Genomic DNA, 230686 nt, shown 5'->3' with positions numbered 1-230686 from the left:
GAAGATCGGTGGACGTTCGATGAAATTGAAAAACGAAGCGAGTATCTTGCTAGTATTGCTAAAAAGACATGGAACTTCAATAATCTCACATAATTTATAACCATTTTGCTAAAAGCGCTCATAATGCAGCAAGAAAAATAATACAGCAACAGATATAGTCTTTTTATACGTATAGAAGAAATGAGAATCTCTTACTAATTAACTTGCAAATTATTATTACTAGTTGGACACTATACCATACTAAAGGACAATTTGTTTTTTATCATTCAATCATAAAGCGAGGGATATTAATGGGTACTTTCTACGCACTTGGTGTCGTGAAAAAATTCATAGCGAAATCGAACCAAACGCTTAATGAATCTAATTGGAAGGAACACTTGAATGAAAGACTTGATATGGAGCAATACACAATAAATTTCAGGGATAATGCAATAGAAGGAGAATTGAAGAAAGAAGTATTTGAAAAAAACATTGAAGACTTCTATAAAAAGCTTGTTACTATAACCAATAACGAGCGGATTTCCATTTACTTTGAAGATTCCGGAACAGATATAGAGAAATATCAACATTGGGTAACGGGAATGACAGTTAAGGAGCATAGTCTCCAAATTACCTTAACCGCCGAATTTGCGATACTATTTATTGAAGGTAAGGTTTCAGTTGAGGAATTTAGCATCGAACCGTATTTAATGAATTGGCTGTTTAGGCATGTTGACCTCTCGAACCCGCTTAGTGGATGTATTATGACGGACATAGTCGGATAGTATTCTTCAAATTCTGAATTAGATGACGTACAGAAACAAGATTGAGTGAAAATCAGACAATAATAATTAAATAAATCTCCCAAAGAAGTTAAACAACGAATTACAAGGAGAAAAATATGAGAAAAAAAATAAACGATAGCAAAGAGTACTGCCCTTACTGTGGTGCTGATTTACAAGCTGATTCTATTCCTATAGAAATGCAACACCATTATGGCAATTCAACCCACTTTTCCAGAAAAATCGGGATTTCTAGTATGGAGCAAGATCGTGTAATCAGATGGCAATGTCCTGACTGTGGGAAGGAATGGGAGAGGGAGTAGTAAGACTTTAGTTTTTTCGGACTTTTTCCATCTTCCACGAGCCACTGTTTAAACGTTCTTAGTTAATTCATTTTTCACCTCCAAATACTAAAAGAGCGATTCATATATTTCCTATATGAATCGCTCTTTTTCTATTAAGTTTTGATTAGTAAATTTGCAAAACGTCTTTTGAATTACTTCTGAATCCCGACCCCAGGCTTAACGTATCTGTTCTGGAACAAGGATGCGAAATTTTTCGTTGCAACTTCCAATTATTTCTTGATTCAAATGTTTCCCAAAAATCTCTCACCCAGAGTTTTCTTCTCGTAATTTCGGATATAACATGTAAATTCTTCTATTCTATATTTTCTTTTTACTTACGACATTCTTTAGATAATGTCGTGTGTTTTTACTGGGCTAAACTCTTCAATTTATAGCAGCTCAAATTCAGAAAAATATTATTACATACTCTTACTCATTTGACGACATGCTTCAGCACATTTACGGCAAGACTCTGCACATCTTTGGCAATGTTCATGGTCGTGCTTAGCGCATTCATCCGCGCAACGTTCACAAATTTCCGCACAAAGTTGGCATATTTCTTTCATAAATGGACTATTAGTAGTCATTGCATGTATAGCAAATGCACAAGCATCCGCACAAGCGCGATCTAATCTGATGCAATCGACCATCATTTTTACATGATCTTCTCTTAAACAAGCATCAAAACATCTGTTACAAGCCTCTAGACATTCCATGCAAGCTTTGAGACACTCTTCATATTTCTGGTTCATGAAAACACCTCCTACATATACATATTTGTATTCTGTAATATTGTTCCCTGAAGAGGTAAGCTCAAACTTAAAAGTAAAAACTCCTTAAAAACTCCTTAATTGCGCTAAATCCTTTTTTAACTTGACACACTCTTTCTGATGCTAATTTTTAACTTTTAATAATACATATTATACGTAACTACCCTACATTCACTTGTCCCATCATTTCGCTATCTTAGTGTTCAAGGACGTGACTAAATAGAACATATTGATACCTTTATTATTAAATTTAATTGCTAATTTACTTTTCTTCCGGGTTAAAAATAGATACAGTATTTTTCCATCCCTGTTCATTATCTGGAGGTTCTGCCCTATCGATTGAAATAATCTTAAATTGTGTCCCATAAATATGAATTCAATGAACCAATACAGACACTCCTTGAAGCTAATGGCTTTTAGGTGCATTTCTTTTTAAACATTAAAATAACCAATTACTTAAATTGTAAAAGGAAAACGGCCTAAGTAATATCTTGTTCTAATCAAAAGATTGATTTACTTTTCTTCATGAAAATAATATTCACTTAAAACATCAGCAAAAACCTCTGTTGTTCGGTGAAGCTCTTCTACTGTATTATCTACGCCTCCAATTTCCACAATAATAGAGTTTGGAGAAATATCTTGATTATAAATTCCATTGCCTTGTTTACTGCTTTTTTGCAATATGCCTTTGGATAGTCCGGGGTATTGATTATCTAAAATTGTTTGTAGCCCTTCCGCAAACGTAAGATTCTTTTCAAAACCTTTATGGCCAGTACCTACAACAAATAACAATTTGGCATAATTTACTCCATTCATTGCAGTAGTAGTAGAGTTACTACGTAAAGAATCGCGATGCAAATCTATAAAGATTTCTAAATCTTTATTATCTTTTAATGCAGCACGTACTTGCTCTCCTGAGACATTATAAGAACTGTTGTAGTTTAAACCTCTTGTAGCTAGTTCTTGAACGATATCGGTTGAATCTACTGTTGTTCCTACTCCCCTTCTTTCTAATGCCCTTCCAAGCAGTTCTCCTATTAATGTAATATTTGCTTTCGAGTGGTAGGCTTCTTCAGGTTTATCTGTTTCTTCTATATATGGTAAAAAAGATTCCCTGCTATGAGTATGATAAATATACAGGACTTTCTTTCCGAAAGTTGAATGGGATGATGAAATTTCTTTGGGAGATTTCATATTTTCAAAAAGAGCATCAATATTCTTTATAGTAAGTTCTCTTTCGTTAAAGAAAGCGTCCATAGCAGGCTCAAATTCATCCCTACTCTCTAGATTCAAGTTAGATTTCACTCCCGTATCTAGATTAGGTGTTTCAGTAGGTATCCTATCTAATTCTTCAGATAAATTATTATTTGATTCAACATGAAAAAAAGGGTAGATTCTATCGTCAAATGTATTTTCTTCCTCTGCTTTAGGATTATAAAAAAATGTCATCCAGAAAGTAAAAAGTAAGAGAATAAATAGCAAAATTGTTAAGTATAATAATATTCTTAGTAAAGTTTTTTTCTTCTTTATTATGTTCTTTTCTTTGTTTAGGGAGCTTGAAGACATTCGATCCCTCCTATAATTTCTCTTTTCAATATGATTTAATTAAATTTAATAACATACCATAAAAAAAGGATAACAAATAATTGTGGATAATATATGGACATGAATGATTTTCTTATCTACCTAAACATAAAAAAGTACAATCATCTATACAGTGGATGATTGTACTCTTAAAAAGTCTAAAACTTACTTATTAGTATTTTTTCCTTTTTCCATAGCTACAGTTACATCAGATAACCGTTTCGCTCCTGCATATTTAGGTCCCCAATAAGGATCTGTTTTTAAGTTAGCTTTTAAAATACCCTTACTTTTTGCAGAAATGAACTCCCCGTTACCCAAATAAATTCCAGTGTGAGAAATACCTTTTTTATATGTATTTGCAAAAAACACTAGGTCTCCAGGTTGTAATTTATCTTTTGCTACTGTTTTCCCAACTTTATACTGTTCGGCAGATGTTCTCGGTAAACTAATGTTGAATTTATTAAAAACATATCTAATATATCCAGAACAATCAAATCCTTTGGGAGTTGTACCACCAAATTTATACGGAGTACCGTAAAATTTTGAAGCAAATGCTCCGATTTCAATTGATGTTGCAGCATTGACTTTATCTGCAGAAAATACTTGTACAGAAAAAATTAAAGATACCACAATTAATACTTGCATAATCCTACTTCTCATTTTACACCCCAGAAAATCTTATTTTTATAATTGTAACTTTATCACAAATGATGAAATATATTCGTTACAATTTGATTGCAAAATCATTACAAATTCCTAGTTTAAATTTATTATCCGACAAAAATTAGGACTATAGTTTTTATTTGCTAAGCTAAACAAAATTTTTATGTATATAACATCTGCTGAAATAAACTCTTTGGATTAACTTCGGTTTATCACTATCAGTAGTTGCAACTGTTATAATTATAATTATAGAAATAGTCATTAGAATAGATAGGTGGTTTATCTCTTGTACGAATTTTTACAATTTATTCAATCTATAAACATAGCCCTAAAATTTATTTTATTACTATTACTAAATTTGGGCATTGGGGCCGTTGGCTTAGTTCCAAGTTTCTTTATTACTGCAATTAACATCAATTCACTTGGACTGGTATTAGGTTCAATACTTACATTTACAGGAGAAATCCTCGGAGTACTTATCGGATTTCACCTTTACCGTTTTGGTTTTTCTAAAGTTCGTTCTAAATGGATGAATAATACTTTTTTTAATGCTATAAAAAATGCTTCTTCAATGAAAGTTATTTGGCTAATTATTCTATTTCGTGTTCTACCGTTTGTTCCATCTGGTTTAGTTACTGCAGGAGCTTCTTTGACTTCCATTAATGGTGGACTCTTTATGATTGCTAGTTCTATAGGTAAAATACCAGCAACAATTCTTGAAGTAGCTATAGTATTTGGAGTTATTCAAAAAATTTCTATGAATTATATATATCATTTTAATATGTATTGTAGTTTTAATTACTTGGATAAATAATAAACAGAAAAAATCTGTGTGAAGTTATTAATATGCCAAAAGATATTATTTTTTTCAATAGTTCCAAATAATATTTGAGACTGCATTCCTATACAAATTTGCGCATTATACTCTATAAAAGCAAAAAACTATCCTATAATGGATAGTTTTTTTAATGAAGCTAAAACTAAAAAATTTATTTAATTGGTGACAATTCACTTTCAGTTACCCATTTGTGATTAGTCACTTCGTCTCCGGTAGTAGAAGTGAAATCAACCATATATACAGTCGTTTCTTCAGCCGAATCAATTTCAGCAGTTGCTCCTTCCATCCCCTCCATATGTGCGGCTACTAGGACTACTTCGGCACCAGGTTCTAATGGTGCCGATTGTGGTTCTCCTAATTCTTCATGAATGACCCATTTATGATTTTCTACTCGTTCTCCACCAGTTGTAGGAGTATAGGAAACAGTATAAACAGTTGTATTATAGGCACCGACAATCGTTGCTTCAGCACCCTTCATACCTTCCATATGATCTGTTTCAATAATTGCTTGACTTCCTACTTCAAAAGTTGGATTTTCAGCTACTTTTAAGCCTTCAGGAACTTCACCTGATCCAGACATGTCCATAGTAGAATGATCCATCCCCTTACTTTCTTCCGTATTCATTTCTTTGTTCTCTTGTGTGTTCGTGTTCGTTTCCTTTTCATCACTTGCACAAGCAGACAATGTAATTGCAATAGCGAACGAACCAAGACCCATAAATAATTTTTTTCTCATAGTTATCCTCCTAAAATTCTTTTAAATTAACAACAGATACACCTCGTTGTTTAATACAATCTTACACGGAAATTATGAAGAAATTATGCAGACCAGTTATAGAATATTGATGACCTAAATTTTATCACTATGTATCTTGTCTTTATAAAGTTATTATTCCCTACTTTAATGAATAAAAACTAGGAACTTTAACTTACTCTTTTACATCTATTTTTTAAAATTTTATACAATGCTGCAAATTGGATAAATTACCTTAACGGCAAGCTAGGAACAATTGACCACAACATTTTTTTCAGTAGAAATAATTATTACCAACAAAAAGAGCATTGATTCTTGTTAAATCAACGCTCTCAATATTAATTATTATCTATCAGATTGGTTACTGTCATTATTCGCTTGAGGGTATTAAAGTCTAAAATCACTTATATAAAAAACCACCTAATAGAAGCCCAGGATATCAATAGAAAAGCACCTGATATTGCAAAGAAATACCAAATAAACTTTCTGCTCTCTTGATTTTGCATCTTTTTATATTCTTTATAAGAGATTTTCCCCATAGCGTACTTTAACCCATTTTCATTTGGTTCTACACTAAGTTGTAATCCTTCATTGATTTCTAAATTCACCCTTGTAATTAGGGAAATTTCTTCTCCATTACCTTTCATTATAAAATCTTGTATTTCAATATTTTTTTCTCCAATAATATCCAAACTTACTGGTTTGTATATAGAGTTTTTAATTATCTGTTCACTTATGGTAAGTGCTTGTCTTTCGATTACATTAGTTGAAAAGCACACAGTTTTCACCTCATAATCATTATATTCAAATCATGTTCCAAAGGTACTTATCATGAAATGTAAAGCTGGTTATTGACTCAAAATTCTTTATTAGTATGAAAAACTTCAACTTTATTCGGAAGACTTTTAAATACCTTAGGCTATGTTAAAGTTAATGGTTGATTTTTTGCTCTCTTTTTCTAAAGTTAGTAATAGGTAAGCGTTTGAAGTTATCTCCAGCTTTTCCCCTACTCCGTACGGAACGTGATAGTATCCCATCATTCCGCGTTCCATCTAGCGATGGTTTTAGTCATTATAAGTTTCAAGTTACTCTTCATCGAAGAGCTTGCACTGTGGCATCATTCTACTATGAAATGATGTTCCCACGTTCTTACCCGACCGGTGCAATGAACAGCTGAAAAATAATTATTACCTATCGCTAGACTTGGGGCTGTTCCTCCACCTCGATTACAGAGGTTTCACTGGTCGTACCCCTACCCTCATAAGGACTAATGCATTTTGCCATAAGGCTTATAGCAACCGTTTCGGGTGACAGCCCTTGAATCAACGTTCCTTACTTTCCAAGTACCTTACAACGTAGCTATACATTCTAAACGTAGGTGATTCCTTTTAAGCCTGTGAACTGGATACCGCCATTGTTCGGTATAGTGTATTTCAGAGGGTGCATTTTTACTTTACACCGTTCACCCCATCATTGGATGGTACACAAGTTTCCTCATGTTCTAGCTTTAGACCCGTACCTTCGGAAGTTCGTCAGTTCCTTTATGTAGGAACTATTCTCACCATATCTAGTTTTTCAGCCATGCGGTCTATCCTTCGGCATACCTTTTCCATAAGAATGGCTTCAGCCTAGTTCAACCCAACCGAATCTACCTGTGCTTCACACCCCATGACCAGTCAATCATGACGTATGCAGGAGTATTGATGGAATAGTTTCAGGAAACATGGCTCCATCATTCCTATCCTCCGTTGTAAAGTTGAAATTTATTTTTATAAATCTCCTGTATTTTCACGCTAAAAAGCGCTATTAACAGAACTTGTCGCGCGCACCCGTTAGTTCAACAAGAGGTATTCTTTTTTTAAAGTTGCCCTTCCCTTTTAGTTCAAGTAATTTGTTCTTAATAAAAGGATCGGTTTCTGCAGGTAATTGGTCTAATTTAAAAAATTGAGCTTCAATTGCTTGACTCTCATCAGGGGTTAGTTCTCCTTCAAAGTCTGAGCATAGATAGCCAATTGCAACAGTCTGATACTGATCGCCACTTTCCTCGACACGATTAATTAATTCTTTGCCTGAATAGACATCTAATAACTGTAATGTATTTAACGTGATACCAACATCTTCTTGTACAGTTCGTTTAATACATTCCTCAATAGACTCATTTAACTGCAATATGCCACCAGGAATGCCCCATGTTCCACCTTTGTATCGATACAATAAAATATCTCCTGATTGATTGATGATCGCTACACTTGGTCGTACGATGATTAATGGGGAATTTCCAATCATTTCTCTCATCTTTTCACAATAATCCATAAAAACCTCCTAAGAAAATTGATTCATAAACTTCGTGACATTCCCTAAACAGCAACTACCTTGAGGGTTATTTACCTCACAGCCACATCGATTTTCTTTAACATTTTGACGAATGTGTTCCAATGGCTTTGAACCAATTCCCTCTTCAAAATACTTTGTAATTTTTTCTCTTGTCCAATCAAAACAATAGCAGACGGGAACAATTGGCGAATTATCTTTTTGGTAAACAGAAACCTTAACTTCTGATGTTGAGTACGTCTTTTTGTCTGTACCAAAGTACACTACAACACAATCCTCGGTTGAACAAAAGTAATGAGTTAAATCTGGATTCAACGTATCTAAAACAGTCGGTTTCAGTATTGATTTTAAAGTAATTATTTTTACTTTTTTCCCTTTTGTATTACAGGATGGACATAACTCAGAACGAATACTTTCAACGTTTTTTTCATTTGTAACACAGCAATCAGTCATTTTCTCTTCCCCCAATTTCGATTTCTCTAATATGTAAATTATAACACCACTATTGAACTAAACTGCCGCATTAATTTAAGTGAACACTTTCACAATATTAAATTTATTTTAACATAAATATCCGTGTCAATATTATATAGGGAACCCCATTTTCCAAATTCGTTTATCGATTAAACTACCTTTCCCTTTAACAAAGCCATACTTTACAATAAACATTTTAATAGTGCAAACTTGATGGATTATTCATTAGTGAAAAAACCGAAGTTTTAACCGAAAGCTAATACACAAGTTGTAGCTTTCCACTTCTTTAAGGTTGGGTTTACAATTTATAATGTCATTATTAATGTAAGTAGCCTCTAATTGAGGTTCTATTCACACTACCTTAAATAAATAAAAATTAACCCACCGGAAGTGGGTCAGATTTTAAATTTACTTTTCTAGTTTTACTCTTTGAAGCCGTAATGCATTTAATACAACGGATACAGAGCTAAATGCCATTGCCGCCCCCGCTACCCAGGGCGCTAGTAATCCGACTGCGGCAATCGGTATGCCTAAAGTATTATATGCGAATGCCCAAAATAGATTTTGTTTAATGTTTCTCATCGTCTTATGACTCATAATTATTGCATCAGCTATGCTATTTAAATCCCCTCGAATTAAAGTAATATCTGCAGTTTCCATAGCAACGTCAGTTCCTGTTCCAATTGCCATTCCGATATCTGCGACTGCAAGAGCTGGAGCATCATTAATTCCATCTCCAACCATCGCTACTTTCTTTCCAGCTGCCTGAAGTTTTTTAACTTCTTCGGCTTTTCCTTCAGGAAGTACCTCAGCGATAACATGATCTATTCCAACCTCTTTACCAATCGCTTTAGCTGTACGTTGATTATCACCAGTCATCATAATCACTTCTATATCCATCTCACGTAAACGCCTGATGGCTTTCTTAGACGTTTCCTTGATTGTATCCGCAACCGCAATAAGGCCTGCATCTTGACCGTCTATACTCGCCAGCATCGCCGTTTTCCCATTAGCCTCTAGTTCTTCCATTACCGGTAGTACATGTAAAATATCTACACTATTTTTATTCATTAACTTTCGAGTTCCAACCAGAATTTCTTTTTGATTAACTGTTGTTTTCACTCCATATCCAGGGATTGCTTCAAAATCTTGAACTGAATCAAGTAATATCCCTCTATTTTGAATTCCTGTCACAATTGCTTCCGCAAGTGGATGTTCCGATTGTTTCTCTGCTGAACCAACTAGAGAAAGAAACTCATCTTCATTTAAACCATTTGCAACAATTACATCGGTTAACTCTGGTTTACCATTTGTAACTGTTCCAGTTTTATCAACAATTACTGTATCAATATGGTGTGTGGTTTCAAGATGTTCTCCACCTTTAAACAGAATCCCAAACTCAGCAGCCCGTCCTGAACCTGCCATAATGGAGGTAGGTGTTGCAAGACCAAGTGCGCATGGACATGCAATAACAAGAACGGCAATTAGAGCTTCCAGTGCCGGAGTAACTTCTCCTGGGTTCACCCATATAATCCATACCAAGAAAGTGATAATCGCAATACCAATTACAATTGGTACGAACACACCAGAGATTTTGTCTGCAAGCCTTTGAATAGGAGCTTTGGAGCCTTGCGCATCTTCCACTACTTTAATTATTTGAGAAAGAGCTGTATCTCTTCCGATTTTCGTTGCTTTCATTCTAATAAAACCATTTTTATTAATTGTTGACCCAAACAAAGAATCACCAATCGTTTTATCGACTGGAATACTTTCACCAGTTAACATCGACTCATCGACAGCAGAGTTTCCCTCCATAACCTCTCCATCAACCGGTATTTTTTCTCCAGGTTTTACTAGAATGGTATCACCGGTTACAACTTCTTCAAGTGGTATTTCCATTTCCATTTCATCTCTAAGGACCAAAGCTGTTTTAGCTTGAAGCCCCATAAGCTTTTTAATAGCTTCAGATGAACGCCCCTTTGCTTTTGCTTCGAAAAGTTTACCCAATATAATTAGAGTAATCAACACTGAGCTTGTTTCAAAGTACAATTGAGCAGTATGATGCTCACCAATGGTAATGATGGCCTGATAAACACTGTAAAAATAAGCTGCGGATGTACCCATAACAACTAGGACATCCATATTGGCACTCCCATTTCGCAATGCTTTATAAGCACTTACATAAAACTGTTTTCCAATAATAAATTGAACTGGTGTTGCCAGAGCCATTTGTACCCACGGATTCATGAGAAACTCAGGCATGTAAATAAATGATGTAAAGGAAAAATGACCGACCATAGACCACAATAAAGGTAGAGACAAAATTGCAGAAATAATAAATTTTTTCTTTTGTATCTGAATAGCTTTCTCACGGTGATCTATTGCTTCTTTATCATCTTCTTTATTGATTGCCCCATACCCTAATTTCTCAACCCGCGCAATAATATCTGACACGTTAACCTGAGAAGGGTTGTATTCAATAGTTGCATTTTCAAGCGCTAAATTAACGTTTGCAAATGAAACACCCTCTAGCTTGTTAAGACCTTTTTCAATTCTCGTAGCGCAGGCAGCACAGGTCATTCCTGTTATTGCAAACTCTTTATTCTCCTTTGCAACGCCATACCCTAGATCTTGAATTTTCTTTTCAAGTTCTTGATTAGTCAATTTTTCTGGGTCGTATTTAATCATGGACTTTTCAAGCGCCAAGTTTACATTGGCTTCTTCAACGCCCTCTAATTTATTTAAACCCTTTTCAATCCTTGTTGCACAGGCAGCACAGGTCATTCCTGTAATTTGTAGACTGGTTTCTTTTAATTCACTACTCATTTTGTTTTCACCTCTCCTTTAAATACTACCAGGGGGTATAAATGAAAGTAAGAAAGAGAGTGCCTAAATAGCACTCTTACTCATTTATTCCACATCATAACCTTGATCATCAATTGTTTCTTTAATTTTACTTAAATTTAATTTTTCTTGATCAAAAACTACGTCCACTTTTCCTGACTCTAAGTGAACCTTAACTTCGTTTACCCCATCTAATTTTCCAACGCTGCCTTCAATAGAATTAACACAATGACCACAAGACATTCCACTCACATTCAATGTTACGTTCTCCATATTTCTCACTTCTCCTTTTTTTATATTTATAATAGTCAACAACGTCTTCTACATAGGGATATAAATTATTGAAAAATTTATTTCTGATTTACACAAAAGTTTTCTAACTAAATTTTTGTACCAACTGTATAACCTTTATTTTCAATTGTATTTGTAATTTGTTTAATATCTATCTGCGATTCATTAAATTCTATATCCACATTTCCCGTTTCTAATTGCACATTAACTTTCTCCACACCACTAAGTGCGCTAAGACCATTTTTAACTGATTTTACACAATTTCCACAAGTCATACCTTGAACCTGTAATGTAACTTGATTTGCCATTTCAAATTCCTCCCCTTGTCTTGTAGAAAAAGTCATCATCCTGAACATGTAAAAAAAGATCTAACAAATCGATTAAACCGAATTGAAGGTCAAATCCGAGGAATAAAAGGTATGGTAGACAAAGACGTCTATTGTGACGATATAATCACACAGCTTTCTGCCACTCAGTCAGCTCTAAATAGTGTAGCTAAGGTACTTTTAAAAGGACATTTAAAAGGCTGTGTAGTGGATAGATTAGCAGAAGGTGACGATGAGATACTAGATGAATTATTAGTAACAATTCAAAAATTAATGAAAAAATATCAGATATGATTGTACCTTCTTCTAATACATTGTCCACTAAGCAACCTCCTATTCTTATTTCCAAAATAGCATACCTACGTGGGGTATGTAAAGGAATTTGTTTGTTTATTTTAATGTAAATATATTGAACATTCTTGTTTCTAAAATTCCCTAATTCACAATAATCTGACCAACCATCCCTGATTCCTTATGTCCACGGATTGTACAAATAAATTCATAAACTCCTGAATCGGTAGGGGTAAACGTAAATTGCTCCGTACTTTTAGGTTCGGCATGAATATGTATCAAGTTTTCTTCCGTCCCATGATTATGATTTAGCTTTGTGCCGGTATCATTATGAGATGGGATCTTCATTTCAATATCATGCTCTATATTATCCTGATTTTCAAGAATCAAAGTTATCGTTTGATTTTTATCCACAACAATTTTGGTTTGGGAGTACTTCGTGTTTTCTGCTTTTATTGTAATAACTTGTGAGTTATTTTCTATCTTATTCTCTACGTTATTAGAATGGTTGTTATGTTCTTGTGAAGGAGTCATAGATATGGAACTCATATGTTTTTCGGCAAAAGAAACACCGCCTACAAAATAAAAAGTAATACAAGTTGCCAATAAGAATGGCCTTAATAGCCATATTTTATTTTGTATCTTTTGATTTTTCTTGTACGGTAATAAGACAAATAAAAAGAGGGTGATAATAGATAAAAATAGAAATAATCTTATTAAACCCACTGATTGTTCTTCGTTTATCATCTCACCTAACATGGCTCCCATCATACCGCCCATCAAACCAGACATTATTCCTTCTAAAACAGACAAAATTCCAAAATATCCACCACATATTGAACCTGCTAACATTCCAATAGCCATTGACAGAACTGTTGAGAAAAATAGATCTCCTTGAAATGTTATACCTAAGAGAACACCCGCAGTTAACCCGGTATTCATACCAAAAAACATAGAAATTATCATCCCTTGCATGGGATTGAGTATTTTTTTCGATTTTCTAGCTAAAATTACGACGATCAATGTTAATACTGTAAGCGATGCTAGAATAAACATTTGATAAAACCCCATTTATCCACCCTTTTTGTGAATTAGTTAAGCTTTTTCTATTCTCTAGATTATACTTTATACCCCTTCGTGGTATGCAAGCTTTCTATGATTAATTTAGAAAAAACCACTTTTTTTACTGCTTTATAGTTTTTGATAATACTTCCATTGAAACTGCTGATGTCGTCCTTGAAAAAAGCAATCCGCTTGATGTAGTTAATATTATCAAGCTTCCAAGAGCTACTTATCGAAAAATGACACAAAACTTGGGGTGGCTGTTGGATATAATATTGTAGGAATTCCAGTAGCTGTAGGGGAACTTTATAAGTACGAATTGCTTTAAGTCTAGCAATAGGTGCTATCTTGATCCCTCTAAGTAGGTAGTAGCCATTAAAACTCGGTTGCTAAAACTATAAATTAATTATATTCATTGATAAATAGTAAAGCTCCAAGAAGAAATTAATTCTTCCTGGAGCTTTACTATATATACTTGTGAACCCTTCAATATGGAATCGATTAACATTTAGTTCCCCCAGTAAGTAATCGTGTCAAAAAGTCCTATAATTACAAGAATAAATCCTGCAATACGTTGGACAATTCTTCCGAATTTCATACTTTTTTTCATAATTATTCGCTTTGCATCGAATAACCATATGAATACAAATATAAGAATCAGTGGAATGGATGTTGCTATTCCAAAAACGGCAGGTAAGATAAAACCATAAGAGGTTGATACCACAGTAGGCATTAACCAAACAAAAAATAGAACAAACATAGTTGGACAGAATGCTAATGAAAAACTTGCTCCCAACATAAACGAACCAAACTTTCCTTCTTTTAATACCATAGGGATACTCATTGTTAAACGAGTAAGAAATCTAAGCTTAAAAATTCCTAAAAGTACAATTCCCGTAACGATCAAGAGAGGACCAATTACTTTTCGGAAAATCGGAAAATACTCTGTCATTTTTGTTTCGAATGATTGACCAAGTATCCAAGCCAAAAATCCTATTAAACTAAACGCAACAACTTTCCCTGCGATAAAAGATACTATCTCTCCCCAATTACTCTTCATTTGAACAGTACGACTTCCGTAAAAAGTAATTGCACTCATATTTCCGGTAAGTTGACATGGTGCAACAGCCCCAATCAAACCAAGAAGAAGTGCAACTACAATTGGATTATGTTCAAAGGAGTTCAAGAAAACAGTAACGGGTTCACTGATTGTTTGACTAATCTTCCACATCAAACTATACATTTATGAAACACCTTCCATTTTCTTATTTTGCTAACTCACCATTTGAAGCAAGTTTACTCCAAGAAAGTCCTTCATCTTTCGTTAAATAAATATTATTGTTATTTGTAACAAAAACGATTTCTTTTTGATTCTCAGGATTTACGGCGATAAACATGATTGGATCCATATTCAAATCTTTGGGAAGTTGGATGTTTATTTCTTCATTACTTTCATACAAGAATGATTTAAGGTATACCTTATCGTTTCCAAAATTCGTATAATACCCTCCCGTTTCATTCAAGGTTACATAAGTGACATTTTTAGTATCGTTCATTGATTTAAAATTTTGTCCATAATCGTCCGAAATAAATAATCCATCCTTGCTACCAATTGCAATTAATTCTTTACGCGTGGGATGGGCAGACAAATTAGAAATATATTTTGAAGTAAATCCATTCATATTTGCTTCCGTCCAAGAAGCCCCCTCATCCGTAGAATAGTGTAGACCTGCTTTAATATCTTCAACTGGCATTTCGTTTAAAACATAAATCGTATTAGAATCATAACCAGCTGCAAGGTAATGAAAATCAATCTCTCCGTAAAACGCTAATTGTTCAAAACTTGCTCCTTTATCTATGCTTTTAATTAGACCAAGAGGATTTTTATACTCAGATCCCTCTTCAGGATGCCCACTTGAAAAGAACCCCTCTCGTACAGCCTGAAAGCCCATATAATCATGTTTTTGACTATTAGCTTCTTTCCATCCGTCCTTGCCATATTCATATAGTCCAAAATGTGTTGCGATGACGAAATCTCTTCCTTCATTTATATATCCCAAACCGTGTATATGATCAATTTCATTATTTTTTACTTCCGTAAATGAATATACTTCATTTTCATTTGAGTTACATGCAGACAGTACTAATATTAGTACAATTAAACCGATAAAAATTTTATATTTCTTCATTTTAACCTTGCTCCTTTAGCTCCATTTATATCCGATTCCCCATACTGTCTTTAGAAACTCTTCAATAGGAAAACCATTAGTTTTTAATTTTTCTCTTAAATTGCGAATATGTGAGTCCACCGTTCTTGTATCTGTATATGTGCCATATTCCCATGCTGCATCCAATAACTCTTCGCGTGTATACGTCTTTTTCGGACGAGTAATTAGTGCTTCGATAATATAAAATTCTTTTAAAGTGAGTTGTACGATTGAATCATGAAATTGTAATGAATATGTTTCTCTATCTAACTTAAAACCTTCGTAATTAATAGTCGCTTCCTCCGGTTCGTTTACAGATAAACGACGTAAAATTGCGTTAACTCTTGCTACCAATTCTTTTTCGTCAAAAGGTTTCGTTATATAGTCATCGGCTCCAGTGTTTAATCCTTTTACTAAATCTAACTTATCTGATCTTGCAGTGAGCATAATAATAGGTACATTAGAAAACTCTCGTATCTTTTCACATACTTCCCATCCATCCATCTCTGGCATCATAACGTCTAATAGGACAAGATTAACTTTCTCATTTTTCATTATCTCTGTCGCTTTCTTGCCACTTGTTTCTTTAATACATTTGTATCCAAGCGGTTGGAGAAATAATTCAATTAGATCTAACATTCTTTGCTCATCATCCACTAATAAAATTGTTCGCATATAGCTTAAAACCTCCTGTCCAATTACGCCTTGCACAACTCCCACATAATGCTAAATCATTACGGTAAATGTACTTCCTTTTCCAAAAATGCTTTTGACCTCAACGCTTCCTCCGTGTGCTTCCACTAATTCCTTCACAACGGCAAGTCCAATTCCTGATCCACCAAATGAACGCGAACGTGACTTTTCAACACGGTATAACTTCTCAAATATGAACTCAACTTCATCGCTGGGAATTCCTATACCAAAATCAATTACAGAGATGATTGTTTTCTTCTCTTTATTATGAACTGCCAACGTGACTTCTGTATCTTCTTTAGAGTACTTTAAAGCATTATCAAGTAAGTTCAATACAATTTGCTCTAATCGCAAGGAATCCGCATGAATTTGAAAATTGTCTTCACATACAAAACAAAGTTTAATATTTTTCATTTCAAAAGAAGGTCCAACTAGTTTGATGATATTTTCAAAAAACGTTTCTGCCCAAAAATAATCCTTTGACACAGTGAAAGTATTCTCATCCATACTTGCTAAATCTAATAAATTTTTAACTAGTTCTTTCATTCGTTCTGACTCTTCCGCAATTATTGCCAGATACTGTTCTCGTTCTTCTTTACTAATCTCTTTTCTCATGGCTACATTAGAATAACCAATTAAGTATGTCAAAGGTGTTTTTAGTTCGTGAGCAACTGAAGCTAGAAATTCATTTCGCTCCGTTTTTATCTTTTCAAGATCATTGGCTAACTTTTGAATTGAACCTGACAAATCCCCCAGTTCATCTTTACCGATGTACGGAAGACTCACGGCAAAATCCCCTTTGCTTAATTTCTGAGTAGCTTCTTTCATACGTATTAAAGGTCTAGTGAGAAGTCTAGATAAGGCCGTATAAACGATAAATAAGAGGATAACACTTGTCCCACCAGCAATCCCGAAATGCATGTTTAGCTTATCCACCAATTGTTTTATAGAACTTGTACTTTGAAACATGACAACATAACCATGTTGATCATCACTCACTTTGTAAGGATGCGCACTAATAATATAAGGTGACTCACTCCACTCTGTAATTAGTATCTTATCTATTCTGGAATCAAGTTTTTTAATAATTGGAAGAAATTCAACTAAAGACTTAGTATTTTCAAACGAACTGCTTATTATTTCACCTTTATTATCCGTAATAATGACTTCTCGATCTCCCCCTTTTTCCATCAATACGATATGTTTCATAGTTGTCTCAGAATAGTATTCTACAAGTACTTCTCTGTGATTTGATCCATTTTTCAACAATAAAGAAAATTCTTCCTCAACTCTTGTGTGAACAATATTTTGATGGAGATAAAAAATAAGAAATGTTTCCATTATCAGAACAACGATAAAAAAGTAGGCTGTTAACTTTGTCGAAATTCTATTCATTAGAACACACGCACCTTCTCACTAAAAAATCTAAACAATATTTGATATTTCATGTTTAGTCAGGCATTATTTGCTCCATATACTTCTTAATGCTTTCTTCACATCTCACCAGTAATTATTTTCTCAATTTTACCCTCTGGATTAACTAGAAAAGTGGTTGGTAAAGGATTAATATTGTAAGTTTCCATCACACTTTTATTTTTATCAGTTAAAACAGGAAAACTTAATCCTTTTCGATCTATATATTTTTGAACTATAAAATCGGATTCACCTATATTTACGGCTAGTATTTGGAGGCCGTTTTCTTTTACTTTTTGATACTGTTTGTCCATTAGCGGAAATTCCCTTTCACACGGTTTACACCAAGTTCCCCAAAAGTTCAAAAATACCCCTTGACCTTTGTAGTCAGATAATTGATGCTTTTCTCCATTCATATCAACAAGTACAAAATCCGGTGCTGCATCTCCCACTTGTAAAACTTCATTTTTTCCCTTACTTAAATTTGAGTATATAGTGAAAACAATAACTCCAACCATTAACGACAAAAGTATAAAACGCATGTAAAACCTTTTTTGCTTTTTATTATCCATAGTAATGAAAAACCCACTTTCTAATAAATTTTAATGGGAATCTAAAACCCTGTAAATCCTCCAAAAAAAGGAGTCAAAAATGCAATAATCTTTGTCATCATATCAAAATACAACAAAACGCCCATTACAATCATTAAAGATCCTCCTAACCTCATAAACAATCCACTTCTTTTTTGAAGAAACTTCATTTTTCCAACAAATAATGACATTATGAGAAACGGAATGGAGAAACCTAGTACATAAAATAGCATATACAACATTCCTCTTTCTGGGTCAGACACTCCTAAAGCAATTACACCTGCAAGTATTGGTCCTGTACACGGTGTCCATCCAGCAGCAAATCCCATACCAATCAATACGGATCCTATATAACCTTTAGGTCTTTTTCTAAATTGGACTCTTTTCTCTGATAATAAAAATTCAAATTTAAAAACCCCAATAACTACTAAACCAAAAAATACGATGATAATCGCACCAATTTGTCTTAGTAAGTCTTGGTATTGAAGGAAAATCGTCCCGATGAAAGAAGTGGAGAAACCCAAAGCCATAAAGATGGCTGAAAATCCAAGTAAAAATAGAAGCGTGTGTACCAATGCCTTCCTATTTAGTATTCCTTTATCTTCTTTTAGTTCATTTAAAGACACCCCAGTAACATAAGAAAGAAATGCAGGGTAAAGAGGTAATGAACAAGGTGATATAAATGACAGTAACCCCGCCCCAAAAGCTAAAAATAAGCTTAATTGTTCAAACAAATAGTTTCACCTATCCTTTCATGCAGATATTTTACTTACAATGCTCTCTTATCCTTCTAGCAAGACAAAGAGTTTAAATAAGTCACTAAACTTATTGGTTCTCCTAAAATTCCGCTAATTCTCATATCTTATATTAAATGGACTTTAACTAACGAAAGAGTTCTAAGTAATAATGGAATGATTCGAAACCTTAAAGAATATTATTCAAACAAATCCATGTAGGATTTGTCTCACTATGGGAAAACCGATTAACGCAATCCTCTGAAATAGTATAGAGAATAAATATGAAGAAACTGTGCAGAATCTAACATATATGAATCTAATAAAATTTATATAGATCTTTATGATCTTTTTGTGTCTGAATCAATCTTTTCTTTTTTCCTCAATTAACATAGCCTAAAAGTAAATGACAAATTACAGGATATTGGTCTTGGTAGCTGTACTTCAACCAAGTTTAAGTATTATATTTTTGGTATAGTCATTGACATTTCAGAGAGGAAAGGAAATGAAGGAATGAATTATTAATCAGTGGTGGCTGACACCAATGAGAATATTATTCACTTGTTTAATTGGCTTATTTTCAAAAGCATTTGCTACGTTAGGGACAACTTTGAAATGATTGTTTATAAACTACTGGATGTATGTCTCTTCTAAAAGAATCCTTCTCGTAAAAGGTCTCTTTTATTTTTATTCTACTGCTCATTATTAAATAAGGCACCGCTATGAGCATACAACTAAATCTTTAGTAGCAGGTTTTGTCATTTCTTCTATAAAATAGCTCGTTTTTAACAATGAAATGCTATAAACTTATAGTTATATATAACCTTTCAAGTAAGAAAGAGGGAAACTAACTTATAGTATAGGGGGATGGATTTTGGAAACGATATTTCAAGAGTTTTTAGATGCAAGTACCGAATTAGACGAACTAGCTTTAGAAGGATATTTTGGAGAAGAAGTAAAAATGGCTACAACTAGAAGAGATAGAATTCCTGTTGATCTTTCTCTATATGAATCATTACGTTTATGGATCGATGGAAAGGAACAAAGTCACGACGAGCTAAAGAAAGAATATATAAAAATGTTTTTTAAGATATATTTTAATGCTTACAAAATACAACCACAAGAAACAATTGATGTAATGACTTCATTTTTCTACGGTCCAAAGGAAAATTCAGAAATGGAGTATATGTCAGCTTACAGTGAATATGCAAGATTGTTTACCGAAACAAAAAACGATCTTTTACAATTAGCTGGTTCACAAAAAATTTCCGAAAAGAAAAAATTAGGTTCCTCTTTGTCTAATACATATTCTAAAGGGGTGGAGTTCTTAGGAAAAACACTTACTACTTTGCTTGTGCTTCAACAAATTATTAAAGGCAAACCCTACAACTATTATAAAATTTACAATCTAACGCTTTTTGATAAGCTTACTAAATTAGAAAATAACGATATAGAAAGTTATAACAAAATAATTGCTGTCATCAATAGGAATTTAAGAAACGCCGAAGCTCACCTAAGTTTGAATTTTAATGGTGCAACTAATACTTATTTTCTTAAAAAGAAATCCAAAGGAAAAATTAAAATAGAGAACATACCTCTGCCTTTAATGGTAACTGAACTATATCCAAGCATTGGAGCATATGCACAATCATTTGTTTACTCAGGAATATTATTTACTTTAGCGTTAAGAGACAGAGATCTTTTTAGTGAAGCTATTAATGATATCTACAAGAAAAATGAAATAAAATAAAATCGCCAATTTTGGCGATTTTATTTTTCTTTCAAGCACTTTACAAGGTGTAACTAGAGTCGTAACAATTATGACAATAACCATTGCTGTGTAATTAATTTTCCTATTTTATAATCAACTCTGGACAATTTGCACGTTATATGACCTTATGACTTACACTTCCTAAAACCATTTCTTGCAAGCTATTTAGTCCTCTACTCCGATAACTACTAGATCTATATTTATTTACAGTTATTAAATAATGAACATTTCAATGTCTTCGTCAATAAAACCTCTTCTTTACGCACCTTTTGATGCAACAAGCATGCGAAATTCTTAAAGATACATCCCCGACATAAAATCATTACTGTTTTTCAATAGCTTTAAATATTTCTTTGTTGATAGGATCATCGAGAATCTCTAATAACCCATTATGAAAATAACGATTTACCAAATGGACATAGTATTTATATGTAGTACTAATATTCTCATGCCCCATCCACTCACGCAATTCAGCATCTATTACGGCATTATAAGCATAAGCTTTACCTAGTAATTTATATTGTTTTAATCTATCCAAAATAAAGTATGTTGCAAAAGCATGTCTAAACATATATGGAGTAATTTTCTTCTCAGGACATCTAGAATCTTTCGCTACTTTATCAAAGTTGTCTTGAAGCATTTTAGGTGTAACAACCTTCCCATTCTTTGATAAAAACAACGCATTATTTGGTGGCATTTCACCGTTATTTCTTTCTTGATATCTTGCAGCACGTTTAACCCGTTCGGGCATCCATTTTCTGCATATAACAGCCCAAACATCGGGTGGATACTTGATGTCCCTATCTTTTCCTTTTGATTCAAACCGAAACAAGATTTCTTTTAGATCTGATAACTCTTCGTCACGATAACGTTTCAATCCTGCATTTAACCCTGTACCCTTGTATGGTAACTGGAATAACTCTTTAGGTCTTAGTGCTGTTTTCCATAAAACAAGAACAATGAAGCCGTATACAACATCATCAAATAATTCCACAATTCTTGGAATGTTTTCTTTGTGAATAAACTTATCTCTCTCACGGTCAACATGCATGGTTGACCCATTTCCTATACGCATTCGCTTTTCTACTTGTTTTTCCGTTTTAACCATTGCAGAGCTATCCTTTATACGAACGGTAACTTTCTCTAAATCCATTTTCCAATAATGTTTATATCCTTTTTCTGTTGTCCATTTAAAAAAGTAACTCAATATAGCTATATAATCCTCAATAGTTTTATTACTCGGTCTTCCTTTAATGTCTCTATTATTTATTAAATATCCGATATAAGCGTTTATTACATCTTCATCTGTCAATTGCCAATTTGTTGCTTTTATTCCATTATCATCTCGCCATTGAAGGAATCTTGCTAGAACTGTTGTGTATTGCTTTAGAGTTTCTATGCTTCTGGACTTTTTTTGCGCTAATGCAATTGCCCAATAACTCGGTCCTTCTATAGCTCGAAAATCATCATCTAAAAAAATTGGAACAGTATCTTTAGGAGATACATCAGTATTTTTCAAACCATCAGTATTAAACAGATGCATATTACCTTCCTCTACCTTTTTTATAATTTAAGCCTTATGAGAAGACATGAGCTGTTACTAAAATTAAAATATATTAATCTAATCTTTCCAATTCCAATTGGTATAAAGCAATCATCTTATCAACCATATCAATACTATCTCTTAGTTTCATTAACTTTTCGTTATATGACTTAACAAACTCGTTTTGGTCAGGATAATTAAGTTCTTCCTGCTGCAAGGATTTATTTCTTAACACCCCTTTTTGCAGTAACTCCAACTCAAGATTCTTTAACATATCTTTAAGCAATGGATTTTGTCTCAACGCACTTTTACTAAAGCCACACTCTTCACATATATGTGATCTTCTTAACTTTTCGTTACTAGGGTTAAGGTAATTGAGCCAATCGTCTTGTTGATTATGGAGTTTTATAAATTCAATAAATGCTTTTACGTTGTTAGCTCCTTTAATCCGTCCCGATTCAGACATCACGCCCCCCCCCCGATAATGATTTCATTGAATCCTTCATTAACCGAAACCTCTTCAAATTTCTCAGCAAACCTAATAATAAAATCACTAGGAATAGTAGTTTTAAGTCTAATCCTGCTCTCGTTTACATTTCTTTCTAAACACTCTCTCGTATCACACAAAATTCTTACACAAACAATCTTGCAATCAGAATTTTGGTTTCTTATATACTTCAAGATCATTCTCCTAATTGATTGAGTATGATTTGTTCCATCGAAGTACACTACGGAGCCTACGTTCTGTGGTTTGTGATCTGCTATCCAAGAGGATTTTCCACTTGCGAAGTTTCCGCATAATACATAAACGACATTAGGTGGATAACTTTTACTAAATAAATTATTCAAATTCAGTAAAGAATCGTATGTTAACTCAAGTAAATCCAAATTACTAATATTTGCTCTTTGAGTTTCCGAGTACACGTCAATTATTTCTTTTTTCACAAAGGGAACCATATTGGTATTACGACCTGAATCAATTTTTAATCTTTTAATCTCTGTTTCATAGAATTCACAACGATCTTTTAGTTCATTTAACTCGATAAGAGTATTGGTTTCTCTTCCTATTTGTTCAGGAGTTTTTTTGGCTAGGTGCATATATTTATGAAGTTCATCAAGGAGTTTCTTGAAAACATTATCAGCCTGTCCACTTATAAAATCCAACTTTTCTTGGCAAATTCTTAATTCACCCTCAAGTCGTTGAGCTTCTATTTGCCACTTGGTTTGTTCATAATTTTTGGTTGAAGCTAGTTTGAGCTTCGAAGAGGGCTTATTGCTTTTTATGACATCACGTACTTCAACCCAATCGGGGTGTTTCGAATAGATAGTTGCACGACTAACCTCAGAGATTTCTGATACCTCTGTAATCGTAATTTTTTCCTTTCCACTATCTCGTAAAGATGCAACTACGGAATAAACTAGTTTAAGCGCTTCATCATGCTTTAATATTTTGTTCGCCACGATTATGCCCCCCTGCCTCTGAAGTCAGGAAATTTTCACTTACAAGATCTGGAAAACACCATTTTACATAATCAATTCCTTTTAATTCGTACAACCTTTCAATACAATCCCTTATAGTTTTGTTTGAAAAACGCTTCTGACTCTCACTACAATAATCATCTTTTATAAAATTAGCATGAAAATTGATAGTATCTTCAAGGTCTTCTACCGATTTGACTGTGAATACAGACCAATTGCAATCCGTAACATTGCAATTACAAGATTCCGGCGCTAAATGAACTAATCCAGAATGAGTATTTGTACAAATTGCTCCGAAAGACGTCCGATGCAAAATGTTTAAACCGTCCTGTAGTAAGATTTGAATATACTGCTCAAGGCCCTCCCAACCGTCATCATTCAATTTTGCCTTAAATATCGTTGATTCTTCAACTAATCTTTTAATCCTGTTTCCTGCTACACCAGCAATACATTTTTTATCTAAAGCTTCTAGTAATTCACTAAGTAACTCTTTATTTCTTTCAATAACAGCTAGTTTCATTTCTTCAGCCATACCGGGCATTTTCACGATATATGAGAGCGTCATTGCCAGACTCTTGTGGGAAAATAGTCTCCTAATAACACTGATGTTGTTCGGATTTTGGTAAATTGCAAACATTGCAATTGTTTTACGAAACTGATGAGGATGAATATGTTCTATTCCAAGATCTTCACACCAACGGCCAAGAAACTGATTAATACTTCGAGCAAGAATCTCTTTTCCGAAGTTTGTAGTAGAACTAACCATCAACTTCTTTGATTTTCCCCATATACGAGCCTTCTCTGTAAGTGCTTCTAAACATTTAAACGCTTTATACGCTATTGCTGGTACTGGAAGAACTATCGGATCACCTGTAGAACCTTCGGATGTTTTAAAAATTGTTATTCTAATTCGGAAATCATCTTCAGACCCTTTAACTTGCCAACAATTACCGGCTTCAAGAAGGTACATTTCACTATTTCTCATTCCCGTAACCAAAAAGAGAATGACAACGCATGAATTTCTTAACTCCGTTACAAGTTCCATAGCTTTTATCTTAATTTTAAATACATCATATACAATAGCAATGTCTATACTCTCTAATTCAATTTCTAGTTCCAAAGCTATATTTATTACTTCGCTATGCTTTAATTTCCAAATATTTGAAGTGTAAATTGAATTATGCTTATTCCACTCAGGGTGATTCTTAACGGCAGTTCTAAGTTTGTTATTTAAGTCCCTGCTCATAGTAACTTGACTATAATCCGTGAATTTAAAAATTTGAAGATCTAATATCTTCAAATCCATATTCAACAAATTGTAAATAGCTTTACCCCATTCAAAGGACTGGATTTTAGCGTTATCCCCCCCAGCAATAACGGGCCAAAGGATGCTGTATATTTTCAGAACTTCGGCAGATTTTTTTTCAATATTTTCTATGCAATAAGGAACTAACTCCGAAAGCGTATCAATTGATATAGGCAAATACTCGCCCTTATTATCTTCCGCTTCTTTGGCCATTTTTGAATACATATCGGCATCGAATGGTTCAAAATTCAGGCGATAATCCACTGGAATCAACTTACTTTTAGATAGTCCCGCCCAATGTTTAACTTGTTTAGCAAAGTTATAGACAGCACCAGGTTCTTTCAAATCATTTTTGATAAAGTCTGTAAAATGTTCTTTTGTTAAGTAAACAGTGTTAGTAAAAGACCCATTTCCTTGAATATCAATAAAAAGCCTATGTTTATAAAGAAACTTTCCTAAACTTTGAAGTTGCTTTAAAATTGCTTTGGATGTATTAAAAGATTTTACATTTTGTAAACAAGCATTTTGAGGTAAGGAATAAAACGCTATCATTTTGAGCAACCGACATAGGTATTTGTTTTCATTTGCAATCAGCGAAACACCCTCCGAAACTTCTTTGTCCCAAGAGAAAAAGCAATCATCTTTATAAATTTGGCTTCCCTCTTGCCTCCAATCCCAAAGAATATCTTTATAAGTGCTTAGTTTACTAACCTTAAAATCTTGTATTTTGTCAAATGGGATATCTGATAGGCTATAGAAATTAAAAGACATTTCATCTATCTTTTCTTCCTCAAATTGTGGATTAACGTCTTTTATTACTTCATCCATAAGTTCTGCCTTGTATTTTTCTGTTATTTGGTCAATAGCTAGATCATACAGATTTTTCCCCATTCTACACACCTCTCATTATCTGTGGTAATACTACAAAACCCATCCTAGCCAATTCCCATGCTTCTTTTACTTGGCCCTCATTGTTCCAATATTCTAAAATTTGATTCCATGCGTCATACTCATCACCGTATTTAAGTACCCATTCAGAAGAACTATGTGATTTTTTTAACTTATCCAAATCTAGAATTCTCCGGGCTATATAAGGCAGGGTTTCGGGGAATACAATAGCTTGTTTACAAAGAGCGCACTTGTTAAAATATCTACATTTTTTTCCTTCTCCAACATAATCATTAGACCCCGGCCACGACGGGTTCATAGCATCTTCACATACGAGAATATATTTTTGCGAACCTGCATCCAGTAAGTGTATTATCGTTTTTTCATCTAAGTGAAGCTTTAATGCTTCTTTTTTTATTAATTTCAACTTCTCTTGCTCCGTCTTTGCATCATTGATGGCATTACGGAGGGATCGGAGTGATGTTGACTTCACTACCCGAACTTTGAAATTAGTCAAATCTTCAACAAATTGCTTTTGAATTTCTTTTATCGTTAAATCAAGTACAAAGTTGGTACTTTCATCAGATATATAATTATTGATGGATTCTACGTCATTCTGACTTAGATCTTCACCGAGTTCTCGTTCAGATACACCCAAAAGTTGTTTATATGAAACATACCCAGATCGAACCTTTGGATGAGAAACACCGGTTATATCTGAAAAATATTTAAAGTTATGACGCTCGATAAATCTTTTACTAACACCTGTAAAGATTGGTTGTTCATTGAATGATGAAATAATATCTTTTTGAGATTCGGGAATAGTAAATTGCCATAAAAACCCCGGCCTGTAGTAAGGGCTATCTTTATATTGGGTAGTTATGCTTTCAACATATTTGAGTAGCTGATAAGTGTCTATCATTTTGTTTTTGTTTGAGCGACGTGTAACTTTTAAAAATTCCTTATCATTTGAACCGCGTATTTTTCTTCCGTGAATCATTACATAATTTTCAGGATCTATTAGATCCGGCGTTATATGCGCATCCACATCATCACTTATTGAGAGTAAACTTTCAACATTCCAACCCGTATTTATTAAAGCAAGAAGGAAAAACGGATATAAAGTATCGCTTACAAAGTGTTTTGCGGCGTAAACCGCCATTTTCCCCAATGTTCCGTCCATGAATTTGATTTTACCACAACTATGCCACACAGCACTGTTAACCTTATATGCCAATGGATTTTTAGCCGTTAGCATTCTAGTGTTGCTATTTAACAAATTCTTAGCTTCGTCAATAGGCACATAATAAGGGAATAGTGGGAACCGTTTCTTTAATGTGCCTAAAGCTAAATTAAATTGTGATATGGCTCTTTCTTGATCAGGGCGTTGAGAAATTCGGGTCGCAAATGGAGAACGTCCGCGGGAAGCTAGTTCCGGCCCTCTTTGTATGTATATATCTTGTATCTGCTCAAATGTGTACCCTAGTTCAGCCATTGCTCTCTGGGCATTTGGGGACCTACTAATAAGCTTTTTAATCCAACCTCTTTCAGTTTGCTTACTCTTTAAACGACTTTCTTCAGTTTTCATCATACTCTCATGAAGATAATATATAATGTTCTCTATATTCCATTCTTCAGTTACAAGCTCTTCATCAATGCTTAGATACTCCTGATGAAAACTCTTGATATTCTTAATATCCTGTATGCAAGCATCAATTAACTCCTTCATTTCTCTGGGATGATATCCCTCAATTGTATCCTCATTTGTTCCCGGACCAGTTGGCCACTGAAAACCCAATCCTATTAACGGATCCTTTGGAAATAGCTCTTGTAATCGATGCACAATTCGTTTAATTGCTGCAAACCATTTGCGACAACGACTATCATTCGGATAGGTACTCCGTAAGTAATTAGAGAATGATTTAGCTACTAATATGTTAATATCATTTACATTTGTTACATAATTATTACTCAAATTGTTGTCGCTATTAAGAAACTCAAGAAAAACTCTTACTCCTTTAGCAATATCTTTAATAGTATTTTTGCTACAATCGGGTACTATAATTTCGTTCATGCCTGCGATAAGTTGCTCAATTAAGGCCTTATTTTTTGGATATTTACTTACTAATTCAGAGAAATCAACTATATAGTTACCAACTTTCCCTCTATCCTTTACGTGATAATTATTTACATATGTTACAGAAGGCAAATACTCTCTTGCAGCAACCCTTGAAAGAATGGATTTCTCAGAAACATCAAGTGTTAGAGAGCTGACATTCGATAATTCTTCAGGTTGCTTTACCACCGTTTTCTTTAATAACGCTTTTTTTGCCATCAGAACAACTCCAATTGTTTCTCTAATAACTTGCGAATGGGAGCATATGTTTTTCGATGGATAGGGCAAGGTCCATATTCCTCTAACGCCAACATATGAACTTTTGTTAAATAACCTTTGTGCTTGTCAAAACCATATTGGGGATAAATCTGGTGCAACTCCTTAATTGCTTTATCCCGTGCAACTTTGGCTAAAATAGAAGCTGCACTGATGGCAGGAATCAAATCGTCACCCTTCACAATGGCCTCAGCTGGAATATCGATGTTAGGTAATTTATTACCATCGACAAGTGCTTTATTAGGTTTTATATGCAAGCCTTCTATGGCCCTTTTCATGCCAAGAAGAGTTGCATTCAGAACATTAAGGGTTTCTACTTCCTCAAGGGATGCTATTTCGATACTCCAGCTAAGAGCTTTATGTTTAATTTCTTCAGCCAGCTCTTCCCGTCGTTTAGCAGAAAGTTTCTTCGAATCTCTTAAACCCTCGATAGGTTTGTCGGGATCAAGAATACACGCCGAAACCCATACCCCTGAAATTGCCGAACCTCTACCTGTTTCATCCACTCCACATACGATCATCCTCAAAACTCCCCATTTAACTGTTTAATTTCCAATATGAATTTATCGATTATATTCTTTATAGCTCCTTCGGCCACACTTATATTAGAAGCCCATATTTATCCAGTTATAACTTTCTAAACAAAACCACATTTCTTTCAAGATAACTTTGTTACAAAAGGTACTGGGTAAAATCTACGATACATCTGCTCCAATTAATAATAATAATAAATATAATATAGAATCTATCTCTTTCACTAATATAGAACTTACTCCCACTGGCTAATATCTGTAAAAAAAAATCACCTTTTCAGGTGATACATAACTATATTCATTCTAGATATCAACCCATAGTTAGTCAAACAAATTATTGGTAATATATTTTTTAGTTAGACACTCTTTTCTAAAGTAATATAACCCTACCTGCTTCATCTACCCCTGCTACTAATTCATTTTCCAGAGAACAATAGCTTCTATCGAAGACAACTTTTTGTTCATGCGATTGACGTTCTAATTGTAGAAGCTGTTGTTTTCTTTTCCAGCTCGTCCATAGTTTTCTAGCACCAATTCGTTCATCCTGTTCTAACTCAGTTATCCAATCTTCCGAGCCCGTTGATTGTTCCAATTTATTTTTGATCTCTTTTAGACTTAACAATTTATTCACATTCTTTCTATATCTAATCTATGTATCGGCATTTGAGTCAATTTCATAATTGTTTGTTTCAATTAAAAACGAAAGTATACTTTTATTACAATATTTATTGGTTCTTTAAAAGTCGATATCGTTGATTGGAGCGGAAGGGAAGCGTCAGTTTCACGAGCTGAAAGCCCTAAAGAACCTTTTGAGAGGGGCAAAAGTTAAAGCATGCCACATCCCTGGAGCAGAAATCAACATCGCACGTTCCATTATGTACTCATAGGACACTCTTTTGAAAAGAGAAAACCCTTTTTACCAGTGGCAAAAAGGGTAGTATGTCAGTTTAATATTCCTCTACAAAATCGAATGTTAATCTTCCTAGATGTAGGTTTCGAACGTCCCGAACAATCAGTTCCGATACTTGATCGTAATCTATTTCTGTACCGTTAGTATAACATCTTCTTAACTTCCCAATTTTGTCAAATGTTTCTACTAAATCTTCGCTCATCTCTTTTATTTGATACCGTTCTTCCATCCGTTTTGGATAGTGATTCTGCAAGAAGTTTAAGCCATAGACTGCCAAATCTTCCATATTAATCACTGCATCTTTAATAGCACCAGTAAGGGCAAGCTTATAGCCCACTTGTTGATCCTCGAACTTCGGCCATAAGATACCTGGAGTATCTAGCAATTCAATTTCTCTTTCAACTTTGATCCATTGCTGCTTTTTCGTTACACCTGGTGTATTACCGGTTCTCGCAATATTTTTCTTGGCAAATCGGTTAATCAATGTTGATTTACCCACATTTGGTATACCAACAATCATTGCACGGATTGCTCTTGGCTTTATACCCCTGTCCTTCATACGGTCCCATTTAGGCTTTAATAGCTCTTTTGCCGCCTTGAATACAGTTTGTAGCCCTTTACCTTCTAAAGAGTTAATCGCCACCGCAGGGTGACCTTTTTCCTCAAAATAAGCAATCCACTTTTTAGTTTGTGTTTCATCAGCCATATCCATTTTATTTAATATAAGTAGTCTCGTTTTCTGATGTATAACTTCATCTATCATAGGATTTCTAGATGATAGCGGTAAACGTGCATCTATTAATTCAAATACGATATCCACTAATTTTAAGTTCTCGGTTACTTCTCTTCTTGCTTTGGCCATATGACCAGGAAACCATTGAATTGTCATAGTGCACTTCCTTTTTACTTTATCAAACCAATTTCATTGAGTGGCCAAAAAACAATATTTGTATTTCCAATAACTTCATCAATTTTAACTAAGCCAATATGTCGACTATCTTTACTATATCTTCGATTATCTCCCATTACAAAAATATAACCTTCAGGGATTTCTGTCTCCTGAGTAATCTCTTCTAAAGTAAAATCATCTGTAAGAGTACCTTCTGTTATTTCACTTTTGTATTGATCTAAATATGGTTCTTCCATAGCTTCTCCATTTACATACAACTGATCATTTTTATACTCTACATGATCACCAGGAAGCCCAATTACACGTTTTATATAATTTTTTTGCTCTGGGGCATGAAATACTACTATGTCATAACGATCAGGTTCACCAACCATATAGCCGATTTTGTTGACAACCATACGATCCCCATTTTTTAAAGTAGGCATCATTGATTCTCCGTCTACTACGATAGGTGTAAATAAAAAGAAGCGAATTATTGCTGCTAGTCCAAAAGCAATTAATAGAGCTTTTGACCACTCCCATAATTCATTCTTTTCTTTTTTTACTTGTTCCATCAACTTGCCCCCTTTGGTTATTGTCTTTATTGTACAAGGAAATCTCTTTTCAAGCAAAAACAATTGTCCACTTTTCTTGTTGTTTACGTGATTTGTTTATATGAACTAAATAGAAAATAGCCTTTTAATGAATCTATTATGATCATCTGATATAAATGCCACTATTCTAAAATATTTGTGAACAAATCATATTAAATATTTCTTTAACTCGGACATAATTATAATAAAAAATGTTGTAGCAAAAGTGTAAACACCTTTACTACAACATTTACTTTTGCTATTAACGACGCTCTTTAATACGAGCTGCTTTACCACGTAGGTCACGTAAGTAGTACAATTTAGCACGACGAACTTTACCACGACGGATAACTTCTAAGTTTGCAATTTTTGGTGTGTGTACAGGGAATGTACGTTCAACACCAACACCGGATGAAATTTTACGAACTGTAAAAGTTTCGCTAATTCCGCCACCACGACGTTTAATTACAACACCTTCGTACATTTGGATACGTTCGCGAGTTCCCTCAACAACCTTAACGTGAACACGAACTGTGTCCCCAGGACGGAATGTTGGAAGGTCTGAACGTAATTGTTCTTTAGTGATTTCTGAAATAATGTTTTGCATCATTTTCTCTCCTTCTGTAGAATGCTCTTACACACAGTTGCTGTTGCAGCGGAACACCCAAAATCAGTACTTTTCATAAAAGCACATAGTAAAATATAACACAACTAATTATTGGATGCAATAATTATTAGAAATTTACTATCCTTTTATTTCTTTTAATAAACTCTCCTCGTCGGAGGTTAGTTCAATCCGCTCCAATAAATCTGGCCTGCGCATGAATGTTCTTTTTAATGATTCTTCTTTGCGCCACTTTTCAATTGCTGCATGGTTTCCAGACATTAAAACATCTGGAACTGTATGACCTCTGAATTCGACTGGACGAGTATAATGGGGATGCTCTAGCAAACCAGTGGAAAAGGAATCTTTCTCATGCGATTCTGCATTACCTAAGACATTAGGCAATAATCTCACAACACTATCCACCACCGTCATGGCTGCAAGCTCGCCACCTGTTAAAACAAAATCTCCAATAGAAATTTCGTCTGTCACTAAGTGCTCTCGAATTCGTTCATCATAGCCTTCGTAGTGTCCACAAATAAAAACAAGCTCTTCTTCCCGTGCTAGTTCTTCCGCTTTTTTCTGCGTAAAACGTTCTCCCTGAGGACACAAAAGGATAATGCGTCTACTCGGTCCTTTACTTGGCGGAAGAGCCTCTATGGCATTAAAAATAGGTTCAGGCTTTAACACCATCCCTGCACCACCGCCATATGGATAGTCGTCCACTTGATGATGTTTGTTACCTGAGTAATCCCTAAAATTTACTACATTTATCGTTGCTTCATTCTTTTCTTGGGCCTTTTTCAAAATCGATGAATTAAATACACCAGTAAACATTTCTGGAAAAAGAGAAAGAATGTGAATGTTCATCATGATAACAGACCATCCAATACTTCTATTTTGATTTTTTTATTTTCAATATCAATTGATTTCACTACGTCTTCAATATAAGGAATATAGTGGTCTTTTTTTCCTTTTTCGGGTCTCACAGTCCAAACATCGTTGGCGCCAGTTTGAATAATTTCTGTTATAGTTCCAATAATTTCACCTTCAGTAGATTCTACTGTACAACCTATAATTTCGTGAAAATAGAACTCATTTTCTTCTAACTCTGAAAGGTATTTTTCAGAAACCTTTAAAATTGCGTTTCTAAATGCTTCTACATCCTTCAACAATGAGTATCCTTCAAAAGTTAATAAATCAAAATTCTTATGTTGACGATGACTTGCTACTTTAACAATAATTGGTTTAGAACCATCTGCTTTATGTAACGCAAGTTCGCTTCCAACTTCATAGCGTTCGTCAGCAAAGTCTGTCGTAGAGATTACTCGAACCTCTCCCCAAATACCGTGTGTATTTACTATCTTACCTACATTAAACCATTCCATTAAGATTACCTCCTAGTAAGAAAACCGTGTAAAAAAAGACGCCCGGACCTTTAAAAATAAAAATGTAGATATGTCATTGATTTCCGCTCCGAGCGGACGCTTTCCGTGGGCACGGCTTCAGCCGCTTCCTTCGCTTTCGCTCAGTCCAGGGTCTTCATCTCGCGCTTTTCCCACTGGAGTCGCCGCTCTGCGCTCCAATCAATTAAATCCACTTAATATGTTTGGCTAACTAGTATAAAATCACCTAAGTACACATGATTTATCTTAAAACAAGTAAAGAAAAAAGGGACTTAGGAAAAAGAAGATCCACTTTCTACATTCTTCTTTACAAAATAGTAGCTCAGTTCAACAGACGATTTTATCCCTATATTACCCTGACTAAATTTATTATCCAAGCGATAGACTATGCAAAATCTTATAGTGCAGTACTATTCACTTAATTGATTGTAGTGAAATGTGGCGACTCCAGCGGAATAAGCGAGAAAGTCGAGACTCCGCTAGGAAGAATCGTAGCGCCTGACTGAGGAGGCTCGACCTCGCCCGCGGATGCCAACAGGATGTTGGTCACAAAGGCTTTGCCACAAGACGTGGCGCACTTGGCCTTTGTTCTCCACTTGTAACGCAAATCAGTAGTATTATTTATTCATTCTTTCATCCTTAAAACACAGTGTACACGGTACAATTTTATATACCTTCTTAATCTTTTAGAAATGCGCAGGCGCCTAGGTCAGCCCTGACAACGTTCTTCTGTGACGAGCTTTACGTAAAATCCTGAAGCAACTCAGGTGGACTAGGCACTGGAGCTAGACATCTGAGTATAATGTTTTCATAACTATCAAAAAAGGAAGAACAAATTGTTCTCCCTTTAATCTAATATGTCGACATATGTTTTTTTCTTTTGGTGACTGCCTGCTGCTGAGTAAACAATTGTACGAATTGCTTTCGCGACACGCCCTTGTTTGCCAATTACTTTCCCCATATCTTCAGGATGAACAGAAAGTTTATAAACTATACGGTTTATACTTTCTTCTTTTTCAACCTTTACATTTTCTGGATAATCAACTATCGGTTTAACGATTGCTTCGATCAGCTGCTTCACATTGTCCCCTCCGATTATTTGCCGAGTTTTGCGTTATGGAATTTTTCCATAATTCCTTGTTCTGAGAACAAGTTACGTACTGTATCAGATGGTTTCGCACCGTCTTGAAGCCATTTTAACGCTAATTCTTCGTTAATTTTAACTTCAGCTGGTTTAGTAAGTGGGTTGTAAGTACCTACTGTTTCAATTTGACGACCATCACGTGGTGAGCGAGAGTCTGCTACTACAATACGATAGAAAGGAGATTTTTTTGCTCCCATACGTTTTAAACGAATTTTAACTGCCATTTTCATTGCACCTCCGAATAGTTTCACACAAGATAGTATATTATCAAGGTTTTATTTGTTTGTAAAGTGTTTTTTCTTAACACCCTATTTTTTTTAGTAAAACTCTACTTAAACAACGAGTCTAGACCTGGCATTTTCATCTTTTTCTTGCCTTTTTGTTGCATGTTGGTCATTTGTTTCATCATTTTTTTCATGTCTTCGAATTGTTTCAGTAATCTATTTATATCTTGAATAGATGTACCAGATCCTTTAGCAATTCTCTTTTTTCTTGGTCCATTAATAATCTCAGGAGTTGTTTTTTCTTGCGTTGTCATAGAATAAATGATGGCTTCTACACGATCCATCTGTTTTTCATCCACTTTCGCATTTTCCAATCCTTTGATTTTACCTGCACCTGGTAGCATTTTTAGAATTTCATCTAAGGGTCCCATTTGTTTCACTTGGCCGATTTGCTCTAAGAAGTCATCAAATGTAAAACTCTGCGTGCGGAATTTTTCTTCTAATTCCTTTGCTCTTTCTTCATCGACATTTGCCTGAGCCTTTTCTATAAGTGACATCATATCGCCCATACCTAAAATTCGAGAAGCCATTCGTTCAGGGTGGAATGGCTCTAATGCATCCATTTTTTCACCCATCCCGACAAATTTAATCGGTTTTTGAGTAACAGAGCGAATAGATAATGCAGCACCACCGCGTGTATCTCCATCAAGCTTCGTTAAAACGACACCTGTAATACCTATAGCATCATTAAAGTTATTCGCAACATTGACTGCATCCTGACCTGTCATTGCATCTACAACTAAAAACACCTCATCAGGCTCTTTGATTGCACGGATATCCTTTAGTTCCTGCATAAGTGTCTCATCAATATGAAGTCGCCCTGCAGTATCTATAATGACTACATCGTGATGTTCTTCTTTTGCTTGCTCCATAGCCTGTTTGACTATTTCAACAGGAGAAATATCTGTCCCTAATGCAAACACAGGTAATGATAGCTGTTTCCCAATAGTTTGTAACTGTTGGACTGCCGCTGGTCTATAGATATCGGCAGCAACTAATAGAGGCTTTTTATTATACTTTTTACGTAGAATATTGGCCAATTTACCGGTAGTTGTTGTTTTCCCTGCACCTTGCAAACCGACCATCATAATAACTGTCGGGGGTCTAGAAGAGAAAGAAATTTGACTTTGCTCTCCCCCCATAAGTTCCGTCAATTCATCTTTAACGATTTTAACAACCTGTTGTCCTGGTGTTAAACTTTTCATCACGTCTTGCCCAACGGCACGATCCGATACATTTTTGACAAATTCTTTTACTACTTTTAAGTTAACGTCTGCTTCAAGAAGTGCATATCGAACTTCTCTCATCATTTCTTTTACATCGGCTTCAGAAACTTTCCCCTTACCTTTTATTTTCTGAAGTGTGCCTTGGAGTCGCTCAGCTAACCCTTCAAATGCCATGCTCGTTCGCCTCCTAATCCCATTCTTTTAATTGATTAATGAGTTGAATCAGTTCTTTTTCAGATGATTGATCTTTTACAAGAGAAAGCAGTTGTTCCACAGTTTCTTGTCTACGTTGAAATTTAGAAAACAGACTAAGCTTTTCCTCATACTCTTCCAACATAGCTTCAGTTCGGCGTATATTATCATATACCGCTTGCCTAGAAATAGTATATTCTTCTGCAATTTCTCCAAGAGATAGATCGTCTAAATAATAAAGCTGCATATAGCTTCTTTGTTTATCTGTTAATAAAGCCTGGTAAAAATCGAAGAGAAAATTCATGCGAGTTGTTTTTTCAATCATTCCCATCTCTCCTTACCATTTCACTTGTCATACTATATTTTAGTAAGAGAAGAGACAACTGTCAAGTAAAATTACTTGTCTGACTCTTCCGCGTCTTCTAAATCCAATCCATCAGCAAAAAGTCCGTATACATACTTCTCAGCATCAAATGGTTGTAAATCATCCATTTTTTCCCCTAGTCCAACAAATTTAACTGGGATATGAAGTTTATTGCGTATAGCAAGCACTATACCACCTTTTGCAGTACCGTCTAGCTTAGTTAAGACTATTCCCGTCACATTTGTTACTTCTTTAAATGTCTGTGCCTGAACAAGTGCATTTTGTCCAGTAGTAGCATCAAGAGCTAATAGCACTTCATGTGGAGCATCAGGTATCTCACGAGAAATTACCCTATGAATTTTTTCAAGCTCATTCATTAAGTTAACTTTGTTTTGTAATCTCCCCGCAGTATCACAGATCAACACATCCACATTGCGAGATTTAGCCGCTCTTACAGCATCATACATAACAGCTGCGGGATCAGAGCCTTCAGACTGCTTAATGACTTCGACTCCTACTCTATCTCCCCAGACTTGAAGCTGATCAATTGCACCGGCACGGAAAGTATCCCCCGCTGCTAACATGACATTTTTGCCTTCCTCTTTTAGTCTATGAGCTAACTTTCCAATAGTTGTTGTTTTACCAACCCCATTTACTCCGACAAACAAAATTACAGACAATCCACTTTCTTCTAGTTGAAGTTCTGCTATATCGTCTTCTCCAGCTTTATAAATTTCTACTAATTTCTCAGAAATAACCGATTGAATTCCAGAAGTATTTTTAATATTTTTGCGTTGTACCTCAAATCTTAAAGAATCCATCAGTTCTGTAACAGTTTCAAAACCTACATCTGCTTGAAGTAAAATTTCCTCAAGTTCCTCAAAAAAGTCTTCGTCCACTTTACGGTATTTGGCAACTAAATCATTAACCTTTGACGTAAATTGGTTCCTTGTTTTGGAAAGACCTTCCTTGAACTTATTGGTAATCGAAACTGTTTCTTCCACTTCTGGAGTAGAACCTAACATTTTCTCTTTGAATTTTTTAAAAAAGCTCATATATAAACTCCTTTTAAGTTACTAGTTCCGCTTCTAATTTAACAGAAACTAATTTAGATATACCAGATTCCTGCATTGTAATACCATACAGGACATCTGCACCTTCCATTGTTCCCTTACGATGTGTAATAACGATAAACTGCGTATTATGACTGAATTTCTTCAAATAATCGCTATAACGAGTTACATTTGCCTCATCTAGAGCTGCTTCCACTTCATCCAAAATACAAAATGGAACCGGGCGTGTACGTAGAATAGAAAATAATAACGCAATGGCAGTAAGTGCTCGTTCTCCACCAGATAGTAAAGAAAGATTTTGGAGTTTTTTTCCTGGAGGTTGAGCAAGAATATCAATACCCGTCTCAAGTAACGAAGTGGGATCAGTTAATACTAAATCTGCCTGCCCACCACCAAACAATTCTCGGAACACCACTTTGAAGTGACGTTGAATTTCATTGAAGGTTGTTTCAAAACGAATCGTCATTTCCTCATCCATTTCTTTAATAACCTCATGTAATGTTTCTTGAGCAGATAATAGATCTTCTCTTTGTTCTGTCAAAAATGAGTGGCGCTCGCTAACTTGTTCATATTCCTGAATCGAACTAAGATTGATAGGACCTAACTCTTCAATAGAACGTTTCAATAATTTAACCTTTTTACGGGCTAAATCCTCATCCATCTCAAATGGATAATCCCGCTCTGCATCTTCCAATATCATTTCATAAGTTTCTTCTAAATGATTTTGTAACGTTCTCATTTCTACTTCTATTTTACCTTGCTTTATATCTAATGCACGTTCTTCCGTAAGTTGAATATTCGCTTGTTGTTGCAGCTGTTTCAATGCAATTTCTGCTTGTAAAATTGTTTGTGCAAGTTCTGCACGCTGAGTTTTACCAGATTGAATTTGGATGATTAAATGTTCTTTTGTCTGTTTGCGTTGATCTATTAGTTTCATTAGTTCTTCAGGAGATGTACCACCCTGGTCATCATTTTCATACCAAGCGATTTCCTTCTGCAGTGTTGCCACTTTTTGTATACTGGCTACGCTAGACTGATCTAATAAAACCTTTTCTTTGTCTTGTTGAGAAATTTGTTCATTGACCACCGCGATAGAAGAAAGTATTTCACCTAATTCATTTTGGAATTTGTCTTTTTCTTGTAGGGATTGTTGTTTCAATGTTTGCAATTCGTCGATTGTCTTCTGAATAGAAGTCAACGACTCGTTAATCTCTGCGCTTCTGGAAGCAGTTTGTTCTTTTTTCCGAACTAAGCCTTCATGTAGATTATTCTTTTCTGTTTTTTCTTCATCGTATTCCAACAACTGATTCGTCAATCTAGAAATTATAGCAGCACATTCTCTGGATTCTGAGAGTAGTTTATGTTCTAGCTCTCTCAATTGCTCACCGGAGAGTCGAGTTTCTTCTAAATCTTTTTTCAATTCTTGAACTTCTTGCTTTCTTTTGGAAACAGAAACTTCTGCTTCCAAAACAGATTTTTCAAGTTCCACTAGTTTAACATTAAGTTGCTCTAGCTCTGCTTTACGGGTAAATAAAGATGATTGCTGTTTAACTGAACCTCCAGTTAAAGAACCTCCAGCATTCACTACATCCCCATCTAGAGTAACGAAACGGAATTTATATTGTAATCGGGCAGCCATTTCATTGGCACCTTTTAAATCTTTGGCAATAATAATATTTCCAAGTAAATTTTCTACAATAATTTGATAACCACCTAAATAATTTACAAGTTTATCCGCTGTATTCACAAAAGACGGATGTTCCTTAATAGAATTTAGTGTGGATTCGTTTATTTTACGAGATTTCATAACCTGTAAAGGCAGAAATGTTGCTCGTCCCACTCTTTTCTTTTTTAACCAATCTATTGCAATTCGAGCATCCTGACTACTATCCGTAATTATATGCTGAGATTGGGGACCAATTGCAGTATCAATTGCAGTCATATATGATTCTGGTATTTGAATTAGCTCGGCAACTGCACCGTGAATTCCTTTAAGTTCCTTTTTATCTCGCGCAATAAGGACCTCTTTAACTCCTTGGAAAAACCCTGAAAACTCAGATTCTAACTCTTCCAATGAATCTCTTCTAGCTTGCATTTGATGTTTCATTTGATAGGCTTTTTGAAGCATTGTCTGCTGCTCTTCAAAAGAACCTTCCAGTCGTTCTGAAACTTCTCGTTTGGTTTTATAATCCTCTAGTTTTTGTTGTAGATCCTTTTGACAATTTACCAATAATGGATCTAGTTCATTTTTGCGGATTGTTAGTTTTTCTAATTCGTCTTTGATTTCCTGATAATCTGCAGTCATTCTTTCAGAAGAAACTAATTCAAATTGAAGTTGCTGCTCCATATGCTTCATTTCGTTTTTCATCGTTGCTTCTTCATTCAGCAAATCGATATACGTACTTTTTAAATCTTCAATTTCTTCTTCCATTTCGGAAGCTGATTTACTCAAAACATGATCGATTTGAACTTTCTTAGTACGAAGCTCTTTGAGTTGAGCTAGCTTTTCAGATTTAGCTAAACCATTAGTTTTCAATTGCTCTTCTAGTGTTTGGACTTTATATTGTTCCTCTTCCAGAGCTTTTTTCAACTGCGATATTTGCTGACTAGCATTTTGCTTTTTCTCTGCCAAAAGTAATTTTCTACCCTCTAACCGTTCTAGCTCAGAACTAGACTCTACAAGTTCGCTTTGCTCTATATCTAGCTTTTCATCAATATCAGACATCAGTTTTCTATGTTGTTGAATATTTTTTTCCAACTCATCAATTTGTACTAGCAAAGACTGTTTGATTTGCTGAAGTTCTTCTAATTTTGTTTGTAACTCCATATTTTCTTGAACATATAATCTTAAGTCGTGGGCAATTACCGCGATTTCAATATCCTTAAGCTCCGCTGACATCATTAAATAATCAGAAGCCAAAGAAGACTGGATTTGTAGAGGCTCCATTCGACCATCTAATTCATGTAAAATATCAAGCACACGATTTAAATTATCATCTGTTTCGATCAGCTTGAATTCAGCTTTCTTTTTACGTTGCTTATACTTTAAAACACCAGCAGTTTCCTCAAAAATCGTACGACGATCTTCTGGTCTACTATTTAATATTTCATCAACTCGTCCTTGAGAAATAATAGAAAAAGCTTCTTTTCCAAGTCCCGAGTCCATAAATAAATCGGTAATATCCTTTAGTCTACATGTTTGTTTGTTTAACAAATATTCACTGTCTCCCGAACGAAACACCCTTCTAGTCACACTAATTTCCGCAAAATCAAGAGCAACCCGTTGATCTGCGTTATCTAATATCAAGGTCACTTCTGCAAAGTTCAAGGCTTTTCTAGAATCACTCCCAGCAAAAATGACATCTTCCATTTTTGCACCTCGAAGGGATTTGGCAGATTGCTCACCTAATACCCATCTAATTGCGTCTGTAACATTACTTTTCCCACTACCATTCGGTCCTACTACTGCAGTTACTCCAGGAACAAAATCAATTCCTATTCGATCTGCAAATGACTTAAATCCAACTATTTCTAATCTTTTAAGGAACAATGATTATTCCTCCCGTTCTGAATCCCTAAAATAGAGTATGGCTAGTCTTGCAGCTTGTTGTTCTGCCTCTTTTTTGGAACGACCATTTCCTATACCCAGTTCTTTAGTGTTTAAAATAACCCGAGAAACAAAAGTTCGATTGTGAGCCGGACCTTTTTCCTCTACAATTTCATAGCTTAACGTACCATTATTTTGTTGTTGAATAATTTCTTGTAATTGACTTTTATAATCCATCACATGCGAAAAAGCACCGAGTTCGATTTTAGGGAAAACAATTTTTTCTAAAAACTCTATCACTGTTTCTAATCCCTGATCTAAGTATAAAGCACCGATAAAAGCTTCAAAAACGTCTGCTAGAAGCGCAGGTCTTTCACGACCACCTGTCAGTTCCTCCCCTTTTCCTAACAATACATATTTGCCGAAGTTTAACTCATTAGCAAATAATACAAGTGATGGCTCACAAACAATTGCTGCTCGAAGTTTAGTTAACTCCCCTTCACTCATACCTGTATACTGTTGAAATAAATATTGAGAAACAGACAGCTCCAACACCGCGTCTCCAAGGAATTCTAATCGTTCGTTATCGGCAAAAAATTTCCGTCGATGCTCATTCACATAAGATGAATGGGTAAAGGCTTGATACAATAATGTTGAGTTTTGAAACCTAATCTGAAAATGCTCCTGGAACTGTTCAAATTGTTCTTTTACAGTTTCCGAAAAAACTGACTTACGTGTAATATTTTTTTTGCGATTTACTTTCATGAATTATCTGCCTTTCTCACTTATCATATGTCCTTCTAAGTTTACCCGTTTCTAAACTAATGTGCAAAAAGAAATAGAGACGTTCTGTACTATTCGCACGGAATAAGTAGAACGTCTCTGCTACTATTAGATTTTATGTAGTAATCTCCAGAAAAGCGCAAGTGCCTATATTAGCCCTAAAAGCACTGGAAGGATTTCGAATGAAGGCTTACTTGGCTTTAACGAAATCCTGAAGCAACTCGAAGGTCTAGGCACTGGAGCTTGACACTTCATAAAATTTAACCTTGTTTGCTTTCAATATACTTAACTGCACTACCTACAGTTGAAATTTGTTCAGCATCTTCATCTGAAATTTCCATATCGAATTCATCTTCTAATTCCATTACTAATTCTACCACATCTAGTGAATCAGCACCTAAATCTTCACGAAAAGATGCTTCTAATTTCACTTCGCTCTCATCTACTCCTAGACGATCAACGATTACTTTTGTTACGCGTTCTAAAACTGTTGACACATTAGTCACCTCCCCTCAATGATTATACAAAATCCTGCAATTTAATGAAAGAGTCACTGTAATTTAAACCCCTGTTAAACACTACTATTATTTTCCGTTGTAGGCGGACCCTTACCCCTAATTTTAATTGAGCTTTTATGTAAACACGATAAATAAGTAAAGTCATATAAAACTCAATATAGGCACCTTTTGGAATAGATATCTTACATATACATTCCGCCATTAACATGAATTGTTTGACCTGTTATATAATTTGCGTCTTCTGATGCTAAAAATGCAACAGCCTTAGCAACATCCAATGGATTCCCAAACTTAGCCAGAGGGATCTGACTAAGCATTTGAGACTTAATATCCTCTGGCAAGGCATCTGTCATATCTGTTGTAATAAATCCTGGAGCAACCGAGTTCACCGTGATATTACGACTTGCCAATTCTTTTGCAGATGACTTTGTTAAACCAATAACACCTGCTTTTGCAGCGACATAATTTGCCTGCCCTGCATTACCAGATACACCGACAATGGAAGTGATATTTATGATTCGGCCAGCACGTTGTTTCATCATTTGTCTTGTGACAGCTTTTGTACATAGAAAGACACCTTTTAAGTTCGTATTAAGCACATCATCCCACTCTTGCTCCTTCATACGCATAAGAAGATTATCTCGAGTGATACCAGCATTGTTCACTAAAATATCTACAGAACCGTATTGTTCTATAGTTGAGCTTATTAGATTTTGAACATCATCTGATTGGTCGACATTCGCTTGAATTGCAAATGCCTTTCCACCAGTTACCTTAATCTCTTCTACAACTGCATCCGCTCTATCTTTACTACCACTATAGTTTACAGCTACCATTGCTCCTTCTTTTGCTAAATATAGAGCAATATCTCTCCCTATCCCACGAGAGGCACCAGTTACAATTGCAGATTTACCATCTAATTTACCCATTTTGTGCATCTCCTAACTCTGTAATAACTTGCTGTAACGTCACTTCATCATACACACAATAAGTAGTTACAGATCGATCAATTTTTTTCACTAAACCACTTAATACTTTTCCAGGACCACATTCCACAAAGACGGTAGTTCCTAGCGCAATCATTTGTCGAATTGATTCTTCCCATCGAACAGGTGAATACAATTGTTCTACAAGCAAGTTTTTAATATGACTAGCATCTGTAACCGGTTCAGCAGTTACATTGGAAATTACAGGTATAGAAGCTTGTCGTAATTCGACCGCTGAAATAGCGGCGTCTAATTGCTCCGCTGCAGGTCTCATTAATTCGGAGTGGAATGGACCACTAACAACTAAAGGAATTGCTCTTTTTGCACCAGCTTCTTTTGCTTTACTAGAAGCCAATTCTACTCCAGAAGCGGTACCCGAAATAACAATTTGCCCAGGACAATTTAAGTTAGCTATTTGGACAACCTCACCATTTGCTGAAACAAAATCTGTGACAGCAGACAATTCTTCTCTGCCCAATCCTAGTATCGCTGCCATTGCCCCTTCTCCTGCTGGCACTGCCTCGTTCATATATACCCCTCTTTGATGAACCAATAAAACAGCTTCCTCAAAGCTTAGAACATTTGATGCAACAAGGGCAGAATATTCACCTAAACTATGACCAGCAGTGAAATGCGGAATGATTCCAGCTTGTTTTAGTTTGTATGCAACCATTGAACTTGCAGTTAGCAATGCTGGCTGTGCATTATAAGTTTTAGTAAGATCCTCAGCAGGTCCATGTAACATAAGCTCACTCAAAGAAAATCCTAATACCTCATTTGCCCGCTCATAGAAAGTACGGCATTCTTCATTATTCTCTACTAATTGTTGACCCATCCCTACTGATTGAGATCCTTGTCCAGGAAAGATAAAAGCTATTTTAGTCATTGGATGATTCCTTTCTTAATGTGGTAGAAATGATGTCTGCAACATTATGCTCCACCATTGTTCGAGCCTGTCTTATTGCATGATAGATTGCACGACCGTTTGAAGACCCATGGGCTTTAATAACAGGAGCCTTTAGTCCGAATAAACCTGCACCACCATATTCAGAGTAATCTAGGGTATTTTTTAATCCTTTAAGTTCACTTTTAACCAATAAAGCAGAAATTTTCGTTTTAGCGGATGTATTAAAAGCTTCCTTCAATAAAGTAAATATACCCGAAGTAGTACCTTCAATCGTTTTAAGTACCATATTACCAGTAAAACCATCGGTTACAACAACGTCTGCTACTCCAGTAAGTAAATCTCGAGATTCAACATTGCCTATGAAATTAATCGGGGCGTCCTTTAAGAGAGTAAATGCCGCTTTAGTTAGCTCGTTCCCTTTAATATCTTCCGTCCCAATGTTCAATAGCCCAACACGAGGATTTGAAATTCCTCGAACTTTCTCAGCATATATGCTACCCATAACCGCAAACTGCTCTAAATGCTCTGGTTTAGCATCCGCATTAGCCCCTAAATCCAGCATAACAAATCCTTTACCATCTAGTGTAGGTAAGGTTGGCGCTAAAGCAGGTCGATCTACTTGATCGATTCGACCAACTATAAATAATCCTGCTGCCATTAAAGCACCAGTATTCCCGGCTGACACACATGCATTCGAATCTCCATTTTTCACGGATTCCGCCATTTTAACCAGCGAGGAATTTTTCTTTCTTCTAATTGCACGAACAGGTTCATCCGTTCCTTCAATTACTTCATCTGTATGTATAACCGTTAAACGTTCATGATGTCTGATTAAAGAAGCAAGCTTTTCCTTATCACCATATAGTTGAATTTCTACATCAGCGAACGCATCTAATGCCTCATAAACACCCTTTACAATTTCATGAGGAGCATTGTCGCCGCCCATTGCATCTATCGAAATTTTCATTTTTTATCACCTTTTTTATGACATTGTAACTCTGTACATACTAAATTGACCTACGAAAACAGTCTCATTTTCAACTTTACTAGTTACCTCTATTATCGTACTATTCTTTTCGGCATCACTATTTGTTACTACCGCTTTTGCAATTACACGATCACCTGCTTTTACAGGTTTGACAAAAGTAAGGTTTGACTTTCGAGTGAGTGCAAGATCGTCATTTATAACCGCAACAGCCAATGAATTTGCCTGGGCAAATAAATGGTGTCCTCTTGCTATACCATTTCTAGCGAATACATGATCTTTTGTAATATCCAATATCGAAATGGCTTGCTTATCAAGATCTATATCTATAATCTCTCCAATTACTTCATCAATTGGAAGGGATTTGACCTCTTCTTCAAAGTTATGAGCAGCTACAGATTTAATACGTTCCCGCAATTCTGGAATAGATAATTCCATTCTATCCAATCGAATAGTTTGAACGCTCACTTTGAAAGTAGAGGCTAAATTTTCATCTGTAATAAACGGATTTTTCTCTAGCGTCTCTAGAAGTAATTTCTGCCTATCTTTTTTGGAGTATTTCATTTCTTCACCACCATTTTAGCACTTGGTACTAATATCAGTATATAAATATTAAAAAAAGAATGCAAGAATTGATTCAAAATCATTCTTACATTCTCTTTAATCAATTCGTTCACCGTCCATAGCTTTTGAATTGATTAGTATATCCCTAAGCAAGGTCATTTCATCAGAATTCCAAAATTCTTCAGAGTCTAATAACCTCTCTGCATCTACCTTGGCAGTATTCAAAGCCCTATAATCGTGTACAAGATCTGCTACTTTAAACTCTGGAAGCCCACTTTGCTTTTTCCCGAAAAAGTCGCCAGCTCCTCGAAGCTCTAAATCTTTTTCTGCTAGGACAAATCCATCGTTTGTCTCGGTCATGGAAATCATTCGCTCTTTTCCTTCTTCGGACTTTGGATCAGCTAGCAATATACAATACGATTGATATTCACCTCGACCAACTCGCCCACGCAATTGATGAAGCTGAGCTAAACCAAAACGTTCTGCATCGAAAATAATCATAAATGTTGCATTCGGAACATTCACGCCAACCTCTACAACAGTAGTGGAAACTAATACTTGGATGATGCCTTCTGAGAAATCTCTCATTACTGCTTCTTTCTCATCAGAATGGAGTCTTCCATGCATTAATCCAACTGTAGAGTTACCCTTCAGTTCCTCAGACATCATATTATACACATCCACTGCATTTTGGACATCGAGCTTTTCAGACTCCTCGATTAAGGGACAAATTATATAAGCTTGTCTCCCAGCGGCCAGTTCATTTTTTAATCGAGCTATTAGTTTATTTAGCTGATCAGGCTTCATCCAATGAGTTTCTATTTTCTTACGACCTGCAGGCATTTCGTCAATAATGGAAACATCCATTTCACCAAAAGCCGTAATTGCTAAAGTACGAGGTATAGGAGTCGCAGTCATAAAAAGGACATCTGGATTTTCACCTTTATCTTTTAGGACCCTCCGCTGCTCCACGCCAAATCGATGTTGCTCATCTGTTATAACAAGACCGAGCTTTTTAAATTCAACATCTGGTTGAATTAATGCGTGTGTACCTATCAAAAGATCTATAGTTCCAGCTTCAAGATTTTCTAATACTGCTCTTCTTGCTTTAGCTTTTGTAGAACCTGTCAGCAATGCAATTCTGACACCCATTGGAGATAGCCATTCATCAAGTGAGCTTGCATGTTGCTCAGCTAATATTTCTGTCGGTGCCATAAGCGCGCCTTGATACCCTGCTGTAATAACTGCATATAAGCAAATAGCAGCTACAATTGTTTTCCCGGATCCAACATCGCCCTGTAGAAGGCGGTTCATACGATGAGGTTCACGTAAGTCTCGACATATTTCATTTACTACTCTTTTTTGAGCACTTGTCAGTTCATAAGGTAAAGTTTCTATTAACTTTTTAACTAAGTCATTATGGAAGGCAATCCCATTTCCGATGTTTTGTTCTTTTCGCACCTTTTTTATGGCCTGCATTTTTAATTGAAAAACTAGTAATTCCTCATATACAAAGCGTCTTCTCGCATCTTTAGAATGCTCCGCATCTAGTGGGAAATGAATACCTTCTAAAGCATCTGATATACTTGGTAAACGATATGGTACTCGAATAGACTCTGGTAATGGATCTACTAGGGATCCCTTCATTTGAGTTAATGCTTGCCTCATAAATTTTCGAAATGTTTTTTGATTGATTGAACCTTTAAGAGAATATACCGGTTCAAAATCCTGTAAGTCCGTTTTTGGACCAATCGAAAAAGTGGAGACATTAATAACCTGTCTACCTCGATCCCATTTTCCTGTGACTGTTACAATGGAACCAGGAATAATTTTATCTTTTAAATAACCTTGATTAAATAATACAGCTTTTATTAAATGCTGCCCTGCCAGAATACGGACTTGCATTCTGGATTTGTTCTTCCCTAAAAAAAGAAGTGAAGGCTCGCTTTCGACCCTTCCCTCTATCGTAACTCGTTCATTATGCGCTGTTTCTGCTAAGTTCTTCAGTCGGAAATCCTCGTGTCTATATGGAAATGTCATGACTAAATCCTCTAATGTAACAATTCCTAGGTCCTGTAATGCTTTAGCTGTTCCAGTTCCAACTCCTTTTAAAGAAGTAACTAGATCATTCTTACTAGTTTCCACTTCCCACTACTGCCCCACCAAAAATTTTAGCTTCCAACCACTTACCGGTAGGAGTTGCTGCAAGACCACCCTGACCTGTTTCTCTTAGAGAAGCAGGCATCGTCTGTCCAATTTTATACATAGCATCAATTACTTCATCACAAGGAATTCGACTCGTCACACCCGCAAGTGCCATATCGGCTGCAACCAACGAATTAGAAGCACCCATGGCATTTCTTTTCACGCAAGGTACTTCGACTAGTCCAGCTACAGGATCACAAACTAATCCAAGCATATTTTTTAAGGTTATCGCAAAAGCTTCGGCACATTGAGCAGGAGACCCGCCAGCCATTTCTACTATTGCAGCAGCAGCCATTCCTGATGCTGATCCAACTTCAGCCTGACAACCACCTGCTGCTCCTGAAATAGAAGCATTATTTGCAACTACAAATCCAAACGCACCAGATGTGAACAAGTAACGTATCATTTGCTCTCTTGTAGGATTCAATTTGTTTTTAACCGCAAATAAAGTACCTGGAACTACTCCTGCAGACCCTGCTGTAGGCGTTGCACATATCGTTCCCATAGCAGCATTAACTTCGTTAGTTGCTACAGCTTTGCTTACGGCATCTAACATCAGCTCTCCAGTTAACGTATTCCCTTTTTTAAGATAGTTTTGTAGTAGAACAGCATCCCCACCAGTTAAGCCTGAAGTAGACTGAACCCCGCGTAATCCTTTTTCTACAGCTTCTTCCATCACCGTCAAATTACGATCCATTTGAGCCATTATTTCTTCTCTTGAACGATCCGTAATCATTATTTCTTGTTCTATCATTATTTCGGAGATAAGTTTATTTTCCTGGGTTGCTCGCTCCACTAATTCGCGAACATTACGAAATAGAACTTCCATTTGTATTCCCCCTTAATCGGCGATTCTAGTTACTTGCGTAATATTAGGTAAATCGCTGATTTCTTTTAATAGTTGTGCATTCACATTTTGATCGACTTCAATAACCATTAATGCCATATTCCCTTTTTCTTTACGTGAAACTTCCATATGTCCAATGTTAATATCATATTTTGCCAAACAGTTCGAAACACTTGCAATACATCCTGAACGATCCTCGTGAACTACTAAAATAGCAGCTAAATCACCAGATAGACGTAGCGGAAAACCATTTAACTCCGTAATTTCCGTCTTTCCTCCACCAATTGAGATTCCGACCATAGACATTTCTGAAGTTTCGTCGCCAATAACGATGCGAGCGGTATTCGGGTGCTCAGTATTTGCAGTTTCTGGTATAAATTCATATGTTAAGCCTGCTAGTTGTGCATCTTCAAACGCTGTCTTAATACGTTCATCAAATGTATCGTAATCTAGCAATCCACCAATAATAGCTTTGTCTGTTCCATGTCCTTTATAAGTTTCAGCAAAAGATCCATATAAATGTATTTTAGCCCATGTAGGCTGTTTTCCAAATAAGTCTCTAGCCACTCTTCCAATGCGAGCCGCCCCTGCAGTATGTGAGGAGGAGGGACCAATCATGACAGGTCCGATAATATCAAAAACAGATTTAAATTTCACTGATTAAACCTCCACAAGATGTTTTAGTAATCCCATTTTACACTCAAAGCAGAAAATAAACAAAGTATTGTATTTTGTTAAGTTAAGTGTTGAGCAAATGGATTACGAAGATATATTATCTATTATATGTTTTGAAGTGAATCGAGACAATATAAGGAGTGGTTAGATTTAAAGGATAAATTTTCCCTTCCACATGTAAATCTCACTTAGGAGCAAGAAATCAGCTTGGTTAGCATATTAATTTTCATATGAATGAATCAATTTCATAAAGAATATTATATAGTTAAATCCGAACAAAGCTGATTTCCGCTCTAGGCGGCGCTTTCCTCGGGCACGGCTTCAATCTCCTCGTCACCACGAAAACATATGCTCCTGCTGTTACTCGTGCTGGTCCCGCTGGAGTCGCCGCCTGCCACTCCAATCATCGGGATCGCTTTTAAAAAAACAAATAATATATTGCGATATTAAGTAAACATGCGTATTTTTAAAAGAAACAAGTAATTATGAATTTGACTCGAATAAAGCAAGAAAAAACCATGTAGAGAAAAATTCTCCACATGGTTTTTGTATTATTCTACAGATAAAATATATGGGTATAATGGCTGTTTACCATTATAGACTTCTACTTCTACATCTCCGTATTGCGCTTCGATAAAAGCAGCAAATTCGTTTGCTTCCTCTTCACTTACGTCTTCTCCGTATATGACAGTAACAATTTCAGCTTCTTCGTCCATTAATGATTGGATCAAGCTAGTAGTTACCTCTTTTAAGGAAGGATTAGAAAGAACAATCTTACCTTCTGCAAGCGCCATAAAATCGTCTTTTTTGATTTCTACACCATCTATTGACGTATCACGAACAGCAAATGTAACTTGTCCAGTTTTGACATGTGCATATGCTTCAGTCATATTGTTTTTATTTTCGTCTACGGTTGCTTGTGGATTAAAGGCTAATATTGCAGCCATTCCTTGTGGGATAGTTTTAGTAGGAACTACCGCAGCTTCAATTCCCAGTATTTCCGCAGCTTGTTCAGCAGCCATTACAATATTTTTATTGTTCGGTAAGATTAAAACTCGCTCAGCTCCAACTGCCTCTACAGCTTTAACAATATCCTCAGTTGAAGGATTCATTGTTTGTCCGCCCTCAATTATTGCTGATGCTCCTAGGCTTTTTAATAATTCCGAAACTCCTGGCCCCATCGCTACAGTAACAATCGCATATGGATGAATTTCAACTTTTTTTGCAGTTGCTTCAGAAGAATATCCTTCTCCAACGATTTCTGTATGCTGCTGACGCATATTTTCTATTTTTATCTTAATGAGGTCCCCGTATTGTTGACCGTATGTTAGAACCTCACCAGGCGTTTCTGAATGAATATGAATTTTAGCAATTTCATCATCAGAAATCACTAGTAAAGAATCGCCATATTCACTTAAATCATTACGGAATGCCGTTTCATTAAATGCTTTTTTGCCTTCTTCAAAACGAACCATAAATTCTGTACAAAAGCCGAATTCAATATCTGCAGTATCCATAAACCCTTGAACATTCATATGATGTTCAGCATTGACAAGGTCATCCATTGAAGTACCTATCGTTTTACTTGGCAACGCTTCACCTTTTAGACTTGCTAAAAACCCTTCATATACAAATACAAGTCCTTGTCCGCCACTATCAACTACTCCAACTTCTTTTAATACAGGTAATAAGTCTGGTGTTCTATCTAAAGATTTTTTTGCTTCTATTACAATTGCTTCCATTAGTTCACGAATATCATCCACATCTTCGCTAACCTCTACAGCTTTTCTAGCAGAATCCTTTGCGACAGTTAAGATGGTACCTTCTACTGGTTTCATTACTGCTTTATATGCAGTTTCAACACCGTAATTAAGTGCATCTGCAAATTGTTTTGCATTTAATACATCTAATTGTTCAATCGATTTACCGAAACCACGGAACAATTGTGATAAAATAACGCCTGAATTTCCACGAGCCCCCATAAGTAACCCTTTAGAAAGTGCTTGAGCTGTTTTTCCAATATGTTCATTTGTATGTGCAGCTGTTTCTTTTGCACCTGAAGTCATGGATAAGTTCATATTAGTTCCTGTGTCACCATCTGGAACAGGAAATACATTTAATGCATCTACATAATCTGCGTTCTGGAAGAGATGATGCGCTCCCATCTGAACCATGTCTGCAAATTGGATACCATTGATTGATTTCATTATTTTCTCTCCTTATTTACACGTTAGCCACGCGAACTCCTTGAACATACACATTAACGGATTTCACTGACATACCAAGAGATTTGTTTAGTGTGTATTTTACTTTTGACTGTACTTGATAGGCTATTTCTGAAATTTTCGTACCGTAGCTAACAATTATATACATATCAATATGTAGATTATCTTTTTCTTGTCTAACTAAAACACCTTTAGTGAAATTTTCTTTTCTTAATATATCTGTTAATCCATCTCGAATTTGATGCTTTGATGCCATACCAACTATCCCATAGCATTCAATAGCTGCTCCACCAGCAATTTGAGCAACTGTATCTTGTGATATATCAATTAGTCCGAATTCATTTTTCAATTCAATTGACATGATAAGACCTCCCAAGTCTTTTTGACTATCCTTTATTGTACTACACCCATTAAAATTATAAAAGAGACGTTTACATTCGTCCACTTTTTCAATGTTTTAGTGATATGTGTTAGTTAGTAAATGAATAAACTTTTAAGTAAATTTGGGAAATCAGGTAAAAAGACACTCTGTCCTTTACTAGTCCTAAGAATACCCTTTTTAAAGATTTTCATAACTAATTTAGAGCCTCTGCGTTGTATACTGTCCTTTTTATTCTATAGGCACTTAAAGTACCATGAACACAGATGAAATATACTTAAGAAGCATTTATATCCTAATATTTAATGAATGATTTGATCTTAATTTATCTTTACTTGCTCTCACCTATCGTTTACTTGCTTCCACCTAAAGCTTACTTGCGGTCGCAAAGGATTTACTTGCTCTAAGTCTATATTTACTAGCGATCTATCACCAATTACTTGCGGAAAGGATAATTTTACCAATATATTTTATTCCTAATGGGGAGAATCAAATTACTAAAGTTACTTTCTACTCGTTGGGTCGAATGCATTGGATAATGCCTTTATATGACCCGGCATATTCATCGTGTTTATCATAAACGTTTGATATTAATTTATGATTAAGGACTACTACTTAACTGATTGTAGCGTAAGGCGGCGACTCCAGCGGGAAAAGCGTTAGATGAAGACCCCGCAGGAGCATATGTTGGCCAGCTCCAGACGCCAGCAGCTCGATCGCTTCAGAATTGTAGAAAAGGCAAAATACGCCTTTTACTACAATTCTTCCAGCGCTTTTCACTGCTAAACGGCATCTTGCGCTTTTCTATGCTGTCCAGCTCCAGCGCCTAGCCCCTCGAGTCGCTTCAAGATTTCAATAAAGGCAAAATACGCCTTTCTTGGAATCCTTCCAGCGCTTTTCGGGTCTTATACAGGCGCTTGCGCTTTTCTATGCTGTAAAGGTTTTTTTCTTGATAAGTCTTGCACTTCATTATGGTCTGTGGTAAATTATTAAAGTATGTGAAATATCGAACTGAAAAATCTTTCAGCTTCTTTTTTAAAGGAGGAAATATAATGCCAAAAGTATGTGCAATCACTGGGCGTAAAGCTCGTTCGGGTAATGCTCGTTCTCACGCAATGAACTCTACAAAACGTACATGGGGAGCTAACCTTCAAAAAGTACGTATTCTTGTAGACGGTAAACCAAAACGTGTATGGGTTTCTGCGAGAGCTTTAAAATCAGGAAAAATTGAGCGCGTTTAATCGCCCTCATAATTAATGCCAGGCCGACAATAGTCGACCTGGCATTTTTTCATTTCTTCTTCTCTTCTTTTTTAAATAGCCGTATACAAACCTTCACAAAACTACTCACCGATTTAGGCAATCTAAATGTGTAGACCTTCACACAATTCCTCCCTTTTAGTCGCTGCTTCTTATCATTAAACATATGCCCGCAGTAAAAGAGATAGTACCAGTTCGATCTTTAAGTTCATTGCTTGTAAATTTAGCATTACCAACATTTATATACTCATCTTTTACATCGTATAGAAAACCTTGTAAATTCATATTCTTCACATGTTCTCCAAAAGAGAAGAAAGAAACATACTTATAATGATTATCAAAACTAATGGTATGAGTTCCCGATGGTAAAAATTGAATGATATTTTGATTGTTTTGGATGGTAAAAATAATAGTTGGATTTTCCATTTGAAAACGACAAATATCATGGAGTGCCGCTTCATAATGATCTAAACGTCCACCAGTAACTCCTGTTACGATTACTTCTTCAGGTTTATATTCTAAAGCAGTGAGTATTGCAATATGAGTATCGGTTTCATCTTTTTCCATTTGTAGTTCTGTTACTTTTTTTATTTTTTGCTTCATGAAACTTTGCTCTTCTAGCGTAAGTGAATCAAAGTCCCCTATAGCTTCATTTGGCAATATTCCCGCTTCTAGCAGCCCCAAAGCTCCACGATCAGCGCCTATAAAAATAGCTTCATCTGTATGAAAAGGAAGTTGTTTAAAATCAACAACTTCCTTAGATGGTCCACCTGAACAAACTACTACTCGCTTCATTTTGGAACTACACTTAAACCAGCTTCTTTAATCGTTTGAAGGGCTTTTGCTTTGTCAGGAGCGTTATAAATTGCAGATCCAGCAACTAATATAGTAGCCCCTGCTTCGACACATGGTTTAATTGTTTCTTCATTGATACCGCCATCAATTTCTATTTCAATAGATAAATTACGTTCTTTAATAATATCTGATAACTGCTTTACTTTAGGTACAACAGAATGTATAAACTTCTGTCCACCAAATCCTGGATTAACAGTCATGAAAAGAACCATATCAATATCCTCTAATACATGTTGTATTGTTTCGATCGGTGTATGAGGATTTAAGACTACTCCAGGTTTTACACCGAATGAACGGATTAGTTGAATCGTTCTATGCAAATGTGGACATGCCTCTACATGAACTGTAATGTAATCTGCTCCTGCCTTGGCAAAAGATTCAATGTATTGATCCGCATTTTCGATCATCAAATGAACATCTAAAGGTAGCTTCGTGAGTGGACGAAGCGCTTCTACAACAATTGGGCCCATCGTAATATTCGGAACAAAATGCCCGTCCATTACATCAATATGAATCAGTTCTGCACCCGCTTTTTCAACTTCTAATACCTCTTCTCCTAATTTAGAAAAGTTTGCTGCTAGTATAGACGGCGCTATTTTCACCATAATTTAGTACCTCGGCTTTCTATCCATAATTTCTTCTAAGAATTGTAAATAATGTTTGTACCGATATGATTTTATCTCCCCGGTATCGACTGCTTCTTTCACTGCGCATTTTGGTTCTTTTACATGCATACATTCTCGAAACTTACAGTCATTTTGCTTTACCACAAACTCAGGGAAACAACGGTAAAGTTCCTCTTTTTCCATCAAATCAAACTCAAACGAACTAAAACCCGGTGTATCTGCAAGTAGTCCCCCGCAAACCTCAATAAGTTCCACATGCCTTGTTGTATGCTTACCTCGTCCTAATGCGTTGGAGATTATACCTGTTTTTAAATCTAAGGAAGGTAAAATCGTATTTAACAAGGTTGATTTACCCACGCCGGATTGGCCTGCTAGAACGGTTGTTTTACCTTCTAATAAAGGAGTAATTTTCTCATCAAACGCAGGATCATCTTTATATGTCATAAACAACTGATAACCTATTTTTTCGTAATCCTTCATATATTCCCTAATCTGAGTTTCTAGTTTCTCATCCATCAAGTCGCTTTTAGTCAAACAAATAATAGGCTCAATATGAAATGATTCTAATACAACCAGAAAGCGATCCAATAAGATTGTATTAAAATCAGGTTCTTTAATTGAAAATACCAGTATTGCTTGATCAATATTAGCGATAGGTGGACGGACCAAATTATTCTTTCGTTCATGGATGACTGTAATTGTACCGTCATTTTTTCCTTCCACTGTATAATCAACAAAGTCACCAACTAATGGTGATTCACCTCTGTTTCTAAATACACCTCTTCCACGACATTGAATAACCTTTCCATTATCATAAACATAATAAAATCCGCTTAATGCTTTTCTAATTTGACCTGTTGGCATCCGAAACCTCCCTATTCTAAATCTTCATACGGTATTGTCTCTCGTACAAACTCAGTGGAGTTTATATCAATCCGATATGTTGCTTTTTCACCTTCACTAATTTCTAATTTCAAATGTTTTACTACCGTTTCAGTTAAGACAAATTCTTCGACTGGCTCGGCCATTGTACGAGTTTTATCTTGAATATAAATTCTAACTACTTGCTCTTGAGCAACAGGTTGCTCGTTATTTTCTTCCTCATCACTACCATTTTCTTCATCCGCTTCTTCTACTACAGGCTGTTTATAAGGGATCGTAACAGATTTTACGACAGTCTTTGTAGGCTTGGCCTTTGGACCATCCGAAATAGTTACTTCTATCGTGCTTCCAGGACTCACTTTTGTATTTGGTTTCGGTGTTTGATTTATCACATTTCCTTTTGGAACGGAGTCATTTTTACTCTTCACATATTTTATTTTAAATCCAGAAGATTTTTCATAATCCTTCAAAGCTTTCTCGTTCCAATCAGTCAAATCGCTAACCGTACGTAAGTCAGGACCTTTACTGACAGTAAATAGAAGATCCGTTTCATCTGGAATAATTTCTTTACCTACACCTGGTGTCTGCTCAATTATAGTACCTTTGGGCTGGTCGTCAAAAGCTTCCTCTGTTTCTATATTGAAATTTTGTAATAATATTTTTACTTGATCTATATCTTTACCGACATAATTTTCAAGGACAAAGGATTCTTTTCCTGAAGAAACAAATAAATGAATTTCAGTATTTTTTTCACGAAGCTTGCCCGCTTCCGGTGTCGTTCGAATTATCTTGTTTTCTTCTACTTCTTCTGAAACCTCTAATGTTTCATCGCCAATTATAAATCCTTCTGACTCTAATTGTTCAATAGCTTCTTCTAGTTCTAGGTTTGATACATCTGGTACTGGTATCTTATCAGCCTTAAACAGTCCAGGAAAAACGATGAACAAAAGCAATAATAAAAGAATTATTCCCCCTAGAATTCCACCAATTATTTTCCGTTTTTTGTTCTTATTTTTTGGCTTTACCGGTTTCGTAACCTTATTTGAAGCGGACATTTTTTTTGTTTCAGTAACTTCATCAAATGAAACAGGCTCTTTAATAACTGGCAATACCTTCGTGGCATCATCATCAACAGCTACTACGAATTTCTCCTCACCAGCTCTTTCAGGAGATAATGCAGTAGCCAAATCCGCTTCCATTTCTTCTGCAGAACGGTACCTGTCCTTCGGGTCTTTCGCTGTGGCTTTTAACACTACATTTTCAATACTTTGCGGTATAGATGGAATAATCTTTCGTATCGATGGCGTTTCTGTTTGTAAATGTTTTAATGCGATTGATACCGCGGACTCTCCTGAAAATGGGAGTTGTCCAGTTAAGAGTTCAAATAAAACGATACCTAATGCGTAAATATCTGACTGTTTTGTTGCCGTACCACCTCGTGCTTGTTCAGGCGATAGATAATGTACTGTACCTAATACAGAATTCGTCTGGGTATAGGAAGTTGCACTTAGTGCCATCGCAATACCAAAATCAGTTACCTTTACATTTTCCTCTTCATCCAACAAAATATTCTGCGGTTTAATATCTCGGTGAATAATATGATTATTATGAGCGGTTGAAATAGCCGACGTAAGTTGCTTCATAATCATTACAGATTTCGTTGGGGAAATCGGTGCATTCAGCAGTATGTATTCTTTTAACGTTTTGCCCTTAACATATTCCATGACAATATAGTGAATATCTTCATCTTCACCTACATCGTAAATATTGACAATATGGGGATGGGTAAGGCTTGTTGCAGAAAGGGCCTCACGTTGAAAACGACGGTGTAATTCTTCTTCATTAGAAAAATCATATCGCAACACTTTGATCGCTACATCACGATCTAAAATCATATCATGTGCCAAGTAAACATTGGACATGCCGCCTCCGCCAATCATTTCAAGTAACTTGTATCTGCCACTTATTCTTTTACCTATTAGCATCCTCACACCTCCTTGTCGTTGTTAGATAATAGGATTAAAGAAATATTATCTTCTCCGCCTGACTTATTTGCCTCATCTACTAAAACTTGCCCTTTTTCTTCAAGCGTCTTTTTAGAATATAAAATGGACTGCATAAATGATTCACTTATCTTATTGCTTAAACCGTCTGTACAAAAAAGTAAATAAGAGTTTGGGTGAAAAACAATCTCATAAAAGTCTGGTTGAATTGTACGTTCAGTACCAATCGCTTTCATTAATACATTTTTATTGGGATGTGTCTTCGCTTGTTCCTCACTAATTTCCCCAGAATCTATAAGAACATTTACATACGAATGATCTCGAGTAATTTGAAGGACTTGCTCGGGTGATATTAAATAGACGCGGCTATCCCCAACATGAGCGATAATTCCTTGATGATTTTCAAACAAACCAGCGATTAATGTCGTACCCATACCTGCACATTCTGCACTCACTTTAGAATGCCTACTAACAGTTTGGTTGATCGATTGAAATGTATAGGTTAACCAATCTCTAGCTTTTACGATAAACGGATTGAATGCAGCAAAATATTTTTTAAACTCAGTAACAGCAAGCTCACTCGCAACGTCTCCTGCTTTATGACCACCCATACCATCTGCGATTACAGCCAATAACCGTCCGTCTTCTCGCAAAAAAACCTCTACTCTATCTTCATTTACCGTTCTTTTCATTCCTACATCCGTCTTCACAACAAACTTCATCTTATCATTCACCTCTTTTGAATTTGGCAAAGAGTGGTCTCTATTTCTTTTTTTGAAATAGAGCTACATAAAATCCATCACTACGTAAATCTTGTGGGAAAATCTGAAGCGTTCCTTCGTTTTTCTGATTCTTTATACGTTTAATAACGTCTGGAAATTGTTGAAGTTCCATATCAGGATGTGCATTTAGAAATAGCTGAGTCGTTCCTTCGTTTTCTTCTAAATCAACTGTACACGTACTATAAACCATTAATCCATCCGGTTTTAATAGTTTATATGCTTCTTCTAGTAAGTTCATTTGAATTGGTTTAAGGGAAGCAAAATCCTTCTCCTTCTTTGTATACTTAATATCAGGTTTACGTTTCATCACGCCAAGTCCACTGCATGGCGCATCCACAAGTATGCGATCAAATGATTGTTCTGCATAATTCTCACTAGCTTTTCTTCCATCCATCTCCACTGTTTCGATAAAACTAAAGCCTAAACGCTCTGCATTTTCTTCCACTAGCTTTAATTTATGCTGGTGAATATCCATTGCCACTAGTTTCCCTGTGTTTTTCATTTTTTCGGCAATATGAGTAGTTTTACCTCCGGGTGCCGAACACATATCAAGAACGGTCATTCCGGGTTCCGGTTGAAGAACATAAGCGGGAATCATCGAACTTTCATCTTGAATTGTTACAAATCCCTCCTGATAAGCAGTTGTTCTAGCTGCTTGTCCGTTAAATAGGTATATACACTCTGGAATGATTTCACTTTTAGCCACAATATGTCCTTCTTGTGTCATTAGATGAAGTACTTGATCAACTGTACGCTTAAATAAGTTTACTCGCAAAGTTGTAACAGGTGGTTCATTATTTTCTTTCAGCATTTTCTCCGTCGTTTCAAAACCATATTGAGATATGAAACGCTTTACCATCCATAGAGGGTGGCTTGTTTCGATAGATAGTCGTTCTTCTTTATCCTTAATCTCTTCCGTAGAACGAACGCCTTCTCTTAAAATTGAGCGTAATATTCCGTTTACTGCTGAGGCAATCCCTTTATGTCCTCTTCTTTTCGCGATTTCGACCGCCTCGTTCACAGCCGCGTGATCAGGAATACGCGATAAATAATGGATTTGATACAGAGATAGGCGTAGTAACTGTTTAACCCAATCATCTAATTTACCTTTTACAAACGGTTGTAAATAGTAATCTAATGTCATTTTATATTGAAGTGTGCCATATGTTAATTCCGTAAGTAATGCACGGTCTTTCGGGTCAATCGTATACTTTTCTATCGTTTGGTGTAACAGCAAGTTACTATACGCTTGCTGCTTTTCAACAGCCATTAAAATAGTAAGAGCAGCATCTCGGACATTACCTGTCCAAATTTTTTCGCTTTTTTTCGTCATTCAAATATATCTCCTATTCGCAATTTCGAACCTACGCCACGCAAATAATCTTCTGCGGACATTTTCTTTTTACCAGCTGGTTGTAACTCATTAATGCGAATTGCTTCTGACTTTCCAGTTTGAACAGCAAAATGATCCGATCCAATTTCCACAACAGTACCAGGTTTTTCATTTGTTTGAATAGAGGTAGTATTCGCCTTCCAAATCTTAACTACCTGTCCATCTAAAGTTGTATATGCTACAGGCCATGGGTGAAGCCCACGGATTTGATTGTGTAATTCCAGTGCTGAATTATTCCAGTCTATTCTTTCTTGTTCACGTGAAATATTTCTAGCAAAAGTTACTTTTGTGTCATCCTGTTTAGTACGATTATTCGTTTTTGCAATAATCGAAGGCAATGTTTCTTTAAGAAGCTCAGAACCTACTGCACTAAGTTTTTCAAATAACATACCAGTATCATCATTATGCTCTATAGATATTTCGCTTTGCGATATGATATCTCCGGCATCTAATTTCTCTTCCATATACATTATTGTGACGCCTGTTTTACTTTGTCCATCTATAATTGCTTGATGAATTGGAGCTCCTCCACGGTAGGCAGGTAGTAACGAAGCATGAACATTAATACAGCCCAGGTTAGGAACATCCAACAGTTCTTTTGGGAGAATCTGCCCGAATGCAGCAGTAATGATTAAATCTGGCTTAAGAGCGATAATTTGCTTTAATTCATCTGATCCCTTTAGTTTATTTGGTTGAATGACAGGTAAACCAAGTCTAAGAGCTTCTTCTTTTACTGGAGGTGCTGTCAGCACTTTTTTTCTACCTACTGGTCGATCTGGTTGAGTTACTACAGCCTTTACTTTATAGCCTCCATCCACTAACATTTTTAGGATAGGTGCGGAGAATGCCGGGGTACCCATGAAGATAATAGATGTCATACTTCTTCCACCTCGTTTTCAAGTTCTTCTAACTCAACATAACGAATTACCTTTGTCGTAAATAAAACACCATGCAAATGATCTATTTCATGTAAAATGGCTCTGGCTTCATAATCCTCGGCTGCTAATTCATATAAAGCACCTGTTCGATCTTGAGCTTCTACCTTTACATGAAATGGACGCTCTACTTCCCCATAAATGTCTGGAAAACTTAAACATCCTTCCACTTCTATTTCTGATCCCCCGATTTCCACTATCTCAGGATTAATCATTTCGATAATATCCTGTCCTTCACCTAGGTCTACGATTGCTGCTTGAATAGCCTCTCCGACTTGTGGAGCAGCTATTCCGATTCCATCAGAAGCTACCATAGTGTCGTACATATCATCCAAAAGTTCGGCTAGTTTTGCATCAAATACAGTAATTTCTTTACATTTCTTTAATAATACATCATTTGGATGTGTAATAATTGGTCGTATTGCCATTTCTTTTCCTCTTTTCAAACACCTTATAAAATAGTGGATGGATCCAGATCAATTGTTAAAATGATTCCTTTTTTTATCCACTCGGTTCGGTATATTTTGATTAATTGTTGGAGTTTTTCTACTAATATTGGTTCTTTTTTGTATTTTATCAAACATTGGTATCGATATCTATTTTGTATTTTACTGATTGCACTAGAAGTTGGTCCTATTACCATTGTGGTAGAAGATAAATTCGTTCGGAGCCAGTCGGTCGCTAGTTTTGCATATTCGGCCGCTAACAGGACATTTTCATGTGTAACCTGAACAAGTGTTAAATAGTAGAAAGGAGGGTATTCGAACTGTTTTCGCACCAACATTTCTTTATGATAAAAAGGCTCATATAATTGTGATCTTGAATATTCAATTGCATAATGCTCTGGAGTATACGTTTGGATGTACACCTGTCCTTCTTTGTTATGTCGGCCAGCTCGTCCACTTACTTGTGTCATTAGTTGAAACGTTTTTTCTGCTGCTCTAAAATCAGCTAAGTGCAAAGTTGTATCTGCATTTAACACTCCAACCAGCGTAATATTTGGAAAATCCAATCCCTTGGCGATCATTTGAGTTCCAAGTAAAATATCCGCTTCTCCATCTCCAAATTGTTTTAAAATTCGTTCATGTGAACCTTTAGTTTTAGTCGTATCTACATCCATTCGTAGAACTCTTGCATAAGGGAATAATTTAGTTATCTCCTCTTCGACTTTCTGGGTACCCGTTCCGAAAAAGCGAATATGCTCACTTGAACATTCTGGACATTGCTTCGGCACTGGTTCTTCATGTCCACAATAATGGCATTTTAACTGCTCCCCCTCTCGGTGATAGGTAAGCGAAATATCACAATTGTCGCATTCAACTACTGTTCCACAATCTCGACATAAAACAAAGGAGGAAAATCCTCTTTTGTTTAAAAATAAAACGATTTGTTCATTTTTCTCTAACTTTTCTCTGACAGCATCTGCTAGCCCTACACTGAACATAGAACGATTTCCGTTTTTTAACTCAGCACGCATGTCCACTATATTTACAATCGGCAATGACTGTTCCTTTGCACGCATATTCAACGTCAATAAAGTGTAGACATCTTTAGTAGCACGAGCATACGATTCAAGTGAAGGAGTAGCACTGCCTAAAATGACTGGGCAGTTATGAAATTCGCTTCTCCAAATTGCTACATCTCTAGCATGATACCTCGGTGTATCTTCCTGTTTATAGGTAGACTCATGCTCTTCATCTAAAATGATTAAGCCAAGATTTTTAAAAGGAGCAAATATTGCAGATCTTGCTCCAACAACAACCTTTACCTCTCCACGCCAAATTTTACGCCACTCATCAAACTTTTCGCCGGCTGACAATCCACTATGCATCACAGCTACTTGATCATCAAAACGCAATTTAAATCTTCTAGTCATTTGTGGAGTCAATGATATTTCAGGCACAAGCATAATGGCTTGTTTGCCTTCATTGATTGACCTTTCAATAGCATTCAAATATATCTCTGTTTTACCGCTACCAGTAATACCATGTAACAGAAAAGTAGTATTCTGATCATTATCCTGCGCATCATTAATCTTTTGAAGTGCTTCTTGCTGTTCATCCGTCAATTTAAATCTTCGGTCTTGATCACTATATTCTAGGCTGTTTATCTCACGGTATATTTCTTTATTTTCCTTTTCTAAAATTCCTTTGTCGATTAAAGCTTTAACCGTATGATTATTAGTTTTTGCAAAATTTTTAAGTTCTTCCATTGTAAACGAAGGTTGCTTTTGTATTAATAACCATTCAATTAACTCTTTTTGTTTAACAGCATTCTTGGGAAGTTCATTAAGTTGAGTATGAACTAATTCCACGTCCTCCACTTTACGATACTTAGCAATTGTTTTCACTTTAGCATTTTGTTTAATAACAGTTTCTAACCGAAAATTTCCTTGATTCAAATATTTTTTCATCAATCGTAATAAACCAGCTTTTTCAAATACTTCATAAGCAATAGTTTCTTTTGCACCAAATAATGCCAAAGATTCTATATCTACTCCATCTGGTTCTACAAGCATAATTTCTTTTTTATATGTGGCACGAAGAGCAGCTGGCAACATGACTTGCAGTGCATCTATTTCATAGCATAATGTTTTATTGGTCATCCATTTCGAAAGTTGTAATAATTCTTCAGTAATTACGGGTTCCACGTCGATTATAGAAATAATCTCTTTTAGCTTAGAAACATCTAAATCAGAATGTACTTTAATATTCGTTATAAATCCTTGTACCTTTCTATTTCCGAAAGGAACATGAACTCTGCTCCCGCGTTCTATAACCGTTTCTAAATTTTCAGGAACTACATAGTCAAAAGGCCGATCGATAGGATAAGCTGAGACATCTACAATAACTTCTACTATCATTTAGAATCATCTTTTTCCAATTGAATAATTGTTTCCATTAATTGCATCGCAAGCTCTTTTTTGTTTTGATTTGGAAACTGCCGCTCTATATTTTTTCCAACTAACGTCACAGTATTTGTATCTGTTCCAAATCCTGAATCCTCTTCAGTCACATCATTTGCAATGATATAATCCGCGTTTTTCTTCACTAATTTACTTTTTGCATAATGGATAACATCATTTGTTTCTGCTGCAAAGCCTATTAACAATTGGTTTTTTTTTCGTTTACCTAGTTCTAAAAGAATATCTGTAGTTCTTTCTAATACAAGAGCTGAATCACCTGCTTGCTTTTTCATCTTTTGAGAATATACCTCTTTTGGCTTATAATCAGCGACGGCAGCAGTTTTTATGACCATGGAAGCTGTTTCAAAATGAAGTAACACAGCATCTAACATTTCTTTTGCACTTTCCACGGAAACTAGTGTTACATTTGCTGGGGGAACTAAACTGACTGGACCAGAAATCAATATAGTTTCTGCACCAAGACTTGCTGCAGCCTCAGCCATAGCGTATCCCATTTTACCACTAGAAAAATTAGTCAAAAATCGTACAGGATCTATTCTCTCTCTAGTTGGACCTGCTGTTACGACAACTTTTGTTCCTTTTAAAGGTAGTTCTTTCGGTACAAAATACATTCCAACCAACTGTACTATTTTTTCTGGTTCTTCTAATCGACCTTTTCCTACATATCCACATGCTAAAAAACCTTCAGAAGGTTCGATAAACTGATAACCATCATTTGAAAGTTGGGCAATATTACGTATAACTGCAGCATTTTCATACATATGTACATTCATCGCAGGTGCTATCCATACATCCGCAGTTGTTGCTAGTATAGTTGTAGTTACCATATCATCCGCAATACCATTTGCTAATTTGCCAATTACATTGGCAGTAGCAGGAGCTACAATTACTAAATCTGCCCAGTCTGCTAAATCGATATGCGCAATAACGCTAGAATCTTTTTCATCAAATGTATCAAAATACACATCATTTCTAGACATAGCCTGAAAGCTTAATGGCTGTACAAATTCCATTGCTGATTTTGTCATCATTACTTTTACATTTGCCCCTGCTTGTGTCAATTTACTAACCAATGCTACTGCTTTGTATACGGCAATTCCACCGGTAACACAAACAAGAATTTTTTTAGAAGTTAACATCATGAATTCTCCCCTCTAAACAACAACCTCCCAAAGAACCGTACATTCTTTGGGAGGTTGCAGTTAATCCGCAGCTTATTAAGACATCTACTACGTATTGTTAAATATTATACTTCGTCTTCATAAACTACAGAATCACTAGATGATTGTATAGTTAGTTCACCAGCTGCAACTTCTTCTAATGCTCTCCCAACTTGCTTATGAGATACATATGAAGTTAGACGTTCTCCGCCTTCTTCTTGTAATTGTCTTGCTCGCTTGGAAGCAACACTCACTAAAGAATATTTTGAATCGATTTGGGTTTTTAATGAATCTACTGATGGATATAACATTTAAAATTCTCCTTCCAGCATAGCTGAATATCTTTTTTCTACACGTTCACGTCGACAATGTTCGGCTACTACTATTGCATTGATTTTCGCACATGCTTTAGCCACTTCATCGTTTTCTACCACATAATCATATAAATGCATCATTTCAAGCTCTTGCCTTGCAGCTTTAATTCTTGAACTAATGACATCCTCCGTTTCCGTCCCTCTACCTATAAGTCTTTGCTCAAGCTCAGAAAGGCTTGGCGGTGCAAGGAAAATAAACAGAGCCTCTGGAGCTTTTTCACGAACTAGAGCTGCGCCTTGAACTTCTATTTCTAAAAAAACATCTCGTCCAGAATCTAATGTAGCGTTTACATAGTCAATAGGTGTCCCATAGTAGTTTCCAACATAGGATGCATATTCTAACAATTTACCTTGTTCGATCAGTTGTTCAAATTCTTCTTTTTGCTTAAAGAAATAATCTACTCCATCTACTTCACCTTCACGAGGGCTTCTCGTAGTCATGGATATAGAATACTCATAGTTTGTACCTGGCTCTGAAAATAATTCTTTTCGGACTGTCCCTTTACCTACTCCAGACGGACCTGATAAAACGATCAATATACCTTTTTCTCTTCGCATAACGTCTCCTTCAAATACAGTCATACTACGTCGACTTCTTCCAATTACATACTTTACTGATTATAACACAAGTACAGTGGAAAATGATAAGATATATTAGAAAAGCGCAAGCGCCTATGAAAGAACCGACACCGCTCTTCTGCGACGAGCTTCGCGCAGGAGCAAACGTACTTTCTGCGACGAGCTTCGCGCAGGAGCAAACGTACTTTCCGCGACGAGCTTCGCGCAGGAGCAAACGAACTTCCTTTCTGCGACGAGCTTTGCGCAGGAGCAAACGAACTTCCTTTCTGCGACGAGCTTTGCGCAGGAGCAAACGAACTTCCTTTCTGCGACGAGCTTTGCGCAGGAGCAAACGAACTTCCTTTCTGCGACGAGCTTTGCGCAGGAGCAAACGAACTTCCTTTCTGCGACGAGCTTTGCGCAGGAGCAAGTGCTGGAAGGATTTCACATAAAGGCGTCCTTTACCTTAGCTGAAAACCTAAGACAGTATTGAAAAGCATAGGACGCCTTTTTACTTTAACACTAGGTACTGGTTACTAAATACAAAATAATGTTTTGAAAGAGGAATACTTATGGCTTTTGATGGTTTATTTACAATTTCGATGACAACTGAATTACAGCAGCTCGTTACAGGTCGTATTTCAAAAATACACCAACCAAATGCACAGGAAATATTAATGCATATAAGGGCTCAAGGTAAAAATTATAAACTATTGTTCTCCGTTCATTCATCCTATTCACGTGTACAAATTACACATGAAACAATTGATAATCCCGCCCAACCACCACTTTTTTGTATGGTTTTGCGAAAGCATTTGGAAGGTGGAATTATTACTGGTATTTACCAACATGAAAGCGATCGAATTATTATTTTCCAAATACAGAGTAAAAACGAGATTGGTGATGATATTTCACGTGAAATTCATATGGAAATCATGGGACGGCACAGCAATTTACTTTTAGTTGACCCTTCTCGTAATCTTATTTTGGAAAGTATAAAACATCTATCTCCATCCATGAATAGTTATCGTACTATTTTGCCTGGTCAACCATATATTGCACCACCATCTCAAAATAAGTTGAATCCACTGGAGATTTCAGAATTAGAAGGAGTACTGCAATCGAGCAGCGATCCTAAAGAAATTATGGACCAAATTTCTGGGTTTTCTCCACTACATGCAAAAGAATTAGTATATAGATTCCAAAATTCTAAAGATAGGGTGAAAACTTATAAAGAATTTATAGATGAGATTAAACAGGGTGGCTCTAATAAACAAATTGTAGAAGTAAATGGGAAAACCTTCTATTCTCCCAATGCATTAACACATTTAGATGGCAACAAATTTAATGAGGAAAGTCTAGGTAATTTACTGGACCGTGTTTATTTCGCAAAAGCAGAGCGAGACCGTGTGAAGCAACAGGCTGGAGATTTGGAACGATGGCTTCAAAACGAATTAAACAAATTAAAGTTAAAAATGAAAAAACTCCAAAAAGATTTCGAGCAAGCGGAAAACTTAGATACGTATCAGCTATTCGGCGAACTGTTAATGGCAAACGCATACGCGATTGAAAAAGGATTAAAAGAAGTAGAGCTTGTTAATTATTATGATGAAAATGAAAAGACTGTTCTTATACCGTTAGATATTCGGAAAACAGCTACACAAAATGCACAAAGGTACTATAGCCGTTATACAAAAGCAAAAACTGCATTACTTAAAATTGAACAGCAATTTCAAATTACAAAAGAGGATATAGAATACTTCGAGTTACTGCTCCAGCAAGTTATGCAAGCTTCTCCAACCGATATTGAAGAAATTCGAGAAGAACTTATGGAGCAGGGTTTATTAAAAGCAAGGGCATCGAAAAAGAAGAAAAAACCAACAAAACCGATACCAGAAAAATTTATTGCCTCCGATGGTACAGAAATTTCAGTTGGCAAAAACAACAAACAAAATGATTTTGTAACATTTAAATTAGCTCGGAAAACCGATACATGGCTTCATACAAAGGATATCCCTGGATCTCATGTAGTAATACATTCTGATAACCCTTCAGAAACTGCATTATTAGAGGCGGCAAATCTTGCTGCTTATTTTAGCAAAGCTCGTGAATCAGCTTCAGTTCCGGTGGATTATACTGTGATTAAACAAGTGAAAAAACCTAACGGATCAAAGCCTGGGTTTGTTATTTATTTTGAACAGACGACATTGTTTGTAACACCGGATGAAGAGAAAATTAGAAATATGAAAAAGTAGAAATTTCTTGATGAAATATTTCCTATATGGAAAAAATCGATAGGTCAGAAGGAAGTAGCTCCCTTACTTCTATCTGACCTGTTCTTTCTTTATATACACTAATTTTAAAGCTTTTCGTATACCTATAATTCCTTTAGCAAGTAATTTTGTGTTCTCTACAACTTCAATAATAACTACTTCTAACAAAGCAAAACTGAATACAACAAGTAGTATAATAAAAGCAATTTTGTCGAAAATGCTTTCGAAGGGATTAGGGGAATTAGAAATATAATTTAGTCTAATATAAAAAAAGATCACTCCTGAACTCAAGGAAAACACCGGTATATATCTTATAAATCTTTTAGATATCTTTATCCCCAAATAAAAAGTAATACAAGCAATTAGACACATTAAACTCAAACAAATAAGTATAGCAAACTTCAAACTCATTGAGCACCTCTTTCATACTAACTAAAATATTTAGATTATTATTCTTCCAATAATCTCTACTCTACTCTATTCTGAAAATTGTATAGATAACACTTCATCATAGAGAAACTAAACTAGTGCATGGTCCGAATTATTGTAGGTGCATAAACTTCCCTATTTCAAATAAAAGTTTACCCAATTCAGGAAAAATTTATGCTGTATTTGAGGATTTAGAAGCATGCCATTAGTTGAAGAGAAGTAGCTTAACAATAATTTTTCTAATGAATCTGCCATTTAACCATAAAAAATAACCCATCATTGTGTGAGTTAGAACTCTGATGGGTTATTCCTATTAAGCAGTCAATTAATTTGAGTGAGTAACTCTAAAAGGTATATTGTTCCTAAAACCATTTATTTGCCACTTAGGTTAATGAAACGTATAAATCTTTCACTTGACCTTGTTTCCCACAATCTTTTTAATCACTCGATAAAGGAGGAACCATAAAAAGAATGTACAGAGAGCACTTTCAAATATACTAATAATCAAGACAAACAAGATTGAACCAAAGTCCTCTAATTCGTTGAAATGATATAGTTGAAACTTCCAATTTAAAAAAACATTATTTATGGCAATTAATAGTAAGACGATCGGAAAGACAATCCGAAAAAAATTAGTATATTCTTTTGGCAGGATTAATCTCATCTTTTCACCCTCTCACAACTCCAAAATCTTCTTTAAAAGTGAATATTTGATTAGAGGCTACTACTATAATCTTCCATTCTACTGAACACTAAAACTACTACCTAATACATCACGTACTTCATGGACGACAACAAATGCCTGCTCATCTACGCTGCTAACAGTTTGTTTTAATTGGACTAATTCCTGTTGGTTGATGACAATATAAAGGACTTCCTTTTGATCCTGGCTATAGCCGCCACGACCTTCAAGAATTGTTACTCCTCGAGACATTTTAGATAATATAAATTGGCGAATTTCTTCGGAACGTTCCGAAATGATTGTCACAGCTGTTCGGCTATTTAGTCCTTCAATTACATAATCAATTACTTTAGAACCTAAAAATACAGCAACAAGTGTGTACATCGCTTTTTCCTGACCAATGATGAATACCGAGCCAGCAATAACGACAATATCAATGATAAGGACACCCTTACCCAGACTCCATCCTAAATATTGATTGGCTAAACGAGCTAAAATAGCGGATCCCCCAGAAGTTCCTCCAGCTCTGAACATTAAACCTAGACCAAGACCAACAAATACCCCTGAGAACAATGCGGCAAGCAATGTGTCACCATTCAATTGATGTCCTACATCTTCTGTGATAAATAGAAATAAGGAGGAAAAAATAATTCCAAGTACTGTATATATCATTGTCTTTCTATCAAAAAACTTATAACCAATCACTAAAAGAATAGCATTGATAATAAGATTCACAACACCTGGTGACCATTCGAATAAATAATAAGTAATAACAGTTATCCCAATAACCCCACCCTCAGATAATCGATATGGGATTGCAAAATAGTTAATACCGATTGCGAACAATAAGGACCCAATTATAATTAAGAATATTTCTTTAGTACGTTGTTGTGCCATGTTATGTAATTCCTCCTACTAATAACCAAGCAAAAACTCTACATATGTAGTTTACTGTCGGTCTTCAGACTCCCATTTCTTTGCGTGCTTTTCGATTATTTCAATTAATTTATTCATAGCTGGCGTTAGCCACTTATCTTTGTGATATGCAAGTTGGGTAGTTACGAACTCATCGCTATGCACCCAAGGAAGTGCGACTAAACTGCCCCGCTCCAATTCCTCTCTCACTGTCATCAATGGTAAATAGGATAAACCTAGCCCACACTTCACCGATTGTTTTATTGCTTCAATATTCCAAAAAGCAATGCGTGAACAACCAACACCATCGTCTTTAATCCATCTCTCTAACAAGTCACGGTAACTTCCTGCCTCCGTCAGAAGCAATACTTCATCTACCAAATCATTTGGAGTGATTACCGCTTTACCACATAAACGGTGGCCAGCAGGGGCAATCATTACCAGCGTCTCTTTCACTAAATCCCTCGTTATAATATCTGAACCTAATTTTTCAGGATTTGTAAATAGAGCCAAGTCAAACTTTCCGGATTTCAACTCATTGTTAAGCTCCTGACTTTCAGAAGGTTGCAAAATAAGCTGGACTTTTGGATACATCCTTTTAAATTCATACAGTATAGTCGGTAATCTATATACCATTAAAGACTCATTTGCTCCGATTAATACTGTACCAGAAGGCTCATTATTTAATCTGGATGAATCGAGCGCTTCTTGATAAAGTTGTAAGATTTCATTGGCATATGTAGCTAGATGTATACCCGCATCCGTTAAAACTACTGTTTTTCCTAATCGATCAAAAAGGCGGTTCCCTACAGCCTCTTCCAATGCCCTAACATGATTCGTAACAGTTGACTGCGTATAACCCAATTGCTCCCCAGCTCTAGTAAATCCACCGCAATCAGCAACAACCAAAAAGGTTTTTAAATTGCGAAGTTCCATAGTCATTCCCCCATATGAATAATATTCCTCATATTGTATAGGAATCCTTTCTAAAAGACGATAATTTACCGCCAAATGCAATTATAGTATTTATCTAGATATTAAGGAAATGAATTATTTTAATCAAAATCATTTAAAATTTTAGGGTTAATAGTTAATAGTGTCTACAAAAAAATTATGCTGCTATAATTATTAACTTTGTATTAAATACCAATAGTTAAAATCTCATTTTTCGTAAAGACTACCTTATGAAGGAGTGAAGACATAATGGCAAATAAAAATAAAATATTAGTACCTTCTGCACGTAAGGAACTAGATAAATTGAAGGTTCGAGTAATGAAAGAGAAAGGTTATGAGGTAAAAAGTAATAATCCGGACGATGTAAAATACGAAATTGCAGATGAATTAAGTATTCCCTTAAATAACGAATATAACGGTAAACTCACTTCAGAACAGGCAGGAAAAATTGGGGGCTCAATTGGAGGGAGTATGGTAAAAGAAATGGTTAGAATGGCACAAGAACAAATGCTTAAGAAATAAATCTTTATCACCACAGAAATAATATCGTATAAAAATCGATTGTATGGGGATTATAAGGTCTGAAATGGATCAGTATAAATATCTGTTTCTTAATTTTACTACTTATTTCTTTGTATTATTTCCCAAGCAATAATGAAATGAATATTAGGAGGTCATGACATGGCATTTAACCAACAAAATCTTAATCCAGGAACTGCATTCTTCCGACTCATGGTAGGTTCAGTAATGACCACTTATGGTACCCTACGCCTTTTACGTGAACCAAAAAGTAGAAGTGGAAAGATGCTTGTCCTTTTTGGGTCTATGAAAGCAGCTGAAGGAGCAACAAAGTTTTGTCCAACTAAAGCGTTAGGAACTATTATGGAAAATCTAGCAAGTGAAAATGCAAATCAAGGTGCACAAGCTAATGCAGCTAATGCTAATAATATGATGGCAAACGGAACTCCATCTGGACAATATGCTTCAAGTGGCAATACTGGACAAAAAAGTGGAAATATCATGCAAATGGTTGGAAATATTGCACAAAAATTAACAAGCACATCTTCGTCTCAAACTGCTTCTGGCTCACCAAGTATGGGAAGTAGCCAAAATAGTAGCAGTGCTGGACAAAATTCTATGGGGACCAATGCACAAACAATCGGAAGCATTGCTCAAACTGTCGCACCACAGGTTAGTCAAATGGTCAAAGACGTAGCAGGTATGACCAACTCAAAAAATGCCTCTGGAACAAGTGGGACAGGCAATAAGAAACCAAATACAAATGGGAACACAAACAAGAAAGATGCTTTTACAATTGGGAGCAATACTAAATCAGCCTCTAGTTCAACTATTAAGCAAGCTGCTTCTCAAAAATCAGATACAAAACCGCAGTTAGATGGAACTGCTAAGAATACAAACCTAGATTCAACCATCATTGAAGCAGTATCCAAATCTGGTCAAAAAAACATTTCTACACCAAATATTCTTCAATAAAAGAATACGAAGAATAGGACCATTAATCTCAAGATTTATTTGTAATAAAGATGCACTACAATAAAAACGTGTTGCGTATCAAATATTTACTTAATAAATGCGCAGCACGTTTTTTAGTTAACATTACTGCTTTACACCATACTACTCTTTAAAAAACAATTGACGCTTTGGTCTCTCTAGAGGTGTAATATTCATAATGAAATAACCGACTATTAAAATTAGTATAACTAGTGAATAGATTAAGGTATCAATCGGGTGATCATGCTCGACAATAATTAGCCTAATCATGGCAGTAATTCCTACATATAAAAAATACCTAAGTGGAAAATGATAGTCTTCCTTAAAATATTTAACAATCATCGTAATGAACTCAAAATATAAAAAGAAAATGAGGATATTTGCAAGGAATTGCTTGTAATCACTGGACCCAACAGTTATCAAAATTTTAAAGAATACAGTTAACTCTTTAATAAGTAAAAATGATAAAATTAGCGCTAACAATATTAGACAGAAATTCAGAAACGTTTGCAACATCTTTGGGATAATTGATAAAACTATAGAAAATTCTTTTTTAAATAACTTTTCCATTTAAAATCCTCCATTCCAAATTATAAATACAAATTCATCTGCTTTTATTCATATCCATTCTATTTAGTGTGGAATCCCCAAATAGAGCATTCAAATATTAAGTGGTATCATTTAGAGAATAATAAACTGGAAAGCGCTTCCAAGTCTATAATTTTATTTGAAAATAAAAAATATTTTTTTAAAGCATAAAAAGTACCCACCATTAAAATAAATACGGTGGGCGCTTTTTATGTATTCTTCACTAATCTTCCATTTCTTGCTCTAATCTTTTCACAAATTCTTCTGCAGCACTATATCCCTGCTGCTTTAGGTACCAATTATTTGCGGCAGCTTCAATAAGACCTGCTACATCACGACCTGGTTGTAACTGAATTTGAATATGAGGTATCTGAACGCCCATATAATCTATAAACTTGGTTTCCAATTCTAACTCGTTATTCAATGTATTGCTTTCCCATTTAGTTAACTCAATATCTAATGCTATACGTGTTTCCTCTTGAAATGCTGTACGACCATACAGACGGACTACGTTTAATAATCCAATACTTCGCAAAGCCAAGAATTCTTTGTTTTTTTCATTATGAGATCCCAGAAGCGTCTGTGGACTTAACTTTTTTAAAACGACAATATCATCTGCAACTAATCTATGACCGCGTCCAATCAATGTATGAGCTGTTTCACTTTTACCTACACCTGATTTACCACGTAACAATATCCCCATTCCGGACACATTCACACAAACACCATGTATCGAAATCTCTGGTGCCATAGCTTTAACAACAAATGCATCAAGTTTTGCACTTACTTCGCTAGTGGAATCAAATGTGCGCAGTAATGGTATTTCATTTTCAACACAATATTGTATTAATCCTGGTGGCTCCTCTTGATTAGATGTAATTATTATACAGGGCGGATCGTATTTAATAATATTGCCTATTCGTAATTTACATTCTACTTCTTGGAGTGTATGTAAGTAGCTTATTTCATTTTTACCTAAAATTTGAACATGTTCCGTTGCTATAAAATCAAATTTATCCATAAACTCCAACCCTGGACGTCGAACTTTTGTTTTCTTTAATACCCGATGGCATTGATCGTGACCAGATAAAACTTCCAAAGAAAATCTATTCACAAGATCTGTCACCATTAAATTCTTCATACCTTACACTCGTCCTCTCAATAACAAGTTCCATATTAAATCTTAAGTTATATGGTCCCGTCCGTTTAAATTAAACGGAATCCAATATCGCTAACTCATAATATAACAAATACCAAAGCAAATAGCACAAATAAAAATAAATTAATTAATCTCGGTACCTATTTTAATCGAGTGTCTAGGTATAAGTTTCTCTATAAGAAAACGATCTCCTTTTTTTAGGGAGATCGTTTTACTATAAGTTATTTCAACAAGCCTTGTTTTAAATCATTATGCCATTTAGAAAGCATTGGAATATCCTCTTCTCCAATTATTCCTGCTTCTTTTGCAGCAGATGTTAACGCATCGTAGTGTGTTAAGCTGACAAAAGATATACCTGCTTCTTTAAATACTTGTTCAGCTTTAGGTAGTCCATAAGTAAATATACTAACTACACCTAGTACTTCTATACCCTCTTTTTGAAGAGCTTCAACTGCAACAAGACTGCTTCCACCTGTGGAGATTAAGTCTTCTATCACTACTACTTTTTGCCCTGCGACTACTTTACCTTCAATTTGATTGCCACGGCCATGTTCTTTTGCTTTTGACCGGACATACATCATCGGCAGCTCCATTAAATCACTTACCCATGCAGCATGTGGAATACCTGCAGTTGCCGTACCTGCTACTGCTTCTGTTCCTGGGAAGTTTTTCTCGATTGCTTCTACTAATCCTAGTGCAATTTCTTTTCTAATAGTAGGCGAAGACATTGTAATTCTGTTATCACAGTAAATTGGAGATTTGATACCAGAAGCCCATGTGAACTGGTCGTTGGGTTTTAATGCAACTGCACCAACATTTAGAAGTGCCTTTGCAATTTTGTTTTCTAAGCTCATGCATTTTCCTCCCACATTTTCAAAATAGTTTCATATACTTGTACTGGGTTTTTCGCTTTTGTGATCGCTCGTCCTACGACAATATGAGAGGAGCCAAGGATTCGTGCATTTGTAGGAGTTGCTACGCGGACCTGATCGTGAGCTTCACCTTCTTCTAAACGAATACCTGGAGTAACTCTTAAAAATTCATGACCACATGCATCTTTAATTTTTCTTGCTTCCAAAACAGAGCAAACGACTCCATCTAGCGCTGCTGTTTTAGCTAGCTCCGCATAATGAACAACCGATGCATCAATCGTCGTTTGAATCAGTTGTTCCTGTTGCATTTGAGGTTCAGACGTTGAAGTTAGCTGAGTTACAGCAATAATTGAGGGTCTTTTGCTGCCAGTTGTGGTACCAGCCTCTAATCCTTCACGTGCAGCAATCATCATAGCCGCTCCCCCAGCTGCATGTACATTGACTAAATCTGCACCTAAACGAGCTAGTCCTTTCATAGCTTGGCCTACTGTGTGTGGAATATCATGTAATTTCAGATCAAGAAATACATCATGACCCATTTCTTTCAGTCGATAAACAATGGAAGGCCCCTCTTGTAAATAAAGCTCCATACCTACTTTTACAAATAACGATTGATCAAAGGGTGTTAGAAATTGATATGCATCACTTGCATTTGCAAAGTCTAATGCGATAATAGGGCTATTTTTCATAGTCGATGACTCCTTCCCACTAAATCATTTACTGTCTCAAAACCTAGTTCATCTAATTTAGCTGGAAGCTGTTCGATTAACATTGGACAAACAAATGGATCTACAAAATTTGCTGTCCCCACTGCAACCGCGCTAGCACCAACAGATAAGAAGTCAATCACATCATCAATTGTTGTAATTCCACCCATTCCGATAATAGGAATAGACACTCTTTTCGCTACATCATAAATCATACGAAGTGCCACTGGCTTAATAGCTGGACCTGATAATCCACCTGTTACGTTTGCAATTACTGGACGACCAGTTATAGTGTCTAATCGCATGCCAAGTAATGTATTAATCATTGTAATACCATCAGCTCCACCTGCTTCTACCGCTTTTGCAATCTCTCCAATATCAGTTACATTTGGAGATAGCTTCACGTATACAGGGACAGCTGATACTGCTTTTACCGCCTTAGTTAACTCTTCTGCAATAAGGGGGTCTGTTCCAAATGTAATACCACCTTGTTTGACGTTTGGACAAGAGATATTTAGTTCAAGTGCGTGCACATTCGGCGCCTTTGAAATCGCTTCTGCAACAGTGACATAATCTTCAGTTGTATAGCCAGCTACATTTGCAATAATTGGTACTTCGTATTGTTCAAGCCATGTGAGTTCATTTTCCATCACTTTAGTTAATCCCGGGTTTTGTAAACCAATTGCATTTAACATTCCAGCTGGGGTTTCTGCCACACGTGGTGTTGGATTACCTAATCTCGTTTCTGGTGTTGTTGCCTTAATCATAATGGCACCTAACTTAGACAAATCGTATAATTTTGCATATTCCTTTCCAAACCCAAAACAACCAGATGCCGGCATGATTGGGTTTTTCAAAGAAAGACCTGGTAATTTGGTAGCTAATCTATTCATACTTGAACCACTCCTGACGGGAACACTGGACCATCTGAACAAACCTTCACATAATCAGCATCTATTTTCTCAGTTGTATCACAAACACATGCAAAGCATGCACCAATTCCACAACCCATTCGTTGTTCAAAAGATAAGTACCCTTCTTTTTCTGGGTACATTTTTTCTAATGCTGCAAGCATCGGTGTGGGACCACAGCTATAGTAAACCGCAAAATCATCTTGTAATGTTTCTAATACATTTGTTACAAATCCTGCAGAGCCATAACTACCATCCGCAGTCACGATATGGGTATCTCCAAGTTCAATAAACTGCTTTTCATAAAAAACAACGGATTCCGATTGAAACCCTAACACATGGATAGGTTGTACACCTTTTTCCACAAGTCTTTTGGATAGCTCATATAAAGGTGGAACACCAATACCGCCACCTACCAGTAAAGCCTTCTGACCAGCTTCTATTTTATCAATTGGAAAACCATTTCCAAGAGGTCCAAGTACATCGACTTGGTCCCCTTGTTTTTTTTCAGATAGAAGTGCAGTTCCTCTTCCATCTGCTCGGTAAATCATCGTAAATTCTAATGTTTCTTTATTTATAGTTGAAATACTTATTGGTCTTCTTAGCAAAGGTTCCATTTGATCAGACACTCGTAGATGGACAAATTGACCTGGTTGTTTCATATCCAGTACAAGTGGTCCAGTCAATGTGAGTTCAAAAATGTTCGTCGCAATGGATCTTTGGTGTACGACTTCCATTTGCTCCTGTCTAATCATGCTTTAGCCTCCTGATGTTTCATAGTCTCCGTAGAGAATGTCATCGATTCAATAACACGGAGCATCGCTTCTGCAGTATCTAATGAAGTTAAACAAGGAATGCCATTTTCTACAGACTCTCTACGAATACGGAATCCATCTCGTTCAGGCTGCATGCCTTTTGTCAATGTGTTAATGATAAATTGCGCTTCCCCTTTTTGAATTACATCTAATAATGTAGTTCCTTTTGAACCGATTTTATCTACAATATCAACTGGAATTCCTGCATTTTTAATTGCTTTTGCAGTGCCTTGTGTTGCCATAATGCGGAACCCTATTGCATAAAATCTTTTCGCAATTTCTGTGCCCTCTTCTTTATCTTTATCCGATATAGTCATTAGTACCGTGCCGTGGTCTTTGATTTCCATACTAGCTGCTGCTAATCCTTTATATAACGCTTTTTCAAGTGTAATATCTTTCCCCATTACCTCTCCAGTAGATTTCATTTCAGGTCCAAGCGTAATATCTACACGACGAAGTTTTGCAAAACTGAATACTGGAACTTTGACATACACTCCAGGGCTATTTGGGGCAAGTCCCGGTGAATATCCTTGTTCAATAATCGTTTGACCTAAAATTGCTTTTGTAGCAATATTTGCCATTGGGATAGATGTGATTTTACTTAAGAATGGTACTGTTCTACTTGAACGTGGATTTACTTCAATTACGTAAACCTCATCCTTAGAAATGACATATTGAATATTCATCAATCCAACAATTTTCAAACCTTTAGCAAGTCTTGTTGTGTAATCTACCAGTGTATCAATCTGTTGTTGAGAAAGTTTTTGTGGCGGATACACAGCAATTGAGTCACCAGAGTGAACTCCTGCACGTTCAATATGTTCCATAATTCCTGGTATTAATACATTTTCTCCGTCACAAATTGCATCTACTTCAATTTCTGTTCCAGTTAAGTAACGGTCTATTAATACTGGTTTTTCAGGGCTCGCTTCCACTGCGTGCTCCATATAATGTTTGATCTCATCTTCGCTATATACAATTTGCATTGCACGACCACCAAGTACATAAGAAGGTCTGACTAATACAGGGTACCCTATCTCATTGGCAATGCTTGTAGCTTCTTCTACAGAGACTGCAGTTTTACCTAGTGGCTGAGGAATATCTATTTCATGTAGAGCCGCTTCAAACTTGTTGCGGTTCTCAGCACGGTCAATGTCTTCTAACGTTGTACCTAGAATTTTAACTCCTCTTTCTTCAAGCCCAGCAGCTAAGTTAATCGCTGTTTGTCCCCCGAATTGTACAACTACACCTTTCGGCTGCTCTAAGTCAACGATATGCATGACATCTTCTAATGTTAGTGGTTCAAAATATAACTTATCTGAGATGGAGAAGTCGGTTGAAACTGTTTCAGGGTTATTATTTATAATAATCGCCTCGTAGCCTGCTTCTTTAATAGCCCACACAGAATGTACAGTAGCATAGTCAAACTCAACCCCTTGACCGATACGAATCGGACCTGACCCTAGTACAATTACGCTTTCCTTTTCTGAACGAATGGATTCATTTTCCTCTTCGTATGTTCCGTAGAAGTATGGTGTTTCTGACTCAAACTCCCCTGCACACGTATCGACCATTTTGTATACTGGTACAATTCCATTTTCTTTTTTAAAGTTATATACTTCTAATTCAGTGACATTCCAATATTTCGCAATAGTTTTATCTGCAAAGCCCATGCGTTTTGCTTTATAAAGTACTTCTTGGTTGAACGGATTTTTTTGAATAATTTCTTCATATTTCACGATATTTTGAAGTTTGTTTAAGAAAAATAGATCAATTTGGCTCCATTCATGAATTGTTTCAACAGTTACTCCACGGCGAAGTGCTTCTCCTATGAAGAATAGTCTCTCATCTCCTGCACGACGAATACGTTTTTCCATCCAGGCATCTGTAATGGATTCGCTATTTTTCATTTCGATATGGAAATGACCCGTTTCTAGTGAACGAATTGACTTAAGTATTGCTTCCTCAAATGTTCGTCCTAGGGACATTACTTCCCCAGTAGCTTTCATTTGTGTTCCAAGATTACGTTTAGCCGATTCGAATTTATCGAATGGCCATCTTGGAATTTTCGCTACAATATAATCCAATGCAGGCTCGAAGCAAGCGTATGTTTTTTGAGTAACTGGATTCATCATCTCATCCAATGTAAGACCTACTGCGATTTTAGCTGCAAGTTTTGCGATTGGATAACCAGTTGCTTTTGAAGCCAGTGCAGAAGAACGGCTAACTCTTGGGTTAACTTCGATAATATAATAATTGAAGCTATGCGGATCAAGTGCTAATTGGACATTACATCCACCTTCAATCTTAAGTGCACGAATTATTTTAAGAGATACATTTCGAAGCATTTGGTTTTCACGGTCAGACAATGTTTGTGTTGGAGCAACTACGATTGAATCCCCTGTATGAATTCCAACAGCATCGAAGTTTTCCATATTGCATACAACAATGGCGTTATCGGCAGAATCACGCATTACCTCGTACTCTATCTCTTTATATCCAGCAATCGATTTTTCAAGTAAACATTGAGTAACTGGGCTGTATTTTAAACCACTTGTCACAATTTCAGCTAAATCGGCGTCATTGTAACAAATACCTCCGCCCGTACCACCCATTGTAAATGCCGGACGAACGATAACAGGATAACCAATTCTCTCGACAAATGCTTTCGCTTCTTCTAAATTATGGATAATATCACTATCTGGAACTGGTTCATTTAATTCATTCATCAACGAACGGAATAAATCTCGGTCTTCTGCTTTATGAATTGCTTCTAGTTTTGTACCTAGTATTTCGATTCCTAGTTCATCTAAAATTCCAGATTCATCGAGTTCAATTGCCATATTCAAACCAGTTTGCCCACCAAGTGTAGGTAATATTGCATCTGGACGCTCTTTACGAATGATTTTACTAACAAATGGTAATGTTAGAGGTTCAATATAAACTTTATCTGCAATTTCTGTATCCGTCATAATAGTTGCAGGGTTGGAATTCACAAGAATAACGCTATAGCCTTCTTCTCTAAGTGAAATACAAGCTTGTGTACCTGCGTAGTCGAATTCAGCTGCTTGACCGATAACAATTGGACCGGAACCTATTACTAGTATTGTTTTTATATCTTTACGTTTAGGCATGTGAATTCTCCTTTTTGCTTTCTGTATTCATTAATTTGATAAACTCGTCAAATAGATGTTTTGAATCTTCTGGACCTGAGGATCCTTCTGGGTGGAACTGAACACAAAATACCGGGAACTTAGTATGTCTAACTCCTTCTACTGTGCCATCATTTAAAGCTATATGTGTAATTTCCAGATCAGTTTGTGCAATGGAATCTGCATCAATTGCATAACCATGGTTTTGAGAAGTTAACTCTGTTCTACCAGTTCTTAAATCTTTTACTGGGTGATTTCCTCCGCGATGACCAAATTTCAATTTGAAGGATTTAGCACCACTTGCCAGTGAAATAAGTTGATGTCCAAGACATACTCCGAAAATCGGTACTTTTCCGATAATTCCTTTTACCATTTCAATTGCTTCTGGAATATCAGTTGGATCTCCAGGTCCATTAGATAGCATGACACCATCCGGGTACATACCTAGAATTTCAGTTGCTGAAGTGTTATATGGGACTACAATAATATCGCAATCACGTTTGTTTAGTTCTCTTAATATGCCATGTTTCATACCAAAGTCCACCAGTACCACTCTTTTTCCACGTCCTGGGCTTGGGTATGGTCGAGTTATTGAAACTTGTTCTACTAAATTTTTAGGAAGTTCAGTTGCTTGAAGTTCTTGTACTATTTGTTCCACATTCACCTCTTCGTCTGCATTGGTAAGCCTTCCTTTTAATGAACCGTGCATACGAATAATACGTGTTAGCTTTCTTGTATCAATTCCTTCAATTCCGGGAACGTTTTTAGCAACTAAAAATTCATTTATAGTAGCAGTATTTCTGAAGTTCGATGGTTGTTCTGCAAGCTCTCTAATAACAACTCCAGAAAGTCCTATTTCTATAGCTTCAAAATCATCTGGATTTATACCATAGTTACCAACCATAGGATACGTAAACGTTAATATTTGCCCACAGTTAGAAGGATCTGAAATGGATTCCTGATAGCCTGTCATTGCAGTTGTAAAAATTACTTCACCAATTGTTCCTGCATCACTTCCAAATGCATTTCCCTTAAATACCGTACCGTCTTCTAATATTAAGTATCTTGTTTTCATGCTTGTTCCTCCTGCCATACGATTTCTCCGTTATACATTGTAAGTTGTGGCCAACCATTGCAGGCCCATCCGTTAAATGGTGTATTCTTTCCTTTGGATACAAAAGCTTCTTTCACAATCTCTTGCTCTTTTTCTAAATCTAATAAAACTAAATCGGCTGGAGCTCCTACCTCAAGCTTTCCAAACTCAAATCCAAATACTTCCGCTGGTTTGATAGTTAGGTAATCCAATAGCTGCTTGAGAGTCCAATCGCCAGTTTTAACAAAGTGAGTATATAATAGTGGAAATGCTGTTTCTAAACCGACTATTCCGAAAGGAGCTTTCTCAAATCCAAATGACTTTTCTTCCTCAGTATGAGGAGCATGATCTGTTGCGATAAAATCTAAGGTTCCATCTACCAGTCCTTCACGCAGTGCCATCATATCTTCTTTCGCTCTAAGTGGAGGGTTCATCTTCCATGCTGCGTCATTTGATGGAATATCGTCCTCACATAGTAATAAATGATGCGGGCTTACTTCTGCTGTAACCTGAATACCAGATTTTTTAGCATCTCTAATCACTCGAACTGATTCTTTCGTACTCACATGACATACATGATAGTGCGCACCTGCGGCTTCTGCGAGTAAAATGTCTCGCGCTATATGTACTGATTCAGAAACAGAAGGTATACCTTTTAAACCAAGTTCTTCGCTGCGTTTCCCTTTATGCATCACGCCACCGTAGATAAGTGTGTTATCTTCACAGTGAGCGACAATCGGGATATTGAATTTTGCTGCTTCCTTCATTGCTTCTAGCATTGTTCCAGCTTCCTGTACACCAACACCATCATCTGTTAAAGCAAAAGCTCCAAGATTTTTTAAAGCTTCGATATCTGTTCTTTCTTTGCCCGCTTGTCGAATTGTAATGGAACCATACGGTAATACGCGTACAAGTGCATTTTTCTCTACTAAATCTAATACATGTGAGAAATTTTCTGCACTGTCAGGTACTGGTCTTGTATTTGGCATAGCGCAAATGGTTGTATAACCACCTTTTGCTGCTGCTTTCGTTCCTGTTTCAATCGTTTCTTTATGCTCTCCCCCTGGTTCACGTAAATGAACATGTACATCAATAAAGCCAGGTGAAAGTAATTGTCCCTTACCATCTATTAGTTGTGCACCATTTGATGCGATACTCGCTCCGATTGCTGCAATTCTTCCATCTTGAACTAAAATAGCAGTTGTTTCTAGATTTCCTTCATTGTTAACTATTTGAACGTTTTGAATAATTTTTGTCATGTTATTCTCTCCCTTTCAAAATCATTTCAATGACAGCCATGCGAACATAAACACCATTTTCCATTTGCTTAAATATCCTTGACCGATCACATTCTACTAACTCACTAGCTATTTCCACGCCTCTATTGAATGGCGCTGGATGTAAGATAATTCCAGTTTTTTTCATTTTCCGTTCACGTTCTATTGTTAGACCATATAAATGATGATATTGCTCTTTAGAAAATGTTGTCTTCCCATCATGTCTCTCATGTTGAACACGGAGCATCATGAGAACATCACTATCTTCTATTATCTCATCGAATTCATTAAACGCTTCGAACTCTCCCTGCCACTCTGGCGGGCATACAAATCGGACTTGTGCGCCTAATTTTGCAAGTGCATCTGCATTAGACCTAGCAACACGACTATGGTTGATATCTCCTACAATCGTGATTACTTTATCTTGTAAAGTGCCAAACTCTTGCCAAATTGTATAAATATCTAACAGGCTTTGCGTTGGATGATTTCCTGTACCGTCTCCCCCGTTAATAATCGCAGGTTTAACTTTCCCAACTAATTCTTCAAAATAATTATTTTGCTCATGCCTAATAATTAATACATCTAGCCCAATGGATTCTAAAACTTTTACTGTGTCATAAAGTGTTTCACCTTTTAATGTACTAGAGAATCCAGCGTCAAAAGGAAGGATATCTAATTTCAATTTTCTTTCAGCCATTTCAAAGCTCATCTTAGTTCTAGTGCTAGGCTCAAAAAACAGGTTCGATACCATGTAGTTATTCTTCAGAGTTGAGGTGGTACCATCACGAAATGCTTGTGTTTGTTTTAATATCTGATGTATTTGATCCGCCGATAAGTCTTTCATTGATACTAAATTTTCCATGAATATCCACCTTTCTGTTTAAATCAAATTCTCCTGGTGGATTTGAGTCTAGACTTTTATTGAGAAGCTCGATAAAGTCTGTGACATCCGCCGGAGGCTTGTTTAGTAAATGTTAAAACCTCCTCGAAAAAGTTTCGAGAAGGTTCGTTTTTGCATAGACAAGTAGTAGGATCATGCTACATGTCCCAACTTGCTATCCGAACCTTTTGCTGACTCACTGTTCAACTTCTTAAAAGGTCTATTATTTAGTTTGATGTAAATCTGTACTTTCTGCTTGTTTTCTACCTGGTAGGATCAGATTTAGTATAACCCCGATAATTGCCGCTAAAGCCATACCTTCAATACTAAGAGCTTCTGTGACAATGAATTTTGCCCCACCGATTCCTATTACTAGGATTACAGATGCAATGACTAAATTTCTACTATTGCCAAAATCTACTTTTGCATCAACTAACATACGTAACCCACTTGCTGCGATTATCCCAAATAGTAGGATAGATACACCGCCTAAAACTGCTGTTGGTATCGTAGAAATAACTGCCATTGCTTTTCCAAAAAACGAAAGTAGGATCGCTACTACAGCTGCACCCAAAATAACATAAACACTATATATACGAGTTATTGCTAACACTCCAATGTTTTCACCGTAAGTAGTTTTAGGTGGTCCACCGATAAGTGCACTTACTAACGTTCCTAGACCATCACCTAGTAATGACCTATGCAATCCAGGTTCTTTTATGTAGTCTCTTTCTACAACTTTCCCTAACACGAGCTGATGCCCAATATGCTCTGAGATAGTGACGATAACGATTGGAACCATCACTAGTAATATATTTGAAGTAACAACAAAATCATAATGTACTCCAGGAACTAAAAAGTCTGGTGAAGCGAACAATTTCGCTTCTTTTATTGGGGTAAAATCAACAATCCCGATAATAATGGAATATATATAACCTACAACTAATCCTATTAAGATTGGCATTGTACTAATTATATTTTTAAAGTATACCGTACAGATGATCGCTGTAAACAATGTAACTAAAGCTGCTGAGAAATGCAGGAAGCTATATTCTTTTATGCCTGATTCTGCATTTGTTATATTCATTGCCATATCGACTGCTGTACTCGACAATCCGAGACCAATAACCATAATAACAGGACCTACTACAATTGCTGGTAAAAGCTTCATAATCCATTTATAACCACTTTTCCAAATTACAAGAGACACAATTCCATAAACTAATCCTACGAAAACTGCCCCGATCATGGCATTACCCGGATTAATAGCTTTTCCCGATTCATTCAACCCATTTACTGCCACAAGAATAGGTGCGATAAATGCGAACGACGATCCTAAATATGCTGGTACTTGGAATTTAGTTACGAGTAAGAAGATAATTGTTGCTATCCCGCTTGTTAACAATGCAATCGCAGGGCTTAAACCTACCAGCTGTGGTACTAATATGGTAGATCCGAACATCGCAAACATATGTTGAAAACTTAAAGTGATGAGCTGCCCACCGGATGGCTTTTCATTTACATCTAAAACGGCATTTGACATAAATTTTACCTACCTTTTAAATAATTTTTTTAATTGACCTGGAAGTATATGCTTCTTACTCAATATCTGTTTATCTCCAGCGCTTGTCGATGCTTTCTCTTTGCTTATTCGTAAATGGTTACTGCATCTACTTCGTCTGTTTCTGTAACTTTTACAACAATTCTCTCACTGCTAGAGGTAGGTATATTTTTTCCAACATAGTCTGCTCGAATCGGTAGCTCTCGGTGCCCTCTATCAATTAAAACTGCTAGCTGAATTTGAGATGGTCTTCCTAAATCCATTACTGCATCCATTGCAGCTCGGACAGTTCTTCCGGTAAATAAAACATCGTCAACCAAAATAACTTTTTTATCCTTCACATCATGTGTTATATCAACTTGTTGCACTAGCGGTTCAGCTGTATCATTCTTCAAGGAAAGATCATCTCTATATAGCGTTATATCAAGCTCTCCTGTTTTTATAGGTTTGCCCTCAATACGTTCGATTCTATCCGCTAGACGCTGAGCTAAAAATGCTCCTCTAGTTTTGATGCCCACTAGAATACATTCATCAATCCCCTTGTTACGTTCAATAATTTCATGTGCAATTCTTGTGAGTGCTCGATTTATCGCTTGCTCATCTAGAATATTCGCTTTTTCTCCCATCAACTTACATCTCCTTTGAACAAAATAAAAAACCTTCTAAGCTCGAGAGCCCAGAAGGTTGTAAATGCGTAATAAATTAGAGTGATTACTAAAAATCCGCAGATTGATAGTGAGTCACGTTCACAAGTACCTTCTCAGCCTCTCTGGACTGTTATTAAAGGTGAAGCTATATAATTTTTTCTTATTTCTTTCACTAGTATAGAGTACTATTCCTCATTAATCAATGATTGTTTTTTTAAATCTTGTATCAAATTAGTGAAATCCTCTGGAAGTGGATAGGAGAACTCTAAGTATTCTCCCGTTTTTGGGTGAATAAAACCTAATAATCCTGCATGTAAAACTTGTCCATCAAAACTAATAGTTTTTTTCGGGCCGTATTTTGGATCTCCAGCAAGTGGATAACCAATATATTTCATATGAACACGAATTTGATGTGTACGTCCAGTTTCCAATTGGCATTCAACTAACGAAAATTTATCAAATCTCTCTATAACACGAAAATGTGTAACAGCGTGCTTACCATTATCTACTACCGCCATACTTTGTCTTTCTTTTTTATCACGAGCAATAGGAGCATCAATCGTCCCTTTATCGTGAGCAATGCGACCATGCACAAGTGCTGTGTACTTACGAGTAACTGTTTTCTTTACAAGTTGGTCCACTAACGAGACATGTGCTACATCATTTTTAGCAACCATCAAAAGACCTGTCGTATCTTTATCAATACGATGCACAATTCCAGGACGCATAACTCCATTAATACCTGACAAATCTTTAATTTGATACATCAAACCATTAACTAGTGTTCCAGTAGTATGTCCAGGTGCAGGATGTACAACCATTCCGCGAGGTTTATAGACAACAACTACATCTTCATCCTCATAGATGATTTCTAAGTTCAAGTTCTCGGCAACAATATCAAGTGGAACAGCATCTGGAGGTGTAACGACAATAACATCACCAGCTTTTACTTTATAGCTCGTTTTTGCTGGCTCATTATTTACTGTTACAAAGCCGTCTTTTATAAAATTTTGAATTTGTGTACGTGACCAATCTGATTCAAAAGATGCAATTGCTTTATCAATGCGCTCTTTTGCTTGTTCATTTTCAATAATAAATGTTAAATCTTCCATTACTTCACCTTTTTCTTTTCAGCTCGTTCTTCTTGAAATACGAATAATATTATAATTACAACACCAATAGTTAGTGCAGCATCTGCCACGTTAAAGATTGGAAAATCATAATTAATAATAGGTATTAAAACATCGACGAAGTCTACTACTTCGCCTCTCCAAAGTCGGTCAATAAAGTTCCCTATTGCTCCTCCAAGTAGCATCATCAAGCCAGCTTGAAATACTGGCTTTCCTTTTGCTTCTTTATGAAAATAATAGATAATTCCAATGATGACGATGATAGTGACAATGGTAAAGAATCCTATTTTTCCTTCTAGAATGCCCCAGGCTGCTCCTCTATTTCTATGAGAAAGTAGCGCTAGGTAAGGGTCCCACATAATAATTCGTTCACCAAGTATCATATTTTTAACGACTAGCCATTTTGTCCATTGATCTAATGCAATGACAAAGGCCGCCAGTCCATAAAATTTCCACACATTATTTCCCCCACATAACAAATTCTTTTCAGCAAAATTGAACACTCTCCATCTAGTTTAACACAGAACCATGCAATACGTAAAAGAGCAGACACAATTTCAACATCGATTATGTACCATAAGAGTTGAAAGGATGGCGGCTTTATGGGCTATTTGCTCGATGTTAAGGACTAAGGTAGAGAATTTAAGGGCTATATTGAAATCTATGGATTATTAAAAGTGATTTATGGGCTATCCGAAAACACTTAAGGGCTTTACCTTTAAAATTAAGAGCTATCTAGCCATTATCCTATAAAAAATGTGATCCAAATAATTGGACCACATTTCTTTGTTTTATTTACTTAACAACCTCTGCGCAACGTGCACATAAAGTTGGGTGGGCTTCACTTGTACCAACTGTTTCGGAAATTGTCCAACAGCGCTCACATTTTTCACCATCTGCTTTTTCTACTACAACAGAAGCATGCTCTAATACTAAGCTGTTTGCTGGTGCTTCAGACGGTGCACCGCCTAATTCAAATTTAGAAACAATGAACAATTGTGCAAAGTCAATGGCATCTGTTTCAAACAGTGCTTTATAGTCATCATTTACATATAAAGCTACTTTAGCTTCTAATGATTTACCGATCGTTTTTGCATTTCGCGCTTCTTCTAGTGCTTTTAATACATCATCACGTAATTCCATAATTTTATCCCACTTAGCTGCTAAATTCTTGAATTCAGGATAATCAACAGCTTCTGGCATATCCGTTAATTGAACACTTTCCGCAGTTTCATGCTCTAAATAAGCCCAAAGCTCATCTGTCGTATGAGGCAAGATAGGTGTTACTAATTTTAGTAGAGCTAATAACGTATCATACATAACTGTTTGCATAGCACGACGATCCGAGTGGTCCTCGCCATAGATATACACAACATCTTTTGCAATATCTAAGTAGAATGAACTTAACTCACTTGATACAAAGTTATTCACCGTATGATATACACTTGCAAAATCGTAGCGATCATATGCAGCTCTTACTGTTGTAATTACTTCTTGAAGTTTCATGTACATATACTGATCCACTTCACGAAGACCCTTGAATTCCACACGATTATTAACAGGATGGAAATCACTAATATTACCATGTAAGAATCTGAATGTATTACGGATTTTACGATATACTTCTGATACCTGTTTGAAGATCGCATCTGATACACGTACATCTGCTGTATAATCTACAGAAGCTACCCACAAACGTACAATGTCTGCACCTAACTGATTTATCACTTTAGAAGGAACGATTACGTTCCCTAATGATTTACTCATTTTACGTCCATTTCCATCCAATGTGAAACCATGGCTTAACAAACCTTTGTAAGGAGCGTGACCAAACATAGCCGTACTTGTTATTAACGAAGAGTTAAACCAACCACGATATTGATCCGATCCCTCTAGATATAAGTCAGCTGGGAATACTAAATCGTCGCGTTCTTCTAGGACACCTTGATGAGATGAACCGGAATCGAACCATACATCCATAATATCTGTTTCTTTCGTAAAGATACCATTCGGACTTCCAGCATGTGTAAATCCTTCTGGTAGTAATTCCTTCGCTTCTTTTTCAAACCAAATATTTGAACCGTGCTCACGGAATAGTTTAGAAACATGTGAAATAGTCTCTTCTGTCAGAATCGGTTCTCCATCTTCCCCATAAAATACTGGAATTGGAACTCCCCATACACGCTGACGAGAAATACACCAGTCTCCACGATCGCGAATCATGTTAAATAGACGAGTCTCCCCCCATGCAGGAGTAAACTTGGTATCCCGAATAGCTTGTAGCAATTCATCTCTAAATGCCTCAATAGAAGCAAACCATTGTGCTGTAGCACGATAAATAACTGGTTTTTTTGTACGCCAGTCATGCGGATATGAATGTGTAATAAATGTAAGTTTCTCAAGCGCACCTGCAGCCTCTAAAGCTTCTGTAATCGCTTTGTTAGCTGTGTCATAAAATAATCCTTCAAAACCAGGTGCTTCAGCAGTCATTACACCGCGGTCATCAACTGGACAAAGAACCTCTAAGCCGTAAGCTTTTCCAACGTAAAAGTCATCTTCCCCGTGTCCAGGAGCTGTATGAACACATCCAGTCCCAGATTCAGTTGTTACATGCTCTCCTAAAATGATAAGAGAATCACGATCGTATAATGGATGTTTTGCAACGAGACGATCCATTTCCTTACCTTCCAGTGTACGTTCTACTGTATATTCTTCCCAGCCTAATTCTTCCGCAACAGATTTTACTAAATCTAATGCAACGACAAATTTAGAACCTTTCGTATTAACGACTGCATACTCAACTTTAGGATGCAAGGAAATAGCTAGGTTTGCAGGAATTGTCCAAGGTGTTGTAGTCCAAATGATAAATTTTGTTCCTTCTTCCAGAACTCCTTTTCCTTCAGTCACCTCAAAGCTTACATAAATAGATGGTGATTTTTTATCTTGGTATTCAATTTCTGCTTCAGCCAATGCTGATTCACTTGATGGTGACCAGTAAACAGGCTTTAACCCTTTATAAATATATCCTTTTTTAGCCATTGCACCGAATACTTCAATTTGACGTGATTCAAATGCAGGAGTTAATGTAACATATGGATTATCCCAGTCCCCACGAACACCCAAACGTTTGAATTGTGAGCGTTGATTGTCAATTTGTTGATATGCATACTCCTCACAAAGCTTCCTAAACTCTGCTAAAGACATCTCTTTACGTTTTACACCTTTATTGGTTAGTGCTTGCTCGATTGGCAGACCATGTGTATCCCAGCCTGGAACATAAGGTGCATGGAAGCCTGACATAGACTTGTGACGGACAATCATATCTTTTAATACTTTATTTAATGCATGACCCATATGAAGATCACCATTGGCATAAGGTGGTCCATCATGTAGTACAAAAAACGGACGATCTTTTGTATGGTCCTGTACTTTTTTATAAATATCCTGATCTGCCCATTTAGTTTGAATTTCTACTTCTTTCACTGGTAAATTTCCACGCATAGGGAAATCAGTTTTTGGCATTAATAACGTATCTTTGTATTCCATCTTATAACCTCCTAATTATTAAAAGCATGAGTACTGTAAAGGAGTGGCGAAAACAAAAAAACTCCACATCCCTAAAAGGGACGAGGAGTTATGCTCGCGGTACCACCCTACTTGCGATTTGTATAAAATCGCCGCTTAGAATGCCATAACGGGGCATTAACCGAAGACACTTACTATTTGTTCTGTGCCCTTGCTCCAAAGTGATATTCTAAATAAGATTCTACCCTGAGCTCTCACCACCCTCAAGTCGCTTTGTCGAAATCTATTTTAGACGTCTTTTTCAACGCATATTATATGATATGATATGAAATTATTATAGGTAAAGTATGGCTATGAGTCAAGAAATGTTAATCTTCCGTAACAGATATACGATCAATTGCTTCTGTATCCACATCATATTCCATTAAATGATTCCAGTCATCTGTGTTGATCAAATCTAGCTGGGCTTCGACTAACATTTTAAAACGATTTCGGAAAACTTTTGACTGCTTTTTCAAGTCCTCGATTTCCAATGCAATCCTTCTAGCCTTAGTTAAAGCTTCGTTAACAATTCGATCAGCATTTTTTTCTGCCTCTTTCACAATTAACTTCGCTTCTTTTTGTGAATTGCGACGAACCTCTTCTGCTGCCTCTTGTGCAACGACAATTGACTTATGTAATGTCTCTTCAATTGAAGTAAAATGACCAACCTTTTCGCTTGAAGTTTTAAGCTTTGTTTCTAATTCCTTTTTTTCTTTCATCAATATTTCAAGATCTTTCATAATTTGATCAAGGAATTCGTTTACTTCATCTTCATTATATCCTCTAAATCCTTTACCAAATTCCTTGTTATGTATATCAAGTGGTGTTAGTGGCATTTTAACATCTCCTTTACTTACTATTCTTGTATTCTTTCTTACATTATACATTTCCAAGAAGGTGAATACATCTAAATTTGAAATATTCTTATAAAAATTAACTTTTAAGTTCTAACCTGCCTATTTGTAGTCGTAATTTATCTTTTTTTGTTCTTCCTTCGATCATTATTAATTTTACTCTTCCATGCCCTCTAATAGAAAGTAAATCAAGTTCTTGTAACTCAAGAGATACCTGATCCTTTTCTGACCAGTTCACTTTGACCTTACCAGCTTGAATAAGGGATGCTGATTTTTGACGAGAAATATTAAAAACTGCCGCAATCACTGTGTCTAACCTAAGGGAACTAACCGTTAAAGTATCAGGTATCCATTCCTCCTGTTGAACAAAATAATCGATTGGATCTTCTATCACATTTATATGAACTTTCACTTTCCCAATGGATGTGAAATTAGCTCGAACGTAATCTAAAACCTCTAAGGCAACGACGAACTGAATGGCTCCTTCTTGTACGCGTATATCACCAAATTTACTACGATCAATTCCTAGTGACATCATTGAACCAAGAACATCCTTGTGCTTTAGCGTAACAAATTTAGTAGGATAATGAACTTCCACTACTTTCGAAGAGAAATCGTTATCAGATGGAGTAAAATAAGAAGGAAACAATAAGACTCTTCTTCTCTCCGCATCCTCTAGTGCACCTTGAGCGCTAGAGTCAATCTCTTCATATTGCCTACGAATCGAGTCTACGATAAATTGCTGCCTTGGGTCTAGAAAGTCCGTCAACTTAGGAGCATATCGATCCTCAACTTCCCGCATCATACTCACAACCTGTTCTATAAATGGCTGTTCTTCTTTTCTAAAATGTTGCAATACATTTTCCATTTTAATATTTCCCTTTCGACTATAGTAAAAAACCCCACGAAAGTGAGGTTAGACAACTATATTAGCTATATAATATATGCCTGTCATTGCTAGGTTTAATACAAAAATTGCCACAATTGGTGAGATATCAATCATCCCTAATGGAGGAATAATTTTTCTAAATGGTTCTAAGTATGGCTCACATATTTTCCCTAAAAACTTTCCAAAACCTGATTGTTGAATGCTCGGAACCCATGACATTAAAATATACGCTATTAATGCATACGTATAAATTTGAACACCCCAGCTTATTAAAGATAAAACTAATCCCATAATTTAAATACTCCTCTGTTAATCTAAGTCATTATAGTAATAATCCGATATTGCACCATCGACTTCAACAGAATCTGGTGCACAAAGGAATATATCCGTACCTATTCTTTGTATGTCTCCACCTAAAGCGTACACTGTCCCACTTAAAAAGTCGATTATTCGAATTCCCTGCTCCTTATCAATTCGTTGCAAATTTACAATTACAGCCTTTTTACTTTTTAAGTGTTCAGATATATCTTGTGCTTCTGCATACACTCTCGGCTCTATCAATATTACTTTTGATGACTTTTGGACATTTTGAATACTAACGAGATTAGGAGTGTTCATATCCTTTGGAATCGTATTAAATTTACGTTCTTTAGGAGCAGACTTTACAGTTTGTTGCTTTATATTATTATCAACTGTTTTTTGCTGCTGAGGTCTTGGTTGCTGCGCTTCTGATGCTTCCTCATCTTCATCTAAGTAGAAGAAGTTTTTCATCCAGTTTTTCATGCTCATACAATTCCCTCCCTCTCTTTTCCAACCAATGCTGTTCCGACTCTAATAAATGTTGCACCTTCTTCTATTGCTATCTCATAATCCCCAGACATTCCCATGGAAAGTTCTGTACAAGGGGCGCCTGCTATTTGTTTAGCTGCAATTTTACTTTGGAGTTGTTTCAATCTGCGGAAAACATTTCGAATGATTGTGTCATCTTCCGTATTAGGTGCCATTGTCATCAATCCAATAATGCGAATACGTTTATGGTTTTTAAGCTGATCTACAAATGCTTCTACTTCTTCAAAAGCAAGCCCATGTTTTGACTCTTCTTGGGATACGTTTACTTGTACAAAACAATCCTTTGTGGAGGTAGCTCTTTTCTCAATTTCATCCGCTAAACTCATCCGGTCTAATGAATGCAAGAAATTTATATGGTTAATAACTGATTTAACTTTTCTTGTTTGCAATGAACCTATGTAATGCCACCCAACATCATTAGAAATGGCATCTAACTTTTTCTGTAAACCCTCTGGTCGATTTTCTCCCAAATGCCGAATACCATTTTCTATTACCTCGTTTGTTCGACTAACTGAAACTTCTTTTGTTACTGCTATTAATGTAATATCTTCTAACTTTCTATTACCTCGGTCGCATGCATTTTGCATACGCTGTTGAATTTGTTCTAAGTTTTGTTGTACGTTTGTCATTCGAAACCCAACTTTTCATCAATTGTTTTTGTTTATTGTATCAATGAAAAGCCGTTTTATCAATGATGAACATTGTAAGTCTATGTTTTTGATACAATTATAACATCTTTTCCAATTATCGCTATATTTTGTACGGCTATTTTCTTTGTGTCTCTTTTTTTATTAAAAAAAGTTGGATACGCTCCATTTTCTTCTACTAAAAATGAAATAATATAACCAGTTTCTTTATCAATTTCTGCGTCTACAATATAGCCGAGTAATTGCCCACTCTTTGCTTCTATTACTTCTTTTTGCTGCGCATCTGAAAATTTCATCATTAACCCCCTTTATTCATTATATGAATGAAAATGAAAAAAACGCTTTTTTTCTAAAAAGAAAAAAATCCAGATCTTAAACGCTTCGTTCTAATGCATAAATACGGAATCCTACTAGTAACTACCTATATGATTTTTAGAAAGTGTTTTCTGCCGGACCAAAAGTCACTACGATTATGCTCCACCCAAAAATCACAGGAGCTAACTTGTTGTTCTTAAGAAATTTATAACAACAGAAAAACGCTTCTTCTAAAAAGAAAAAGCGTTTTTGCTAAATAACTTATGGATTCAATTGGCTTTGAATAGTTGATAAGGCACTTTTCTCTAATCTTGAAATTTGTGCCTGCGATAAACCTAAGTCCATTGCTATTTCTGTTTGTGTAGCTCCATAGTAAATTCTCTTCGTTAATATTTTCTTTTGTCTTGTATCTAGCTTCTGAAAACTATCCTTCACAGTAAAATAAGTTACCCATTGATCTTCGGATACATCATTATCGCATAATTGGTCCATCATATAAATAGCGTCTCCACCATCACTGAATATTGGCTCTTGTAAAGATACAGGATCTTGAATAGCGTCTAAAGCAATTAATATATCCTCCACTGAAATATCTAGCTCTTTTGACAAGTCATCCAAGGTTGGTTCTTGTAAATGTTCGTTGATAAACTGTTCCTTTGCTTTCATAGCTTTATATGCAATATCTCTTAACGATCTTGATACTCGTACTGAATGATGATCACGTAAGTGTCTTTTTATTTCTCCAATAATCATAGGAACTGCATACGTAGAAAAACGGACGTTATGCTTTAAATCGAAATTCTCAATTGATTTGATGAGCCCAATACAACCAACTTGAAACAAATCATCTGCTTGCTCTCCTCGGTAAGCAAACCTTTGAACTAGACTTAAAACTAGCCTTAAATTACACATTACCAGTTCATCTTTAACAGATTCTTCACCAGATTGTAAACGGATAAACAATTCTTTCATTTCTTCATGCTTAAGTAAAGGAAGCTTAGATGTATCAATGCCGCATAATTCAACTTTTGTTCTCGTCATAGATCTTCCTCCGGACTTTTTAATTGTTCTAAGTCAGTTTGTCCGGGAAAGAAAAGATTATTCTATACGTTTCTATCCAATTTCACCCATTAGGCAATTGGTTCGTTTAACAGCTCCTTTAAATCTAAAATAATTTTTTTTTCTAAACGTGATATATATGATTGCGAAATACCTAAATGATCAGCTACTTCTTTTTGAGTCATTTCTTCTTTACCATTTAAACCAAACCGACATTGCATAATGTACTTTTCCCTATTCCCAAGTAAATTTATTGCTTCAAATACATGTTGACGCTCTAGTTTTTTCTCCACATCTTCAATGATTAAATCCTCGCTAGTACCTAAAATATCTGATAGTAATAGTTCATTCCCGTCAGAATCAGAATTTAAAGGTTCATCAAAAGAGACTTCTGACTTCATACGATTTGTCTTACGTAAATGCATTAAAATTTCGTTCTCTATACATCTTGATGCGTAAGTTGCGAGCTTAATACCTTTTTCTAGATTAAACGTCTCTACAGCCTTAATAAGTCCGATTGAACCTATACTAATAAGGTCTTCTATATTAGTATTTGTCTGATCAAATCTTCTCGCAATGTAAACAACTAATCTTAAGTTTCGTTCAATTAATACATCTCTAGCATGTTCATCTCCATCCATAAACGCCAGTAGCATCTCTCGTTCTTCTTCTCTCGATAATGGTTTAGGTAATGATTCATTGCCACCAATATAATGTACACTTTTTCTTCTAAAGGAAAGTACCCAATAGTAAATCTTACGCAACCAATTCATCAGCATTATCCTACACTCCTTTTTTTCAAATGAAAATATGAGGAACTATGTAATATCCCATCCGCCCCATGTGGAAACTTTTCTCTTGCTTTCGTCATAACAATATAACCTTTTGGTAATGCCTGATCTCCTATCATCCATTGATCATACTTAATACCAACAACCCATGTTTTATGTTTGTGAATCGTTGCAATTGGAATTAATCTTAATTTACTTGCATATTCTTTTGAAATCTTGTCCAATCCGGCTCTTCCATCAAACTCCCAATTACTAATAGCTTCAAATAACGCATGTGGTAGAATCTCCCGCAACATTTCAGCTGCCACAAAGTGGACAGGATCATTGGACAACGGTTCCGTACACACATTTCCTGAGTCTATAAAAAGTGTCAGCTCCTTAGAAATACCAAATAACGAAACGTTAGATGGATATAGAAGCTCTCTTTCTCCGTGAGTAATATTCAGATGAAGGACATGTTTGGTCAGCAAATATAGACCACCTGTTGCAATCAACGCAAAGTTCATAATCATAAACAAATTACTACTATTGTCATACAAAGGAGCAATAGCTGTAAGTAAACCGCCAGCAAAAACACTAGTCAGTAACGTTAAAATAATTGCTTTTCCTATTTGCGAACGTTTTTTCCAAAAAGCAATCGCAATCATTACAAAAAAAGATAAAAATATTGTACTCATAGAATGAGAGAAAACAACTGTGATTACTCCAGCCGTTAGAGCAGATAGGAATAAATACCTTTTCTGATTTTCAATCCACCCAATTTTATTGGCAAATGCCAAAACGGTATAATTGAAAAAAGTATTGGTTACAATCATTACTTCCGCATACATAGTTTCCCTCCTTTTGACTAAAGCTTAGCATCTAAAGTTTAAGAAATTTGTCAAAAGACCGTTCAAAAACGTTCTTTTTTTACGACAAATAATAAGAGTTAAGAAATACAAAAAAAGATGCCAATTAGGCTGGTGGTGACTGAACGTCACCACCAGCATCTGTTTTCTCAGTAGTTTTATGGCATTTTTCTGTCCGTCACCCTTATACCTTCTAGAAACAGGTTAGTGATTTTTGGGATAACAAGAGATAAGATACTCTTCAATTCAAAGAGGGAGCTCCCGAAAATAAAATTTCGGGAGCTCTAACGTTAATCTATAAGGCAAATACCAGCTATTTTTTGTCGTATACTTTTTTCTTAGTGTAGAAATATATAAGAAATGCCTTTTTGGATGCTTGATAACCCAAATCTAACCGCTCTGTATGTAATCTTTGTATTCTATACCACTCAAATTACCAAAAATTTATTTTTAGCTCAGGAATCAAAAAATATCCTTATATTTAATACAGAATTTGATCTTAATATCTCCTTACTTGCTCTCACCTATTGTTTACTTGCTCCCATCAGTGGCTTACTTGCGGTCTTAAAGTTTTACTTGCTCTAAATCTATATTTACTTGCGGACTATTACCTTTTACTTGCGTAGTGGAAAACTTTTACAAAACTTTTATCGATTCATGGCCAAAACATGTAGAACCATACTACTAATAGATGTTTCTATTCACTGTTTCGACTGGAATATTCCTAATTTATAAGGAGTCCTTTTAACACGGGAAATTATAGCAGTACTATTCATTTGCTTAATTATCAGGAATTTAGCATTTTTATATACTTTATTCAAAAAAAGCAACCACCGAAGTGATTGCTTTAATCTTTATATTAGTTTCTACGTTGACGATTTCTTAAGAAAGTTGGGATATCTAATGCATCCTCTTGTTGGTTATGAGATACATGTCGTTCTTGTTGAGGTGCTTGTTGTTGCACTTCTTCTTTACGCTGTTCTCGGATTGGTGCTACAGATGGTTGTGGCGTTCTGCTGCCACCGAAACCTGTGCTTCGAGGTTGTTTTTGTGTGATAAGTTCTTCGTTGAATCCAGTTGCAATTACCGTAACAACTATTTCATCTTTCAAGTTATCATTGATAACCGAACCGAATATCATATTAACTTCTTCATCTGAAGCAGAGGCAACAATATCAGCCGCTTCTTGAACTTCAAACAGACTTAAGTTTGAGCCACCAGTAATATTCATCAAGACACCAGTTGCTCCATCAATTGATGTTTCAAGAAGTGGACTTGAAATAGCCTTTTTCGCAGCTTCTGCAGCACGATTTTCTCCTGCAGAAATACCGATACCCATAAGTGCTGCACCTTTGTTAGACATAATTGTTTTAACATCTGCAAAGTCAAGATTGATAAGACCAGGTACTGCGATCAAATCAGAAATACCTTGAACCCCTTGACGTAGTACATTATCCGCTTCTCTGAAAGCTTCTAGCATTGGTGTGTTTTTATCTACGATTTCTAACAAACGGTCATTTGGAATGACGATTAACGTATCAACTGACTCTTTCATCATGCTAATACCACCAACTGCTTGTGTAGAACGTTTACGACCTTCAAAAGTAAATGGACGTGTTACTACCCCAACTGTTAATGCCCCTAAATCACGTGCAATTTGAGCAATGACTGGTGCTGCTCCAGTACCTGTACCGCCACCCATACCTGCTGTGACAAATACCATATCTGCGCCTCTTAAAGCTTCTTCTATCAGTTCTTTACTTTCTTCCGCAGCTTTTTTCCCTACCTCAGGATTCGCTCCTGCACCAAGACCGCGAGTTAGTTTTCCACCAATTTGTAGTTTTACTTCGGCTTTTGACATATTGAGAGCTTGTGCATCTGTATTAACAGCAATAAAATCTACTCCTTGAACACCGTGTTCAATCATTCGATTTACAGCGTTGTTACCGCCACCACCTACTCCAATAACTTTAATGATCGCTAATTGATCTTCATTTGTTTCAAATTCTAACATGCTATTGCCTCCTATGCTCTCTCTGCTATGATAAAGGGTTTGTTATTCGAAAAACTTGTCAAAAAATCTTTTTGCTTTTGTCATTGGGCTATCTTTGTGTTCATTGGTTGTTTGCGCAGTTTGTTTTTGTTTTTTAGACACCGCAACTGTTTCATTTGGAACCGAATGCGCTAATGCATGGCTACTACCAATTTTACCATAGAAAAGATCTTCTTTATAGGCATATCTTATAAGACCAACTGCAGTCGTATATTGTGGCTCACGAACCCCAATATAATCTGGAGTATATAGTCTTACTCTTGTTTGGAGTATATGTCTTGCCAACTGACCTAATCCTTCCAGTTTAGAAACTCCGCCAGTAATCACTACTCCTCCTGGTAAGTCTTGTAAACCAAGTCGATAGAATTCTTCCAGAACTAGTTCAAATAGCTCTTCAAGTCGAACTCCGATGATTTCAGCAATATAACGTTGCGAGTATTGTTCCTTCATATCAGCTCCTATTACAGGTACTTCAAATAATTCATCATCCGAAGCATCATCATAGAATGCATGTCCATATTTTAGTTTAATCATTTCTGCTTGTTCGGTTGGTGTTTTCAGTACAATAGATAAATCTTTTGTAATATGATCTCCACCTACCGGAATAACAGAAGTATTAATTAAATGACCTTCATTAAAAATGGCAATCGTTGTGGAACCCCCGCCTATATCAATATAAGCAGTGCCATGATTTTTTTCATCTTCAGTTAATGCAAAATGACCACCAGCTAAAGGTTGCAAATAAATCTCCCTTATTTGGAGACCAGCTCTTTCCACACATCTTAACACGTTATGTAAAATTGTTTTGGATGTAGTCATCATAATACCGTCTAATTCTAAGCGGGTGCCAATCATCCCTCTTGGATCTTTAATTTCCTCTAAGTGATCGACGATAAACTGTTTTGGTGCTATATTAATAAGCTCTCTCTCAGGAGGAATAGACATTACTTGAGCAGACTCAATCACACGTTCTAAGTCTCCATCCGTAATTTCTCTATCCTCACGATTAACAGCGACTACTCCTTTAACATTTTGTATATTCGCCATATTTGCTGGGATGCCTAATACTATTTCATTAATAGACATACCAATCATTCTTTCGGCTTCATTAACAGCTTTTTTTATAGATTGTACGGTTGCATCTATATCCACAATGGTGCCTTTTCTTATTCCATTTGATTTAACATTTCCTACACCTATTACATGCAGCGAGTCATCATTCATTTCGCCTATTAAGACCTTGATTGATGACGACCCAATATCTAGTGATACGTATAATTCTGATTGATTCAACCCGTGGCACCTCCTGTAAACTCTTTATTTATTATTCTAGTGTAAAAATAGTATAAAGTCTAAAATTTTCTAAAGAAATAGTCAATTACTATATAAAATCTATTGTTTTTTTCTTTCTGACCATTTGGTTAACATTATTCGACGAATAACTGCTATATTTTGAAATAATCGTACTCCAAACGCAAAAATTGCAGCCAAGTATAAATCTATCCCTAAATGGACTCCTAAAAATGCTAGAGCTGCAGCAAGAGCAATGTTGAAGAAAAATCCTGAAACAAATACTTTATCATCATAAACATGCTGTAGATGGGCACGTATTCCACCAAATAAAGTATCAAGTGCAGCCAATACTGCTATTGATAAATAGCTTTCATATATTTCTGGAACCTGCATTTCAGTTAATAAACCGAGGGAAATCCCAAGTATCAGTCCTAATAATGGCAACCACATTTCATGACTCCCCTTCTGGTACTTCTTTTAAGAAATGATTGTTCACTGGTTGGTCATAAGCTGAAATCCTGATAATCTGCTCTGGCTCACCAATCTTAAGTTTTAAATTATCGATATAGAAGTCATCACCGATTGTAGAAGCCTCTAACTGATTGTACATTTTTTGTGCCTCATCATAGGTAGAAGTTCCAATTCTGATCATAAATGGAGCATTTCTTACAGGTATATTATTCACTGTAGTTTTACCATTTACATCTCTTATTGGTGAAGAATATATTATACGTTTACCGTCAACTTCAATATCTTTAGCTTTAAAACGATTGATTTCATTGATTAGACGAATAAGTAGGTCTGGTGAAATACCTTCTACAGGTTGTCCAAGTGCAATGCTTTCTAGCGATGGTTCTACTTTAATAGTAAGCCCTGGACCAGTGTAATCTACTAGCCCAATATCTTCCTTTAGTTGCACCACTGTATCTTCTAAAGCAAACGCAGCACTTTCACTCACCATATTCCCATATTTAAGGATTGTCTGATCTAACATATATACTTCAGATAGTAACTCTGAGTGTGTTTCGGTTTCTTTGGACAATTCTTGACGAATAGCCCATATGTCTCGTGTGTCTCTAGTTTCTGGATTTTGAACGGTGTTATATTGTACTGCTAACATAAAACCCACTATTAACAAAATTATGGTGAACCGAATATAGACGGTTTTTTTCATTATTCGGCCTCCTTTTGGTTAGCTATAATCATCATCCCTTAAAGCAGGCATAGTTATTAAATCTTTTTCTCCGACGGTTACCACTATATTATCACTAGTAAGTTGATCTACAACGCCTCCACCTAAGTTTACGGAGGCGAATAAAACTTTGGGATCTCCTACTGCTTCTATTGTAAATGGGGCAGGAAAGGTTTTCCCATCAACCACAATTACAGGTCCAGTACATCGTATATAGGAGTTTGCGTGAAGCCGCTGACCATTAATCGATATAGCCTCTGCACCTGATATTTTTAATTCATTGATCACTTTAAAAACATGACTCTCATGTACAATGTAATCATTTGGGTTTTCTTGAGAAGGATTATATGCCCCATCTTCCAACGAAACAGTAATTCCTTTTCCTTGTGATGGAATATCACCAATTAATAATCGAAGTAATTCTGCTTCCTCAACAAGCTCTTCCACACTTTCTTCACTCTCTACAAAAGATTGTTCATAATCCCGAACTTTTTGCTGCTTTACGATAATTTCTTCCGTTAGTTCTTTATTTCGTTCTTTTTGTTCTACTAACTTTTCTCTATATTTTTCTTGCTGTTGGAACCCCGAGACATCTGAAGCGTTTTCATCTGTGTCATCTGAGGAGATGCTATACGAATATGCAAGTATAAATCCTAACACTAAACTTACCATCGATATAGTAATAAGTCCCCTAGACGGTACTTTAAGGAGTTTGGTCTTCTTCATTTTCCACAACCTCCTCCTTTTCTGGTACATTGTACACATCTACATATGGTTGAAAAAATGTTCCTACTTCTAAATCTACAATCCCTTTCACTTCTGGATTTAGTTGAGAAACAATAGACGGGTAGTAATTCATTTTCTCTCCAAATGATGGAATGATTGCTTGAACTTCATTGCCATCATTCATATACACTTGAATAGAATAGGCATCGTTTTCGGTTGGTGTATATTTAATCTGTGAAATACCCGTTAACACTTCACTGTCTAAGAGCTTTAACTCTTTAATCATTCTTTGACGAATTTTCTCATCTTCAAACCCAGTAAATATGGGACCATCCTTAGGAATAACTTGTCCATCTGTTTTAATAATCTGCCCATTTTCTAAAATAATATGAAGAAAATCGCCATCCTCAAGGTATCCTATTTGATTAAACTCATTAACCTGTATATGAACGGATGTTAACCACTTTCGCTGGACATGCACAGATTCTACCCAAGCATTCGCTGCCAATAGATTTTCTATTTTACTTTCATTAAAACTCCACATCGATTCACCAGTAACCAATGTACTTTCTTCTATGTACAATTGCTCTGGAACTAGTTTTGCACCATCTAATGAGATTGTTTGAATTTGACTATAAGATGATTGGAAATATAAAACAATCAACAAAGTAGTTACAAAGAGAAAAAGTAGAATGGAAAATTTTTTGTTTGTTCTACGTCTTCTTCGCTCTTTTAGTGTAGGTATACGATCTTCAATATCAATAATTTTTTCCATTCTACCGCCCCCCTTCTTTATCAGTTTCTTTGGCTAAGTTTAAAATAATTCCAATAATCCCCCATGTCATCACTAATGACGATCCCCCATAACTGATGAACGGTAAAGTCACTCCTGTTACTGGTAACAGGCCAGTAACAACCCCCATATTTAAAAATGTCTGTACTGCCAACAGGGAAGTAAATCCGATAATCATCAGCTGGCGTTCACGTGTTTTTGCACGTGCAGCCATTGTGAAACTAGTCGTAAAGAAAGTCACAAAGGCAAGTACGATGATGAATCCTCCGATGAAACCAGCCTCTTCTAATAGAATAGAAAAGATAAAATCATTTTGAGGTTCCGGCAAATATAAAAACTTCTGGCGGCTATTTCCATAACCAAACCCGAATAATCCGGCTGGACCTATTGCAAGCAATGATTGTATAGCTTGAAACCCAGAGCCCAAAGGATCGTTCCAAGGGTCTAAAAAAGCTTGAATTCGTACAAGTCTGTATGGTGCTGAAACGATTAATAACACAAAAGCAATAATTCCACTCAAGCCTATCCAGAGGAAGAACTTAAACGGAAGACCTGCTGCGAACAATAAAAAGAATACAGCAACAACCAATACAAATGCTGAACCAAAATCTGGTTGTACCATGATAAAGCCAATTGGTAATAATAATAGAACCGCACTTTGAATATACATTTTCATCCTAGAATTTTTTTCATTTGCAAGAGTGCTTGCCAAAACTCCTAAAACAGCTATTTTAGCTAACTCAGCTGGTTGAAAGTTCATAAAACCAAGTGAAATCCAGCTTTGAGATCCATTTCGAACAACTCCAATGCCTGGAATCAAAACGCCGATTAGCATAACAATTGCAACTATATATAAACCTTTCCAAAATCCATCTGACCGTATGAAACTCGATTTTTGAATAATAAAAGCACCAAAGATCCCTACAACTAAATATGCAGCTTGTTTTAACGCAAAAGGCATTTGTCCTTTATAATGGACTTCGCTCCAATAGGAACCGGCTGAATGAACAAATAATATACCTATGATGGATAAAAACAGTACAGAAGATAGGAAAATAAATTTTCTTGTATCTTTCGTTTAGGTCATCCTTTCATTACTCTTCTAAAGAAATAACTCGATTGATAAATTCTTCGCCACGTATTTCAAAGCTTTCATATTGGTCCCAACTTGCACAAGAGGGAGATAATAATATGATATCCCCTTCAGATGACACCTCAGTTGCCATTTCAAATGCTTCACCTAATGTTTGAACACTAACTACAGATGGTATACCCTGTGCTTCTCCAAACTTTTGTAGTCTGTCTTTAGTTGCTCCGTAATGAACTAATGCTTTCACACGATTTAAGTATGGTATTAATTCATCAAATGAATGTCCACGGTCCACACCACCTGCTATTAATATAACTGGCTCCGTAAATCCTTCCAATGCACTTTTAGTAGCAAGTGCATTGGTAGCTTTTGAGTCATTATAGAATTTACGTCCCTTCCACTCCCTGATAAACTGTGTGCGATGCTTAACTCCATGGAACGTCGACAATACTTGCATTATAGCTTCCACAGAGCAATTCATCATTAGTGCAGTAGCAGTAGCTGCTAATGCATTTTCTAAATTATGTTTACCTCGTAGAGAGATGATTGATCTATTAAATAATTGTTCACCGTTCCAGTAAACATATAAATCATCCGCACTAATACCATCCTTTGTTTTACCACTTACATAGAAAGGTATTTTGGATGCATTACTTTTTTGGGCATAGTCTTTTACAATTTGCTGTTCCCCATTAAAAACTAGCCAATCTCTAGCATCTTGTTTTTGGGTAATTTTAAATTTAGCATCTGTGTATTCTTGAAAATCCCTATGATAATCTAGATGTGCCTCATACAAGTTAAGCAATACAGAAACTTTTGGCTTTAAGTCTTCTGTACCCATGAGTTGGAAAGAAGATAATTCAGTGACGATAATATTGTCTTCTGTTGCTTCTTTTGCAACACTAGTTGCCACCGTCCCAATATTTCCAGCTATTTTCGGCTTTTTATTGGCAGTTGCAAGCATTTCAAATATTAATGTAGTTGTTGTTGTCTTACCATTTGATCCTGTAATTCCTATCATAGGAGCTTCGCTAATACGATACGCTAGTTCGACCTCCGTCCATACTGGAATACCTCTTTTATTTGCCTCTGCAACGACTGGATTTGTATAAGGTATCCCAGGGTTCTTGACGATAAGACTAAACCCTTCGTCTAAAAGATCTTCCGGATGACTTCCGCAAATAACTGTAAGTCCTTTGGACAACAAATACTGAGCGTTTTCATTTTGCTCAAATGGCTTTGAATCATTTACGGTAACAAAAGCTCCTAAATCATGAAGAATTTCTGCAGCAGCAGTACCACTTTTCGCCAATCCTAAAACGAGTATTTTTTTATGAAATACAATTGGTAATTTCTTCATATCACAAAACCTCCAAGCAGACTACAATCATTGCAGCTATAAAACCTATTGCCCAAAAAACGGTAACAATTTTACGTTCATTCCAGCCTGATAATTCAAAATGATGATGAATTGGACTCATTTTAAATATACGTTTTCCGGTTGTTTTAAAGCTAATTACCTGCAAAATTACCGACAATGTTTCAATTACAAAAATAATACCGACTAGTAGTAATAACAATTCATGTTTAACTAGAATGGATACCATTGCTAGTGCGCCACCTAATGCTAGAGAACCCGTATCTCCCATAAACACTTTTGCTGGATTTTTGTTGAATAATAAAAACCCTAAAAGTGAACCCGAAACACTGAAAGTGAATATAGCTATATCTGTTTGTTCATAAGCAAGTGCTAGAACACCAAATGTCGCAAAGGCAACCGTTGCAGTTCCTGCTACTAAACCATCTAAGCCATCTGTTAAATTGACAGCATTTGAAAACCCTACTAACCAAAATATTAGGAACGCAATATACAATTGTCCTAAAGCTAGTTCCATTTGTGTAAATGGTATTTCAATGGTTGTATCAAACGGACCTTGCTTTAGTAAGAAATACGCAATTACCGCAATAAGAATCTGACCAATTAGTTTCTGAATAGAAGTTAAACCCAGATTTCTCTTCAATACTACTTTTATAAAGTCATCTAAAAACCCAATAACACCGAATCCTACCAGGATAACTAATAAAACAATTGACTGAGTCGTTAACTGATCAAAATAAAATGAAAGAGCAAGTGTAGAAATAATAATAGATGCTAAAAAGATAAGTCCTCCCATTGTAGGAGTACCCGCCTTTTTATGGTGCGACTGTGGGCCTTCTTCTCTTATACTTTGACCAAATTTCATTCTTCTTAAATACGGAATAACTATTGGAGCAAGAATAATAGTGATTAAAAAACTAACAATAAGTGTAATAACCGTTGTAGACAATGTCATGAAAAAATCTCCTTAAATACGATCAACTAATAATGAATGTACTGTTTTATTTATTTGTGTAGACATGTATTGTTCCATCTAATGGGATGAGCCCATTTTCTTTTGGTAGCTGAGATATTATTTCGTCTCCCTCACCATGCCAAACAATAGTAAATGGATACATATAGGACGTAATTTCTTTCCTTTTCGTTCCTACTAGGTTTGGTGTACGGACTTGTTCCACATCTCCCCATCTATACTCTTTTTCCAATTGGGTACCACTACCCTTAGTCTTCATTGAATCTTCCAAAATTTGACCTACAATTGGTGCTGCAATGACTCCACCAAATTGAGTGCTATGTTTTGGGTTATCAATTGCCACATATACAATAAGCTCAGGATTATCAGCAGGTGCAAATCCTATAAAGGAAACAATGTATTCCCCTTCCATATACCGCCCGTCTTGAACTTTTTGTGCTGTTCCTGTTTTACCACCAATGCGAAGTTGGTCGCGATACGCGTTTCTACCTGATCCTTCCGCAACAACATGTTCCAAAGCATCTCGTACAATGGCTGAAGTTTCCTCACTAATAACTTGACGCTTCATCTCTGGCTCACTACTTGATAATATTTCGTTTGTTTCACCATCAATTGTATTTTTCACAATAAATGGCTTATATAGATATCCACCATTAACTGCTGCGGCTACAGCTTGAACTTGTTGGATAGGTGTAACAGATATCCCTTGACCAAAGGATGTTGTAGCATGTTCAACTGGTCCAAAGTTTTCTTTACTAAATAGAATACCCGTTGATTCCCCAGCCATCCCTGATCCTGTAGATTCACCAAAGCCAAAGTTGCGTATGTACTCCGACAGTTTCTCTGCACCTACTCTATTCCCTAGTTCAATAAAACCAGGGTTGCAAGAATTTTCAACAACCTCTAGGAATGTTTGATCTCCATGTCCTTCACGTTTCCAACAACGGAGTCTCGCTCCCTCGACCATTGTATACCCGATATCATGGAAATGATCTTCCTCTAAGTCTACTACTTTCTCTTCTAATGCGGCACTTAATGTAATAATCTTAAAAGTTGAACCAGGTTCAAAAGTCATCCAGACTGGTAAGTTTCTGTTATAAATAGTTGAGTCCACCTCTTGGTATGAAGATGGATCAAAATTAGGAGCAGAAGCAAGAGCTAATATTTCACCGTTTTTCGGATTCATGACGATTGCAATCGCTTGAGTCGCCTCATACTTTTGCATAGCTTGAGTAAGTTCACGTTCAACTACTTTCTGAATATCTAAATCCACGGTAAGCTGTACATGATTACCTTTTACTCCATTTTTCCAGCCATCATCCACATGAGGAAGCGGTACTCCCTTGGCATCGGTAAACATTCGCACAGCAGAAGACTCCCCTTTTAAAATAGAATCATATTGATATTCGATTCCAGCAAGCCCTTGTGCATCATATCCAGTGAATCCTACTAATCTAGATAACATATTACCATAAGGATAGTCTCTTATATAATCTACTCCTGCATACAATCCTTTAATATTCTTATCTTGTATGTCCATTGCAAGTTCACTTGAAATATTTTTTCCTTTTGGTGCAATCTTTACCAAGTAGCTTCTTTTGTTTATCTGCTCTAAAAGCTCACCTTTGTCCATGCCAATTAAAGGACCAATTTCATCAGCTACTTGTTCTGGATCATCATTTTGAGATGGCATATAAAACAAGGTAGGTGAAAGCTTATTGCCAACAATTACTTCACCATTACGATCCAAAATATTCCCACGCAGCGATGCGTAAGGTAGTTCTCTATCCCAGCTTTCTTTCGCTTTCGTCGTAAGTTCATCAAACTGAAAAAATTGAAGTTGAACTAACTTGAACAGTACCAATAAGAATAAAAAAATAATCATAATCCAAATCATGCGTAGACGTACAATTTGTTTTAATTTTGAAATTGCCAATTCCCCTTTAGTCCGTTTTAGATAACTTATGAGAAAATGACTCTAACTATTCTATCCCTCTTTTAGTCCTGAGGTAAATCTGTAAGTGATTCTTCTTTGCTTGTTTCCATATTCGTTACTACATCAGGAGTGGCAAGTTTTACGACTATGGGAGTGTCAGCCGTTACGATCGATCCTCCAGTCAAACTCTGTTCTGTTACAAACCCTTCTCCAACAATTTCAATAGGTAATTTTGATAATGATTTATATAACATTATATTTCTTTTTGACCAGCCCTTAAAGTTTGGTAATTGAATGTCTCCCTGTCCCTTGATAAAGACTGTGCTATTTGAAATAGTCGATACATTAGCCACAGGATACTGTTCTTCCACCTTATCCGACTGACCGATAACTACTGTTTTTAAACCCTCTGCTTCAAGTTTACTTTGACTCTCAATTATATTTTCTCCAATTACATTAGGCATTTTAATTGGTTTTGCAAGTTCCGTGTTCTCCGGCTCGATATTTAAATATTTTAAACTTCTTTCTGTTACCGAGTTGAAAATTTCTGATGTCGTTTCGGAACCTGATTCAGTTGGCTCCAAATTAGGTCGATGAACCATGATATATACGATTAACTGCGGGTCCTCAACTGGAGCCATCCCTATGAAAGAATATAGGAAATCATTTCTTCCCCAATAGTAACCACCGCCAGGTTTTGCTATTTGAGCAGTTCCAGTTTTTCCAGCTGATGTATATCCATTTAACTTGAATTTCTTAGCAGTACCTATTTCTGACGTTATAGTGCTTTCCAGTATTTCTTTTACCTGCTGTGCAGTCTCTTTAGAAATTGGAGATTTTTTTTCAGTCGGTTTATGATTCTCCACTACTTCATTTGTATTTGGATTGACAATTTGCTCAATAATATAGGGTTGCATCATTTTACCTTCATTTGCTATAGCAGTCATACCTTGGACCATTTGTATAGGTGTAACAGTTGTACCCTGACCAAATGTTGTAGTAATTCTTTCAACTGGTCCAGAATCTGCTATAATTCCAGAGGCTTCATTGGGGAGGTCAATTCCCGTCTTCTGTCCAAATCCGAAGAGTTTAATGTATTCATTGAATGTTTCCTCTCCTATTTGGTTCAGTAAGTAAGCCATTGATACATTGGATGAACGTTGGAAACCTTCTAAATACGTTATATTACCCCACCCTACTACGTTATGATCACGAATTGTTCTATCATAAATCGTATAGGATCCAGATTTAAACCTGGCATTAGGTGCCCATACCTCCTCTTCAATTGCAGAGGCTAGTGTGAATACTTTGAAGGTAGATCCTGGTTCAATTGTCTGCTCTGTTACTTCATTTAACCAGTTAGTGGATAATCCTTCTCTTGTATTCGGTTCAAAGGTAGGTCGCTGGGACATAGCTAATATCTTCCCAGTTTTCGGATCTGCAACAACTGCCGTAATCTTTTCTGGTTCATACTTATCTTGCACTTTATTCATAGATTCTTCTAAAAAGTTCTGAATGGTCTTATCTAGTGTGAGCTGGATATCCAAACCATCCTGTGCCTTTGTTACCATTTTTTCAGCATTCGGAAGTAAAAAACCTTTAGTATCACTTTTGAATTCGACTTTACCAGGAGTACCTGTTAACTCTTCATCATAAATATATTCAAGCCCCATTTTTCCGACAGGTTCAGCTGTCCCATCTTCCTTCTCTTCTTTTAGAGCGAAACCTATTAAATGGGAAGCAAACTGGCCATTAGGATATAATCTTTTCAAATCTTCGATAAAAATAATTCCAGGTAGTTTGTTACTTTTAATCTCTTCCATTAATTGATTGTTAATATCTCTACCAGATTTTCCGAACTCCACTTGATATTTCTCAGCTTTTATATTTTTATCTAGTAAACTAATAATCTCTTGTTCTGTCATATCTATATAATTCGCTAATACTTTAGCAGTCTTTGCCGTATCAGTAACATGTCTTTGTACACTACTATTATTAGAGGCACTTGGACTAATCACAGCAATCATTTTATAGCTAAGTGTATCCTGCGCAATAATTTCACCATTACGATCAATTATTTTACCTCTACTAGCTTGAAGTGTTTGTTCTCTACTATATTTATTCTCTGCTTTTGTTGATAATTCTTGTCCTTCGGCTGTGCCTGTATACTGTATAAATACAAAGCGACTAAGTAATAAAAAAAAGAGCCCTCCATATAGTAAAAACATTAGAAAGGCTCCCCATTGAAAACGAAATTTCTTATTCATTGACCTGGCACTACCTTTACGTTTTGCTCATTCAGCTTCAAACCGAGCTCTTCCGCCTTTTTCCAAATGCGATCATAGGTAGATAATTCATTTACTTGTATAGACAAGTCGGTATTCTTTTTCACAGTAGAGTCAATTTCCTTTTCAAGTAGAGAAATATCGGTAGTTGTTGCCCGTACAGCGGTTTGAGTTTGAATAATCATTAAAGACAAAATGGTAACTATAGCTAATAACCCAATAAAAAGGATTTTTTCTCCTCGAGAAATCAGTTTATTACGTTGTTTTGCCGGCTTCTTTACAAGTGGTTGTTCAGGGTAAGAAGGCCGAGTTATGTATGTTTGTGACTGATGTTTACGAATAGCCATTTAGACACTCCCCTTTTCGATTAATTTTTCCACAATGCGTAACTTTGCTGAACGGGAACGATTATTTACCGCTAATTCGTCCTCCGACGGGACAATAGGTTTCCTTGTAACCAGCTTTAACATTGGTTCCATGCCTGCAGGAATCATTGGTAAATTTGGAGGTAAATCAGGTATAGAAGATGCTTCCTTAAAAATTGTTTTAGTTAGTCTGTCTTCCAAAGAGTGGAAAGTAATAACACTTACTCTTCCCCCGACTTTGATGAGCTTAATAGCATCTTCAAGGGAGTCTTCTGCCGCTCCTAATTCATCATTTACTGCAATTCGGATTGCCTGGAAAATACGCTTCGCAGGATGTCCTCCAGTTCTTCTAGCAGCTGCTGGTATGCCTTCTTTTATTAATTCTACGAGTTGGAATGTGGTAGCAATTGGCTCTATCTCTCTAGCCTTTTCAATTTTACGCGCTATCTGTTTGGAAAACTTCTCTTCTCCGTAACGGAAAAATATTTTGAGTAGTTTTTCATAGGACCATTCGTTGACTACATGATAAGCAGTTAACTCACTTGATTGATCCATACGCATATCTAAGGGTGCATCATAGTTGTAGCTGAATCCACGCTCAGGAGTATCTAATTGTGGAGATGATACTCCTAAGTCATACAAAATTCCATCGACTTTTTCAACACCAATTTGGTAAAGTTCATCTTTTAAATAACGAAAGTTAGCATGTACAAAAGTAACTTTATCTAAAAACGGTGCAAGTTTTGTCTTGGCATTTTCAATAGCCGTCATATCTTGGTCAAAGCAAATAAGTCTACCTTTTTCATTTAATTGTTGTACTAAATACTCACTGTGGCCAGCTCCGCCTAGTGTGCAATCCACATAGATCCCATCAGGACGAATAGCTAGTCCATCTACTGTCTCTTTTAATAATACGGTTGTGTGATGAAACAAGCTGTCCCCTCCTCTTTATTAAATTAACCTTGGCGTAGTTCTGTTCAGATTTATATCATTTAACTCGATATTAAATCCACCAGATACTTTAACCTAATTCAGTGGGGGAGAAAACCCCTACTAGTTAAAAGTTATATGTCAAAGCCAATCATATTTTCTGCAATATCATTGAAAGAATCCTCAGATTCCACAAAATAATTTTCCCAAGCATCTTTTGCCCATATTTCAAGACGATTCGATACTCCAAGTACGATACATTCCTTGTCCATTTTTGCATAGCTACGGAGGTTGATCGGAATATTAATACGACCTTGTTTGTCTATTTCTACTTCGGTTGCACCTGAGAAGAAAAAACGAGTAAATGCACGAGCATCTTTCTTAGTAACTGGGAGTTCTTTTAATTTTTCTTCGAGTTTTCGCCATTCATTCATAGGATAACCAAATAAGCAATTATCGAGACCACGCGTTAAGACAAAACTGTCATCTAAATGCTCTCGGAATTTTGAAGGAATTATTAACCGTCCCTTCGCATCAACGTTATGTTGATATTCGCCCATGAACATGCTACTCACCCCACTTTATGTCATTAACATACCACATCGCCCCACTTTCCTCCACCGTTTTTTTTAAAACAGGACAATATTTCTTTAAAATGTGTAAATAGTACTTGTTGAGACAGGATTTCTAGCAATTTCAACAAAGTATTCCTAGAACTTTAAGACTTATAAAAGTTAGAATTTTGGCCGGTTTTTATATAATGATTACAACCTTTTCAAAAATTGCAGATGAAATTCCTCAGAATGTGGGGGAAATTCCATTAAAATAAACCACCGAATCAAAAATAAGGTGCTTAATTGGATAATTGGCATGGTAGTTGGAAAAGTTCGTCTCATATAAAAATCAGAATCGTTCAGATCTAATCCTGTTTCTATCGTTTTATGAGCTCTTAGGTCAGTCGTTCTGCAATATTATTACATAGCAATTTTAGGGATTTACATTAGAGTCAAAAGCTTCCGTGTAAAACGGAAATCACCAGTATTATTAGATAGATATTAATCTTCTAAATACACAACCACTAAGTAATAAACATAAAATTTAATCCTTTCGCTATAAGAAAAACCAGGCAAATAGACGCCTAGTCCTTATAGTTCAAAACCTGTTTCTAACTTTGTCCAATTGATTTTTAAAGCAACTGGTAATTTTATGGCATTTGTCTGTCCGTCGCCCTTCTACAACTTTTAGAAACAGGTTAGTACATTTTTGGATCACTAGAGAAAGCTACTAACTATTCCTAGAGTAAGCTCATGAAAATATAATTTCTTCGGCTGTTCACTTCTTAATAGTGCAAACACTTACTCTCTCTCTATATTTCCATTCCATTTGTATAAAAGCGATTACAAATAATTTGATCACCCTCTAAAACTTGATTGATTGTAGTGCAAGGTAACGACTCCGACGGGAATAGTGTCAGGCGAAGACCTTGCGCAAAGCGGGGACGCTAAGGCAACGCCCGAGTAAAGCGTCCACCTGAAACGGGAATCAGCAGGATTACACATTCTTGAAAGTGCCTGGAACTCAGTGTTCACAGGAAATTTTTATTTACTTCCCTATCTCATAAAAAATCCCCCACTTAGGAAAGTGGGGGCATAGAATTATAAATAAATCACATGATGTTTACCATTAAATTCATAAGGAACCTCTAATAATTTTTGAATTAGAGATGGACCATACTCATTCAACAATTGAATAGGTGTAAATGTTCGTTCTTGTAGTCCACCGTTTGGCACTAGATTCATACTAATACGATCATAGCGATTAATAGTCGCATCTAACTTACTTAGGAATGTATCTTCAATTGCATTATGGATGAATTTCAGCTGCTTTTCATGGTTAAGTAAATTCTTTTGCACTAAAGGAGACAACTTTAACCCATCGTTCATTAAAAGTTTCTCAAGCTTTTCATACTTTTCTATAAGATCCTCTTTTATTTCTTCAACCAAACGAGGGATTTCTTCATTACGATTATTATTAATGTAATTCAACTTAGCATCTTGCAGTGATCCATCCCACACATCTTCTATAGTAAAGGATAACTTCTCTAATAATGATTGCGTTTTGGCATTGACAATAGAAATACTAATTCGTGGCATAAGAACTGGCATTTTCATATCAAAAAGCTCAAATGCTGTTTTAAGTGTACCCCAATAAGCAATTTCACCAGGTCCAGCAATGAAACTTAACACCGGGAAGACCATTTCCTGCATAATTGGTCTAGTCACTACATTATTACTTAACCTCTCAGGATGCTCTCTAGCAATTACCATCATTTCATCTAGTGTAAACGATATTCCCTTTGCCTCATGGATAAATCGATCGTTGACTCTTTCAAGCAAAAAACGTTCTCCCTCTTCAATATAAAATAAATGAGCCGCTGATTCTTTCGCTTGTATTGGAGTACCAAACCCTTCTCGCTCCATTTCTCCTTCATGTTCAAATACAACCTTAGCTATTTCTGCAGAATGTAATATTTGTAATTGGAAAAAATCACTTTCCAGTTTTCTTAAAGGTTCATATGCAGCATCTAATAAAAGTAACCCTTCTTCTTGAAAAAGTTCATTCATCAAAGCTGTAAAAAAACTTGTATACGTTAAGTTATTTTCTAAAAGCTCCATGACTTTAAATTTAAGGCTTTTCGTGTAAAAGGTCTCTGGTAAACTTTTGAAAATTTCATCCAAATAGCCATCCATTAATCGTAGATCGAAAGTAGATTCGGAAGCAATTTTTTTGATTCTAGACTTTTCCGGATAAACAAGTTTTTGAAGTGTTCGACTTCTTTCTATGTAGACATGATTTATTTCATCAATATCATGATCCTCTCCTGCAATCCAAAAAACAGGTATAACAGGCACTCCTTGTATTTCCCTTTGTTGTTTTGCCAATGCAATAACAGAAATTGCTTTATGGATTGAATACAACGGTCCAGATAGAATCCCGGCTTGCTGCCCTCCAATAACTACAATCCCATTGTTTTTAAGTTCATCTATATGCTGCTTACTCTTCGCCGATATACCATATTTACTCATAAATGAAGTTATCACTTCAGCAAGTTCAGTTCTTTTATGTTTACTAAAATCAGCTTCTTGAATCCTTTTATTAAATGCCTTTTGATTCCATTCATAATGAAAGAAAGAAGATAAGCCAGTAATATCTTCCAAATATTTCTTGTAAAATGAGGAAGCGAATGGTTGTGTGTACTGCTCTAATCGCACGTTTTTTCCACCTCGGTTGTTTTCATATTCATTTTGGTGAAAATTCACCAAAGCTATCATCTTAAATACTTTAAGAGTATATCACTTACTATTTATGTGTGAAAATTATTAGCTTATATAAGTTAAAACATATCGGATAACTCCGAATAACCATAAAATTGCATACATACAGCATAATATCAGAAATAACATTCTCCAAATTTTCCTTAATAACGCAATTACTTCGATTTCTTTTATAGAGCGCCATTCTAGATACGACATAATTGTAGCAAAAATAATGGAAAAAATAACTAGATGCCAACCAATCTCTTTTAAGAAGATAAAAGAAAACAAATTAGTAATAGAAAAATATAAACATAAAGTCGATATATCAGATGCTATTCCAATTGACTTTTTTCTTTTTCGTAAAATGTATTTACTAAAAAGAAAAGTAATCAAAAAAACAACTACCGGATATATAACGAAAACTGAAAGCACATTAACGATTATAATCACCTTCTTTATTCATTTCACTTAATAATAAATAAAACGCCTGTAAAATAGGCAATGTTTTCTTTCTTAGAGTGGCTCTCTCTAGTAAAGCTCCAACTATTGTATCTAACTCCATCATTCGACCATTCTCAAAATCCTTAAGCATGGAAGAACGATTGGATCCAGTATTCTCACAAAGCGCCACAACTTCATCCCAAGTAAGTCTTTCTTTCCATTCTTCAAATGCTTCCATCATTTCGTTGTACATACTTCTCAATATAACTTTATATGAACCATTGTTAATAAGTTCACCATTAGTCACGCAAGCAATGGTAGTCAATGGATTGATTAAACAATTTAGCATCGCTTTTTTAACAAGCATTTGCTCGATGTTCGGTGTTAAAATCAGCGGAAACTTGTCGTTATTCTTCTCTACAATATTATTAATGAAATGCCATTCACCCTTATAAAACCCAATATAAGTTGGACCTACCCCCAAGTGTTGAACCGTATGGTTATTTTTTTTCGTAGCACCATGTAACACAGATCCGATCATAATTGTATCTTGTTGTAATTGCTCTAGGAAATCTATATGTGATAGTCCATTTTGTATAAATAATAGGGGGATATGTAGTGGTAAAGAGTTTAACTGGTTTTTTAATGGTTTAAGATGATGATATTTCACTGCAATAATAATAAGATCCATTCGTTGTAGATCAGCTATGTCCGAAACAATCTCACAAACAATTCGTTCCCGATTTTCATTACTTTTTTCTATGTATAAATGCTTGTCTACATTAGTTTCTCGAACTAAGAAAGTAATACGATGTCCTACCTCCGAAAAATAAGCACCAAATAGTAGCCCTATCGCTCCTGCACCAACAATTCCAATATTCATAAATTCACCCCTGTATCCTAATAAAAACCGGGAAAAGACATTCCCAGCCCTTTGAGTTCAAAATCAGTTTCTATTGTTTTCGAAGGGCTTTAGACATACGTTTTCCTATGTGATTACATTGTGAGTACCAAATACACTTACTTTGTGCCCGCAAGAAGCATATCTTATTTATTATGAATAATCCGATTCTAATTTTTCTTTACTTGCTCTCACCTACGACTTACTTGCGGTCATGTGTGATTTACTTGCTCTAAGGCTAAAATTACTTGCGGTCTATTGCCTTTTACTTGCGAAACGGATAATTTTTCCAAAGCTCTTTATTTATTCAAATTTTTTCAATTACCATTTTTATATACTTTCAAATCTTTCAAAAAAGGTCTACCTCTGAGGTAGACCTTAGCATTAATAATATTATACAGGAAGCACCGGATGTTTTCGAGGTGCATTTACTATTTGTTTGCCTTCATAGAAGCGCAAACGATTTGCAAGTTCCGAACGTAAAGCACTTGGTGCAACAATCTCATCGATAATCATTTCAGAGGCAAGCTTATAAATATCAATTTCCTCTTTATATTCCGCATGCTTTTCTTGAACAAATTTTAAACGTTCCTTTGGATCTTCGATTGCTTCAATTTTGTTTGAATATACAGCATTTACTGCCGCTTCTGGACCCATTACAGCAATTTGCGCTGTAGGTAAAGCAATACACACATCTGGCTCAAATGCCGGACCAGCCATTGCATATAAACCCGCTCCATATGCTTTACGCACAATAACAGATATTTTCGGAACTGTTGCAGAACTCATTGCTGCAATCAGCTTCGCCCCATGTCTAATAATACCTGCACGTTCTACTTTCGTTCCAATCATAAATCCAGGAACGTCAGCTAGGAATAATAGTGGAATGGAAAATGCATCACAAAGTGAGATAAATTTCGTTGCTTTATCGGCAGAATCAACAAAGAGTACTCCACCTTTAGCTTTTGGTTGATTGGCAATAATACCTACTGCTCTACCATCTATTCGTGCTAATCCAGTAATTAGCTCAGGAGCGAACAGCTTTTTCACATCAAAGAAAGTTCCATCATCAATAATCGCATCTATTGCTTCATACATATCAAATGGTGCATTTTGATTTTCTGGAATGATTTCTTCTAGTGTTCTTCCTTCTTTAATAGCCTTTGCTTCCACTTGTTTAGGTTTTTCTGTATAGTTCGACGGGAAGAAGCTTAAGTAGCGTTTAGCCTCGATAATTGCCTCTTCCTCTGTAGAAACAAGTACATCCCCTACACCACTGACTGTACAGTGCATACGAGCTCCGCCCATTTCTTCCAGTGTTACCTTTTCACCAATAACCTTTTCGGCCATTCGAGGTGAACCTAAATACATGGAAGCATTACCTTCAACCATAAAGACAATATCACAAAAAGCGGGTATATATGCTCCTCCAGCAGCAGAAGGACCAAACAATAGACAAATTTGTGGTATAAAGCCAGAAAGTCTTACTTGGTTATGAAATATCCTCCCTGCTCCCCGGCGATTTGGAAACATATCCAGCTGATCCGTAATACGAGCACCAGCTGAGTCTACTAGGTACAGCATTGGCACTCTATTTTTTTCTGCTATTTCTTGGATGCGAATAATTTTTTCAACTGTACGTGATCCCCATGATCCAGCTTTTACAGTGGAATCATTTGCCATAACGCAAACAGTTTGTCCATTCACTTTACCAGTTGCAGTTACAACCCCATCTGCTGGCAAATCCCCTGCCTCTACATTCGCAAAGCGGCCATCTTCGATATATTCCCCATTATCGAAAAGTAATGCTAAACGATCACGTACAAATAATTTATTTTGCTCTTTCATTTTTTCATGATACTTTTCATGTCCACCAGAATAGACTGATGCTAGTTTTTCTTCTAATCTATCATTATACCCCTTTGATTCTCCCACGGTTTAAAACCCCCTTTATTCAAACGTTACTAAAACATCGCCTTCATTTACGAAGTCGCCTTCTCCGGCATTGATTGTTGCAATTTTACCCGCTGTTTCCGCTTCTATTGGAATCTCCATTTTCATCGATTCCAACACCATTACTACCTGTCCAGCTGATACTTCTTCCCCAACTGCTACATTTACTGTAAATACTGTTCCCGCCATTGTCGATTCTAAATTTTTCATTTTGAAACTTCCTCCCTTTGTTTGTTCATCCATTCCCCTAAAACAGATGTTGAATACTCACCACTTATAAAACTCTCATCTTCCAAAAACTGATGGAATAGTGGAATATTTGTTTTCACACCTTCTATTTTAGCAGAAGAAAATACTTTTTGTGCAGACTCTATCGCTAATTTTCTATTTTCTGCATGAACAATTATTTTAGAAATCATCGGATCGTAGAACGGCGTGACTTTATCACCTTCTGCGTAACCTGCATCTATTCGAATTTTCTCATCTGTTTCAAAACTTTGTGCAGTGATAGTTCCAGGTGATGGGAAAAAAGTTTTTGGGTCCTCCGCATATATTCTAAATTCTATTGCATGTCCATTAGATTTTATCGAAGATTGATCTTTCACAGGTAGTTCTTCTCCAGCAGCAACCTTTAGCTGCCATTCTACTAAATCGAACCCCGTGATAGCTTCCGTAATCGGATGCTCTACCTGTAATCTAGTATTCATCTCTAAGAAATAGAACTGATGATTATGATCTACTATAAATTCAACAGTCCCAGCATTAATATAGTTTACAGCTTTCGCTGCATTCACAGCTGCCTCCCATAATTTCTCCCTAGCTTCCTGAGGGAAATTGGGAGAAGGTGCCTCTTCCATAACTTTTTGGTTTCTACGTTGAACAGAACAATTTCGTTCAAATAAATGAACAATATTTCCATGAGTGTCCCCAAAAATTTGTACTTCAATATGTCTAGATGAATCAATAAATTTTTCAAGAAAAACTACATCGCTGCCAAAATAAGATTTTGCTCGTGTTTTAATAGATTCAAAATTTTTAACAAGCGTCGCTTCATCATCACATCGAATCATTCCTATACCGCCACCGCCAGCACTCGCTTTAAGCATAATCGGATACCCAATCGAAGCAGCCGCTACTATTGCATCTTCTACAGAAGCAAGTCCTTCTTCCGTTCCCGGAACAACTGGAACATTCGCATTAATCATCGTAATTCTTGAACCAATTTTATCTCCCATTTTTTCCATTGTTTCTGGTTTTGGACCAATAAAAATAATACCTTCTGCCTCTGCTTTACGGGCAAACTCAGCATTCTCCGATAAAAACCCGTATCCCGGATGAATCGCATCAACTTTTTCCCTTTTTGCAAGTGCAATAATATCATCTACTTTTAAGTATGATTGTTGAACTTGATTTGGACCTATTAAAAAAGCAAAATCAGCCTCTTTTGCGTAAGGTAAATCTTTGTCAGCTTCCGAATAGATTGCCACAGTTTCAATATTTAATCTTTTACATGTTTTAATAATTCGTCTAGCTATTTCTCCCCTATTTGCAATTAACACTTTCTTCATCTTATTTCCCCCTTCGTTTGACATTTCCCCATCTATATTAGTCTATACGAATGGTGAAAGCGATTTCAACTATATTCTTCATTATTGTATTTTATACAATAAAAGAAGCCTTATAAAAAGGCTTCTTTTACTTGCGTTCGATATGAGTAATACCTTGTTTAACCCAGTTTAATAACTGTTCATAATCATTTTTCAACAAATTATATGCACTTGAAATTTCATCGTAAGAATGCTTCATTTCATCATAACTTTCCATTGCCAATTGCAAATGGTTTTGAAGCGATGAGGAATCTGCTATTTCTCTAGTAGAATACGAGGTTGTTGTTTTATGTTCTTTTTTAATAATTTGAGGGCGTAGATTCTTGTTCCATCGGAATGCACACGCCTGCTTTGATCTTCCTAGTAATACACTGGCTTCCTGAAAACCAGAAATTTGCGTGTGGCCTTGATTAATTTTGTTCAAAATTATTTCTTTTAAAAGATTATCTTCTTCTTCAGTCCAACTATCTTTTCTCAATTTTACATTCATCTAGATCACCCTTTGCTTTTTTATTAATATATGCAAAGTGGGTACAAATAGACTCTCATATTATTTCTTTTTAGATAAAAATGAATCGACTGCTTGATGATGCGCTTCTTGCTCCCATAGAACGGAACAAGTTCTAACCTCTTCTATAATTCGTTCGAATAATTTAGTCTGTTGCCATTTTCGAATTAATTGCATTTTGTATGCTTTTAATACAGATTCATGTGGCACAATCATTTTTTGTATAAATGTTTCTAGGGCATCGTATTTATTTCCTTCGAAAACTTCCGTTGCCCAGCCAATCGCTTGGAGTTGGTCAGATACATAAGGAATCGATTCTGTTAGCATTTGGAGTGTATGATCTAGTCGCAACCCTTTTTCCCATAAATAGGTTCCTCCGCCCCAACCAGAAGTAATCGCCAATTGACCTTGAATGAACCCACATTTTGCGCCTTTCTTTACTAAACGATAATCGCATAAAGTTGCAATCTCACAACCTCCACCTACTGCGGTGCCGTTAACTAACGCTAAAGTAGGGATTGGTAGCGTAGCAACATCATATAAAATAGTCGCTGCGTCACTTAACATTTCATACGACTCTCGCTCTGTTTTCAACTTATGTAGAACAGTTAAATCGCCACCGGAACAAAAAGACTTATCCCCTGCTCCTGTTATTACTGCTAATTTAATAGAACTTTCATTTTTTACTGTAAGTACTAACTCTTTAAACCCCTCTAAGACTTCCATGTTTATCGCATTATGTATACCAGGTCTATTTATTTCTAAAATAATTATTCCTTCTCTTTTTACTAACGTATAAGCCATTTACTCGCACCCCTTTTAAAAAATGTGAATAGAGAAAAAGACTACCGAAGAGCCATGGTCTCTTTGGTAGTCTTTTAAGGAACAAATACTGAATTATTTGCTCAATACTTCTTTCCCTTTGTATTGACCGCAAGATTTACAAATACGGTGAGCCAATTTCATTTCACCACAATTTGAACAAGCAACCATACCAGGTACGGATAATTTAAAATGTGTACGACGCTTTCTTTTTACAGTTTTAGAAGTTCTTCTAGCTGGTACTGCCATAGGTGGCACCTCCTTACAGATCTATTATTCGTCTGTTTGATCAAAATACTTAGCTAAATCAGCAAGTCTTGGATCTACTTTTGGTTGTTCATCTTCCTGCACTTCTTTGAGTTCTTCGTCTGTTGCATAACTCCAACCATTTCCACCCTCATGTCTAAATTGGTCTGCACCTTCTTTATACACTTGCATTGGAATTTCTAAAAGAATTAATTCTTCTAGAACTGGATCTACATCAATAACATCGCCTTCTACAACATGAAAGTTATCATATGCTCTTGCAGAAGCGAGTGCTGTCTCAGACCAGTTGAAGATTTCATCAGATTCAATCTCAAATGGATATTCTACATCTTCCCAAGTGCGTGCACATGGTAAAATTAGAGTCCCTGAAAGCTGAAAGTGACAAGTCATTTGCGCTGCACCAAATGTACAGTGCCCTTTTACGTGAACGGGTGAAATCCTTCGAACGTCCTGGTTCCGCTTCTTCACGTTTTCGAGTTCCACGAATTCATCTAAAGTTAGTCCGTTCTCACGATATTTAGATAGCTGATGAATTGCCCATTTCATACGATTATCACCTCAAGACAACAAAGTTGATTATATAATGACTGATTTTAGATGTCAAGATAATTTCTTGTCACTACATTAGTTTAACATTATACTGGCATTAAGGAAAGGATTTGATTTAAAGATGAAAGCAACTGGAATTATTGTAGAATATAATCCATTTCATAACGGTCATTTGCATCACCTACAGCAAACTCGTATAAAAACGAATAACGATATCGTCATTGCCGTCATGTCTGGTAACTTTCTTCAGCGCGGGGAACCAGCCCTAGTTGACAAATGGACTCGTTCAAAAATGGCCATTGCTTCAGGTGTTGACTTAGTAATTGAACTTCCTTATGCATTTGCTACAGCGCAGGCGAGTGATTTTGCGAAAGGTTCTATTTTCTTATTAGATGCTTTAAAGTGTAGTTCCTTTTGTTTCGGTAGTGAAGAAGGTTCATTAGAAGCATTTCAACAAACCTACAGTCTATTATCAACCAAAAAAGACGAATATAATACAGCCATTGCAAATTATATAAAAAAAGGTATCAGTTATCCTAAAGCATTAAATGAAGCGTACAATGACATTTCTAAAGCCTCTACGGACCGTTTAGTAGATCTATCTAAACCAAATAATATTTTAGGATACCATTACGTCCAGGCTGCAAACCTTTTAAACAGTAATATTAAACCTGAGACTATTCAACGTGTTGTCGCAAATTTTCATGATGATGCTAATAATAACGAAACTATAGCCAGTGCAACTGGTATTCGCAAATTACTATTCGAAGGGCAGAAAATCTCTGAGGTAAATGCTTTCATGCCTAGTCCTAGCTTAGAAGGACTGAAGGATTGGGAAAGTACCTACTTTTCTTTTGGTAGCTGGGAAATATTTTATCCGACACTACGAATACTTATACTTCGCTCATCGAAGGAAAAGTTGGCACAAATTGCAGAGATTACCGAGGGTATGGAAAACGCTATTTGGAAAGCTGCTAAGACACACACTAACTTTGAATCTTTTATGCAACAAATAAAATCTAAGCGCTTTACATGGACAAGGATTCAACGAATGTTAACACATATTTATACCGACTTTACCTGGGACCAATTACGTGACATTGATTTACCCACATATATAAGACCTCTAGCAATGAATAAAAAGGGGCAAGCGTATTTACAAAGCATAAAAAAAGAATTGCAGCTCCCTCTAATTAGTAGAGTAGCCGCAAGTAAAAATGATAAACAGTTGCAATTAGATATTAAAGCTGCAGACCTTTATTACTTAGGATTACAGTCTTCGTTTGGTCAAAGCATGGTTGGCAGTGATTTTCGAAATGCCCCTATTATTCAAGAATAGATTATTTTTTGGGCTCTAATTGTTCTAAGTAAGCAAGAGCATCATCAATAGTTTTCACAGGTACGATTTTCATATTCGTACCTATTTTTCTTGCAGATTTTAGTGCTTCCTCATAATTAGATGTTAGACCAGGATTATTTTCCAAAACAATAGGATTAATATCATCATCAGGAGCAAACATTATTTCAATGTCTTTATTGTCCGCAGCTATTACTTTTAAGTCTATCCCTCCGATTCTACCAACTGTTCCATCTGGTCCCATTTCTCCTGTTCCTGCTATCTTATATCCCTTTGTAATATCTTCTGGTAATAACTGATTCAGGATCTCTAAAGTAAACATGAGACCAGCTGATGGTCCTCCAATATCTTCAGAGTTAATATGTACACCTGGAGTCGTTTCAACTTTTTTGTCCGCAGTGTAACTAATTCCGATACCTGGCTTTTCAAGCACTCCGGGAATTGATTTGAGAGAAACTTCTTTATCCACCTGTTCCCCATCACGCTCAACCTTTAAACGAATAACATCCCCTTCTGCTTTCTCAGCTAGATAGGCTCTTATAGACTCTTCTGTTAAATCATCGATATCATCCATTTGCAAAATTTTATCACCAGCCTCTAATACTCCATCAGCTGCACCTTCATCCACTACATTAAAAATAAATATTCCGTTATTTGATACAGTATAAGGCTTATTCGCACGGTCAAATGCAACTGAAATAGCATTAAATTGAGAATTTGACATAAGCTTTAATTGACGAACATTATATTCTTTTTCGTCTTCATCTTCTTGACGAATTTCATTTGCTTTGTAAATTTTTTGACTATCTGTAATTTTAGCATATGCGTATGTTAGCGGTGTAGCTTTTGCTAGAGCAATCGTTAGGAGACTCAATGTACCTTCGTCATCTTGATCACCACCATCAACTTCTACAAACGGATCTAATTCGTATGCACCACCCGGTCTAGAAATATAAGATTCTAATGGATAGAAACCTAATGCTAAAACTATCACTACTATGAAAAGAAGGATTATAGGATTTCTCTTCTTCATCAAAATATCCCTCTCTTTCTAAAACACATTTGAATATTAGTTTATCACTTCCATTTTTTTCTGACAAAATATATGTGAACAAAGGATGAATTATACATGCATAGACTGATTACAATTGGAAGTTGGGCACTTATAATCCTTTTATTTTTGCAGCCTGGTGTTGCACACAAAGGTGCAGTTGAAGGTATGAGAATTTTCACAACTGCTCTACTACCTTACTTACTGCCTTACTTAGTAATAACACAGCTATTTATACGTTCTCAAAACTCATTTTTAAACACCACAAATAAATTTAAATTGTATTTTAATATCTATTTATTAAGTGCTATAGGCGGTTTTCCGAGTGGTGCTGCAGTTATTACTTCATTGAAGGAACTGGGTACGCTTAATAAGAGTAATGCTAGTTGGTTAATCGCAATATCCCATGCTCCTAGTCCAATGTTTGTAATAGGCTTTGTAGGGATTGAAATCTTCCATGCTGAAATTGCGGGAATTAAACTCTTACTTATAATTCATGCGGTGAACTTAATCTTTTTACTAGTATTTATCTTTTTATCTCCTCCTATCCATGAAAATTCACATGTTCAAAAGTCTTCTGAGTCGCCATTCCAGGAGAGTATTAAAGAGACCTATCAAATATTATTGCTCATCGGAACTACTGTTATATTTTTTACTACAGTAAGTTTTATAGTGTTTGAATCCGTCAAAGAAATTCTACCTAATATTTCACCTATTCTACTTGTTTTTATTGCTTCTCTCTTTGAAATGACCGGCGGGATTAGCTTAGCAGGGGAAATGTTATCGGGCTCCACGTTTTTACCATTTGTAGTAGCTATTATTATTGCATTTAGCGGAATTAGTATTCATATGCAAATAATTGTGCTTGCACAAAAAGCAAGTATCCCGATTCGCAAATATGTTCTGTTCCGCTTTCTACATATTCTTATCATTCCGATATTGTTTTTCTTTTTGTGATTCTTCCTTTGTTACAAAAATAATATAACCGGGCAAAATTGATGTCCTAACTTTAGTTGCTAACGTTTCCGAAGTGCTTTGAACAGACTCCTCGCTATATTATTACTGATAATTTTTTGGAAATTCTGATCGTGATTTATGTCACTACTAGACTCTCTTTCTTTCGGTAATCTTAAGGCTTTTAGCGTCCGTCTGAAGCAGAAATAATAGCGGTTATTCATTTGTTTAAATATCAAGAACCCGATGATTATGCTACATTTTTTTATACTTATCTTCAAAAAAGAACCTTGCATAATAGCAAGGTTCTCTAGTTTTTAATATGTATTGTATTTTACTTTTAAAGCTTCTTCGACATGAGATGGCACAAGTTCATCTATTTTACCGCCGTACCTTGCCACTTCTTTCACTATACTTGAGCTAAGGAAAGAATACTGATTTTTAGTCATAATAAAAAATGTTTCGATTTTATCATTTAGAACACGATTCATAGAAGTAATTTGCATTTCATACTCAAAATCAGAGACCGCACGTAAGCCACGAATAATAGCGCTCGCATTCACACTTTCAGCGTAATCTATCAATAATCCGGAAAATGTTTGAACTTTGACATTTGGTAAATGTGAAGTAGCATCTATGATTAATTGCATTCTCTCCTCTACTGAGAAAAGCGGATTTTTAGAAGAGTTATTCAAAACAACTACAAAAACTTCTCCAAACACGGATGCCCCACGATTAATAATATCTAAATGACCATTAGTAATCGGATCAAATGTTCCTGGTACTACAGCTATTTTCCCCAATTTAATTCCCCTCCTCTTTAAGGTAACGATAAATAGAGATAACCGTTCCACCGTAAATCTCTTTTTTCACTAATTCAAAGTCACCGTAGGATTTTTCAAGAACGACATTTTTCTCATGTTCACAAACAATAATTGCAGTTTCACTCATACATCCTTTGTCTACTAGTGTTTGAACTAATTCATAATACATTACTTTGTTATATGGAGGATCTACAAATAATAGGTCAATTTTAAGTTCTCTTTTCTCTAAAGCTCTCACTGCTCTTATGGCATCTGCTTTAAAAATTTCACCTGAATCCTCTAGACGACACTTCATCAAATTTTCTTTAATGGTTTGTATAGCTTTTGGGTCTTTTTCGATAAAGATACATTTATCGATACCTCTGCTCAAGGATTCAATCCCTAAATTACCACTACCGGCAAATAAGTCAACAGCTATACCACCGTCAAAGTATGGACCAATCATATTAAATAAGGACTCTTTTACTTTATCTGTTGTAGGTCTTGTATTCATCCCAGGGACCGCTTTTAATGGCAGCCCTTTATTCACACCTGATATAACTCTCATCTCTAAACTCCAATCCTAAAATAGTGCGGATTGTGTAATACTAATACGTTTATCTTGTTTTTCAATATTCAATAAAAACAAACGTATCATCCACGCTTCTTCAATATATAATTGTGATGCAATAACCTCAAATGGTTCCGATAACGCATCATATCTTTTATTATTTAATACATAGAATGGTTCTTTAATCGGAAAACGAAATGCTCTAGTTGCATTTTGAACATATAAGCCTTTGTCCGTGTCGTTAAGAGTATAACCCAAAGAAGTTAACAATTGTTCTGCAGCGTATAAAACCTTGCCATCCTTGAATAGAACTTTCATCTCTTCTTGCTGTTGCTCATTTATATATACAGGTCTAGGATCTTCAAATAGTAATGGGAAATTTTCTGCCCCTGATTGTTCATTCATTACAAAAAAAGAAGTCTTTAAATCGATAATATCTGTCAATATTTTATCAAATTCTGCTGCTGTTGTATTTTTATTATTTAACAAAGCTGTTTGAAATTCTGCTCGTTGATCGGATGTTAGATAGTTATTTATCGTTTCATACATCCAAATGGACTTCGCTGAACCGACAGGTATTTCAAGCAAAAAGTTACTTAAAACCTCTGCAATCAGCTGATTATCTTGAGCTAAACCGTATTGAGCTTGTATATTCTTGATGATAAGCTCTTGTTGTATAGAAGCTATATCTCCTTGTTGTATAAATGCAATTCGAGTGGCATCAATATTATTTTTATTTTCCTCAAATAATATTGCTAAATGCTCATCATTAGTTGAATCTAACTCCCCTATTATGTCAGTGACTTCATCTGGTAAAGTGTTGGAAGCATAAACTGTGAAGTAATCATCTTCATATTGAACAGGTAATACCTCCTGCTGCCAATATAATTCTTGCACATCACCCGCACCAAAAGAAAGTGTATAATCAATCAGTTCCAATGAGGTTGTACCGATTAAAGGCAATCCAGATACCCACATACCACCTCTTTTCAACTCATCGGTAATATCAAGTGATGTGAGCGAGACATCCCCTGTTTCTAGTTTAACTAGGAAGTTTTGGATCATTTGTCCATCCTTTAACCCTTCCACTAAGGGAATTTCATAAGAAATACTCTGCTTAGAGTTTTCCCCTACTTTAAATGTAGTCATATCTTCGGACAAACGGTTACAACTATCACTTGTATCTAAATCACAGCTTCTATTCTCGCTTATAATCGGCCACGATAAAGCAACTTCTTCCTTTGGGAGATTGTTAAAATGTTGTTTAATAACAATCTTGTCATTCTTTAATTTCATCTCCACATCCTGCTCATAAAAAAATACTTGTCCATTCTCTTCTAACTCGGATGAGTATGCATCGTATTGAAACAAAAGTAGAACACTATTAGAAACAATAAGGAATAGACATAAAAAACTTAAAACAAATTTCATAGAATTGTCCTCCAACAAAGTGGTAAGATATATAAGAAAGGAAGTGTTATCAATTGATTCAACGTTTTATAGAACTAGGCGAAGGTTATGGAGATATTTACGAACTCTGTGAACTTGCAAGAGTAAACAAAGATCGTATACACCAAGCATTTATTTTTTCTTCAACTAAAGACAATATAAGATACTTTTCTATCGCAATCGCTCTAAAACCAGTAAATACTGCAAACTTTTTTCCCATATATATATGTCGAGAGGGTATAGTTGAAACGCAACAAGAATCAAAACGACTCACTACATTTAAGGAAGCTTTGGCTGAGTTATCAATCGAACCCATTAAAGTCGACATCAAACACTCTTCCATCTATGTGGATGTAAATTTATATTATCAGTATATAATTGGTGTTTTACGTTTAAATCATTTAATACCACCGTTACAGTAGGCTTAGTTATAGTCCGATTTTATAATCGTATTCTTTCGCTTTATCTGGTTTACTATTTTCAAATTCAGTTTTCAAAAATGGTCTATATGACTCTAAAATTTCCTTAACATAAGGCAATTTGTTCATCTTTTGCTTAGCAGCATCAATTTGATCTTGATCGCAATATAATACGACATATTTTTGTCTTTTTGAAATATAATGAACGTGACCAAACTTCCGCAAGGATTTAGCTTGTTTTAAATGATGCACATAGACAATTAGTCCTTGTCTTTCTGTCATACTTTTCCCCTCATTTCTTCCTCTCAAGAATAACATATGGAGGAATTTGATAGCAACAACAACTAGCTGACAGTTTTATGTACTTTGGATATAATAAGAAAATGCCCTTGGTAAATGAAATTCATACTGGATAATTCATAGAAACAAGTAATATTTTTATTAAATACATTTCACTCTAAGGAGGAATTGATTTATGGGTAAAAAGTCAAATGTTGCTTTTGCACTTGCAGCCGCAGCAGGTGCAGCTTGGGCTAGTACTAAAGCACTTTCCAAACCGCAAAGTCGACCACCTAAAAAAGCATTGGAATATGAACAACCTATTATATTGGCACATCGCGGAGGATCAGCACTTGCCCCAGAATGTTCTCCTTCTGCATTCGAACAAGCTGCTAAACTTGGGGTCCATGGTTTTGAAATAGATATAAGACTAACAAAAGATGAAGAGATAATTGTATTTCATGATGAAGAACTAAACAGAGTAACTAACTTTGCTGGAAAAGTATCCGACTATACATTAGCTGAATTAAAAGAAGCAGATCTTGGACATCACTTTTTGGATGTTGAAGGAGCCCCTTCCTTTAAAAACTGTGGCGAACAGATTATAACCTTAGGGGAATTACTAAATTCATATCCACAGATGCTGATCAACATGGATATGAAGGATGCTCCTCAAACTTATGAAGGAAGTTTAATGCCTTCCAAACTTTGGAGACTTTTAGAGGAGCATCAAGCATTAGATCGTGTCGTGGTCGCTAGTTTTTATGATGACCAACTAGATCGTTTTAACTTATATGCACAAAATTCGGTTGCACTAGGTGCAAGCGAAAAGGAAGTAAAAAAAGCGTATACAGCATACACGAGTCAATTTAAACATTTATATCATCCAAAGGCCGATGTCTTTCAAATTCCAGTAAGATCAAATTTATTCCCACTGGATAATCCAGGTTTTATAAAATTTTTAAATTCATTAAATATCCCAGTTCACTATTGGACAATTGATGATCCAGAAATGATGAAAAAACTAATCAGCAATGGTGCAAAGGGAATAATTACCGACAGACCAGATTTAGCGATGGAAGTGCTGAAGCTAGATTAGTAACTAAATGAGAAGAAGCGAGAGCAGCATTATAAGTAGAATACAGGCAACGTTGATTTCCGCTCCGAGCGGACGCTTTCCGTGGGCACGGCTTCAGCCGCTTCGCTTGCTTCTGCGCAAAGCTCGTCGCAAAGAGAACGAGGAGGCTCGCCCTCGCCCGCGGAAAGCGTCCACCTGAAACGTAAATCAGTAGTATTATTCATTCTTAAAAGTTCTGTATACCCAGCGTTCACGCTGCATTTTTATATAATTTCTTTCAAAAAAAGATGTGTGCATTTTTTGCACACATCTACACTTTACTAAATACATTAGGCAGAACAAGAACAAGATCCGCCTGTTCCGCATCCACTTCCGCAGCTAGAGCCCGAGGAAGCGAAAAATGGATTACTTACAGGAACCTTAACGCCTTCTGAAACAGATTTACCAATTAACAAACTCACTTCGTCCAGTAAGTCCTGCAATTCGTTCTCAGCGACTTTCAAGTGCGCCACTGCATCTACCATATCCAATTTTCGTTTAGTTACACGAATATCTTTCATAACCTTCGAATAATCAGGATGGTATTTCCCGAAACGTTGAACCTCTTCGTATTGCTCTTTTAGTCTAGTGAAGCTATTAACCTCACTTACTAAAGATATATCTGTATATACAGCACGATGTGCATCTAAGTATTGGTAAAATTGCTCAGAGGAAAGAATCATAGTACATAATATATCCGACTGGTCCATTATATCGACCCATTCGTTAGTCATAATCATTTGATTAACCTCCAATCTGAGTTAATCATACCAGAAAAGTAAAAACAAATGCCAAACTATTAACTTTTTGTTAGGAGAAAATAATGAACAAACTACAAAATTTATTTGAAAAAGTAGCAGAACAGTCATCTGAACAAGAACTAAGCTTAATAAATGATTTTCTAAATGCGATTCAACAAAAGCAGCAAAACCAGGCCCCTACATACTTAAATGCCGTATTTCAAATGGATACTCAGTATGAGCAAGATCAATGTATTGTCACAATGCCAATAACTCCAATCACATATAATAGTTTTAATATGCCTCATGGCGGTATTATCGCTACACTTTCTGATAATGCAATGGGATTTTTAATTAACAAGGATTTACACCCAGAAGGAAAAGGTGCAGTAACAACGAATATGACAATTCACTATGTTAAATCTTCAACGGAAAAAACCTTAATAGCAACCGCTAAATACTTACATAAAGGTCGTCAAACAATAGTGATGGAATGCACCGTAACACAGCCTGACGGAAGAAAAATTGCTTATGCTACAGGATCATTTTTTGTAATTAATCCTCCTACTTCTTCAAAATAAGAACTAACTACATCACGATCAGAAAAAGGGACTACGAGGTCATGTAAAATTTGCTCTTGTTCATGTCCCTTTCCTGCTATTAATACAACATCTCCTTCTTTTGCTAATTGTAGTGCATAAATAATGGCCTGCTTTCGGTCAGGTTCTATATGATATTTCTTTTTATCCAATCCCCTTACAATTTCTTTTATAATATCTGTTGGGTTTTCATCTCGTGGATTATCGGAGGTTATTATTGATTGTGTTGCAAAAGTTGTTGCTACTTTTCCCATCTCGTTTCGTTTTTTCTTATCTCTATTTCCTCCACATCCAAATACAACGTATATATTATTTTTAGCAAAAGCATTAATAGTTGAAAGGCAAGCTTCCAAAGCATCTGGTGTATGCGCGTAGTCGATTAGCACTTTAATCCCTTTATTATTATCTACATGCTGAAATCTTCCGTTTGGAAGCATAAGAGGTTTTACATTATAAAGTGGAACCTTCAAAGCCCATAAAGAAGCAAGTGCAGCGGCGAGATTCATCCCATTATAAAATCCACTGTTCTTCATTTTCACTTCTATTTCTTCATTTTTCACATAAAATTGATACGTTATTTCATCTTCATTGTCGTTTTTTTGTTGAAAAGTAACAGTATTACGAGCATCGACACCGAAGCTTATTATAGGTAAAAAAGAATTTTGAGCAACTGTTCTACACCAGTCATCATCTGCATTTACTACTAATGTGGTACATAGTGGTACGAGTAATTCTTTTGACTTTTTATACGGAACCATTCCCCCATGGAATTCAAGATGATCTTTTCCAATATTCAAAAATACTCCTACGTCTATCGGATACCTCCCTAAGCGATTGTCCAATAATCCTTGCGAAGATGCTTCTAAAATGATGAATTCGACAGAATGCTCATAGCAATAATGTACAATTTGTATAAAATCATAGAATGGTAGCGTTGTATTATTGCGGAAATTTTGTTTCAACTGCTTTCCGTTGATAAACACACCTAATGTCCCGATTACACAAACCGATTTCCTTTGTTGCATAAGTAATTGACCTATGAAAAAAGCGACTGTCGTTTTACCATTTGTTCCTGTAATCGCTACTGTCTTCACTTTTTTCCCATACAGTTCATAGGTTTTTTCGCAAATTCTCTGCTTAAATCGTTCCATATCAGAAGGAATAATAATCTGAGGAACGCAGCAGTCTGCTAGAAAAACTTCTGATATTACTGCAACTGCGCCCAGATGAATCGCTTCATCTATAATACGACGACTATTTCGTTCACAAATAAATATATCGCCTTCTTTAATCTGCTTTGAGAAATTAACAATCTTGCTCATCCGACATATTGAAAAGTCACCAATTACACTATATGTTAATCCTTTTAAAAGTTCATTTAACGGATAAATAGTAACACACTCCCTACACCATTCTTGTAAAATCGCATACAGTAAAATGAATTCCCTGTATCGTATGAACGGAGTGTTTGAAATGTCACGAATAGAGTGGTTGAGATTATGATTGTTCAAAAATTTGGCGGTATTGCCATGCAAAATCATCAGAACAGACAATTAGTAATACAACGAATCCAGCAAGCTATCAATACCCATCAAAACGTGCTTGTCGTTGTTTCGGCAATGGGAAGAAGGGGGAAACCCTATGCAACTGATACTCTTTTAGATTTGCTTCCTATCAACGACAATAGCATTGAAACAGATTTGCTCTCTGCATGTGGTGAGTTGATCTCAAGTTCTGTATTATCAACAGAACTAAAAACTGAAGGAGTATCTTCTACCCTTCTATATGGCAAAAATGCCGGCATCATAACGAACGAAACGTATGGAAATGCCCTTATTAAGAAAGTAGACATGAGCTCTGTACATCAAGCATTTGAAAATTTTCAATGCGTCATCGTCCCAGGTTTTCAAGGTGTCTCAGAAAGTACACACAATTTTACTACATTAGGAAGAGGTGGGAGTGATCTAACCGCCGTCGTTTATGGATATTATTTAAGTGCTGACGTAGTTGAATTTTACAAGGATGTCCCTGGTATCATGACGTCAGATCCTTCTACAAGCAAAAATGTGGAGCTGATACCTTTTATGACCTATGAGGAACTTCAGGAGAAGATAGATGAACCTGTCGAAGTCATACAAAAAAGAGCAGCTACATTTGCTGCTCTTCATCAAGTCCCTTTGCACATTCGCTCTTTGTATCAGGAAAGCGAGGGAACGTTTGTCTCTAACTAATTATTGAAGAATATCCTTGGAATTATTTACAGCAGTTCGTTCAATAAAGTTTTGCGTATAGTAGCTACCGTAAACCCCAATACCAGTATGTGTATAATCCTGACCTAATAAGATCTCGCGATGATCATTAGAATTCATCCAACCATTTACGGCTTCTCCTGCATCAAAATAAAAAGCGGCTGTATTTCCAGCGGCACTAGAAAATTCAATTGATGACTCTTTTAATTGATCACTAAACTTGGATACTTCAAACTTTTCATTGACAACAATATTATTTTTCGCCATTTCCTCACTATTATCCATCGCAATATTTTGCAATTCATTATCAGACACTAGTAATCGAAGGTTATTACGATAACGATATACATTTGTAAGTTCAAATACCTGACGCTCATTTGCGCGGTCTATCGCAGCTTGAAAGAGGGAATCAGGAGTTTTTGTTTCTACCATAATTCCGTTATATAAAATATCATAAGGCTTATGCAGCAAAATAGTTTTGGGGTCTGTAAACCTAACTGCTTCTAGCTGCCGACTTTCCGAATCTATATATAGCATAGCAAATAAATTATCAAACTGAACTAATATTCTATTGTCTATGTCATCTTCCGTAAGAGAAAAAGTATAAGTATTTGAATCTATAGAAAATGAAATTTCAGATTGCACTAACGTAAAACGATAAATTTCATCTACGTCTTGCCCAATTTTATAAGGTGCGACCTCTATGTTATCTCCAGCAGCAAAGGCTTGGGTTACTTTATCTCCTTCTACTCCAATTAACAAATAAGTTTTAAGAGACTGATTGTATACCCACCACTCATATCCAAATGCTGATGGTTCGGTCCGAGTAGGTTTCCCTAATAACTCAATAACCGCTTGGGTCGAACCTCCTACTAATGTTGAAACTCCTTCCTTGGGACGTGTAAATGCGGTCTCAACTTCCACCATTTCTGTTGAAGAGTTTGGAATTACCTGCCCTGTATTATTTGAGCCAGTAATGAGCTCATTTTCATGTACAGGATTATCAAAATATATAAATATCACTAGTACTATAGCTATAGCAATAACAATACGTATTAGATTATTCATCATAACTTCTTCTCCTAACTCTTCCACCATTTCTCCTAGTATACCAAGGTTAACTAGAAAGACACAATGTTACCATTGCAACATTATCAAATTTGAATTAATATTAATAGGAACAGATTCTATTTGGAATATGAACGTGAAGGAGGACAATTCAATGTATTTCGAAAACACTGGTATAGAAAACACTGTCATTGATCTAAATATATTAGATGACCTTATGAAAAAGCAAGGTTTAGTTCGTGCAGGTCAATGGGATTACGAACGTGTTACTTATGATAAAAAGTATGTTATAAAAGAAGGTACATTTTATCTTCGAGTATTTGGTTTCACAAAAGATGGTGATGTAGGGGCACACGATGCAAATATTACACTTTTAAAACCGGTTATAGGAAAACATTATTATCCACATGGTGTTGAATATGGCGAAAATGAAGTTTTCCCAAAGCATCTCCTAAAATCTTGTGATCAAACATTAGCTGCTGTAAGAGCAGAGTTAGCTGCTTTTGAAATTCATGCTTAATAGGAAATCCTAAAACGCAAGAGTTTAATTCTCTTGCGTTTTTTCTGTTCAAAAATTAGGAACTTGTCTATACTGTTAATAAACGACAAGAAAGGAGCGTATAATGGTCTTAAATTTTTTTAAAAAAGAATATATAAAATATATTGTTCTTGTCTTTATACTCTTATTATTAACAATATTTATCCTTCCTGTTTCCATTCCAATTATACTCGCTTTACTTACAGCTATCATTATGGAACCTGTCGTAAAGTTCACTCAAAAAACATTTAAATGGAAGCGTAAACCTGCTGTCATAACTAACTTTGTTCTTTTTATTATCGTCATTTCCGGACTATTATACTTGGTAATTACCAAACTAATTAGCCAGCTTATTCACATCTCTCAGACCATTCCTACATATATTAATAACTGGACCGGATTATGGATTAACATGCAAAACAACATATTTAAATACACAGAAGGTCTCCCTACAGAAGTTGTCGTATCGATTCAAAGTAAATTTGATGCTACATTAGAAAGTATGAGAGATGCCCTACTAGATATACTTAGTTACAATAATATTTCTACACTTTTAACGAATATACCGAACTTTTTAGTTAGTTTTATAGTGTTTATTATTGCCCTTTTTTTATTTATGTTAGATTTACAGAATTTACAGCTTAAATTTTTTCATTATTTATCAGATAACACAGCTGGTAAAGTACGTTTTATGTTTTCTAACATAAAGAAAGTAGCTATTGGTTTTATGAAAGCCCAAATTATAGCTAGTTTTATTATTTTGGGGGTATCATTCATTGGCCTATTACTTATTATCACGCCAAAATATGCTTTAATAATGGCTATTGTTATTTGGATAATCGATATTATCCCGATATTGGGTTCCATTGCTGTATTAGCACCTTGGGCTATTTATCATTATCTAACAGGTGACATGGTATTGGGAACTAAGTTAACTATATTGGCAGTTGTGCTTCTAGTGATACGCAGAGCTATAGAACCTAAGTTAATGGGTTCTCAGATGGGAATATCCCCCCTTGCAATTTTAATAGCCATGTTTATAGGAGCAAAGCTATTTGGTTTCATTGGGTTTATGATAGGCCCACTTGTAGTTATTATTTTTATTACTGCTAAAGAATCTGGAATGCTTAAACTAAATTTTAAAATTTAAACGATTATAAAAAGCCTATACTCTTTTGGAATGATTCCAATAGAGTATTGGCTTTTCTTTTTATCCACCTATTATTGCTTTGATAACCGATGTAGTTTCTCCACCTGTATAAAATACATATAGCAATAAGTAGACAGCAACTCCTGTTATTGCAACTAAAAACCATATCACACTTGTGATTGGTCCAATTTTACGATGCTTTTGGATATTATTTTTATATCCTAGATATAGAGTTACCAAACCAAAAAATGCACCTGTCGTTGCTAATGTAATATGAAATATTAAAAAGATTGTATAGTAAATTTTAATATCGGCTGGTCCACCAAAAGCTGTATTACCAATGAAAATAGTTCGTGATGCATAGATGATGAAAAATATTAAAGCTGAAATTGCGGCTGCAGTCATCGTTTTTTTGTGGGCTTCAATTTTCTTTTGTTTTATGAATGCCCAACCAATTGCTACTAAGATAGCACTTAACACGATAAAAAATGTACTTATTGTTGGTAGAACTGGTAAATTCATCAATCATTCTCCTCAAATCACTATATTGACTATAGTCTAGCCTGTACTTTTAAATCATCTAGAGCTTTTTGCGTAATTTCTTCTGCGTTGTCCTGCTCATTTTTATACCATTTGAAGAAAATGGACATTAAGAATACTGCATATATAATCTCTTGAACAATTTTCATCAGAATACCACCCAATTGCTGATCTGCGATAGGTGTCATATTGGAAAATAATTCAGGTCCACTTAATGATAGTCCCGCTAATGTACTTGCTGGAACACATAGCTCCATCGCTTTCAACCAAGATTCCGAATTTGTGTAAGTATCGTACAATGGTGTTCCAGTGAATATAATCAGCGCACATGCTGGAGTTATTAAAACTGCACTTCCTATAATGAATCCTATCTTTTTCAAACCGTGTAAACGTCCAGTAATTCCTTTTATCTCTATGATCGACCACCACATGAAAAGTGCTGACAGGAATAGAATAAACGTGTACGTTCCATGTAATCCTTCATCCAATTTGATATAATCGAAAAACAAAGGAATATGGTAAAACGAGAACAACCCTGAGAAGACAATTAGTGAAAGTAATGGCTTTGTTAAAACTGGAAAAACCTTACGTACCACAGGTAATTCTATGACAACTTTCCATACCCACCATGGTATCCCTTTCATTAAAAGCGGCGGAATTAATAATAGTAAAAGTGCCATCTGGACCATATGAAATGAGAACATAATATGTGCCATTAAATCCACTGGAGAACCCTTTACAATATATAAAAGTACAATACCTACTAAAAAGTAAACAGCCTCTTTCATTTTCAACGGCTCGGATACTTTAAAGTCATTTCTCCATTTGACTGTTATTAAAAAATATAAAATAGTTAGAAATACTATTACTCCAATCATCACTGGGCTCCACATTGCTTGGAATCCAAATATACTTAAAGGCATAGAAATCAACGCTCCTTTTTAGGTAACTTCCTTTATTATATAGGTCGAGCCCAATAACTTCAATGAACGAACTATGACATTTAGAATTTAAAGATACATCCTTCACCTTTAAAAAATTAGCAAACAACTCAATTACTAATAATTTCTTCCTCCCAGTTTTTCAAATCTAGGTTGTATGTCAAAAGATTATAAACTTCCTTATTCGAAAAAAAAGCCGAGACAAAGTATTTAACTTTGTCTCGGCTTTAAATTGTTTAACCCCACCAAATAATTGTAAGGAAAGTTAAGATGAAAGTGAAAGCTATCAAACAAGCACTGTACAAGAAAAATGCAGCTACCTGATGATTTTTTTCACTCATATGCATGAAGTAGTACAATTGTAATACTACTTGAATTGCAGCAAGCAATAAAATAACTGGAACTATTAAATATACGGAAAAACCAGCAGCTACAGTAGTAAAAGCAATTAATGTTAAGAATATCATAATCGCAAAAGTTGTAACTTGGTTACGCATATCTTTTTTACGTTTTTGCTTAATATATTCAAATTCTGTTTGTGATCTCACATAAACTTGAGCGTCGTGTGACATATTAACCAACAACTCCCATCAAGTATACTACTGTAAAGATGAATACCCACACTACATCAATAAAATGCCAGTATAGAGAAGCAGTATAATATTTTGGTGCATTATACAAACTAAATCCACGTTTTGCATTACGTAACATTAATAGAATAATCCATCCCAACCCAATTACTACGTGCAATCCATGAGTACCTACAAGCGTAAAGAATGAAGATGAAAAAGCACTTTGACCATAAGTAAAACCTAAATGTACATAGTGGTTAAACTCATAAATCTCTAAACATAAGAAAGCTAATCCTAAAAGAACTGTTATAGCTAACCAAGTTTGCATACCTCTAAAATTGTGATTTTTCATGTGATACATTGCGTACACACTTGTTAATGAAGAAGTTAATAGTAACATCGTCATAACAAATACTAACGGTAATTCAAAAAGTGTATCAGTAGAGAAAGTCATACCACTTGGACCTTTGTTTTTTAACGCTAAATAAGTAGCAAACAAACTTGCAAATAGTACAGTCTCTCCACCTAGGAATAACCAAAAGCCTAAAAATTTATTCTTACCTTCTAAAGTAACTTGCTCAGGATGATCTGGCCAAGTTTGTGGGGTGTACTTTTTATTAAAGTCCATAATTATTTACCCCCTTCGTCATTCATTAAATCTTCTTTGTGAATATGAAAACCATGATCGTCTTTAATCGAACGAACAGCCATAGAACCAAGTGTAATTGCTAAACCTAGTACTAATACTGGAATTGCCCAATCTTTTTCACCATTGTATAGTGCTCCAAAAGCTGCGATGAACAAACCAATCGTCATAACAAAAGGAATGAAAGAATTGTTAGGCATATGGATATCAGAAACTGGTTCTGCATATGTCATACCTTCTTTGTTACCTTCTTGTTTTTCAATCCAGAAAGTGTCTAATCCACGAACAAGTGGAGTTTGTTTAAAGTTATAAAACGGAACTGGTTGTGGAATAGCCCACTCCAAAGTACGTCCGTCTTCCCAAGGGTCATTACCAACAGGAACGTTTTTAACAACTGTAATTATGATGTTAATTACTAGTATAATTACACCAATTGCCATGAGTGCAGCACCTGCAGAACTGATTAAGTTGAAAGTATCCCAACCTTGGTTTGCTCCGAAAGTAAATACGCGACGAGGCATACCCATAAGTCCTAAGAAATGCTGTATAAAGAACGTACAATGGAAACCAATAAAGAAGAACCAGAATGTCCATTTACCTAACGTTTCATTTAACATTTGATTGAACATTAACGGCCAATATAAATGTACCGCTGCTAGAATTGCTAGCACTACCCCTCCAACGATTACATAATGGAAATGGGCAACGATAAAGTATGAATCATGTAATTGGTAATCAAGCGGTGCTGCTGCTTGCATAATACCAGTTACCCCACCTGCTACGAATGAAGGGATGAAACCTAATGCATATAGCATTGGAGTTGTGACTTTAATGCTACCACCCCAAATTGTAAGCAGCCAGTTAAAGATTTTCATACCTGTTGGAACAGCGATTGCCATAGTAGCAACTGCGAAAATCGCATTAGCTGTTGGTCCTAAACCAACTGTAAACATATGGTGAGCCCAAACCATGAATCCTAGGAAACCGATTAATACGGTTGCAAAGACCATAGATGAGTAGCCAAATAAACGTTTACGCGAGAACAAAGCGAATATTTCTGAGAATATACCAAAGGCAGGTAGTATTAAGATATACACTTCAGGATGCCCGAAAATCCAGAATAAATGCTCCCAGATAATTGTATTACCACCCATTGTATGATCAAAGAAGTTACCACCAAACATACGGTCAAAGATTAAGAAGAATAATCCAATAGTAAGTGGTGGGAATGCAAATAATATTAATGCACTAGCTACAAATGTAGTCCAAGTAAACAATGGCATACGCATGTACGTCATACCTGGAGCGCGCATATTAATAATTGTTACTAGGAAGTTAATACCCCCTATATAAGTACCAGCACCGGATATTTGTAGCCCAAGTGCATAAAAGTCAATACCATGACCAGGTGATGCTAATGATAATGATGCATAAGAAGTCCATCCTGCGTCAGGTGCTCCACCCATAAACCAAGATAGGTTAAGGAAAATACCACCAAACAAGAATAACCAAAAACCAAGCGCATTTAGAAATGGAAACGCTACGTCACGTGCGCCAATTTGAAGAGGCATGACTGCGTTCATAAATCCAAATAATATAGGCATGGCTGCAAGGAATATCATGGTTGTACCATGCATTGTAATAATTTCGTTAAAAAGACCAGCACTTACAAAATCATTATCTGGTTGTGCTAATTGAATACGAATAAGCATTGCCTCGATACCACCGATTACGAAGAACAAACCGCCGGCAGCAAGGTAAAGGATTGCGATTTTTTTATGGTCTACCGTTGTTAAATAGTCCCATAAAGTTGCGCCAAAGCCCTTTTTCTTTGCGATAGAACTCACAACTTTAACCTCCCTCATAAATTATCTGCGGAACTTATTTTTCTACAGATAGTCCCATTAGATATGCTGCAAGAGCATCTAATTGGTCTTCACTAAATTTTTCGCCGTCGTTAATAGTTTCTGGCTGAGGCATTAAGTTACCTGGTTTGTATAATTGAGGATCATTAATCCATTCTTTTAAGCTTTCTTCATCATGGGACATAAATCCAGCAACACGATTACGATCACCAAAAGTTGCTAAGTTTGGACCCATTCCGCCGGTAGTACCAGCACCTGAAGTTGCGTGACAAGCAATACAGCTAGTATTGAAAATTTCTTCACCTTGAGAAGCAAGTTCACCTTCTGCAACATGCTCGTTAGTTTTCATTGTTTCAACCCAAGCATTAAAATCTTCTGGTTCTAAAGTTTTCACTTTGAAATCCATAAGGGCATGTGACGGTCCACATAGTTCCGCACATTTACCGTAGAACACACCTTGTTCTAGACTAGCAGATGCATCATCAAATTCTAAATAGAATTGGTTAACATTTTCTACGTTTGTATCCATTTTACCGCCAGCTGTAGGAATCCAGAAGGAGTGTTTCACATCAGCAGCTTTTAAATTGAAATAAACTTTTTGATCCGTAGGAACTACTAACTCTTGAGCTGTAACAATTCCTAAATCCGGATACTCAAATTCCCACCAATAAAGACTTGCTTTAACATTTACAGTTACATTTGTTTTGTTTCCTTCTTCATCGACTTGATCCATTGCAGCTACATCCGCATGTTTATAAGTATAGTAAACAGTCGGTATAGCAAGTACGATTAACAGTAATATTGGAATAACTGTCCATACTATCTCAAGCGTATGACTTCCCTCTACTTGTTTAGGAATAACATCTTCCCCAACTTTTTTGCGACGGAATTTCACTAGAGCAACCACATAAATAATTACTACTACAATAATAACTAAAGCCATAATAGCAGAAGATAGTAATAACAAGTTAAATTGATCTCTACCGACTTGTCCTGCAGGTGTAAGCGTTGATAAGTATTCCTCGCCACAACCCGATAAGAAAATCGTTAGAGCTGCTAACAGTGAAAAAAGTCGCCATTTTTTAAGCCCTTTCATCATAGCTAAATCAAACCCCTCTTTCATAGTTGTTTTCATGTTTCTTTGGACTGTGGTGGTTCTGTTTATATGAATTCTTGTTGACTAAAGAAAGAATTCCAAGGATTAAATAAAAATAGAAAAAATAATTATCGCTACGAATAATATCGTCATATAGTTTAAGGAATATATAAACATACCTGTTGCCCATTTTATATCATCCTTCACACGGAAACCTTTGATGGAGAAGTATAACCAACCAAGATTTAGTGCAGTTGCCAAAACAACAAATATTATACCTAATTCCATTAATAAAAATGGTAATGGGAATAATAGTAGAATCCATAAAAGTATTGACACTTTTGTACGTTTAAAACCTTTTACTACTGGTAGCATTGGGATATTGGCAGCTCGATATTCTTCTGTACGCTTCATCGCAAGCGCATAGAAATGCGGAGGTTGCCATGCAAACATGATTAAAAATAAAGCAAGTGCCCCAAAACCTAATTTAGGTTCAACAGCTGCCCACCCGATTAAAGGTGGTATTGCACCAGATATACTACCAACTATTGTGTTACTCACATATTTTCGTTTAGACCACATCGAGTATAACACAACATAGCTGACGATTCCTGCTAGTCCCCACACTCCCGCTGAAGTAGAGGCCAAAAACAATAAAATTTCACCTACAATCAATAGTGAAAAAGAAGTTATTAGCACGGCTAATGGACTAAACCTTCCAGTAACTGTTGGTCTTCCTTTTTTGCTCTTCATGACAGGATCTATATCACGATCGATAAAATTATTCATTGCTGCAGAACCCGCGATAATCATTCCGGACCCTATTAACGTATAAAATAATATATCCAACTCTCGAAGAAAGTTACGATCGGTAAATTGAAATGCTAGCCACATACCAGTAAAAGTTGTAAATAAGTTAGAATTGACTATACCTATTTTAATGAGCGATAAAAAATCTTGAAAAAATGAAGTGTTTACTCGTTCAGTTTCAGTCTCATTAGTTGCGGTTATTGAATGACCATTTGACATGCTGTCCCTCCTTTCAAAGTTGTAAGCATATTCCGCTACCTTTTACTATAACGAAAATCTTAAGTAATTTCTACAGTTAATGATAATTTTCGCATAAATATAGTTGAGATACTCTTTTATATACTTAGGACATATCAATAGTAATGCATTTTCGTGCATTGTTTGTGAATGTTCGAGTACGAATTTATGAACAATTTGTGAAATGCAATTACTCTACCTATTAGTTTGAAGGTTATACATTGTATTTTCCTCCGTGATTCGATATCATCAAAAAGCAGATACCGTCTTTTTAAGACGAGCAAGATACATAAAGTAGGTGACGTATTGCACATTCATAAAAATTTAAAATTGTTAGCTGTTGCATCTACAGTTGGTATGCTGCTCATTCTTTTAGGAGGAGCATTAGTTACTAAAACCGATAGTGGTATGGGTTGCGGTAGACACTGGCCTGGTTGTAACGGACAACTTATACCTGATGTAATAACAGCTGAGGTATTGATTGAATTCTCACACCGTCTAGTTACAGGGGCTGTTGGTATATTAATCGTCGCCCTAGCAGTTTGGTCATGGAAGGCACTTGGACATGTTCGAGAAACAAAATTCTTATCAGCAATGGCGGTATTTTTCTTAGTCGCTCAAGCATTAATTGGAGCAGCACAGGTAAAATGGGGACAAGGCGATTTTATATTGGCTCTTCATTTTGGTATTTCTCTCATCTCCTTCGCTTCAGTTTTATTATTAACCTTATTAGTTTTCGAGATTGACCGTAAGTTCGATACAGATAAAATCAGAATCGGCAAAACATTAAAGTTCCATACAATTGGTGTTACACTTTATTCTTATATTGTCGTATACACCGGTGCATTAGTTAGACATACAGAATCTAGTCTTATATGTAATGACTGGCCATTATGTAATAACGACCAGTTTGCACTTCCTTCTAATTTATATGAGTGGGTACAAATGGGGCATCGAGCTGCTGCAGGATTAATATTTATTTGGATTTTAATCATAGCGATTCACGTAATGCGAAATTATAAAGATCAACGGGCAATTTACTGGGGATGGGTCATCTCTTTAATACTAGTCTCCTGCCAAGTAATTACCGGTATGTTAGTCGTGTTGACTAAACTAAATCTTTACATAGCTTTATTGCATTCTTTATTTATATCCTTATTATTCGGTCTGTTATGCTATATGATTCTACTATTATCAAGAAGTAAAATGAATGACTAAGAACAAAAGAAAAGCAGGGTAAACAAACGCCAAGTCCTTTAAGAACAAAACCTTTTTCTATCGTTTCCGAAGGGCTTTAGACAGACGTCTTGCTTCTGATTATCGAGTGAATATTTGGGGATATGCTTGGATGAGACTGACGTCACAACCAAGCATATCCCTTTTTCCGGTAATCTTATGGCGATTAGCTATCCGTGCCCTCCTGCAACTCTCTTAGAAACAGGTAAGTGCGTTATGATAACAAGAGAAAAGACACTTTCATATTCATAGAGGAAGCTCTCGAAGATAGAATTTTGTTCGCTGTCTCACTTCTTTATTTGGTGAAAACTTACTACTTCTCCTAATTTTAAATAGTATTAAAGAAAATCTACTTCATTCATCATTAAGTAATAGTATCTCTAATTCAACTGCAATTTCAGATAGCTTTTCTTCTTACATTAACTGATTAATCTTATTATCCCTAGCAAAAAGCTGCGCTAAATTTAGATTGATTACTACACATTATTTTGATTGTAGTGAAAGGTGCGACTCCAGTGGGACCACCACTAGCTGAAAGCCCCGGAGGAATGCAGTGACGAGGAGATTGAAGCCGCGCCCGCGGAAAGCATCCAACTGAAACGGAAAACTGTAGTATTTTACTTTCTTTAAAGTCACATGAACCCCGTGTTCACCGGATATTTTTATATACTTATTCTAAAATAAAAGGCTGTCAGACAGGAATGTCTAACAGCCTTTGCTTATTGGTTATTCTTTATCCATCACGATTAGCAAATCACCAGTTGCAATTGCCTCTCCAGCAATAACATGAATCTCTTTTACAACTCCATTAAACGGGGCTTGTACGGTAGTTTCCATTTTCATAGCTTCCGTAATAAGGAGATGTTGACCTCTTTTCACTTTGCTGCCTGTAGAAATTGCCACCTTTAGAACAGTACCTGGCATAGTTGCCCCAATATGACCTTCTTTTGTCAAATCTGCCTTTGGTTTAGATAGATGGCTCACTTCTACATTCAAATCCTGAATAGAGATTTCACGTGGTTGACCGTTTAATTCGAAATAAATAATACGGTTTCCATCATGGGTTGGCTCGCTTATAGAAACAAGCTTGATAATTAAAGTTTTTCCTACCTCGATTTCCACTTCAATTTCTTCCCCTAATCTCAATCCGTATAAAAATGTTGGTGTATCTAATACCGAAACATCACCAAAGTTTTTATCCATTTCACTATATTCTTCAAAAACCTTAGGATATAGAGTGTAAGCAAGAATCTCTTGACTCGTAACAGGTCGTTCTAATTTATGGAATAATATTTCTTTTATTTCTTCAAAGTTCACCGGCTCGAGTAATTCACCTGGACGAACTGTTATCGGTTGGCGACTCTTTAGAATCACTTTTTGTAATTCTTGTGGGAAACCTCCGTAAGGCTGTCCGATATAGCCTTCAAAAAACTCTATAACAGAATCCGGAAAATCGATTGTCTTCCCTCTCGTAATAACAGAAACTTCATCTAAATTATTTTGTACCATGAATAAAGCCATATCCCCTACCACTTTAGAGGATGGGGTAACTTTCACCACATCACCAAATAATAGATTTACACGAGAATACATTTCCTTTACTTCTTCCCAGCGCTCTCCTAGTCCAACTGCTTTAGCTTGTTGTTGAAGATTACTATATTGTCCCCCTGGCATCTCATGTACATAGATTTCAGTATGAGGACTCATCATACCGCTCTCAAAATCTTGATAGTATTTGCGAACATCTTCCCAATAATAAGAGATTTTTTCAAATGCCTCAATATTTCCAATAACCTCTCTATTAGAGCCTTTTAGCGCATAACTTAAACTGCTTGCACTCGGTTGTGAAGTTAGACCAGCCATTGCACCTAATGCCGTATCCACTATGTCCACTCCTGCTTCTATAGCTTTTGCATACGTATATACTCCGTTACCACTAGTATCATGTGTATGAAGATGAATAGGGATATCAACTGTGCTTTTTAACTCACTTACTAAACGATAAGCAGCTTCTGGTTTTAAAAGTCCAGCCATATCTTTAATCGCTAAAATATGTGCCCCTGCGTTTTCTAATTCTTTTGCCATGTCTTTGTAGTATTGCACCGTATATTTGTCTCTAGAATCATCTAAAATGTCTCCAGTGTAACATAGTGCCGCTTCTGCAATTTTCCCTGATTGTCTAGTTGCATCTATAGCAACTTCCATCCCTTTTATCCAGTTTAGGCTATCAAAGATACGGAATACATCGATACCAGCTTCTGCAGACTTTTGTATAAACTCTTTTATCACATTATCCGGATAATTTTTGTAACCTACTGCATTTGCTCCACGGAATAACATTTGGAATAATACGTTTGGAATCATTTGTCTCATTTTTATCAAACGATCCCAAGGATTTTCTTTTAGGAAACGATATGCAACGTCAAAAGTTGCCCCTCCCCACATTTCGTAGGAGAATAAATCATGCATCCCTTGTGCAGATTCCTTTGCTATTCCAAACATATCGTGAGATCGAACTCGTGTTGCTAATAGTGATTGATGAGCATCACGGAAAGTAGTATCCGTTAACAATACACCTTGTTGTTGCTTAACCCAATTAATCACACCATCGGCACCATGTTCATCTAAAATTTGCTTTGTGCCGATTGGAGGAGCAGTACTCAGATCAAAACTTGGTGTTCTGATAGCACCAAAAATAGGTTTAGACTTTTTCTCGATACCTGGGAAACCATTAATCGTAACATTCCCTATATAATTTAATAATTTAGTTCCACGGTCTTTGCGATTTGGGAATAAAAATAATTCAGGAGTTGAATCGATGAAACTTGTATTAAACTGACCAGAAATAAAGCTTGGGTGTTTTACGACATTTTCCAAAAAAGGAATATTTGTTTTAATCCCTCGAATTCGGAACTCCTGCAAATTTCTGTCCATTTTAGCTGCTGCTTCTTTAAAGGACATTCCCCAAGTAGAAACCTTCACTAATAATGAGTCGTAATATGGTGATATTACAGCACCTTGGAACCCATTTCCTGCATCTAAGCGTACTCCAAATCCACCACCTGAGCGATAAACCATTAACTTACCTGTGTCTGGCATAAAGTTATTTAATGGATCCTCTGTTGTTACACGCGATTGAATAGCAAATCCAAATAACGGCATGTTTTCCTGGCTTGGAATTCCCATTTCCTCACTATTAAGCGCTGTGCCATCCGCTATTTTAATCTGTGCATGAACAATATCCACACCGGTGATCATTTCTGTAATCGTATGCTCCACTTGAATTCGAGGATTTACTTCTATAAAAAAGAATTCATCTTCCGTCACTAAAAATTCTACTGTTCCAGCATTTATGTAAGAAACATTTGTCATTAATTGGACAGCCGCTTTACAAATTTTGTCGCGCAATTCTGAATTTAAAGAATTTGAAGGTGCTATTTCCACAACTTTTTGATGTCTTCTTTGAATTGAACAATCGCGTTCATATAAATGAATTAAATTACCCTGAGTATCACCGAGAATTTGTACTTCAATATGTTTAGGCTGGAAAATACAGCGTTCAACATAGACTTCATCAGAGCCAAAAGCAGCTTTAGCCTCTGATTTAGCACGTTCATATGCACTTTCAAGCTCATCTTCAGATTGAACTACGCGCATTCCACGACCGCCGCCACCTAAAGATGCTTTAATCATTAAAGGATATCCGTGAGCTTTACCGAATGCCCGTACCTCTTCAACAGTATCTAAAGGTCCATCACTTCCTGGAATAACGGGTATACCTGCTAATACTGCTTGTTCACGAGCTTTCACTTTATCTCCAAACATATCTAAATGTCTAGAGGTAGGTCCGATAAAGATAATCCCTTCCTCTTCACATCTTTTCGCAAAATCTACATTTTCCGAAAGAAAGCCATACCCTGGATGGATTGCATCAGCTTTACTTTCTTTTGCAATACGAATTATATCTTCAATGTCTAAATATGCATCGATTGGTTTTTTACCTTCCCCGACTAAATAGGACTCATCAGATTTAAATCGGTGAAACGAACCACTATCCTCTCTTGAGTAGATAGCTACTGTTCGAAGATTTAACTCTGTACATGCTCGAAAAATACGTATTGCAATTTCCCCTCTATTTGCAACTACAATCTTTTTAATCTTTTTCATCCCATACACCCCTTATTGTCTATTTTTTTCATGCTTCACGAACATAGATACGTTCATCAATATCCCTAGTGCTGCCGATAAAATAATAATAGAAGTACCCCCATAACTTATAAATGGAAGTGGTACCCCGGTCAGCGGGATAATTCCAAGCATTCCTCCTAAGTTTATAAAAGTTTGAAAACCTATAATACTACCAATACCCGCAGCGATCATACGAGCTTGAGAATCCTTTGTAGATAAGGCAATGCTAATCGCTTTGAATACAATAAAGAACAGACCACATAAAACAATTAATACCCCAATTAGTCCAAGTTCTTCTGCTATGATAGCCATGATAAAATCAGTATGTGGTTCCGGTAAATATCCATATTTCTGATTGGAATTCCCTAAACCTAAGCCGGTTAAACCACCTGATCCAATGGCAATATAACCATTTACAATTTGATAGCCAAACCCTTGCTCGTAATCAAAGGGATTGAAAAATGCTTCTAATCTTCCTCTACGACGATCTGTCAATAATGCATCTTTCATCATATAGATGGCAAATAGACCCGCTACGATAACTATACCAATTAATCCGATTATTTTGGAAAATGATTTAAATTTAATTCCACTAGCTGCAATTACTGAAATAGCTACGAAACTAATAATCATTGTATTCCCAACGTCTGTCTCCATCATAATTGACACGAAAACAAAAAATAACACGATCAATGGTGGTCCCACGGATTCATTTAATTTATCTAATGTACCATTTTCTGATTTTTTTGCAAATATTCCAGCAAAATATAAAACTATTACTAGTTTTGCAATTTCGGAGGGTTGGATATTAAAACCTAAGTCGATCCAGCTCTGAGAACCACTTTCTCCACCAACTCCGATAATATGCACTAAAAATAAAAGAGTAAACATAACAAGAAGCATTAGTTGCATCATTACTTTATTTTTATAATGCTTATAAGGAAAAAAAGCAGTTATAAAAAATACTGGTATACAAAGCAGTAAATTTGATTTTTGCTTATTGAAAAAATGGTCAGGATCCCAACCGTAATTGAGTACTGCCCAGCCCATACTAGCGCTATAAATCATTACCAACCCAAATAAGCATAAAGCTAAGTAGACAAAAAATAATGGGTAGTCGAAATTTCTTGCATAACGTTTTAAATATGAAATCATGTATTATACCTCTATTTCTTTATATAGAAAAAAAACTCAAACAGTTAGTTTGTTTGAGTTTTATAATTATCTTTCTGTATGAATCTCATGTAAAACAGACAATTCTTTTTCAAGAGAAGCGATAATCTCTTTCCCTTCGCTTTTCTCTAAAAGGCCAAGTTTTACCGCAAAATCTATTTCACGTGATAATCCAAACATTTGTGTGTCTAAAACCTCTTCATAAAGAGGGCATTGAGGCATCGTTAAGTTATCCATCTGCACTTTTATAAGCTGTGCAATCTTTTCTGCATCTTTTTTCAAAAGCTCTAAAGCCTTATCTTGATACGAAATTTGTATATTAGTATCCATGAGGACGCCCCCATTTTTATAATTTCTAATTATTTATCTCCTAAAGTGTATCTTTTGAACAGAAAAATTGCAAGTGTTCTCTCATTTAACTTATAGAAATAGTTAAATATTCTTTAGAACTTTTCAATTTAAAGGTATACTAATTATGATTAGATAGTTTAGAGGAGGCAATTTTGTTGGAACTTATCATACCAGTTAAAGGTGCAGTTAAATTTAATATTACGTTAGACCCTACCGTTTGGATTTTCGATGATCGTAAAATCGATTTGGATGAGTTTTTTTCTGGTGAGTATGAGTACAAAGATGAACTAGAAGAGTATACTAAGGTCACATCAGCTCATTGGTCCCGTGAAATCATTGAAGGATCTACAAATCCACCAACTTTACAAACTGAGAAAAAATTTGACCGTACGAAAGCACTAACAAGTACTTTCGGAATTGATATGAAACCATTTATCCTAAATTCTGAGCCATTGCCAAATGCAACAAAAGTTGTGGTCGAAACGACAGAGGATGAACATATATTTTCTTTTGAAGATTTAGATACGTTATTATTAAAATTTAGCCATAAGGGGAAACCACTTCGTGAGGACGGCCCTGTCCATATATTAAAAAAAGATGGATCAAATATTAATACTCCGATAAAATCTGTCACAGCGTTTCGTGTAGAATAGGAGATGTATAGATGAAAGTACAATGTGCCATTTGCGATCGAATTGATGAACTTCCAAATGATTTACCACTGGCTAAGAAGCTGAGAAATCGCCCAATTCACACGTATATGTGTCCAGATTGTCATGACCGTATTGAAGAAAGAACTAACCGTCGTCTTGCAACCGGAAAGTTCATTTTTTACAAGAGTTCACGACTAATTGAAAACGAGTTTTAATATTAATTATACGAAAAGCTGGCTTTAAACACTCAGTCTTTTCAGGCCAAAACCTGTTTTTATTATTTCGGAAGTGCTTTAGGTAGCTGTTTTGTTATATTATTACCGAATTAATTTTTAGGGATGCTGGTTGGTTGTGATGTCAGTCACAATCAACCAGCATCCTTTTTTCGGTAATCTTATTTGACAACTAGAGAAAAGATGCTTTCTTATTCATAGATGAAGCTCTCGAAGATACAATTTCGGGAGCACTATCACAAACTCTATACAATAGATACCAACTATTTTCTTATCATTTACGAATGATTTGAGCCTATTTTATCTTTACTTTCTCTCATCGATTGTTTGCTTGCTTCAATCACTGGCTTACTTGCGGCCATATATTATTTACTTGCTCTTAGTCTATGTTTACTTGCCATCTAATACCTTTTACTTGCGAAGTGGATAATATATCCAATTTTTTCCCTTCAAAACCTTAATGTGTAGAATTGAAATACTTAGTTGTTTTCTACTCCGGGGTCGACTGCAATGGATAGTTCCTTTAGATTATCCTTCATCCCATAAATAATAGCTAATTACTTAATTGATTGTAGTGTAAGCCAGGAACTCCAGAGGGATTAGCGAAAAAGTCGAGACCCAGCGGAAGCTTTTATTTGAACAAAGGCAAGTAACTCAAATTTTTGTGTCGAAAATTCGATTATAGTGTCCTTCTGTACCGAGGGAGCTTGGCCTCGCCTGCAGAAAACGTCCGCCTGAAACGAAAATCAGCGGTATATGACTGAATTTTTGTTAAGTATTTCCCCTTAATCAGTGCTTTCACATATTTTGCTCATTTTTAAAAAAAAGAAAAAGCTCAACTACATTTAAGTAGTCGAGCTTTGTTTTTTCTCAAGTCGTAAGCGTATTTTGTAAATAATTAAAATCAATGCTGCCACGATTAACCCTTCCACAACAGGAAGGAAAAACGCGAGGAACGTCAACATTAAGCATCCTAATAACAAGAATACGTAAATTACAACATTTTGACTAAAACGCAATTTCTTTGCAAATCCAAGCTTGTACACAAGCACAGAAAGCAAGAAAATTAAAACAAATAGCACATAACCAGCTATATCGAAATTTGGCATAACCTCATAAATATATCTCGCTATACTAGACATTCTACCAAATACGAATTGCTTTTCCTCCAAGGTTATTCACCCTTTCAGTTTCTATTCAAGTTCTGCATTTTTCTTTTTCTTCGTAACACGTTCACGTTCATTCTTCTCTAGAATTTGTTTACGTAGACGAATAGACTCAGGTGTAATTTCTAGATACTCATCATCACCTAAATACTCAATAGCTTCCTCAAGTGTCAAAATACGAGGTCTTTTAATAACATTAGTTTGGTCTTTATTAGCTGAACGAATGTTAGTTTTTTGTTTCATTTTCGTTATATTTACAGTGATATCAGCATCACGAGTATTTTCCCCAACGATCATACCTTCATAAATCTCAGTACCTGGTTCAAGGAATAATGTCCCGCGATCTTCCACTTGCATCATACCATAAGTTGTTGCTTTACCAGTTTCCATTGATACAAGAACACCTTGGTGACGTCCTCCAACACGACCGGAAACTACTGGTTGATAGCTATCAAACGTATGGTTAATGATACCGAAACCTTTAGTTAAGGACATGAATTCTGTTGTATATCCAATTAATCCACGAGCTGGCACCATAAAAATTAGACGAACTTGGCCATTACCATTGTTGACCATGTCAATCATTTCACCTTTACGTGTACCCATCGATTCAATAATAGAGCCTACAGCGTCTTCTGGCACATCAATTTGTACTCTTTCGATTGGCTCACATTTTTTACCGTCAATTTCACGTATAATAACTTTTGGTTTAGAAACCTGTAGCTCGTAACCTTCACGACGCATGTTTTCGATTAAAATCGACAAATGAAGCTCTCCACGACCAGAAACAGTCCATGCATCTGGAGATTCTGTATCTTCAACACGTAGAGAAACGTCTGTTTCTAGTTGAGAACGTAGGCGCTCTTCAATTTTACGTGAAGTAACCCATTTACCTTCGCGACCAGCAAAAGGTGAGTTATTTACTAAGAATGTCATTTGTAAAGTTGGCTCATCAATACGTAACGGAGTTAACGCATCAGGGTGATCTGTAGGGCATACTGTTTCACCAACATTGATTTGTTCCATACCTGACACCGCGATCAAATCTCCTGCTTTAGCTGACTGAATTTCTTCACGTTTTAAACCGAAGAAACCGAATAATTTTGTAACACGATAGTTCTTAACGGAACCGTCTAATTTCATTAATGAAATTTGTTGCCCAACCTCGATTGTCCCACGGAATACACGACCAATACCAATACGTCCAACATAGTCATTGTAGTCCAATAGTGCTACTTGGAATTGTAATGGCTCATCAGAGTTATCAATTGGTGCTGGAATCGCTGAGATAATCATTTCGAATAGACATTTCATATCTTCTTCTTGTTTAGAAGGATCATCATTTAAAGAAGCAGTCCCGTTTACACCTGAAGCATAAACAACTGGGAATTCTAGTTGATCTTCATCTGCACCTAATTCAATAAACAATTCTAGAACTTCATCTACTACCTCTAGTGGACGAGCTGAATCTTTATCTACTTTGTTTACTACTACGATTGGTGTTAATTTTTGTTCTAACGCTTTTTTCAATACAAAACGTGTTTGAGGCATACACCCTTCATATGCATCGACAACAAGTAAAACGCCATCTACCATTTTTAAAATACGTTCTACTTCTCCACCGAAGTCAGCATGTCCAGGTGTATCAAGGATGTTAATACGCGTTCCATTATAATTGACCGCAGTGTTTTTTGCTAAAATTGTAATACCGCGTTCACGCTCTATATCATTCGAGTCCATGGCTCTTTCATCAACATGTTCATTTGTACGAAAAGTACCTGACTGTTTTAATAATTGGTCGACTAATGTCGTTTTCCCATGGTCAACGTGTGCTATAATTGCAATGTTTCTTAAATCTTGACGTATATTTGTCATATTTCCACTCCATATTCTTTTTTCGAGTCCATAACTGTGTTATTATATCACAAGTGAAACTAAAGTAATATTATTTTTTATCATTTATTTTGGAGGTAATTATTTTGGGTCATATTAAATGGATTTTCGTACTATATTCTTTAGGTGCAATTTTATCAATGGCACTTGTCGGAATTGCTATTGCACTGCGGAATATTCCACTTATTTTTGTATTCCTTATTTTATTGTTCGTCATTATGGGATTTGGTTTCAAAACAAAGAAAAAAATGCGCGACGCAGGCTTACTTTAAATGCCTATTCCTTTCCAGCAGGATTTAATCTGCTGGATTTTGTTTTATTTGAATATAATCTGTCAATAATTGTTCATGTAATCCTGGTTTGGATACGATAAAGCTATCAGCATCTAGTAAATCTAGATGCTCAAATGCTAAATTAGTAGCAATTGCCCCTACTTCTTTTGCTATGACCATTCCTCCGGCTATATCCCAAGGTGATAATCGCATAGATATATAAGCATCTAACTTTCCAGTCACTACATAAGCTATTTCGATTGCTGCTGATCCAAGTGACCTAGTACCTCTGACGGTTTTAAGCAAGCTCACCATCCCTTCATGATGTACATATCTATTTGGCACTACCCATCTTGCATTTATACCAACAACTGCCTCCTCAACCGAAGAAGCACCTAACCTTGGCAAACGTAAATCATCCAGATATGCGCCACCGTTTAAGGACCCACTAAGTAATGTATCTTCCATAACATTATATATATATCCTAGGATTCCTACTCCATCCTTATATATTCCCAATGATATAGCAAAATTTTGTTTTTGATGAATGAAATTTGTTGTTCCATCTATTGGATCAAGTAACCATACAAAACCACTTAAATCCTTTATGTCATCTCCAAATCCTTCTTCTCCAAATATTCGGTGCTCTGCATAATCTGCTTTAATATGCTTTATAAAAAATTTTTCTGTCTCTTTATCTATATTAGTGACTAGATCATTTGCCTCTGACTTCGATTCAATGATGAGTTCGGAAGTCAGAGAAGTTTTAATGTTATATGCCGCTTCCTTTATTAACGACTTTGCATATGTATCAAGCTTGTGTATATCCAATCGTTCCACCCCTTCTTAACACCTATACTTTTAGTATAAAGAAAAAAACACCGGCTGTCTTTTCATTAGCAGGTGTTTTTTAAGGTACTCCTATGATGGAAACATTAATCGAGAGCATTTAGTTCCTCCAAAAGCTGGTGAATTTCAGCTAATCGATTTTTAGAAGCACTTATCTCTTTTTCATTTTTATTTGTCATTGCGTCAAATAAGGTCGCTAACTCATAATCTAACTCCATTTTTAGTGTTTGAATTTTCTCTTTTTCCATGTCTTCCTTACGAATAATATGCACTACCTGTCTCATCACAACCACCCCTTCTTATTTTATATCGTAATATTCAGAAGATTCTTTATAATAAAATATGCTACCATATAAATAATGTCTACTGAAAAATACTACTTACAAGATTTTTACCCAAATTTCCTATAAAATAAACATAGAAGTTGAAAGGAGTTTACATATGAGCAAAACATTTTGGACAGTTGAAGATTTTGATGTCTTTCAAATAGATGGACTTGAAAACAGAATGGCTGGATTAATCGAAAAAATTAGACCGAAATTCGAGGAGTTAGGCGGTCATTATAGTCATTATTTTTCTACAATACTTGGACAAGAATATTATCCCCATGTAGCTAAGCATGCAAGACGTTCGGTTAATCCTCCAAAAGATAGTTGGGTCGCATTTGCACCTTATAAGAGAGGATATAAAGCTCTACCACACTTCCAAATAGGACTGTGGGGTAGCCACGCTTTCATCATATTAGCTGTTATTTATGAGGCACCCGATAAAGTAGCTATTGCTGAACGGTTATTAAAGAAAAAAGGATTATTTAACAAATTGCCCGCAGATTTTATTGTTTCTGGAGATCATATGAAGCCTGAAGCCTCTTTGCTAAAAAAAGAAAAGAAAGATGGCCTTGAACAACTACTGGTTCGTTTAAAAGATGTAAAAAAGGCAGAATTTTTAGTTGGCCGTCATATTAGTAGAGAAGAAGCTGTAAAACTTACTGAAGAAGAGTTCTTGGAACTTGCAGAAGAAACATTTGATCATTTATTGCCAATATATAAAACGATGGTCCACATGAAATAATATGCACCTCCTATACTTTTCAGTATAGGAGGTATTTTTTAACCCTTGATGATGGTGCCGTCTGATTGCTCCTTCATCTTTTTAATAATAGGAAAGCTTACATAACCACTTTCTTTTTCAAATTCACGAAAATACGTTTTTTCTTCCGCAATAGAAGGTACTATTTCTTTAAATCTTCGGTATCTTTTCATTAGTTCTTCGCGTTTGATTCCATTTTCATATGCTTTTTCTATTGATTCAAAAAATTGTACTACATCCACGATTTCTTCTGTCGACCAATCCAATGAAAAAGGGTATGTGTATTCCATGTATTACTACCTCCTTCTATTTCCACTTATTTCGAATGTCCATTGCTTGCATTTCCATACGATCGAATAATTCTTGTACGGAAGGTATATCTTTGATGAACCCTACCGACTGGCCAGCCCAACCGAATCCCTTCTCTTCATCACCTTCGTAAATGAATCGCTTATTCGCTTCTCCACTAATGTAATCCTTAAGAGCATCATATGTTACATTTTCACTTTCAATACTTAAAATAGAATCTGTCCAACTACTTTTTATGGCCCTTGCAGGTGCACCAAGCGATTTTTTAATAATTACAGTGTCCATTTCTTCGCTCTTTATTAATGAATTTTTATAAGCAGATGAAGCATGCACACATTCTTTTGTGGCGATGAATCTAGTACCCATTTCAATACCTTCGGCTCCAAGTGCATGAGCAGCCATCCATCCTCTGCCATCTGCGATACCACCAGAAGCGATGACGGGTATCGACACAGCATCCACCACTTGAGGGATTAATACGATAGATCCGATATCATCTCTTCCAAGATGCCCTCCACCTTCATGCCCTACTACCATAACTGCATCCGCACCAAGTTGCTCGGCTTTTTGAGCTTGTCGTTTAGCAGCAACTAAGACTAGTTTTTTAATCGAAGTATTAGCGAGTTTTTCTAAAATAGGAGCTGGATTTCCCCCTGTCATCGATATTACTGGAACCTCTTCCTCAATAGCTACTTGCAACATATGCTCATAAGGTCTCCCAGTTTGGCCAATTGCAAAATTCACACCAAATGGTTTTTCAGTCAGCTTTCGTACTTTTAGTATTTCTTCTCGCAACTCTTGTGGCGTTTTTAAACTCATGGCAGTTACTTGTCCTAATCCTCCAGCGTTTGAAACAGCTGCACACAAATCAGAATACGCTAGATAAGCAAGTCCTCCTTGAACGATTGGAAGCTTTGTACTTAATAATTCTGTAACCCTTGTTTGAAAAGCCATTCTTCCCCCTCCTTATATTAACAGTCTAATGAAATTACTCTATTGATACAAATTACAATGATTTTGATAGTATTACAGCTATTGAAGTGCTATAATTTCTTTTGTTTTATAAATTCTAACTAGAGGTGGTATGAACGTTGTCACAATTAGAAACTCCATTATTCGATGCATTACTAAAGCATCGAAATCGTCATCCAATCCAGTTTCACATTCCTGGGCATAAAAAAGGGAAAGGGATGGACCCTGCATTTCGAGAGTTCGTTGGAGATAATGTACTTTCTATAGATTTGATCAATATTGCTCCTTTGGATGATTTACACTCACCTAAAGGTGTAATAAAAAAAGCACAACATTTGGCAGCAGAAGCATTTGGTGCTGATGAAACATTTTTCTCTGTACAAGGGACAAGTGGTGCAATAATGACTATGATACTTACTATTTGTGGACCTGGAGATAAGATTCTTGTTCCACGAAATGTTCATAAATCGATAATGTCGGCAATTGTATTTGCTGGTGCGATTCCAGTTTTTATCCATCCAGAAGTAGATAAAGAATTAGGAATCTCTCATGGTATATCAGTAGAATCGGTAGAAAAAGCATTAGATGCACATCCAGATGCAAAAGGATTACTAGTTATTAATCCTACCTATTTTGGTTTAGCTGCGGATCTTAAAAGAATCGTAGAGCTTTCGCATAAGAAAGGGATTCCTGTTGTAGTAGACGAGGCACATGGAGTTCATATTCATTTTCACGATTCACTTCCCGTTTCTGCAATGCAAGCTGGAGCTGATATGGCTGCAACATCTGTTCATAAATTAGGTGGATCCATGACTCAAAGTTCCATTCTCAATGTAAAAGAGGGCTTAGTATCTACTAAACGTGTGCAGTCTATTTTGTCTATGTTAACAACAACTTCTACGTCCTATCCATTACTTGCATCATTAGATACTGCAAGGCGACAACTAGCTATTCATGGCGAGGATTTAATAGGGGATGCTATCCGACTTGCAAAAGATACACGTAAACGAATTAATGCAATTCCCCATATTCGTTGTGTGGGGGAAGAAATATTACAAACATCTGCTACGTATGATATGGACCCAACAAAACTATTAATAAGTGTTAAAGACTTAGGTATGACAGGGTATGATGCGGAAATCTGGTTAAGAGAAAAAGCAAATATAGAAGTAGAGCTTTCAGACTTGTATAATATTCTATGTTTAATCACTCTTGGAGATACAAAAAAAGAAGTTAATTTACTTGTTAACGCTCTTTCAAGAATGGTGGCTGCCCACGAATCTGATGCAGTCGTCGTAGAACCATCTGTTACTCTGCCAGATATACCAGGACTGGCTATGTCACCTAGAGATGCTTTTTACGCAGCTACAGAATCTATTCCTCTAAAACACGCAAGTGGTCGTATCTCTGCAGAGTTCGTAATGGTTTATCCACCAGGTATTCCAATTTTTATTCCCGGGGAAATAATTACCCAAGGTAATATAGATTATATAACGATGAACATTGAAGCAGGGCTACCTGTCCAAGGTCCTGAAGACGACACACTTGAGATGATTCAAGTCATTAAAGAACATCAAGCAATATTTTAAAAATTTAATAGGAACTCATTTTGATGAGTTCCTCAGACTGTAGACAAACTCGAGAAATTTAGAGTTTATCTACAGTCTTTTTTCTTTTAAAATAGAATTAGTATTTTTCGAATTAGGGTTAGTTGATTTTCGTTTCGGCGGACGCTTTCCGCGGGCCCGGCTCAAGTCTCCTCGTCGCAAGCTCCTGCGGGGTCTCGAGACTCGGGCTGTTCCCGCAGGAGTCGCCGCCTACACTACAATCAACTACTTACTAAATAAACATTGAGGTGAATGGATATGATGACTAAAAATCAAAACGTTGAACGCGATCAAATAGAGATGATTACTATTGATGAACTTATACCACAAGAATCATCTTGTACGAAAGCTTGAAGCTACCATAGATTTTTCATTCATATATCCATTAGTTGAACCTCTGTGTTCTACCTTCGGTAGACCAAGTATTGACCCGGTTGTTCTATTTAAAATGACTTTTGTTCAGTACTTATTTGGAATTCGTTCAATGCGTCAAACCATAAAGGAAATTGAGACGAATGTGGCATATCGTTGGTTTTTAGGGTTTGGTTTCCATACAGAAGTATCACACTTTTCAACTTTCGGTAAAAACTATGTTCGCCGTTTCCAAGACTCAGATATCTTTGAACTGATTTTCTATCAAATTCTCAAGGAAATTGCTGATAAGGGATTGTTGAGTGCTGATCATGTTTTCATTGATTCTACTCACGTCTAAGCGTGTGCGAATAAACGCAAATTCGAAAAGAAAATCGTCCATAAAGAGACTCGTGCATATGAGGCAAAGTTACAAGAAGAATTAAATTTAGATCGTATCGACCACGGAAAAAAACCTTTTCCTCCAGAGAAATTTGAGAAAGAGGAAACGAAGGAAATCAAAGAAAGTACAACAGATTCAGAGAGTGGTTACTACGTAAAAGATGAACGAACAAAGCAGTTTGCTTACTCATTTCATGCTGCAGCTGATCGCTATGGTTTTATTCTCGGAACGATTGTAACACCTGGTAATGTTCATGATAGTCATATGCTTCAACCGCTCGTCGAAAAGGTAATGAAAAAAGTGAAAAAGCCTCTTGCTGTTGCTGCGAATGCTGCGTATAAAACACCTGCGATTACGAAATTCTTGTTTGAAAATGATATTAAATCGGCACTTCCATATACACGTCCGAAAACAAAAGAAGGATTAATGCGTAAAAATGAATACGTGTATGATGAGTACTACGATTGCTATCTTTGTCCGCTAGGGCAAACTCTATCTTATGCAACAACTACTAAGGAAGGGAAACGTCAATATAAGTCTGATCCAACTCAGTGTGCAAAGTGTCTTTTATTAGCACAATGTACGAGTAGTAAAGACCACCGAAAGATAATAGAACGTCATATTTGGGCAGAGTATGTTGAGGAAGCGGACCACCTTCGTCATCAGAACGAAATCAAACAAATATATGCGAGACGTAAAGAAACGATTGAACGTGTCTTTGCCGATGCGAAAGAAAAGCATGGTATGCGATGGACAACCCTACGTGGGATTAAAAAATTGTCCATGCAGGCGATGCTAACTTTTACTGCCATGAATTTAAAGAAACTTGCCAATTGGACTTGGCAAAGTCCACAAATGGCATAAAAGAAGATGCTCGGATAGTATTTTGCCTATCAAATAAGGCTTTAAATAACCAAAAATCAATAAAATTTGAAAAAGGCATTCAGAATGTGGCCATTCTGAATGCCTTTTGTCTACAATCTGAGGAACTCATTTTGATGAGTTCCTTTTTTATATTGCACAAAATTATTAAGCTATTTGGGATGATGTTTTTAAATTAGATTAATAGAGTAAATAACGGGCAAACAAATGACCCTAATATTGCACTTAAAGTCATAGAAACAGAGCCCATTGTTAATGTTTCCTCCCCATACTCCCCTAGTTTTGAAACACCAATACCGTGAGAGGCACTTCCCATTGATATCCCTCTATTTATCGCATTATCGATGCGAAAAACCCTAAAGATAGTGGGGCCAAGTATAGCTCCAACTAAGCCTGCAAAAATAACGAAAACAGCTGTTAATGTTGGGATACCTCCTATTGCCTCACTAATTGGAATAGCAACCGGAGAGGTAATCGATTTCGGTAATAATGACAATAGAACATGTTCATCAAATGACAATAGCTTAGATAAAATAGTAATACTGATTAAACCTGAAAATAAAGCAATCAATACACTCAGGAGTATTGGAACTTTATAGTTGTAAATTTTCTCTCGGTGAATATATAGGGGATAGGCCATACTGACAACAGCTGGTCCTAATAATTCATTTATCCACTTTCCCCCCGACATATATGTATCATAGGGTATTTTACTTATTAATAAAATTATCACAATCAGAACTGTTGTAGAAAAAATAGGGATCAATAGCGGGTATGTAAATCTCTTATAAACGATAGACATTACATAAAAAAGCACAATTGTTCCAATTACCATCATAATTGTAATCATTCAATCTGCTCCTTTTTTATTGACTTCCCTTCAACATACTTACAAAAAATTCCAGTTATTATGATAGTTATTATTGTACTAATGACAATTGATACAACCATTCCTAAACCCGCCCAAGATAAGAACTCTGGATAATCCATAATTCCAATAGTAGCTGGTATAAAAAATAGCGCCAAAAAGCTCAATAAAAAACCTGCTCCATCCTTTATAAGATCAACCGGTATTATTTTAAAATATAAACAACTAAAAAGTAAGAACAGGCCAATAATACTTCCAGGAAATTGAAGGGAGAGACTTTGTACAATCCAAGATCCGATAAGCGAAAAAAGATACAAAATAATTACTTGAAGCACAATCCGAATAATTTTAACCATATATGCACTTTAAAGAATCTACCATAAAGCTATCACCTCCGGAAAAATGGTATGTTAGAAAAATTTATTCTTTATACCATGTCCTGTAGAAATACTAAGTTGATAATAGGATGTTTTTTATTACAGTAAGTCCAACTAATTGTAGTACTATTGAAGACTATCGCTTTAATGATTTTCGTTAAACAGAATTCAAGATACAAAATTGTACACTCTCTTTAAAAACACCTTTGGAATATCCAAAGGTGTTTAAATTATTGTATTCCTTTAATTGTTTTTGGATCAATCAAATCATAACCTTTTGCACGCAGCCCCTCCACAATACCCCGCAAAGCCTCTGCAGTCCATTCACGATCATGCATTAATAAATTTGCCCCATTTGTTAAATATTCAGTGTTCACCATAATATCAGTCAAACTTTCAGCAGTACGATATTGTTTTTCCCAATCATATCCATATGTCCAATTCATTAAAAGCATACCTTCTTGTAGGACAAGAGATCTACTAAAGTCTGTATTAACTCCAAAAGGCGCACGGAAGAACTTAGGCTTTTCACCAATTACTGCTTCTACGGTTTCATTTACTTTTATAATTTCTTCCTTTTGTTGTTCCTCAGAACTCTCTTTTAAATTAGCATGGGTTTGTGTGTGATTTCCGATTGAAAAACCCATATCATAAATGGCTTTTAAATTGACTTTTTCTTCATCTGTATCTATAAAATGTCCATTTACGAAAAAGATAGCAGGTGCATTTAACTCTTTCAAAGTTTTTGCCATTTCTACTGCATATTTTTCAGGAGCATCATCAATTGTAAGCAAAACCGCTTTTGGATTAGCAGCTCCAATTGGCTGTAATGTCCAGTTTGCCTCGTTTAATTCGTATAGTGATTCGGGTTCCTTAATAGTAACTTCCTCCTCTACTACCTCATCCTCATTCATTTCTTCTACAACAGGCTCTTGAGATACTGGGGTTGTCTCTTCCGTTTCTTTTCCTACTTCAGGCTTTTCATCTGCAATACCACAAGCAGAAAGTCCAAGTAACATAATTGCTGGTATTATCCAAGTTGTAAGTTTCAATATAATCACCCTGTCCCTTCCTCTTTATTTTAACAGGCAGAAGAGATAGTTAGTAGGGTATATTTCTATGCCTAAAGGCTAATCTTGCAATTAGTTCTTCAAAAATCGCAACGAGAGAATAGTTAATCCTTATTCGACCAGAACTAAGATCGCCCATAAGCACAAGTAAATTTAAGTACATCACTTCACAATCTTCACTTTCTTATAAACTACTGAAATATTAGTACTAACTCCGACTTTCTAAAAACTCTTGACGAAATGTAAAAAAAACAATAACAAATTCTTAATAATCATCACAGATACTCAAATATTTCTCGTAGCTTTTGAAGCATTAATAACTTATTTGTCAATTCTACAGATGACAAACTCTCATGATATTTATCAGAAACTTATTAATGAAATGCTTCCATTTCTTTTTTATAAAGCAACCCTTTTGCCCAATTCAATTGAAAATGTACGCTTGTCCTCTACATGTTGTTTTCTAGTTATATAGTCTTCCTTTTCAAGTTTTGCTAACTGTTGACTGACCGCACTTTTCGTAACGCCCATTTTTTCAGCCAGTTCTGTAGGTGAAGTAAATGGCCGTCTAATAATTAAATTTAACAATACATATTGTTGGTCATTTATTTTTAAAATAAAATAATCTTTTTCTCTTTTCTCGAGTATAATCCATAAGTCTTCAATCGTTTGATTGATCTAATTTGCTATATTTTTCACATCTTTGTAACTCACTTTTTTTCCGCCATTTTTTTGGATTTAAGTAGCTTTTAAATTTTGCAGCTACTTCTTTTCCAACAAGTAAAGCACCTATCCAAAACATAACTTCAGCTATTATTATGCTAATTGTTATGGTAACAGCTTTTACTTTAGTTGGAAGTGAAGTAAATGGCGTGATAATCGGAATTAGCCACATTGAAAGTGAGAGGATCAAAAGTCCTATTCCAAGTTTATACAAACTTGATTTTTCTTTTTTCATTTCTGTAGAAACTTTTTCTTTTTCCACTTATAAATCCCCTAGTTCTTTAGTTTACTTAACTAAATCATATGATAAAGGAAAATTGATTACAAAAATATTTGAAGATACATTTAAGAAAATACTTCTTCCAATTCTGTTTTGTTATGTAAATTGTAAAAATTTTGAGCGTTTTATATTTTCATTTGAATTCAATAAGAAAAGATCTGACTATCTCATGTATTGTAAAACCAATCTATATAGAATTGTCATAAAATTTCTATTACCTCTGAAGCTAGGAATGACACCAAAGTAGGTTGTCCTTGGTTAAATAACTACATTCTTTTCTAATGATAGTTTTCATTTAGAGTTTTCTACTTTTTGAGACCACAACTATAAAAATCGTAATCAAAATTAGGCTGTAAATAAAGATCCAGGCAAACTGAGCGTAAACCAGTACAGGGACAGAGGTAATCTTATCTCCAACACTCATGATTTCCAGGGAGTAACGTAGAGGTGGTAGAATCCAGGTTAGTATTTTTACTTTTAGAATATCTGCTTTCGCCACTGCAAGAGCCAAGGAAACAACCAATATACTAATAACACCCCACCAAGAATTTACATTACTTTTAACAAGTTCCCTCGTGAAAAATAAGGACAGTGCAATCGAAAGAATAACTAAACTAAAATGCGCCAAAAACCCGATGACAATATGGATCGTAAGAAGCCCAGGCTTAAAGACATGAAAAACGATAGGATACACCACTGCTACAATACTTAGTATCAGACCGACAAATGCACAATTAATCACGAGAGCTAGATAATATCCACTTTTATTTTTTGCATGTAAGATAGTAAGTTGTTGTAGACCTTGATCCTCTGCATGCAAAATCGTGATTGTGACCCAACCCATAATAAAAAACAACACTAATGACGTAAATGAATAGCTATCTAATATAGGATTAGGTATGAAAGTATAATTGATGATGAGAATCATGATAAAAACTGATACTGGGGGAACGTATTTGTGTGTTCGTATATAATTAGCAAATTGGTAGTGTAACAAGCCCTTCATTATTGTATTTCGACCCCTTTTTTAAAACTGTCATAAAAATCATTTTCCCCTTCTAAAGGCGCTAAAAGCTGGATTGTGGCCCCTCGATCCAGAAATTCTCTTACAATTTTATTCGTTTGTTCTTTACTTACACTCAGTTCTATCAACCTATGTCCTGAGCTGGTTTCTTTCTCTTTCTCGATGGTTACTTTCTCTCTTAACAGATTGAGTGATACGGTGTTTGACAGTTCAAAGACTATCCTGTTCATGGGCTCATCTTGTATATGTTGATTTCTAGTATAGGTGATTTGGCATTGGTGGATGACTAGGATGCGGTCTACTACCTTTTCAAGCAACCTTGTCTCATGACAGGTTAAAATAACACTAATATCCCTTTCCTTTAATGAGATTAACAGTCTCTCGAATTCTGTTTGTGCCTTTAAATCGAGACCAGAAAGCGGCTCATCCATAATTAGCAGATCAGTTTCTTCGAGCATTGCCTGCATAATAATTACCTTTTGTTTCATCCCCTTAGAAAAATGCTCTATTCGGGTGTTTTGGTTTTCTTCCATATGAAATATTTCCAACAAGCTGTTAATCCGCTTTTGCAGCCACTCTATCGGCAGACCTCTAATTTTCCCCATGTATGTCAGATACTCTCTCGGAGTAAATGGAATAACCACAGGAGTCACCTCTGGTACGTAACCAATGCGGACCGGCTCTCCATTTTGAAAAATGATTTGGCCACTATCTGGCTTCGTTAACCCTCCAATCATTTTCAATAACGTACTCTTTCCTGACCCGTTTTTTCCAACAATAGCCGTAATCTCCCTGGAAGGAATAGAAAGGGACACCCCCTCCAGTACTGAAATGTTTTTGAATTTCTTGGTTACATTCTTTAATTCTATGAAAACATCCACTTACACTCATCCTTTAACTCTAGTTAATAGTATTTGTACGTAAATCTATTTAGTAAGTTTCAATTAATTGCAATAAATTTACACTCATTTCTCTCCCCGCTAAACGCTTATAAAAAAGGTTCTTTGTCAAATAACGCTGGTGAACATTGAATTATATTAAGGCTGATTAGAATGTCAGGGAAACTGGCTTTCTAATCAGTCTTTTTTTATAGTGAATCGAATACCCTGTTTCTTTCCGTTCCAGATGGCGCTTTCCGCGGGCACGGATTCAGCCTCCTCGTCGCGAAAACCGCGCTCCTGTGGGGTCTTCAGCTCGCGCTGTTCCCGCAGGAGTCGACATCTTTTACTCCAAGAAACCTAAATTGTACTTTAAATCGGGTGAAAACTTATAACCTAAAAAGGCAGACTAGGCTACTTCTAAGTGTAGTTGTCTTAAATCAGATTCAACTGGCTTGAATTTAAAGTGATTTAGCATTCTAATATCATTAGTACTTGACAAGTGGGTTCCTTCCAAGATGATGGTTTTCGACGACTTTAATTCTACGGGGAGCTTCACTTGTTTTCTATTTAAAATAGTTAGGTGCAGTTCCATCACCTTCACCAATAATCTAGAGAAGGTGATTTTTTTCACTAACGTTATAAATTATAGAACCAAAAAAATAGACTTGTCGCAAAAGCGAACAAGTCTATTTTTAACCTAAATGGTAAATTATTTAGAAAGTATATGAATTGGATGACCCATAACGACTTCTGCCGCTTCCATAGCAATTTCACCTAATGTTGGGTGAGCATGAATAGTCATTGCAATATCTTCTACAGTCATTCCTGCTTCGATAGCTAAACCAAGTTCAGCAATCATATCTGAAGCTCCTTGACCAACGATTTGAGCTCCAAGTAATAAACCATCTTCTTTACGAGAAACTAGTTTAACGAAACCTTCAGTAGCATTCAATGCTAGTGCGCGACCGTTAGCTCCGAATGGGAATTTCCCAGCAGCAACGTCATACCCTTGCTCTTTTGCTTGTGCTTCATTAAGACCAACAGTAGCCATCTCTGGATCAGTAAAGCAAACAGCAGGAATTGCTAAGTAATCCACAACAGATGTTTGACCAGCGATTGCTTCTGCAGCTACTTTCCCTTCGTAAGATGCTTTATGAGCAAGTTGAGGACCAGCAACAATGTCACCAATAGCATAGATATTAGAAATGTTTGTACGACACTGTTTGTCTACTTCTAATAATCCACGCTCAGCGAATTTAAGACCAATTTCTTCTAGACCCATCTCATCCGTATTAGGACGACGACCTACAGTAACTAAAACATAGTCAGCTTCAACTTTTTTCTCTTCTCCACCAACTTCATAAGTTACTACTACGCCATTGTCCGACTCTTCTACACCTTTAGCAGATGCTTTAACTGCTATCTCAACGCCTTTTTTCTTCAAGCCTTTTTTAACAATTGTTGTCATTTGTTTTTCGAAACCAGCTAGAATATCATCGCCACCTTCAACAATTGTAACTTTTGAACCTAAGTTAGCAAAAGCAGAACCAAGTTCAGTACCGATATATCCACCACCAATTACAACTAAGTTCTCTGGAATCTCAGGTAGACTTAATGCACTAGTAGAGTTTAATACACGTTTAGAGTATTTAAAAGTTGGAATTTCTACAGGGCGTGACCCTGTTGCGATAATTGCATTTTTAAATGTATATGTTTGCGCTGATTTTTCATCCATTACACGAACAGTGTTAGCATCAACGAAATATGCTTCGCCCATAACTACTTCTACGTTGTTTCCTTTTAACAATCCAGAAACACCGCTAGTTAATTTTTTAACTACACTGTCTTTGAAAGCTTGTGATTTAGAAAAATCGATTTTTACATCTGTAGCTGTAATTCCCATATCATCAGCGTGTTTTGCTTGTTCAAAACGGTGACCAACAGAGATTAACGCTTTAGAAGGAATACATCCTACGTTTAAGCAAACTCCTCCGATATGTTCTTTTTCCACAACTACAACTTTTTGTCCTGTTTGTGCTGCGCGAATAGCTGCAACATATCCTCCAGGGCCTGAACCTATTACAAGTGTATCTGTTTCGATTGGGAAATCTCCTACTACCATTTTTTACGCCTCCATTAATAATAGTTCTGGACTGCTAAGCAAACGTTTCATATGATTCAAAGCGTGCTGTGCAGTCGCACCATCGATCATTCGATGGTCAAAGCTCAATGATAATGCTAACACAGGTGCAGCCACAATTTCACTATTTTTTATTACAGGTTTCTCCGAAATTCGACCAATCCCCAAAATAGCAACCTCTGGATGATTGATAACTGGAGTGAACCATTGTCCGCCCGCTGATCCAATATTAGTAATAGAACAAGATGCACCTTTCATTTCAGCTGCAGCAAGTTTACCATCACGTGCTTTTCCAGCAAGTGCATTAATTTCATCTGATATTGCAAAAACAGATTTGCGATCCGCATTTTTGATAACTGGAACTAACAAACCTTTATCAGTATCTGCTGCGATACCAATATTGAAGTAATGTTTTTGGATAACCTCGTTTGTATCGTCATCATAAGATGTGTTTAACGCTGGGAATTCTCTTAGTGTACTTACAAGTGCTTTCACTACATATGGTAAATATGTTAACTTGATATTTTTTTCAGCTGCAATTTCTTTGAACTTTTTACGGTGTGCAACAAGTTCAGTTACATCTACTTCATCCATCAATGTAACATGTGGAGCAGTATGTTTGGAATGTACCATTGCTTTTGCTATTGCTTTACGCATTGGTGAAAGCTTTTCTCTAGTTTCAGGGAATTCTCCTTCAAATGAAACTGGAGCTGAAGTTTGAGCTGTTTGTTTAACTTCTGCATCCGTAGATGTCTCAGCTTTTTCTTCCACTGCTGAAGGCTGATCTCCGGATAAGTAGGCTTCAATATCTTCTTTTAAGACACGACCATTTTTACCTGAACCAGTCACTTCCGAAATGCTAACATCTTTTTCACGCGCAAACTTGCGAACAGAAGGCATAGCAATTACACGTGTATCGCCTTTTGGTTGCTCCTTAGGTGCTGTGTTAGTGTTTTCTGTAGAAGCTTCTTTTTTGTTCGGAGTCTCTACTTTTTCTTTGTCTACTACTTGACCATCTTCTGCAGTTGCTTGAACTTGTGCTTCAGTTTTTTCTTCTGCTTTGTCCTCATCACTATGATCGCCTTTAAATTTAAGGTCTTCATAACCAGGTGCATCAAGCTTAACTAGTATATCTCCAACAATAGCTACTGTCCCTTCACTTACCAGAACTTCCGTAACTTTCCCTTTTACAGGAGAAGGAATCTCAACAACTGCCTTATCATTTTGTACTTCACATAAAATATCGTCTTCTTGTACCTCATCGCCTGCTTTTACAAACCACTTAACAATTTCACCTTCATGTATACCTTCACCTATATCTGGTAATCGAAATTCAAATGACAATGTATTCACCCTTTCTATAACAGATTTTGTATTAGAATGTTAAAACTTTTTTAGCTGTTTCTACTATATCCTTAGAACTTGGTAACCAAACCGTTTCTGCTTGAGAGAACGGGAAAACAGTATCAGGAGCAGTTACACGTAATACAGGTGCTTCTAAGCTTAAAATTGCACGTTCTGTAATTTCTGCTACAACGTTAGCTGCAATACCAGCTTGCTTTTGCGCTTCTTGAACAACCATTGCGCGACTTGTTTTTTCTACAGAAGCAATAATTGTTTCAATATCTAATGGCTGCACAGTACGTAAATCGATTACTTCTACAGAATGTCCTTCTTTTTCAAGTTCTTCTGCAGCTTTTAAGCTTTCATGTACCATCGCACCATATGCAATAATAGTTAAATCTGATCCTTCACGTTTTACATCAGCTTTCCCAAGAGGAATTGTATATTCTTCTTCAGGAACTTCGCCACGGAAAGAACGATATAATTTCATATGCTCCAAATAAATTACTGGATCATTATCGCGAATTGCTGAGATTAGCAATCCTTTTGCATCGTATGGAGTGGAAGGAATAACAACTTTCACACCAGGTGTTGAAGTCATAAGAAGTTCTAAGCTATCTGCGTGCATTTCCGGTGTATGTACACCACCACCGAATGGAGAACGGATAGTTACTGGTGCATTAAAAGCTCCTCCAGTACGGAAACGCATGCGAGCTAGCTGACCAGCTATAGAATCCATGACCTCAAAAACAAAGCCAAAAAATTGGATTTCTGGAACAGAACGGTACCCTTGTAGTGAAAGACCTACTGCAAGACCACCAATACCTGATTCTGCAAGAGGTGTATCAAACACACGATCTTCTCCAAATTCTTTTTGTAATCCTTCTGTTGCACGGAAAACTCCACCGTTAACGCCTACGTCTTCACCGAAGACTAAAACGTTTTCATCATTTTTAAGCTCAGTACGGAGTGCGTCCGTAATTGCTTGAATCATCGTCATTTGTGCCATCGGTTACTTCGACTCCTTCTCTGTGTAGTAAGCTAATTGCTCATCTAAGTTATATGGATTTTCTTCATACATAATATTAATCAAATCAGTTACCTTTTGTTTAGGTGCTGCATCTGCTTTTTTAACTGCTTCTTTAATTTCTTCTTTAGCTTTTTCAATTACTTCTGCTTCTTTTTCTTCACTCCAAATACCTTTTGTTTCTAAGTATTTACGGAAACGAACTAATGGATCTTTCTTTTCCCACTCAGAATCAGTTTCTGAAGTACGATAACGAGTCGGATCATCTCCTGCCATCGTGTGAGGACCGTAACGGTAACACATAGTTTCAATTAGTGTTGGTCCTTCTCCATTAATTGCACGTTCTCTAGCGTCTTTTGTTACCGCATAAACAGCTAAAGGATCCATACCATCAACAAGTACACTAGGAATACCAGCAGCAATACCTTTTTGAGCTATTGTTTTTGCCGATGTTTGTAGTTCACGAGGTGTAGAAATCGCGTATTGATTGTTCTGTACGATAAACACTGCTGGTACTCGGAAAGCTCCAGCAAAGTTAATACCTTCATAGAAATCACCTTGCGATGATCCACCATCACCAGTATAAGTAATCGTAATCGCTTTTTTACCACGTTTTTGCATACCAAGCGCTACACCTGCTGCTTGGATAAATTGTGCACCAATAATGATTTGAGGTGGGAAAACATTTACACCTTCAGGAATTTGGTTCCCCATAAAATGCCCACGCGAGAATAGAAATGCTTGCCATAATGGTAAGCCATGCCAAACAATTTGAGGTACATCACGGTAACCTGGTAGAATAAAATCCTCTTTTTCAAGCGCATACTGAGATGCTAGTTGAGAAGCTTCTTGACCTGCCGTTGGAGCGTAAAAGCCTAAACGTCCTTGTCTGTTTAAAGAAATAGAACGCTGATCTAAAATACGTGTATAAACCATACGGCTCATCAACTCTACTAATTCCTCATTTGATAAGTTAGGATTTGCTTGTTCGTTCACAATTTCCCCGTCTTCATTTAAAATTTGAAACATTTCAAACTTATCTTCAATTTCGTGAAGCGTTTTCATAGGGTCTAACTGCGCTTGTTTGTTTGCAGCCATTATTACATCTCTCCTTTTCTTCTGTATTAAAATTTTCATCTAAATATAGTAGTACAACAATATTTCATTATTAGTATACTCAAGAATAAATCTTGGGTCAATCATATGAAATAAACGAATTTAATTGTCGGAATATTGTAATATTAACAATCTGTATCACTCTCGAATTATGTCTGTACTATATCAGATTACTATAATTATATAAAAAAGCAGCTCTACGTTGAGCTGCTTTTTTATTTTGCATCTTTCTGTAACGAAGTTAACACTTCTTCTTTAACCTCATTTACCCTGATAGTTGCATCATTAAACTTCTGGACAGATTGTTGAACTAATTCGTTATGCAAATTTACTTCCTTAACTTGTTCTTGTATTGTAGTTACATCCGCAGATTCATCAACTAACATTTTGTATAATTCCTGCTGCATATTAGCCAGTTCATTATAGTTAGTCGTAACTTCTTCATACGCTTTAATACGCTCATTCAAAGAAGTCTCTATTTCTTTTAGACTTTCTTTTTCGGAAGCTTCTTTCGTTTCAGAAACAAGTGAACTTATTTGTTTGATACTTTCAGAAGTTGATTTTATTGAGGCAGCTTCCTTTTCAACTAAAGCTAATCTAGTTTTTAATAGAGTTGCAGTATCTTCTACCATTGTCGTAAGTTCTTCTTTTTGATCTTTTGTCAGTTCCATCATCTGTTGAAAGTTTGCTTGTTCTTTTGACTCTGTATCCGCTAATTCTTCTTGTACATCTCTATAATCGGCTTCCAGATCATAAATTTCTGATAAGATGGTTGATAGCTTTTGTTCTGTCGAATCACCAAAATTACAGCCAGCAAGAAGTAATATAATGCTGCAGATGAGTATATATTTGCTTATTTTCATCAATGAACCCCCTATACCCATTCAACTATAATTGTAATAACTATTAATTTCAACTGACAAAAAGGCTGTTTTTGTTTAGTATATGGTCAAATTTCGCTATAATAGATATATGAACATTGAAAGGACGATTAAAATGATTTTAATGAATAATATTGTCAGAGATGGTCATCCATCTTTACGAAAAAAAACTGAGGAAATAACTTTCCCATTATCAGAAGAAGATTTAACTCTAGCAAATGAGCTATTGGAATATGTTATTAACAGTCAAGATGATGAAATGGTAGAGAAATATAAAATACGACCAGGAATTGGTATTGCAGCTCCACAGGTAAATGCTAACAAAAGAATGTTTGCTCTTCATTTAGAAGATGAAAACAATGAAGAGGTTAGTTTTGTGGCAGTAAATCCTAAAATAATTAGTCATTCTGTTGAAAAAACGTATATTTCTGCTGGAGAGGGTTGCTTGTCTGTTGATGAAGTAATTGAAGGATATGTCCCAAGATATGCGCGCATTACTGCAACAGGATTTTACCCAGACGGGACTCCTTTCAAAAAACGTTTAAAAGGACTAGCAGCTATAGCTTTTCAGCATGAACTAGATCATTTAAATGGCATCATGTTTTATGATCATATAAATAAAGAGAATCCATACGCTCCTATTCCGGATTCTGTTCCATATGAACGAAAATAAACCAATACATAAAACGCCAGTCCTATAAGTGTAGAACTGGCGTTTTTGTATTGAATTGGAGTTTCTAGTCGCGGTTTATATTTTTTATATTGCGATTCTTCACTCTGACCTTGCGATTTCCATTGATAAACTCATTTTTCCAAATCAATCAGTCTCGGCATGGCAGATAATGCACCAGATTTAGTTGCACAGATCCCACCTAATTTATTGCCAAACGAAACATACTTGACCCAGTCATCTATTGATGATGGGTACCCTTCCAAATAAATCTTAGAGAGAATACCTGCGACAAAAGCATCTCCAGCTCCGGTTGTATCTATGGGAATTACTTTTTCTACTGAAACATGCTCGACTTCCCCATTAATCACTGCATAGGTTCCTTCAGCACCGATCGTAATCAATACTGCGTCAATATTATAAGGCTTTAACTGTGCGATTCCATCTTCTATTGTTGTCGTATTAGTTAAAAAGAATAGTTCTTCCTCGGTTAACTTTAATATATTTACAAAATCAAAAAAAGAACAAATAGTTTCTTTACAAATCTCTTCACTCTTCCAACGTAACGGTCTAATATTAGCATCGAAGGAGATAAGAACATTCGATTTGTTCATACTCTCAACAATTTTTCTCGTGGTCATAAGAGCAGTTGGATGAAATAGAGTTCCTGAACAGAAATGAAATACTGATGTCTGATCAATTGCCTCGCTTTTAATAGAGGAAAAGTCCACTTGGATATCAGGTGTCTCATCTACATAACGTTCGAAATGACGTTCATTATTTTCCAACAGGTGAACATAAACTCCACTTACCTCTTTTTCCGGAACAATTTGTGAAAAAGATAAATCTACACCTTCAGCCATTAATTCATTTCTTACAAATTCAGAGGTTTCATTTTCCCCAGTAACGGTTATAAACGAGGAAGCTGCTCCGAGACGAGCAACACCTGCAGCAACATTAACAGTAGCTCCACCTAAAAACTTTGAAAATCGACTATTACTCTGGTCTTCTGCAATATAGTCGACAAATGCATCCCCAAATATGAGGACAAACTTCTTGGACATCAAACAAACTCCTTTAGATTAAACTTAATTTTTTCATTGCATTAGTTAGTCCGCTCTCTGATACATGATCCGTAACAAAAGTGGCGTGTTCTTTTAACTCTTCTACACAGTTCCCCATAGCGACACTTGTCCCAGCAAATTGAAGCATTTCAATATCATTTAAGCCGTCTCCAAATGCAACTGCATCTTCCGGTCCTCTTCCAATATGCTTTAGTAAAAGATCCATCCCTTTTGCTTTTGAAACACCCTTAGGAAGAACATCACAAGAAACACGATGCCACCGGACGAATTTCAAATTAGGAAAAGCTTCTTCATATTCTTTTTGCTCTTCAAAACTGCAAAAGATTAGTGCCTGATGAATATCATTGGTTAAAAAGAAATCTTCTGCATAACGTGGCAAGTCTACCTTCAATGTAAAAATACTATCAAATACATCGGGATGGTCTTTGAAGTTAGAAACCATCTCATCACTATCCATATAAACCAATGGTTGATTCCTAGCATTTGCAAAGTCCGTCAAACGCGTCAGCTCTTCCTCTGCAAGAATTCCTTTATGTAGCACCTTTCCTCTAAACTGAACAATTTGTCCATTATAGCAAACAAATGAATCTATTTTTAATCGATCTAATACAGTTTTAGCAGTAAAAGGGGAACGTCCAGTGGAAATAACAATTTCATGTCCGTTATCTCTGGCTTTTTGAAGGGCTTCATCCACACCATTTGGAATATTTTTGTCGTGATCTAAAATAGTTCCATCAATATCAAAAAATAAAATTTTGTTTTTCATAATAATTTCTCCATTCTCAAATACAAATTATTTGACTTTTCCGTCTAAATCCTTTACACATCTATCCCTACAGTATATAATACTCTATAAGGAGTGAATAGCCATGTTGAAACGCCTGAAAAGGAAATTGTTGAGACGGCTCGGTGGAATGCTCAGAAACAAAACGATTGCATAAAAATGAAACTTCAGTCTGTCGGGTGGCATCCCCGCTGATTGTTAGTTGAATCATTCGGGCGTTTACGGGTAGTTAATCTCTCAATTACGCTTCAGTCCATGGACAAAGCGCAAAAGGGGAAGTTATACTGCCCGTTAACGCGGGATAAATACTTTTGCCCTCTAAATTGGAGGGCTTTTCTTTATTTTAAATAAGTGTCGTGATAATATAAAGAGAATTGATTTATTTTGAACGTGAAAAAGGAGAGTATAAAATGATTTTTAAAGTTTATTATCAAGAGAATGCACTAGAAGTACCAGTTCGCGAAAACACACAATGTTTATATGTAGAGGCAGAAAATGAGCGCGAAGTTCGTGCACTTTTAATAGACCGCAAATACAATATCGAATTAATTCAGTTGCTTGAAGGTAATCATTTAGAGTACGAACAAGCAAGCGAGAATTACAAAGTAGAGAAGATTTAATATATGAAATTTGTAAAAAATGACCAAACTGCGGTTTTCGCCCTCGGCGGACTAGGCGAAATCGGCAAAAACACATATGGCGTTCAATTTCAAGATGAAATTATTTTAATCGATGCTGGTATTAAGTTTCCAGAGGATGACTTACTAGGCATAGATTATGTAATTCCTGATTACACTTATTTAGTGAAAAATGTCGATAAGATTAAAGGTTTATTTATTACACATGGTCATGAAGATCATATTGGTGGTATTCCTTATCTTTTAAAACAACTTAATGTACCAGTTTACGGAGGAAAGCTAGCGCTTGGTTTATTACGAAATAAATTAGAAGAGCACGGCTTACTACGTCAAACAAAAATGATTGTTATTCAAGAAGAAGATATTATTAAATTTAGAAAAACTTCAGTAAGTTTCTATCGTACAACACATAGTATTCCTGATGCTTTTGGGATTGTTGTCAAAACTCCACCAGGTAATATTGTACATACTGGTGACTTTAAGTTTGACTTTACACCTGTAGGTGAACCTGCGAACTTGACGAAAATGGCAGAAATTGGTCGTGATGGTGTTTTATGCTTACTATCGGATAGTACAAATGCCGAAATTCCGAACTTTACAATGTCTGAACGTAAAGTTGGAGAAAGCATGGATTCTATCTTCCGAAAAGTAGATGGTCGTATAATCTTCGCTACTTTTGCTTCTAATATTCATAGACTTCAACAAGTAACAGATGCAGCAGTTCTTCATGGTCGTAAAATTGCTGTATTTGGTCGAAGCATGGATAATGCTATGACAATCGGTCGTGAACTTGGCTATATTACTGCTCCAAAAGAAACTTTTGTGGATGCGAGTGCATTGAATCGATTACCGGCGAATGAAGTATTGATCCTTTGTACAGGTAGTCAAGGGGAACCGATGGCTGCATTATCACGTATTGCCAATGGTACACACCGACAAATTCAGATTCAACCTGGAGATACAGTAGTATTTTCTTCTTCTCCAATCCCAGGAAATAGAGCGAGTGTCAATCGTACGATTAACTTGCTATTCCGCGCAGGAGCTGAAGTAATCCACGGATCATTAAACAATATTCATACTTCCGGTCATGGTTCGCAAGAAGAGAATAAACTTATGCTTCGCCTTATGAAGCCAAAGTTCTTTATGCCGATCCACGGAGAATATCGTATGTTGAAAATTCATACTGAGTTAGCCGTAGACTGTGATGTAGATCCGGATAATACATTCATTATGGAAAACGGCGAAGTACTAGCCTTAAGTGCCAATGAAGCACATGTTGCTGGACGCATCCCTTCTGGTGATATATATATTGATGGAAGTGGTATTGGTGATATAGGTAATATTGTTCTACGTGATCGCCGTGTCTTGTCAGAAGAAGGATTAGTTATTGTTGTCGTAAGTGCTGATATGGAAAAGAAAAAAATTGTATCCGGTCCTGATATTATTTCTCGTGGATTCGTTTATATGCGTGAATCAGGAACAATGATCAATGAGGCTCAACAAATGTTGAACAAGCATTTACGATATACTATTCAAAGTAAAGATACAGAGTGGTCCGAATTGAAAAATGAAATTACGGATGTACTAAGTCCGTATTTATATGAGAAGACGAAACGACGTCCAATGATACTTCCAATCATTATGGAAGTGTAAAATAATCCCCTCAGAATCCATGGATTCTGAGGGGATTTTATTAAGAATATAAAAATGAGCGCTTACTCTCTTTAATTAAGATAGAAAAGTATATAAAAATGTCACATGAACTCTTGGTTGGTGCAAAACATGAGGTCGAAGCCATGTCCACAGAAAGTGTCCACTCTTCACCCAATCAACGACATAGCTCGGTTTCTGATCAGAGAGGACCGGGCGTCTTTAGCCCTGTTTTTCTTATGACAAAATATAAAGAGATTTCTTTTACTTTGCTTAGTTGTACAATCCCGTCTTCCTGAATATCATACAAAGATATCATTACTTTGGGGGACTCAATTATGAATTCTATCTTTGCTTATGTTTTTTTAGGTGTTTCCTTAGCAGCTCCAGTAGGACCAGTCAATGCTGCACAATTAAATACAGGTATTAAAAACGGTTTTTTCCACGCATGGATTTTTGGATTTGGGGCGTTATTAGCAGATATTTTGTATATGGTATTGGTCTATTTCGGTGTTGGTCAATTTATTGATTCTCCATATATCAAAATATTGCTTTGGTCTTTTGGCTGTTTTGTACTAACTTATACTGGAATAGAAAGTATATTCTCTCTACATAAAATAAAGTTAAACTTTCGCAAAGAGAAAAAGATTAGACTAAGACAATCATTATCGTCTGGATTCCTTCTATCTCTGTTAAATCCATTAACAATCCTTTTTTGGTTAGGTATATTTGGCTCTGTTCTAGCAGAAGCTTCTCAAAAACTTACGGAAAGTCAACTTTTTTTATACAGCTTTGCAATTATTGCAGGAATAATATTATGGGATACTTTTATGGCCTTCCTATCAAGTGGGGCACGTAAATTCCTATCGAATAAGTTTTTAATCATAATCTCCATCATCTCATCTCTTTCAATGCTTGGTTTTGGGATATACTTTGGAATCCAAGCTTACCAGCTACTTTTTTAAATCTCATCTTCTTTCCATCTCTTGCGTAAAAATAACACTATGATGGCAATAACTGATAGAAATCCTAGACTGATAAAAAAACCTGGTCTACTAGTTGTATGGAAGAGTGCACCACTAACAGCTGCTGATACAAGAATAATTCCTATTATTCTTTTTATCTTATCTGCTTTTGTTGCTTCAACTAGCCTTTGGTACATAGATAAGATAAACAGCCAATTATAAAGCAACATCAAGGCGGCTGCTGTAGTTATATACTGATAGACTTTTTCTGGTAATAATAAAGAAGTTACTATTGAAAGAATAAGACCTACTGAAGTTAGTGCTATTGCTGGTAACGGCATCTTAAACTTTTTTTTCGTTTGCTTGCTAAATATTGCAGGTGCATCACCCTCTTCAGATAAGGTTGTAAGAATAGTCGTAACTGAAAAAAGGGATGCAGACATAGTTGAAAAACCGGCAATGATAATTGCAGCTGTAAACACATGAGGGAAAAAGTCTAGGTTAAAACCAGATAAAGCTGTAACAAATGGACTCTTGTCTTCCTTAAACTTTGTATAAGGCATTAATAATAATGCCAAAGTAAGAGATGTAATATATATTATACCAAGTAAGCCTAGCATGACTTTACCAGACTTCGGAGCATCTTCTTTCTTTTTCAAATGAATTGCCATAACTCCCATTACTTCAATTCCACCATGGGCATAAAAAGCAAATAAAAGTGCACTCCAAAAGCCTAAAAATCCTTTCGGGAAAAAACCCTCTAAATTACTAGGAACATCTCCCTTTGGACTGCCGTCTAGTACCCCTGTTAATGCCAAAATGGCAATGACGATAAACATAAAAATAGCAGCAATTTTCATTACTGCGAAAACACTTTCCAATTTCCCAAACGCTTTTGCTCCAATAAATAGTACAAGTAATCCACAAATTGCGTAAATTAAAGCAAATATCCATAAAGCTACCTTCGGAAACCAAAGCTTAGTCAAAAGAGAAATTGCTGTCAATTGACTGCCAATGATTAAAATTTCAGAACACCAGTAAACCCACCCACTACTAAAGCCCGCCCATCGCCCATAAGCTTTTTTAGCATATGTCCTAAATGATCCTTTTTGTGGATCATTTGCAGACATTTTAGCAAGTGCTTCGAACACTATATAAGTAGCACAGGCGGCCATAATAAAAGCCAATATTACGGAGGGGCCAGTCATTTGAATCGCTATGCTAGATGCTAAGAAAAATCCTGTCCCTATTATACATCCTACCCCAATAAGAGATAACTGCCACCAGGTTAGATGGGCCTCTTCTTTATTGTTAACTTGTTTTTTGGGCATGTTGCACCTCCTCGTAAACTTAGTCTTTCACGAGGAATTATAATTATGTGTCCAGATAACTGTAAAAGTATGGTTACTATTAGTTTAGATTTCTTTCCACTTAGCCATCCATGCAGCATAAAATAGTGCTGAACTACAGAGAATTTAAATGGTTAGAAGAGTCAATACTGGTTGTTCAATGAAAAGAGGCTATTCATGACCATAGTCACAAACAACCTCTTAAGAATACTGTTTTTTATGATAATACTTTTTTTTCAAAACGAATAATATCTACATCTGCTCCAATAATGATTAAAATATCATTAAGTATTAGTTTTTCATCCGCCTGTGGAGAAACAATGATATTTTTCCCACGTTTGACTGCCACAATATTAATACCATATCTTGCTCGGATATCTAAATCAATAAGCGATTTACTCGCTATTTTCTCATTCACGATTATTTCCATAATAGAATGTTCATCGGAAAGCTCTAAGTAATCCAACACATTATTGGACAAGATATTATTAGCAATACGAATACCCATATCTCTCTCAGGATGTACTACTTGGTCTGCACCGATTTTCCGTAGCACTTTTTCATGATAGTCATTTTGTGCTTTAGCAGTGATTTTTTTAACACCAATCTCTTTTAGCATTAAGGTAGTGAGAATACTCGATTGAATATCATCACCAATTGCAACTATAACATGCTCGAAGTTTCGGATTCCAAGTGATTTAAGCACAGCTTCATCTGTTGTATCAGCTACTACTGCTTGCGTAGCGATAGTCGCATACTCATCTACTCGCTCGGATGCTATATCAATTGCCATAACATCCGCTCCTTGATCAATAAGTTCTCTAACAATACTACCGCCGAATCTCCCCAAACCGACTACAACAAATTCTTTGTGCATTTTAATGCCCCCTACATATCTAATACAGTAAGTTTACCACATCCAATCAGTTTATAGATACGAAATCTATTAGTCATTATTTGTTCTCATTCATCAGCATAAGTAATCTTTTTTCTAACATCATCATACCTGTTTCTCCCGATTGTATATGACGTAATAATCCCTTTTTATCAAACAAATAAAAAGAAGGAACAATTCGATTTTGAAATTGTTTAGTTACGATCAGCTCGTGGTCAAGATAAATGTAATCTTCCATCTGTCCTTTTTTTATTGCCTCTTTTATACGCTTCTCCTGTAAGTCCTCTTTAGATCTTGGCATATGAATACCTACAAGTTGAAAAGTCTCCCCATATTTTCCTTTCCACTGTTTAATGTAATTATATGCTCCTCCACATAAAGAGCAGCTTACTGACCAAAAGTAAACGACAACAGGCTTTTCCCCTATTAACTTTTCATTGTTTATATGCCCATTTATCCATCTCGAATCAGTCGGAAATGATGGTATTTTGGTACGTAGCTTCACTGCAAATATCCCTTCTTTCTTTAAGCATTCATTTATTATATGCGTACACCAAAAATAGCGTTTATCCCGATTTACAAGCTGAAATACCGTTAACTCAATTTTGGGGAGAAAATCGAGAATAGCTGCTAAGCTCAACGTAAAACATAGACGAAAAACTCTACGTCATGTGGCTTCATCTATGTGATCCACATCCCGAGTGCCTTAGTCCAACAGGATATGTGTCACTCGGGCATCGCCTCACGATGCGGTGTTATTTGTCTGAGTTCTAATTTCCATCAGAAAACCCCACTGTTAGAAGTTTCACTTTATCTAGTTTAAAAAAACTTTGAAATTCGTCAAATAAATTGTTAAAGTAAACTTTAAGTTGTGTTAAAATAAACTTTGTTTGAAAATAATGCTATTTTATTTCCGAAGGAGCCTAAAAAATATGCAAATTGGGAAAAAAATAAAAAGGTTACGCTTAAAAAAAGGTCTTACACAAGAAGAATTAGGCGAAAGAACAGACTTAAGCAAGGGATTTATCTCTCAATTAGAAAGAGATATAAACTCTCCTTCTATAGAAACACTATTTTCGATTTTAAATGTTCTTGGCTCCAAGCCAAAAGATTTTTTTGATGACGAGCAATCACGCACGAAAGTGGTATACCCAACAGAAGAACAGACCGTTTACTTGGACGAAGAAAAAAAGTACAAGCTCCACTGGCTGATTTCAGAATCAAATGAAAATGAAATGGAACCGGTGTTAATTTCACTGGATCCTGGTGGACAATTTAAACAATTTGAGCCTTCACTTTCCGAGACTTTCATCTATGTTCTACAAGGTAAGGTGACCCTAACTTTAGGTAAGCAAACCTATATTGCATCTGCTGGTGAATCTCTTTATTTTGAAGCAGCTGACAATCATCTTCTACAAAATGCAGATGAGGAAATCGCTAAGGTAATCTACGTCGTAACTAATTCTTATTTGTAAGGAACTTATTTATATAACAATGGAGGTATATTATGTCTGATAATACTATTATTCGTTTTGAGAATGTGACAAAATCATATGACGCAGAAACGACCGTATTAAATAACATCAACTTAGAACTAGAGCGTGGGAAGTTTTACACATTGCTTGGTCCGTCTGGTTGTGGAAAAACAACTATTTTACGATTAATTGCTGGATTTATGCAGCCGACGAGTGGCAGTATTTACTTTAATGGAAAACTCATCAATAACGTGCCTGCTAATGAACGCCAAGTAAATACAGTATTCCAAGACTATGCTTTGTTTCCACATTTAAATGTATTTGAAAATGTAGCATTCGGTCTTCGAATTAAAAAACTGGGCAAAAAAGAAATTGAACAAAAAGTTATAGAAGCACTAAAATTCGTTAACTTAGTAGGTTACGAAAAAAGAGAAATAGCGGAAATGTCAGGTGGACAAAGACAACGTGTGGCAATTGCAAGGGCAATTGTAAATGATCCTGAAATTATTCTATTGGATGAGCCTCTTTCTGCATTGGATTTAAAATTACGCTCAGAAATGCAATATGAACTTCGTGAACTTCAGCAAAGACTTGGTAAAACATTTATATTTGTAACACATGACCAGGAAGAAGCATTGGCAATGTCTGATGAAATCTTCGTTTTAAATGAAGGTGAAATTGAGCAAAGTGGTACGCCAATGGATATTTACGATGAGCCGATTAATCGTTATGTGGCTGACTTTATCGGAGAGTCGAATATTGTTTCGGGTACAATGGTCGCCGATTTCCGCGTAAAAATTGGTGGGAAAGAGTTTGAATGTGTGGACCAAGGACTTAATCCAAATGAAAAAGTCGATATCGTCATACGTCCAGAGGATTTAGAAATAACAGCTGTTGAAAAAGGGAAAATGAAGGTAAAAGTAGATACGCAATTATTCAGAGGAGTTCATTATGAACTTTCTACTTACGATGACGAAGGAAATGAGTGGCTTGTACACTCAACCAAAAAGGCAGACGTTGGAGAGTTTATAGGCTTAGATTTCGATCCGGAGGCTATTCACGTTATGCGTTTAAATGAAACAGAAGAAGAATTTGATAAACGTCTCGAGTCTTATGGAGAAGACGCATATGCAAACTAAAACCACAAAAACGTTTTATTTAATACCATATTATGTATGGATTGTATTATTTGTTGTTGCACCAATCGCGTTAATCGCCTATTACTCCTTCTTCGATTTAAGTGGAAATTTCACTTTAGACAATTACCTAAACTTTTTTACATCTGTTTACTTAAAACTAACCCTTAGTTCGTTTTGGTATGCTTTCTTAATAACATTTTTCACTTTAGTTATTGCTTATCCAACAGCCTATTTGCTCACAAAAACGAGACATAAGCAATTATGGCTACTGTTAATCATTATTCCTTCTTGGATCAATTTACTATTAAAAACATACGCATTTATCGGTATTTTTGGTTTATATGGTCCAGTGAACGCATTTTTAAATGTATTTGGATTTGGCGAAACACAAATTTTATTCACAGATTTTAGTTTCGTCTTTGTAGCGGTCTATATATTTATTCCATTTATGATTTTACCTATTTTTAACTCTCTGGATAAATTAAATCCATCCTTAATAGATGCCAGTCGAGATTTAGGAGCATCAAGTTGGACTACTTTTTCAAAAGTTATACTACCGTTAACAATTAATGGCGTTAAAGCAGGGATTCAAGCTGTATTCATCCCTTCCCTATCATTGTTCATGATTACTCGCTTAATCGCGGGAAATAAAGTTATTACTTTAGGTACAGCTATTGAGCAGCAATTTTTGGTTACACAAAACTGGGGAATGGGATCCACTATCGCAGTTTTCTTAATTATATTTATGGTAATTATTATGATCATTACTGGTCAACGTGATAAGGGGGCTAATTCAAATGGAAAAAACAAGTAAGACAGCAAAGTTTTACTTAGCCCTTGTGTTTATCGTATTATATACACCAATCCTCTATTTGATTTTTTATTCTTTTAATAGTGGTGGTAGCATGAATGGCTTTGAATCATTCACTTGGGAACATTACGCTGCTGTTTTTTCAGATACCCGTCTAATTATGATTCTTCTAAACACAGTAATTGTTGCATTACTTTCGGCGTTAATTGCAACTATTATTGGTGTTTTCGGTTCAATCGGTATTGTATTTATGAGAAATAAATCACTGCGGAAATCTATCCTTTCTTTAAATAATGTTCTAATCGTTAGTCCAGATGTTGTAATTGGGGCATCTTTCCTAATCCTCTTTACTGCTATTGGAGTAAAACTTGGATTTGCATCTGTATTAATCTCACATATTGCATTTAGTATTCCGATAGTAGTATTGATGGTATTACCTAAGCTACAAGAGATGAATAGCACGCTTATAGATGCAGCGGCAGATCTTGGAGCAACTAAACGTGATATTTTGACTCGTGTTATTATCCCTTTTATTAAACCTGGAATTTTCGCAGGATTTTTTATGGCATTAACATATTCTTTAGACGATTTTGCAGTAACATTCTTTGTAACTGGAAATGGCTTTAGCACACTTTCTGTCGAAATTTATTCGATGGCTAGAACCGGTATTACGTTAACTATTAATGCATTATCTGGAATCGTCTTTATCGTGACACTTCTTCTCGTTGTTGGCTATTACTTTGTTAGCCAACGTGGGAAAAACCCTGTCGGAATGGGGGTTCGAAAATGAAAGAAATAATAAGAGCATCCATAGCTATTGTTGCTGTTTGTATCATTTTGTTTGGTGTTAACAAATATTTAAATCAAAGCTCGGGTAATGCAGGTAGTGATACATTGACAATCTTTAACTGGGGTGAATATATTGATCCCGATTTAATCACTCAATTTGAGGAGGAATCCGGCTACCGCGTTGTTTATGAAACTTTCGATTCCAACGAAGCAATGATGACGAAAATTGAACAAGGTGGAACTTCATATGATATCGCGGTACCATCCGAGTATGCGATTGATAAGATGAAAGAAAATGATTTATTGCTTGAAATTGATCATTCTAAAATTCCGAACTTAAGTAACATTGATCCATATTTTTTAGATTTAGCATTTGACCCAAAAAATAAATATTCCATCCCTTATTTTTGGGGTACAGTTGGAGTAGTATTCAATCCTACTCTACTAGATGGACAAACCTTTGAGAGTTGGGAAACGCTTTGGGATCCTTCCTTAAAAGGAGAAATTTTACTTGTAGATGGTGCACGAGAAATCATTGGAATGGGTTTAAACAGCCTAGGTTATTCCCTTAACTCCACGGATGAAAAAGAATTAAAGGAAGCTACAGCGAAACTAAAGGAATTGACCCCAAATGTAAAAGCAATTATCGGGGATGAAGTAACACCTTTAATGATAAACGAAGAAGCTTCAATAGCTATAACTTTCTCTGGCCAAGCAGCAGACATGATGTGGGAAAACGAAGATTTAAATTATGCAGTTCCTCAAGAGGGATCTAATTTATGGTTTGATAATATGGTTATTCCTAAAACAGCAGCCAATGTTGAAGGAGCTCATGAGTTTATCAACTTTATGTTAGATGCCGAGGTTTCTGCACAAAACGCAGATTATGTTGGATATTCGATACCAAACTCTGCAGCAGTTGAGCTAATGGATGAAGAAGTAACTTCTGATGAAAGATTTTATCCTCCAGAAGAGGCACGAGAAAACTTGGAAGTTTATAAAAACTTAGGTCTGGAAATGCTCGGTAAATATAACGAGCTATTTTTAGAATTTAAAATGAGTACTAACTAAATTGGAGAGCCGTCGCTAAGACGGCTCTTTTTATTGCGCATATAAAAATGTAGATGGACTTTAAAGAAAGAGTGATTGAATAATCCTAATGTTTTCCCTTTCAGGTGGACTCTTGCAGTGGGCGTTTGCATTTGCCCCCTCGCTCGGAAAACCTAAGCTCCTGAGATTATTACACTTCGCAAAGACATTATCCAAACAAAGTTTGGCCAATGCCTTCGCTGGTGGCCTTCGAAAATTTTTTTTCGACGAGCTTGCGCAGGAGCAAGGGGAACGGCTGAAGACGTGCCCATGGAAAACGTCCACTCGGAGCGGATCAACTGCATATATACCTTCCCAAAGAGGAACAGACTCTTTTCACTCGGTTTTTCTTATGTCAAAAATCATATAATTCGTTACACGAAAGTTTTTATTCTTTGAGGAATATGGTAGAATCGATAGACGTGTAGAAAGTATTTACAGAAAGCAGGAATTTTATGACAAAGAAAACAAACAACTCTGCATTATATATATTAATGTTTAATATGTTTATAGCAATGTCTGGGATAGGATTAGTAATACCAGTAATGCCTCAATATCTAGAAACATTTGGAGTCGCTGGTCAGGCATTAGGCTTTATTATTGCTTCCTTTGCTTTTGGTCAGTTTTTATTTTCACCATTAGCTGGTGATCTATCTGATACATTAGGACGAAAAAAACTAATCATTGTGGGACTAATCATTTTCTCTGCCTCTCAATTATGGTTTGGACTAGCTACTCACGAATGGATGTTATACTCTGCACGGTTTATAAGTGGTATTGGAGGTGCTTTTTTAGTTCCAGCGACTATGGCATTTGTAGCAGATATAACCACTTTAGAAGAACGTGGAAAAGGAATGGGTTTTTTAGGGGCATCAATGTCTTTAGGATTTATGATTGGGCCAGCGCTAGGAGGATTTTTAGCAAAAGTCAGTTTAACATTCCCGTTTTATATGGCTTCTATTGCAGCTGTAATTGCAGCTGTTGTTTCAGTTATTATTCTACCTGATATTAAAAATGCTATTTCGGAGACTCCACCAGAGCCTAAAAAACGTGAAAATATATTAACACAAATGAAAAATTCATTGAAAACTCCTTACTTTATGATGTTAGTTATCATATTTGTTTTCACTTTCGGTATAGCAAATTTCCAAACGACATTTTCATTATATGTAGATCATAAGTATAATTACACTCCTCAAGATATAGCTGTTGTTTTAACTGTAGGTGGATTTATAGGTGTTATCGTACAAACCTTAGTAGTTGAGAAACTATTTAAACGTTTTGGTGAATTAAATGTTATCCTAGTCAATCTAGTAGTTGCTGCTATAGCTTTTCTACTGTTCTTCGTGGTAGATGGTTTTGCCCTTGTATTAGTTGTTGCATCGATATTTTCGACTGCTACTACACTCATTCGTCCAGCAGTTAATACTGTTATATCTAAATTGGCAGGGAATGAGCAAGGTTTTGCTGCAGGTATGAATAATGCTTATATGAGTTTAGGAAGTATGATTGGTCCAGCTCTTGCAGGAATGTTTTTTGATATTAATATTAATTATCCATTCATCGTAGGATCCGTTATTTTATTAGCTTCTTGGGCAATCACACTTGTGTGGATTAAAAGAAAGAAACCAGTTGTTTAATAGTAAAAGCAGACTATTGAATGCTATATACTGACTGTTTTTAAAGGGGGTAGTCGTGACTGACGTCACGACTACCCCCCCTCTTTTTTTCTTTAGGCATTCCCAAGTGAATATCCCATTTAATAAAAGTAGGACTCCTCGAGGTGATCTAATTTTCATTTACTTCAATGACTTCATTTAATTCGAACGGTTAATTTTATGCTACTTATCTTTTTTTCTTTTCTCTAACTAACTTTCCTACATTCGTTGTAGTAGTCGAATTTACTGGCTCTAACTTTTTCCTAGATTTTTTGAACGGAGCAAATAATAGATTGAATCCGAATCTTCTAATCGTGATATCAATAAAGAACAATATGATAGCTACCAATAAAAGAAAGTGTTGGATAGATTGTTTCTCTGAGCTAGATAGTTCCATTTCACGGAATACTTCAGAAGGTTCCGTTAGTAGCTTTCCATTCGTTCTGTTAGTAATCATCTCTAGAGTTTCTGTACTCGGCTTTTGTATTTTGTATTCCTCACTATAAGGAATGGAAATACCTGCTTGATATACAGCATCTTGTTCATTTGAAATACGGAAGAACACAAGTCCGGGATCACTATCTACCGTTACTCTTGCTTTACCAGGCGCAAGTGCTTCGCTTGTAACTGAAAGCTCTTCTCCTTTTTCATTGACAGCAGCTACCTCCAAAAATGACGACTTGCCAGATGGATCCGTAACGATAAATGATTCGTCTGCTGATTTTTGGATGGAAAAGGGCACCTCACTATAGGCTGGTAACAACCTTGATACAGCCGTATTCCAAAAGTCTCCCCAATTCTTCCATCTTGCAAAGTCACCGCTCCACTCACCTGTTGAATCCGATGTAAATGCTATAGTCCGACCGAGTCCATACATCCATTCAACTAATACTGGATCCTCTTTTTCACTTTCAGCAATAATGGATGCTGTTTGTTTCGGTGTAGTTGCAATATAAGCATTCAATTGCGGCACTCCTTCTGAAAATAAGCTCGTCCATGCTGCGTCCCCATAAATAGTTGGGTAGAACGGATTATCTTCAATATAAGTCCTCGAAATCATTGCTGTCTCGGTGGACATTATCGCTGGAATGGTGGATTCATCCTGGACATCATAAAACGTTCCCCCTCCCATTTCTGCTAAACTTTCCAATAATGCCCTATCCGCATCTTGGCCAACAGCAACGGTGGAAACAGTTATTAACTCCTTTGTCCCATTCTCTATTAACGTTTGATAATCATTACTTGTAGCTGATTGTCCATCCGTCAATAATATAATATGCTTTCGCTGAAGTTTGAGAGGAGATAGTTTTTCGTATGCTGCAGCTAGACTCGTATAAATTTCTGTTCCCCCACCTGGCCCTACTGATAGTATACTTTCAACCGCAGACTCTTGATCATTTAATGGAGCGGCTTCAATAATTTCCCACGGTCGATCATCGAATGCGATAAAACCAAGTGTATCTCCTTCTCGAAGCATTTCCACAGAACGTGCCGCTGCTTCCTTCGCATATTCTAATTTTGTTCCACTCATACTACCAGATCGGTCCATCACGATGATTAACCCAAGTGAAGGAAGTTGCTGCTTTCCTTTTATCTCCATCTCAACTGGTAATAAACGTTCAATCGGACTCTTAAAATAGCCTCCTAAACCAAAGCTATTTTTCCCTCCAACCATCATAAAGCCGACACCAAAATTTTTCACCGCCTGTTCAATTACTGTCATCTTTTGTTCACCAACGACGTGACCTGGTACATTATCAAATATAATCGCATCATATGCTAAATAATTCGATAGATCGAAAGGCAACACGCTAGCATCAATAACGTCTGTTGAAATTGCCTGTTGGTCAATCACAGCTGCGATATTAGAAGAATTACCATCATGAGTGACTACTAACAGTCGAGGAGAGCTCTCTACATTTGTAACACTTGTCAGCTTGTTATTCTCAATCAGCCCATCTTCTGCAAGAACTACTTGAGCTTCATATTTAAGTAGTCCTTCCCCCTTAGATGCATTTCGAAATGTATACGTATTAGTTCCTGGTTCTATTTTAATTTGTTCTCTTGTTATTAGCTGATCATTTTGATATAGAAGTAACTCAGCAGCTGAATCACTTGTCGCTTCTAGTGTGACATTCAGTTGTTGTTGCTCACCTTCAAATGCTACCGGCGGTGTCTCAAAAGAAGTAATTGCGACATCTTCCGACGACAATCTTGCCCTTTGAACAACGTCTATCGTGACATTTCCTCCAGCAATTTTCACAATTTCATCTTTGACAGAACCAACCGTTTCTAACCCATCCGTAAAGAGAACAATTCGTGTTGCCTTGTTAGGCTCTACAATGCCTGTTGAAAGCTGTAGGGCTTTTGCTAGATCAGTATTTCCTGCTTCTGCCATGGGGCTAAAAACAGGTAAATTTATTTCTTCATCGGTTAAGGCAATTTCTGTTTGAAAGTTCTCTGCAAACGTATATACACCTACTAAATGAGAAGACTTTTTAGATTGTAAGCTTTCGTCTATCCATTCTGTTATTTGCTGATCAGTCCCTTGTAAGGAAGCAGAACGATCTATCAAAAATAGAACCTGTTCTTCCTTAATAGGTAATAATAAATACGGATTAGTAATACCTAATATCAGACAGAGAATTGCTATAATTCTTATACAAAATACTATTTTCCCTTCTTTTTTTAATGACTTTTTATCTTTTTTCCAAGTCCAAATAAAATAAATACCAATAGGAATTAGTAGCAATAGCCACAGTGGTTGGTCAACTCGTAAATCCACGTCGTCTTTGCACCTCCCACTCTATAACGAATAATATTACTAATAAGATTAATAGATAAGGAACAAAGGAATGAGCTTGGTAGTCATCCTCCCCATTTGTCTGCTGGTTGTTTACTTTATATGAAGTTCCTTTATCAATCACTTTTTCTTCTTGTGGCAATATAACAGAAAGGTTTTTCACGATATCGTTCGAACGCAGTGCATATAAACCTGGTTCACTTGGTGCAAGGAATTTCCCACCATTTTCAATGGTATATTCATACTCATCACCCATCGTATAAATTTCCCACTCCTCTGTAGCTCCAAGTGATAGAGGCTTTCGCTCGTTTGGAGTGAATGTTCCTATGTAATCACTTCCCACTGAAAGATACTCCTTCACACTCCACATGAAAAGGGGGAACGTAGGACTTAATGGCCAATCCGTCATTTGAATATCTGCAAGGATAATAATATCTCCGGTTTCAGAGGTCTGGATAAAAGGATTGTCCCCAACAGTAGCAATAGTAGTATAACCGTCTACAGGAGGATATAATGAGCTTACATATATATCTGATAAATCAGCAAACGCAAACAAAGGAGAGTCGTTTGTCTTCACTATTCCATTTACTTCTTTTGGTGATACATCATTCCTCCCTATATACAAAGTCGGTTTCTCGTTTTCATCATCTATTCCAAATTGATTGGTAACAATTATACCTTTTTCCTTTAACAACTCTACTTGTTCTGAGGGTACACTGCTCACATTAATATCTAATGATTGGAAGGCAGTTCGTACTAGCGTATGAATGGAGCTGTCTATGAAAACATTAGTCAATTGATCTTGCATAAAAACGATCGTCTCATTATCTAATAGGTAAGAATCCTTGATGTCTATACTTGCTTTCAAATAACTTGAGGTACTAAGCTGTTCAAATGACAACGTAATTGTTTCCTTTGGTGGTAATATAACTTCTTCAGTCATTAATCTCTTCTCTTCATTTGATATTGTAAGCTCAGTTGTGAACTCCTTATTTGACTGATTCTCCAATTGAACTAGCGTAGAGATTCCATTTTTAGTTTCTGTTGCACCAAAACGTTTAATAGATACATTCGTAATATCTGTCGTTAAAGCTTCGACATTCCAGCTTACATTTTCATGCTGCAAAGGAAGTGATTGTCTGTCTAATTCATCAGTAAAAATATATACAGAGGTCGCTTTGTTTTGGAAAAAAGATTGGGCAAAATCCAATGATTTTGACATATTTTCTGCTTCATAGCTTATTTCTAGATTCTTAATTTCATTTACCATTTGATTTGTATTTGTTTCTTGACGTAATAGGACAGTTGGTTCATTTCCAGTTGTGATTAAAGTAAGTGGTTTGCCTGATAATTGCTCGACTAGTTCAAGCATTTTCTTTCTATGTTGTTCAAAAAGAGAAGTAGAATTATTCGCATTTACTTTCATTGTTGCAGAAGTATCTACGATAAATACAATCTGTTCTCCAGCAATAGCTTTCGTTTTCCAATATGGTTGAAGTAGTGCTAGAACAAGTAAAATCATTGCAACCATTTGTAGATAAAACAAAGCATTACGCTGCAGATGTTGCAAATAAGGAGAAGCTTTTGTTTCCTTCATTGCCTCCTGCCAAAATAAAGTAGAAGAAACAGATTGTTTTACATACTTTTTTCGGAAAAAATAATAAAGAAGTACAGCGATTGGGAAAATTGCTGTCCAAGCATATATTAATTGATTAATACCCAAACCTTATCACCTCATTGCACCCAATTTGCTCGTAGTAACTGATGAAACATCGTATGCGAAATGCCTTCATCTGCATTAACTTGAAGTAATTTAATACCAAACCTATGACAAAGTAGTTCTATTCGCTGTTGGTGCTCTTTTCTTTCCTGATGATATGCTTCTAGTACTCCAGAAGATATCGATACATTTACTTGTTCAGAAGTTTCAATATCCTCCAATTGCACATCTCCACCATAAGATGGATCTAACTCTTCACCAGTAACAACTTGTAAAACTCGAATATCGCCAGCAAATTTTGGTAGCTTTTGAAGGAATTTTTCCCATGACTCAATACTTTCCAGGCAATCCGTTACGACAAATAAAACTGTACTATCCTTTGGTAGAAATGGAAGTGCATGATCGGTAAAAGAAGAACTCATAGCTGGCTCGTCTATATCAGAAATAGTTTGGATGAAGGCTTTCCGGTAGGTTGCTCCCTTTCTTCTGAAAGGGGACTTCTTACCTTCACTAACAGCTGAAAAGGATAATCGATCGTCCCTCTGAAGTACAAGAATTCCCAAAGATGCTGCTAATTGTTTAGCAAAGTTCCATTTAATAGGTTGCCCCATTGACTTTGTAGTATCAAGTAAAATATGCACTCGCATTTCTTGTTCGTCTAAAAACCGTTTGATAAAATACTTATCTGTACGTGCATACACATTCCAATCTATTTGCCGTACATCATCACCAGGTGAGTATTCCCTAAAGTCTGAAAAGTCTAACGAAGCACCAAAACGTTGTGAGCGATGAGAACCTTTATGCTGACCTCTTAGTTTCGATTTAGTTGTTATCGATAATCTACTTAGTTTCCCAGCCCAATCCTTTGGAACTAATTGTTCATCAATCATATAGCTTGTCCTTGCTTAACAGTTTGTAGGATAAGGTCAATCAGTTCATCTGCTGTTTTCCCTTCTGCTTCCCCTTCATAATTAAGTAATAAACGATGTCTCAATACAGGCTTAGCAACTGTTTTAATATCTGCAATTGATACATGATAACGCCCAGCAACTAGCGCTCTGGCTTTAGCAAGCTTGATCAAACTTTGTAATCCGCGTGGACCACTTCCATATTGAACATACTGAGCAATTTCAGGAATGTTAGCTTCTTCGGGATGTGTCGCTGCAATGATATCCACTGCGTATTCCAACATATCATCTGCTATAAGTACTTCCTTTACCATCTGCTGGGCATGTACTATTTCCTCTGCATTCATTATTTTATTCAATAGAATCGTTTGCCCACCCGTCGTACGTTTAGTTATTTCCATTAATTCGGCTTTGGAAGGATACGATACAAGTATTTTACATAAGAAACGGTCCATTTGAGCTTCTGGTAATGGATAGGTTCCTTCCATTTCAATTGGATTTTGAGTAGCAAGAACGAAAAAAGGTCTATCCATTTGTTTGGTTTCCCCAAGCACGGTGACTGTTTTTTCTCCCATTGCTTCTAGAAGTGCACTTTGTGTTTTAGGTGTTGCTCGATTTATCTCATCTGCTAATACCATTTGGCTAAAAATTGGTCCTTTTTGAAAGGTAAATTGTTGTTTTCCATTTTCTAATCTTTCAATCATACTCGTACCAGTGATATCCGATGGCATTAAATCCGGAGTAAATTGAATACGAGAAAAGGATAAATCTAAAACTTCCGAAACTGTTCGTATGAGCATCGTTTTACCTAACCCAGGTAAACCTTCTAGTAAAGCATGCCCATCTGCTAACACACAGTAAATAGAAAACTCGACTGCCTCCTTTTGACCAACGATAAATTGACCTATTTCAGTTCGAACATCGCCTAAACGATTACTCATATTCATATAGTCTTCTGTTGTAAAAGTCATATTTCCCTCCGTTATTCATTATTTTCAACTGACGAAAAGTAATCTTGAACAATCCTTTGTAAATCTGATGGTAACTGCATACGTTCAGAGGTTTTTATATAGGACTCCGAGTATTCATTGACCACTTCTTCATATGGTCTTGCGGAGCCACGAGTTATGGGGGTATCGGCAGGTTGTTCACTAGCGGAATCTCCGTCTCCAAGTTCACCTGGATCGACTGATGTTTCTCCAGTTCCTCCAAGCCTTGAGGGAATAGAGAGTAAATCTCTACTTCCGGAACCTAAACCTGCACCAGACCCAGCTCCAGTACCTTGACCTTGTCCCTGCCCTTGTCCCTGGCCTTGACCCTGGCCTTGACCTTGACCTTGTCCTTGTCCTTGTCCTTGTCCTTGTCCTTGGCCTTGTCCTTGTCCTGGTCCTTGGCCTTGGCCTTGGCCTTGTCCTTGGCCTTGACCCTGGCCTTGTCCTTGACCTTGGCCTTGACCTTGGCCTGTTTGATTAGTCCCCTGTTTAGCTTTAGTTTTACTGGAAGATTGACTATTTTTACTTCCTTTAGCGATCTCACTTGAACTGAACGGTAAAGATTTACCCATCTTACTTAACGTAGTTTGAGAATTAGATGCACTTTTAGCTAGTGAATTATTAGTATCTCTTAGAGATGCTAACTCTTTTTGCTCCTCGACTGTTAAAGAAGAGTCAGATGTACCTTCCATCTCAGCAAGCTCTTTCTTTTGCTCTAGCTTCTGTTCCTTAAGTGCTAATTCCTTTTGTTTTTTCACTACTTCACGTAGAGCTTCTTCTGCTGTATCTACTTCCTTTAGTTTTTCTTTCAGATTTTTTAGTTCTTTTTTTACTGGCTTTGACAACTCTTTTTTCTCAAGCTTACTAACCTCTTTCTTTAGTTCCTTAACAATCTTCTGCTCTTGTTCCAAATCCTTTGCCTCTAATTGTGTAGTAGCTGGGAATGCATACAAGAAGAGAACTGCCGCAAATGCCAAAACAAAACCCAAAATCCACTTTGGCTGAAAATACTTTTTGTCGCGTTTCCTAAATAGCTGGAATGCAACTTCACTGTTTTGTACCGCTTTATCTATTAACCCTTTGGAGAGCAAAGACTTTTCCTCGAGGAAAGCTAAAGCACTTACTAATAAATTATCTAGATAGAAGGAATCTAACTTTTGTACTGCTTCACTTTTTGTTGGTCTTTTCCAAAAAGCATACAAAAACGTTCCTATAAAAACAGAACTTCCAACAAGAATGGAAGTTCTTAAATAATACGGAAGGACAAACAAACGGGATACTAAAAGAATTAACGCAGTAGCACTAAAACCGTAAAATATAGCAGCTTGGAACATTCTAATATAATGCTCTGCTGCAAGGCTATTTTTAGCTTTAAGAATGTACCGGATTAACTTTTTTGGACTATTCATCTATCGTCCTCCTCATTTTGTCCGCTTCATATTTACTCGTAACTTTTTCACCGATATAAAAATAGCTAATGCTGTAATACAAATATAAAAGATTGCATATCCTGCCCAAATGGGAAAATCTACTTTAGTTGTATCCGTTATAAAAGTATCTGATCCTGGTGATACAAGCGTTAGCACTAACACAACTGGGTTAATACTCGCAAAGAAATGACCTACCGGTGAAGATGATAGAGAACCTGATACCATCGTATTCATTCCTGTTATAACTAAGTAAATAAAACCAGTTACCGCACTTAAGAAAATCATTGTCCCATATGTTGCTATCATTGAAACAATTGTTTTACGAATGATGGTCGAATACATAATTCCAATACTTCCGATGGCAAGCATCGTTAAAAAGAAATATAAGAAAATAATCCCTAGTTGACCTGGTGATACCCCACCAAATAAGAAAACCATACTATAAATCGGTAAGCCTGCTATTAATAGCAATAGTAAAAATGCAATGGATGAAGTTAATTTCCCAAAAATTATTTGAAATGAAGTCTGTGCTGTCGTTAATAATATGTTTAATGTTTGCTTTTCTCGCTCTGAGCTAATAGCACCTGCGGTTAACCCTGGAGTGATGAAAAGTATTAATCCTAATTGTATATACGTGAGCATTGTGAACATAAAAAAGCTTTCTTCTGGGCGGAAATATCCAGTACCTGAGAATTGAGTTGTTAGTAAAATAAATCCAAAAACAAAAATGCACATGGCGATTAAATAAAATAGAATTCCTATAAAACTTTTTGGGGAACGAAAGCGCAACTTTATTTCTTTTACCAATACTGGATTAGAAAACACCTGCTTCATATTATTTCGCTCCTTTCGTTATTTCCATAAAGACATCTTCAAGATCTGTTTCTGTCTCGGAAAAGGAAATAATTTTTATTGAATGATCCATCGCTTTTTTCAATAAATTGATTTGATCGTCCTCGGTACCTCTATAATTGAAGGTAACCGAATTTTTCTCTGTGTGTAATTCCACTGAAGATACAAAAGGATCCTCTTCAAAAAAGGTCGCAACATTTTCTAATAACCCCTTTGCCTTCACCGTAATATGTCTTTCTCCTGCAAGTTGTGCTTGGATGTCAGTGACAGAGCCGTGCGCGATAAGCCTTCCCCCGTCAATCACACCTATTTCATCACACATTTCAGCTAACTCTGGCAATATATGTGAGGAAATGAGTATCGTTTTCCCCATCCCTTTTAACTGCTTTAGTATATCTCTCATTTCTACACGCGCTCGCGGATCAAGTCCTGAAGCCGGTTCATCTAATATAAGAACCTTTGGATCATGTATTAGTGAACGGGCCAAACATAAGCGTTGCTTCATCCCTCGTGAAAGTAAATCGACATATTCATAACGTTTATGGGAAAGATTGACTAGCTCAAGCAACTGTGGTATTAGTACCTTTCGTTCCACTTCTGAAATTCCATAACTTGCTCCATAAAAATCTAAATATTCATTTGCTTTTAATTGATCATACACTCCAAAAAAGTCAGGCATATAACCAATTTGTTTGCGTACATCACTTGGATCTGTCCTTACACTTTTTCCGTTAACAAAAGCATCTCCAGAGGTCGGCTGAAGTAATGTTGCAAGTATTGAAAAAGTTGTGGACTTACCTGCTCCATTCGCACCTACGAAACCAAATACAGTACCTTCTTGTAGTGTTAAATTTATATCATTTAGTGCATAAAACGAACCGTATTTTTTTGTTAATCCTTTGATTTCTATCATTACTTCACCTCCCCCTTCACACGTACTTCTGGAAGTCGTGTATATGGATCCCCTTGCACCGATTTTTTGATTAGTTTGTAATGTATTATGCCTGTTTCATTGATATACGTATCAATATTTTCAGTTAAAGTAAATCGGCTTTCAGTGATTTCTTCAAAAGACTCTGTTTTTAAGTTCCAAATTTCAATTGTATGGGAATTGCGATCTGTATTTGCAATTTGTAGCTGTGTCCAATTGACCTTATCTACAGGTAGTGTTTCTGGTACTGTCCAAAATACATTGTATTCACCATCATCTAAATACCACTCGAGATTACTATTTTGAACTGGTTCCATATATTTACCATATTCTTCGGTATTTACATTGACTGTAAACATATTAGCAGGAAGCGTAAACTCTCCAGAGAAAATAGTAGTAGCCGTGAAAGGTTGAATAACTAAATGCAACGCGGAAAGCTCTACTTTATTGTCCTTCAATTCAATCGGAAGAATATTGTCCTCAGCAAAGCCCGTAATTGCTGGAGCTGAGTTAGAATTTTTAAACATAATACTCGATGAATATAGAGCTTGTTTTCGTTGGGTCAATAAATCCATTTGGTTGTTCGCAAAAGCTCCGTAATTTGTATTAACATATGGGTTAGAAATTGGCATTAGCATGACCGTGCCAAGATCCTTATCAACCTCTAGCTTTTCTCCAACAGCTAGATCACCTAATTTATACAATTTACTACCTGACCAAATTGCGACATCTTTTAAGCCAAAAGGAAAGTTATTTTGAACTGTTCCGAGAATCTTACTTGAATCGACTCTTAAATCTACCTCGAAATTACCAACATCTTGAACTTGTGTCTCCCCAAACAATGAAGATACAGACCAATAACCAACATCACGGAATGTAAGTTCACTATTCGTTGCATGTTTTTCCATAATTGCATTTTCATGCACATTAGCAGTTTGTCCCGTGAACGAATTTGTACCTCTTTGTGCAACCATCGTAGTGGAAACCGGTGCTTCAAAAGTAAAATCTCCACCTTTATTACTTAAAATCGATTCTGCGTAATATCCATGTAAGCTCTTATCTTCATTTACTTGAAGAAAGGAGGATTGCTGGACTTGAGGTCTTGCTATTCTATCCTTTGCACCATAGCCAAAAATCGCAAGTGAAGCGATTATCGCAGTAAGTGGAATGATTCCCCAAGCATATTCTCGTTTGTCTTTTCTCTTCAAAATAATATATAACAATGGAACTATAATAATCATATATACAATGACAATACCAATCATTAGTGGTGTAGATACCTTAAAGGAACTAAATAACGAGTTTGTTCCACCTAAGTTATATACAAGCTCATCTTGGGTATTATAACCGTACATACTTTGTGTATTTTTCACTTGTACTGACTGCAATATGCTGGACATTAAATCACTATAAACAGGATCAGCCGCCAAAGGAGCATCTCCAAGTGAAAAAGTGGTTTGAATGATTGTTCCGCTGCCGACGTGTTTGGTAGCAGCTAGTAATGTCCCATCTAGTTGTATCGATGGTGTCGATCCACTCGTCAAAGATGCATCATATATCTTCAAATCATTGGACAGTAAGTTATTCGCTGTTAATGCACTTGCTTGTTGAGCAGTGATACTTTGCGTTGTTGTATGTAAATTTAATGGTAAATACCCACTTATGCTTCCAAGCTCTGCTGCTACATTATCGGAGGCACCAACTACCATTATTCCACCATATGAGACATAATCGATAAGTGCTTGCTGTTGCTGTTCAGTTAAATCAGCAATTACGAACTCATCTATAATAATGTAATCTGCCATTTCCCAGGCAACTGCTTCTTCCGGTAACACAAAGTCACTCTGCTGCGCTACATGAATAATTTCATCGTTCATTTGATTTGGTTGCTTAAGCTGATTGAGAACTTTTAGACGATCTGCACTTTCCGTTAATGTTAAATAGTAAATGGTTGCTGGATCTTGAAAGCTTGTTTTGAACGTTTTATTTCCTTTGAAGGTGATGGACTTCCCTTTTTCCCATCCTCCCTCAAAAAAGTGAATCATTTGAACATTATTTCCTTGATACATATAATCTTCCGCTAACCCACTTGCTCCTACCTGAATTGTCTTTGTTTCTCCTGCTCCAATCTCAAACGGAATGGACTGTGCATTTCCTAAATTATAGGACTCAGCTAAGTCGAGGACGATGTCACCTGAAAATGCATCCCCTTTATTTTCCACTGTTAGTGATATTGGCAAGCCTTCGCCATATTTTGCTTTTCCATTAAATCCAGTCGTCACTTTTACATTCAGTTCAGGCGCTGCTAATGCTTCAATTGATGGCAATAAAATAAAATAAATCATAAATGCTGAAATAACCATCACAAACTTTTTTATATGCATCTTTTTCCCCCCTTTGTCTATATATGTATTAGTACGATAATGGCGTAGTTAGGTTCCTTCATTGAAAGTTTTTTGCGTGTTTTTTGACAATTTCGACAAAAGCACCAACCTGAGGTAGTTCAAATGCCGCATCATAACCAATAAGCCATGTATCTCTAGTCAATTCAAACTGCTCTTCATCATTTGTTAAAGGTATTTTGTTCACATTCTCATGTCCCGTTAATGTGATGGAAGGTAGAATTGCATACCCTATTCCATTTAGTGCCATTTGTTTACATGTTTCAATTTGATCGACGATAATTTGTCTTTTAGGATTAATTGCAAAATGCTTCTGCCACCATTGTTGAATTTCCTGATAATAGTTAGAATCACTTTTGAATTGGATAAAAGGTTTTTCCGTTGTCAACACTTCATCAATGGACGTCATCTCCTTGTCCACCAAATATAAAGTATCTCTAAACAAATGAATTTTGTTCCCCTTCCAATCAGATTGTCCACGCACTATTCCAATCTGAGCCTCACCATCATATATTGATTTGACAATTTCTGAACTCCATCCAGTTAAAAGAGAAATCTTAGCTTCTGGATATGTTTGTACGAAGTCTTTCAATACTTTTGGTAACCAATTTTGCCCTACAATTGAAGCACATGCAATTTTCAAGGTACCATGTACTTTTGATGATAATGATTGAATCGTTTCAAATACTTCCTCTCTTTGCTGAAGTATCTGCTTAGCAAAATCAATGACGAGCTCCCCTTCTGGCGTTGCAGTTAAACCTTTTTGAGATCTCAAAAAAAGCTTTGCATTCCATTCTTTTTCAATTGTTTGGAGTCTTAGAGATAACGCTGGCTGAGATAGGAACAATCTTTCCGCAGCTTTTCGCATATTTTGTTCCTCTGCTAATGTTCTAATAATAAGAAAATCTGTTACCATAGTCCTTCCTCTTTTCAAATGGGATTGTAGTGACATTCATACGCATTCTAAAAGGATATGCACATAAATGATTTTATAAGGAAAACCGAGCAAAAGACGCCCAGATCTTTTAGGTCAATACCTGTTTCTATCGTTTTCGAAGAACTTTAAACAGCCTTTTTACTATATGATTCCCAAGTGAATTTTTAGGGATGCTGGTTGGTTGACGTCCGTCACAACCAACCAGCATCCCTTTTTTTCGGTAATCTTATGGCATTTGTCTGTCCGTCGCTCTTCTACAACTCTTAGAAACAGGTAAGTGCGTTTTTGTTAACTAGAGAAAAGCTACTTTCCTATTCAAAGACGAGACCCCGCAGGGAGCATTTCAAAGGAACAAAGGCTAAGAGCGCCACCTCGTGTGACAACGCCTTCGTGACCAACATGCTGTTGGCATGAGGAGGCTCGGCCTCTCCCGCGGAAAGCGTCCAGCTGAAACGGAAATCACAGTATTATTCATTTTTAAAGTCTTATGAATTCAGTGTACACGGCACATCTTTTTATACTTTCTTTTCTTTTGAAAAAAAGAAGGCCATCTTAGATTGGCCTTCCTTGCTAAAAAAATATCTAAAATTTTATTGTGCTTGATATAGGTACTTCTTCATTTGCTTCAATATGACTCTTCTAGTTAAAATCCCTAAAAAGGTTCTCTCATCGTCTACTACACAGATATAAGGATTATTTACTAATAAATCTAACCCTTTTTGGAATTTCTCATCTACATGAATGACAGCAATGTCTTTTTTCATAATATCGTCTACTTTTAAATCTGGTAAACGTTCATATTCAATATGTTCTAATCCTAAAATTTCGTCTGTAATTTGTTGAGAACTGATTAACCCTTGAAGTCTATATTTTACATCTAATACTGGAATAGAAGAATACCCAGTTTTTGTGAGTACAAGTAAAGCGTGTTCTGCGTTATTTCCTAATTGTACATGTGCAACCTTTTCTGCAGAAATAATGTACTCCAAAATCGGAATTTGTAAAAAATCTTTGCTGCTCACAGTTATCATTGCATCCTACTCCTTTGTTTGCTTTCATCATAAGAAAACACCCTATGTAACTATCATAGCATATTAAAGGAATAAAAAAACCATGAAATCGCTTACTTATATGTTAGAAAGGGTTTGGATTTAACCATTGACCACCGTCTAACGTTACAATTTCACCATTCATATAAGAAGCTTTGTCGGATAATATAAATGTCGCAAGTTCTGCAATTTCTTCTGGTTTTCCTAGGCGTCCAAGTGGAACAGATTTAAGTGTTCGTTTTGCTGCTTTTTCTGATTCCCACAGTTTTCCTGCTCCTCCAGTACGCTCAATTGGGCCTGGTGCGATTCCGTTTACTCGAATCCCATATTTACTCCCCCATTCAACTGCTAATGTTCTAGTTAATGACATAACACCAGCTTTTGCAGCAGCTGAATGGACTACTCCTGCCCCTGCTCCCCATGCATATGTGGCAAGCATATTTAAAATAGCCCCCTTACTCCCTTTGCTAATCCAGTATTTCCCAATAGCACTTGAACAATAAAAAGAACCATTTAGAACGATATCAATTACAGCTTTCCACCCGTTAGGTGAAAGTTTTTCTGCTTCTACTATAAAATTACCCGCCGCATTATTAACTAAACCATCAATTTGACCATATGTTTTATCTGCAAATTGAATCATTGCCTCTACATGCTCTGGATTTCGAACATCCATTTGAAAGTACGATATGGTATTACCATATGCTTCAATTTCTTTTTTAGCGCTCTCTAGTCTTTCTAAATCACGCCCGGTTATGACTACATTTGCACCTTCTGATACAAACTTCATAGCCATGTATTTTCCCATTCCGTTTGAACCGCCTGTAACAATTATCGTTTTCTGTTTTAACATAATCAAACACCCCTTTTAAATTGAATGAACATTCACTCAATATTTTATCATATATAAACAAATAAAACCGTAAATTCTTTGTCCAGTGAAAGATCACTTAAAGTTAAAAACTGTTAATATTTTTCCAAGGTTTTCTTGCGTACTTCTTCCTATGCTATTTCCCATTACTAGAGAAAGGAATACCAATAACACAAAAAACCTCCATCTGAAACAATAATCAGCATTGTCAATAAATAAATCATACTCTTCAAAACACCTATCTCGCTCTTGAAGACATAAAGTTTTATACTTTCATTCATTAAAAAAGCCGTAAATTCTTAAAGAATTTACGGCTTTTTAGGTTGCATATATGATTCATTGATATTTTCAATAGGAACAGGTTTACTGAACAAATAACCCTGAGCTTTTTGGCAATTAGCTGATTTAAGTATTTCTACTTGTCGATCCTTTTCCACGCCTTCTGCAATAACTTCCATGCCTAAGCTATGAGCAAGTTGGATAATTGTTGTAGCAATAGCTGCATTTTTATCATCTAATTCCATATCTTTTATAAATGATTGATCTATTTTAATAATATCTATAGGATATTTCTTTAAATAGCTTAAAGAAGAATACCCAGTTCCGAAATCATCAATCGAGATTACAACGCCTATATCCTTCAGTTCTTTTAAAGTAGTAAAAGTATCCTGCATATCGGTCATAGCACTCTCCGTGATTTCCACTTCTAATGAACTAGGTTTGATATCATACTTCTGGATTTTCTCGTGTATCTTCACAGCAAAATTGTCTTGTACAAATTGTTTTGGTGATATATTTACTGCGATTCTAACTGGGCGGTACCCTTTTTCTTGCCAATATTTTAACTGTTTACAAACCTCTTCTAACACCCAATCTCCTATTTGCATGATCATTCCCGATTCTTCGGCAAGAGGTATAAAATTCAGTGGTGAAACATATCCAAACTTTCTATTGTTCCATCGAAGTAATGCTTCAAATGAATTTATTTCACCTGTTACTAGATTAACTTGTGGCTGATAATGTATAGAAAACTCTTCTTTCTCAATTGCTCTTCGTAAATGTGACTCCATTAAGGCATCATTTGGAAAGGCTAAATTCATTTGTTCTTGGTAATAACGATAATGTGCTCTCCCTCTATCTTTAGCTATATATAATGCCTGGTCTGCTTTTATAAGTAATTCATCCATCTTTTTTCCATCGTACGGAAACATAGAAATACCTATCGATGCTGTAACGAAATATTCTTGATGATCTAAGTATAGTGGCTTAGATAGTTCTATTAAAATATTTTCTGCAAACTCACTAGTCTCATCTCTTGTTTTCCCTATCACTATAAAAACAAATTCGTCCCCACTTTGACGATATAAATTATTCGATTTATCTATGTACAACCCAAGTCGATCTGCAATTTTTTTCAGTAACTCGTCTCCATAATTATAGCCAAGTGATTCATTTATCATTTTGAATCGATCTAAATCAATCCGTACTACTGATATTTCAGTACCCGGTTCTGCATTCACTAAAGTATCCCGCAAATGTTCTTTTAAAGCACGCCTGTTCCAAAGACCAGTAAGATGATCATGGTAAGCAAGATAATATAATTGTTCTTGTTCATCCGATTCTGTTGCTGTATCTCGAAGAACTAAATGCAATCCACTTACATTATTATTTATTTCTATCGGTAAGGCTTTTATATACATAGGTAAATAATGCCCATTATCATGACGTATTAAGCAATTTTGCATTTCAGTAGCATAGCCAGTGAGTGTTTGCTTCACCATCAATTGAAAATTTCTCATTGAGTTTTCCTCAATAAGCTGTTCAATTGGCTGTCCTACTAAGATTTTAGGATCATACCCTAAAATCTTTGAAGTTATAACGTTTAAGTCGAGAACGTTTCCATTCTCACAAACTGAAATAATGGGATCTAAATTATTGTTAAATAGGGACAGATATTTGTCTTTATATCTTTTTAATATACTTTTTTCTAGCTCATCCTTCGTCCTATCATACATTGTTACACCATAAACCATCTCTATTCCATTTTCTAACAACATAATAGCAACATCATACTTATACTGTAGTTTTTGTATGTTAAAAGGAATATTTTGATGGAACTTATATTTTTCATTGCTAACAAGTAGTGATTGTAGTTGATTTGACAATTCTTCTAATGAGCTTTGTTCAAATGGTCGTAAAATAGATGTAGCAGCATCATTTACATAAATAATAGCAAATCCATTTTGTCCATCTTTTTTAAGTAAAAATGTTGGGATATTGGGATCTTCCTTAATGACTTTGATTAAATAATCACTGATTGCTATGTTTTTATTTGTTGAATTATGCATATAGGCCTCCAATGATTACGATAAAAGAACTTAATATATATATAATTCTACTTCATTTTATCAGTTTATACACTACTTTCTTTAGAAATATTATCCAAATATATTTATTTTCTATATTTATTTGATTTGTGTACACAATTTGTAATGGAATTGGTATGATATAATTATGGAGCAGCTTTCGAAGGGGGATTATATGTCAGTTTTATTAGATGAAAAAAACATAGCAACAGCAATCTATACAGTAAACCGTCATGCGAAAACAGCAATAGATAACAAGCCTCTTTATGAATTAAAAAAGTTAACAATTGATAAACTATTAGCTGAAAACAAAGCAAAAAAAGTTGGTCTTCATTTCGTCCGAAACCCTAAACATAGTCAACAACAATCCTCAGTCTTGATCCAGTATGCCGACTATTACTTTCATATGATTCCGGTAAAAGAAGATTTTAAGAACCTCCCACATCTTGGACAATTAGACGATTCCTATCGAAACCCAATCCGAAAGATGAATTTAAAGATGGCTAAGCAGTTACTTACCGATTATATTGGTCCTCAACTTATTATGAAAAAGTCCTCAAAACAACCTGTTGTTTGTACTAAATCATACATGAAAGAGAACCGAAATAATCGTAAGATGAAATCCTATTTAGATAGGTAAGAAATTTTATAAACGAATAGAAAACTAGCAGGAAGAAACCACTCTTTCTGCTAGTTTTTTTATATAAAGTATATGGTTAATTATGCTAAGAACGAAGTATCCGTAGTACTTTGAAGAATGAATAATACTACTGATTTCCGTTTCAGATGGACGCTTTATGCGGCGCGAGCTGAAGGACCTGGACTGAGCATGAGCGAAGGAAGCGACTGAAGCCGTACCCATGGAAAGTGTCCGCACGTAGCGGAAATCAACGGCATTTCTACGTTTCTGTTTTTAAAGGACCAGACGTCTTTTTACTTGGTTTCTCTTATCCCGCTCTCCATTTCAAACTAGACACACTTATAATATAAATTTATCGATTTTAAGAACTAGTTCTGCTATTTCTGGTTTACTTATTTGGTCCTCTGCTCCGACTTGATCTCCTTTATGTCGAAGATCATCGGTAATTAAACTAGAGAATATTAGCACAGGTAACTTCGATAAGTTTTTATGCTCTTTTATCTTTTTAGTTAGTGCATGACCATCCATTTGAGGCATTTCTATATCTGTTACAACAATTTGTACATGCTCTGAAATGTCACTTGTTACTGATGTTAGTTGTTCTAAATAATTTATAGCATCTAACCCATTCTCAAAAAACTCCAAGTTTGCGTATCCAGCTTCCATCAGAGTGTCATGTAACAGTTTACGAAGTAATGGCGAATCCTCTGCTATGACAATTTTTTTGTCTGAACGCTCACGTTTTCCTAGCTTTTTCACAGACTCCACACTGATACCTGATTCTGGATTAATATCGACAATAATTTTTTCAAAATCTATTAATAGAATCATTTCTTCTAGTCTTTTAATAACCCCAATAACATGCGAAGAACCACCTTGATAAATATCGGATGGTTTTTCAATTTGATCCCATGAGATACGATGAATTTGAGTAACATTATCCACATGGAACACGACACGTTGTTTGTTGAACTCTGCTACGATAAACTTTTCTTGGTCACTTTTGTTTTGGACAGGAATTCCTAAAACTCTATTCATGCTTACTACAGGCAATACCTCACCACGAAGTTGCACAATACCCTCAACGTGTGGATGTGCATGTGGGATAAACGTTATTTCAATAGGTTGAATTATTTCCTTTACTTTGATTACATTTATACCAAATTTATTTTGTCCAACTTGAAATTCTACAATTTCTAATTCGTTCGTGCCACTTTCAAGTAATATTCCTTTATGGTCGTTCATGATGAATCGCCTACCTTCATAATATGTATTACAGCTATTATAACATGCGCTAGTAAATAATTACTATATTATAAATAGATATTGATTAAGGCTTGTGTACCATTTTCTGCGTAACCTTCATTTATTAAGTCCTCATACAATGATTTTGCTAGTGTCAAACCAGGTAATTGTAAATCCATCTTAGCTGCCTCTTCCAAAGCAATCTTCATGTCTTTCACAAAATGCTTTATATAAAAGCCTGGTTCATTGTTTCCTGCTATCATTCTCGGTGCTAAATTACTAAGTGACCATGAACCTGCTGCTCCTGTTGAAATGGAACATAAAACTTGATCTAAATCCAAGCCAGCTTTTCTTCCATAAGCTAATGCCTCACAAACACCTATCATGCCAGTAGCTATAGTTATTTGGTTACACATTTTAGTATGCTGCCCTGCACCAGCAGTCCCTTGGTATAAAATAGTTTCCCCAAAGAGATTTAATATTGGAAGTGCTTGGTCAAATGTCGACTTGTCTCCACCACACATAATAGAAAGCTTTCCTAACTGTGCACCAACATCTCCCCCAGATACAGGGGCATCTAGCGACAGCATCCCCTTTTCTTTTGCTTTTTCATCAATTTTCTTTGCTAAAGTTGGTGTAGAAGTTGTCATATCTATAACCACCAAATTAGCATTTTCTATTTGAAAAATACCATTGTCACCAAAATACACTTCTTCCACATCATGAGGATAACCGACCATTGTAAACAAGATTTCAACCGTTTGTGCAACTTCGCTTGGAGATAAGGCCATTTTTGCTCCTTCTTTTACAAGATCAGCTGCCTTATCTTTCGTTCTAGTATAAATTGTTACTTCATGTTTAGCGTTTAATAAATGCTTCACCAAGCTTTTCCCCATCACGCCAGTACCGATAAATCCAATCTTAAATTGTTTTGACATAGTTAGACCTCCGTTTATATTTTCTAATACATTTAGTGTACCAAAAAAAAGAGGACCACCCATATAACTTTTGGGTGATCCTTAAAAAGGGGGAAATGAGAATGTTGCTGTGTTCTTTATTATTATGCCCCGCTCAGACATTTTTAAACATCTTTTTTTAAAAAATATTTTGTTTTTATTTTTTCCAAGTTAGATAGGAAAAATTCAGCCTTCTCAGATTGAATTGCTCGACCGCCATATCTTACTTCCTCATAAACTTGGAAGAACTCATCTATCACTACCCACTCCATCCGTCCGAACCATTCACGTACAGTTTCACTTTTAGTTCGATCATATTCATACATGGAAGCCTCTATTTCAAATTCTTTATACTTCTCTCTTAATAGTGACGTATCCACTTGATACAGGGATAGCTGACCATTCAACCGTTTCCTTTCCTTATCCTCCTCTAACTCTTTATTTATATAATGAATAACACTAGAATCTGCCGATAAAGTATCAGGTTTATTTTTCAATAAAAATCGGATGAAAAATATAATTATAATAACTACTATCGCAATGAAGATTAGTTCAAATGGAAAGCCATTACCTATACTTTCCGAAACTATTTCGTTTGGCTCCATTTTCGTTTGCTCTTCTGACTGGATCCGTTCACTTTCTTTCGGTACTTTAATTTCTAAACGACTTAACAACTTGTCTAGATACTCTAACAAAGGCATAAATGGAATGATGGCGATACTCATAACCTTCCCGAACAGAACATCAAGTCCTTTTCTTATAAAAGGAAAAATAAAATAAAGCACAGTGGATAAGCTCACTATAGAAAACAATCCTAGGAGAAATCCACCTATTACCTGAGACATTGAAGCTGAATTTTGTTTATTAGTACTCACCCAAACGGCATACAATCTCATAGCGATAGGTAATATTATTCCTGAAATGACTACGCTATATAATGGAAAAATATAGTTCTCCACACCAATAATAAAACAGACAAAATGGACAGCTAAAAATATTAAAAAGAAATTCAAATTATAGTTACTTTCAACTGTTTGTTCATCCTGTATTTTGTTAAATCGTACTTGTATACGCCAAATAGAAAACCCAACACCTATAATAAATAACCAAAGGGGACAATTAAACAAAAATAATAATAGTAGAATAACAGTAGGAACTATAAATGGAATAATAGGATTTGGTCCAATTCTATTCATTATTATTTGCATGCAAATAGCTATGATAATTTGAAGTATGATCCATAAAAAAGGTAATTCGAAGGTTGTCTCATGATGAAAAATAACCAAAAGTAACGCAATGATCCATACATCTTGAATGTATTTTCCTATTGATTGTGCTTGAACATTTAGCTTGTTTATCATTTTATCCATGAGAGATGCCTCCTGCCTTTGCAGAAGACTTATATTTTACATTCGTTCTCTGCTCCCACTGATGTAAAAACGGTGTATACGTATCTTCTCTATTCGTAATCACATAGGTTGCAACTGGTAGCTCTTCATGTAAATCTAAATATGCTAGTAGTTTATCAAAAGGAACAAGACTATTAGCAATTGAGAGGATTGAGAGTAATTCCATTGCTTGTATACGATGAGAATCTCCACTACCTAATGGGAGATACACAAAAGGTACTTTTCCTGATGTTCTAATATTTAACGCAAATGAAAATGGAATATCTTGCTTGTAGCAAGCATCAGCGTAGGAAGCAAGCCACTCTAATTTGTCTTCAAAATCAGAAAGAACATTATATTTTTCTCCTACATTGATAACAAACAAAACCGACACATTTGCAACACGTGTAAAAATCTTTGTCTGTAACTGCTGAGTCTTCGCACTAGCCTTCCAATGTATATGATGGAACTGGTCACCAGGTTCATATTCCCTTGTCCCAACAGGGAAGAAAGGATCATCGAACAAAGAAGAATTTAACGCTAATTCTCCTTGTTTCAATTTTGACGGCGCAAAGTCCTCATTTATATTGTATATGGTTGGAAAAACAATGGCATCTAAAAGTATATAAGGTTTGAATTCCAATAATATAGATCCTTCTGTTAGAGGATGAGGAATTTCAACTTGGAGATGTTTAATACGAGCAAGGCCTCTACTCACCCCTTTAATAGGAACCTTTAATGAGACACTTTTATTATAACCAATGGAAAAAGGAATTTTAACTTCATGAAAATCACCCACTGCTGTATTAAATATTCTATCTGGCTCAATATTTTTCTGAAAAGAAATTATTAAATTAGCGTTCCAGATTGGAAGCCCTTTATTATTGAAATTTAATGTGAAGTGTGAGGAAGTATCTTTTATCAACCGTATTCTATTTTTATCATTCACAAAGTCAAACTTTTGGCCTACTCTATGAAAATATATTATTTGTATTAAAGCAATTAACAATAAAAATGAAATAACCGCAACAAAAATGAATTGTTTAAATAGAAAACTGAGTATTAAAGCAAAAACGAGAAGATCTAAATACATTTTAGTATTTCTCATACCGGAACCATGACGATTCCAATTCATCGTACATTAGCCTCAACAGGTGCTTCCACCTCTTCAACTATTGTTTTCAAAATCTCTGCTAGATTGTGAATAAGCATTCCTTGCGAAGATAACTTCATCCGATGAAGACATACTGGTTCAATAATCTTTTTCACGTCATCTGGTGTCACGAAGTTTCTATTGTTAACAAAAGCATATGCCTTCGCAGCTTGTAGAACCGCCAAAGAAGCACGACTACTAAGCCCTAGTTCTATGTATGGGTGGTTTCTAGTATGATGTACAATTTGAATGATATACGTCATGATATCATCATGAACAGTTACTTCTTTAACTTGCTCTGTCCACTTTTCAATCTGATCCAAAGTAACGATTTTATTAATATTAACTTTTCCTGGAGAGTGACCAAATTGCTGCAGTATACTTTTTTCCTCTTCCTGAGAGGGGTAATCAATCGTTAATTTAAATAAAAATCGGTCTAATTGCGCTGCTGGCAAAGGAAAAGTACCTTGTTGCGATTCTACTGGGTTTTGAGTGGCAATAACCATAAACGGCTTTAAAAGTGGTATGGTTTCCCCGTCTATGGAAACTTGTTTTTCTTCCATTGCTTCCAACAAACTAGACTGGGTTCGTGGAGTTGCACGATTGATCTCATCTGCAAGTAATATATTACTCATTACTGGACCCATTCGAAGAACGAACTCTTGTTTTTGTGGATGAAAATAACTAATACCTGTAACATCTGAAGGCAATACATCCGGTGTAAATTGTAAACGTTTAAATTCACCATGAATTACTTCTGCAAATGCCTTTGCCATCATTGTTTTCCCGGAGCCAGGAACACTTTCCAATAGGACATGACCTTGTACTAATAACCCCATAAGCATAAAGTCAATTTCTTCTTTTCTCCCAATAATGGCCTTATTCAGTTCTTGCTGTAATAATGATATACTAGTCAATTTACTCTCTCCCCCTTGTTATCGCTCTTTTTGGTCTTATCCTCATCCCTAACTTTATGTTGAAAGTCATTTAATAATTGATCTAATTCTTCACTTAACTTTATCGTATTATGATTTAAGACACCTTTTTCTAGGGCTGATCGAATCATTTTCTCTCTAGTATCCTCTATTTCTTTTAACCTTGTCTCTGACATACTGATCGCTCCCCTTAACAATGTAACTTCCCTCCAGTATACCTTTTGACGAGCATGACTAAACCAATAGATGTACGACAATTTATGACATTCTTAGCTTCTTGGAGTATTTAAATAGGTATATACTACCCGTCCCCCTTGTTCTGCATTACCAGAAAAATGTTTAAAATCTTCTCTATGGACTAATACTTCTCTAAAAGCTATAAATTCATTTTTTTCTACGACTATATTTTGAATATCCCCATTCTGTAGCATATTAAGTTTTTCTTCATATGATTCTTGCATATGGATCAATCCTTTCGTTGATTTTTTATATTTTTTTTAAGAAGTTTAGTGAAAATACTTTACGTAGTCCTTATTTTAAGGCAAACTGTATTATATTATGTTCTTAAGGGGATGGGACACTCTATGAAAATAGCTGAAGTTGGGAATATTATTGAATTCAAAGATGGTCTTCAAGGTATTGTAGAGAAAGTTAATGAGAACTCGGTGATCGTTAACTTAACTTATATGGAAAACTTTAACGAACTCGAAACAGAAGAGAAAACAGTTATCAATCATAAGCGTTATAAAATATTATATAGTAATGAAGATTAAACGTCATGCCGTTCCTCTCAAAAGAAGGACGGTTTTTTAAATATTAGAAGGATGTGTATTATGTTTCGTCAATCACCCATTTATCAACTTGTACTTTCATTAATTCTTGCTTATTTTCTATCATGGATCACTTTTTCAAACGAGAAGGTTTTTTGGTACTTTTATACTTTCTCAGTATTTTTTCTAATGGCAGCCTTCTTCTACTTTTCCAAAATAGAAGAAGACAACAATTCAATCCACTCAATTATCATTGGGTTTATGTTTGGAGCACTTTCCTATGCTGGCATGCTAGGAGCTTATCTTTTAATGGACATGGGTCCATCCTATTGGACAAACAGTATTGATAAATTTTTAAGCCATTATGGTCCATCAGCCATCTGGCATTACCTTTTGCTAATATTCATTATTGCTCCTGGAGAAGAGGTTTTTTGGAGAGGATTAATCCAACAACATTTGAAAAAATATATGCAACCTAAATTTGCCGTTATTTTGAGCTCCCTGCTTTTTGGGTTGTCGTTCATTTTCACTGGTTTTTGGATAGGTATATTAGGAGGATTTTTCGTCGGTGTCATCTTTGGTATACTATATGAGTGGAAAAGAAGTATCACTGCCATAGTTCTTGCACATATTACACTGCTAGTTTTATTGTTTTTAGTATTGCCTTTCACTTGAAACAAATAAAAACCCTTTTCGTCTATATAAGAAAGGCGCAAGCGCCTATATCAACCCCAACAAGCGCTTGAAGAATTGCATTTGGGGATAGACGCTGGAGCTAGACAAATGCTGACTAAAGGAAGCACTTGGTTATTTAAAAAAGGAGCTGAAAACGGATGAAAAAAATTTATACATTGTTTTCTATTTTAGTACTAACAGTTCTACTCACAGCATGTGGGACAAGCACAACAACTGAAGAACAGGATAATTCCAAAGAAACAGTAAGTGGCACTACCGAACAAACAACTTCCCCGGAAGAGACGGAAAATATTGAAACAGATACAGCACAATCCACTACTTCTCCTGAACAGACATTGGAAGGAAGCACTATAGAAAGTGATAGTCAAAATTATTCCATCACTGTTGTAGAAGGCTACGAGTTAACTGGTGAAGAACCTAACAAAGACTTGTTGTTTAATAAAAACAATGATTTACAGTCAATGCGTATTGAGACTTTCTCTGCAGATGAAATAACAATCGAGGAAATCCAAGAAAATTTAGTTTCAACTTTACAAGCATCGAATGAATCTGCAACTGTTACAAATCTTAAAGAAGAAAATCTAGTTCCTACTAATGATTCCATAGATAATACTTCCGCTCATCAGATTGAAACACCTGAAGGTAAGGTTACAGGTTTTGCATTTGAACGAGAAGGAATGATTGTTAAACTAACAATATTTGACACAACTGATTCACCATCACTAGAAACATTTGTACAGATGGCAGAAACAATTAAAGCAAAATAAGCTAATCTTAAGTACACTTTCAAACCAAAATCTATTTCTATCATTTTGGAAAGACTTTAGGCAGACTTGTTGCTATTCTATTGCCCAGTGATTTATAAGTATGTTGGTTGGTTGTGACGGGCGTCACAACTAACCAACATACTTTTTTTAGTATAATCCGTCGCTCTCCTATTCTTAGAGCCTTTGAGATAAGTGAGATATATAATCCATCACATCGACGCGTGAGCTACGTTGATAGATTATTGCTTCCCCCGCGGATCGCATTCACCTGTAATTATTCCTTCTTTTAAGGTCAATGAACCTTTTAATCACAGGATATTTTTATATACTTTGAATCAATTTCATAAAGAATATTATATAGTTAAATCCGAACAACGCTGATTTCCGCTCTAGGCGGGCGCTTTCCGCGGGCACGGCTTCAATCTCCTCGTCACTACGAAAACATATGCTCCTGCGGTTACTCGTCGCTAAGACATCGGTCAAACAAAGTTTGGCCTTTCCAGCGGGGCTTTCAGCTCGCGCTGTTCCCGCTGGAGTCGCCGCCTGCCACTCCAATCAACGAGATCGCTTTAAAAAAATGAATAATATATTACGATATTAAGTAAACATTCGTATTTTTAAATAAAACAAGTAATTATGAAAATGACTCACTTTCTCTAATAAAAAAACTTCGTCCCATACTGAGGGTCGAAGTTTTTTTGTTAGTAAGATAAGTTTTTAATAGATAGACCTAATTTTTTTATGATTTCAATTACTTCCTGCTTTTCATCCTCAGTTAAAGCATCCATGAGGCCAACTAATTGTTCCTCATGACGTGGAAATAATTCATCCATAAACTTGGTACCATCTGCAGATATTTCAGCATATGTCACACGTCTATCAGTTGGACTTGATACTCTTTTAACATAGCCTCGTCCCTCTAGTTTATCAACGACATACGTGATTGACCCACTTGCCAATAAAATCTTATTACCAATTTGCTGAAGTGGTTGCTTACCTTTATGATATAAAAGCTCTAACACAGCAAATTCTGTTGGATTTAAACCATTTTCCTGGAAAAACTGATTGGTGCACTCATGAATTACTTTATGAGCACGTGACAATACTATAAATAGTTTTAGCGCACTGTTTGATTGTTCTGCTGTCATAATACGTCATCCTCACCTATATAAAATACATTACCCACTATTATATAGGCCCTTGGTTTGTATTGTCAAAAAGCTTTATAAACTATTTTGACATGGAAGGATGAAATCGAAAGTAGTTCCTTCCCCAACTAAACTTTTAATCTCTATATTTCCACCATGTTCTTCAATAACTTTGTAAACATGTGATAGCCCAAGACCTGTCCCAGTTGATTTTGTAGTAAAAAAAGGTTGGAAAATTTTATTGATATGTTCATCTTCAATCCCATGCCCTTGATCACTCACAGAAATACTAACAGAATTACCAAGCTTATATGAAATATTAACATGAATATTTCCACCATTAGGCATTGCTTCTATGCCATTTTTAATAGCATTTATAAATACCTGCTTCAACAATAAACTATCACCATAAACTCGACATTCTTTTTTAATCAGACTAGAAACATTAAGGTTAATTGATTTTAATAATGCTTGAGGAGCCATAAAATTCACAACTTCTAAGATTGTATCTTCTACATTTATGACAGTAAACTTGGATTTACTCGGTTTAGAGAGTTCTAAAAATTGAGTGAGGATTTCTTCCATTTTATTGATTTCGTCATTTATTACAGTTAAGTACCGCTTTGCATCTTCTGTTGCATTTTGATTTAATAATTGTGTAAACCCTTTTAATGATGTCATAGGATTTCGAATTTCATGTGCTATACCTGCTGCCAGTTGTCCTAATGTACGAAGAGATTCTGACTGATCCAGTCTTTTTTTCATATACATTTTTTCCGATTCATCAGTTATCTCAGCCAAATAATGCCCACTATCGTTTTGCTTGGAAATTACTATATGGACATATTTATATTCACCAACAAAAGTTTGTAATTCCCCATGAATCTCCGAATACCCTTCGTTTAGAAGCTTGTCTAAGAAGCTACTTTTTGCTTCAATGGGATTTTTAAACAAACTATACAGTTGATGTGCATTCATTCCAATTACTTCACTTTTATTCGTTTGTAAAATTTTTTCTGCATAAGAATTTACATCTAATATTATTCCTTTGTCGTTTATAAATATAAGTCCACTTGAAAAAAGCTGAAATATATGTTCAAACTTTTCCTTATACTCGTATTTTGTTAACAAGAAATACACCAGCCCTTTCTGAATTTACAAACTACATTCTTATGATGGATAACAAATATTTATTTATATATTCTGATTATTCCATAACCTTGGACAGATTGACATAATTCATATGACCTATATTGTCGACAGGATTATAGGCTGATACAATAGAAATGAGAAAAAAGGAGTTTATGAAAAATGAATATAATATTAACCACCTTGAATGCGAAGTTTATTCACACTAATTTAGCACTACGCTGTTTAAAAGCCTATGCAGAACCCGAGTATCACCCCTCAATAATAGAATACACAATAAAAGATCCAACTTTCATTATTGTTTCAGATCTTTATCAAAAGAAGCCTAATGTTGTTGGTTTTAGCTGTTATATTTGGAACATTGAAGAAACGATAAAAGTTATTAAAATGTTAAAAACTGTTGACCCATCGGTAGTTGTCGTTTTAGGGGGACCTGAAGTTTCCTATGATACAAATCTCTGGTTACGACAAATAAAAGAAATCGATTATATTGTCGTAGGAGAAGGAGAACAGTCATTTAAAGACTTACTAGATTTTTTATCTCAGAAACGGATGATAAATGAAGTTCCTGGTTTAGCTTATGTACAAGATGACAAATTTATACTTAATCCGCTACCACCAAAACTCGACTTAAGATTATCCCCCTCTCCCTACCGTTTTGACGAAGATATCCCCGATCTACCAAAACGAATAGTCTACGTGGAAACAAGTAGGGGCTGCCCATTTTCATGTCAATTTTGCTTATCTTCTATAGAAGTTGGCGTAAGATATTTTAATCGGGATAAAGTAAAAGAGGATATTCGTTTCTTGATGAACAATGGCTCTAAAATTATTAAATTTGTGGATCGAACATTCAATATTAGTAGAAGTTACGCCATGGAAATGTTTCAATTTTTAATAGATGAACACCAACCAGGAGTAGTTTTTCAATTTGAAATCACAGCAGATATTATGCGCCCTGAAGTTATTCAATTTCTAAACGAGAATGCTCCAGCGGGATTATTCCGGTTTGAAATAGGTGTACAATCTACAAACGATTTAACAAATGAACTTGTTCAACGTCGTCAAAACTTTGAAAAACTAAAACGAACTGTAACTATGGTTAAAAGTGGTGGGAAGATTGACCAACATTTAGATTTAATAGCCGGTCTTCCAGAAGAGGATTACTCTTCTTTTAGAAATACATTTAATGAAGTATTCGAGATGCGTCCTGAGGAACTTCAATTAGGATTTTTAAAATTACTTCGTGGAACTGGTCTACGCGTTGAAGCTGAAAAATATGGCTATGTCTATGTAGACCAAGCTCCATACGAAATATTCTCAAATAATGTATTAAACTTTGATGACATTTTACGCATTAAACAAGTGGAGGATGTTTTAGAGAAATATTGGAATGCACATCGAATGGATAGTACACTCGAATATTTATTCGAACATGTATTTGAAACACCTTTCGATTTTTTCCAACAGTTCGGTACATTCTGGGAAGAGAGGAACTGGTCAAAAATCGGCCATCAACTAGAGGACTTGTATACTAGACTTTATGCGTTCTTAGAAGGACTAGAGAATATTTCATTACCTACTATTCGAAGTGTAATGAAAATAGATTATTTATCTAAACAAAAGTTCCAACCTCGCAAGCCTTGGTGGAATAATGATCTCAATAAGGAAGAACAATCTAAAATGTATAAATTATTAGTAGAGGATCCGACTCTAGCCGGAGAATCATTTTCTACATTACAGTTGAATGAACGAGAATTATATAAACAAACATTTATCACACCAATTTCTATTAATGTAGATGCATTTATGCAAGGATTTATTGAGGAAAAAGAAGGTTATTTATTAACTACCTTTGGAAAGACAGAGACACCTCATTTATCTTTTATTGATGGTATAACAGCATCACAAATTTAGTATTATTAAAATATTGCTCAAGAAAAGTGCAGGAAACTCATTAAGCTCAAAACCTGATTCTATATTTTCCGAAGTGCTTTGACGGATACTTTTTGTTATATTTTCGAAAAACTGGTCGTGACCTGCTGTCACGACCAGCCTTTATTTTTTCAGTAATCTTAACAGATGAAACATCACAACGTATCGAAGGGGCGGGGATGGTTCATCGCTCACCCTGCGGAACATGTCCACCAGAAACGAAAATTAGTAGCATTATTCATTTTTATAGGGTACTGCAAACACAGTGTTCCCAGGTCATTTATAAATACTTTCCTATTTCTTAAAATGAGGTGGGACAGAGCCAAAACAGCATTTTTCTCTGTGAGAAAAATGCTGTTTTTTTGCTGTGCATAAAATTGGTTTCCATTCCAGGGACGCTTTCCACGGGCGTGGCCTGAGCCTGTAGTCTCAGGCGTCACGCTATTCCCGTAGGAGTCGCCCCTCCATTCCAATAAATTTTATTAAATATCCATCATTTAATATAGCTTTCTCCTAATCCAATAAATTTCTACTTCTGTCCCAACCTCTTTAATATTATCCAATAATTACGCGTTCTTTTGGATAATGATATTTTGTTTTGTTATGCTTTCCTCCTAGTGTAAACAAGAAAGAAATTAAACCTACTCTTCCTATAAACATCAGAACCATTATAGTTATTTTCCCTATATTCGACAAATCCTCCGTAATACCAAGACTCATACCGCATGTTCCAAAAGCAGATGTTATTTCAAATATTAGAGAGGAAATTGGTACATCAGGCTCCGTAACGGAAAGTAACAATGTAGCTGTGAAAACCATGACTAAAGCCAGAATAATAACAGCATATGATCGATAGACATCTATTAAGTGTACTTCTCGATTAAATACTTGAATATTATCTTTTCCTCTTGAAAAATGGATTAGAAAAAGAAGCGCAATAGCAAAAGTTGTAGTACGAATTCCACCCCCGACAGAACTTGGTGAAGCCCCTATAAACATTAAAACACTCATTAAAAAATTGGTACCTTCACTAAATAGTGTAACATCCATAGTCGTCAAACCGGCTGATCGTGTAGATACTGAATGGAAAAATGCAGTAAAAAACTTCTCATGCCATGGCATATCCTTAAAGGAATTAAAAAGTTCTAATAAAAATATCATAACTGCTCCAAAAAGCAGAAGCGCTCCATATGTGATTGTCGTTAGCTTTGTAAATAAAGAAAAACGAAAGTTCTTGTTTTTGTTCGATAAAAATTCTTTTACTTCAATTAAAACAGGAAAACCTATTGCTCCAAATACGATCAATATACTTGTTATCGTTTGCACAAAATAATCATTATGGTATGCAAATAATGATTGCCCAGTAATGTCAAATCCTGCATTAGTTGTTGCGGACACAGATGTGAAAATTCCATGCATCGCTGCTTGTTTTAACGTATCAAAATACTGTGTAAAATATAAAGTTAATAATATCGCACCGATAATTTGAATAAGTAGAAGGATCTTAACTATTTCTTTAATCAGATGAACAACACCTGATAAATTGGATTGATTATGATCGACCATTATTAATTGTCTTTCACGTAGTCCAATCTTCTTACCTGCAATTAACCAAATAAATGTTCCTAATGACATAATCCCAATTCCGCCAAGTTGTAGAATAAGAATAAGCATAAAGTAGCCAAATACACTGTATGTATCTAAAATACTAACAGCAGTTAAACCAGTAACGGAAACAGCGCTTACTGCTGTGAACAAACTATCGATAAACGCTACTTCAACCCCTGGTTTATGTACACCTGGTAAACGTAGAAGAATAACAGAAATAGCAATTGCAATGAAATAATAAGTGACAATTACTTGAGCTGGTGTAAATTTTAATTTCTTTTTTATTTGTGGTTGCTTCATAATTTTATTTCCTTTCGGCATTCCAAGTAATCATTATCTCATTGTAAAAAAAAAAAGCGTAAAAAGATAGTTAAAACTAACTTTTTACACTCCCTAATTTAATTAGCCTCTTTTTTCTGTTTCGCAACACCTAGTAGGTAACCACCAATTGCTATCCCAAGTAATATAATCCAGAATGTCATCTTCCAAGGAGTAGAGTGAGGGAAATGCTCATCTAACACTCCAACATTCGGATGTGCTAATGTCATAACCGCAAGTTTAACCCCAACCCATCCTACTATTAAGAATGCCGCTGTTTCTAATGTAGGCATTTTTTCCAGTAACTGAACGAATTTATGTGCTGCAAATCGCATAATTATCAAACCGATAACTCCACCAATGAACATTACTGCAAACTGCCCACCATTTATACCACCGATTTCAAATTCTCCCCAATGTGGTAATGTTACCGCGATTGCAACTGCAGCTAACATAGAGTCTATTGCAAATGCTATATCTGCCAGCTCTACTTTTAATACAGTCATCCAGAATCCAGAGCCTTTTTTAGGTTCCATACCTTCCACGTCTAAATGTGGTCCTGGAGTTTTCCGCTGATCATAGATATGTTTGATCGAAATAAATAATAAGTATGCTGCTCCTATTGCTTGAACTTGCCAAATATTCACTAAGAAAGTGATCATAAATAACGCTAAAAATCTAAATACAAACGCACCTAATAATCCATAAAATAACGCTTTTTTCTGTTGATCTTTTGGTAAATGTTTCACCATTACCGCCATTACTACCGCATTGTCAGCAGCTAGTAACCCTTCTAAACCAACTAATACTAATATTACCCATCCGTACTCTAACAATAATGACGCGTCCATCAAAGTCCTCCTTTTTGCATATAAAAAGACCCCTGCCTTTAAAAAAGGCAAAGGTCTTGCTAAGCAAAATTTAAAAAAATTGCTATCATAACCGGTGGCAAAAACCACGTAATGACGACTATGAAATAGGTTTCCCTATAGCTACTCCCCTTTGACGTTAGTCAAGAGTCTATTTAATTATGTTATTAATTATAACATATTCCAAACTTTTGTAAACTAATTATTACTTTAAAGGAATATGATATGTTGAATCGTCTTTATGGGCATTATAAAATGTAATCATAGCTGGGATAGATAGTATAAAATCTGGGCATGTTATTTTCCCTTTTTTTAAAATGGATTCGGCATTTGTCGTGTCAAATGTTGCGTTCCAAGTTAAATAATCTAACGTTTCTTTTTCTACCTGTAAAAATTTCCGCACTGGAAATAGGGCAACAAAGGATCTTGCTATTAATAATGGTAACCTTCCTCTTGGATACTTTCCAGTGATTTCTTTTACAAATGCTTTATAAACCACTTCTGCTGGATATGGTCTGGGATCGGTCAAATGTATGGTTTGTCCTAATGCTTCATCACTAAATGAACAATAGATGGATGCCTTTGTAATATAATCAATAGGTACAACATTAATAGATGCGCTTGATTTACCTAAGTATGGTAGGAAAGGAAGCTTCCTCAAGTTTGAAATCATGTTAACAAAGAAATACGGGCCATCAAACTTAATTGTTTCTCCGGTTTCTGAGTGTCCCCTTACAATACCTGGTCGAATAATTGTAACAGGTATTATTTCCTTTAACTTTTCAACAAGTAATTCTGCCTCATATTTTGTTTCCTCATAATAATTTTTAAAACCCTCTGGTCTAATTAATTCCGTTTCTAATAATTTGCCTTCTCGCAAACCTGCTATATATGCTGTACTAAAATAGATATATCGCTTTAGTTTGGAGAATTGTGTTACTAATTTATTAAACATTTCTGTACCATGAACATTCACTTTCCATGCAATTTCTTTCGATACAGCTAAATCATAAATAGCGGCAAGATGCCAAACATATTCAACTTCTTTTCTTAACTCTCTAAGAATATCTTGATGTATCCCCGCATTAGGAACTGTAATATCTCCCTCTACTATTTCTATAAAGGAAGTATATAATTGATCTTGATAAATTTCCCCAATCATACTTTCCGCTACTCCCTTTTGAGAAGGAAGAACTAGGACATAAATCTTCGTATAAACCTGTTGCTCGTGTAATTCTTTTATAATATTTTTTGCTAAAAAACCTGGAAATCCAGTTATTAGTGCTTTCGTCATACGATACACCCCTTTTCTCATTATACGTAAAAAGAGCCTTCAAATGAAGACTCTTCCGCTTTTTTCTGAATATTACGATACTTTATTATATCTAGTTTCTTTATCAAAAAAACTATATATAACTGGAACTACGTATAGAGTAAGAAAAGTAGAACTTATTAATCCTCCAATAACAGTAACCGCCATAGGTTGATTAATCTCAGTACCTTCCCCAATTCCTAAAGCTAAAGGTACGAGTCCTAATATTGTCGTCAACGCAGTCATCAATATCGGTCGGACTCTATCGCGGACAGATGTAATAATTGCCTCGTATGAAGACATTCTATCTATTTTGCGTTGATTTATATAATCGACTAATACGATACCATTATTTACAACAATTCCAACCAATATTAAAACTCCAATTATGGCTGAAATACTGATTGGTAAATTAGTAGTAAAGAGTCCTATAAAGATACCTATGACTACAAGTGGTACAGTAAACATAACGACAAAAGGGTATTTGTATGATTCAAACTGTGCTGCCATAACAATAAATACTAATACCACTGCAAGTAATACTGCCAGTATCATATCATTCTTGGAGTTATCCAATAATTCTCGATCACCGCCATAAGATACTGCAATATCCTCTGACAATTTCTGATCTTGTATAATCTCATCAACTAAATCAGACATTTCACCTAACGAATACATGGACTCATATTTTACTGAAAATGATACCGCACTAGCTTGGTCAACACTTCGAATTACGACAGGTCCTTCTGCTATTTCTACATTTGCCACATCCTGTAGGGCAATATACTGGCCCGATGGAGTTCGTAACTGCAATTGCTTTAATTGTTCCAAGTTACTTCGATATAACTCATCATATTTCACATAAACACCTAATACTTGGTCATTTTCATCAATAATTTGAGAAGTTAATACCCCTCTTGTAATATTATTAACGGTCTGCGCAATTTGAGCTGGTGCTATTCCATACTCCGTAGCCTTGTCTCGAATGACATTAATCTGGATTTCTTCCATTTTTGTGCTTAAATCATTTGTAACTTCTACAACTCCCTCTAAGCTTTCCAAATCTTGTTGTAATTTGTTTACTGCTGTGTCCAACGTGGTCTTATTATTAGATGAAACAGTAAATGACACTACATTTGGAGAAGATCCAGAAGCAGTCTGCACATTGAAATTAATTTCTGCGGTACCTCCTACAGCTTTTACCACCTTTGGCTGTACTTCATCTACAAAGGTAAAAACAGAACGGTTTCTATCCTCTAATGCTTTTAATTTCACTGAAATTTCAGCTGTATTGGAGCTTGAACTCCCTCTCGACTGCCCTTCTTGACTGCCACCGACAAAACTCACATAAACCTCTATATCCTTCTCTTTTTGTAGGACATCTTCCACTTTATTTACAACATTATCTGTAGCCTTAAAAGAAGAGCCCTTTTCAAGAGTTGCTGAAATAGTTACAAATCCTTCATCAGTTGCTGGCAAAAACTCTGTTCCAACTCGGAATAAACCGATTCCTGAAACAACTAAAAGAATAACAGTGATCATTAATATCATTGCACGATGACCTAAAGTCCATTTAATCGAACGCTCAAAATTATTATATGCTTTTGACCTTCTTCTTTTAGCTTCAAGGTTTCCTTTAGTTTTTTTCAGTAATTTACTTGCCATCATTGGAATAACAGTAAGAGCTACTACCAATGACGCAAACAAACTAAATGAAATCGTAAGTGCAAATTCAGTAAATATTTGTCCAATTAAACCGGATAAAAACAGAACAGGCACAAAAACAGCTATAGTTGTTAAAGTAGAGGCAGTAATAGCACCTGCTACCTCCTTTGTGCCAATACTGGCGGCTTCTTTTGGTGTCTTTCCTAACCCTAAATGCCGCTCGATATTTTCAATAACTACAATGGAGTTATCTACAAGCATCCCAATACCAAGCGCGAGTGCACCTAACGTCATAATATTAAGTGAAAACCCAGCAAAATACATAAGAACAAAGGTTACAATTACTGAATATGGAATTGCTACACCTACAATAATCGGACTTCTAATGCCTTTTAGGAATAAAAACAAGATAATCATTGCCAATATTCCACCCGTTATTAGGGTGGTTCCAATATTACTAATAGCAATTTTCACATAATCCCCTTGATCAAAAAGTATATTTGCTTTTACATCCTTAAACTCATTTTTTTCCAGTTGCTTTTCTAATGCTTCTTGGAAAGCTGTGGAGACATTAGCTGTATTAGCACTAGATTCTTGGAAAACAGATAGTAAAACAGCAGGTTCATCATTTGCTCTAGTTTCGGAAAATTGATCTTGCTTCGTTAATTTGACAGCAGCTACGTCAGCAATCGTGACACTCGATCCATCCAATGGATTAACTGTTACTACCAAACTTTGTATATCCTCGACAGATGTTAACGTACTAATTATCCTAGTAGTCAATGATTTATTCTCGTCTGTTTCAATGGGGTTACCTGGAAGTGAAATATTATTAGCTTGAATGACTTGTACAATATCCGTTTGTGTAAGTCCTTTGCTTTTTAATTTCTCTTGGTCCAATAAAATCTGCACTTCTTCAATCAAAGAACCAGATACATTAACACTAGCAACTCCTTCAGTTCTTAACAATTCTTTCTCTAATTGCTCCGCTATAAGCTGAATATCTGTTTTAGAATCCTTCGTATTCAATGACAGTTGGATAACTGGAAATTGTGCAGGATCAAACTTCAAGAATCTTGGTTTATCTGCACCTTCAGGAAGAGGTGTAATATCAATACGTTGCATGACATCTAGCTGAATTGCATCCATATCCGTAGACCAATCGAATTCTAATAGGATGAAATTAGCTCCTTCTTGAGATGTACTATTAACAGATTCAATACCTGGTAAAGTGCTAAGTGAAGATTCTAAAGGCTTCGTAATTTTCTCGTCTACCTCAACAGGACTTGCCCCTTGATAATTCGTGACAACTACTGCGATTGGCGGATTTAAATCTGGTATTAAGGTAACAGGTATTTTTAAAAATGAAACCCCACCCAGAATAATGATTAAGAACATAATAACAGTTGTAAATACGGGTCTTTTTATGGAAAAGTCACTAATTTTCATTTTCAGGGGCCCACCTTCTTATTTGCTCTTTCTATCATATGCTCTACTCAAGAAGAGTTCAAATTTTTATCAAGTTTAAAGATAAGTCTAGATGATTTGACATAATCTATATATTTATTTTGTAATATTCTGCTCAGATATGCGCAATTCAACTTTCCTATTAGATAAATATTCCATTTCACAAGTTAATCAACATCGAGAGCAAGTAATGCAACATTACCCACAAGTAAACCTATACAGGAGCGCAAGTATAGTCAAAATTATTGCAAGTAAATGGTATCGAAGATGGAGATATCTCCATCTAAATAGTCTCTATACGGATGTGGGCTTGCCGCACACTACGCATGAGCCTTCAGACATGATCGCTATTGCTCCTGCGTAAAGCTCGTCACAGCAAAAGCGGCCCGCTCATACAACCTTTTGAAGTCCCATTCTTCGCACTCATGCGGCTTGAAAGGCACACATCCTAAAGATTGCTACAGCTAAGGAAATCACTATTAAATAAATTGTTTTCCTGTAAATATGCTTTTCAAAATCATCAATTTTGTAATAAGCGTTCAGCTAGATTTTCTTATAATAATCTTCTGACATTTGATTGAAGTGGAAGGTGGCGACTCCAGCGGGAATAGCGTGGTCAGGTGAGACCCCGCTAGGAGCGCGGCGACCGAGTAGGCTCACGACCCGCCCGCGGAAAGCATCCACCTGAAACGTAAATCATATTATTGCTACAACTTGAACTGTTCAATATGAAAAACTATAACAAGTATGTATGCTCTTCAAATACTATAAGAATTAGAAAGAGGTCACCTTATAGGCAACCTCTTGGATATTAGAGTAAATTATAAAGTTTAATATGCTCGTATTTATCTTGGAACCAACGAGTGGCAAACTCATTTTCAAATAAGAAGACATAATTGTCATAACGATCTCTTACAAGCATTGAACGCGGACCTGTCATAGATTCCTTAACATCTTCCTCGTTCTCAATCCATCGTGCTACCTTCGAGCCGATTGGTTCCATTCGTACCTCCACATTATATTCGCTGCTCATACGATGCTCAAACACTTCAAATTGTAGTTGTCCAACAGCACCTAAAATAACTTCCTCTGTGTGAAGTGTTTTATAGTACTGGATGGCCCCTTCCTGCACAAGTTGTAAAATCCCTTTATGGAAATGCTTAGACTTCAGTACGTTTTTAGCAGTTACTTTAACAAATAGCTCCGGTGTAAATTGAGGTAGTTTTTCGTAAGTAAAAGCTTTTTTGCCACCAACAACCGTGTCTCCTATTTGATAATTCCCCACATCGTAAAGTCCGATAATGTCACCTGCAACCGCCGTTTCAACTGTTTCACGATCATCAGCTAAAAATTGAGTCGATTGCGTCACTTTGAAGGTTTTTCCTGTCCGAGCCAAAGTAACGGTCATACCACGTTCAAATTTACCAGATACAATTCGTACAAAAGCAATTCGGTCGCGATGCGCTGGATTCATATTTGCTTGGATTTTGAAGATAAAACCAGAGAAATCCTCGTTTAACGGATTTACTTCTTCTTCATGTTCTGTCATGCGTGGCTGAGGAGTCGGTGCAAACTGTAAATAAGTCTCTAAAAATGTTTGAACCCCAAAATTAGTTAATGCACTGCCAAAAAATACTGGTGTTAAGTCACCAGCTAATATTTTTTTCTCATCAAAATCATTACCGGCTTCATTTAGTAGCATAATATCTTCCAAAGCCTGAGTGTAGTATGAAGTCTCTTTCATCGAATGATCAACTGCAAGCTCTCCCTCATCATCTAAAGGAAGGAATCTCTCAGATTCTTCTGTACGGAATTGCTCAATTCGCCCGTTATAACGATCGTAGATGCCTAAAAACTCTTTCCCCATACCAATGGGCCAGTTCATTGCATAAGATTGAATGCCAAGAACCTCTTCTAGTTCTTCCATTAGTTCAAGTGGTTCTTTACCTTGACGATCAAGTTTGTTTATAAAAGTAAATATTGGAATTCCTCTCATACGACAAACTTTAAATAGTTTTAACGTTTGAGCTTCAATACCTTTTGCAGCATCGACAATCATAACTGCGCTATCAACTGCCATTAGTGTACGATACGTATCCTCACTGAAGTCCTGATGTCCAGGTGTATCTAATATATTTATACGACAATTATTATAGTCAAATTGCATAACAGATGATGTAACCGAAATTCCACGTTGCTTTTCGATTTCCATCCAGTCAGATGTTGCAAATTTCCCAGTTTTTTTCCCTTTTACAGTACCTGCATCACGAATTGCTCCGCCAAAGTAAAGTAGCTTTTCTGTAATAGTTGTTTTACCAGCATCTGGATGGGAAATAATTGCAAAAGTTCTTCTTTTCAATATTTCATCTTGTAATTTTATATCCATTCTGTTATATCTCCTTCTTATTCACTTACTAATCATATGGATTTAGGGAGCAAAAAACAAGTAAAAAAAAGCGCAAGCGCCTATTTTAGACTCGAAAATCGTTCATATGCCTTTAACCTGCATAAAACGACTCAAGCAAACTTAGACGCTGGAGCTAGATTAAAAAGAATTGGTATTACCCGATTCTTAATAAATTTGTGTGTTTACATAACTGTATAAAAGTTTAGCTGTATTTTCTAATGAATCAATATGTGTGCGTTCATATGCGTGAGAGGCCTCTATACCAGGACCCAATAATGCGTGCTTCACGTCATACCCAGCTCTAATAGCAGCCGATGCATCTGACCCATAATAAGGATAAATGTCTAATTTATAATCAATATTTTCTTTTTTAGCCAACTCTACTAATTGACGGGTGAATTCATAATGGTATGGTCCTGAAGAATCTTTTGCACAAATAGATACTGTAAACTCATCCGACAATTGTCCATCTCCAATAGCACCCATATCAACAGCCAAATATTCTACTGTTTCTTCCGGTACATTAGAATTACCACCATAACCAATCTCTTCATTATTCGAAATATAGAAATGTGTTGTATGGGGTAAAGACACGTTTGTATTTTGAATTGTTTTGATTAATTGAAGTAGTAATGCTGTGCTTGCTTTGTCGTCTAGATGACGAGATTTAATAAAACCTGCCTCAGTTTCTTCAAATCGAGGGTCGAATGAAACAAAGTCACCCACCTCTACACCTAACTTGCGTGTATCTTCTGCAGTTAATACTTTTTCATCAATACGGACTTCAATATTTTGTTCATCACGAGGTAAACTACTAGCGTTTTTATATACATGTACAGTAGTTTGATGCATTAAAATAGTACCTCGAACCTTTTTACCATCTGCTGTATGAATGGTACAATATTCACCTTCAACAGCATTCCAATTAAAGCCACCAACCATAGTAAGCTTTAATCTACCGCTACCTTTAACTTCTTTTACCATAGCACCTAATGTATCTGTATGCGCAGTTAGAAGTCGATGCTTGGTTTCATCTTTTCCTTTTATGGTAGCGATTAACGCACCTTTATTTGTACGTATATAATCCACCTGGAGTTGTTTTAATATATTCTCCATAAAGTCCATAATCTCTTTAGTAAAACCAGACGGACTTGGAATTTCTACCAGCTGCTTTAATAATGAAACCGTATCTTTTACATGAAATGTAAATGTCATTTATTTATCCTCCTTCAATTCCTTACTATTATCTTACCAAAAATTATATACTTTTTAATACAAAACTTGGTACTTCATGTGCTTCTATTGGTTTTGAATAATAATATCCTTGTATAGTATGACAGTCATGATCCTTTAAAAACTCCACGACTTCTATGGTTTCTACTCCCTCTGCAACTACCTCAATTCCCAAACTATGACCTATTCTAATTATGGAGGATACAATTACTTCATCTCTGCCTAGGAATACTCTATCCATGAGACTACGGTCAATTTTTAAAGTATGAATCGGCAGCTCACTTAAGTATCGGAAATTAGAGAAACCTGAACCAAAATCATCCATTGCTAGCTTAATTCCAAGTATCTCTAGTTCGTTCAGTAGCTTCACGAGTCTATCCATATTTTTCATCAAAATGTTTTCTGTCATTTCTATTTCCAAATACTTCGGAGGTAATCCTGTTTTCTCTAAAATTGCATGCAGGTTTGATAGAAAATCATATTGCTCTAGCTCTACAGGACTTATATTAACGGAAATAGTTTGAAAGGGAACCCCTTGTTTAATCCACAAAACACCTTGTTTACATGCTTCTTCTAAAACGTATTTTCCAATTGAAATAATTAGACCTGTTTCTTCTGCGAAAGGTATAAAATCATTTGGAGGTATAATTTCTTTGCCTTTTTTATTCCAACGGATCAAGGCTTCATAGCCATCAACAGTTTCCCTTTTCAAATTGACTTTAGGCTGATAGACAAGGTAAAACTCATTATTATCTATCCCTGATCTGATGTCACTTTCTAAACCTACCTTGTTAACATAGCCTTCCATATGTTTTAGATCGAATAGCACCGCATTACGTTTACCATACTCCTTGGAAATATTTAATGCTAAGTCGGCTGCTCGATGTATTTCCTTATAATTGGAACCGTGTAGTGGAAAACAAGCGATACCAATAGAACACGATATATGTATTTCCATACCTTCTATACAAAATGGTTCTTCAATCTTTTGGATTACTTCTTTTGCATTTTCTAGCGTTTTAATATCTTGTTGCTTTTTCCCTATCAGCACGACAAATTCATCGCCACCAATACGATATATTTCTCCTACATTTCTGTAGAATTTCATTAATCTTTCAGCAACTAACTTTAATAACGAGTCACCGGTAACATGACCTAAGGAATCATTAATGTTCTTAAATCGGTCCAAGTCAATATACACAAAACTAAATGGCAAGTGATTGTTAATCTTTTGTATAATATCTCTTTCTAAGGCAGCTGTGTTATAAGTATTTGTCAAATGGTCTCGGTAAGCAAGCTCAGAGAGTTTGGTTCTTGCGGATTCGAGTTCTGTTATATCATTGCCAATTCCAATCCCGCCACTTATTATTCCATTTTGTTCAATAGGGGAGATTGTAATATGTACACATCTATTACCTAACCATTCCTTATAGGAGACTTCCTCACCATTATTTACTTTTTCAAGATAAAATAATAATCGGTCTGTCATCTCTTCTGAAAAATATGTATTTAAACGATGGATTGGAGTTATTATTTTTTTCTTAATAGAATCACTGTTAGGTTGAATAGTTTGAAGTCCTTTATTTACTAGATAGTCTGAAGCCACTTTCCCAGTTAATAATGAAAAACCATAGTTATTATCACTATCTTTTTCCACTTTGA

The 230686-nt window shown here is 35.8% G+C and carries 215 protein-coding genes, 4 pseudogenes and 1 other annotated feature (2 of these 220 cut by a window edge); of the genes and pseudogenes, 40 read left to right on the top strand and 179 right to left on the bottom strand.

The window, feature by feature from the left end:
* The 3 genes from MKY60_RS06675 to MKY60_RS06665 all read left to right on the top strand — a co-directional run.
* Positions 1 to 93, top strand: partial view of a DUF262 domain-containing protein gene (locus MKY60_RS06675; RefSeq protein WP_340929154.1) — the 3' portion only. Its footprint begins 1575 nt before the window's first position; the window shows 93 of its 1668 coding nt (coding positions 1576-1668); the start codon falls outside the window, past its left edge; its stop codon occupies positions 91 to 93.
* A gap of 197 nt (positions 94 to 290) precedes the next feature.
* Complete coding sequence (locus tag MKY60_RS06670) at positions 291 to 764, top strand: hypothetical protein (protein ID WP_340929152.1); 474 nt, start codon at positions 291 to 293, stop codon at positions 762 to 764.
* Between the two features lie 116 nt (positions 765 to 880).
* Complete coding sequence (locus MKY60_RS06665; RefSeq protein WP_340929150.1) at positions 881 to 1084, top strand: hypothetical protein; 204 nt, start codon at positions 881 to 883, stop codon at positions 1082 to 1084.
* Between the two features lie 440 nt (positions 1085 to 1524).
* On the opposite strand, the gene MKY60_RS06660 is transcribed toward MKY60_RS06665, so the two are convergent.
* The 3 genes from MKY60_RS06660 to MKY60_RS06650 all read right to left on the bottom strand — a co-directional run bounded on the left by MKY60_RS06660 (position 1525) and on the right by MKY60_RS06650 (position 4104).
* A complete protein-coding gene (locus MKY60_RS06660) occupies positions 1525 to 1857 on the bottom strand; it encodes a four-helix bundle copper-binding protein (RefSeq protein ID WP_340929148.1) in 333 nt (110 codons plus the stop codon).
* Positions 1858 to 2388: 531 nt separating this feature from the next.
* Entirely contained in the window at positions 2389 to 3441 is a 1053-nt protein-coding gene (locus MKY60_RS06655; protein ID WP_340929147.1) for a stage II sporulation protein P, read from the bottom strand.
* 183 nt (positions 3442 to 3624) lie between these two features.
* Complete coding sequence (locus tag MKY60_RS06650) at positions 3625 to 4104, bottom strand: C40 family peptidase (RefSeq protein WP_340929145.1); 480 nt, start codon at positions 4102 to 4104, stop codon at positions 3625 to 3627.
* A gap of 304 nt (positions 4105 to 4408) precedes the next feature.
* Between MKY60_RS06650 and MKY60_RS06645 the strand changes: the two genes are divergently transcribed.
* Positions 4409 to 4936: a TVP38/TMEM64 family protein gene (locus MKY60_RS06645; RefSeq protein ID WP_340929143.1), complete on the top strand. Its 528-nt coding sequence runs from the start codon at positions 4409 to 4411 to the stop codon at positions 4934 to 4936.
* A 175-nt stretch (positions 4937 to 5111) separates the two neighbouring features.
* On the opposite strand, the gene MKY60_RS06640 is transcribed toward MKY60_RS06645, so the two are convergent.
* The 7 genes from MKY60_RS06640 to MKY60_RS06610 all read right to left on the bottom strand — a co-directional run bounded on the left by MKY60_RS06640 (position 5112) and on the right by MKY60_RS06610 (position 11962).
* Entirely contained in the window at positions 5112 to 5696 is a 585-nt protein-coding gene (locus tag MKY60_RS06640) for a YdhK family protein (protein WP_340929141.1), read from the bottom strand.
* A 422-nt stretch (positions 5697 to 6118) separates the two neighbouring features.
* Positions 6119 to 6493 carry a hypothetical protein gene (locus MKY60_RS06635; protein WP_340929140.1) on the bottom strand — a complete coding sequence of 125 codons (375 nt, stop codon included), beginning with the start codon at positions 6491 to 6493 and terminating at the stop codon, positions 6119 to 6121.
* Between the two features lie 1027 nt (positions 6494 to 7520).
* The gene (locus tag MKY60_RS06630) at positions 7521 to 8027 is read right to left on the bottom strand and encodes an NUDIX domain-containing protein (protein WP_340929138.1); all 507 of its coding nucleotides are present in this window, start codon (positions 8025 to 8027) and stop codon (positions 7521 to 7523) included.
* 9 nt (positions 8028 to 8036) lie between these two features.
* Positions 8037 to 8498 (bottom strand): putative iron-sulfur cluster-binding metallochaperone, encoded by a 462-nt coding sequence (locus MKY60_RS06625; protein ID WP_340929136.1) that lies wholly within the window; start codon positions 8496 to 8498, stop codon positions 8037 to 8039.
* A gap of 429 nt (positions 8499 to 8927) precedes the next feature.
* Entirely contained in the window at positions 8928 to 11345 is a 2418-nt protein-coding gene (locus MKY60_RS06620; protein ID WP_340929134.1) for a heavy metal translocating P-type ATPase, read from the bottom strand.
* 84 nt (positions 11346 to 11429) lie between these two features.
* A complete protein-coding gene (gene copZ, locus MKY60_RS06615; protein ID WP_340929132.1) occupies positions 11430 to 11636 on the bottom strand; it encodes a copper chaperone CopZ in 207 nt (68 codons plus the stop codon).
* A 107-nt stretch (positions 11637 to 11743) separates the two neighbouring features.
* Positions 11744 to 11962 carry a copper ion binding protein gene (locus tag MKY60_RS06610; RefSeq protein ID WP_340929129.1) on the bottom strand — a complete coding sequence of 73 codons (219 nt, stop codon included), beginning with the start codon at positions 11960 to 11962 and terminating at the stop codon, positions 11744 to 11746.
* On the opposite strand from MKY60_RS06610, the gene MKY60_RS06605 reads away from it, so the two are divergent.
* A complete protein-coding gene (locus MKY60_RS06605) occupies positions 11951 to 12274 on the top strand; it encodes a metal-sensing transcriptional repressor (RefSeq protein ID WP_340929128.1) in 324 nt (107 codons plus the stop codon). The genes MKY60_RS06610 and MKY60_RS06605 overlap by 12 nt on opposite strands.
* A 141-nt stretch (positions 12275 to 12415) precedes the next feature.
* Here the strand turns inward: MKY60_RS06605 and MKY60_RS06600 are convergent, their stop codons facing one another.
* From MKY60_RS06600 to MKY60_RS06570, 7 genes and pseudogenes are all read right to left on the bottom strand, one after another.
* Positions 12416 to 13327, bottom strand: coding sequence for a cupredoxin domain-containing protein (locus tag MKY60_RS06600; protein ID WP_340929126.1), 912 nt, complete (start codon positions 13325 to 13327; stop codon positions 12416 to 12418).
* A 514-nt stretch (positions 13328 to 13841) separates the two neighbouring features.
* On the bottom strand, positions 13842 to 14576 hold the full coding sequence (locus MKY60_RS06595; protein ID WP_340929124.1) for an urease accessory protein UreH domain-containing protein: 735 nt from the start codon (positions 14574 to 14576) through the stop codon (positions 13842 to 13844).
* A 22-nt stretch (positions 14577 to 14598) separates the two neighbouring features.
* Positions 14599 to 15522, bottom strand: a complete 924-nt coding sequence (locus MKY60_RS06590; protein ID WP_340929122.1) for a F510_1955 family glycosylhydrolase — start codon at positions 15520 to 15522, stop codon at positions 14599 to 14601.
* A gap of 15 nt (positions 15523 to 15537) precedes the next feature.
* Positions 15538 to 16215 (bottom strand): response regulator transcription factor, encoded by a 678-nt coding sequence (locus tag MKY60_RS06585; RefSeq protein WP_340929120.1) that lies wholly within the window; start codon positions 16213 to 16215, stop codon positions 15538 to 15540.
* Between the two features lie 51 nt (positions 16216 to 16266).
* A complete protein-coding gene (locus MKY60_RS06580; protein WP_340929118.1) occupies positions 16267 to 17628 on the bottom strand; it encodes a sensor histidine kinase in 1362 nt (453 codons plus the stop codon).
* A 55-nt stretch (positions 17629 to 17683) separates the two neighbouring features.
* A pseudogene (resA, locus tag MKY60_RS06575) lies at positions 17684 to 18218 on the bottom strand (thiol-disulfide oxidoreductase ResA).
* 41 nt (positions 18219 to 18259) lie between these two features.
* Positions 18260 to 18970 carry a cytochrome c biogenesis CcdA family protein gene (locus MKY60_RS06570; RefSeq protein WP_340929116.1) on the bottom strand — a complete coding sequence of 237 codons (711 nt, stop codon included), beginning with the start codon at positions 18968 to 18970 and terminating at the stop codon, positions 18260 to 18262.
* A gap of 874 nt (positions 18971 to 19844) precedes the next feature.
* On the opposite strand from MKY60_RS06570, the gene MKY60_RS06565 reads away from it, so the two are divergent.
* Positions 19845 to 20720, top strand: coding sequence for a hypothetical protein (locus tag MKY60_RS06565; protein ID WP_340929115.1), 876 nt, complete (start codon positions 19845 to 19847; stop codon positions 20718 to 20720).
* A 136-nt stretch (positions 20721 to 20856) separates the two neighbouring features.
* On the opposite strand, the pseudogene MKY60_RS06560 reads toward MKY60_RS06565, so the two are convergent.
* From MKY60_RS06560 to MKY60_RS06415, 30 genes and pseudogenes are all read right to left on the bottom strand, one after another.
* A pseudogene (locus MKY60_RS06560) lies at positions 20857 to 20919 on the bottom strand (universal stress protein); the annotation flags it as partial.
* 144 nt (positions 20920 to 21063) lie between these two features.
* A complete protein-coding gene (locus MKY60_RS06555) occupies positions 21064 to 22284 on the bottom strand; it encodes a tyrosine-type recombinase/integrase (RefSeq protein ID WP_340929114.1) in 1221 nt (406 codons plus the stop codon).
* A gap of 73 nt (positions 22285 to 22357) precedes the next feature.
* The gene (locus tag MKY60_RS06550) at positions 22358 to 22750 is read right to left on the bottom strand and encodes a hypothetical protein (protein ID WP_340929113.1); all 393 of its coding nucleotides are present in this window, start codon (positions 22748 to 22750) and stop codon (positions 22358 to 22360) included.
* A complete protein-coding gene (locus MKY60_RS06545; RefSeq protein WP_340929111.1) occupies positions 22750 to 23745 on the bottom strand; it encodes a hypothetical protein in 996 nt (331 codons plus the stop codon). The genes MKY60_RS06550 and MKY60_RS06545 overlap by 1 nt, the downstream gene beginning before the upstream one ends.
* On the bottom strand, positions 23720 to 25960 hold the full coding sequence (locus MKY60_RS06540) for a tyrosine-type recombinase/integrase (protein ID WP_340929109.1): 2241 nt from the start codon (positions 25958 to 25960) through the stop codon (positions 23720 to 23722). The genes MKY60_RS06545 and MKY60_RS06540 overlap by 26 nt, the downstream gene beginning before the upstream one ends.
* Before the next feature lies 1 nt (position 25961).
* Positions 25962 to 28292: a hypothetical protein gene (locus MKY60_RS06535; protein ID WP_340929108.1), complete on the bottom strand. Its 2331-nt coding sequence runs from the start codon at positions 28290 to 28292 to the stop codon at positions 25962 to 25964.
* The gene (gene rnhB / locus MKY60_RS06530) at positions 28292 to 28870 is read right to left on the bottom strand and encodes a ribonuclease HII (RefSeq protein ID WP_340929107.1); all 579 of its coding nucleotides are present in this window, start codon (positions 28868 to 28870) and stop codon (positions 28292 to 28294) included. Before rnhB ends, MKY60_RS06535 begins: the two co-directional genes overlap by 1 nt.
* A gap of 382 nt (positions 28871 to 29252) precedes the next feature.
* Positions 29253 to 29474: a hypothetical protein gene (locus tag MKY60_RS06525; RefSeq protein ID WP_340929105.1), complete on the bottom strand. Its 222-nt coding sequence runs from the start codon at positions 29472 to 29474 to the stop codon at positions 29253 to 29255.
* A gap of 355 nt (positions 29475 to 29829) precedes the next feature.
* Positions 29830 to 30681, bottom strand: a complete 852-nt coding sequence (gene ylqF / locus MKY60_RS06520) for a ribosome biogenesis GTPase YlqF (protein ID WP_093494446.1) — start codon at positions 30679 to 30681, stop codon at positions 29830 to 29832.
* 14 nt (positions 30682 to 30695) lie between these two features.
* Positions 30696 to 31256 carry a signal peptidase I gene (gene lepB / locus MKY60_RS06515; RefSeq protein WP_093494445.1) on the bottom strand — a complete coding sequence of 187 codons (561 nt, stop codon included), beginning with the start codon at positions 31254 to 31256 and terminating at the stop codon, positions 30696 to 30698.
* Positions 31257 to 31536: 280 nt separating this feature from the next.
* Entirely contained in the window at positions 31537 to 31881 is a 345-nt protein-coding gene (gene rplS, locus MKY60_RS06510; RefSeq protein ID WP_090562635.1) for a 50S ribosomal protein L19, read from the bottom strand.
* 138 nt (positions 31882 to 32019) lie between these two features.
* Positions 32020 to 32748, bottom strand: a complete 729-nt coding sequence (gene trmD, locus MKY60_RS06505; protein WP_093494568.1) for a tRNA (guanosine(37)-N1)-methyltransferase TrmD — start codon at positions 32746 to 32748, stop codon at positions 32020 to 32022.
* Positions 32748 to 33266 carry a ribosome maturation factor RimM gene (gene rimM / locus MKY60_RS06500; protein WP_093494444.1) on the bottom strand — a complete coding sequence of 173 codons (519 nt, stop codon included), beginning with the start codon at positions 33264 to 33266 and terminating at the stop codon, positions 32748 to 32750. Before rimM ends, trmD begins: the two co-directional genes overlap by 1 nt.
* Before the next feature lie 865 nt (positions 33267 to 34131).
* Entirely contained in the window at positions 34132 to 34365 is a 234-nt protein-coding gene (locus MKY60_RS06495) for a KH domain-containing protein (protein ID WP_090562641.1), read from the bottom strand.
* Positions 34366 to 34379: 14 nt separating this feature from the next.
* Positions 34380 to 34652: a 30S ribosomal protein S16 gene (gene rpsP, locus MKY60_RS06490; protein ID WP_053590001.1), complete on the bottom strand. Its 273-nt coding sequence runs from the start codon at positions 34650 to 34652 to the stop codon at positions 34380 to 34382.
* Between the two features lie 104 nt (positions 34653 to 34756).
* Complete coding sequence (ffh, locus tag MKY60_RS06485) at positions 34757 to 36112, bottom strand: signal recognition particle protein (RefSeq protein ID WP_093494443.1); 1356 nt, start codon at positions 36110 to 36112, stop codon at positions 34757 to 34759.
* Positions 36113 to 36125: 13 nt separating this feature from the next.
* Positions 36126 to 36455 carry a putative DNA-binding protein gene (locus tag MKY60_RS06480; RefSeq protein WP_090562647.1) on the bottom strand — a complete coding sequence of 110 codons (330 nt, stop codon included), beginning with the start codon at positions 36453 to 36455 and terminating at the stop codon, positions 36126 to 36128.
* A gap of 71 nt (positions 36456 to 36526) precedes the next feature.
* Complete coding sequence (gene ftsY / locus MKY60_RS06475; RefSeq protein ID WP_090562650.1) at positions 36527 to 37549, bottom strand: signal recognition particle-docking protein FtsY; 1023 nt, start codon at positions 37547 to 37549, stop codon at positions 36527 to 36529.
* Positions 37550 to 37562: 13 nt separating this feature from the next.
* Positions 37563 to 41117 (bottom strand): chromosome segregation protein SMC, encoded by a 3555-nt coding sequence (gene smc / locus MKY60_RS06470; protein WP_093494442.1) that lies wholly within the window; start codon positions 41115 to 41117, stop codon positions 37563 to 37565.
* Positions 41118 to 41120: 3 nt separating this feature from the next.
* Positions 41121 to 41879: a ribonuclease III gene (gene rnc, locus MKY60_RS06465; protein WP_090562656.1), complete on the bottom strand. Its 759-nt coding sequence runs from the start codon at positions 41877 to 41879 to the stop codon at positions 41121 to 41123.
* A gap of 278 nt (positions 41880 to 42157) precedes the next feature.
* A complete protein-coding gene (acpP, locus tag MKY60_RS06460; RefSeq protein WP_090562659.1) occupies positions 42158 to 42394 on the bottom strand; it encodes an acyl carrier protein in 237 nt (78 codons plus the stop codon).
* Positions 42395 to 42597: 203 nt separating this feature from the next.
* Positions 42598 to 43344, bottom strand: a complete 747-nt coding sequence (fabG, locus tag MKY60_RS06455) for a 3-oxoacyl-[acyl-carrier-protein] reductase (protein ID WP_093494441.1) — start codon at positions 43342 to 43344, stop codon at positions 42598 to 42600.
* Positions 43337 to 44287, bottom strand: coding sequence for an ACP S-malonyltransferase (gene fabD, locus MKY60_RS06450; RefSeq protein ID WP_340929101.1), 951 nt, complete (start codon positions 44285 to 44287; stop codon positions 43337 to 43339). The genes fabG and fabD overlap by 8 nt, the downstream gene beginning before the upstream one ends.
* Positions 44280 to 45275: a phosphate acyltransferase PlsX gene (plsX, locus tag MKY60_RS06445; protein ID WP_340929099.1), complete on the bottom strand. Its 996-nt coding sequence runs from the start codon at positions 45273 to 45275 to the stop codon at positions 44280 to 44282. Before plsX ends, fabD begins: the two co-directional genes overlap by 8 nt.
* Before the next feature lie 15 nt (positions 45276 to 45290).
* Positions 45291 to 45857, bottom strand: a complete 567-nt coding sequence (gene fapR / locus MKY60_RS06440; protein ID WP_090562672.1) for a transcription factor FapR — start codon at positions 45855 to 45857, stop codon at positions 45291 to 45293.
* Positions 45858 to 45953: 96 nt separating this feature from the next.
* Complete coding sequence (gene recG, locus MKY60_RS06435) at positions 45954 to 48002, bottom strand: ATP-dependent DNA helicase RecG (protein ID WP_093494438.1); 2049 nt, start codon at positions 48000 to 48002, stop codon at positions 45954 to 45956.
* On the bottom strand, positions 47992 to 48891 hold the full coding sequence (gene sdaAA, locus MKY60_RS06430; protein WP_090562679.1) for an L-serine ammonia-lyase, iron-sulfur-dependent, subunit alpha: 900 nt from the start codon (positions 48889 to 48891) through the stop codon (positions 47992 to 47994). The genes recG and sdaAA overlap by 11 nt, the downstream gene beginning before the upstream one ends.
* Before the next feature lie 12 nt (positions 48892 to 48903).
* Positions 48904 to 49566, bottom strand: coding sequence for an L-serine ammonia-lyase, iron-sulfur-dependent subunit beta (gene sdaAB, locus MKY60_RS06425; protein WP_090562682.1), 663 nt, complete (start codon positions 49564 to 49566; stop codon positions 48904 to 48906).
* A 569-nt stretch (positions 49567 to 50135) separates the two neighbouring features.
* A complete protein-coding gene (locus MKY60_RS06420) occupies positions 50136 to 51791 on the bottom strand; it encodes a DAK2 domain-containing protein (protein ID WP_093494437.1) in 1656 nt (551 codons plus the stop codon).
* Positions 51792 to 51807: 16 nt separating this feature from the next.
* A complete protein-coding gene (locus MKY60_RS06415; protein ID WP_093494436.1) occupies positions 51808 to 52170 on the bottom strand; it encodes an Asp23/Gls24 family envelope stress response protein in 363 nt (120 codons plus the stop codon).
* Positions 52171 to 53240: 1070 nt separating this feature from the next.
* Here MKY60_RS06415 and rpmB point away from each other — a divergent pair.
* A complete protein-coding gene (rpmB, locus tag MKY60_RS06410; protein WP_090562690.1) occupies positions 53241 to 53429 on the top strand; it encodes a 50S ribosomal protein L28 in 189 nt (62 codons plus the stop codon).
* 49 nt (positions 53430 to 53478) lie between these two features.
* Here the strand turns inward: rpmB and spoVM are convergent, their stop codons facing one another.
* The 13 genes from spoVM to gmk all read right to left on the bottom strand — a co-directional run bounded on the left by spoVM (position 53479) and on the right by gmk (position 65941).
* Positions 53479 to 53613 carry a stage V sporulation protein SpoVM gene (gene spoVM, locus MKY60_RS06405; protein WP_235753847.1) on the bottom strand — a complete coding sequence of 45 codons (135 nt, stop codon included), beginning with the start codon at positions 53611 to 53613 and terminating at the stop codon, positions 53479 to 53481.
* Positions 53586 to 54242 carry a thiamine diphosphokinase gene (locus MKY60_RS06400; RefSeq protein WP_340929096.1) on the bottom strand — a complete coding sequence of 219 codons (657 nt, stop codon included), beginning with the start codon at positions 54240 to 54242 and terminating at the stop codon, positions 53586 to 53588. The genes spoVM and MKY60_RS06400 overlap by 28 nt, the downstream gene beginning before the upstream one ends.
* Positions 54239 to 54907, bottom strand: coding sequence for a ribulose-phosphate 3-epimerase (gene rpe, locus MKY60_RS06395; RefSeq protein WP_093494434.1), 669 nt, complete (start codon positions 54905 to 54907; stop codon positions 54239 to 54241). Before rpe ends, MKY60_RS06400 begins: the two co-directional genes overlap by 4 nt.
* 3 nt (positions 54908 to 54910) lie before the next feature.
* Positions 54911 to 55792 carry a ribosome small subunit-dependent GTPase A gene (rsgA, locus tag MKY60_RS06390; protein ID WP_090562700.1) on the bottom strand — a complete coding sequence of 294 codons (882 nt, stop codon included), beginning with the start codon at positions 55790 to 55792 and terminating at the stop codon, positions 54911 to 54913.
* Between the two features lie 11 nt (positions 55793 to 55803).
* Positions 55804 to 57795: a Stk1 family PASTA domain-containing Ser/Thr kinase gene (pknB, locus tag MKY60_RS06385; protein WP_340929095.1), complete on the bottom strand. Its 1992-nt coding sequence runs from the start codon at positions 57793 to 57795 to the stop codon at positions 55804 to 55806.
* Between the two features lie 2 nt (positions 57796 to 57797).
* Positions 57798 to 58565 carry a Stp1/IreP family PP2C-type Ser/Thr phosphatase gene (locus MKY60_RS06380; protein ID WP_340929092.1) on the bottom strand — a complete coding sequence of 256 codons (768 nt, stop codon included), beginning with the start codon at positions 58563 to 58565 and terminating at the stop codon, positions 57798 to 57800.
* A 10-nt stretch (positions 58566 to 58575) separates the two neighbouring features.
* On the bottom strand, positions 58576 to 59928 hold the full coding sequence (gene rsmB, locus MKY60_RS06375; protein ID WP_340879362.1) for a 16S rRNA (cytosine(967)-C(5))-methyltransferase RsmB: 1353 nt from the start codon (positions 59926 to 59928) through the stop codon (positions 58576 to 58578).
* Complete coding sequence (gene fmt, locus MKY60_RS06370) at positions 59925 to 60866, bottom strand: methionyl-tRNA formyltransferase (protein ID WP_340929091.1); 942 nt, start codon at positions 60864 to 60866, stop codon at positions 59925 to 59927. Before fmt ends, rsmB begins: the two co-directional genes overlap by 4 nt.
* Positions 60863 to 61351, bottom strand: a complete 489-nt coding sequence (gene def / locus MKY60_RS06365) for a peptide deformylase (protein ID WP_340929090.1) — start codon at positions 61349 to 61351, stop codon at positions 60863 to 60865. Before def (MKY60_RS06365) ends, fmt begins: the two co-directional genes overlap by 4 nt.
* Before the next feature lie 23 nt (positions 61352 to 61374).
* Positions 61375 to 63786: a primosomal protein N' gene (gene priA, locus MKY60_RS06360; protein ID WP_340929088.1), complete on the bottom strand. Its 2412-nt coding sequence runs from the start codon at positions 63784 to 63786 to the stop codon at positions 61375 to 61377.
* Positions 63783 to 64988, bottom strand: coding sequence for a bifunctional phosphopantothenoylcysteine decarboxylase/phosphopantothenate--cysteine ligase CoaBC (coaBC, locus tag MKY60_RS06355; RefSeq protein ID WP_340931070.1), 1206 nt, complete (start codon positions 64986 to 64988; stop codon positions 63783 to 63785). Before coaBC ends, priA begins: the two co-directional genes overlap by 4 nt.
* A gap of 107 nt (positions 64989 to 65095) precedes the next feature.
* Positions 65096 to 65320: a DNA-directed RNA polymerase subunit omega gene (rpoZ, locus tag MKY60_RS06350; protein ID WP_093494426.1), complete on the bottom strand. Its 225-nt coding sequence runs from the start codon at positions 65318 to 65320 to the stop codon at positions 65096 to 65098.
* On the bottom strand, positions 65321 to 65941 hold the full coding sequence (gmk, locus tag MKY60_RS06345) for a guanylate kinase (RefSeq protein ID WP_090563572.1): 621 nt from the start codon (positions 65939 to 65941) through the stop codon (positions 65321 to 65323).
* Between the two features lie 572 nt (positions 65942 to 66513).
* On the opposite strand from gmk, the gene MKY60_RS06340 reads away from it, so the two are divergent.
* Positions 66514 to 68196 carry an Rqc2 family fibronectin-binding protein gene (locus MKY60_RS06340; protein WP_340929086.1) on the top strand — a complete coding sequence of 561 codons (1683 nt, stop codon included), beginning with the start codon at positions 66514 to 66516 and terminating at the stop codon, positions 68194 to 68196.
* Positions 68197 to 69385: 1189 nt separating this feature from the next.
* Here the strand turns inward: MKY60_RS06340 and MKY60_RS06335 are convergent.
* Together MKY60_RS06335 and MKY60_RS06330 are read right to left on the bottom strand one after the other, a co-directional pair.
* Positions 69386 to 70222, bottom strand: coding sequence for a YitT family protein (locus tag MKY60_RS06335; RefSeq protein ID WP_340879356.1), 837 nt, complete (start codon positions 70220 to 70222; stop codon positions 69386 to 69388).
* A gap of 51 nt (positions 70223 to 70273) precedes the next feature.
* On the bottom strand, positions 70274 to 71176 hold the full coding sequence (locus MKY60_RS06330; protein WP_340929084.1) for a LysR family transcriptional regulator: 903 nt from the start codon (positions 71174 to 71176) through the stop codon (positions 70274 to 70276).
* Positions 71177 to 71443: 267 nt separating this feature from the next.
* Here MKY60_RS06330 and MKY60_RS06325 point away from each other — a divergent pair, with 267 nt between their 5' ends.
* A complete protein-coding gene (locus MKY60_RS06325; RefSeq protein WP_340929082.1) occupies positions 71444 to 71716 on the top strand; it encodes a small, acid-soluble spore protein, alpha/beta type in 273 nt (90 codons plus the stop codon).
* A gap of 159 nt (positions 71717 to 71875) precedes the next feature.
* Positions 71876 to 72688 (top strand): YgaP family membrane protein, encoded by an 813-nt coding sequence (locus tag MKY60_RS06320; protein ID WP_340929080.1) that lies wholly within the window; start codon positions 71876 to 71878, stop codon positions 72686 to 72688.
* A gap of 141 nt (positions 72689 to 72829) precedes the next feature.
* On the opposite strand, the gene psiE is transcribed toward MKY60_RS06320, so the two are convergent.
* The 48 genes from psiE to MKY60_RS06085 form a co-directional block, all read right to left on the bottom strand.
* Positions 72830 to 73276, bottom strand: a complete 447-nt coding sequence (psiE, locus tag MKY60_RS06315) for a phosphate-starvation-inducible protein PsiE (protein ID WP_093494419.1) — start codon at positions 73274 to 73276, stop codon at positions 72830 to 72832.
* A gap of 241 nt (positions 73277 to 73517) precedes the next feature.
* Positions 73518 to 74435, bottom strand: coding sequence for an HPr(Ser) kinase/phosphatase (hprK, locus tag MKY60_RS06310; RefSeq protein ID WP_340929079.1), 918 nt, complete (start codon positions 74433 to 74435; stop codon positions 73518 to 73520).
* 239 nt (positions 74436 to 74674) lie between these two features.
* Entirely contained in the window at positions 74675 to 75307 is a 633-nt protein-coding gene (pyrE, locus tag MKY60_RS06305) for an orotate phosphoribosyltransferase (protein ID WP_340879352.1), read from the bottom strand.
* Positions 75304 to 76014, bottom strand: a complete 711-nt coding sequence (gene pyrF, locus MKY60_RS06300; RefSeq protein WP_340879351.1) for an orotidine-5'-phosphate decarboxylase — start codon at positions 76012 to 76014, stop codon at positions 75304 to 75306. Before pyrF ends, pyrE begins: the two co-directional genes overlap by 4 nt.
* The gene (locus MKY60_RS06295) at positions 76011 to 76925 is read right to left on the bottom strand and encodes a dihydroorotate dehydrogenase (protein WP_340929078.1); all 915 of its coding nucleotides are present in this window, start codon (positions 76923 to 76925) and stop codon (positions 76011 to 76013) included. The genes pyrF and MKY60_RS06295 overlap by 4 nt, the downstream gene beginning before the upstream one ends.
* Positions 76922 to 77698 carry a dihydroorotate dehydrogenase electron transfer subunit gene (locus MKY60_RS06290; protein WP_093494418.1) on the bottom strand — a complete coding sequence of 259 codons (777 nt, stop codon included), beginning with the start codon at positions 77696 to 77698 and terminating at the stop codon, positions 76922 to 76924. The genes MKY60_RS06295 and MKY60_RS06290 overlap by 4 nt, the downstream gene beginning before the upstream one ends.
* Positions 77695 to 80892, bottom strand: coding sequence for a carbamoyl-phosphate synthase large subunit (gene carB / locus MKY60_RS06285; protein WP_340879349.1), 3198 nt, complete (start codon positions 80890 to 80892; stop codon positions 77695 to 77697). Before carB ends, MKY60_RS06290 begins: the two co-directional genes overlap by 4 nt.
* Entirely contained in the window at positions 80885 to 81985 is a 1101-nt protein-coding gene (locus MKY60_RS06280; RefSeq protein ID WP_340929076.1) for a carbamoyl phosphate synthase small subunit, read from the bottom strand. The genes carB and MKY60_RS06280 overlap by 8 nt, the downstream gene beginning before the upstream one ends.
* A complete protein-coding gene (locus tag MKY60_RS06275) occupies positions 81982 to 83262 on the bottom strand; it encodes a dihydroorotase (protein ID WP_340929074.1) in 1281 nt (426 codons plus the stop codon). Before MKY60_RS06275 ends, MKY60_RS06280 begins: the two co-directional genes overlap by 4 nt.
* A 1-nt stretch (position 83263) precedes the next feature.
* Complete coding sequence (locus tag MKY60_RS06270; protein WP_340929073.1) at positions 83264 to 84142, bottom strand: aspartate carbamoyltransferase catalytic subunit; 879 nt, start codon at positions 84140 to 84142, stop codon at positions 83264 to 83266.
* Between the two features lie 241 nt (positions 84143 to 84383).
* Positions 84384 to 85703, bottom strand: a complete 1320-nt coding sequence (locus MKY60_RS06265; protein ID WP_340929072.1) for a solute carrier family 23 protein — start codon at positions 85701 to 85703, stop codon at positions 84384 to 84386.
* A gap of 104 nt (positions 85704 to 85807) precedes the next feature.
* On the bottom strand, positions 85808 to 86347 hold the full coding sequence (gene pyrR, locus MKY60_RS06260; protein WP_340929071.1) for a bifunctional pyr operon transcriptional regulator/uracil phosphoribosyltransferase PyrR: 540 nt from the start codon (positions 86345 to 86347) through the stop codon (positions 85808 to 85810).
* A gap of 206 nt (positions 86348 to 86553) precedes the next feature.
* Positions 86554 to 87480: an RluA family pseudouridine synthase gene (locus MKY60_RS06255; protein ID WP_090562778.1), complete on the bottom strand. Its 927-nt coding sequence runs from the start codon at positions 87478 to 87480 to the stop codon at positions 86554 to 86556.
* The gene (gene lspA, locus MKY60_RS06250) at positions 87480 to 87956 is read right to left on the bottom strand and encodes a signal peptidase II (RefSeq protein ID WP_093494411.1); all 477 of its coding nucleotides are present in this window, start codon (positions 87954 to 87956) and stop codon (positions 87480 to 87482) included. The genes MKY60_RS06255 and lspA overlap by 1 nt, the downstream gene beginning before the upstream one ends.
* A 337-nt stretch (positions 87957 to 88293) precedes the next feature.
* Positions 88294 to 91044 carry an isoleucine--tRNA ligase gene (gene ileS / locus MKY60_RS06245; RefSeq protein ID WP_340929070.1) on the bottom strand — a complete coding sequence of 917 codons (2751 nt, stop codon included), beginning with the start codon at positions 91042 to 91044 and terminating at the stop codon, positions 88294 to 88296.
* A gap of 73 nt (positions 91045 to 91117) precedes the next feature.
* Positions 91118 to 91337 (bottom strand) — a binding site (T-box leader).
* A gap of 54 nt (positions 91338 to 91391) precedes the next feature.
* On the bottom strand, positions 91392 to 91901 hold the full coding sequence (locus MKY60_RS06240; RefSeq protein ID WP_090562787.1) for a DivIVA domain-containing protein: 510 nt from the start codon (positions 91899 to 91901) through the stop codon (positions 91392 to 91394).
* A gap of 97 nt (positions 91902 to 91998) precedes the next feature.
* A complete protein-coding gene (locus MKY60_RS06235; RefSeq protein WP_340929068.1) occupies positions 91999 to 92787 on the bottom strand; it encodes a YlmH family RNA-binding protein in 789 nt (262 codons plus the stop codon).
* Positions 92788 to 92835: 48 nt separating this feature from the next.
* Positions 92836 to 93099 carry a YggT family protein gene (locus tag MKY60_RS06230; RefSeq protein ID WP_093494408.1) on the bottom strand — a complete coding sequence of 88 codons (264 nt, stop codon included), beginning with the start codon at positions 93097 to 93099 and terminating at the stop codon, positions 92836 to 92838.
* A gap of 18 nt (positions 93100 to 93117) precedes the next feature.
* Positions 93118 to 93597, bottom strand: a complete 480-nt coding sequence (locus MKY60_RS06225; protein WP_241596038.1) for a cell division protein SepF — start codon at positions 93595 to 93597, stop codon at positions 93118 to 93120.
* Positions 93594 to 94286 (bottom strand): YggS family pyridoxal phosphate-dependent enzyme, encoded by a 693-nt coding sequence (locus tag MKY60_RS06220; RefSeq protein ID WP_093494406.1) that lies wholly within the window; start codon positions 94284 to 94286, stop codon positions 93594 to 93596. The genes MKY60_RS06225 and MKY60_RS06220 overlap by 4 nt, the downstream gene beginning before the upstream one ends.
* Positions 94287 to 94366: 80 nt before the next feature.
* Positions 94367 to 94600 (bottom strand): YlmC/YmxH family sporulation protein, encoded by a 234-nt coding sequence (locus MKY60_RS06215; RefSeq protein WP_090562803.1) that lies wholly within the window; start codon positions 94598 to 94600, stop codon positions 94367 to 94369.
* Between the two features lie 280 nt (positions 94601 to 94880).
* A complete protein-coding gene (gene sigG, locus MKY60_RS06210) occupies positions 94881 to 95660 on the bottom strand; it encodes an RNA polymerase sporulation sigma factor SigG (protein WP_090562806.1) in 780 nt (259 codons plus the stop codon).
* An 89-nt stretch (positions 95661 to 95749) separates the two neighbouring features.
* Positions 95750 to 96457, bottom strand: a complete 708-nt coding sequence (gene sigE / locus MKY60_RS06205; RefSeq protein ID WP_090562808.1) for an RNA polymerase sporulation sigma factor SigE — start codon at positions 96455 to 96457, stop codon at positions 95750 to 95752.
* A complete protein-coding gene (locus tag MKY60_RS06200) occupies positions 96457 to 97299 on the bottom strand; it encodes a sigma-E processing peptidase SpoIIGA (protein WP_340929067.1) in 843 nt (280 codons plus the stop codon). Before MKY60_RS06200 ends, sigE begins: the two co-directional genes overlap by 1 nt.
* 877 nt (positions 97300 to 98176) lie before the next feature.
* Positions 98177 to 99331 (bottom strand): cell division protein FtsZ, encoded by a 1155-nt coding sequence (ftsZ, locus tag MKY60_RS06195; RefSeq protein ID WP_093494403.1) that lies wholly within the window; start codon positions 99329 to 99331, stop codon positions 98177 to 98179.
* Positions 99332 to 99373: 42 nt separating this feature from the next.
* Complete coding sequence (gene ftsA, locus MKY60_RS06190; RefSeq protein WP_093494402.1) at positions 99374 to 100663, bottom strand: cell division protein FtsA; 1290 nt, start codon at positions 100661 to 100663, stop codon at positions 99374 to 99376.
* A 99-nt stretch (positions 100664 to 100762) separates the two neighbouring features.
* Positions 100763 to 101113, bottom strand: coding sequence for a small basic family protein (locus MKY60_RS06185; protein WP_093494401.1), 351 nt, complete (start codon positions 101111 to 101113; stop codon positions 100763 to 100765).
* Between the two features lies 1 nt (position 101114).
* Entirely contained in the window at positions 101115 to 101837 is a 723-nt protein-coding gene (locus MKY60_RS06180; protein WP_093494400.1) for a DUF881 domain-containing protein, read from the bottom strand.
* 18 nt (positions 101838 to 101855) lie between these two features.
* Positions 101856 to 102581, bottom strand: a complete 726-nt coding sequence (locus tag MKY60_RS06175) for a DUF881 domain-containing protein (protein ID WP_093494399.1) — start codon at positions 102579 to 102581, stop codon at positions 101856 to 101858.
* Positions 102559 to 103356, bottom strand: coding sequence for a cell division protein FtsQ/DivIB (locus tag MKY60_RS06170; protein ID WP_093494398.1), 798 nt, complete (start codon positions 103354 to 103356; stop codon positions 102559 to 102561). The genes MKY60_RS06175 and MKY60_RS06170 overlap by 23 nt, the downstream gene beginning before the upstream one ends.
* A 1-nt stretch (position 103357) precedes the next feature.
* Complete coding sequence (locus MKY60_RS06165) at positions 103358 to 104413, bottom strand: FtsW/RodA/SpoVE family cell cycle protein (protein WP_272508857.1); 1056 nt, start codon at positions 104411 to 104413, stop codon at positions 103358 to 103360.
* Positions 104414 to 104468: 55 nt separating this feature from the next.
* The gene (gene murD / locus MKY60_RS06160) at positions 104469 to 105824 is read right to left on the bottom strand and encodes a UDP-N-acetylmuramoyl-L-alanine--D-glutamate ligase (protein WP_340929064.1); all 1356 of its coding nucleotides are present in this window, start codon (positions 105822 to 105824) and stop codon (positions 104469 to 104471) included.
* Position 105825: 1 nt separating this feature from the next.
* On the bottom strand, positions 105826 to 106797 hold the full coding sequence (gene mraY, locus MKY60_RS06155; RefSeq protein WP_090562838.1) for a phospho-N-acetylmuramoyl-pentapeptide-transferase: 972 nt from the start codon (positions 106795 to 106797) through the stop codon (positions 105826 to 105828).
* Between the two features lie 46 nt (positions 106798 to 106843).
* Complete coding sequence (locus tag MKY60_RS06150) at positions 106844 to 108712, bottom strand: penicillin-binding transpeptidase domain-containing protein (protein WP_090563574.1); 1869 nt, start codon at positions 108710 to 108712, stop codon at positions 106844 to 106846.
* Between the two features lie 101 nt (positions 108713 to 108813).
* Complete coding sequence (locus MKY60_RS06145) at positions 108814 to 111018, bottom strand: penicillin-binding protein (RefSeq protein ID WP_340929062.1); 2205 nt, start codon at positions 111016 to 111018, stop codon at positions 108814 to 108816.
* Positions 111015 to 111383, bottom strand: coding sequence for a cell division protein FtsL (gene ftsL, locus MKY60_RS06140; RefSeq protein WP_090562841.1), 369 nt, complete (start codon positions 111381 to 111383; stop codon positions 111015 to 111017). Before ftsL ends, MKY60_RS06145 begins: the two co-directional genes overlap by 4 nt.
* Positions 111384 to 112334: a 16S rRNA (cytosine(1402)-N(4))-methyltransferase RsmH gene (gene rsmH / locus MKY60_RS06135; protein ID WP_241596044.1), complete on the bottom strand. Its 951-nt coding sequence runs from the start codon at positions 112332 to 112334 to the stop codon at positions 111384 to 111386.
* 131 nt (positions 112335 to 112465) lie between these two features.
* Positions 112466 to 112897: a division/cell wall cluster transcriptional repressor MraZ gene (gene mraZ, locus MKY60_RS06130; RefSeq protein WP_090562848.1), complete on the bottom strand. Its 432-nt coding sequence runs from the start codon at positions 112895 to 112897 to the stop codon at positions 112466 to 112468.
* Between the two features lie 1089 nt (positions 112898 to 113986).
* Positions 113987 to 115603 carry a bacillithiol biosynthesis cysteine-adding enzyme BshC gene (gene bshC / locus MKY60_RS06125; protein WP_241596047.1) on the bottom strand — a complete coding sequence of 539 codons (1617 nt, stop codon included), beginning with the start codon at positions 115601 to 115603 and terminating at the stop codon, positions 113987 to 113989.
* 108 nt (positions 115604 to 115711) lie between these two features.
* Entirely contained in the window at positions 115712 to 116080 is a 369-nt protein-coding gene (locus MKY60_RS21175; RefSeq protein WP_445677869.1) for a DUF3397 domain-containing protein, read from the bottom strand.
* Between the two features lies 1 nt (position 116081).
* Positions 116082 to 116972: a 2-dehydropantoate 2-reductase gene (locus tag MKY60_RS06120; RefSeq protein WP_241596049.1), complete on the bottom strand. Its 891-nt coding sequence runs from the start codon at positions 116970 to 116972 to the stop codon at positions 116082 to 116084.
* Between the two features lie 411 nt (positions 116973 to 117383).
* Positions 117384 to 118925, bottom strand: a complete 1542-nt coding sequence (locus tag MKY60_RS06115) for an acyl-CoA carboxylase subunit beta (RefSeq protein WP_093494391.1) — start codon at positions 118923 to 118925, stop codon at positions 117384 to 117386.
* Positions 118926 to 118940: 15 nt separating this feature from the next.
* On the bottom strand, positions 118941 to 119153 hold the full coding sequence (locus tag MKY60_RS06110; protein ID WP_090562863.1) for an acetyl-CoA carboxylase biotin carboxyl carrier protein subunit: 213 nt from the start codon (positions 119151 to 119153) through the stop codon (positions 118941 to 118943).
* Positions 119150 to 120511, bottom strand: coding sequence for an acetyl-CoA carboxylase biotin carboxylase subunit (locus MKY60_RS06105; protein WP_340929058.1), 1362 nt, complete (start codon positions 120509 to 120511; stop codon positions 119150 to 119152). The genes MKY60_RS06110 and MKY60_RS06105 overlap by 4 nt, the downstream gene beginning before the upstream one ends.
* Before the next feature lie 127 nt (positions 120512 to 120638).
* Positions 120639 to 121040, bottom strand: coding sequence for a hypothetical protein (locus tag MKY60_RS06100; protein ID WP_090562870.1), 402 nt, complete (start codon positions 121038 to 121040; stop codon positions 120639 to 120641).
* Positions 121041 to 121100: 60 nt separating this feature from the next.
* Positions 121101 to 121862 carry an enoyl-CoA hydratase/isomerase family protein gene (locus tag MKY60_RS06095; RefSeq protein WP_241596054.1) on the bottom strand — a complete coding sequence of 254 codons (762 nt, stop codon included), beginning with the start codon at positions 121860 to 121862 and terminating at the stop codon, positions 121101 to 121103.
* 93 nt (positions 121863 to 121955) lie between these two features.
* Positions 121956 to 122129, bottom strand: coding sequence for a 50S ribosomal protein L32 (gene rpmF / locus MKY60_RS06090; protein WP_090562877.1), 174 nt, complete (start codon positions 122127 to 122129; stop codon positions 121956 to 121958).
* A gap of 24 nt (positions 122130 to 122153) precedes the next feature.
* Complete coding sequence (locus MKY60_RS06085; protein ID WP_090562880.1) at positions 122154 to 122693, bottom strand: YceD family protein; 540 nt, start codon at positions 122691 to 122693, stop codon at positions 122154 to 122156.
* A gap of 124 nt (positions 122694 to 122817) precedes the next feature.
* On the opposite strand from MKY60_RS06085, the gene MKY60_RS06080 reads away from it, so the two are divergent.
* A complete protein-coding gene (locus tag MKY60_RS06080; RefSeq protein WP_340929055.1) occupies positions 122818 to 124035 on the top strand; it encodes a nucleotidyltransferase in 1218 nt (405 codons plus the stop codon).
* A gap of 1 nt (position 124036) precedes the next feature.
* On the opposite strand, the gene MKY60_RS06075 is transcribed toward MKY60_RS06080, so the two are convergent.
* Positions 124037 to 125086: a SepM family pheromone-processing serine protease gene (locus MKY60_RS06075; protein WP_093494387.1), complete on the bottom strand. Its 1050-nt coding sequence runs from the start codon at positions 125084 to 125086 to the stop codon at positions 124037 to 124039.
* 96 nt (positions 125087 to 125182) lie between these two features.
* Between MKY60_RS06075 and MKY60_RS06070 the strand changes: the two genes are divergently transcribed.
* Entirely contained in the window at positions 125183 to 126061 is an 879-nt protein-coding gene (locus MKY60_RS06070; RefSeq protein ID WP_093494386.1) for a hypothetical protein, read from the top strand.
* Between the two features lie 314 nt (positions 126062 to 126375).
* On the opposite strand, the gene coaD is transcribed toward MKY60_RS06070, so the two are convergent.
* From coaD to MKY60_RS06055, 3 genes are read right to left on the bottom strand one after another with little or no spacing between them, the layout of a single operon-like run.
* Entirely contained in the window at positions 126376 to 126861 is a 486-nt protein-coding gene (gene coaD / locus MKY60_RS06065; protein ID WP_093494385.1) for a pantetheine-phosphate adenylyltransferase, read from the bottom strand.
* Between the two features lies 1 nt (position 126862).
* The gene (rsmD, locus tag MKY60_RS06060) at positions 126863 to 127429 is read right to left on the bottom strand and encodes a 16S rRNA (guanine(966)-N(2))-methyltransferase RsmD (RefSeq protein ID WP_340929054.1); all 567 of its coding nucleotides are present in this window, start codon (positions 127427 to 127429) and stop codon (positions 126863 to 126865) included.
* Positions 127430 to 127444: 15 nt separating this feature from the next.
* On the bottom strand, positions 127445 to 128863 hold the full coding sequence (locus tag MKY60_RS06055) for a hypothetical protein (protein ID WP_340929053.1): 1419 nt from the start codon (positions 128861 to 128863) through the stop codon (positions 127445 to 127447).
* A gap of 53 nt (positions 128864 to 128916) precedes the next feature.
* Between MKY60_RS06055 and MKY60_RS06050 the strand changes: the two genes are divergently transcribed.
* The gene (locus MKY60_RS06050) at positions 128917 to 129303 is read left to right on the top strand and encodes a DUF7147 family protein (RefSeq protein ID WP_340929051.1); all 387 of its coding nucleotides are present in this window, start codon (positions 128917 to 128919) and stop codon (positions 129301 to 129303) included.
* Positions 129304 to 129309: 6 nt separating this feature from the next.
* Here MKY60_RS06050 and MKY60_RS06045 read toward each other — a convergent pair whose 3' ends face one another.
* The gene (locus tag MKY60_RS06045; RefSeq protein WP_090562904.1) at positions 129310 to 129582 is read right to left on the bottom strand and encodes a YlbG family protein; all 273 of its coding nucleotides are present in this window, start codon (positions 129580 to 129582) and stop codon (positions 129310 to 129312) included.
* 193 nt (positions 129583 to 129775) lie between these two features.
* Here MKY60_RS06045 and MKY60_RS06040 point away from each other — a divergent pair, with 193 nt between their 5' ends.
* Complete coding sequence (locus tag MKY60_RS06040) at positions 129776 to 130678, top strand: glycerophosphodiester phosphodiesterase (RefSeq protein ID WP_090562907.1); 903 nt, start codon at positions 129776 to 129778, stop codon at positions 130676 to 130678.
* Between the two features lie 308 nt (positions 130679 to 130986).
* Here MKY60_RS06040 and MKY60_RS06035 read toward each other — a convergent pair whose 3' ends face one another.
* On the bottom strand, positions 130987 to 131436 hold the full coding sequence (locus MKY60_RS06035) for a YlbF family regulator (protein ID WP_093494382.1): 450 nt from the start codon (positions 131434 to 131436) through the stop codon (positions 130987 to 130989).
* 83 nt (positions 131437 to 131519) lie between these two features.
* Between MKY60_RS06035 and MKY60_RS06030 the strand changes: the two genes are divergently transcribed.
* Positions 131520 to 132017, top strand: a complete 498-nt coding sequence (locus MKY60_RS06030) for a PaaI family thioesterase (RefSeq protein ID WP_340929049.1) — start codon at positions 131520 to 131522, stop codon at positions 132015 to 132017.
* On the opposite strand, the gene MKY60_RS06025 is transcribed toward MKY60_RS06030, so the two are convergent.
* Entirely contained in the window at positions 131966 to 133357 is a 1392-nt protein-coding gene (locus MKY60_RS06025) for a UDP-N-acetylmuramoyl-L-alanyl-D-glutamate--2,6-diaminopimelate ligase (RefSeq protein ID WP_340929046.1), read from the bottom strand. The two genes, MKY60_RS06030 and MKY60_RS06025, sit on opposite strands and share 52 nt — an antisense overlap.
* 177 nt (positions 133358 to 133534) lie before the next feature.
* On the opposite strand from MKY60_RS06025, the gene MKY60_RS06020 reads away from it, so the two are divergent.
* Positions 133535 to 134266, top strand: coding sequence for an amino acid kinase family protein (locus tag MKY60_RS06020; RefSeq protein ID WP_269921375.1), 732 nt, complete (start codon positions 133535 to 133537; stop codon positions 134264 to 134266).
* Here the strand turns inward: MKY60_RS06020 and MKY60_RS06015 are convergent, their stop codons facing one another.
* The gene (locus MKY60_RS06015; protein ID WP_340879330.1) at positions 134267 to 135355 is read right to left on the bottom strand and encodes a CAP domain-containing protein; all 1089 of its coding nucleotides are present in this window, start codon (positions 135353 to 135355) and stop codon (positions 134267 to 134269) included. It abuts the gene before it with no gap.
* A 151-nt stretch (positions 135356 to 135506) separates the two neighbouring features.
* Here MKY60_RS06015 and MKY60_RS06010 point away from each other — a divergent pair, with 151 nt between their 5' ends.
* Both MKY60_RS06010 and ytvI read left to right on the top strand, forming a co-directional pair.
* Positions 135507 to 135872, top strand: coding sequence for a YugN family protein (locus tag MKY60_RS06010; protein WP_090562923.1), 366 nt, complete (start codon positions 135507 to 135509; stop codon positions 135870 to 135872).
* Positions 135873 to 135975: 103 nt separating this feature from the next.
* Positions 135976 to 137040: a sporulation integral membrane protein YtvI gene (ytvI, locus tag MKY60_RS06005; protein WP_093494377.1), complete on the top strand. Its 1065-nt coding sequence runs from the start codon at positions 135976 to 135978 to the stop codon at positions 137038 to 137040.
* Positions 137041 to 137100: 60 nt separating this feature from the next.
* On the opposite strand, the gene MKY60_RS06000 is transcribed toward ytvI, so the two are convergent.
* The 7 genes from MKY60_RS06000 to cyoE all read right to left on the bottom strand — a co-directional run bounded on the left by MKY60_RS06000 (position 137101) and on the right by cyoE (position 143729).
* Complete coding sequence (locus tag MKY60_RS06000; RefSeq protein ID WP_090562930.1) at positions 137101 to 137562, bottom strand: DUF420 domain-containing protein; 462 nt, start codon at positions 137560 to 137562, stop codon at positions 137101 to 137103.
* 29 nt (positions 137563 to 137591) lie between these two features.
* Positions 137592 to 138503, bottom strand: coding sequence for a cytochrome c oxidase assembly factor CtaG (gene ctaG / locus MKY60_RS05995; RefSeq protein ID WP_093494376.1), 912 nt, complete (start codon positions 138501 to 138503; stop codon positions 137592 to 137594).
* A gap of 254 nt (positions 138504 to 138757) precedes the next feature.
* Positions 138758 to 139093: a cytochrome c oxidase subunit IVB gene (gene ctaF, locus MKY60_RS05990; RefSeq protein WP_090562936.1), complete on the bottom strand. Its 336-nt coding sequence runs from the start codon at positions 139091 to 139093 to the stop codon at positions 138758 to 138760.
* Position 139094: 1 nt separating this feature from the next.
* Positions 139095 to 139721, bottom strand: a complete 627-nt coding sequence (locus tag MKY60_RS05985; RefSeq protein WP_269921378.1) for a cytochrome (ubi)quinol oxidase subunit III — start codon at positions 139719 to 139721, stop codon at positions 139095 to 139097.
* A 2-nt stretch (positions 139722 to 139723) separates the two neighbouring features.
* Positions 139724 to 141586, bottom strand: coding sequence for a cytochrome c oxidase subunit I (locus MKY60_RS05980; RefSeq protein WP_090562941.1), 1863 nt, complete (start codon positions 141584 to 141586; stop codon positions 139724 to 139726).
* Between the two features lie 34 nt (positions 141587 to 141620).
* Positions 141621 to 142703, bottom strand: coding sequence for a cytochrome c oxidase subunit II (gene coxB, locus MKY60_RS05975; protein ID WP_340880814.1), 1083 nt, complete (start codon positions 142701 to 142703; stop codon positions 141621 to 141623).
* A 102-nt stretch (positions 142704 to 142805) separates the two neighbouring features.
* Entirely contained in the window at positions 142806 to 143729 is a 924-nt protein-coding gene (gene cyoE / locus MKY60_RS05970; RefSeq protein ID WP_090562947.1) for a heme o synthase, read from the bottom strand.
* A gap of 324 nt (positions 143730 to 144053) precedes the next feature.
* On the opposite strand from cyoE, the gene MKY60_RS05965 reads away from it, so the two are divergent.
* A complete protein-coding gene (locus tag MKY60_RS05965; protein ID WP_093494373.1) occupies positions 144054 to 144965 on the top strand; it encodes a COX15/CtaA family protein in 912 nt (303 codons plus the stop codon).
* A gap of 744 nt (positions 144966 to 145709) precedes the next feature.
* Here the strand turns inward: MKY60_RS05965 and pyc are convergent.
* The 3 genes from pyc to MKY60_RS05950 all read right to left on the bottom strand — a co-directional run bounded on the left by pyc (position 145710) and on the right by MKY60_RS05950 (position 150674).
* Positions 145710 to 149150 (bottom strand): pyruvate carboxylase, encoded by a 3441-nt coding sequence (pyc, locus tag MKY60_RS05960; RefSeq protein ID WP_241596084.1) that lies wholly within the window; start codon positions 149148 to 149150, stop codon positions 145710 to 145712.
* 12 nt (positions 149151 to 149162) lie between these two features.
* Positions 149163 to 150326 carry an FtsW/RodA/SpoVE family cell cycle protein gene (locus tag MKY60_RS05955; RefSeq protein ID WP_093494371.1) on the bottom strand — a complete coding sequence of 388 codons (1164 nt, stop codon included), beginning with the start codon at positions 150324 to 150326 and terminating at the stop codon, positions 149163 to 149165.
* 66 nt (positions 150327 to 150392) lie between these two features.
* The gene (locus MKY60_RS05950; protein ID WP_093494370.1) at positions 150393 to 150674 is read right to left on the bottom strand and encodes a YlaN family protein; all 282 of its coding nucleotides are present in this window, start codon (positions 150672 to 150674) and stop codon (positions 150393 to 150395) included.
* 176 nt (positions 150675 to 150850) lie between these two features.
* Here MKY60_RS05950 and MKY60_RS05945 point away from each other — a divergent pair, with 176 nt between their 5' ends.
* Together MKY60_RS05945 and MKY60_RS05940 are read left to right on the top strand one after the other, a co-directional pair.
* Positions 150851 to 151348, top strand: coding sequence for a hypothetical protein (locus MKY60_RS05945; RefSeq protein WP_090562961.1), 498 nt, complete (start codon positions 150851 to 150853; stop codon positions 151346 to 151348).
* 11 nt (positions 151349 to 151359) lie between these two features.
* The gene (locus MKY60_RS05940) at positions 151360 to 151563 is read left to right on the top strand and encodes a YlaI family protein (RefSeq protein ID WP_093494369.1); all 204 of its coding nucleotides are present in this window, start codon (positions 151360 to 151362) and stop codon (positions 151561 to 151563) included.
* A gap of 863 nt (positions 151564 to 152426) precedes the next feature.
* On the opposite strand, the gene MKY60_RS05935 is transcribed toward MKY60_RS05940, so the two are convergent.
* Both MKY60_RS05935 and typA read right to left on the bottom strand, forming a co-directional pair.
* Positions 152427 to 152753 carry a YlaH-like family protein gene (locus MKY60_RS05935; RefSeq protein ID WP_241596089.1) on the bottom strand — a complete coding sequence of 109 codons (327 nt, stop codon included), beginning with the start codon at positions 152751 to 152753 and terminating at the stop codon, positions 152427 to 152429.
* A gap of 21 nt (positions 152754 to 152774) precedes the next feature.
* Entirely contained in the window at positions 152775 to 154622 is a 1848-nt protein-coding gene (typA, locus tag MKY60_RS05930; protein ID WP_090562966.1) for a translational GTPase TypA, read from the bottom strand.
* A 104-nt stretch (positions 154623 to 154726) separates the two neighbouring features.
* Between typA and MKY60_RS05925 the strand changes: the two genes are divergently transcribed.
* The gene (locus tag MKY60_RS05925) at positions 154727 to 154912 is read left to right on the top strand and encodes a YlaF family protein (RefSeq protein WP_090562968.1); all 186 of its coding nucleotides are present in this window, start codon (positions 154727 to 154729) and stop codon (positions 154910 to 154912) included.
* Positions 154913 to 154936: 24 nt separating this feature from the next.
* On the opposite strand, the gene MKY60_RS05920 is transcribed toward MKY60_RS05925, so the two are convergent.
* Entirely contained in the window at positions 154937 to 155743 is an 807-nt protein-coding gene (locus MKY60_RS05920) for an inositol monophosphatase family protein (protein ID WP_340929042.1), read from the bottom strand.
* A 104-nt stretch (positions 155744 to 155847) separates the two neighbouring features.
* Positions 155848 to 156045 (bottom strand): hypothetical protein, encoded by a 198-nt coding sequence (locus tag MKY60_RS05915; protein WP_090562975.1) that lies wholly within the window; start codon positions 156043 to 156045, stop codon positions 155848 to 155850.
* A gap of 157 nt (positions 156046 to 156202) precedes the next feature.
* Between MKY60_RS05915 and MKY60_RS05910 the strand changes: the two genes are divergently transcribed.
* Entirely contained in the window at positions 156203 to 156832 is a 630-nt protein-coding gene (locus MKY60_RS05910; RefSeq protein ID WP_340879325.1) for a YktB family protein, read from the top strand.
* Between the two features lie 38 nt (positions 156833 to 156870).
* Here MKY60_RS05910 and MKY60_RS05905 read toward each other — a convergent pair whose 3' ends face one another.
* Both MKY60_RS05905 and MKY60_RS05900 read right to left on the bottom strand, forming a co-directional pair.
* Positions 156871 to 157140 (bottom strand): UPF0223 family protein, encoded by a 270-nt coding sequence (locus MKY60_RS05905; RefSeq protein WP_093494366.1) that lies wholly within the window; start codon positions 157138 to 157140, stop codon positions 156871 to 156873.
* 16 nt (positions 157141 to 157156) lie between these two features.
* Positions 157157 to 158113, bottom strand: coding sequence for an NAD(P)H-dependent flavin oxidoreductase (locus tag MKY60_RS05900; protein WP_340879324.1), 957 nt, complete (start codon positions 158111 to 158113; stop codon positions 157157 to 157159).
* A gap of 137 nt (positions 158114 to 158250) precedes the next feature.
* Here MKY60_RS05900 and MKY60_RS05895 point away from each other — a divergent pair, with 137 nt between their 5' ends.
* Both MKY60_RS05895 and MKY60_RS05890 read left to right on the top strand, forming a co-directional pair.
* Positions 158251 to 159720, top strand: a complete 1470-nt coding sequence (locus MKY60_RS05895) for an aminotransferase class I/II-fold pyridoxal phosphate-dependent enzyme (protein WP_093494364.1) — start codon at positions 158251 to 158253, stop codon at positions 159718 to 159720.
* A gap of 276 nt (positions 159721 to 159996) precedes the next feature.
* Positions 159997 to 161356 (top strand): annotated as a pseudogene (locus MKY60_RS05890) (IS1182 family transposase).
* Positions 161357 to 161549: 193 nt separating this feature from the next.
* Here the strand turns inward: MKY60_RS05890 and MKY60_RS05885 are convergent.
* The 12 genes and pseudogenes from MKY60_RS05885 to MKY60_RS05830 form a co-directional block, all read right to left on the bottom strand.
* Positions 161550 to 162224, bottom strand: a complete 675-nt coding sequence (locus MKY60_RS05885; RefSeq protein WP_340929039.1) for an LrgB family protein — start codon at positions 162222 to 162224, stop codon at positions 161550 to 161552.
* Entirely contained in the window at positions 162221 to 162598 is a 378-nt protein-coding gene (locus MKY60_RS05880) for a CidA/LrgA family protein (protein WP_340929037.1), read from the bottom strand. The genes MKY60_RS05885 and MKY60_RS05880 overlap by 4 nt, the downstream gene beginning before the upstream one ends.
* A 251-nt stretch (positions 162599 to 162849) precedes the next feature.
* Positions 162850 to 163671, bottom strand: a complete 822-nt coding sequence (locus tag MKY60_RS05875; protein ID WP_445678000.1) for a polysaccharide deacetylase family protein — start codon at positions 163669 to 163671, stop codon at positions 162850 to 162852.
* A 293-nt stretch (positions 163672 to 163964) separates the two neighbouring features.
* Positions 163965 to 164367: pseudogene (locus MKY60_RS05870) on the bottom strand (MarR family transcriptional regulator).
* The gene (locus MKY60_RS05865) at positions 164351 to 164674 is read right to left on the bottom strand and encodes a transporter suffix domain-containing protein (protein WP_340879321.1); all 324 of its coding nucleotides are present in this window, start codon (positions 164672 to 164674) and stop codon (positions 164351 to 164353) included. Before MKY60_RS05865 ends, MKY60_RS05870 begins: the two are co-directional and overlap by 17 nt.
* Before the next feature lie 313 nt (positions 164675 to 164987).
* Positions 164988 to 165698, bottom strand: a complete 711-nt coding sequence (locus MKY60_RS05860) for an ABC transporter permease (protein ID WP_340929035.1) — start codon at positions 165696 to 165698, stop codon at positions 164988 to 164990.
* Complete coding sequence (locus MKY60_RS05855) at positions 165698 to 166597, bottom strand: ABC transporter ATP-binding protein (RefSeq protein ID WP_340929033.1); 900 nt, start codon at positions 166595 to 166597, stop codon at positions 165698 to 165700. Before MKY60_RS05855 ends, MKY60_RS05860 begins: the two co-directional genes overlap by 1 nt.
* Positions 166598 to 167306: 709 nt before the next feature.
* Positions 167307 to 168719 carry a dihydrolipoyl dehydrogenase gene (gene lpdA, locus MKY60_RS05850; protein WP_090563005.1) on the bottom strand — a complete coding sequence of 471 codons (1413 nt, stop codon included), beginning with the start codon at positions 168717 to 168719 and terminating at the stop codon, positions 167307 to 167309.
* 3 nt (positions 168720 to 168722) lie between these two features.
* Positions 168723 to 170081 carry a dihydrolipoamide acetyltransferase family protein gene (locus MKY60_RS05845; protein WP_241596125.1) on the bottom strand — a complete coding sequence of 453 codons (1359 nt, stop codon included), beginning with the start codon at positions 170079 to 170081 and terminating at the stop codon, positions 168723 to 168725.
* Between the two features lie 31 nt (positions 170082 to 170112).
* Positions 170113 to 171090 (bottom strand): alpha-ketoacid dehydrogenase subunit beta, encoded by a 978-nt coding sequence (locus tag MKY60_RS05840; RefSeq protein ID WP_090563011.1) that lies wholly within the window; start codon positions 171088 to 171090, stop codon positions 170113 to 170115.
* Positions 171091 to 171093: 3 nt separating this feature from the next.
* Positions 171094 to 172206 carry a pyruvate dehydrogenase (acetyl-transferring) E1 component subunit alpha gene (pdhA, locus tag MKY60_RS05835; RefSeq protein WP_093494357.1) on the bottom strand — a complete coding sequence of 371 codons (1113 nt, stop codon included), beginning with the start codon at positions 172204 to 172206 and terminating at the stop codon, positions 171094 to 171096.
* 233 nt (positions 172207 to 172439) lie between these two features.
* Positions 172440 to 173087 (bottom strand): YkyA family protein, encoded by a 648-nt coding sequence (locus MKY60_RS05830; RefSeq protein WP_269915651.1) that lies wholly within the window; start codon positions 173085 to 173087, stop codon positions 172440 to 172442.
* Positions 173088 to 173220: 133 nt separating this feature from the next.
* Here MKY60_RS05830 and def (MKY60_RS05825) point away from each other — a divergent pair, with 133 nt between their 5' ends.
* Positions 173221 to 173778, top strand: coding sequence for a peptide deformylase (gene def / locus MKY60_RS05825; protein ID WP_090563020.1), 558 nt, complete (start codon positions 173221 to 173223; stop codon positions 173776 to 173778).
* 131 nt (positions 173779 to 173909) lie between these two features.
* Here the strand turns inward: def (MKY60_RS05825) and MKY60_RS05820 are convergent, their stop codons facing one another.
* Positions 173910 to 174839, bottom strand: coding sequence for a carbohydrate kinase family protein (locus tag MKY60_RS05820; RefSeq protein WP_093494355.1), 930 nt, complete (start codon positions 174837 to 174839; stop codon positions 173910 to 173912).
* Between the two features lie 13 nt (positions 174840 to 174852).
* Positions 174853 to 175626 carry a Cof-type HAD-IIB family hydrolase gene (locus MKY60_RS05815; RefSeq protein WP_340929031.1) on the bottom strand — a complete coding sequence of 258 codons (774 nt, stop codon included), beginning with the start codon at positions 175624 to 175626 and terminating at the stop codon, positions 174853 to 174855.
* A 428-nt stretch (positions 175627 to 176054) separates the two neighbouring features.
* Here MKY60_RS05815 and MKY60_RS05810 point away from each other — a divergent pair, with 428 nt between their 5' ends.
* The 3 genes from MKY60_RS05810 (at position 176055) to MKY60_RS05800 (ending at position 178897) form a co-directional block, all read left to right on the top strand.
* Positions 176055 to 176264, top strand: a complete 210-nt coding sequence (locus MKY60_RS05810; RefSeq protein ID WP_090563028.1) for a DNA-dependent RNA polymerase subunit epsilon — start codon at positions 176055 to 176057, stop codon at positions 176262 to 176264.
* Between the two features lie 3 nt (positions 176265 to 176267).
* A complete protein-coding gene (gene rnjA / locus MKY60_RS05805) occupies positions 176268 to 177935 on the top strand; it encodes a ribonuclease J1 (protein WP_093494353.1) in 1668 nt (555 codons plus the stop codon).
* A gap of 335 nt (positions 177936 to 178270) precedes the next feature.
* Positions 178271 to 178897: a LysE family transporter gene (locus MKY60_RS05800; RefSeq protein WP_340929029.1), complete on the top strand. Its 627-nt coding sequence runs from the start codon at positions 178271 to 178273 to the stop codon at positions 178895 to 178897.
* Here the strand turns inward: MKY60_RS05800 and MKY60_RS05795 are convergent.
* The 3 genes from MKY60_RS05795 to MKY60_RS05785 form a co-directional block, all read right to left on the bottom strand.
* A complete protein-coding gene (locus MKY60_RS05795) occupies positions 178894 to 180228 on the bottom strand; it encodes an amino acid permease (RefSeq protein ID WP_340929028.1) in 1335 nt (444 codons plus the stop codon). The two genes, MKY60_RS05800 and MKY60_RS05795, sit on opposite strands and share 4 nt — an antisense overlap.
* 235 nt (positions 180229 to 180463) lie before the next feature.
* Positions 180464 to 181123: a potassium channel family protein gene (locus tag MKY60_RS05790; RefSeq protein WP_093494350.1), complete on the bottom strand. Its 660-nt coding sequence runs from the start codon at positions 181121 to 181123 to the stop codon at positions 180464 to 180466.
* Positions 181124 to 181199: 76 nt separating this feature from the next.
* Positions 181200 to 181646: a TlpA family protein disulfide reductase gene (locus tag MKY60_RS05785; RefSeq protein WP_340929027.1), complete on the bottom strand. Its 447-nt coding sequence runs from the start codon at positions 181644 to 181646 to the stop codon at positions 181200 to 181202.
* Positions 181647 to 182073: 427 nt separating this feature from the next.
* On the opposite strand from MKY60_RS05785, the gene MKY60_RS05780 reads away from it, so the two are divergent.
* The 6 genes from MKY60_RS05780 to MKY60_RS05755 all read left to right on the top strand — a co-directional run bounded on the left by MKY60_RS05780 (position 182074) and on the right by MKY60_RS05755 (position 188084).
* The gene (locus tag MKY60_RS05780; protein ID WP_241596143.1) at positions 182074 to 182616 is read left to right on the top strand and encodes a helix-turn-helix domain-containing protein; all 543 of its coding nucleotides are present in this window, start codon (positions 182074 to 182076) and stop codon (positions 182614 to 182616) included.
* Positions 182617 to 182648: 32 nt separating this feature from the next.
* Entirely contained in the window at positions 182649 to 183755 is a 1107-nt protein-coding gene (locus tag MKY60_RS05775) for an ABC transporter ATP-binding protein (protein WP_090563050.1), read from the top strand.
* Complete coding sequence (locus MKY60_RS05770) at positions 183745 to 184569, top strand: ABC transporter permease (protein ID WP_090563053.1); 825 nt, start codon at positions 183745 to 183747, stop codon at positions 184567 to 184569. Before MKY60_RS05775 ends, MKY60_RS05770 begins: the two co-directional genes overlap by 11 nt.
* Entirely contained in the window at positions 184553 to 185356 is an 804-nt protein-coding gene (locus MKY60_RS05765) for an ABC transporter permease (RefSeq protein WP_241596146.1), read from the top strand. The genes MKY60_RS05770 and MKY60_RS05765 overlap by 17 nt, the downstream gene beginning before the upstream one ends.
* Positions 185353 to 186426, top strand: coding sequence for an ABC transporter substrate-binding protein (locus MKY60_RS05760; protein WP_340879312.1), 1074 nt, complete (start codon positions 185353 to 185355; stop codon positions 186424 to 186426). Before MKY60_RS05765 ends, MKY60_RS05760 begins: the two co-directional genes overlap by 4 nt.
* Before the next feature lie 473 nt (positions 186427 to 186899).
* A complete protein-coding gene (locus MKY60_RS05755) occupies positions 186900 to 188084 on the top strand; it encodes an MFS transporter (protein WP_093494345.1) in 1185 nt (394 codons plus the stop codon).
* Between the two features lie 205 nt (positions 188085 to 188289).
* Here MKY60_RS05755 and MKY60_RS05750 read toward each other — a convergent pair whose 3' ends face one another.
* The 12 genes from MKY60_RS05750 to MKY60_RS05695 all read right to left on the bottom strand — a co-directional run bounded on the left by MKY60_RS05750 (position 188290) and on the right by MKY60_RS05695 (position 205345).
* The gene (locus tag MKY60_RS05750) at positions 188290 to 190887 is read right to left on the bottom strand and encodes a VWA domain-containing protein (protein WP_340929025.1); all 2598 of its coding nucleotides are present in this window, start codon (positions 190885 to 190887) and stop codon (positions 188290 to 188292) included.
* The gene (locus MKY60_RS05745) at positions 190871 to 192628 is read right to left on the bottom strand and encodes a vWA domain-containing protein (protein ID WP_340929023.1); all 1758 of its coding nucleotides are present in this window, start codon (positions 192626 to 192628) and stop codon (positions 190871 to 190873) included. The genes MKY60_RS05750 and MKY60_RS05745 overlap by 17 nt, the downstream gene beginning before the upstream one ends.
* Before the next feature lie 11 nt (positions 192629 to 192639).
* Complete coding sequence (locus MKY60_RS05740) at positions 192640 to 193515, bottom strand: DUF58 domain-containing protein (RefSeq protein WP_340879309.1); 876 nt, start codon at positions 193513 to 193515, stop codon at positions 192640 to 192642.
* The gene (locus MKY60_RS05735; protein WP_093494341.1) at positions 193512 to 194504 is read right to left on the bottom strand and encodes an AAA family ATPase; all 993 of its coding nucleotides are present in this window, start codon (positions 194502 to 194504) and stop codon (positions 193512 to 193514) included. The genes MKY60_RS05740 and MKY60_RS05735 overlap by 4 nt, the downstream gene beginning before the upstream one ends.
* An 11-nt stretch (positions 194505 to 194515) precedes the next feature.
* A complete protein-coding gene (locus MKY60_RS05730; protein ID WP_340929022.1) occupies positions 194516 to 195934 on the bottom strand; it encodes a hypothetical protein in 1419 nt (472 codons plus the stop codon).
* A 12-nt stretch (positions 195935 to 195946) separates the two neighbouring features.
* Positions 195947 to 196789 (bottom strand): ABC transporter permease, encoded by an 843-nt coding sequence (locus MKY60_RS05725; protein ID WP_093494339.1) that lies wholly within the window; start codon positions 196787 to 196789, stop codon positions 195947 to 195949.
* 1 nt (position 196790) lies between these two features.
* Positions 196791 to 197720, bottom strand: coding sequence for an ABC transporter ATP-binding protein (locus MKY60_RS05720; RefSeq protein WP_093494338.1), 930 nt, complete (start codon positions 197718 to 197720; stop codon positions 196791 to 196793).
* Positions 197720 to 200122, bottom strand: a complete 2403-nt coding sequence (locus MKY60_RS05715; protein WP_340879306.1) for a hypothetical protein — start codon at positions 200120 to 200122, stop codon at positions 197720 to 197722. Before MKY60_RS05715 ends, MKY60_RS05720 begins: the two co-directional genes overlap by 1 nt.
* Before the next feature lie 58 nt (positions 200123 to 200180).
* A complete protein-coding gene (locus MKY60_RS05710; RefSeq protein WP_093494336.1) occupies positions 200181 to 201056 on the bottom strand; it encodes a LysR family transcriptional regulator in 876 nt (291 codons plus the stop codon).
* Between the two features lie 611 nt (positions 201057 to 201667).
* Entirely contained in the window at positions 201668 to 202108 is a 441-nt protein-coding gene (gene cbpB, locus MKY60_RS05705; RefSeq protein ID WP_090563081.1) for a cyclic-di-AMP-binding protein CbpB, read from the bottom strand.
* A 103-nt stretch (positions 202109 to 202211) separates the two neighbouring features.
* Positions 202212 to 202979, bottom strand: a complete 768-nt coding sequence (gene fadH / locus MKY60_RS05700) for a 2,4-dienoyl-CoA reductase (RefSeq protein WP_340929021.1) — start codon at positions 202977 to 202979, stop codon at positions 202212 to 202214.
* A 326-nt stretch (positions 202980 to 203305) separates the two neighbouring features.
* A complete protein-coding gene (locus tag MKY60_RS05695; RefSeq protein WP_340879305.1) occupies positions 203306 to 205345 on the bottom strand; it encodes a sensor domain-containing protein in 2040 nt (679 codons plus the stop codon).
* A 193-nt stretch (positions 205346 to 205538) separates the two neighbouring features.
* Between MKY60_RS05695 and MKY60_RS05690 the strand changes: the two genes are divergently transcribed.
* A complete protein-coding gene (locus MKY60_RS05690) occupies positions 205539 to 206003 on the top strand; it encodes a YkyB family protein (RefSeq protein ID WP_093494333.1) in 465 nt (154 codons plus the stop codon).
* 339 nt (positions 206004 to 206342) lie between these two features.
* On the opposite strand, the gene MKY60_RS05685 is transcribed toward MKY60_RS05690, so the two are convergent.
* From MKY60_RS05685 to MKY60_RS05655, 7 genes are all read right to left on the bottom strand, one after another.
* Complete coding sequence (locus tag MKY60_RS05685) at positions 206343 to 207248, bottom strand: chemotaxis protein (protein WP_093494332.1); 906 nt, start codon at positions 207246 to 207248, stop codon at positions 206343 to 206345.
* 68 nt (positions 207249 to 207316) lie between these two features.
* Positions 207317 to 208186, bottom strand: coding sequence for an NAD(P)-dependent oxidoreductase (locus MKY60_RS05680; RefSeq protein WP_093494331.1), 870 nt, complete (start codon positions 208184 to 208186; stop codon positions 207317 to 207319).
* Between the two features lie 143 nt (positions 208187 to 208329).
* On the bottom strand, positions 208330 to 209574 hold the full coding sequence (locus tag MKY60_RS05675) for a hypothetical protein (protein ID WP_340929020.1): 1245 nt from the start codon (positions 209572 to 209574) through the stop codon (positions 208330 to 208332).
* Positions 209567 to 210727: a DUF58 domain-containing protein gene (locus tag MKY60_RS05670; RefSeq protein WP_340929019.1), complete on the bottom strand. Its 1161-nt coding sequence runs from the start codon at positions 210725 to 210727 to the stop codon at positions 209567 to 209569. Before MKY60_RS05670 ends, MKY60_RS05675 begins: the two co-directional genes overlap by 8 nt.
* Positions 210724 to 211662, bottom strand: a complete 939-nt coding sequence (locus MKY60_RS05665) for an AAA family ATPase (RefSeq protein WP_241596176.1) — start codon at positions 211660 to 211662, stop codon at positions 210724 to 210726. Before MKY60_RS05665 ends, MKY60_RS05670 begins: the two co-directional genes overlap by 4 nt.
* Positions 211659 to 211856 carry an aspartyl-phosphate phosphatase Spo0E family protein gene (locus tag MKY60_RS05660; RefSeq protein ID WP_340929018.1) on the bottom strand — a complete coding sequence of 66 codons (198 nt, stop codon included), beginning with the start codon at positions 211854 to 211856 and terminating at the stop codon, positions 211659 to 211661. The genes MKY60_RS05665 and MKY60_RS05660 overlap by 4 nt, the downstream gene beginning before the upstream one ends.
* A 93-nt stretch (positions 211857 to 211949) precedes the next feature.
* Positions 211950 to 212141 (bottom strand): abortive phage infection protein, encoded by a 192-nt coding sequence (locus tag MKY60_RS05655; protein ID WP_090563099.1) that lies wholly within the window; start codon positions 212139 to 212141, stop codon positions 211950 to 211952.
* Positions 212142 to 212264: 123 nt separating this feature from the next.
* On the opposite strand from MKY60_RS05655, the gene MKY60_RS05650 reads away from it, so the two are divergent.
* From MKY60_RS05650 to MKY60_RS05640, 3 genes are all read left to right on the top strand, one after another.
* Positions 212265 to 212453, top strand: coding sequence for a YkvS family protein (locus MKY60_RS05650; protein ID WP_090563100.1), 189 nt, complete (start codon positions 212265 to 212267; stop codon positions 212451 to 212453).
* Between the two features lie 60 nt (positions 212454 to 212513).
* Entirely contained in the window at positions 212514 to 213125 is a 612-nt protein-coding gene (locus MKY60_RS05645; protein ID WP_093494327.1) for a CPBP family intramembrane glutamic endopeptidase, read from the top strand.
* Positions 213126 to 213283: 158 nt separating this feature from the next.
* Positions 213284 to 213913 carry a hypothetical protein gene (locus tag MKY60_RS05640; RefSeq protein WP_093494326.1) on the top strand — a complete coding sequence of 210 codons (630 nt, stop codon included), beginning with the start codon at positions 213284 to 213286 and terminating at the stop codon, positions 213911 to 213913.
* A gap of 701 nt (positions 213914 to 214614) precedes the next feature.
* Here the strand turns inward: MKY60_RS05640 and MKY60_RS05635 are convergent.
* Together MKY60_RS05635 and MKY60_RS05630 are read right to left on the bottom strand one after the other, a co-directional pair.
* Positions 214615 to 215061 (bottom strand): MarR family winged helix-turn-helix transcriptional regulator, encoded by a 447-nt coding sequence (locus MKY60_RS05635; protein ID WP_093494325.1) that lies wholly within the window; start codon positions 215059 to 215061, stop codon positions 214615 to 214617.
* Between the two features lie 75 nt (positions 215062 to 215136).
* Positions 215137 to 216192: an ATP-binding protein gene (locus MKY60_RS05630; protein WP_093494324.1), complete on the bottom strand. Its 1056-nt coding sequence runs from the start codon at positions 216190 to 216192 to the stop codon at positions 215137 to 215139.
* A 180-nt stretch (positions 216193 to 216372) separates the two neighbouring features.
* On the opposite strand from MKY60_RS05630, the gene MKY60_RS05625 reads away from it, so the two are divergent.
* Positions 216373 to 218127, top strand: coding sequence for a B12-binding domain-containing radical SAM protein (locus tag MKY60_RS05625; protein ID WP_340929017.1), 1755 nt, complete (start codon positions 216373 to 216375; stop codon positions 218125 to 218127).
* Between the two features lie 573 nt (positions 218128 to 218700).
* Here the strand turns inward: MKY60_RS05625 and MKY60_RS05620 are convergent.
* The 7 genes from MKY60_RS05620 to MKY60_RS05590 form a co-directional block, all read right to left on the bottom strand.
* Positions 218701 to 220053, bottom strand: coding sequence for a TrkH family potassium uptake protein (locus MKY60_RS05620; RefSeq protein ID WP_340879302.1), 1353 nt, complete (start codon positions 220051 to 220053; stop codon positions 218701 to 218703).
* 98 nt (positions 220054 to 220151) lie between these two features.
* Positions 220152 to 220922, bottom strand: coding sequence for a TerC family protein (locus tag MKY60_RS05615; protein ID WP_093494320.1), 771 nt, complete (start codon positions 220920 to 220922; stop codon positions 220152 to 220154).
* 223 nt (positions 220923 to 221145) lie between these two features.
* Complete coding sequence (locus MKY60_RS05610; RefSeq protein WP_093494319.1) at positions 221146 to 222234, bottom strand: SDR family oxidoreductase; 1089 nt, start codon at positions 222232 to 222234, stop codon at positions 221146 to 221148.
* A 72-nt stretch (positions 222235 to 222306) separates the two neighbouring features.
* On the bottom strand, positions 222307 to 225366 hold the full coding sequence (locus MKY60_RS05605) for an efflux RND transporter permease subunit (RefSeq protein ID WP_340929016.1): 3060 nt from the start codon (positions 225364 to 225366) through the stop codon (positions 222307 to 222309).
* An 829-nt stretch (positions 225367 to 226195) separates the two neighbouring features.
* Positions 226196 to 227770, bottom strand: a complete 1575-nt coding sequence (locus tag MKY60_RS05600; RefSeq protein ID WP_090563121.1) for a peptide chain release factor 3 — start codon at positions 227768 to 227770, stop codon at positions 226196 to 226198.
* A gap of 186 nt (positions 227771 to 227956) precedes the next feature.
* Positions 227957 to 229006 (bottom strand): M42 family metallopeptidase, encoded by a 1050-nt coding sequence (locus tag MKY60_RS05595; RefSeq protein ID WP_093494317.1) that lies wholly within the window; start codon positions 229004 to 229006, stop codon positions 227957 to 227959.
* Positions 229007 to 229049: 43 nt separating this feature from the next.
* Positions 229050 to 230686, bottom strand: partial view of a sensor domain-containing protein gene (locus tag MKY60_RS05590; protein ID WP_093494316.1) — the 3' portion only. 544 nt of this gene lie beyond the right edge of the window; the window shows 1637 of its 2181 coding nt (coding positions 545-2181); its start codon lies off the right edge, out of view — the gene reads right to left on this strand; its stop codon occupies positions 229050 to 229052.

The sequence above is a fragment of the Psychrobacillus sp. FSL K6-1415 genome (assembly GCF_038003185.1).
GTDB lineage: Bacteria > Bacillota > Bacilli > Bacillales_A > Planococcaceae > Psychrobacillus > Psychrobacillus psychrodurans.
Note: the sequence above shows the minus strand (reverse complement) of the source record. Positions and strands in the feature narration are given on the sequence as shown.

Excerpts from the sequence above, each read along its gene's own strand:
- MKY60_RS06170 (WP_093494398.1), bottom strand. The coding sequence starts at position 103,356 with ATGGAAAAAATTATTGATATTGAAGATCGTATACCTACACTAAAAGAG.
- MKY60_RS05775 (WP_090563050.1), top strand. The coding sequence starts at position 182,649 with ATGTCTGATAATACTATTATTCGTTTTGAGAATGTGACAAAATCATAT.
- MKY60_RS06030 (WP_340929049.1), top strand. The coding sequence starts at position 131,520 with ATGAACAAACTACAAAATTTATTTGAAAAAGTAGCAGAACAGTCATCT.
- cbpB (WP_090563081.1), bottom strand. The coding sequence starts at position 202,108 with ATGATAACTGTGAGCAGCAAAGATTTTTTACAAATTCCGATTTTGGAG.
- MKY60_RS06220 (WP_093494406.1), bottom strand. The coding sequence starts at position 94,286 with ATGACAAACGTACAACAAAACTTAGAACAAATTCAACAGCGTATGCAA.
- MKY60_RS05650 (WP_090563100.1), top strand. The coding sequence starts at position 212,265 with ATGAAAATAGCTGAAGTTGGGAATATTATTGAATTCAAAGATGGTCTT.
- MKY60_RS05985 (WP_269921378.1), bottom strand. The coding sequence starts at position 139,721 with ATGGACTTTAATAAAAAGTACACCCCACAAACTTGGCCAGATCATCCT.
- MKY60_RS06010 (WP_090562923.1), top strand. The coding sequence starts at position 135,507 with ATGTATTTCGAAAACACTGGTATAGAAAACACTGTCATTGATCTAAAT.
- MKY60_RS05800 (WP_340929029.1), top strand. The coding sequence starts at position 178,271 with ATGAATTCTATCTTTGCTTATGTTTTTTTAGGTGTTTCCTTAGCAGCT.
- pyrF (WP_340879351.1), bottom strand. The coding sequence starts at position 76,014 with ATGAAAAATAGCCCTATTATCGCATTAGACTTTGCAAATGCAAGTGAT.
- MKY60_RS05715 (WP_340879306.1), bottom strand. The coding sequence starts at position 200,122 with ATGCATATAAAAAAGTTTGTGATGGTTATTTCAGCATTTATGATTTAT.
- mraZ (WP_090562848.1), bottom strand. The coding sequence starts at position 112,897 with ATGTTCATGGGCGAATATCAACATAACGTTGATGCGAAGGGACGGTTA.
- MKY60_RS06035 (WP_093494382.1), bottom strand. The coding sequence starts at position 131,436 with ATGATTATGACTAACGAATGGGTCGATATAATGGACCAGTCGGATATA.
- MKY60_RS05760 (WP_340879312.1), top strand. The coding sequence starts at position 185,353 with ATGAAAGAAATAATAAGAGCATCCATAGCTATTGTTGCTGTTTGTATC.
- MKY60_RS06275 (WP_340929074.1), bottom strand. The coding sequence starts at position 83,262 with ATGACAAAAATTATTCAAAACGTTCAAATAGTTAACAATGAAGGAAAT.
- MKY60_RS06295 (WP_340929078.1), bottom strand. The coding sequence starts at position 76,925 with ATGAATAGATTAGCTACCAAATTACCAGGTCTTTCTTTGAAAAACCCA.
- sdaAA (WP_090562679.1), bottom strand. The coding sequence starts at position 48,891 with ATGGAAGTTCTATTTCGTAATGTTCGCGAATTAGTGGAGCGAGCAACC.
- MKY60_RS05645 (WP_093494327.1), top strand. The coding sequence starts at position 212,514 with ATGTTTCGTCAATCACCCATTTATCAACTTGTACTTTCATTAATTCTT.
- lepB (WP_093494445.1), bottom strand. The coding sequence starts at position 31,256 with ATGGAACAAGTAAAAAAAGAAAAGAATGAATTATGGGAGTGGTCAAAA.
- lpdA (WP_090563005.1), bottom strand. The coding sequence starts at position 168,719 with ATGGTAGTAGGAGATTTCCCAATCGAAACAGATACACTTGTAATAGGT.
- fabD (WP_340929101.1), bottom strand. The coding sequence starts at position 44,287 with ATGACTAAAATAGCTTTTATCTTTCCTGGACAAGGATCTCAATCAGTA.
- ctaG (WP_093494376.1), bottom strand. The coding sequence starts at position 138,503 with ATGCCTTTAAGTATATTTGGATTCCAAGCAATGTGGAGCCCAGTGATG.
- MKY60_RS06120 (WP_241596049.1), bottom strand. The coding sequence starts at position 116,972 with ATGAATATTGGAATTGTTGGTGCAGGAGCGATAGGGCTACTATTTGGT.
- MKY60_RS06100 (WP_090562870.1), bottom strand. The coding sequence starts at position 121,040 with ATGAATGTAAAATTGAGAAAAGATAGTTGGACTGAAGAAGAAGATAAT.
- ftsL (WP_090562841.1), bottom strand. The coding sequence starts at position 111,383 with ATGGCTATTCGTAAACATCAGTCACAAACATACATAACTCGGCCTTCT.
- MKY60_RS06340 (WP_340929086.1), top strand. The coding sequence starts at position 66,514 with ATGGCTTTTGATGGTTTATTTACAATTTCGATGACAACTGAATTACAG.
- MKY60_RS06480 (WP_090562647.1), bottom strand. The coding sequence starts at position 36,455 with ATGATTGAAAAAACAACTCGCATGAATTTTCTCTTCGATTTTTACCAG.
- MKY60_RS06630 (WP_340929138.1), bottom strand. The coding sequence starts at position 8,027 with ATGGATTATTGTGAAAAGATGAGAGAAATGATTGGAAATTCCCCATTA.
- MKY60_RS05730 (WP_340929022.1), bottom strand. The coding sequence starts at position 195,934 with ATGAATAGTCCAAAAAAGTTAATCCGGTACATTCTTAAAGCTAAAAAT.
- MKY60_RS06625 (WP_340929136.1), bottom strand. The coding sequence starts at position 8,498 with ATGACTGATTGCTGTGTTACAAATGAAAAAAACGTTGAAAGTATTCGT.
- MKY60_RS06075 (WP_093494387.1), bottom strand. The coding sequence starts at position 125,086 with ATGAAGAAGAGAAATCCTATAATCCTTCTTTTCATAGTAGTGATAGTT.
- ftsZ (WP_093494403.1), bottom strand. The coding sequence starts at position 99,331 with ATGTTAGAATTTGAAACAAATGAAGATCAATTAGCGATCATTAAAGTT.
- MKY60_RS06535 (WP_340929108.1), bottom strand. The coding sequence starts at position 28,292 with ATGGCAAAAAAAGCGTTATTAAAGAAAACGGTGGTAAAGCAACCTGAA.
- MKY60_RS06610 (WP_340929129.1), bottom strand. The coding sequence starts at position 11,962 with ATGGCAAATCAAGTTACATTACAGGTTCAAGGTATGACTTGTGGAAAT.
- MKY60_RS06230 (WP_093494408.1), bottom strand. The coding sequence starts at position 93,099 with ATGGGATTAGTTTTATCTTTAATAAGCTGGGGTGTTCAAATTTATACG.
- rsmD (WP_340929054.1), bottom strand. The coding sequence starts at position 127,429 with ATGAGAGTTATATCAGGTGTGAATAAAGGGCTGCCATTAAAAGCGGTC.
- MKY60_RS06055 (WP_340929053.1), bottom strand. The coding sequence starts at position 128,863 with ATGAAATTTGTTTTAAGTTTTTTATGTCTATTCCTTATTGTTTCTAAT.
- MKY60_RS05725 (WP_093494339.1), bottom strand. The coding sequence starts at position 196,789 with ATGAAGCAGGTGTTTTCTAATCCAGTATTGGTAAAAGAAATAAAGTTG.
- MKY60_RS05880 (WP_340929037.1), bottom strand. The coding sequence starts at position 162,598 with ATGGTTAAAATTATTCGGATTGTGCTTCAAGTAATTATTTTGTATCTT.
- trmD (WP_093494568.1), bottom strand. The coding sequence starts at position 32,748 with ATGAACATTCACATTCTTTCTCTTTTTCCAGAAATGTTTACTGGTGTA.
- MKY60_RS06180 (WP_093494400.1), bottom strand. The coding sequence starts at position 101,837 with ATGAAAAAAACCGTCTATATTCGGTTCACCATAATTTTGTTAATAGTG.
- murD (WP_340929064.1), bottom strand. The coding sequence starts at position 105,824 with ATGAAGAAATTACCAATTGTATTTCATAAAAAAATACTCGTTTTAGGA.
- MKY60_RS06280 (WP_340929076.1), bottom strand. The coding sequence starts at position 81,985 with ATGAAAACAAGATACTTAATATTAGAAGACGGTACGGTATTTAAGGGA.
- MKY60_RS05830 (WP_269915651.1), bottom strand. The coding sequence starts at position 173,087 with ATGAAAATAAGCAAATATATACTCATCTGCAGCATTATATTACTTCTT.
- MKY60_RS06045 (WP_090562904.1), bottom strand. The coding sequence starts at position 129,582 with ATGACAGAAAGACAAGGACTAATTGTCTATGTGCATCATTTAAAACAA.
- ileS (WP_340929070.1), bottom strand. The coding sequence starts at position 91,044 with ATGGAATACAAAGATACGTTATTAATGCCAAAAACTGATTTCCCTATG.
- rnjA (WP_093494353.1), top strand. The coding sequence starts at position 176,268 with ATGAAATTTGTAAAAAATGACCAAACTGCGGTTTTCGCCCTCGGCGGA.
- rpmB (WP_090562690.1), top strand. The coding sequence starts at position 53,241 with ATGCCAAAAGTATGTGCAATCACTGGGCGTAAAGCTCGTTCGGGTAAT.
- rnhB (WP_340929107.1), bottom strand. The coding sequence starts at position 28,870 with ATGATCGTATGTGGAGTGGATGAAACAGGTAGAGGTTCGGCAATTTCA.
- MKY60_RS06015 (WP_340879330.1), bottom strand. The coding sequence starts at position 135,355 with ATGATGAATAATCTAATACGTATTGTTATTGCTATAGCTATAGTACTA.
- coxB (WP_340880814.1), bottom strand. The coding sequence starts at position 142,703 with ATGATGAAAGGGCTTAAAAAATGGCGACTTTTTTCACTGTTAGCAGCT.
- MKY60_RS05910 (WP_340879325.1), top strand. The coding sequence starts at position 156,203 with ATGAGCAAAACATTTTGGACAGTTGAAGATTTTGATGTCTTTCAAATA.
- MKY60_RS06040 (WP_090562907.1), top strand. The coding sequence starts at position 129,776 with ATGGGTAAAAAGTCAAATGTTGCTTTTGCACTTGCAGCCGCAGCAGGT.
- MKY60_RS05680 (WP_093494331.1), bottom strand. The coding sequence starts at position 208,186 with ATGTCAAAACAATTTAAGATTGGATTTATCGGTACTGGCGTGATGGGG.
- MKY60_RS06330 (WP_340929084.1), bottom strand. The coding sequence starts at position 71,176 with ATGGAACTTCGCAATTTAAAAACCTTTTTGGTTGTTGCTGATTGCGGT.
- MKY60_RS06000 (WP_090562930.1), bottom strand. The coding sequence starts at position 137,562 with ATGAATTTACCAGTTCTACCAACAATAAGTACATTTTTTATCGTGTTA.
- MKY60_RS06600 (WP_340929126.1), bottom strand. The coding sequence starts at position 13,327 with ATGTTTATTCTAGCATCGCTTACAGTATTAACATTGATCGTCGTAATT.
- MKY60_RS06665 (WP_340929150.1), top strand. The coding sequence starts at position 881 with ATGAGAAAAAAAATAAACGATAGCAAAGAGTACTGCCCTTACTGTGGT.
- rpoZ (WP_093494426.1), bottom strand. The coding sequence starts at position 65,320 with ATGTTATATCCATCAGTAGATTCATTAAAAACCCAAATCGATTCAAAA.
- copZ (WP_340929132.1), bottom strand. The coding sequence starts at position 11,636 with ATGGAGAACGTAACATTGAATGTGAGTGGAATGTCTTGTGGTCATTGT.
- MKY60_RS06650 (WP_340929145.1), bottom strand. The coding sequence starts at position 4,104 with ATGCAAGTATTAATTGTGGTATCTTTAATTTTTTCTGTACAAGTATTT.
- MKY60_RS05820 (WP_093494355.1), bottom strand. The coding sequence starts at position 174,839 with ATGTCCAAGAAGTTTGTCCTCATATTTGGGGATGCATTTGTCGACTAT.
- rsmB (WP_340879362.1), bottom strand. The coding sequence starts at position 59,928 with ATGACGAAAAAAAGCGAAAAAATTTGGACAGGTAATGTCCGAGATGCT.
- MKY60_RS06200 (WP_340929067.1), bottom strand. The coding sequence starts at position 97,299 with ATGTATGCGGAAGTAATGATTGTAACCAATACTTTTTTCAATTATACC.
- MKY60_RS06580 (WP_340929118.1), bottom strand. The coding sequence starts at position 17,628 with ATGAATAGAATTTCGACAAAGTTAACAGCCTACTTTTTTATCGTTGTT.
- MKY60_RS06660 (WP_340929148.1), bottom strand. The coding sequence starts at position 1,857 with ATGAACCAGAAATATGAAGAGTGTCTCAAAGCTTGCATGGAATGTCTA.
- MKY60_RS05770 (WP_090563053.1), top strand. The coding sequence starts at position 183,745 with ATGCAAACTAAAACCACAAAAACGTTTTATTTAATACCATATTATGTA.
- MKY60_RS05640 (WP_093494326.1), top strand. The coding sequence starts at position 213,284 with ATGAAAAAAATTTATACATTGTTTTCTATTTTAGTACTAACAGTTCTA.
- rpsP (WP_053590001.1), bottom strand. The coding sequence starts at position 34,652 with ATGGCAGTTAAAATTCGTTTAAAACGTATGGGAGCAAAAAAATCTCCT.
- MKY60_RS06175 (WP_093494399.1), bottom strand. The coding sequence starts at position 102,581 with ATGAAGAAGACCAAACTCCTTAAAGTACCGTCTAGGGGACTTATTACT.
- MKY60_RS06105 (WP_340929058.1), bottom strand. The coding sequence starts at position 120,511 with ATGAAGAAAGTGTTAATTGCAAATAGGGGAGAAATAGCTAGACGAATT.
- MKY60_RS06585 (WP_340929120.1), bottom strand. The coding sequence starts at position 16,215 with ATGCGAACAATTTTATTAGTGGATGATGAGCAAAGAATGTTAGATCTA.
- MKY60_RS05815 (WP_340929031.1), bottom strand. The coding sequence starts at position 175,626 with ATGAAAAACAAAATTTTATTTTTTGATATTGATGGAACTATTTTAGAT.
- def (WP_090563020.1), top strand. The coding sequence starts at position 173,221 with ATGATTTTAATGAATAATATTGTCAGAGATGGTCATCCATCTTTACGA.
- mraY (WP_090562838.1), bottom strand. The coding sequence starts at position 106,797 with ATGACATTGTCTACAACGGTTATTACACTTATTGTTAGTTTTTTAATC.
- MKY60_RS06555 (WP_340929114.1), bottom strand. The coding sequence starts at position 22,284 with ATGCATCTGTTTAATACTGATGGTTTGAAAAATACTGATGTATCTCCT.
- MKY60_RS05740 (WP_340879309.1), bottom strand. The coding sequence starts at position 193,515 with ATGATTGATGAACAATTAGTTCCAAAGGATTGGGCTGGGAAACTAAGT.
- MKY60_RS05695 (WP_340879305.1), bottom strand. The coding sequence starts at position 205,345 with ATGCATAATTCAACAAATAAAAACATAGCAATCAGTGATTATTTAATC.
- MKY60_RS05655 (WP_090563099.1), bottom strand. The coding sequence starts at position 212,141 with ATGCAAGAATCATATGAAGAAAAACTTAATATGCTACAGAATGGGGAT.
- MKY60_RS05900 (WP_340879324.1), bottom strand. The coding sequence starts at position 158,113 with ATGGCTTTTCAAACAAGGGTTACAGAATTATTAAGTACAAAGCTTCCA.
- coaBC (WP_340931070.1), bottom strand. The coding sequence starts at position 64,988 with ATGTTAACTTCTAAAAAAATTCTTGTTTGTGTTACCGGTGGAATTGCC.
- MKY60_RS06640 (WP_340929141.1), bottom strand. The coding sequence starts at position 5,696 with ATGAGAAAAAAATTATTTATGGGTCTTGGTTCGTTCGCTATTGCAATT.
- MKY60_RS05675 (WP_340929020.1), bottom strand. The coding sequence starts at position 209,574 with ATGGATAAAATGATAAACAAGCTAAATGTTCAAGCACAATCAATAGGA.
- MKY60_RS06400 (WP_340929096.1), bottom strand. The coding sequence starts at position 54,242 with ATGAAGCGAGTAGTAGTTTGTTCAGGTGGACCATCTAAGGAAGTTGTT.
- cyoE (WP_090562947.1), bottom strand. The coding sequence starts at position 143,729 with ATGTCAAATGGTCATTCAATAACCGCAACTAATGAGACTGAAACTGAA.
- MKY60_RS05915 (WP_090562975.1), bottom strand. The coding sequence starts at position 156,045 with ATGAGACAGGTAGTGCATATTATTCGTAAGGAAGACATGGAAAAAGAG.
- def (WP_340929090.1), bottom strand. The coding sequence starts at position 61,351 with ATGGCAATACGACCAATTATTACACATCCAAATGATGTATTATTAAAG.
- rpe (WP_093494434.1), bottom strand. The coding sequence starts at position 54,907 with ATGGTGAAAATAGCGCCGTCTATACTAGCAGCAAACTTTTCTAAATTA.
- MKY60_RS05690 (WP_093494333.1), top strand. The coding sequence starts at position 205,539 with ATGTCAGTTTTATTAGATGAAAAAAACATAGCAACAGCAATCTATACA.
- rnc (WP_090562656.1), bottom strand. The coding sequence starts at position 41,879 with ATGAAAGTAAATCGCAAAAAAAATATTACACGTAAGTCAGTTTTTTCG.
- sigE (WP_090562808.1), bottom strand. The coding sequence starts at position 96,457 with ATGCTGATGAATTGGTTGCGTAAGATTTACTATTGGGTACTTTCCTTT.
- fapR (WP_090562672.1), bottom strand. The coding sequence starts at position 45,857 with ATGAAATACTCCAAAAAAGATAGGCAGAAATTACTTCTAGAGACGCTA.
- MKY60_RS05955 (WP_093494371.1), bottom strand. The coding sequence starts at position 150,326 with ATGATTTCATATTTAAAACGTTATGCAAGAAATTTCGACTACCCATTA.
- MKY60_RS05950 (WP_093494370.1), bottom strand. The coding sequence starts at position 150,674 with ATGGATACTAATATACAAATTTCGTATCAAGATAAGGCTTTAGAGCTT.
- ffh (WP_093494443.1), bottom strand. The coding sequence starts at position 36,112 with ATGGCATTTGAAGGGTTAGCTGAGCGACTCCAAGGCACACTTCAGAAA.
- MKY60_RS06225 (WP_241596038.1), bottom strand. The coding sequence starts at position 93,597 with ATGAGCATGAAAAACTGGATGAAAAACTTCTTCTACTTAGATGAAGAT.
- typA (WP_090562966.1), bottom strand. The coding sequence starts at position 154,622 with ATGACAAATATACGTCAAGATTTAAGAAACATTGCAATTATAGCACAC.
- pknB (WP_340929095.1), bottom strand. The coding sequence starts at position 57,795 with ATGCTAATAGGTAAAAGAATAAGTGGCAGATACAAGTTACTTGAAATG.
- MKY60_RS05810 (WP_090563028.1), top strand. The coding sequence starts at position 176,055 with ATGATTTTTAAAGTTTATTATCAAGAGAATGCACTAGAAGTACCAGTT.
- MKY60_RS06240 (WP_090562787.1), bottom strand. The coding sequence starts at position 91,901 with ATGCCACTAACACCACTTGATATACATAACAAGGAATTTGGTAAAGGA.
- MKY60_RS06620 (WP_340929134.1), bottom strand. The coding sequence starts at position 11,345 with ATGAGTAGTGAATTAAAAGAAACCAGTCTACAAATTACAGGAATGACC.
- MKY60_RS05885 (WP_340929039.1), bottom strand. The coding sequence starts at position 162,224 with ATGATTACAATTATGATGGTAATTGGAACAATTGTGCTTTTTTATGTA.
- MKY60_RS05795 (WP_340929028.1), bottom strand. The coding sequence starts at position 180,228 with ATGCCCAAAAAACAAGTTAACAATAAAGAAGAGGCCCATCTAACCTGG.
- ytvI (WP_093494377.1), top strand. The coding sequence starts at position 135,976 with ATGGTCTTAAATTTTTTTAAAAAAGAATATATAAAATATATTGTTCTT.
- MKY60_RS05720 (WP_093494338.1), bottom strand. The coding sequence starts at position 197,720 with ATGATAGAAATCAAAGGATTAACAAAAAAATACGGTTCGTTTTATGCA.
- MKY60_RS06325 (WP_340929082.1), top strand. The coding sequence starts at position 71,444 with ATGGCAAATAAAAATAAAATATTAGTACCTTCTGCACGTAAGGAACTA.
- MKY60_RS06595 (WP_340929124.1), bottom strand. The coding sequence starts at position 14,576 with ATGTATAGTTTGATGTGGAAGATTAGTCAAACAATCAGTGAACCCGTT.
- MKY60_RS06215 (WP_090562803.1), bottom strand. The coding sequence starts at position 94,600 with ATGAAATTTTCAGATGCGCAGCAAAAAGAAGTAATAGAAGCAAAGAGT.
- MKY60_RS05860 (WP_340929035.1), bottom strand. The coding sequence starts at position 165,698 with ATGAAGGGCTTGTTACACTACCAATTTGCTAATTATATACGAACACAC.
- MKY60_RS05840 (WP_090563011.1), bottom strand. The coding sequence starts at position 171,090 with ATGGCACAAATGACGATGATTCAAGCAATTACGGACGCACTCCGTACT.
- ftsY (WP_090562650.1), bottom strand. The coding sequence starts at position 37,549 with ATGAGCTTTTTTAAAAAATTCAAAGAGAAAATGTTAGGTTCTACTCCA.
- rsgA (WP_090562700.1), bottom strand. The coding sequence starts at position 55,792 with ATGCCAACAGGTCAAATTAGAAAAGCATTAAGCGGATTTTATTATGTT.
- rplS (WP_090562635.1), bottom strand. The coding sequence starts at position 31,881 with ATGCAAAACATTATTTCAGAAATCACTAAAGAACAATTACGTTCAGAC.
- MKY60_RS05685 (WP_093494332.1), bottom strand. The coding sequence starts at position 207,248 with ATGAACGACCATAAAGGAATATTACTTGAAAGTGGCACGAACGAATTA.
- ctaF (WP_090562936.1), bottom strand. The coding sequence starts at position 139,093 with ATGTCACACGACGCTCAAGTTTATGTGAGATCACAAACAGAATTTGAA.
- rpmF (WP_090562877.1), bottom strand. The coding sequence starts at position 122,129 with ATGGCAGTACCAGCTAGAAGAACTTCTAAAACTGTAAAAAGAAAGCGT.
- MKY60_RS05620 (WP_340879302.1), bottom strand. The coding sequence starts at position 220,053 with ATGAAGCAACCACAAATAAAAAAGAAATTAAAATTTACACCAGCTCAA.
- pyrR (WP_340929071.1), bottom strand. The coding sequence starts at position 86,347 with ATGGGAGAAAAAGCGAATATTCTAGATGAGCAAGCGATAAATCGAGCA.
- MKY60_RS06670 (WP_340929152.1), top strand. The coding sequence starts at position 291 with ATGGGTACTTTCTACGCACTTGGTGTCGTGAAAAAATTCATAGCGAAA.
- MKY60_RS05615 (WP_093494320.1), bottom strand. The coding sequence starts at position 220,922 with ATGGACGCGTCATTATTGTTAGAGTACGGATGGGTAATATTAGTATTA.
- MKY60_RS05610 (WP_093494319.1), bottom strand. The coding sequence starts at position 222,234 with ATGACGAAAGCACTAATAACTGGATTTCCAGGTTTTTTAGCAAAAAAT.
- MKY60_RS06590 (WP_340929122.1), bottom strand. The coding sequence starts at position 15,522 with ATGAAGAAATATAAAATTTTTATCGGTTTAATTGTACTAATATTAGTA.
- MKY60_RS06145 (WP_340929062.1), bottom strand. The coding sequence starts at position 111,018 with ATGAATAAGAAATTTCGTTTTCAATGGGGAGCCTTTCTAATGTTTTTA.
- MKY60_RS05595 (WP_093494317.1), bottom strand. The coding sequence starts at position 229,006 with ATGACATTTACATTTCATGTAAAAGATACGGTTTCATTATTAAAGCAG.
- MKY60_RS06150 (WP_090563574.1), bottom strand. The coding sequence starts at position 108,712 with ATGATTTGGATTATGATTATTTTTTTATTCTTATTGGTACTGTTCAAG.
- MKY60_RS05780 (WP_241596143.1), top strand. The coding sequence starts at position 182,074 with ATGCAAATTGGGAAAAAAATAAAAAGGTTACGCTTAAAAAAAGGTCTT.
- MKY60_RS06290 (WP_093494418.1), bottom strand. The coding sequence starts at position 77,698 with ATGATTAGACAGGAGCAAATGGAAGTCGTACACCAAAGATCCATTGCG.
- fmt (WP_340929091.1), bottom strand. The coding sequence starts at position 60,866 with ATGACATCTATTATCTTCATGGGTACCCCGGCATTCTCCGCACCTATC.
- MKY60_RS05600 (WP_090563121.1), bottom strand. The coding sequence starts at position 227,770 with ATGGATATAAAATTACAAGATGAAATATTGAAAAGAAGAACTTTTGCA.
- MKY60_RS05635 (WP_093494325.1), bottom strand. The coding sequence starts at position 215,061 with ATGACAGCAGAACAATCAAACAGTGCGCTAAAACTATTTATAGTATTG.
- fadH (WP_340929021.1), bottom strand. The coding sequence starts at position 202,979 with ATGTTAAAACAGAAAACGATAATTGTTACAGGCGGTTCAAACGGAATG.
- MKY60_RS05940 (WP_093494369.1), top strand. The coding sequence starts at position 151,360 with ATGAAAGTACAATGTGCCATTTGCGATCGAATTGATGAACTTCCAAAT.
- pdhA (WP_093494357.1), bottom strand. The coding sequence starts at position 172,206 with ATGGCTGCAAACAAACAAGCGCAGTTAGACCCTATGAAAACGCTTCAC.
- MKY60_RS06185 (WP_093494401.1), bottom strand. The coding sequence starts at position 101,113 with ATGTGGTTGCCATTATTAGGACTGATACTTGGGATTTCCCTCGGTTTA.
- MKY60_RS05605 (WP_340929016.1), bottom strand. The coding sequence starts at position 225,366 with ATGAAAATTAGTGACTTTTCCATAAAAAGACCCGTATTTACAACTGTT.
- MKY60_RS06080 (WP_340929055.1), top strand. The coding sequence starts at position 122,818 with ATGAAAGCAACTGGAATTATTGTAGAATATAATCCATTTCATAACGGT.
- ylqF (WP_093494446.1), bottom strand. The coding sequence starts at position 30,681 with ATGACAATTCAATGGTTTCCTGGTCATATGGCCAAAGCAAGAAGAGAA.
- priA (WP_340929088.1), bottom strand. The coding sequence starts at position 63,786 with ATGATAGTAGAAGTTATTGTAGATGTCTCAGCTTATCCTATCGATCGG.
- MKY60_RS06070 (WP_093494386.1), top strand. The coding sequence starts at position 125,183 with ATGCATAGACTGATTACAATTGGAAGTTGGGCACTTATAATCCTTTTA.
- pyrE (WP_340879352.1), bottom strand. The coding sequence starts at position 75,307 with ATGAGCTTAGAAAACAAAATTGCAAAGGCACTTCTAAATGTTGGTGCA.
- psiE (WP_093494419.1), bottom strand. The coding sequence starts at position 73,276 with ATGGAAAAGTTATTTAAAAAAGAATTTTCTATAGTTTTATCAATTATC.
- MKY60_RS06420 (WP_093494437.1), bottom strand. The coding sequence starts at position 51,791 with ATGAAATCAATCAATGGTATCCAATTTGCAGACATGGTTCAGATGGGA.
- MKY60_RS05710 (WP_093494336.1), bottom strand. The coding sequence starts at position 201,056 with ATGGTAACAGATTTTCTTATTATTAGAACATTAGCAGAGGAACAAAAT.
- MKY60_RS06085 (WP_090562880.1), bottom strand. The coding sequence starts at position 122,693 with ATGAAATGGGCAATTCATCAGCTATCTAAATATCGTGAGAACGGACTA.
- MKY60_RS06020 (WP_269921375.1), top strand. The coding sequence starts at position 133,535 with ATGATTGTTCAAAAATTTGGCGGTATTGCCATGCAAAATCATCAGAAC.
- MKY60_RS06540 (WP_340929109.1), bottom strand. The coding sequence starts at position 25,960 with ATGGGGAAAAATCTGTATGATCTAGCTATTGACCAAATAACAGAAAAA.
- MKY60_RS05670 (WP_340929019.1), bottom strand. The coding sequence starts at position 210,727 with ATGAATTGGAATCGTCATGGTTCCGGTATGAGAAATACTAAAATGTAT.
- MKY60_RS06270 (WP_340929073.1), bottom strand. The coding sequence starts at position 84,142 with ATGGAAAATTTAGTATCAATGAAAGACTTATCGGCGGATCAAATACAT.
- gmk (WP_090563572.1), bottom strand. The coding sequence starts at position 65,941 with ATGCGAAGAGAAAAAGGTATATTGATCGTTTTATCAGGTCCGTCTGGA.
- MKY60_RS05735 (WP_093494341.1), bottom strand. The coding sequence starts at position 194,504 with ATGACTTTTACAACAGAAGACTATATGAATATGAGTAATCGTTTAGGC.
- pyc (WP_241596084.1), bottom strand. The coding sequence starts at position 149,150 with ATGAAAAAGATTAAAAAGATTGTAGTTGCAAATAGAGGGGAAATTGCA.
- MKY60_RS06110 (WP_090562863.1), bottom strand. The coding sequence starts at position 119,153 with ATGAAAAATTTAGAATCGACAATGGCGGGAACAGTATTTACAGTAAAT.
- MKY60_RS05905 (WP_093494366.1), bottom strand. The coding sequence starts at position 157,140 with ATGGAATACACATACCCTTTTTCATTGGATTGGTCGACAGAAGAAATC.
- MKY60_RS06550 (WP_340929113.1), bottom strand. The coding sequence starts at position 22,750 with ATGTCTGAATCGGGACGGATTAAAGGAGCTAACAACGTAAAAGCATTT.
- MKY60_RS06655 (WP_340929147.1), bottom strand. The coding sequence starts at position 3,441 with ATGTCTTCAAGCTCCCTAAACAAAGAAAAGAACATAATAAAGAAGAAA.
- sigG (WP_090562806.1), bottom strand. The coding sequence starts at position 95,660 with ATGACGAGAACAAAAGTTGAATTATGCGGCATTGATACATCTAAGCTT.
- plsX (WP_340929099.1), bottom strand. The coding sequence starts at position 45,275 with ATGAAAATTTCGATAGATGCAATGGGCGGCGACAATGCTCCTCATGAA.
- rimM (WP_093494444.1), bottom strand. The coding sequence starts at position 33,266 with ATGGAATGGTTTAATGTAGGTAAGATAGTAAATACACACGGTATTTGG.
- MKY60_RS05660 (WP_340929018.1), bottom strand. The coding sequence starts at position 211,856 with ATGTCAGAGACAAGGTTAAAAGAAATAGAGGATACTAGAGAGAAAATG.
- spoVM (WP_235753847.1), bottom strand. The coding sequence starts at position 53,613 with ATGTTTAATGATAAGAAGCAGCGACTAAAAGGGAGGAATTGTGTGAAG.
- MKY60_RS06265 (WP_340929072.1), bottom strand. The coding sequence starts at position 85,703 with ATGTCAAATGCCGTTTTAGATGTAAATGAAAAGCCATCCGGTGGGCAG.
- MKY60_RS06255 (WP_090562778.1), bottom strand. The coding sequence starts at position 87,480 with ATGGAAGATTTAACATTTATTATTGAAAATGAACAAGCAAAAGAGCGC.
- hprK (WP_340929079.1), bottom strand. The coding sequence starts at position 74,435 with ATGAAGAATTTAATGGTGACAGATCTTGTGAATAGATTTTCTTTGGAA.
- MKY60_RS06025 (WP_340929046.1), bottom strand. The coding sequence starts at position 133,357 with ATGAGCAAGATTGTTAATTTCTCAAAGCAGATTAAAGAAGGCGATATA.
- fabG (WP_093494441.1), bottom strand. The coding sequence starts at position 43,344 with ATGGGTAAATTAGATGGTAAATCTGCAATTGTAACTGGTGCCTCTCGT.
- MKY60_RS06235 (WP_340929068.1), bottom strand. The coding sequence starts at position 92,787 with ATGGAAAATGTATTGCAACATTTTAGAAAAGAAGAACAGCCATTTATA.
- MKY60_RS06335 (WP_340879356.1), bottom strand. The coding sequence starts at position 70,222 with ATGGCACAACAACGTACTAAAGAAATATTCTTAATTATAATTGGGTCC.
- MKY60_RS06095 (WP_241596054.1), bottom strand. The coding sequence starts at position 121,862 with ATGGCTTATACGTTAGTAAAAAGAGAAGGAATAATTATTTTAGAAATA.
- MKY60_RS05625 (WP_340929017.1), top strand. The coding sequence starts at position 216,373 with ATGAATATAATATTAACCACCTTGAATGCGAAGTTTATTCACACTAAT.
- MKY60_RS06415 (WP_093494436.1), bottom strand. The coding sequence starts at position 52,170 with ATGTCAATTGAATTGAAAAATGAATTCGGACTAATTGATATATCACAA.
- carB (WP_340879349.1), bottom strand. The coding sequence starts at position 80,892 with ATGCCTAAACGTAAAGATATAAAAACAATACTAGTAATAGGTTCCGGT.
- MKY60_RS05755 (WP_093494345.1), top strand. The coding sequence starts at position 186,900 with ATGACAAAGAAAACAAACAACTCTGCATTATATATATTAATGTTTAAT.
- MKY60_RS05790 (WP_093494350.1), bottom strand. The coding sequence starts at position 181,123 with ATGCACAAAGAATTTGTTGTAGTCGGTTTGGGGAGATTCGGCGGTAGT.
- MKY60_RS06320 (WP_340929080.1), top strand. The coding sequence starts at position 71,876 with ATGGCATTTAACCAACAAAATCTTAATCCAGGAACTGCATTCTTCCGA.
- MKY60_RS05765 (WP_241596146.1), top strand. The coding sequence starts at position 184,553 with ATGGAAAAAACAAGTAAGACAGCAAAGTTTTACTTAGCCCTTGTGTTT.